The organism is Sphingomonas pollutisoli (genome assembly GCF_029167165.1).
Taxonomy (GTDB): Bacteria; Pseudomonadota; Alphaproteobacteria; order Sphingomonadales; family Sphingomonadaceae; genus Sphingomonas; species Sphingomonas pollutisoli.
On the sequence record NZ_JARFNJ010000002.1, the window covers coordinates 513,566 to 682,340 of the forward strand.

General features: G+C 65.3%; 150 protein-coding genes and 2 tRNA genes (1 of these 152 only partly in view). 85 read left to right on the forward strand and 67 right to left on the reverse strand.

Annotated elements, in window-relative coordinates; translation table 11 throughout:
* Positions 1-350, forward strand: the final stretch of a protein-coding gene (locus PX554_RS05785; RefSeq protein ID WP_275499707.1) for an alpha-N-arabinofuranosidase. Its footprint begins 1,222 nt before the window's first position; the window shows 350 of its 1,572 coding nt (coding positions 1,223-1,572); the start codon falls outside the window, past its left edge; it ends in the stop codon at positions 348-350.
* Between the two features lie 28 nt (positions 351-378).
* Here the strand turns inward: PX554_RS05785 and PX554_RS05790 are convergent, their stop codons facing one another.
* Together PX554_RS05790 and PX554_RS05795 are read right to left on the reverse strand one after the other, a co-directional pair.
* Positions 379-1,380, reverse strand: coding sequence for a cupin-like domain-containing protein (locus tag PX554_RS05790; RefSeq protein WP_275499709.1), 1,002 nt, complete (start codon positions 1,378-1,380; stop codon positions 379-381).
* Positions 1,377-2,063, reverse strand: a complete 687-nt coding sequence (locus tag PX554_RS05795) for a SapC family protein (RefSeq protein WP_275499996.1) — start codon at positions 2,061-2,063, stop codon at positions 1,377-1,379. The genes PX554_RS05790 and PX554_RS05795 overlap by 4 nt, the downstream gene beginning before the upstream one ends.
* A gap of 341 nt (positions 2,064-2,404) precedes the next feature.
* On the opposite strand from PX554_RS05795, the gene PX554_RS05800 reads away from it, so the two are divergent.
* The 8 genes from PX554_RS05800 to PX554_RS05835 all read left to right on the forward strand — a co-directional run bounded on the left by PX554_RS05800 (position 2,405) and on the right by PX554_RS05835 (position 18,892).
* Complete coding sequence (locus tag PX554_RS05800) at positions 2,405-5,356, forward strand: TonB-dependent receptor (protein WP_093221416.1); 2,952 nt, start codon at positions 2,405-2,407, stop codon at positions 5,354-5,356.
* Positions 5,357-5,415: 59 nt separating this feature from the next.
* The gene (locus PX554_RS05805; protein WP_093221419.1) at positions 5,416-6,957 is read left to right on the forward strand and encodes a tryptophan halogenase family protein; all 1,542 of its coding nucleotides are present in this window, start codon (positions 5,416-5,418) and stop codon (positions 6,955-6,957) included.
* 30 nt (positions 6,958-6,987) lie between these two features.
* Positions 6,988-9,669, forward strand: a complete 2,682-nt coding sequence (locus PX554_RS05810; RefSeq protein ID WP_275499713.1) for a glycoside hydrolase family 3 C-terminal domain-containing protein — start codon at positions 6,988-6,990, stop codon at positions 9,667-9,669.
* Positions 9,670-9,678: 9 nt separating this feature from the next.
* A complete protein-coding gene (locus PX554_RS05815) occupies positions 9,679-11,610 on the forward strand; it encodes a sialate O-acetylesterase (protein ID WP_275499715.1) in 1,932 nt (643 codons plus the stop codon).
* A gap of 186 nt (positions 11,611-11,796) precedes the next feature.
* Entirely contained in the window at positions 11,797-12,351 is a 555-nt protein-coding gene (locus PX554_RS05820) for an RNA polymerase sigma factor (RefSeq protein ID WP_275499718.1), read from the forward strand.
* The gene (locus PX554_RS05825; RefSeq protein WP_275499720.1) at positions 12,348-13,271 is read left to right on the forward strand and encodes a FecR family protein; all 924 of its coding nucleotides are present in this window, start codon (positions 12,348-12,350) and stop codon (positions 13,269-13,271) included. Before PX554_RS05820 ends, PX554_RS05825 begins: the two co-directional genes overlap by 4 nt.
* Positions 13,272-13,361: 90 nt before the next feature.
* The gene (locus PX554_RS05830) at positions 13,362-16,361 is read left to right on the forward strand and encodes a TonB-dependent receptor (protein ID WP_275499721.1); all 3,000 of its coding nucleotides are present in this window, start codon (positions 13,362-13,364) and stop codon (positions 16,359-16,361) included.
* A 152-nt stretch (positions 16,362-16,513) separates the two neighbouring features.
* Positions 16,514-18,892 carry a TonB-dependent receptor gene (locus PX554_RS05835; protein ID WP_093221433.1) on the forward strand — a complete coding sequence of 793 codons (2,379 nt, stop codon included), beginning with the start codon at positions 16,514-16,516 and terminating at the stop codon, positions 18,890-18,892.
* A 213-nt stretch (positions 18,893-19,105) separates the two neighbouring features.
* Here PX554_RS05835 and PX554_RS05840 read toward each other — a convergent pair whose 3' ends face one another.
* Entirely contained in the window at positions 19,106-20,017 is a 912-nt protein-coding gene (locus PX554_RS05840; RefSeq protein WP_275499724.1) for a LysR family transcriptional regulator, read from the reverse strand.
* A 103-nt stretch (positions 20,018-20,120) separates the two neighbouring features.
* On the opposite strand from PX554_RS05840, the gene PX554_RS05845 reads away from it, so the two are divergent.
* On the forward strand, positions 20,121-20,819 hold the full coding sequence (locus tag PX554_RS05845) for a pirin family protein (protein WP_275499726.1): 699 nt from the start codon (positions 20,121-20,123) through the stop codon (positions 20,817-20,819).
* Between the two features lie 95 nt (positions 20,820-20,914).
* On the opposite strand, the gene ung is transcribed toward PX554_RS05845, so the two are convergent.
* Positions 20,915-21,616: a uracil-DNA glycosylase gene (gene ung / locus PX554_RS05850; protein WP_275499728.1), complete on the reverse strand. Its 702-nt coding sequence runs from the start codon at positions 21,614-21,616 to the stop codon at positions 20,915-20,917.
* Between the two features lie 50 nt (positions 21,617-21,666).
* Positions 21,667-21,948, reverse strand: coding sequence for a hypothetical protein (locus PX554_RS05855; protein ID WP_275499730.1), 282 nt, complete (start codon positions 21,946-21,948; stop codon positions 21,667-21,669).
* Between the two features lie 165 nt (positions 21,949-22,113).
* Between PX554_RS05855 and PX554_RS05860 the strand changes: the two genes are divergently transcribed.
* Complete coding sequence (locus tag PX554_RS05860) at positions 22,114-22,593, forward strand: hypothetical protein (RefSeq protein ID WP_275499732.1); 480 nt, start codon at positions 22,114-22,116, stop codon at positions 22,591-22,593.
* A gap of 18 nt (positions 22,594-22,611) precedes the next feature.
* Here PX554_RS05860 and msrA (PX554_RS05865) read toward each other — a convergent pair whose 3' ends face one another.
* The 3 genes from msrA (PX554_RS05865) to galE all read right to left on the reverse strand — a co-directional run bounded on the left by msrA (PX554_RS05865) (position 22,612) and on the right by galE (position 25,883).
* The gene (gene msrA, locus PX554_RS05865; RefSeq protein ID WP_275499734.1) at positions 22,612-23,277 is read right to left on the reverse strand and encodes a peptide-methionine (S)-S-oxide reductase MsrA; all 666 of its coding nucleotides are present in this window, start codon (positions 23,275-23,277) and stop codon (positions 22,612-22,614) included.
* Positions 23,278-23,356: 79 nt separating this feature from the next.
* The gene (locus PX554_RS05870; RefSeq protein ID WP_275499737.1) at positions 23,357-24,754 is read right to left on the reverse strand and encodes a M20/M25/M40 family metallo-hydrolase; all 1,398 of its coding nucleotides are present in this window, start codon (positions 24,752-24,754) and stop codon (positions 23,357-23,359) included.
* 130 nt (positions 24,755-24,884) lie between these two features.
* Positions 24,885-25,883 (reverse strand): UDP-glucose 4-epimerase GalE, encoded by a 999-nt coding sequence (gene galE / locus PX554_RS05875; RefSeq protein ID WP_275499999.1) that lies wholly within the window; start codon positions 25,881-25,883, stop codon positions 24,885-24,887.
* 102 nt (positions 25,884-25,985) lie between these two features.
* Here galE and msrA (PX554_RS05880) point away from each other — a divergent pair, with 102 nt between their 5' ends.
* The 5 genes from msrA (PX554_RS05880) (at position 25,986) to PX554_RS05900 (ending at position 32,114) form a co-directional block, all read left to right on the forward strand.
* A complete protein-coding gene (gene msrA, locus PX554_RS05880) occupies positions 25,986-26,534 on the forward strand; it encodes a peptide-methionine (S)-S-oxide reductase MsrA (protein WP_093221869.1) in 549 nt (182 codons plus the stop codon).
* Between the two features lie 137 nt (positions 26,535-26,671).
* Positions 26,672-27,409: a potassium channel family protein gene (locus tag PX554_RS05885; RefSeq protein ID WP_275499739.1), complete on the forward strand. Its 738-nt coding sequence runs from the start codon at positions 26,672-26,674 to the stop codon at positions 27,407-27,409.
* Positions 27,410-27,427: 18 nt separating this feature from the next.
* On the forward strand, positions 27,428-29,734 hold the full coding sequence (locus tag PX554_RS05890; RefSeq protein WP_275499741.1) for a ribonuclease R family protein: 2,307 nt from the start codon (positions 27,428-27,430) through the stop codon (positions 29,732-29,734).
* Positions 29,734-30,474, forward strand: coding sequence for a 16S rRNA (uracil(1498)-N(3))-methyltransferase (locus PX554_RS05895; protein WP_275499743.1), 741 nt, complete (start codon positions 29,734-29,736; stop codon positions 30,472-30,474). Before PX554_RS05890 ends, PX554_RS05895 begins: the two co-directional genes overlap by 1 nt.
* 266 nt (positions 30,475-30,740) lie before the next feature.
* Complete coding sequence (locus PX554_RS05900) at positions 30,741-32,114, forward strand: glutamate--cysteine ligase (protein WP_093221457.1); 1,374 nt, start codon at positions 30,741-30,743, stop codon at positions 32,112-32,114.
* Positions 32,115-32,233: 119 nt separating this feature from the next.
* Here PX554_RS05900 and PX554_RS05905 read toward each other — a convergent pair whose 3' ends face one another.
* Positions 32,234-33,529, reverse strand: a complete 1,296-nt coding sequence (locus PX554_RS05905; protein ID WP_176787037.1) for a methyltransferase family protein — start codon at positions 33,527-33,529, stop codon at positions 32,234-32,236.
* A 98-nt stretch (positions 33,530-33,627) separates the two neighbouring features.
* On the opposite strand from PX554_RS05905, the gene PX554_RS05910 reads away from it, so the two are divergent.
* The 5 genes from PX554_RS05910 to mtnA all read left to right on the forward strand — a co-directional run bounded on the left by PX554_RS05910 (position 33,628) and on the right by mtnA (position 36,638).
* Positions 33,628-33,701, forward strand: a tRNA-Gly gene (locus PX554_RS05910).
* A 23-nt stretch (positions 33,702-33,724) separates the two neighbouring features.
* Positions 33,725-34,342, forward strand: a complete 618-nt coding sequence (locus tag PX554_RS05915; protein ID WP_275499747.1) for a methylthioribulose 1-phosphate dehydratase — start codon at positions 33,725-33,727, stop codon at positions 34,340-34,342.
* Complete coding sequence (locus PX554_RS05920) at positions 34,339-34,878, forward strand: 1,2-dihydroxy-3-keto-5-methylthiopentene dioxygenase (RefSeq protein ID WP_275499749.1); 540 nt, start codon at positions 34,339-34,341, stop codon at positions 34,876-34,878. Before PX554_RS05915 ends, PX554_RS05920 begins: the two co-directional genes overlap by 4 nt.
* A complete protein-coding gene (gene mtnC / locus PX554_RS05925; RefSeq protein WP_256326068.1) occupies positions 34,875-35,522 on the forward strand; it encodes an acireductone synthase in 648 nt (215 codons plus the stop codon). Before PX554_RS05920 ends, mtnC begins: the two co-directional genes overlap by 4 nt.
* Positions 35,523-35,606: 84 nt before the next feature.
* Positions 35,607-36,638, forward strand: a complete 1,032-nt coding sequence (gene mtnA, locus PX554_RS05930; RefSeq protein ID WP_275499752.1) for an S-methyl-5-thioribose-1-phosphate isomerase — start codon at positions 35,607-35,609, stop codon at positions 36,636-36,638.
* Between the two features lie 201 nt (positions 36,639-36,839).
* Here mtnA and PX554_RS05935 read toward each other — a convergent pair whose 3' ends face one another.
* Together PX554_RS05935 and PX554_RS05940 are read right to left on the reverse strand one after the other, a co-directional pair.
* A complete protein-coding gene (locus tag PX554_RS05935) occupies positions 36,840-37,607 on the reverse strand; it encodes a metallophosphoesterase family protein (protein ID WP_275499754.1) in 768 nt (255 codons plus the stop codon).
* Positions 37,608-37,620: 13 nt separating this feature from the next.
* Entirely contained in the window at positions 37,621-38,451 is an 831-nt protein-coding gene (locus PX554_RS05940) for a diacylglycerol/lipid kinase family protein (RefSeq protein WP_275499756.1), read from the reverse strand.
* A 177-nt stretch (positions 38,452-38,628) separates the two neighbouring features.
* Here PX554_RS05940 and PX554_RS05945 point away from each other — a divergent pair, with 177 nt between their 5' ends.
* From PX554_RS05945 to PX554_RS05960, 4 genes are all read left to right on the forward strand, one after another.
* Positions 38,629-40,575, forward strand: coding sequence for an OPT family oligopeptide transporter (locus tag PX554_RS05945; RefSeq protein ID WP_275499758.1), 1,947 nt, complete (start codon positions 38,629-38,631; stop codon positions 40,573-40,575).
* A gap of 231 nt (positions 40,576-40,806) precedes the next feature.
* Positions 40,807-42,804, forward strand: a complete 1,998-nt coding sequence (locus PX554_RS05950) for an acyltransferase family protein (protein WP_275499759.1) — start codon at positions 40,807-40,809, stop codon at positions 42,802-42,804.
* Complete coding sequence (locus PX554_RS05955; RefSeq protein ID WP_275499761.1) at positions 42,791-44,281, forward strand: oligosaccharide flippase family protein; 1,491 nt, start codon at positions 42,791-42,793, stop codon at positions 44,279-44,281. Before PX554_RS05950 ends, PX554_RS05955 begins: the two co-directional genes overlap by 14 nt.
* Entirely contained in the window at positions 44,278-45,405 is a 1,128-nt protein-coding gene (locus PX554_RS05960; protein WP_275499763.1) for a glycosyltransferase family 4 protein, read from the forward strand. Before PX554_RS05955 ends, PX554_RS05960 begins: the two co-directional genes overlap by 4 nt.
* A 15-nt stretch (positions 45,406-45,420) precedes the next feature.
* On the opposite strand, the gene PX554_RS05965 is transcribed toward PX554_RS05960, so the two are convergent.
* From PX554_RS05965 to queF, 3 genes are all read right to left on the reverse strand, one after another.
* Positions 45,421-46,704, reverse strand: coding sequence for a glycoside hydrolase family 130 protein (locus PX554_RS05965; protein WP_093221486.1), 1,284 nt, complete (start codon positions 46,702-46,704; stop codon positions 45,421-45,423).
* A 46-nt stretch (positions 46,705-46,750) separates the two neighbouring features.
* Positions 46,751-49,024: a glycosyltransferase family 4 protein gene (locus PX554_RS05970; protein WP_275499765.1), complete on the reverse strand. Its 2,274-nt coding sequence runs from the start codon at positions 49,022-49,024 to the stop codon at positions 46,751-46,753.
* Between the two features lie 133 nt (positions 49,025-49,157).
* Positions 49,158-49,604: a preQ(1) synthase gene (gene queF / locus PX554_RS05975; protein ID WP_093221491.1), complete on the reverse strand. Its 447-nt coding sequence runs from the start codon at positions 49,602-49,604 to the stop codon at positions 49,158-49,160.
* Between the two features lie 121 nt (positions 49,605-49,725).
* Here queF and PX554_RS05980 point away from each other — a divergent pair, with 121 nt between their 5' ends.
* From PX554_RS05980 to PX554_RS05990, 3 genes are all read left to right on the forward strand, one after another.
* Positions 49,726-50,565, forward strand: a complete 840-nt coding sequence (locus PX554_RS05980; protein WP_275499768.1) for a sulfurtransferase — start codon at positions 49,726-49,728, stop codon at positions 50,563-50,565.
* Complete coding sequence (gene metC / locus PX554_RS05985; RefSeq protein WP_275499770.1) at positions 50,562-51,752, forward strand: cystathionine beta-lyase; 1,191 nt, start codon at positions 50,562-50,564, stop codon at positions 51,750-51,752. Before PX554_RS05980 ends, metC begins: the two co-directional genes overlap by 4 nt.
* A gap of 186 nt (positions 51,753-51,938) precedes the next feature.
* A complete protein-coding gene (locus tag PX554_RS05990; RefSeq protein WP_275499772.1) occupies positions 51,939-52,700 on the forward strand; it encodes a TorF family putative porin in 762 nt (253 codons plus the stop codon).
* A gap of 82 nt (positions 52,701-52,782) precedes the next feature.
* On the opposite strand, the gene PX554_RS05995 is transcribed toward PX554_RS05990, so the two are convergent.
* From PX554_RS05995 to PX554_RS06005, 3 genes are read right to left on the reverse strand one after another with little or no spacing between them, the layout of a single operon-like run.
* Entirely contained in the window at positions 52,783-53,199 is a 417-nt protein-coding gene (locus PX554_RS05995; RefSeq protein ID WP_093221502.1) for a DUF3035 domain-containing protein, read from the reverse strand.
* Positions 53,192-53,713: a signal peptidase II gene (gene lspA / locus PX554_RS06000; RefSeq protein ID WP_275499775.1), complete on the reverse strand. Its 522-nt coding sequence runs from the start codon at positions 53,711-53,713 to the stop codon at positions 53,192-53,194. Before lspA ends, PX554_RS05995 begins: the two co-directional genes overlap by 8 nt.
* Positions 53,710-56,805, reverse strand: coding sequence for an isoleucine--tRNA ligase (locus tag PX554_RS06005; RefSeq protein WP_275499777.1), 3,096 nt, complete (start codon positions 56,803-56,805; stop codon positions 53,710-53,712). The genes lspA and PX554_RS06005 overlap by 4 nt, the downstream gene beginning before the upstream one ends.
* Positions 56,806-56,901: 96 nt before the next feature.
* On the opposite strand from PX554_RS06005, the gene PX554_RS06010 reads away from it, so the two are divergent.
* A complete protein-coding gene (locus PX554_RS06010; RefSeq protein WP_275499780.1) occupies positions 56,902-57,504 on the forward strand; it encodes a DedA family protein in 603 nt (200 codons plus the stop codon).
* A 91-nt stretch (positions 57,505-57,595) separates the two neighbouring features.
* On the opposite strand, the gene PX554_RS06015 is transcribed toward PX554_RS06010, so the two are convergent.
* Together PX554_RS06015 and uvrB are read right to left on the reverse strand one after the other, a co-directional pair.
* Positions 57,596-57,916 (reverse strand): HigA family addiction module antitoxin, encoded by a 321-nt coding sequence (locus tag PX554_RS06015; RefSeq protein WP_093221512.1) that lies wholly within the window; start codon positions 57,914-57,916, stop codon positions 57,596-57,598.
* Positions 57,917-57,943: 27 nt separating this feature from the next.
* On the reverse strand, positions 57,944-60,154 hold the full coding sequence (gene uvrB, locus PX554_RS06020) for an excinuclease ABC subunit UvrB (protein ID WP_275499783.1): 2,211 nt from the start codon (positions 60,152-60,154) through the stop codon (positions 57,944-57,946).
* Positions 60,155-60,240: 86 nt separating this feature from the next.
* On the opposite strand from uvrB, the gene PX554_RS06025 reads away from it, so the two are divergent.
* Complete coding sequence (locus PX554_RS06025; protein WP_275499785.1) at positions 60,241-60,834, forward strand: DUF3617 domain-containing protein; 594 nt, start codon at positions 60,241-60,243, stop codon at positions 60,832-60,834.
* Positions 60,835-60,935: 101 nt separating this feature from the next.
* Positions 60,936-61,211, forward strand: coding sequence for a GCG_CRPN prefix-to-repeats domain-containing protein (locus tag PX554_RS06030; protein ID WP_093221521.1), 276 nt, complete (start codon positions 60,936-60,938; stop codon positions 61,209-61,211).
* A 94-nt stretch (positions 61,212-61,305) separates the two neighbouring features.
* Here the strand turns inward: PX554_RS06030 and PX554_RS06035 are convergent, their stop codons facing one another.
* From PX554_RS06035 to PX554_RS06050, 4 genes are all read right to left on the reverse strand, one after another.
* Positions 61,306-62,487 (reverse strand): MBL fold metallo-hydrolase, encoded by a 1,182-nt coding sequence (locus PX554_RS06035; RefSeq protein WP_275499787.1) that lies wholly within the window; start codon positions 62,485-62,487, stop codon positions 61,306-61,308.
* A gap of 96 nt (positions 62,488-62,583) precedes the next feature.
* On the reverse strand, positions 62,584-63,504 hold the full coding sequence (locus PX554_RS06040) for a DMT family transporter (protein ID WP_275499789.1): 921 nt from the start codon (positions 63,502-63,504) through the stop codon (positions 62,584-62,586).
* A gap of 61 nt (positions 63,505-63,565) precedes the next feature.
* Complete coding sequence (locus PX554_RS06045; RefSeq protein ID WP_275499791.1) at positions 63,566-63,859, reverse strand: GIY-YIG nuclease family protein; 294 nt, start codon at positions 63,857-63,859, stop codon at positions 63,566-63,568.
* A gap of 80 nt (positions 63,860-63,939) precedes the next feature.
* Positions 63,940-65,457 carry a fumarate hydratase gene (locus PX554_RS06050; protein WP_093221531.1) on the reverse strand — a complete coding sequence of 506 codons (1,518 nt, stop codon included), beginning with the start codon at positions 65,455-65,457 and terminating at the stop codon, positions 63,940-63,942.
* A 253-nt stretch (positions 65,458-65,710) separates the two neighbouring features.
* Here PX554_RS06050 and PX554_RS06055 point away from each other — a divergent pair, with 253 nt between their 5' ends.
* From PX554_RS06055 to PX554_RS06065, 3 genes are all read left to right on the forward strand, one after another.
* On the forward strand, positions 65,711-67,816 hold the full coding sequence (locus PX554_RS06055; protein ID WP_275499794.1) for a putative bifunctional diguanylate cyclase/phosphodiesterase: 2,106 nt from the start codon (positions 65,711-65,713) through the stop codon (positions 67,814-67,816).
* 485 nt (positions 67,817-68,301) lie between these two features.
* Positions 68,302-70,224 (forward strand): ribonucleoside-diphosphate reductase subunit alpha, encoded by a 1,923-nt coding sequence (locus PX554_RS06060; protein WP_275499796.1) that lies wholly within the window; start codon positions 68,302-68,304, stop codon positions 70,222-70,224.
* Positions 70,225-70,357: 133 nt separating this feature from the next.
* Entirely contained in the window at positions 70,358-70,831 is a 474-nt protein-coding gene (locus tag PX554_RS06065) for an endonuclease domain-containing protein (protein WP_275499798.1), read from the forward strand.
* A 2-nt stretch (positions 70,832-70,833) separates the two neighbouring features.
* On the opposite strand, the gene PX554_RS06070 is transcribed toward PX554_RS06065, so the two are convergent.
* On the reverse strand, positions 70,834-71,076 hold the full coding sequence (locus PX554_RS06070; protein ID WP_093221542.1) for a DUF2171 domain-containing protein: 243 nt from the start codon (positions 71,074-71,076) through the stop codon (positions 70,834-70,836).
* Between the two features lie 74 nt (positions 71,077-71,150).
* Between PX554_RS06070 and PX554_RS06075 the strand changes: the two genes are divergently transcribed.
* The 10 genes from PX554_RS06075 to PX554_RS06120 all read left to right on the forward strand — a co-directional run bounded on the left by PX554_RS06075 (position 71,151) and on the right by PX554_RS06120 (position 81,241).
* Positions 71,151-71,450, forward strand: a complete 300-nt coding sequence (locus tag PX554_RS06075) for a hypothetical protein (protein WP_093221545.1) — start codon at positions 71,151-71,153, stop codon at positions 71,448-71,450.
* Entirely contained in the window at positions 71,450-71,641 is a 192-nt protein-coding gene (locus tag PX554_RS06080) for a hypothetical protein (RefSeq protein WP_093221547.1), read from the forward strand. The genes PX554_RS06075 and PX554_RS06080 overlap by 1 nt, the downstream gene beginning before the upstream one ends.
* 56 nt (positions 71,642-71,697) lie before the next feature.
* Positions 71,698-72,756 (forward strand): ribonucleotide-diphosphate reductase subunit beta, encoded by a 1,059-nt coding sequence (locus PX554_RS06085; protein ID WP_275499802.1) that lies wholly within the window; start codon positions 71,698-71,700, stop codon positions 72,754-72,756.
* A gap of 549 nt (positions 72,757-73,305) precedes the next feature.
* Entirely contained in the window at positions 73,306-73,440 is a 135-nt protein-coding gene (locus PX554_RS06090; protein ID WP_275499804.1) for a hypothetical protein, read from the forward strand.
* Between the two features lie 7 nt (positions 73,441-73,447).
* Positions 73,448-73,537, forward strand: coding sequence for a K(+)-transporting ATPase subunit F (gene kdpF, locus PX554_RS06095; RefSeq protein WP_275499807.1), 90 nt, complete (start codon positions 73,448-73,450; stop codon positions 73,535-73,537).
* A 13-nt stretch (positions 73,538-73,550) separates the two neighbouring features.
* On the forward strand, positions 73,551-75,254 hold the full coding sequence (kdpA, locus tag PX554_RS06100; RefSeq protein WP_275499809.1) for a potassium-transporting ATPase subunit KdpA: 1,704 nt from the start codon (positions 73,551-73,553) through the stop codon (positions 75,252-75,254).
* A 15-nt stretch (positions 75,255-75,269) separates the two neighbouring features.
* Positions 75,270-77,300 (forward strand): potassium-transporting ATPase subunit KdpB, encoded by a 2,031-nt coding sequence (kdpB, locus tag PX554_RS06105; protein ID WP_275499811.1) that lies wholly within the window; start codon positions 75,270-75,272, stop codon positions 77,298-77,300.
* A 10-nt stretch (positions 77,301-77,310) separates the two neighbouring features.
* Positions 77,311-77,895 carry a potassium-transporting ATPase subunit KdpC gene (kdpC, locus tag PX554_RS06110; protein ID WP_275499813.1) on the forward strand — a complete coding sequence of 195 codons (585 nt, stop codon included), beginning with the start codon at positions 77,311-77,313 and terminating at the stop codon, positions 77,893-77,895.
* Positions 77,892-80,558, forward strand: a complete 2,667-nt coding sequence (locus tag PX554_RS06115; RefSeq protein WP_275499815.1) for a sensor histidine kinase — start codon at positions 77,892-77,894, stop codon at positions 80,556-80,558. Before kdpC ends, PX554_RS06115 begins: the two co-directional genes overlap by 4 nt.
* On the forward strand, positions 80,555-81,241 hold the full coding sequence (locus PX554_RS06120) for a response regulator transcription factor (protein ID WP_275499817.1): 687 nt from the start codon (positions 80,555-80,557) through the stop codon (positions 81,239-81,241). The genes PX554_RS06115 and PX554_RS06120 overlap by 4 nt, the downstream gene beginning before the upstream one ends.
* Before the next feature lie 7 nt (positions 81,242-81,248).
* Here the strand turns inward: PX554_RS06120 and PX554_RS06125 are convergent, their stop codons facing one another.
* The 5 genes from PX554_RS06125 to PX554_RS06145 form a co-directional block, all read right to left on the reverse strand.
* Entirely contained in the window at positions 81,249-82,304 is a 1,056-nt protein-coding gene (locus PX554_RS06125; RefSeq protein ID WP_275499819.1) for a lipocalin-like domain-containing protein, read from the reverse strand.
* Positions 82,304-84,817 (reverse strand): ABC transporter permease, encoded by a 2,514-nt coding sequence (locus PX554_RS06130; protein WP_275499821.1) that lies wholly within the window; start codon positions 84,815-84,817, stop codon positions 82,304-82,306. Before PX554_RS06130 ends, PX554_RS06125 begins: the two co-directional genes overlap by 1 nt.
* Entirely contained in the window at positions 84,807-85,487 is a 681-nt protein-coding gene (locus PX554_RS06135) for an ABC transporter ATP-binding protein (protein WP_275499823.1), read from the reverse strand. The genes PX554_RS06130 and PX554_RS06135 overlap by 11 nt, the downstream gene beginning before the upstream one ends.
* A complete protein-coding gene (locus tag PX554_RS06140) occupies positions 85,484-86,707 on the reverse strand; it encodes a multidrug effflux MFS transporter (protein WP_420833418.1) in 1,224 nt (407 codons plus the stop codon). Before PX554_RS06140 ends, PX554_RS06135 begins: the two co-directional genes overlap by 4 nt.
* A 98-nt stretch (positions 86,708-86,805) precedes the next feature.
* Positions 86,806-89,139, reverse strand: coding sequence for a TonB-dependent receptor (locus PX554_RS06145; protein ID WP_275499825.1), 2,334 nt, complete (start codon positions 89,137-89,139; stop codon positions 86,806-86,808).
* 401 nt (positions 89,140-89,540) lie between these two features.
* Between PX554_RS06145 and recJ the strand changes: the two genes are divergently transcribed.
* Together recJ and PX554_RS06155 are read left to right on the forward strand one after the other, a co-directional pair.
* Positions 89,541-91,307: a single-stranded-DNA-specific exonuclease RecJ gene (gene recJ, locus PX554_RS06150; RefSeq protein ID WP_275499827.1), complete on the forward strand. Its 1,767-nt coding sequence runs from the start codon at positions 89,541-89,543 to the stop codon at positions 91,305-91,307.
* 60 nt (positions 91,308-91,367) lie between these two features.
* A tRNA-Glu gene (locus PX554_RS06155) sits at positions 91,368-91,442 on the forward strand.
* On the opposite strand, the gene PX554_RS26655 is transcribed toward PX554_RS06155, so the two are convergent.
* From PX554_RS26655 to PX554_RS06175, 3 genes are all read right to left on the reverse strand, one after another.
* Positions 91,402-93,003 (reverse strand): recombinase family protein, encoded by a 1,602-nt coding sequence (locus tag PX554_RS26655; protein ID WP_420833424.1) that lies wholly within the window; start codon positions 93,001-93,003, stop codon positions 91,402-91,404. The two genes, PX554_RS06155 and PX554_RS26655, sit on opposite strands and share 41 nt — an antisense overlap.
* 166 nt (positions 93,004-93,169) lie before the next feature.
* Positions 93,170-93,682 (reverse strand): hypothetical protein, encoded by a 513-nt coding sequence (locus PX554_RS06170; protein ID WP_275499832.1) that lies wholly within the window; start codon positions 93,680-93,682, stop codon positions 93,170-93,172.
* A gap of 202 nt (positions 93,683-93,884) precedes the next feature.
* Positions 93,885-94,373 (reverse strand): sigma factor-like helix-turn-helix DNA-binding protein, encoded by a 489-nt coding sequence (locus tag PX554_RS06175; RefSeq protein ID WP_275499834.1) that lies wholly within the window; start codon positions 94,371-94,373, stop codon positions 93,885-93,887.
* Between the two features lie 726 nt (positions 94,374-95,099).
* On the opposite strand from PX554_RS06175, the gene PX554_RS26660 reads away from it, so the two are divergent.
* The gene (locus PX554_RS26660; protein ID WP_420833425.1) at positions 95,100-95,381 is read left to right on the forward strand and encodes a GNAT family N-acetyltransferase; all 282 of its coding nucleotides are present in this window, start codon (positions 95,100-95,102) and stop codon (positions 95,379-95,381) included.
* Between the two features lie 108 nt (positions 95,382-95,489).
* Here PX554_RS26660 and PX554_RS06180 read toward each other — a convergent pair whose 3' ends face one another.
* Positions 95,490-95,873 (reverse strand): helix-turn-helix domain-containing protein, encoded by a 384-nt coding sequence (locus tag PX554_RS06180; RefSeq protein WP_275499836.1) that lies wholly within the window; start codon positions 95,871-95,873, stop codon positions 95,490-95,492.
* Between the two features lie 632 nt (positions 95,874-96,505).
* Positions 96,506-97,111 (reverse strand): type II toxin-antitoxin system HipA family toxin, encoded by a 606-nt coding sequence (locus PX554_RS06185; protein WP_275500004.1) that lies wholly within the window; start codon positions 97,109-97,111, stop codon positions 96,506-96,508.
* 559 nt (positions 97,112-97,670) lie between these two features.
* Between PX554_RS06185 and PX554_RS06190 the strand changes: the two genes are divergently transcribed.
* The 3 genes from PX554_RS06190 (at position 97,671) to PX554_RS06200 (ending at position 99,650) form a co-directional block, all read left to right on the forward strand.
* On the forward strand, positions 97,671-98,234 hold the full coding sequence (locus tag PX554_RS06190; RefSeq protein ID WP_275499838.1) for an RNA polymerase sigma factor: 564 nt from the start codon (positions 97,671-97,673) through the stop codon (positions 98,232-98,234).
* Positions 98,227-99,225: a FecR family protein gene (locus PX554_RS06195; protein ID WP_275499840.1), complete on the forward strand. Its 999-nt coding sequence runs from the start codon at positions 98,227-98,229 to the stop codon at positions 99,223-99,225. Before PX554_RS06190 ends, PX554_RS06195 begins: the two co-directional genes overlap by 8 nt.
* Before the next feature lie 86 nt (positions 99,226-99,311).
* On the forward strand, positions 99,312-99,650 hold the full coding sequence (locus tag PX554_RS06200; protein WP_275499842.1) for an STN domain-containing protein: 339 nt from the start codon (positions 99,312-99,314) through the stop codon (positions 99,648-99,650).
* A gap of 242 nt (positions 99,651-99,892) precedes the next feature.
* On the opposite strand, the gene PX554_RS06205 is transcribed toward PX554_RS06200, so the two are convergent.
* Positions 99,893-100,348 carry a helix-turn-helix domain-containing protein gene (locus tag PX554_RS06205; protein WP_275499844.1) on the reverse strand — a complete coding sequence of 152 codons (456 nt, stop codon included), beginning with the start codon at positions 100,346-100,348 and terminating at the stop codon, positions 99,893-99,895.
* A gap of 141 nt (positions 100,349-100,489) precedes the next feature.
* Positions 100,490-100,780, reverse strand: a complete 291-nt coding sequence (locus PX554_RS06210; protein WP_275499846.1) for a hypothetical protein — start codon at positions 100,778-100,780, stop codon at positions 100,490-100,492.
* Positions 100,781-101,473: 693 nt separating this feature from the next.
* Between PX554_RS06210 and PX554_RS06215 the strand changes: the two genes are divergently transcribed.
* The 20 genes from PX554_RS06215 (at position 101,474) to PX554_RS06310 (ending at position 122,920) form a co-directional block, all read left to right on the forward strand.
* The gene (locus tag PX554_RS06215) at positions 101,474-102,220 is read left to right on the forward strand and encodes a DsbC family protein (RefSeq protein ID WP_275500006.1); all 747 of its coding nucleotides are present in this window, start codon (positions 101,474-101,476) and stop codon (positions 102,218-102,220) included.
* Positions 102,221-102,395: 175 nt separating this feature from the next.
* Positions 102,396-102,710, forward strand: a complete 315-nt coding sequence (locus PX554_RS06220; RefSeq protein ID WP_275499848.1) for a hypothetical protein — start codon at positions 102,396-102,398, stop codon at positions 102,708-102,710.
* A gap of 131 nt (positions 102,711-102,841) precedes the next feature.
* Entirely contained in the window at positions 102,842-103,108 is a 267-nt protein-coding gene (traL, locus tag PX554_RS06225; RefSeq protein ID WP_275499850.1) for a type IV conjugative transfer system protein TraL, read from the forward strand.
* A 5-nt stretch (positions 103,109-103,113) separates the two neighbouring features.
* Entirely contained in the window at positions 103,114-103,752 is a 639-nt protein-coding gene (locus PX554_RS06230) for a TraE/TraK family type IV conjugative transfer system protein (protein WP_275499852.1), read from the forward strand.
* Complete coding sequence (locus PX554_RS06235) at positions 103,733-104,497, forward strand: type-F conjugative transfer system secretin TraK (protein ID WP_275499853.1); 765 nt, start codon at positions 103,733-103,735, stop codon at positions 104,495-104,497. The genes PX554_RS06230 and PX554_RS06235 overlap by 20 nt, the downstream gene beginning before the upstream one ends.
* Positions 104,494-105,813, forward strand: coding sequence for a TraB/VirB10 family protein (locus PX554_RS06240; RefSeq protein WP_275499855.1), 1,320 nt, complete (start codon positions 104,494-104,496; stop codon positions 105,811-105,813). The genes PX554_RS06235 and PX554_RS06240 overlap by 4 nt, the downstream gene beginning before the upstream one ends.
* Positions 105,814-105,839: 26 nt before the next feature.
* Positions 105,840-106,469 carry a TraV family lipoprotein gene (locus PX554_RS06245; protein WP_275499857.1) on the forward strand — a complete coding sequence of 210 codons (630 nt, stop codon included), beginning with the start codon at positions 105,840-105,842 and terminating at the stop codon, positions 106,467-106,469.
* Positions 106,466-109,000, forward strand: a complete 2,535-nt coding sequence (locus tag PX554_RS06250; protein WP_275499859.1) for a TraC family protein — start codon at positions 106,466-106,468, stop codon at positions 108,998-109,000. Before PX554_RS06245 ends, PX554_RS06250 begins: the two co-directional genes overlap by 4 nt.
* Positions 108,997-109,326 carry a hypothetical protein gene (locus PX554_RS06255; RefSeq protein WP_275499862.1) on the forward strand — a complete coding sequence of 110 codons (330 nt, stop codon included), beginning with the start codon at positions 108,997-108,999 and terminating at the stop codon, positions 109,324-109,326. The genes PX554_RS06250 and PX554_RS06255 overlap by 4 nt, the downstream gene beginning before the upstream one ends.
* Entirely contained in the window at positions 109,323-109,559 is a 237-nt protein-coding gene (locus PX554_RS06260; RefSeq protein WP_275499864.1) for a hypothetical protein, read from the forward strand. The genes PX554_RS06255 and PX554_RS06260 overlap by 4 nt, the downstream gene beginning before the upstream one ends.
* Positions 109,549-110,199: a conjugal transfer protein TraW gene (locus tag PX554_RS06265; RefSeq protein ID WP_275499866.1), complete on the forward strand. Its 651-nt coding sequence runs from the start codon at positions 109,549-109,551 to the stop codon at positions 110,197-110,199. The genes PX554_RS06260 and PX554_RS06265 overlap by 11 nt, the downstream gene beginning before the upstream one ends.
* Complete coding sequence (locus tag PX554_RS06270) at positions 110,196-111,209, forward strand: TraU family protein (protein ID WP_275499868.1); 1,014 nt, start codon at positions 110,196-110,198, stop codon at positions 111,207-111,209. Before PX554_RS06265 ends, PX554_RS06270 begins: the two co-directional genes overlap by 4 nt.
* 319 nt (positions 111,210-111,528) lie before the next feature.
* The gene (locus PX554_RS06275; protein WP_275499870.1) at positions 111,529-113,454 is read left to right on the forward strand and encodes a hypothetical protein; all 1,926 of its coding nucleotides are present in this window, start codon (positions 111,529-111,531) and stop codon (positions 113,452-113,454) included.
* Complete coding sequence (gene traN, locus PX554_RS06280; protein WP_420833419.1) at positions 113,451-114,542, forward strand: conjugal transfer protein TraN; 1,092 nt, start codon at positions 113,451-113,453, stop codon at positions 114,540-114,542. The genes PX554_RS06275 and traN overlap by 4 nt, the downstream gene beginning before the upstream one ends.
* Positions 114,514-115,383, forward strand: coding sequence for a type-F conjugative transfer system pilin assembly protein TrbC (locus PX554_RS06285; protein ID WP_275499872.1), 870 nt, complete (start codon positions 114,514-114,516; stop codon positions 115,381-115,383). The genes traN and PX554_RS06285 overlap by 29 nt, the downstream gene beginning before the upstream one ends.
* Positions 115,355-115,951 carry a S26 family signal peptidase gene (locus PX554_RS06290; RefSeq protein ID WP_275499874.1) on the forward strand — a complete coding sequence of 199 codons (597 nt, stop codon included), beginning with the start codon at positions 115,355-115,357 and terminating at the stop codon, positions 115,949-115,951. The genes PX554_RS06285 and PX554_RS06290 overlap by 29 nt, the downstream gene beginning before the upstream one ends.
* A 14-nt stretch (positions 115,952-115,965) precedes the next feature.
* Entirely contained in the window at positions 115,966-116,835 is an 870-nt protein-coding gene (locus PX554_RS06295; protein WP_275499876.1) for a conjugal transfer protein TraF, read from the forward strand.
* Positions 116,832-117,485 carry a thioredoxin domain-containing protein gene (locus PX554_RS06300; protein WP_338061568.1) on the forward strand — a complete coding sequence of 218 codons (654 nt, stop codon included), beginning with the start codon at positions 116,832-116,834 and terminating at the stop codon, positions 117,483-117,485. Before PX554_RS06295 ends, PX554_RS06300 begins: the two co-directional genes overlap by 4 nt.
* A 282-nt stretch (positions 117,486-117,767) precedes the next feature.
* Positions 117,768-119,192, forward strand: coding sequence for a conjugal transfer protein TraH (locus PX554_RS06305; RefSeq protein ID WP_275499878.1), 1,425 nt, complete (start codon positions 117,768-117,770; stop codon positions 119,190-119,192).
* A gap of 8 nt (positions 119,193-119,200) precedes the next feature.
* Positions 119,201-122,920 (forward strand): conjugal transfer protein TraG N-terminal domain-containing protein, encoded by a 3,720-nt coding sequence (locus PX554_RS06310; protein ID WP_275499880.1) that lies wholly within the window; start codon positions 119,201-119,203, stop codon positions 122,918-122,920.
* Here PX554_RS06310 and PX554_RS06315 read toward each other — a convergent pair.
* Positions 122,917-123,519, reverse strand: a complete 603-nt coding sequence (locus PX554_RS06315; protein WP_275499881.1) for a hypothetical protein — start codon at positions 123,517-123,519, stop codon at positions 122,917-122,919. The two genes, PX554_RS06310 and PX554_RS06315, sit on opposite strands and share 4 nt — an antisense overlap.
* Before the next feature lie 128 nt (positions 123,520-123,647).
* Here PX554_RS06315 and PX554_RS06320 point away from each other — a divergent pair, with 128 nt between their 5' ends.
* Entirely contained in the window at positions 123,648-123,923 is a 276-nt protein-coding gene (locus tag PX554_RS06320) for a BrnT family toxin (RefSeq protein WP_275499883.1), read from the forward strand.
* Positions 123,910-124,140, forward strand: coding sequence for a BrnA antitoxin family protein (locus PX554_RS06325; RefSeq protein WP_275499885.1), 231 nt, complete (start codon positions 123,910-123,912; stop codon positions 124,138-124,140). Before PX554_RS06320 ends, PX554_RS06325 begins: the two co-directional genes overlap by 14 nt.
* Positions 124,141-124,533: 393 nt before the next feature.
* On the opposite strand, the gene PX554_RS06330 is transcribed toward PX554_RS06325, so the two are convergent.
* From PX554_RS06330 to PX554_RS06350, 5 genes are all read right to left on the reverse strand, one after another.
* The gene (locus PX554_RS06330; RefSeq protein ID WP_275499887.1) at positions 124,534-125,022 is read right to left on the reverse strand and encodes a Ros/MucR family transcriptional regulator; all 489 of its coding nucleotides are present in this window, start codon (positions 125,020-125,022) and stop codon (positions 124,534-124,536) included.
* Between the two features lie 86 nt (positions 125,023-125,108).
* Positions 125,109-125,600, reverse strand: coding sequence for a helix-turn-helix transcriptional regulator (locus PX554_RS06335; RefSeq protein ID WP_275499889.1), 492 nt, complete (start codon positions 125,598-125,600; stop codon positions 125,109-125,111).
* A gap of 499 nt (positions 125,601-126,099) precedes the next feature.
* Positions 126,100-126,810 (reverse strand): DsbA family protein, encoded by a 711-nt coding sequence (locus tag PX554_RS06340; RefSeq protein ID WP_275499892.1) that lies wholly within the window; start codon positions 126,808-126,810, stop codon positions 126,100-126,102.
* 88 nt (positions 126,811-126,898) lie between these two features.
* Positions 126,899-127,492 carry an OmpH/Skp family outer membrane protein gene (locus tag PX554_RS06345; protein WP_275499894.1) on the reverse strand — a complete coding sequence of 198 codons (594 nt, stop codon included), beginning with the start codon at positions 127,490-127,492 and terminating at the stop codon, positions 126,899-126,901.
* A gap of 20 nt (positions 127,493-127,512) precedes the next feature.
* A complete protein-coding gene (locus PX554_RS06350) occupies positions 127,513-128,349 on the reverse strand; it encodes a SapC family protein (protein WP_275499896.1) in 837 nt (278 codons plus the stop codon).
* A gap of 432 nt (positions 128,350-128,781) precedes the next feature.
* Here PX554_RS06350 and PX554_RS06355 point away from each other — a divergent pair, with 432 nt between their 5' ends.
* The 7 genes from PX554_RS06355 (at position 128,782) to PX554_RS06385 (ending at position 138,751) form a co-directional block, all read left to right on the forward strand.
* Complete coding sequence (locus tag PX554_RS06355; protein WP_275499898.1) at positions 128,782-130,353, forward strand: capsular polysaccharide export protein, LipB/KpsS family; 1,572 nt, start codon at positions 128,782-128,784, stop codon at positions 130,351-130,353.
* On the forward strand, positions 130,350-131,597 hold the full coding sequence (locus PX554_RS06360; RefSeq protein ID WP_275499900.1) for a capsule biosynthesis protein: 1,248 nt from the start codon (positions 130,350-130,352) through the stop codon (positions 131,595-131,597). The genes PX554_RS06355 and PX554_RS06360 overlap by 4 nt, the downstream gene beginning before the upstream one ends.
* Positions 131,598-131,758: 161 nt before the next feature.
* Positions 131,759-132,880 carry a glycosyltransferase family 4 protein gene (locus PX554_RS06365; protein ID WP_275500012.1) on the forward strand — a complete coding sequence of 374 codons (1,122 nt, stop codon included), beginning with the start codon at positions 131,759-131,761 and terminating at the stop codon, positions 132,878-132,880.
* Positions 132,874-133,698, forward strand: a complete 825-nt coding sequence (locus PX554_RS06370) for an ABC transporter permease (RefSeq protein WP_275499902.1) — start codon at positions 132,874-132,876, stop codon at positions 133,696-133,698. The genes PX554_RS06365 and PX554_RS06370 overlap by 7 nt, the downstream gene beginning before the upstream one ends.
* 41 nt (positions 133,699-133,739) lie before the next feature.
* Positions 133,740-134,975: a KpsE/RkpR family capsule polysaccharide export protein gene (locus PX554_RS06375; RefSeq protein ID WP_275499904.1), complete on the forward strand. Its 1,236-nt coding sequence runs from the start codon at positions 133,740-133,742 to the stop codon at positions 134,973-134,975.
* Complete coding sequence (locus PX554_RS06380) at positions 134,965-137,370, forward strand: glycosyltransferase family 4 protein (protein ID WP_275499906.1); 2,406 nt, start codon at positions 134,965-134,967, stop codon at positions 137,368-137,370. Before PX554_RS06375 ends, PX554_RS06380 begins: the two co-directional genes overlap by 11 nt.
* A 4-nt stretch (positions 137,371-137,374) precedes the next feature.
* A complete protein-coding gene (locus PX554_RS06385) occupies positions 137,375-138,751 on the forward strand; it encodes a class I SAM-dependent methyltransferase (RefSeq protein WP_275499908.1) in 1,377 nt (458 codons plus the stop codon).
* Positions 138,752-138,766: 15 nt separating this feature from the next.
* Here PX554_RS06385 and PX554_RS06390 read toward each other — a convergent pair whose 3' ends face one another.
* The gene (locus tag PX554_RS06390; protein ID WP_275499910.1) at positions 138,767-139,807 is read right to left on the reverse strand and encodes an FkbM family methyltransferase; all 1,041 of its coding nucleotides are present in this window, start codon (positions 139,805-139,807) and stop codon (positions 138,767-138,769) included.
* Complete coding sequence (locus PX554_RS06395) at positions 139,807-140,781, reverse strand: class I SAM-dependent methyltransferase (RefSeq protein WP_275499912.1); 975 nt, start codon at positions 140,779-140,781, stop codon at positions 139,807-139,809. The genes PX554_RS06390 and PX554_RS06395 overlap by 1 nt, the downstream gene beginning before the upstream one ends.
* A gap of 806 nt (positions 140,782-141,587) precedes the next feature.
* Here PX554_RS06395 and PX554_RS06400 point away from each other — a divergent pair.
* A complete protein-coding gene (locus PX554_RS06400; RefSeq protein ID WP_275499914.1) occupies positions 141,588-143,162 on the forward strand; it encodes a hypothetical protein in 1,575 nt (524 codons plus the stop codon).
* Between the two features lie 50 nt (positions 143,163-143,212).
* On the opposite strand, the gene PX554_RS06405 is transcribed toward PX554_RS06400, so the two are convergent.
* Genes PX554_RS06405 through PX554_RS06415 form a run of 3 tightly spaced genes read right to left on the reverse strand, consistent with a single transcriptional unit; the run spans position 143,213 to position 146,897 of the window.
* Positions 143,213-144,361 carry a polysaccharide biosynthesis/export family protein gene (locus tag PX554_RS06405; protein WP_275499916.1) on the reverse strand — a complete coding sequence of 383 codons (1,149 nt, stop codon included), beginning with the start codon at positions 144,359-144,361 and terminating at the stop codon, positions 143,213-143,215.
* Entirely contained in the window at positions 144,358-145,749 is a 1,392-nt protein-coding gene (locus PX554_RS06410; RefSeq protein WP_275499918.1) for a glycosyltransferase family 4 protein, read from the reverse strand. The genes PX554_RS06405 and PX554_RS06410 overlap by 4 nt, the downstream gene beginning before the upstream one ends.
* A complete protein-coding gene (locus PX554_RS06415) occupies positions 145,746-146,897 on the reverse strand; it encodes a glycosyltransferase family 4 protein (protein WP_275499920.1) in 1,152 nt (383 codons plus the stop codon). Before PX554_RS06415 ends, PX554_RS06410 begins: the two co-directional genes overlap by 4 nt.
* A 200-nt stretch (positions 146,898-147,097) precedes the next feature.
* On the opposite strand from PX554_RS06415, the gene PX554_RS06420 reads away from it, so the two are divergent.
* Positions 147,098-147,760, forward strand: a complete 663-nt coding sequence (locus tag PX554_RS06420) for an ABC transporter ATP-binding protein (RefSeq protein ID WP_275500014.1) — start codon at positions 147,098-147,100, stop codon at positions 147,758-147,760.
* 707 nt (positions 147,761-148,467) lie between these two features.
* The gene (locus PX554_RS06425) at positions 148,468-149,010 is read left to right on the forward strand and encodes a hypothetical protein (RefSeq protein WP_275499921.1); all 543 of its coding nucleotides are present in this window, start codon (positions 148,468-148,470) and stop codon (positions 149,008-149,010) included.
* 58 nt (positions 149,011-149,068) lie between these two features.
* On the opposite strand, the gene PX554_RS06430 is transcribed toward PX554_RS06425, so the two are convergent.
* From PX554_RS06430 to PX554_RS06440, 3 genes are all read right to left on the reverse strand, one after another.
* On the reverse strand, positions 149,069-149,548 hold the full coding sequence (locus PX554_RS06430; RefSeq protein ID WP_275499923.1) for a helix-turn-helix domain-containing protein: 480 nt from the start codon (positions 149,546-149,548) through the stop codon (positions 149,069-149,071).
* A 35-nt stretch (positions 149,549-149,583) separates the two neighbouring features.
* Entirely contained in the window at positions 149,584-150,027 is a 444-nt protein-coding gene (locus PX554_RS06435) for a helix-turn-helix domain-containing protein (protein ID WP_275499924.1), read from the reverse strand.
* A 358-nt stretch (positions 150,028-150,385) separates the two neighbouring features.
* Positions 150,386-151,021 (reverse strand): hypothetical protein, encoded by a 636-nt coding sequence (locus tag PX554_RS06440; RefSeq protein WP_275499926.1) that lies wholly within the window; start codon positions 151,019-151,021, stop codon positions 150,386-150,388.
* 305 nt (positions 151,022-151,326) lie between these two features.
* On the opposite strand from PX554_RS06440, the gene PX554_RS06445 reads away from it, so the two are divergent.
* Entirely contained in the window at positions 151,327-152,049 is a 723-nt protein-coding gene (locus PX554_RS06445; RefSeq protein ID WP_275499928.1) for a cell wall hydrolase, read from the forward strand.
* 57 nt (positions 152,050-152,106) lie between these two features.
* Here PX554_RS06445 and PX554_RS06450 read toward each other — a convergent pair whose 3' ends face one another.
* The 11 genes from PX554_RS06450 to PX554_RS06500 are packed head-to-tail and all read right to left on the reverse strand — an operon-like array spanning position 152,107 to position 161,389.
* Positions 152,107-152,952, reverse strand: a complete 846-nt coding sequence (locus PX554_RS06450) for a type II secretion system minor pseudopilin (RefSeq protein WP_275499930.1) — start codon at positions 152,950-152,952, stop codon at positions 152,107-152,109.
* Positions 152,949-155,027 (reverse strand): type II secretion system secretin GspD, encoded by a 2,079-nt coding sequence (gene gspD, locus PX554_RS06455; RefSeq protein WP_275499933.1) that lies wholly within the window; start codon positions 155,025-155,027, stop codon positions 152,949-152,951. Before gspD ends, PX554_RS06450 begins: the two co-directional genes overlap by 4 nt.
* Positions 155,028-155,555, reverse strand: coding sequence for a hypothetical protein (locus PX554_RS06460; RefSeq protein ID WP_275499935.1), 528 nt, complete (start codon positions 155,553-155,555; stop codon positions 155,028-155,030).
* Positions 155,500-156,069, reverse strand: coding sequence for a type II secretion system protein GspM (gspM, locus tag PX554_RS06465; protein WP_275499937.1), 570 nt, complete (start codon positions 156,067-156,069; stop codon positions 155,500-155,502). Before gspM ends, PX554_RS06460 begins: the two co-directional genes overlap by 56 nt.
* Entirely contained in the window at positions 156,066-157,085 is a 1,020-nt protein-coding gene (locus tag PX554_RS06470) for a PilN domain-containing protein (RefSeq protein ID WP_275499939.1), read from the reverse strand. The genes gspM and PX554_RS06470 overlap by 4 nt, the downstream gene beginning before the upstream one ends.
* Positions 157,082-157,774: a prepilin-type N-terminal cleavage/methylation domain-containing protein gene (locus tag PX554_RS06475; RefSeq protein ID WP_275500016.1), complete on the reverse strand. Its 693-nt coding sequence runs from the start codon at positions 157,772-157,774 to the stop codon at positions 157,082-157,084. Before PX554_RS06475 ends, PX554_RS06470 begins: the two co-directional genes overlap by 4 nt.
* Positions 157,775-157,779: 5 nt before the next feature.
* Entirely contained in the window at positions 157,780-158,154 is a 375-nt protein-coding gene (locus tag PX554_RS06480) for a hypothetical protein (RefSeq protein ID WP_275499941.1), read from the reverse strand.
* Positions 158,151-158,588, reverse strand: coding sequence for a pilus assembly FimT family protein (locus PX554_RS06485; RefSeq protein ID WP_275499943.1), 438 nt, complete (start codon positions 158,586-158,588; stop codon positions 158,151-158,153). Before PX554_RS06485 ends, PX554_RS06480 begins: the two co-directional genes overlap by 4 nt.
* On the reverse strand, positions 158,572-158,994 hold the full coding sequence (gspG, locus tag PX554_RS06490; RefSeq protein WP_275499944.1) for a type II secretion system major pseudopilin GspG: 423 nt from the start codon (positions 158,992-158,994) through the stop codon (positions 158,572-158,574). Before gspG ends, PX554_RS06485 begins: the two co-directional genes overlap by 17 nt.
* 14 nt (positions 158,995-159,008) lie before the next feature.
* A complete protein-coding gene (locus tag PX554_RS06495) occupies positions 159,009-160,217 on the reverse strand; it encodes a type II secretion system F family protein (RefSeq protein WP_275499946.1) in 1,209 nt (402 codons plus the stop codon).
* Positions 160,217-161,389 (reverse strand): GspE/PulE family protein, encoded by a 1,173-nt coding sequence (locus PX554_RS06500; RefSeq protein WP_275499947.1) that lies wholly within the window; start codon positions 161,387-161,389, stop codon positions 160,217-160,219. The genes PX554_RS06495 and PX554_RS06500 overlap by 1 nt, the downstream gene beginning before the upstream one ends.
* On the opposite strand from PX554_RS06500, the gene PX554_RS06505 reads away from it, so the two are divergent.
* Positions 161,327-161,509, forward strand: a complete 183-nt coding sequence (locus tag PX554_RS06505) for a hypothetical protein (protein ID WP_275500018.1) — start codon at positions 161,327-161,329, stop codon at positions 161,507-161,509. The genes PX554_RS06500 and PX554_RS06505 overlap by 63 nt on opposite strands.
* Positions 161,510-161,512: 3 nt before the next feature.
* Here PX554_RS06505 and PX554_RS06510 read toward each other — a convergent pair whose 3' ends face one another.
* Both PX554_RS06510 and PX554_RS06515 read right to left on the reverse strand, forming a co-directional pair.
* Positions 161,513-162,535 carry a hypothetical protein gene (locus PX554_RS06510; protein WP_275499949.1) on the reverse strand — a complete coding sequence of 341 codons (1,023 nt, stop codon included), beginning with the start codon at positions 162,533-162,535 and terminating at the stop codon, positions 161,513-161,515.
* A gap of 13 nt (positions 162,536-162,548) precedes the next feature.
* Positions 162,549-163,124, reverse strand: a complete 576-nt coding sequence (locus tag PX554_RS06515; protein WP_275499950.1) for a hypothetical protein — start codon at positions 163,122-163,124, stop codon at positions 162,549-162,551.
* Between PX554_RS06515 and PX554_RS06520 the strand changes: the two genes are divergently transcribed.
* Positions 163,089-166,319, forward strand: coding sequence for a protein kinase domain-containing protein (locus tag PX554_RS06520; RefSeq protein ID WP_275499952.1), 3,231 nt, complete (start codon positions 163,089-163,091; stop codon positions 166,317-166,319). The two genes, PX554_RS06515 and PX554_RS06520, sit on opposite strands and share 36 nt — an antisense overlap.
* Before the next feature lie 597 nt (positions 166,320-166,916).
* On the opposite strand, the gene PX554_RS06525 is transcribed toward PX554_RS06520, so the two are convergent.
* The 4 genes from PX554_RS06525 to PX554_RS06540 all read right to left on the reverse strand — a co-directional run bounded on the left by PX554_RS06525 (position 166,917) and on the right by PX554_RS06540 (position 168,684).
* Positions 166,917-167,591, reverse strand: a complete 675-nt coding sequence (locus tag PX554_RS06525) for a hypothetical protein (RefSeq protein ID WP_275499954.1) — start codon at positions 167,589-167,591, stop codon at positions 166,917-166,919.
* Entirely contained in the window at positions 167,584-167,727 is a 144-nt protein-coding gene (locus PX554_RS06530; RefSeq protein WP_275499956.1) for a hypothetical protein, read from the reverse strand. Before PX554_RS06530 ends, PX554_RS06525 begins: the two co-directional genes overlap by 8 nt.
* Positions 167,728-167,818: 91 nt before the next feature.
* Positions 167,819-168,298 carry a hypothetical protein gene (locus PX554_RS06535; protein ID WP_275499959.1) on the reverse strand — a complete coding sequence of 160 codons (480 nt, stop codon included), beginning with the start codon at positions 168,296-168,298 and terminating at the stop codon, positions 167,819-167,821.
* A gap of 29 nt (positions 168,299-168,327) precedes the next feature.
* Positions 168,328-168,684, reverse strand: coding sequence for a hypothetical protein (locus PX554_RS06540; RefSeq protein ID WP_275499961.1), 357 nt, complete (start codon positions 168,682-168,684; stop codon positions 168,328-168,330).
* Positions 168,685-168,775 lie beyond the last annotated feature (91 nt).

Genomic DNA, 168,775 nt, shown 5'->3' on the forward strand with positions numbered 1-168,775 from the left:
TCCAGGACGCGACCTATGTGCCGCTCGACTACACATCGGCGACCTACACGCATGGCAAGATCAGCATGCCGCAGGTCGATGCCGTCGCCGCGCGCGACACCACCGGCCAGCTCTGGGTGTCCGCCACCAACGTCGATCCGAACCGGCCGGCCGAGATCATCCTCGACGTGGCGGGCGCGAAGGTCTCGCAAGGCAGCGGCCAGCTATTAACCGCGCCGCGAGTCGACAGCGTCAACAGCTTCGCCGCCCCAAATGCAGTCGCGCCCACGCCGATCGCCGCGACGGCGACGGCCAAGGGCCTGCGCATCGTGCTTCCGCCCAAGTCGGTCGCGGTGCTGGCGCTGCGATAGCGCTATCGCGAGCGGCTGGCCGGCACCGTCAGCCGCCGCGCAGCCACTTCATCACCTGCGCGCGGATACGGCCGTAATTGCCCTGCGCAAGCGGGCCGAGCGCGCCGTGCTTCGCCTCGGGCAAATGCGCGAGCGGATGGCCTTGGGTGCGGAACACATAATGGTCGAAATAGGCGCGCCACGCCGCGCGCTCGCGCTCGGGCCGCTCGGCGATCGCGATCATCGCCAGCAGCATCGCCGTATAGGGTGCGTCGGGGCCGATCGCGAATGCGTCCCACCAGAAGTTGACCAGCATGTTGAACGGCGCGGTCGCCTCGACCGAATGCCACCACAATTTGGGCAGGTAGAGCGCGTCGCCCGGCTCGAGATCTACGACAATCGCCCGCGCCCGCGCGGCGGCGAAGCGCGGGTAACGCGGATCATCGGGCGGCGCGCTGGCGGCGAGGCTGGTCGGCTGGCCCGCCATCGTGAAGTCGATCGGCCCGACATAGAGATCGCCGATCGCGTCGGGCGGGTACAAAGTGAAGCGCCGCCGCCCCGCGACGACACAGGCGAAATTGTCGAACGTGTCGTAATGGCAGGCGACCGTCGAGGCGGTGCCGATCCAGACATGCTGCCGCACCGCGCCGTCGGGCAGCGCGGCGAGCCGATGCTCGCGCTCGAAGCCCGGCAGATAGCGTTCGACCGGCAACGAGCCGACATAGACCGACGCGCTCTCCGGCGCATCCGCCGCCGCATCGATTCGCGCGAGCGCATCGCGCAGCGGCATCGCCTCGCGCACGAAGTTGAAGCCGTCGAGATCGGCCGCGTAATCATAGCGCCCCGCGATCGCGGCGGTGCCGACGAACGCCTCCGCCACCTGTCCGGAATCGAACGTTTCCAGGCATGCGAGCAGCGTCTGGCGGGACCGGGCGGCGGCACGCGCCGCCGGCCAGTCGCGGCACAGTCCACGCAGCACGACCGGCGCGCACGCGGGTGCGATCTCGGCGAGGAAGGCCGCGCGGTCGAGGGGACCGTCTCGTTCGATCACGCGACCTCGGCCAGCCGATCGTTGTGCAGCCGCGCCAGCCGCGGCACATGCTGGAGCGAGCCGATCACCGCGTACGCGAGGTGCAGCCAGCCGCGCCGGAACAGATCAAGCGCGGCGGCATCCTCGAGCGCGCCGAGCGCATCGCGGCTGATCGTGTACAGGCCGTCGAGCACGAGATGCTCGCCATCGTCGAAGCGGAAGGTCAGGTCGATCGGCTCGATCAGCTTGAGGTCGAGACACGCGCGGATGAACTGGTCGGTCGCCTCCAGCCCGACGCTGAGCTGCGCGAGCGCGCGCTGGACGCGGCGCAACGGCTCGTCGGGCTTGCCCTCCCAATCGAACACCGGCTTGCCCTCGGCGCTGCCGAAGCGCGGATGGTCGCGGTCGATGACGATCGAATCGTCGGACACGTAGAAGCCCTCGCGCTCGACGTCGAACAGGCGCTGCGCGTCGCTGAGATCGCGCGCGCCGGCGAGCAGCGGGCGGCCCGGTTTGAAGCCGAGCATCGCGCCCGCATAGAAGGCGCCCGTGTCGGCCTTCTTGGAGAACAGGATCGGGAAGCGCGCGGCGGCCGATTCGAACTCGGCGGCGACGATCTGCACGAACAATCGCTCATCGACCACCGGCGCGCCGAGGCGCAGATCGGCATGCACCTGGCTGTTGAGAACTTCCCATGTGGGCATCGTCACCCTTCTCCCGTCCTATTGCTGTCGCTGATCCGCCCGCGCGGCGCCCGCGGGGCCGCGTTTCGCTTCGGCGTATCACCGCTGCATAACCGGCGCGCCATCCCCGGCCAAGCCGTCGAGCGTGCTTTTATAGTCCTACAGAAACTGCTTGCAGAACCTTTCTGGTAGCGGTACCACCACCGACACAGACGAAGCCGATTCCACAGCCGGGCATATGATCCGGCCCGATCCGGCCTCGAATGGGGTGAACCCCGCTCCCGCCAACGATGCGAGAGCGGCAATGCCGAAGAGAAACGTTTTCTAAGGAGGGGAGTGCTGTGAGACAATCAACCACATTCATGTCCGCGCGGGGCCGCAAGTTCGGTCTGATCGGCGCGTCGAGCCTGATCGCGCTGGCGATCGCCAATCCCGCCGCCGCGCAGACCGCGACCACCACGACGGATGCCGCCAGCCAGGCCGCGCCGCAGACCGATCCGACCACCGGCCCCACCGCCGCCCCCGCGGTCGACGAGACCCAGGACATCATCGTCACCGGTCTGCGCGGTTCGCTCCAGCGCAACCTCGACATCAAGCGCACGTCGTCGGGCGTGGTCGACGCGATCTCGGCCGAGGATATCGGCAAGTTCCCGGATTCGAACGTCGCGGCCTCGCTCCAGCGCCTCCCCGGCGTGTCGATCCAGCGCAACGGCGCCCGCGGCGAGCCGACCGGCATCACGGTCCGCGGTTTCGGCGGCGACTTCAACACCACGCTGTATGACGGCCGTCGCATCTCGACCGGCACCGGCGGGCGCCAGATCGACTTCTCGACCGTCGGTTCGGACTTCATCGGCCAGTTGAGCGTGTACAAAACGCCCGACGTCGCGGTGTCGTCGAACTCGATCGGCGCGACCGTCGATATCTCGTTCCCCAAGCCGTTCGATCACCCCGGCTTCCGCATCGCGGGCAGCGCCTCAGGCTCGGTCCAGGATCGCGCCGGCAAGGTCGTGCCCACCGGCGGGCTGCTGATCAGCGACACGTTCGCCAACGACACGCTCGGCGTGCTCGCCGACGCGATCTACACGCGCCATGACACCACCACCAACCGCGTGTTCGTATCGGGTTGGGCGGGTGGCTATTACGCGCCGTGCCAGCTCGCCGGAAGCACCGCTGCCACCTGCGCACCGGTGGCCAACAACGCCGCCAACATCAACGCGCCCGCCTCGCAGAAGCAGACCGTGGTCGGCTGGTTCCCGCAGCAATACGGTTACGAGCAGGACTATACCAAGGACGAACGCGTCGATGCGCGTATCGCCCTTCAGTGGCATCCGTCCGAAAGCGTGATGCTGACCGTCGATGACAATTTCTCGCGTCAGACGGTCACGACCAATGCTTATGGCGTCGGCCTCTGGTTCAACCAGGGCGACTTGCGCAACGTAACGCTCGACAAGAACGGCCAGACGACCAACTTCCTTCAGGCCGGCACGCCGACCGACTTCACCTCGGCGATCAACAAGCAGGTGCTGCAAACCAACCAGATCGGCGGCAACCTGAAGTGGGATGCGACCGAGCATCTCAATATCGACGCCGACGTCAGCTACGGCCAGAGCTGGCTCAATCCGGACGGCAACATCGGTTCGCAGAACGGCGATATCGGCTATGGCGGCAATCTCGGCACGCTGACCGGCCTGTCGATCACCGGCAACAGCAGCGACGCCTTCCCGACGCTGACCAGCTACGGCCCGAACGGCAACCAGGCGAACTACGCCAACACCGCGCTGATCGGCTCGCACGTCACCGTAAACCAGACGCAGAAGAACACCGACCGGCTCAAGCAGGGCCGTCTCACCGCGACCTGGAAGCAGGACGACCTGACGATCAAGGTCGGCGGCCAGTACATCGACGACACGTTCGAGTTCCAGAACGCCAGCACGTTCACCAACAACTTCTGGCAGGCTTATGCGGGCTACGGCACGCCCTCGGGTCGCACCACCGGCATCGCGCCGCTGCCCGCGAACCTGTATCAAGGCTCGATCAGCACGAAGGACTTCATCCCCGGCTTCAAGGGGGCGCTGCCGCCGTCGATCTTCATGTACAGCCCGATCGCCTATCAGAACTATCTGAGCGGCCTCGGCAATCCGCAGACCCAGACGATCCCCGGCTTCAACAACGTGACCGGCTTCACCGGCGCGTTCGATCAGGCGGTCGATCCCGGCAGCATCCAGCGCATCAACGAAAAGACCTGGTCGCTGTTCTTCAGCGCCTCGTTCAACACCGAAGTGGCCGGGATGCCGTTCCACTTCAATGCTGGCGTGCGGAATGAAAACACGCACGTGACCTCGACCGGCCAGGGTCGCCTGCCGCTTGTGCTGCTGCCGAGCACCGCCGATCCGACGTTGCTGTCGATCCCGGATCCCTCGGGCTACACGCCGATCCAGAACGTCACGACACGCAGCAACTATTCGTATCTGCTGCCGAGCCTCGACGCCAAGCTGGAAGTCACCGACAAGCTGATCCTGCGTGTCGATGCTTCGCGCACGCTGACGCGGCCGGGCCTCAGCCTGCTCACGCCGGTGCTCAGCGTCGGCAGCGGCCAGCGCGTCGGCGCGCTCACCGCGAGCGGCGGCAACCCGAACCTGAAGCCCTATCTGTCGGATAACTTCGACGCAGCGGTGGAATGGTACTACCAGCGCAACTCGTACCTCTCGGTCGACTTCTTCCTCAAGAACGTCAGCAACTTCATCGTCGGCGGCGTGAGCCGGCAGACGATCAACAACGTGATCGACCCGACCACCGGCCAGCCCGCGAGCTTCGCGGTGACGACCCGGCTGAACGGCCCGGACGCGACCGTGCGCGGTGTCGAAGTCGCGCTCCAGCACGTGTTCGGTGACAGCGGCTTCGGCTTCAATGCCAACGCCACCTTCGTCGATACCAACAAGCCGTACGATCCGACCGACATCTCGCAGACCGGCTTCGCGGTGACCGGCCTCGCCAACTCGGCCAACTTCGTCGGCTTCTATGACAAGAACGGCTTCCAGTTCCGTACCGCGGTCAACTGGCGTGACGAATATCTGCTCCAGTTCGGGCAGAATCAGAACACCGGCCAGTTCGGTGCCGAACCGACCTTCGTGAATGCCGCCACGCAGATCGATCTCAGCACCAGCTATGACATCACGCCGCACTTCAGCGTGTTCGGTGAGATCACCAACGTCAACAACGCACAGGTCAGCACGCACGGCCGGTTCAAGAACCAGCTCCTCGACGTGTTCGATTACGGTCGCCGCTTCACCTTCGGCGCCCACTTCCGCTTCTGACCTTCCTCAGCCTCGGGGGTGCCTATCCGGCACCCCCGTTTTTTTGGTAACGGAAGCTTATGCAGAGCGTTCAAAACATCGTGATCGTCGGCGGCGGCACCGCTGGCTGGCTTGCCGCGGGCGTGATCGCCGCGAAGCATCAGGCAAGGATGCCGGCGGACTTCACCGTCACGCTGATCGAATCCCCCAACACCCCGATCATCGGTGTGGGCGAAGGTACGTGGCCGACGCTGCGCACCACGCTGGCCAAGATCGGCGTGTCCGAAACCGACTTCTTTCGCGAATGCAACGCCTCGTTCAAACAGGGCGCGCGCTTCGCCCGCTGGACCACCGGCGAGGCCGACGAAGGCTATTATCACCCGTTGATGCTGCCGCAGGGCTTCCAACGCGTAAACATGGCCGCGCATTGGCTGGCCGATCGCCATGACCAGAGCTTTTGCGACGCGGTCACCCCGCAGGGCGTGTTGTGCGACGATGGCCTCGCGCCGAAGACGATCGCCACCCCCGAGTTCGACGCGGTCGCCAATTACGCCTATCATCTCGACGCCGGAAAATTCGCCGGTTTCCTCCAGCGCCACTGCACCACCAAGCTCGGCGTGCGCCATGTCCTCGCCGATGTGACCGAGGTCCGTCAGGCCGAGAACGGCGACATCACTAGCCTGGTCACCGAACAGGCGGGCGAGATCGCTGGCGATCTGTTCGTTGATTGCACCGGCTTCGCCGCGCTGTTGATCGGCAAGACTCTGGGCGTGCCGTTCAAGAGCTGTGCCGACGTGCTGTTCTGCGACACCGCGCTCGCGATTCAGGTGCCGTACGAGAGCGAGGACGCGCCGATCGCGTCGCACACCATCTCGACCGCGCAGTCGTCGGGGTGGATCTGGGACATCGGCCTGCCCAGCCGGCGCGGCACCGGTCATGTCTATTCGAGCAGCCACATCTCCGACGAGGATGCCGAGCGCGAACTGCGCGCCTATCTCGGCCCGGTCGGCGCGGACGCCGACGTGCGGAAAATCAAGATCCGCTCGGGCCACCGCGAGACGTTCTGGAAGAACAATGTCGTCGCGGTCGGGCTGGCGGCGGGGTTCCTCGAACCGCTCGAAGCCTCGGCGATCGTGCTGATCGAAATGTCGACGAAGCTGATCGCCGAGCAGATGCCGGTGTGCCGCGAGGTGATGGACATCGTCGCCGCCCGCTTCAACGCCACCACGCATTACCGGTGGGGCCGGATCATCGATTTCCTCAAGCTGCATTATGTGCTGACCAAGCGCACCGACAGCGACTTCTGGCGTGACAACGTCCGTGCCGACACGATCCCGGATCGGCTGCGCGATCTGCTCACGCTGTGGAAATACCAGCCGCCCTGGTTCCACGACGAGTTCGACCGCGTTGACGAGGTCTTCCCGGCGGCGAGCTATCAATATGTGCTCTACGGCATGCGCTTCGGCACCGAGGTGTCGCGCGCGGCCTTGTCGGCGGAGGCCCGGCTCGCCGAGCAGACCCGGCGCGAGGCGGCGGTGCAGACGCAGCGGCTGCGTGCCGGCCTGCCGCGCCACCGCGATTTGATCCGCAAGATCATCGACCACGGACTTCCCGCGATCTGACTCCCCCTTCCCCCCCAGATGAGGTATTTCATGGCATCGTCCTTCCCGTTCGCCAAGGCGCTCCTCCTGCTCGGCGCCAGCCTCGCCGCCGTCGCCGCGCAGGCCCAGACCATCTCCGCCCCCGCCGGAGATGTCCGCGCCGAGGCCGATCGGATGGCGGCGGCGATGGTCGCGCGCATGACGCTCGACGAGAAGGTCGGTCAGCTCCTCAACGTCGCCCCCGCCATCCCGCGCCTCGGCGTGCCGGCTTACAATTGGTGGACCGAATCGCTCCACGGCGCGATCGGCACGCTGCCGACGACCAATTTCGCCGAGCCGATCGGCCTCGCCGCGACCTTCGACACCCCGCTGGTGCATGAAGTCGCCGGCACGATCAGCACCGAGGTCCGCGCGCTCCACACGCTTGGCCGCCAGACCGGGCGGCTCGGGCGGATCGGCACCGGGCTCGACACCTGGTCTCCCAACATCAATATCTTCCGCGATCCGCGCTGGGGTCGCGGGCAGGAAACCTACGGCGAAGACCCCTATCTCACCGCGCACATGGGCGTCGCCTTCGTCACCGGCATGCAAGGGCCGAACCCCGATCTGCCCGCCGTGATCGCCACGCCCAAGCATTTCGCGGTCCATAGCGGCCCCGAATCGACCCGCCACGCCGCCAATGTCTTCGTGTCGCCGCACGATCTGGAGGATACCTACCTCCCTGCCTTCCGCGCCGCGATCGTCGAGGGTCAGGCCGGGTCGATCATGTGCGCGTACAACCGCATCGACGGCCAGCCCGCCTGCGCCAACGATCTGCTGCTCAAGGATCACCTGCGCGGCGCATGGGGCTTCAAGGGCTATGTCGTGTCGGATTGCGACGCGGTGAAGGACATCAGCGACAATCACAAATATGCGCCGGACGGCGCCGCGGCGGTCGCGGCGGCGATCAAGGTCGGCGTCGATAACGAATGCCACACCCGCACGCTCAACGACACCGCCGGTCTCGGCGACCGGTACCACGAGGCGCTGAAGCGCGGGCTGATCTCGGAAGGCGATGTCGACCGCACGCTCGTCCGGCTGTTCTCGGCGCGCTACCGCAACGGCGATCTGCCCGGCCTTAGCGCGCGCACGCCGAGCGTGGTGCCGATCTCGCAGATCGACACGCCCGAGCATCGCGCGCTCGCGCTGACCGCGTCCGAGAAGAGCCTGGTCCTGCTCAAGAACACCGGCGTGCTGCCGCTCAAGCCGGGCCTGCGGATCGCCGTGATTGGCCCGCTCGGCGACGCCACCCGCGTGCTGCGCGGCAATTATTCGTCGGAACTGTCCGCCCCGCCGATCTCGATCGTGGACGGGCTCAAGCAGGCGCTGCCCGGCGCGACCGTGACGCTGGTTCCGTTCGGCAAGTCCTTCACCGATGGCGATCGTGTGCCGACCACCGCGCTGCGCACGCCCGATGGCAAGCCCGGCCTGCTCGCGCGCTATTACAACCCGCTCGAAACCCCGCCGAAATATTTCGCGCCCGACACGTTCAAGGATGTGACCAAGGCGATGCGCTTCGCGACCAAGCCCGTCGTCACGCGGATCGAGGCGGGTGTCTCCGGCGCCAACCTCGATCTCGCCAAGGTCTCCGATCATCACCGGACCATTTGGACCGGCTTTCTGGTTCCCCCGGCGAGCGGCAGCTACCGGCTCGGCATGAACGGCTCGGGCAGCTTGGTGTTCGACGGCAAGCCGCTGGTCGATGTCGCCGGCGCCTATGGCAGCCTGGCGACGTTCAAGGATGTCACGCTCGAGGCGGGCCACCGCTATCCGATCACCGTCACCACCGACGCGCATGTCGGCGGCGGGGTCGATCTGGTGTGGAAGCGCATCTCCACCAACCCCGATGCCGATCTGCGCGCCGCCGCCACCAACGCCGACGTGCTGGTCGCCGCGGTGGGGCTCACCTCTGACCTCGAGGCCGAGGAAACCCCGGTCAAGGTGCCGGGCTTCGAGGGTGGCGACAAGACCACGCTCGATCTGCCGGCCGACCAGCAGGCGCTGCTCGAAGCCGCCAAGGCGACCGGCAAGCCGCTCGTCGTGGTCGCGATGAACGGCAGCCCGATCAACCTCGCCTGGGCGAAGGACAATGCCGCCGCGATCCTGGAGGCATGGTATCCGGGCCAGTCGGGTGGTCTCGCGGTCGGCAACGTACTGTCGGGCAAGGTCAATCCGGCGGGCCGCCTGCCGCTGACCTTCTACAAGAGCGTCGCCGATCTGCCGCCGTTCGGCGATTATGAGATGAAGGGGCGGACCTATCGCTACTTCACCGGCACGCCGGTCTATCCGTTCGGCTATGGCCTCAGCTACACCAGCTTCGCCTATGCGCCGCTGGAGGTGACGCCAGCGGCGGGCGGCGCCGAACAGGGCCTGCGCGTGACGACCGAGGTGCGCAACACCGGCAAGCGCGCCGGTGACGAGGTCGCGCAGCTTTACCTGACCTTCCCCGACGTACCCGGCGCGCCCAAGATCGCGTTGCGCGGCTATCAACGCGTCACGCTCGCACCCGGCGAGGCCCGGCCGGTGACGTTCGAGCTCAGCCCGCGCGATCTCAGCGCGGTCACCGCCGACGGCACGCGCCAGGTGCTGGCGGGCCAGTACCGCGTCAGCGTCGGCTCGGGCCAGCCCGGCACCGACGTGCCGGTGCGCTCGGCGAGCTTCAAGGCCGGGCAGTCCGCCCCGCTGCCGCTGTAAGGGAACGCCATGATCCGCACCATCGCGGCGGGGGTAAGCCTGCTCGCCCTCGCCACCCCGGCGCTCGCCGCGCCGCGGCTCGACGGACTGGTCGGCGATCACGCCGTCCTCCAGCGCGGCAAGCCGATCGTGCTGACCGGCACCGCCACGCCGGGCGAGTCCGTGACGGCCGTGCTGGCCGGGCACAGCGCGCAGGCGCGCGCCGGCCGCGATGGTGCGTTCCGCGCCACCTTGCCCGCGCTGCCCCCCGGCGGCCCCTACGATCTGTCGGTGATCGCGCCGAGCGGCACCACGCAGGTGCATGATCTGCTAATCGGCGACGTGTTCCTGTGCTCGGGCCAGAGCAACATGGAACTGCCGGTCGAGCGCGCGCAGGATGCCGGCAGCGCGATCCACGGCCCGGCCGACGATCAGCTTCGCCTCGTTACGATCGCCAAGGCGACCGCACCGGTCGTGCAGGATCGCCTCGCGCAACAGCCGGTGTGGGCGGCGGCCGGCCCGCTCACCACCGGCGGCTTCTCGGCGGCATGCTTCTACATGGCGCGTGAGCTGCGCAAAACCGCGAACGTGCCGATCGGTGCGATCCACTCGAGCTGGGGTGGCTCGTCGATCTCGGCGTGGATGGGCGACGATGCACAGCGCGCGGCCGGGCGCGGCGCGCAGGCCGATCTGCTCAAGCTCTACGCCCGCGATCCCGCCGCCGCGATGCGCAGCGCGAATGCGACGTGGGAAGCGTGGTGGCGCGAAAAGACCGGCGACACGCCCGGCCACGAGCCGTGGCAGCCCGACGCCGCGCTCGATTGGCAGCCGGTGCCGCGCATCGACTTCTACGAGAACTGGGGCGTGCCCGCGCTCCAGACCTATCTCGGCATGCTCTGGTATCAAAAGACCGTCGATCTCACCCCCGAGCAGGCGAAACAGGTCGCGATGATCGCGATCGGCCCCGCCGACGACGCCGACCGCGTGTGGATCAACGGCAAGTCGGTCGGCGGGCGCGGCGGCTGGGACGCGCGGGTCTATACCGTGCCGGCGAACACGCTCGTCGCCGGGCGCAACGTCATCACGATCAACATCGAAAACGCCTATGCGACCGGCGGCCTGCCCGGCCCGGCCGACGTCATGAAGCTCAGCTTCGCCGACGGCAGCGCGGTGCCGATCGGTGAGGGCTGGCGCTATGCGGTCGCGAAGAAGCCGGGCGGCACCTCGCCGCGCGTGCCGTGGGACGACATCACCGGCGCGGGCACGATCTACAACGCGATGATCGCGCCCTTGGGCGGCATCGGGCTCGCCGGCGTCGCCTGGTATCAGGGCGAGTCGGACACCGACATCCCCGGCTATGCCGATCGCATGAAGGCGCTGATCGCCGAATGGCGCGCGCAGTTCGGCGCGCCAACGCTGCCGTTCGCGATCGTCTCGCTCGCAGGGTTCGGGAAGCCGGCGATCGCGCCGGGCGAAAGCGGCTGGGCGCGCGTGCGCGACGACCAGCGCCGTGTCGCCGAAACCGACGGGCATACCGCGCTCGCGCTCGCGATCGATCTCGGCGATCCGCTCGACATCCACCCCGGCGAGAAGCATGAGATCGGCCGGCGGCTCGCGGTAGCGATGGGCAGCCTCGCTTACGGCGCCGCCCCGCCCTCGTCCGGCCCGCAGGTCGCGAGCGTAACGCGCGACGCGAACGGCGGCGCGAGCGTCACGTTCAAGGGCGTGACCGGCGCGCTGCACACGCGCAGCGCCGCGCAGGCGACCGGCTTCGAACTGTGCGGCGCGGCGGCGAGGTCATGCCGTTACGCCTCGGCCACTGCCACGGGCGACCGCGTAATCTTGGCAGGCGACGGCCAGCCCGTCGCGCGCGTGCGCTATGCATGGGCGGATTTCCCGATCGTCAATCTCGTGGACGACGCGGTTCTCCCCGCCGGGCCGTTCGAGATGGCGGTGCGATAAGGCGTATCCTGCTCCCCTTCCTGGAAGGGAGGGGAGAAGCGGGAAGCTCGCCGCACCGGACTGTCACGCGCGCTTCATGGAGCGGCGCTAGCGTAAACCGAGAATCGGGCAGAAGTCCGAGCGGGGAGACGCAAGAGTGACGGGGCACCACATCGCGCGCCCGCTCCCCGGCGGGGTGCGGGCGCGATGAACGAGATCATGGCGATCGCCGCGCCCGCTGCCGAGCGCCGCCGCGCCGCGCGCGAGGAAGCCGAGCTTCGCACCGCGCTCAGGCGCTTCGTCGGCGGCAGGCTCGGCGCGGGCGAACGCGCCGATGGCGAGGACATCGTGCAGGAAACCTATCTGCGCCTCTACGACTATCGGCGCACGCGCCCGGTCGCGGATATCGGCGCGTTCTGCTTCGCGGTGGCGCGCAACCTCGTCCACGACCATTTCCGCCGCCGCGCCGCGGCACCGCGCACCGAACCGGTCGATGAGGCGATCGTCTGCCCGCAGCCGCGCGTCGAGGAGGTGCTCGACTATCGCCAGCGGGTCGAGATCCTCGTGCGCGCGATGAAGGTGATGCCCGCGCTGCGCCGCGAGGTCTTCCTGCGCCGCCAGCTCGACGGCACGCCCGCCGCGCAGATCGCCACCGATCTCGGGCTGAGCCGCGCGGCGGTGGACAAGCATTGCACGCGCGCGCTCGCCGATCTGCGCGCCGCGCTCGAACGGCGCGGGCTGCCGCCGGGCGCGCGGCCATGACGCGCCGGTCCGATCTCGCGGCCGCCGCGCGCTGGACGCTGGCGGGCGACGACATCCCGCCCTCCCCCGCGCCGCCCGCCGCCGCCGATCTGCGCGTGACGCTCGACGATCCCGCGCTCGGCGAGGCGATGACGCGCGCCGCCGGCTTCGGACGGCTGTCGAACGACGACATCCGTGAGATGCGCGCCGCGCGCCGCCGCAAGCTCGTCGTTGGCGGCACCGCGACGCTGGCGCTCGCGCTCGGCATCGGCGCGTGGCAGCAGGGGGCTTTCGGCCCCTCCGCGCCGGTCACCACGCATTACGAGACCAAGCGCGGCCAACAGCTCGATCTCGCGCTCGCCGACGGCAGCCGGCTCCAGCTCAACGGCGACACCAGCGTCGACGTGACGCTCGGCGACCGACAGCGCCGTGTCGCGTTGCGGCGCGGCGAGGTGTATTTCGATGTCGCGCATGAACCCGCGCGGCCGTTCGTCGTGGCGGCGGCGGGATCGGAAACCCGCGTGCTGGGCACCGCATTCGATGTGGATGTCGCCCGGCGCGAGGTGAAGCTCGACGTCTATCGCGGCCGCGTCCGCTTCGGCGGCCCGGCCGGCAGCGTCGATGTGCCCGCCGGCTGGCGCTCGCGCTTCGCGGGCGGCGTCGCGCAGGCGCCGGTGCGTTTCGATGCCGCGCAGCAGGACTGGCGGCAGGATTGGCTCGACACCGACAATATGCGGCTCGAGGATCTCGTCGATGCGCTCAATCGGCGCGGCGGGCCGATGATCGCGCCGCCCCCACCCGCGCTCGCCGGGCTGACGCTGTCGGGCCGGTTCAAGCTCGACAATGCGGAAACGCTGCTCGGCGCGATCGGCGCGGCCTATGGCTTCGAGACGGTCCGCACCGGCGACCGCATCCGCATCGTCGAAACGTCACACTCATGACATTGAATTGTAACAAAATTCTTTTGTCCTGAGTGGGGTCAACCGCCGTCTTCCGTTCGAGGCGCAGATGCGTCCGAGCGGAGGAATTTGATGAAACGCATAAAGGGAACATCGTTGATCGTCTTGGCGGCGGCACTCGCCGCGCCGGCTCTGGCCGAAGCGCGGCCGGTCGATACTAGCACGGCCCGCCCGATGCGCTTCGAGATCGGCGCGTCCGATCTGCGCAGCGCGATTTCGCAATTTTCGAAGGCCACGGGCGTTCAGGTCGTCGTTGCGCCCAACGCCGTCAACGGCCGCCACACCGCGGGAGTGCGGGGCGACATGACCGTTCGCCAGGCGCTCGACGCGCTGCTGCGCGGGACCAACCTCACCGCGACGATCCGCGGCGGGGTGGCGGTGCTCACCCCCGGCGCCGCGCCGACCGCGCAGATCGCGCACCTGACGCCGGCGGCGACCGCCCCCGCCCCTGCCGCCGCCGTCACCGTCGAGGACGATGACGTGCCCCAGCGCGACATCATCGTCTCGGGCTATCGCCACAGCCTCGAGGCGGCGCAGGATCTCAAGCGCCGCGCGGTCGGCGCGGAGGACGACATCCTCGCCACCGATATCGCCGCCTTTCCCGACCTGAACCTCGCCGAATCGCTCCAGCGCATCCCGGGCATCACCATCACCCGTGACAGCGGCGAGGGCCGCCAGATCGCGCTGCGCGGTCTCGGCGCCGATTTCACGCGCACCCAGCTCAACGGCATGGAAGTTCTCGGCAACACCGCCTCGGGTATGGACAATCGCGGCGGCGTGACGCGCTCGCGCGCGTTCGACTACAGCCTGTTCGCCTCGGAACTGTTCAACCGCGTGGCGGTGCAAAAGTCGTTCTCTGCCGAACAGGACGAAGGCGGCATCGCCGGCACCGTTCAGCTCTCCAGCGCGCGGCCGTTCGATTATGCCGGCACCAAATTCGTCGTCTCCGCCAAGGGCCAGACCAACGACAACACCAGCGGCATCACCCCGCGCGTGGTGGCGCTCGCCTCGACCCGCCACGGCGACTTCGGCGCGCTCGTCTCGGTCGCCTATAGCGAAATCAAGAACAACGAGTTCGGCTATCGCAACTGGGGCTGGGGCCTCACCAAATACGGCGCCGCCAACATCGGCCCGAACATCGACGCGGCGACCCGCCAGAAGCTGCTGAACGGCGTATGGCAAGCGACCGCGCAATCGCCATCGAGCTGGTACACCGATCGTAAGCGGCTCGGCGTCACCTCGTCGCTGCAATATCACCCCGGCACCAATTTCAAGCTCGACATCGATGGCCTGTACGGCCGGCTGTGGGATCACCGCGACGATTACGCGCTCGCCACCGCCGGCACCAACGCGCTGACCGGCACCTCGATCACCGGCGGCCAGGTGATCCAGAGCGCCGAGATCGACGGCACCAACACGCTGCGCGCGGCGAGCTTCACCGGCATCGATCTGCGCAGCGAGCATCACATCGTCGAGAACCACACCGATTTCTACCAGGGCGTCGCCAATGCCGAGTGGAAGGTCGGCGACCGGCTGACGCTGCACGCGCTCGGCGGCTATGAGGAATCGGATTTCGGCCAGCCGGTGTTCGACAAGGTGTTCATGGAGCTGAAGAACACACCGTTCAGCTTCGACATGAAGCCGACCATTCCGGTCAACACCTATGGCAAGGACATCACCGATCCGAACAATTGGGCGCTCCAGCGTCTCGACGTTCAGGAGAACAAGATCACCAACCAATATGCCAACGCCAAGCTCGACGGTGCCTATAAGCTCACCGACGCGCTGACCTTCAAGGCGGGCGGCGAGTTCAAGCATTTCATCAACAGCGGCTACACCTGGGTCAACAAGGTGTTCCACAACGTCCCAGCCGATGTCGCCATCCCCAACAACCTCAAGCAGACCGTCGGCGTCGATACGCTCACCCAATATATCGTCGGCAATGTCGATGGCGTGTACGGCTATATCGGCGACCGCCGGAACCTCGACGCCTCGTTCCTGCAAGCCGGCAGCGACTACCGCGTCGATGAAAAGACCTGGGCGGGCTTCGCGCAGCTCGATCTCGACACGCTCGTCGCCGGAATGCGGCTGCGCGCGAACGCGGGCGTGCGCTATTATTCGACCGACCTGATCTCGTCCGGCCATCTCTCACAGGTGATCGCCGGGGTGACGCAGTTCGTGCCGGTCGCGGTCGGCACCAACAGCCACGGCTTCCTCCCCGCCGCCAACGTCGCGCTCGACGTGGCCAAGGACGTGGTCGTGCGCGTGAGCGCCAGCCGCAACGTCAACCGCCCCGGCCTCGGCGATCTCGCGGCGGCTGGCTCGATCACGACCCGCCCCAACGGCGGCTCGCTCAGCCTCGGCAACCCGTACCTGAAGCCATACAAGGCGACCTCGGTCGAAGGATCGATCGAATGGTATATGGACCGTACCGGCTTCGCGTCGCTCGGTGCGTTCTACAAGAAGATGGACAGCTTCATCGTCTCGTCGACCCAGCAGATCCCCTACGGCCAGACCGGCCTGCCGCTGTCGCTGCTGATCCAGGGGCAGGACGCCAACACCCAGTTCGACGTCAGCCAGCCGATCAACGGACCCGGCGCCGACATCAAGGGGATCGAGGCGGCGTTCCAGCACGACTTCACCTTCCTGCCGGGCGCGCTCAGGCATCTCGGCGTGGTGGCGAACGGGACGTGGTTCGACGGGCACCAGACGGTGTTCTACAGCGGCGTGCCGCGCCGCCTGCCGCTCTACAATCTGTCGAAATGGGCGGCCAACGCGACGCTCTATTACGAAAACGCGGTGTGGGGCGTGCGCGTGTCGGACGCCTATCGCAGTCAGTATTTGATCGGCGCCAGCAACGCCTATGACAATGCCGGCGACGCCATCAAGGGCACCAACAACATCGACTTCCAGGCGCACGTCAACGTGCGCAAGGGCGTCCGCCTGATCGCCGAGGGCATCAACCTCACCAACACCGCGATCCGCCAGTTCGCCAGCGTCGATTACGACCGGCCCGAAGTCTACACCACCGCCGGCCGCACCTTCACGTTCGGCGTCAGCGCCGAATTCTAAGCCTTACCCCACCTGCCCGCCCGGCATTCCGCCGGGTGGGCTTTTTGCGCGTGCGATCCCGGTCCGCACGCCCTTGCACTATATTCCACCGTATATAATAAGGCCCCGACACCCGTAAGCGCACCAGCGCCCGAGCGGACAAAGGGGCTACCATGAAAATCCGCGCCATCGCCGCGACCGCGGCGGCTATCCTCGCGTCCACGCCACCCGCTGCACACGCCGCCGCGCCCGGCGACGCGCCGACGCCTGACGCCATCGCTCAGCCCGATACCAGCACCGACATCCTCGTCACCGCGCGCCGCCGGCCCGAAGACCCGCAGACCATCCCCGGATCGCTCTCGGTGGTGTCGGGCGCGCTGCTCGATCGGTCGTACACGATCAACACGCAAGGGCTGTCGGTGCTCGTGCCCGCGCTCAACTACAGCTCGGCCAATCCGCGCAACACCGCCTTCACGATCCGCGGGCTCGGCTCGAGCGTGGTCGCGGTCAGCCAGGCCAATGACGGGCTGGAGCCCGGGGTCGGCTATTATGTCGATCAGGTCTATCACGCCCGCCCCGCCACCGCCGCGTTCGATTTCAGCGATATCGACCATGTCGAGGTGCTGCGCGGCCCGCAGGGCACGTTGTTCGGGAAGAACAGCACGGCCGGCGCGATCAGTATCACCACGCGAGAGCCCACGTTCGAACCCGAGGCCGAGGAGGAAGTCTCGATCGGCAGCCGCAATTTCGTGCAGGCGAAGGCCGCCGCCTCGGGCGCGCTGATCGGCGATACCGTGGCGGGGCGCATCTCGGCGGTGGTGACGCGCCGCGACGGCGTGATCCACGACCTTCGCACCGGCGCCGATCTCAACACGATCGGCAATCAGGCGGTGCGCGGGCAACTCCTCATCAAGCCCAACGACACGTTCCGGCTCCGCCTCACCGCCGATTTCAGCACTTTCGAAAGCGATTGCTGCACGCAGGTCTATCTGCGCGTCGCGCCCACGCTCAAGGCCGCCGCGCGGCAATATGCGGCGCTCGCCGCCAACGTGCCGGGCGGCGCGTACACGCCCGCCAGCCGCAATCCCTATGATCGCCTCACCGATATCGACGCGGCGGTCGGCACCAACACCAACGAGGGCGGTGTGTCGGCGGTGGCCGACTGGAACCTCGGGCCGGCCACGCTCACCTCGGTCAGCGCGTGGCGGTTCTGGAACTGGGATGCCGCCAACGACCGCGACTATACCGGCATCCCGATCCAGACGAGCCAGCACATTCCCTCCCGGCAGGACCAGTACAGCCAGGAACTGCGCATCGCCTCGAACGGCGATCACGCGCTGAGCTATGTCGGGGGGCTATATTTCTTCCGCCAGCGCGTGATCGGTCGGCCGATCTCGATCTATGGCCCGCTCGCGACCTATTGGCTGCTCGGCAGCCCCTCGGCCGCGCTGCCGGGCAATTTGCTCGACGGCTATGGTTCGGACGGGCGCACCGATTTCCAGTCGAACAGCTATGCCGCGTTCGGCGAGGTCAACTGGCGCCCGCTCGCCGGGCTGACGCTGACCGGCGGCCTGCGCTACACCTATGAGACCAAGACCGGCAGCTATAACACCTTCACCTTCGGCGGCCCGACCGGCCTCACTCAGGCGCAGATCAACAGCCAGCTCTCGGTCCTGCGTGGGCAGGTTTACGATGCCAAGGTCAACGACGGCAGCCTCACCGGGCGCGCCAACGTCGCCTATGATTTTACCCCCGGCGTGCTCGGCTATGTCAGCTTCGCGCGCGGCGCCAAATCGGGCGGGATCAATATGTCGGGCCTGCCGCTCGACAATACCAACCAGCCCGCTCTGTCCAAGGCGGTGGTGCGGCCGGAGACCAACACCGCCTATGAAATCGGCCTCAAGACGCGGCTGTTCGACCGCCGGCTGACCTTCAACATCGACGGCTACTACACGCGTGTCACCGATTTCCAGGCGAACGTCACCGATACCGGCGCTGCCGCCGCTTTGCGCACCTATCTCGCCAACATCCCAAAGGTGACGGTGAAGGGGTTCGAGGCCGATGCCGTCGCCACGCCAATCCCGGCGTTGTCGCTGCGCGGCGCGGTCGCCTATGCGGCCGGCGACTACACATCCTATCCCAACGCTCCCTGCCCGATCGAGGCGATCAGCAGCAGCACCACCGTCTGCAACCTCTCGGGCAAGCCGCTGTCGAGCCTGCCGAAATGGACCGTATCGGCCGGCGGCGACTACACGTTGCCGGTCCCGGCGCTGCGCGGCGCGGTCATCCTGCACGCCGATTCGATGTCGCGCACCAGCCAATATGGCGACCCGACCGACTCCGCCTATACGCGCATCAACGGCTATACGCTCGTCAACGCCAGCCTCGGCTACCGCAACAACGCGGGCTGGGAAATCGACGTGTTCGCGCGCAACCTGTTCGACGCGAACTACCTCCAGAACGTGACGATCCAGGCCGGCAATTCCGGCCTGATCCTCGCCACCCCGAGCGACCCGCGCACGATCGGCGTGACGTTCCGCGCGCGGCAGTAGCGGGCGCCCCGCCCGACCCGTTCGTGTCGAGCATATACGAGACACCCTGCGCGCGGTGTGCCCCTCGACTTCGCTCGGGGCGAACGGTTGGAGGTCGGGCGCAAAAACGCTCGCAACCGCTCTCGTCAGTCGCCGAACGCACACGACGCCCCCACTAACCGTTCGTGTCGAGCGTAGTCGAGACACCCGCGCGCGTTCGCGGCACGGCGCGGGTCAGCCCCAAGGCGGCGTCGCCAGCGCCTTCGCCAGATAATCGATCAGCGCCTGCACGCGCAGCGGCCTGAGCGGCGAGGGTGGCATCAGCAGGTGCAGCGCGAGCGGCGGCACCGACCACTCTGGCATGGCCACCTCCAGCGTTCCCGCGCGTAGCGCGCGCCACACCAGAAACTCGGGCTGGAGCGCCAGCCCCTGCCCGGCGAGCAGCGCCGGGCCGAGCATATCGGCATTGTCGGTCCAGATCCGCACCGGCGGCTCGACGATCTCCTCGCCGAAGTGCGGGTGGGTGAAGCGCCACACGCCGCGCGGGCCGCCCCCGGTATAAGCGAGCGCGCTATGCCCGGCGAGTTGCGCCGGGTGAGTCGGCCGCCCGCGCGCGTCGAGATAGCCGGGGGAGGCGACCAGCAGGATCCGCACCGCGCACAGCCGCCGCGCGAGCAGCGACGAATCCTCCAGCCGCGCGATCCGCAGCGCGAGATCGAACCCGTCGGCAACGAGATCGACCCGCCGGTCGCTGAGCGCCAGATCGAGCGTGATCTCGGGATACAGATCGAGGAACGGCGGCAGCGCGTCCGCCAGATAGCCGATCCCGAACGACAGCGGCGCGCTCATCCGCACCGTTCCGCGTGGGCGCGCGGACTGCTCGGCCGCTTCGTCCTCCGCCGCCTCCCCCTCGGCGAGCAACCGCATCGCGCGCGGCAGCGCGGCGCGCCCGCCCTCGGTCAGCGACAGCCGCCGCGATGTGCGCGCGATCAGCGCCACGCCGAGCCGCGCCTCCAGCCGCGTGATCGCCTTCGACACGGTCGGGTTGGACAGGCCGAGCGCCTGCGCGGCGCCCGCGAACGAGCCGCATTCGGCCACCTTGGCGAAGATCGCCCAGGCTTCGAGGTCGGGGAGCCTACGTGTCATTTCTGGCAATGATACAATGCTATTGTTTCTCTTTCGTCAAGTCACGATCGACCGCACATTGCGGTCACACGGAGCGGCAGTCGCTCTCACAGGAGTTTGTCAGATGATCGACCGTAGGCCCTTCAATCAACTCGGCGGCGCCAACCACGGCTGGCTCGACGCCAAACATCACTTCTCGTTCGCCGGCTATTACGATCCCGCCAAGATGGGCTGGGGCGATATCCGCGTCTGGAACGACGACACGATCGCACCGGGCACCGGCTTCCCGCCGCACCCGCACGCCGACATGGAGATCATCACCTATGTCCGCGAAGGCGCGATCACGCACCAGGACAGCCTGGGCAATATCGGCCGCACCGAAGCCGGCGACGTGCAGGTGATGAGCGCCGGCTCGGGCGTGCGCCACTCGGAATATAACAAGGAGCCGGGCATCACCCGCATCTTCCAGATCTGGATCGAGCCGAAGACGCGCGGCGACAAGCCGTCGTGGGGCGCCAAGCCCTTCCCCAAGGGCGAACGCTCGGGCCATTTCGTCACGCTCGCCAGCGGCTTCGCCGAGGATGCCGATGCGCTGCCGATCCGCACCGATGCGCGCATCTCCGGTGCCACGCTGAAGGCCGGCGAGACCACCGAATATCCGATCGACGCCAGCCGCCACGCCTATCTGGTGCTCGCCAAGGGTTCGGTCGAGATCAACGGTGTCAAGCTCGACGCGCGTGACGGCGCCGCCATCACCGGCGAGACGTTGCTTCGCATCACCGCCAACGACGAAGCCGAGATCGTCCTCGTCGACGCCGCCTGAAACGAAGAAGGGCGCGGCGCACATGCCGCGCCCTTCCAGCACCAACCCCGTTCCGCATTCACTCCGTTCATCCCGAGCGGAGGATAGATCATCCGCTAGGGTATCGCCGGCAAAGCCCAGTCGATCGGCTCGCGGCCATGTTCGCGCAGGAATGCATTGGCCTTGGAGAACGGCCGGCTCCCGAAGAACCCGTTGTGCGCCAACAGCGGCGAGGGATGCGCGGACTTCAGCACCAGATGCCGCCCGCCGCGCGTGACATCGGCGATGAACGCGGCCTTCTTCTGCGCATAGGCGCCCCACAGCAGGAACACGATCGGCTCGGGCGAGGCCGCCACGGTGCGGACCACCGCGTCGGTGAAGCGCTCCCAGCCGCGCCCCTGGTGCGAGGCGGCGGCACCCATCCGCACCGTCAGCACCGAATTGAGCAGCAGCACCCCCTGCTTCGCCCAATGTTCGAGGAAGCCGTGCCGCGCCGGCGCGATGCCGAGATCTGCGTGCATTTCCTTATAGATGTTGACGAGGCTCGGCGGCGTCCGCACGCCGGGGTTGACCGAGAAACACAGGCCATGCGCCTGCCCCGCGCCATGATAGGGGTCTTGCCCGAGGATGACGACGCGCACCGCCGAGGGCGCGGTGAGGTCGAGCGTGCGGAACCATTCGCCGCCCTTGGGGAAGACCTGCGTGCCCGCCGCTTTCTCCGCGACGAGAAACGCCTTGAGGTCGGCCATATAGGGGCTGTCGAACTCTGCCTGCAGCGCGGCGCGCCATTCGGGATGGAGGTTGATGCGGTCGCTCATCACGCCCGGACGCGTGCCGGATCGGTGCCACGCCTGTCAACGCGGAAGCGTCAGCCCGGCTCGCCCATCCGCGCGGGCGGATGCTCGGGATCGAAATCGGGGATCTTGGCATCGCCATAGACCGGGTCCGGCGCGGACGGGCCGACGACCAGCGCGGCGGGCGCCGGGCCGGGCACGGGGCGTGCCGGGGCGGGAGCGAACATCGGTGCCGGCGCCGCCGTCGTCACGACCGGCGCGGTCGCCGCAGGCCGATCGACCATGGCACCGAGATACGGCGTCGCCAACGCGACCGTGACGAGGAAACCCGCGCAAAACGCCAATTTGTGCGACACCTGAGACCTTTCACCGAGCTGACCCGGGAATGCCTGTGCCACGACATGGTAAACGAAACGTTGCGATCCAACGCGTCGCCCGGAACATCGTTACGGCCCCAAAACGGACTCGCTTTTCGTGCCGCGCCGTCGCATGATCGCGAAAGACGATCGAAAGGAACGCAGATGGTTCTCGGGCTTTCGGTACATGCTTTCACGCTGCTCCACACCGCGATCAGCCTCGTCGCGATCGGCGCGGGTCTCCTCTTCTTCATCGCTTTGTCGCGTGGGCGGTGGCTGGGCACCACCAACGCGGTCTTCCTCGTCTTCACGATCCTGACGAGCGTGACCGGCTTCCTGTTCCCACCCAAGCCGATCGGGCCGCCGCACATCTTCGGCGCGGTCTCGCTGGTGCTGCTCGCGGTCGCGCTCTACGCCCTCTACAGCGCGAAGCTCGGCGGACCCTGGCGGCGCGTGTATCTCGCCACGGCGCTGATCGCGCAGTGGCTCAACATGGTGGTGCTGGTGGTGCAAAGCTACCAGAAGATCCCGGCGCTGCACGCGCTCGCGCCGACCGGCGCGGAACCGGCGGTGCTGGTGTCGCAAGCCGTCGTGCTGGTCGCGGTCGCCGCCGCCGCATGGATGACGCTGCGCCGCCCGGCCTGACCGACTACAGCCCGTCGCTTACGCCGCCCTGGTCGCCAGCGTGGGGAAACCGGCCTTGAACGCCGCCACCTTCGGCTTGTCCCACCGCACGATATAGGGGTGGTTCGGGTTCCGGTCGTAGAAATGCTGGTGATAGTCTTCGGCCGGGAAGAAACCGCCGTTCTCCAGCTTGGTCACGATCGGCGCCTTGAACACATGCGCTTGGCCGAGCTGCGCGATGTACTCCGCCGCCACCGCGCGCTGCGCCGGGTTCTGCGGGAAGATCGCGGAGCGGTAGCTGGTGCCGCTGTCGGGCATCTGCCGGTTGAGCGTCGTCGGATCGTGGGCGACCGAGAAATAGACGCGCAGCAAGGTGGCGTAGCTCACCTTGGCGGGATCATAGACGATGCGGATCGCCTCGGCATGGCCGGTCGTCTCGCTGCTCACCTGATCGTAGGTGGCGGTGCGCGCGGTGCCGCCGGCATAGCCCGCCGTCACCGATTTCACGCCCTTCACATGCTCGAACACCGCTTCCATGCCCCAGAAGCAACCGCCCGCCAGCACCGCGACCTGCGTGCCGCCGGTTCCGGGCACGTCATGCAGCGCCGCCGGGATCGGCACCGCGCGCTCGGCGCCCACCGCCCCGCCCGAGAGCGCGAACAGCGCCACGCCCGCCACGCTCAATCCTGCCAGCACGGTTTTCATCGCCAAGGTCTCCATGCCGCCGATATCGGTGGCGTCCCGCGGAATTACACCCCCGCGGCTGAACCCGCGCTAAACATCGCTAGCCGGCATAGGCGCTGACGAGATCGTAGAGATAGTCGCGCCCCTCGTAGAGCGATTTGACGCCGATCCGCTCGTTCAGCCCGTGAATGCCGTTGCCGTCGGCATCGAAGAACAGCCCCGGCGCGCCATAGACCGGAATGCCGATCGCCTCGAGGAAGATGCCGTCGGTCGCGCCGGTCGACATCAGCGGCAGCATCGGCACGCCGGGGAAATAGCGCTCGGCCACCGCCTTGGCCGGTTCGAGAATGCGTGGGTCGAGCGCGGGTGGGATCGCGGTCGGGCGGATCGGCGCGTTGGCGGAGACGGTCACGTTCGGCCCGGCCAGTTCCCTCAGCTTGGTGAGCGTGCCCTCGACGGTTTCGCCTGGGAAGATACGGCAGTTGATGTTGGCGCTGGCGTGCTGGGGCAGCGCGTTTTCGGCATGTCCCGCCGACAGCAGGGTCGCGACGCAGGTGGTGCGCAGCGTGGAATTGAAGGTCTTGTCGCGGGCGAGCAGCGCCGACGCTTCGGCCTCGTCGGGGTTGGCGAGCAACCGCCGGATCGCATCGGCGACCGGCGCGGGCGTGGTCTTCGCCATCGCGGTGAAGAAGGCGTGCGTGGTGTCGGTGAAGCGGACCGGAAAGGTATAGCCCTGCACCGCCTTCAGCGCGTCGGCGAGTTGGTAGATCGCGTTGTCCGAAGTGGGTTGCGAACTGTGGCCGCCCGGGTTGGTGGCCGCGAAGGTGTAATTCTGCGCGGCCTTTTCGCCGACCTGGATCGCGAGCACCTCGGGCTTGCCGTTCACGCCGTACCGCCCGCCGCCGCCTTCATTGAGCGCGAACTCGGCGGCGATGAGGTCGGGCTTGGTCTTGGCCAGCCATGCCGCGCCGTTGAAGGCGTAGGTCGTCTCCTCGCCACAGGTCAGCGCGAGCTTGATCGTGCGCCTCGGGCGATGGCCCAATTGGCGGAAGCGGATCAGGCTGTCGGCCCAGATCGCCGCCATCGATTTGTCGTCGGCGGCGCCGCGCGCGTAATAATAGCCGCCCTCCTCGACCAGCGTGAACGGATCGCGCTTCCAGTCCTCGCGCTTGGCCTCGACCACGTCGAGATGCGCGAGCAGCAGGATCGGCTTCACCGACGGGTCGCTGCCGGGCAGGATCGCGACCATGCCGCCCTCGCGCGGATGGTCGGGCACGGAAAACAGCGTGATGTCGCGCGCCGGATACCCCGCATCCTCGAGCCGCGCCGCGATCTTGGCGGCGGCGTCGGTGCAACTCCCGGTGGAGAGCGTGGTGTCGGTTTCCACCAGCTCCTTGTACAGCGTGAAGAACGCCTGCTGGTCGGGCCGGGTCTGCGCCGAGGCGGCGGCCGACAGCATCGCCGCGCCCACCCCGAGCGCCATCGCCATCCTTCGCATCCGCCCCGCCCCTTTTCGTACAAAGACAAAGGCTAGCGTGCGGGAGGCGGAAAAGTCGAGCGAAACCGCGCAGCCGGCGATCTGGCGGCTCGGCGGACCCCGGAACACGTCCGGGGTGGCGTGGCGGCTCTTACGCGTCGCGGTCGGCGAGCACCCGCTCCCACGCCAGCGCGTCGCGGACGATCAGGTCCAGGTCGTCGCGCTGCGGCCGCCAGTCGAGCGCCTTGAGGATCGCGCTGTTGTCGGCGACCAACGCCGCCGGATCGCCCGCGCGGCGGCCTTCGATCTTGCGCTCGATATGCACGTTGGTGACACGATCCACTGCATCGAGCACTTCCAGCACCGAGAAGCCGCGCCCATAGCCGCAGTTGAGCGTGTGGCTCTTGGCGGGGTCGGCGGTGAGCAGGTCGAGCGCCGCGACATGCGCCGCCGCGAGATCGCTGACATGGATATAGTCGCGCACGCCGGTGCCGTCGGGCGTATCGAAATCGGTGCCGAACACGCCCACGCTCGCCCGCTTCCCCGTCGCCGCCTCGACCGCGACCTTGATGAGATGCGTGGCCCCCGCCGTCGATTGGCCGGAGCGGCCCTGCGGATCGGCGCCCGCCACGTTGAAATAGCGCAGCGCGCAATAGTTGATCGGGTGCGCCGCCGCGACATCGCGCAGCATCGCCTCGGTCATCAGCTTGGACATGCCATAGGGGTTGATCGGCACGGTCGGGTCGGTCTCGACCACCGGAATCCTCGCCGGCGTGCCATAGGTCGCGGCGGTCGAGGAGAAGATGAAGTGCGGCACCCCGCACACCACCGCGCTTTCGAGCAGCGCACGCGTCGCGACGGTGTTGTTGCGGTAATATTTGAGCGGATCGCTCACCGATTCGGGCACCACCACCGATCCCGCGAAATGCATGATCGCCTTCACGCCGTGGTCGCGGATTGCGGCACGCACCGTCTCGTCGTCCTCGATGCTCGCCTCGACCAGCATCGCGCGCGGATCGACCGCCCAGGCGAAACCGGTCACGAGATTGTCGACCACCACAACGCGGTAGCCCGCATCGAGCAAGGCCAGCACCGCATGGCTGCCGATATAGCCCGCCCCGCCCGTCACCAGCACCGCACCGTCGATCATCGAATCATCCCCATGCTGCATCGCACCCATCTCCGCCTACCACCGGAGATTGCGCCGCGCCAATCGCTCCCTATCTTCATCGTCATCAAGAAGGAGCAGATGATGGCGAGCGAAGTCGCGATTTTCGCGGGCGGATGTTTCTGGTGTACCGAGGCGGTGTTCGCCGACGTGATCGGTGTCGAAAAGGTCGAGAGCGGCTATATCGGCGGCGCGATCCCCAACCCGACCTACAAGCAGGTGTGCGGCGGCGATACCGGCCATGCCGAAGCGATCCGCGTCACCTTCGATTCGGATCAGGTCCGCTATGCCGATCTGCTCGACATCTTCTTCGCGACGCATGATCCGACGCAGCTCAACCGTCAGGGCAACGACGTCGGCACGCAATATCGCTCGGCGCTGTTCCCCTTGTCGCCCGACCAGCGCGAGGAAGCGCAGGCCGCGATCGAGCGCGCCGCCGCCGATTGGCCCAGCCCGATCGTGACGACGATCGAGCCAGCGTCGCAATGGTATCCGGCCGAGGATTATCATCAGGAGTATTGGGAGGGCGAAGGCCAGCGCAATCCCTACTGCCTGGCGGTGATCCCCCCCAAGCTCGCCAAGCTGCGCAAGAGCTTCGCGAAACGCTCCAAGGCCGCCGACGCGACCGCCTGACCCGTCGCCCCGGCGCAGGCCGGGGCCGCTGCGGTACTTGGCAAGCCACTCGCCTCAAACACAACGGCCCCGGCCTGCGCCGGGGCGACGACCTTTGTTCATCCCCCATTCGTCGGGAGTGGAGATAAGCGCGGATCATGACTGCGTCAGCACCCGCGCCCACGCCGCCCCCGCACGCCGATCGCGCGCTCAGCGCGTTGCTGATCGTACAGGCGGTGTCGCTGTTCGTCGCGATCCCGCTCTCGGCGCAGCATCCCGGCTGGCATGTCGTGCTCGATGCCGGGCATCTCGTGTTCGCCGCCGTCTCGGTCGCGGTGCTCGCGCACAATCGCGTCATGCGCGGGCTGCTGCTCGCCGCGCTCGCCGGGCTGGCGGTCGGACCGATCATCGGCGAACAGGCGGTCGCGTCGCGCGGTCTCGCCGCCGTCACGATGCACGAATCGATCGCGCTGACCGCGTTCGTGTTCAACGGGCTGGTGACGGCGCTGATCGCGCGGCACGTGTTCGGCCCCGGCCGCGTCACCAGCCACAGGTTGCAGGGGGCGGTGCTGGTCTATCTCAACGTCGCGCAACTGTTCGCGATCGCCTATGGGGTGATCGAGACGCGCGCGCCCGGCGCGATCGTGATGTCGGACGGGCTGAGGTTCGTCAATCCGCCGGCCGCGCGGACGGCGGCGCTCACCTATTTCAGCCTCGTCACCATCACCACCACCGGTTTCGGCGACATCGTGCCGATGCACCCGGTCGCGCGCAGCCTCGTCAATCTCGAATCGGTGTTCGGCCATCTGTTCCCGGCGACGCTGCTTGCGCGGCTGGTCGCGCTGCACCTCGCCCATGCCGATGATTCGGCGGGAAAGCGTGACGCGGACGTGTAACGTCCCTATCTCTGGCGGATGCCCAAGCGTCCCAAACCCGGCCTGCCCACGCGCGAACAGGTTCTCGATTTTATCACCACCTCGCCCAGGCCGGCGGGCAAGCGCGAGATCGCGCGCGCCTTCGGCCTGAGCGCGCAGGAGAAGATCGGGCTGAAGGCCTTGCTCAAGGACATGGCCGACGAAGGCCTGATCGACAGCGCGCCCGGCCGCGCCTTCCACAAGCTCGGCGGGCTGCCTCGGGTCACCGTGCTGCGCATCGCCGATGTCGATGACGGCGGCAACGTCTGGGCGGTGCCCGAGCGCTGGGAGGCGGAGACGCCGGCGCCGCGGCTGCGCGTGCGCGAACGCAAGCACGGCGCGCTGGCGGTGGGGGATCGCGTGCTGGCGCGCACCGAGGAAGCCGGCAGCGGCTGGATCGCGCATCCAATGAAGTCTCTAGCGCGTGGCGAGGAGATGATCCTTGGCGTGCTCCACGAGGAAGGCGGCAAGCTCTGGCTGCAAGGTGTCGAGAAGAAGGAGCGCCGCGACTTTCCGATATCGGACGCGGGCGGCGCGCAGCCCGGGGATCTCGTGCTGGCGGAGAAAGCCGGCCGCCCGCCCCGCATCACCGCGCGCGTTACCGAAATCCTCGGCGATCCCTTCGCGCCGCGCAGCTTCTCGATGATTGCGATCCACAAGCTCGGTATCCCGACCGCCTTCGCTCCAGAAGCGATCGAGGAAGCGCATCGAGTCGCCGGGCTTCCGCTTGGCGAGGCGCGCGAGGATCTGCGCCATCTCCCCATCGTAGCGATCGACCCCGCCGACGCCCGCGACCATGACGACGCGGTGTGGGCCGCGCCCGACGACGATCCCGCAAACCCCGGCGGCTGGCAGGCGATCGTCGCGATCGCCGACGTCAGCTTCTACGTCCGCCCCGGCGGCGCACTCGACAAGGATGCGCGGCGGCGCGGCAACAGCGTCTATTTCCCCGACCGGGTCGTGCCGATGCTGCCCGAGGAATTGTCGGCGGACATCTGCTCGCTCAAGGAAGGCGTCGATCGCGCGGCGTTGGTCTGCCATCTGCGGATCGCCGAAAACGGCACGCTGCAAAGCTGGCGCTTCACGCGGGCGGCGATCCGGGTGGCGGCGAACATCGCCTATGAGGACGCGCAGGCGATCATCGACGACGCCGCTTCCTCCCCTCCCGCTTCGCGGGAGGGGTCGGGGGAGGGCCTGTCCCCGCAGACGGAGGCGAATGAGGACACGCCCTCCCCTAGCCCCTCCCGCAAGCGGGAGGGGGATTTGCTGCCGATCCTCACCCCGCTCTGGGGGTGCTGGAAGGCGCTGTCGAAAGCACGCGCCGCACGCGCGCCGCTCGATCTCGATCTGCCCGAACGGCGCGTGATGCTCGACGAGAAGGGCCGCATCCTCTCGGTCGCGCCGCGCGAGCGGCTCGACGCGCATATGCTGATCGAGGATTATATGATCGCCGCCAACGTCGCCGCCGCCAAGGCATTGGAGGCGAAGAAGGCGCCGGTGATGTACCGCGTCCACGAGCCGCCCAGCCGCGAGAAGCTCGTCGCGCTGAAAGATTACCTCAAGACCTTCGGCGTCGAATTCGCGCTCGGCCAGGTGATCCGCCCGGCGACGTTCAATCACATCCTCGACAAGGTCGGCGAGGTGGATTTCCGCCCGCAGATCATGGAGCAGGTGCTGCGCACGCAGACGCAGGCCTATTACACGCCCGAGAACCACGGCCATTTCGGCCTCGCCCTCGGAAGCTATGCGCATTTCACCTCGCCGATCCGGCGCTATGCCGATCTGATCGTCCACCGCGCGCTGGTCGACGCCTATAAGCTCGGGCCAGGCGGGCTGACCGAGGGCGAGGCGGCGGCGATGGAGAAGATCGGCCAGTCGATCTCGATGCTGGAGCGTCGCGCGATGGAGGCCGAGCGCGACACGATTGATCGCTATGTCGCCGCGTTCCTCGCGACGCGGATCGGCGAGATCGTCGATGTGCGGATCACCGGCGTGGCGAGCTTCGGCTTTTTCGCGACCGTCGAGGGGATCGGCGGCGACGGGCTGATGCCGGTGCGCGATCTCGGCCGCGAATATTTCCGCTATGACGAGGCCGGGCGGCGGCTGGTCGGCGAGGATAGCGGCACCGAATATGCCAGCGGCATGCGGCTTCGGTTGCGGCTCGCCGAATCGAACCCGGTATCGGGCGCGCTGCGCTTCGAGATGGTCGCGGGCGAGAGCCGCCCCGCCCCCGAGCCACGCCGCGACCGCGTCATCAAGCGGCGTGGCCGGCCCGCCAACATCCGCCATCAGGGCAAGCGGCGCTGATGGTGGCCACCCCAGCCTGGCCGCCGCAATCGACGCCGCGGCTGTTCGTCGAACAGCCGCTCGGCCCCGGCCAGATCCGCATCGAGGGCGCGCAGGCGCATTATCTCGTCTCGGTGATGCGGACCAAGGTCGGCGATCCGGTCAAGCTGTTCGACGGCGTGTCGGGCGAGTGGCTCGGCGTGGCAAGCGTGGTCGGCAAGCGCGACCTGCTGCTCGACGTGACCGAACGGCTGCGCGAGCGCGAGCATGTCCCCGATCTCTGGCTGTGCGCGGCGCCGCTCAAGAAGGGCCGGATCGACTGGCTGGTCGAAAAAGCGTGCGAACTCGGCGTCGCGCGGCTGGTGCCGACGCTGACGCGGCGCACCGTGGTCGATCGGCTCAACCTCGAACGGCTGCGCGCGCATATGGTCGAGGCGGCCGAGCAATGCGGCCGCACCGCCGTGCCCGATCTCGCCGAGCCGGTGAAGCTCAGCGGCCTGCTGCGCGACTGGCCCGAGGATCGCACCCTCTTCTTCGCCGACGAAGCCGGCGGCGTGCCCGCGCTGGCGGCGATGCGCGACGGCGGCGCGGCGGCGGCGATCCTGATCGGCCCCGAGGGCGGCTTCGACGATGCCGAACGCGACGCGATCCGCGCGCTGCCGCAGGCGATCGGCGTGTCGCTCGGCCCGCGCATCCTGCGCGCCGACACGGCGGCGGCGGCGGCAGTGAGTCTTTGGATGGCGGCGAAAGGGGATTGGTAGTCGCGGCGAAGGCGCGTCCACGCGCCGCTGCGCGCAGCGCATCGCCGCGCCCGGCCGGCGGGTCGACGCGAAGCCCCGAACCCGACCGACGGCTTTGCCGTTGGCGCGTCACAGCTATATCCGTCACCCCAGCTTGCGATGGGGTGACGATGGTGGAGCTGGGGTGACAAGGGCGAACCCGTGCAACGATCGTGAGCAAAGAGGATTCTGTACCGCTCGTTTCACCCCCTCTAGCGCCTCCGCAATCGCGCCGCTAAGGCGCGGCGATGAGCACCAAGACCGCCTCTTCCGCCAAGCATGCGGTCATCGAGCACCGCGACCAGTTGATCGCGAGCTTCGCGCGCGGCGAGAAGCCGAAGGACCGTTGGCGGATCGGTACCGAGCACGAGAAGTTCGTCTATGCGCTCCGCGATCATCATGCGCCGAGCTATGACGAGACGGGCGGCATCCGCGATCTGCTGATGGGGCTCCAGCGCTTCGGCTGGGAGCCGGTGATCGAGAACGGCAACGTCATCGCGATGACCGGCGCGGACGGCAGCCTGAGCCTCGAACCGGCCGGGCAGTTCGAACTGTCAGGCGCGCCGCTCGACAATCTCCACCAGACCTGCGCCGAGACCGGCCGGCACCTCGAACAGGTCAAGACCGTCGGCGACGAGCTCGGCATCGGCTTCCTCGGACTCGGCATGTGGCCCGACAAGACCCGCGCCGAGCTGCCGATCATGCCCAAGGGCCGCTATGCAATCATGCTGCGCCACATGCCGCGCGTCGGCAGCATGGGGCTCGACATGATGCTGCGCACCTGCACCATCCAGGTCAACCTCGACTATGCGAGCGAGGCGGACATGGTGAAGAAGTTCCGGGTCGGCCTCGCGCTGCAACCGCTCGCGACGGCGCTGTTCGCCAATTCGCCGTTCACCGAAGGCAAGCCGAACGGCATGCTTTCGTACCGCAGCCACATCTGGTCGGACACCGACCCGGCGCGCACCGGCATGCTGCCGTTCGTGTTCGAGGATGGCTTCGGCTACGAGCGTTATGCCGAATACGCGCTCGATGTGCCGATGTATTTCGTGTACCGTGAAGGCCGCTATATCGACGCGGCGGGTCTGTCGTTCCGCGACTTTCTCAAGGGCGAGCTGTCGGTACTGCCCGGCGAGTTGCCGACGATCGACGACTGGAACGATCACCTTTCGACCGCCTTCCCGGAGGTGCGGCTCAAGACCTTCCTCGAAATGCGCGGCGCCGATGGTGGCCCGTGGAGCCGGATCTGCGCGCTGCCGGCTTTGTGGGTCGGGCTGCTCTATGACGACGCGGCGCTCGATGCGGCGTGGGACGTGGTCAAGCACTGGACGATGGACGAGCGCGAGACGCTGCGCGCGTCGGTGCCCAAGCTCGGCCTCGACGCGCCGATCGCGGGCGGCCGCAAGCTGCGCGACATCGCCGGCGCGGTGCTCGACATCGCGCATGGCGGCCTGTCGGCGCGGGCGCGGCTCGATGCCGGCGGCAGCAACGAGACTGGCTTCCTCGATCCGCTGCGCGAAGTCGTGCGCAGCGGCAAGGTGCCGGCCGAGGTGCTGCTGGAGAAATATCACGGCGCGTGGGGCGGTGACGTCAGCCGGGTGTATGAGGACATGAAGTTTTAGCGCTGACGTACCGCTACGTAGACCGTTCGCACTGAGCTTCTCGAAGTGCGTTTGGGACGCGCTGGGCTCGCCACGCGTCCTTCGACAGGCTCAGGACGAACCGGAGGGATGAGCGCCGTTCATCGCTTACCCGTCACCCACCCGAAAAAGCGCGGCACCATGCCGTTGCGGGCCATCCATTCCGAATAGGCGCGATACTCCGGGTCTAGGCCGAGATGGCGTTCTTCGGTCCTGGCGCGCCAATAATAAACGCCCGCCGTCGCCGCCATCAACCCGGTCGCGCGAACCGAATCCAGCCATGAGCCGGTCGTCAGGAACGGCAGCGTCGAGATGAACCAGAACAGGTTCTTCGACAGATAGGCCGGATGCCGCGAGAAGCGATACGGCCCGTGCGTGAGGATGCCGCGATGCGTGAGGTTGGAGAAGCGCAGGCCGAACGCCACCGTCGCCCAGGCGTAGATCGCGGTCAGCCCGACCAGCACCGCACCGGTTGCGGCGAGCAGGATCGGATGGCCCGCGAGCCAGACCGTCCAGCCATCGGGACCGCGCGTGCCGGGATGGTAATCGAGCACCCCGCCATCCGCCATCAGCACGAACGGCGGATAGCAGATCAGCGCCGCCATCCACGCCGCCGCGAACGGATTGGCGCTGCGGATATGCGAATCGAGCGGCCGCAGCGTCAGAATATAGCCAACGGTCGCGAAGGCGACATCGACCACGAACATGAAGGTGATGAGCCAATTGGCAAGCGCGACCGGATCGTGGAGGATCAGGCTGGTATCGGCGCGAACGAAGTCGCCGAAGCCCGGCGGGACGATCGCGAGCATGAAGGCGAGAAAGAAGCCCTTCACCGCCCAGGCGCGCACATGGCCGTAGATCGCCTCACGGTCGACCTGCTCGTCGAGGCCCATCAGCCACGCACCGAGCGCCCAGGCGCCATCCCTCGGCTCGACGAGATGACGATCGAGCCACAGCACATACGGGATCGACATGACGAACAGAACCGGCGCGACGACGCCGAGGCACCACATCGCGAAGCTATAATCTTCCTGCCAGTAGAAGCGCTCCAGCCCGTAGATCACGCCGATCCCCGCCCAGGTGAGCCACAGACCGGCAAGCTTGGTCAGGCTGATCTCATAGGTGGCGCGCAGCGGTTTCGCGGTCGACCAGTCGATCCCCGTCGACGGGTTGCGGTGGACCTTGTCCACGAGCAGCGACCACAGCACCATCGGCAGCCCGCACGCGACCACGTTGATGAGCGCCGAATAGGGTCCGTCCATGCCATAGGCGCGCGCGACCGCCACCCACGAGAGCAGTCCGGCGAGTCCCGCGAGTCCGCTACCGCCGCTCACCGCCGATCGCGGGCGGGTGTCGGAGGCGCGCGTGACGGGCGCGAGGACGGTATTGTGGAGCATACCAATCCGTAGCGCGCGAGTGGTTAGCCAAGCGTGAAGGAAACCGCAGGCGGTTGGTCTTGCGCGCGGGGCGGCTTGCCGGTATCTCCCGCCACAACGCGGGTATAGCACAATGGTAGTGCAGCAGCCTTCCAAGCTGAATACACGGGTTCGATTCCCGTTACCCGCTCCACCCTTTCCGGTAGAGCCAATCTTATGACCGCCATCTCCTTCCCCGAGGCGAGGCGGCAGATCGTTGCGGTCGGGCGCTGGCTCGACGGCAAGGGCTGGGCACCGGCGACCTCGGGCAATTACTCGGTGCGGCTCGACGATGGCAGCATCGCTGTCACCGTATCGGGCCGCCACAAGGGACGGTTGAGCGAAGACGATGTGATGCGGGTTTCGGCCGAGGGCGCGTCGCTCGACGGCAAGAAACCCTCCGCGGAGACCGCACTGCACCTGGCGATCTACCGGCTGTTCCCGGACGCAGGCGCGGTGCTGCACAGCCACAGCCCGGACAGCGTGGGGCTGAGCCGGGCCGTGCGTGGCGATAGTTTCACCTTCACGGGGCACGAAATGCTTAAGGCGCTGCCGGGCAACCCCACCCATGACGCCTCGGTGCGTCTCCCGATCGTAGACAACAGCCAGGACATGGCGATGATCGACGCCGCGATCGCGCCCGCGCTGCTGGCGCCCGGCGCGCCGCCCGCCTATCTTATTCGCGGCCACGGCCTTTACGGCTGGGGCCGTGACATGGCGGAGGCGGAGCGCGTGATCGAGGCGATCGAGTTCATGGTCGCGACCGAGCGTGCCGAGAGGAGTTTCAGCGCATGAGCCGCTTGCAGGTGTTCGACGAAGCCGATGGCGCCACCGCGCTGATCGATATCACCGATGGCGACCAAATCGCCGCCGAACTCGCGCCAGTCGGCGTGCGGTTCGAACGCTGGGCGACGCGCGAGATCGGGTCGGCCGACGTCGTCGACGCCTATGCGCCCGAGATCGCGCGGCTCAAGGCAGAGGGTGGCTATTTGTCGGTCGATACGATCACGATGACGTCGGATCACCCCGAACGCGCCACGCTGCGGCAAAAATTCCTGTCCGAACACACCCACGGCGAGGACGAGGTGCGCTTCTTCGTCGCCGGCGAAGGGCTGTTCACGCTCCACGCCGCGGGCCGCGTGTTCAACACGCTCTGCACGCAGGGCGATCTGATCTCGGTGCCGGCGGGGATGCCGCATTGGTTCGACATGGGGCCGAGCCCCAGCTTCACCGCGATCCGGCTGTTCCGCAATCCCGACGGATGGATCGCGCGCTTCACCGGCGATGCCATCGCCGACCGCTTCCCCCGCCACGAACCGGCCGCCGCGTGAAGGCGATCCTCACCGATATCGAGGGGACGACGACGAGCCTGTCGTTCGTGGCGGACGTGCTGTTCCCCTACGCCCGCGCGCATCTGCCGGCCTATGTCGTCGCGCACCCGCAGGAGACCGCGCCGATCCTTGCCGATGTCGCGGCCGCCGAGCCCGGCGATCCGATCGCGACCTTGCTGCGCTGGATCGACGAGGATCGCAAGGCGACCCCGCTCAAGACGGTGCAGGGAATGATCTGGGCGGACGGCTATGCGAGCGGTGCGTTCACCGGCCATGTTTATGCCGATGCGGTGGCGGCGTTGCGGCGCTGGCATGCGGCTGGGGTGGCGCTCCACGTGTTTTCGTCCGGCTCGGTCGCCGCGCAGAAACTGCTGTTCGGGCATAGCGACGCGGGCGACCTGACGCCGCTGTTCTCGGGCCATTTCGATACGACGACGGGGGCGAAGCGCGAGGCAGCCTCCTACCTCAAGATCGCCGGGGCGATCGGCGTGCCGGCGGGCGACGTGCTGTTCCTGTCCGATACGCCCGAGGAAATCGCCGCCGCGCGGGACGCGGGCATGCAGGCGCTGCGGATCGCGCGCGACGGCGGTGGCGGCGACATCGCGACGTTTGACGAGATACTCATACCCGAGACCCAACCCTGAACCGTTCGTGTCGAGCGAAGTCGAGGCACCTGCGCGTGTCCCTCGACTTCGCTCGGGACGAACGGACGTGAGAGCCAGAGCGACATGATCCTCGAAAACACCCACCAACGCTCGATCGCCCGCACCGCCGACGGCAAGGGCGCGCGCATCCTCGACCAGCGGCGGTTGCCGTGGGAAATCGTGTGGGTCGAGCTCCGCTCGGCGCGCGATGCCGAGGTGGCGATCCGCGAGATGTGGACTCGCGGCGCGCCGCTGATCGGCGCGACCGCCGCCTATGGCCTGGCGATGGCGCTGGCCGAGGATGGATCGGACGCAGCGCTGGATGCGGCCTATACCTTGCTCGCCGAAGCCCGGCCGACCGCAGTCAACCTGCGCTGGGCGCTCGATCAGGTCGCGGCGGCAGTGCGCCCGCTCGCGCCGGCCGAGCGGGCGCAAGCTGCGTTCGCACGCGCCGACGCGATCTGCGACGAGGATGTCGCGCTCAACAAGGCGATTGGCGAACATGGTCTCGCGCTGCTGCGCGACCTTCACGCCAAACATCCTGATCGGCCGCTCAACATCCTCACCCATTGCAACGCCGGCTGGCTCGCGACGGTCGATTACGGCACCGCCACCGCGCCGATCTATCTCGCGCATGATGCGGGCATTCCGGTCCATGTCTGGGTCGATGAAACCCGCCCGCGCAACCAGGGCGCTTTGCTCACCGCGTTTGAACTGGCCGGGCACGGCGTGCCGCACACAGTCATCGCCGACAATGCCGGCGGGCATCTGATGATGCGCGGCCAGGTCGATGCGGTGATCGTCGGCACCGACCGCGTGACCGCGAACGGCGACGTCTGCAACAAGATCGGCACCTATCTGAAGGCGCTCGCCGCGCACGACAACGCCGTGCCGTTCTATGTCGCGCTGCCTTACACCACCTTCGACGCGTCCACCGCGACCGGTGCGGACATCCCGATCGAGGAGCGCAGCGGCGAAGAGGTGACTCACGTCGCGGGTCGAGGTGGGAATATTCGGGTGACGGCTTCGAGCGCTGCGAACCCAGCGTTCGACGTGACTCCGGCGCGGCTGGTGAGCGGGTATTTAACGGAGCGAGGTTTACTCGACCGGATTTGACGGGCGAGCATCACCCTCACCCTTCCCACTCGCCTTCGGCTCGCGGGCCCCTTCCCTCTCCCAATGGGAGAGGGAGGGAGGAGCGAAGCGACGGAAGGGTGAGGGCGACGGGGTCGAGCCGGTTGCCCGACGGGAAAAGACCCCAGCGTGCGCTGGGGTGACGTATGTGATTGGCGGCCGAGGGTTGCGGCGCCCCCCCCCCTACGCCGCCTGCTCCACCGGCAGCTTCACGTCGGGCTCGGGCGCGAGCGTTCGCACCTTGACCGAGAACCCCTCCGCGCCGACGCGGATCTCGTTGAACGAGGGCGGCGTTTCGCGCGTGCGCTCGGAGAGCGTGCCCGCGCCGATCAGCCGGATCTGGTGGCCGGCGGCGTCGTGGGCGATGTCGAACGGATCGTGGACGTGCCCGGTCAACACGGCGTCCGCGCCTGCTTCCGCGAGCGCCTGCAACGCTTCGGCGCCGCGGTGGGTCTGCGCCGACATGCGCGTGTGCGGTTCGATCAGCGGATGGTGGCAGGCGATGAACACACGCGTGCCTGGCCGCGCCGCGCGCGCCAGCGCCACCGCCTTGGCGAGCTCGCGCTTCGCGACATAGCCTTTCGACCAGTTGAAGCGCCACTGGAAGCGCGCGGTCGTCACCATTGGCACGATCGTAACGCCGGGCAGTTCGAGCGGCTTCTCGATCATGTCTTCGACCGAGCGATAGCGCCGGTAGGGTCGCGCGAACCGCTCAAACAGATTGTAATAGGGCAGATCGTGGTTGCCGACCTCGACCGTCACCGGCACGCCGAGACCTTGCAGCCAGGCGAGCCCGTCGGCGAACTCGCGGCGGCGTGCGCGGATCGTCAGGTCGCCGGTCATCACCACCGCGTCGGGCTGTTCCTTGTGGACGAGATCGTCGAACCACGCGACCGCCGCACGATCCTCCCGGCCGAAGTGGACATCGCTGACATGGAACAGTCGGACCATCGCACTTCCCCTGTTAGTCCGCGCGCAGCGTGCGGATGAACATCTCGCTCGTCCTGCCGCCGCAGATCTGCGTGGCGGGATCGAGCATCACCGGCTCGCCGTCGAACAGCGCGAGCACGGGCTTGCGGCCGCCGATGCGGAACCGTTCCGCGAACACCTGAGTCACCGCGCGCGCCGCGACCCAGTCACCGGTCAGCCACTCCCAGCCGAGCGCCGCGATCGAGCGGAAATCGCGCGCGTCGACCGCGGCAATATCGAGGCGCTCCTTGCCGGGCCGCACGAACACGGCCTGCGCGTGATGCTCCAGCCCCGGCACGCCCTCCAGCCGGATGCCCCGCGAAAAGGTGCGCCGCACCGCGTGGCGAAGCGCGCGCACGAGCCCGCGCAGCTTGCCCGATCGCACCAGTTCGCGCGCATGCACCCAACTCGTCGCCGGGCCGAGGATCAGCCCGACCAGTGCGCGGTGCTGCCCGGCCTCGACGAACGGGAGCGAGACGATCTCGCCCCGCTCGTGCGCGGCGTGGATGATCGAGGACGGATCGGCGGTGCCGTGGAGTTCCTTGGCGAGCAGGTTCATCGTGCCGCCAGGCAGGATCAGGATCGCGCCGTCCCATTTGGCGAGCGCGCAGACGGCTGCGTTGATCGTGCCGTCGCCGGCGAACAGAACGACGGTATCCGCGCCGGCGGCGTCGAGCGCGTCGCCGCTCGGCAGGTCGTCCTTGGGGAAGGCGGTGCGCCCGACGAGCGCGAGGCCGCGCTCCTCGAAGACGGCGAGCAGCGCCTCGGCCTTGGCCCCCGTGGCGGAGCCGGACGCGGGGTTGGTGATGAACCAGATGTTCTTCATGCCCCGCCAACGCGTGGAAGAGGAAAAGGCCGCATTCTTCTGAAAGCCCTCTTCCCTCCGAGACAGGGTTGGGAGAGGGGCAACAGCAGCACAGTGCTCGCGACGGCCGCTCTCCGGGTGAGTGGTGGCACAGAAAAAGGGCTGTGCTTGGCCGCCGCGATCATGCAACGATGCGCCATGCAGACCACCGCCAAGCCCCTTGCCGAACTCACCATCCGCGGTGTGATCCTGGGCGGGATCATCACGCTCTTCTTCACCGCCGCCAACGTCTATCTCGGTCTGAAGGTCGGGCTGACCTTCGCGACGTCGATCCCGGCGGCGGTGATCTCGATGGCGATCCTGCGGCTGCTGCCCGGTGGGTCAATCCTCGAGAACAACATCGTCCAGACGATCGCGAGCGCGGCGGGTACGCTATCGGCGATCATCTTCGTGCTGCCGGGGCTGGTCATGATCGGCTGGTGGCAGGGTTTCCCCTATGTGCAAACCGCGCTCATCACCGCGACCGGCGGCATCCTCGGCGTGATGTTCTCGGTGCCGCTCAGGCGTGCGCTCGTCGTCGATACCGATCTGCCCTATCCCGAGGGCGTCGCGGCCGCCGAGGTGCTCGAAGTCGGCGCGGGCTCGCGCGAGGGCGGCGAGGAAAGCGCGACCGGATTGAAGGTACTTGTCCTCAACAGCCTCGCCTCGGCGGGGTTCGCGATCGCCACGCAGACCAAGATCATCACCGACACCGCCGCCACCGCTTTCCGCGTCGGCGCGGGCGCGACGGGAATCTCGGGGAGTCTCTCGTTCGCGCTGCTCGGTGTCGGGCATCTCGTCGGCATCTCGGTGGGCGCGGCGATGGCGCTTGGCCTGGTCATCGGCTGGGTGGTGCTGGTTCCGGTGATGACCGCCTATCATCCGATGCCGGGCGATGTGGCGGATTGGGTCGGTGCGATCTTCAAGGGGCAGGTGCGCTTCTTCGGCGCCGGGGTGATCGGCGTTTCGGCGATCTGGACATTGCTGCGCATCGCCGGCCCCGTGCTCGGCGGCATCCGTTCCGCCCTGGCGGCGAGCGCGGCGCGGCAGGCGGGTGAAACGCTCGCTCTCGAAGAGCGCGACCTGCCGATCCTGTGGGTCGGCGCGGCCGCGCTGCTGACGCTCCTGCCGATCGTGTGGCTGCTGTGGGACGTGCTGGCGGGCGGTGCGCTGTCGGGATCGGCGGTATCGCTGATCGCGGGCGCGCTCGTGTTCATCCTCGTCGCCGGGCTGATGATCGCGGCGGTGTGCGGCTATATGGCCGGGCTGATCGGCGCGTCGAACTCGCCGGTCTCGGGGATCGGCATCCTCGCCGCGATCGGCTCGGCGCTGCTGCTGGTCGGGCTGTTCGGCCAGCATCCGGGCGAAGACACCACGCGCGCGCTGATCGCCTATGCGCTGATCGTCACCGGCATCGTGTTCGGGGTCGCGACGATCTCGAACGACAATTTGCAGGATCTCAAGACCGGCCAGCTCGTCGGCGCGACACCGTGGAAGCAGCAGGTGGCGCTGGTGATCGGCGTGGTGTTCGGCGCGCTCATCATCCCGCCAGTGCTCAACGTGCTCAACACCGGCATCGGCTTCGTCGGCGCGCCGGGTGCGGGGCCGAATGCGCTGGCGGCGCCGCAGGCGGGGCTGATCTCGGCGCTCGCCAAGGGGGTGCTGTCGGGCGACGCCAATTGGACGATGCTCGGCTATGGCGCGCTCGCCGGCGTGGCGCTGATCGTGCTCGACGAGGCGCTCGGGCGATTGAAGCTGCTGCGGCTGCCGCCGCTCGGCGTCGCGCTCGGCATCTATCTGCCGATGTCGGTGATCCTGCCGACCGTCGCGGGTTCGATCGTCGGCTTCTGCTACGATCGCTGGGCACGGCGCAGCCACAACCCCGAAGTCGCCGAGCGGATGGGAACGCTGACCGCGACCGGGCTGATCGTCGGCGAGAGCCTGTGGGGCGTGGCGTTCGCCTTCATCGTGTATCTGGCCGGCAGCGACGCGCCCATGGCATTGGTCGGTCCGGGATTCGCCCAGATCGCGTTGGTGACGGGGACACTCTGCTTCATCGTGCTGGCCGCTGCCCTGTACCGGCGGACGATGAGCGTCGTGCGCTGACCGCGAGGATCACGCGCGCCTTCCGCATACAGCGCAACGGAGACCTTGAAGGCATACGCGGGCAGAGCTCGCGTAAAGTAGGATCCGCGCGGTGACGCGCGAGAATTGCACCCAAAACCGCCCAATCTCATTCGCGCTGCACCGCACAAAGCTTCGACGAAGTGATACAGAGGCCCCCGCATTCTGAGTTCGGGAAGCGATCCCGAACGCATCGACGGGGGTTGAGCGTTCATGCACGGAAGCAGGCCGGAGGTCGGGCAGGTCCACTCGCCCGAAGCGCTGCGATATCGGCCCGAGATCGACGGGCTGCGCGCGCTGGCGGTACTACCGGTGATCTTGTTTCATGCCGGCGTGACCGTCTTCAGCGGCGGATTCGTCGGAGTCGACGTCTTCTTCGTCATATCCGGGTTTTTGATCACCGGGATCCTCTATCGCGAGATTTCCGCGGGTAAGTTCAGCATCTTGAACTTCTACGAACGCCGGATCCGGCGGTTGTTCCCTGCCCTGTTCGCGATGCTCGCGGCGAGTTCGGCGATCGGCTGGTTCATCCTCCTTCCCGATGAATTCGCGGCATTCGGGCGGCAAATCCTCGCCACCTGCCTGTTCATGTCGAACATCCTGTTCTGGAGCGAGGACGGATATTTCGACGCCGAGTCCGCGACCAAGCCGTTGCTGCACACATGGTCGCTTGCAGTCGAAGAGCAATATTACATCATCTTCCCGTTGCTGCTCTGGCTCATGGTCCGATATGCGCGATCCGCGATCCGGCCTATCGTGATGATCGGCATCGTGGGATCGCTGGTGGTCAACGAGCTTGTTCTTCACCGTTTCCCCAGCACCGCATTCTTCATGCTGCCGACACGCGCCTGGGAGCTGTTGATCGGCGCACTCGTCGCCCTGATCCCCGCCTATTCGGGCCGATATGCCGCCATGTTGGCGTGGGCGGGGGTTGGCGCGATCCTGATCCCGGTACTCACCTTTCAGGAGTCCATGCTGTTCCCCGGCATCGCCGCGCTGCCGCCATGCGCGGGCGCGGCGGCGATCCTGTGGGCGAGCCGCGGAACCTCCTGCGCGGTCGCCTTGTCGAGTCGCGGCCTGAGATTCTTCGGTCTGATCTCCTACTCGCTCTATCTCTGGCACTGGCCGATCATCGTCTTCCTGGGCCTGAAATTTGGCATGCCAATGTCGCCGGACCTTACCGTGGTGGCGATCCTGCTCTCGCTGGCCGTCGCCACCGCGTCATGGCGCTTCGTCGAGCGGCCGTTGCGCAAGGGCGGCGGCAAGCCCTTCGTGTGGAGCTTCGGCGGCGCCTGCCTGACAGCGGGGATGTCCGTCGCCGCGATATTGATCGCCGGCAACGGCCTGCCCGCGCGGTTCACGTCCATGCAGAACCGGATGGTCGACTTGTCCATCCGCGAAGGCGCCGCGATGGAGGCGGCGTATCGCTGCGCCGCCGCCCACAAGATCGGCATCCGCAAGAAAGTCGGCGTCTGCGATGTCGGGCCGGGCGGACGACCGCGCCTGGTCATCCTCGGCGATTCCGAAGCCATGGCGTTGAAGCCGGCGTTTTCGGCTGCGCTCGAACGATCGGACATCCCGGCGCGGCTGATTTCGAAGCCCGGCTGCCCGCCGCTGCTCGGCCTTGATCGTGTCGAGACGTCGCGCGGCTGCGCGGCCGCGAGCGCGGCGATGGCCGCCTATGTGCGTGCGGTGAAGCCGGCGGCGATCATCCTCGTCGCAAACTGGCGTAACGTGCTCAGCGCCAAGAACACCATCTTCGCGGGACGAACCAGTTACGATGCCGCATCACGCCTCGACAATGTCACGCGTGCGCTATCGCGGACTGTCGCCGTCTATCGCTCGATGGGCGTTCGGATCGGCATCGTCCGTTCCTTGCCCGGCGCCACCACGTCGGTGGGGCGTGCGGTGGCCCGTAGCAGCCTCGCACCGTTGCACTACACTCTGGCCGATCATCGCGCTGCGTTCGTTCCGCTCAATCGCGCGATCGACGCGCTACGGCCGGACGCCATCGTCGATCCCGCCGACATCACATGCCGGTCGCTTTGCGCCGTGACCGATGCGGCTGGAACCCCATTGTATTGGGATGCATCTCACCCCGGCGCAGCCGGCAACGCCGTGCTGGAGCCCATGCTCGCCACGCTCGTGACGAAACTCTTCAACGGCCATACCGCCCACGCGACGATCGGACATGATGATGGCCGGTCTTGAAGCCGCCGCAGCAGGCGGCGTTCGTCGTCCGGGAAGGCAGAGCGCCGCCGGCGGTCTCGCCTGGCTGGTCGCCGGGCGCTCCAGCAACATAGCGCTGTCGATCGTCACGACCGCGATTTTGTCGCGCTTTCTGACCCCTCAGCAATTCGGCCAGCTCGTGCCGGTCATGATCGTCATCTCGCTGTCGATGGCGGTCTTCGACGGCACCTTCGGCGTCGGCATCATCCGTAGCCCCAAACTCGACCGTGAACGGGTGCGCATCGCGCTCGGCAATTGCCTGCTGGTCGCCGTGATACTGGCGGGCGCGCTGGTCGCCACATCGCCGCTGATCGAGCGCTTCTTCCATTTCGACCGACTCGCCGAACTGATCGCCGCCGCGACGAGCGTGATCCTGCTACGCGCGGTGTTCGTGATCGCCTGTGCGGTGCTACAGCGGGAGCGACGCTACAAGGCGATTTCGCTCGCCTCACTGGTCGCGGCGCCTTGCGGATCGCTGCTCGTCTCGGTGCCGCTCGCGATCAGCGGCTGCGGCGCGTGGTCTTTGCTGCTGGGAACGATCGCGATGAGCGCCGTCGAGACGGCGATCGTTTCGCGCAAGGCGCGCCTGCCGTGGCGCGTCACCATTTCGCGCGCCGGCCTGTCCGAACTCGGCGCGACCGAAGGCTTTTTCGCGCTCAACCAGTTGCTCAACTGGGCGGCGCTCTCCAGCACCAGTCTGGTTGCCGGTCACTTTCTGGGTCTGGCGCAACTTGGCTATTATTCGCGAAGCTGGCGCCTGCTCGACATCGCGGTATCCGCGACGAGCGGGCCGATGCAGCGCGTGCTGGTGCCCATCTTCGCAGGGCTGCAGGACGGCGGCAGCGCGGCGCGCGCCACGTTCGAGCGTGCGCTGGCGGTCGCGGTTCCGCTGTTCGCCGTCGCGGGAACGTTCTCTTGCCTCCACGCCGAGGCGATCGTACGCGCGCTACTCGGCAAGCAGTGGCTGGCGGCGATCCCGCTCGTCCAGATCCTGTTCTCGGCGCTGGTGGCGCGTTGCGGGTACAAGGTTTCGGAGAGCGTGCTGGTCGGGTTCGGGCGGGCACGCTCGGCGGCGCTGCGCCAGTTTGTATATCTCGTCGCACTGGCATCGGGCGCGCTGATCGCGGTGCGTTGGCAGTCGGCGGGCGTCGCGCTCAGCACGTCGATCGCGGTGTGGCTGTTCTACGCCCTCTCGCTGGGCCAAGCGGTGCGGCTGCTGCACGCCAGTCTTTCGCGCACCATCATGATTCATGCCCGCGCGGCGGCGCTCGCCGGAGCGTTGCTCCTGTTTCATGTGCTGGCGGCGGTCGCGGTTGCGCGGCTCAGCTATTGGTCGGGTGAAATGGTGATGGCGATCGCGGATGCGCTCTTCTTGGGCTTCGTCCTGTTCACGGCGCCATCGTGGCTGGTCGACAGCGTCCTTCGCGCGCTGATCCGTCAGCGTGGCCGCGCCATATGATCGGCCCGCCGGGCGCGGCCGACACGCCGACGATCGTCTATCTCTATGGGCAGACCCTGCCTAACAAAGCCGCGAACTCGGGCGCCGTTATCGGATTATGCTCCGCGCTCGCGGCCCTCGGGGAGCGTATATGCGTCGTTTCCCCTGATGGCGGTGGAACAACGGCGGAGATCACCGCGACCTATCAGCCACATCCGCGCGTGCGGTTCCGCAACCTGAGCGTACCGGACAATGCCGGGCACTATCCCGCATACGCCGCCGCCCTGCGCCGGCCCGAGTTCGCCCGCGCGATCATCATCACACGCATGCCGCAAGTCGCGCTGCTGACAGCGGCGCTGGGCCGGCGAACCGTGCTGGAACTGCACCAGCATTCCGAGACCTACAAACATTGGGCGGTGTGGCGGCGGCTGTTGCACCTGGTCCGGTCGGACCGGCTGCGTGTTGCCGCCTTGTCGCAGGGTGTGGTGGATGAACTCGATCCGCTCTTGAGGCGAAAAGGCGGGGAGCCGGCCATGATTGCGAGCGCGGCGCGCGATTTCGCCGGGGGGGCCGACATCCGCCCGCGTTACGATATCGGTTTCATCGGCAGCTTCATGCCGGGCAAAGGCGTCGGCTTCGTCGAGACGATCGCGCGGCTCGCGCCCCATTATAGCGTGGTGCTTTACGGCGACCCCTCGCGCGATCCACCCTCCGCGGCGCGACTCGCGGCGCTCCCCAACGTCACGCTCGCCGGCTATGTGAACCCGACCGACGTCGGCGCCGCGCTCGCGAGTTTCCGCGTCGGCCTGGCGCCTTACGAACGCGCAGGCTTCGGCGGTGACGGCGCGCCGTTCGTACGCGCGGATGATCTCTCGTCGCTCAAGATCGTCGAATATCTGTCGGCGCGGCGGATCGTGGTGGCGTCCCGCATTCCCTCGGTGGAACGCATGGTCGCGGACCGGCATAGCGCGATGCTCTGCGATCCGGACGACCCCGCCGATTGGATTCGCGCGATCGACACGATGTTCGCCGAACCGGCGCTGGCCGCGCACATCGCCGCAACGGGGCGCGCGTTGTACGAACACCAGTTCAGCTTCGATATCCGCGCCCGGCGGTTCCGCGCGCTGATCGACCAGCTTCGCTGACCGACCGGCGCCCCGTCACATCGCCGCGAGCAGGCTCGCGATCGGAATGAAGGCGAATGCGACCGAGCTGTCCGCCACGCCGTAAGGCACGAACAGCTTGTCCCCGTGCCGCAGCGCGCCGCAGGTATAAACGACGTTGGGCACATAGCCTTCACGGTCCTGGTCCGCCGCCGCGAGGATCGGCTCCTTGGTCCGCCCCAGCACCTTCGAGGGATCGTGCTTGTCGAGCAACACCGCACCGATCGCATATTTGCGCATCGCGCCAACGCCGTGGGTCAGCAGCAACCAGCCTTGATCCACCTCGATCGGCGGCCCGCAATTGCCGATCTGCACAAGCTCCCACGGCAGTTCCGGGGCGAGCAGCTTTTCGCCTTCCTCCCAATGCGTGAGCGTATCGGATTTGAGCAGGAACAGATTCTCGCCGTCCTGGCGCCCGATCATCATATAGCGGCCGTCGATCTTGCGCGGGAACAACGCCATCCCCTTGTTGCGCGCGGCCGGGCCGGTCATCGGCACCAGATCGAACGCGCGGAAATCACGCGTTCGCATCAACTCGGACTGGATCGCGGACCCATTGTAGGCGGTATAGGTGCCGAGCCACTCCCACGAGCCGTCATCGTGCTGGAAATGGACGAGGCGCAGATCCTCGAGACCCTTCGATTGCGCGTTGGTGATCGGGAAGATCACCGTGCCCGACAGAGTCGAGTCGCGGTGACGGTACACTGTCACCGGGCCCTCGGGCACATGCTCTTCGTCGACGCCGACCATATCGGTCGCGGTCGCGAAGGGCGGCTCCGGGGCGAGCTTCAACTCATTGTTGTCAGTGATGATGCCTTCGCGAAACGCAACCGAGGAGATGTGCCCCTCGCCGACCGCGCGCAGCGACATGAGGATGCGCTGCGACCCCGGCGGCATGCCCGACTGGTCGTGGTGCGGCACCGCGCTAGGGTTCATGAGCGCGGCGGCCGCATAGCTATATTCGTGGCAGAAATACGCGCCGATCAACTGTCGCTTCTCGTCGTCGATCGCCGCGCCATTCAGGCCGAGCATCCCCTCGATCTCGTCATAGCGCGTCATGAACACGCGCCGCGTCTGCCAGTGCCGCGCCTCGAAATCCTTGAGCACGATCTCCAGCTCGGCGCTCGTCTCGGCGGCGTCGAGTGCGAGCACGGCGTTGACGATCCGCTCGGTGCGGCTCGGCCCCTGCCCGTTATTCGCCCAGGCGAGGTGGAACGGGCGCACGACGACCCGCGACGGATCGGCATGCAGCCGCAGTGCATGGTGAAACAAATCTATCACGCCTAAGCCTCGCCAATCGTCCGCACCCGCGGCGTCGCGAGCGAGGCTACGCGACGGCGCGATCCGGTCCTGCCACGCTTTCGGCCCGTTTTGAAAGCCCCGAAATCGCGCAAGAGGCAAGTTGCAGCGCCAAAATCGATTCAGCACCCTGGTTCCGGTTGAGACCGGTGGGCATCAGCCCGTCGAAACAGCCGCCGTCCTGTACGGTGGCGAGCGGCAGATCGAGATCGTTGACGCCCAGATACCATAGATACGCGCGCATCGCCTCGTCGATCCAGCGCTGATCGCCGGTGGCATCGAACGCGGCCTCGCACGCCTCGATCGTCGCCTGCGCCTCGAGCGGCTGCTGGTCGAACGGCAATGGCGGCTGATAAGGCCGGTTGAAGCTCTCGCTGCCGACGGCGCGGAAGCGGCCCTCGGGCGAGGTCTGCTGCGCGATGATCCAGTCGAGCGTCGCGGTGCCGCAGGCGATCAGATCGTCGCGGTTCAGCGCCTTGCCGGCGCGGAGCAAGGCTTCGGGCAGACGCGCATTGTCATAGGCCAGCACGATCTCGAACCACTCCCATTCGGGGCGGCGCGCCTCTTCAAGCAACGCCAGCAGTTCGGTCGAGAAGCGCGTGAGGATGCTGCGCGCGAGCGCGTGTCCGGGGAAGGCTTCAAGGATCGCCGCCGCGCCGAGCATGGCGAAGCCGTGCGCGCGGGGGCTGCCGAGTTCGAAGGCGAGGCTCGCGGTCATGTCGAACATCGCCACGGCCCAGTCGCGGTGCTTGGCATGCCGCGCGTCGCGCGCGGTTACGCCCAACGCCCAGAGCGTGCGGCCGTTCGAATCCTCCGATCCGACCTCCTCGCACCACGTCCTGTCGAAGCGCATGAAGTTGCGGAAGCGGCGCGCCTCGGGGTTCCAGGCATATTGGAGGAACGATTCGTAGATCGTCATCCACTTGTCGCGCGTGTCGTCGGCGAGCGCGTCCATCTTGCACGTCAGCATCAGCGCGCGGGCATTGTCGTCGATGCAATAGCCGTGGCGACGGTCAGGCACCGAGAAGATCGCGTGCTGAAACATGCCGGTCGAATCGCTCATCCGCTCCACTGCGGAGAAATCCGGGTCGAGCGGGGTGAGCGACGTGCTTGGCCCCGCGATCCGGCGCGGTCGGGCCGCGACCATTCCGACGATCTCGCGCATCGCTCGCTCGGCGAGACGCGGCCAGATCATCGTGCGGCCACGCTCATAGGCACGCTGCGACAGCCGCATGCGGTTACGATCGCTTCCAAGCAACGCGTTGATTTCGCGCGCGAAGGCTTCGCTGTCGCCGAAATCGACCAGCACGCCATGCCCGTCGGAGAGGATCTCGGTCGCGTGGACATACGGTGTGGACACCACCGCTTTGCCGACGCCCACCGCATAGGACAGCGTGCCCGACGTGATCTGCGCGGGGTTCACATAAGGCGTCGCATAGATGTCGGCCGCCTGGAGATAATCGATCAGATCGTCATGCTCGACGAACTCGTTGATGAAGGCCACCTGGTCGGCCACGCCATGCTCGGCGGCGAGCGCCTTGAGCCGGTCGCGATACGCCTCGCCCTCGTGCGCGACGAGGTTCGGATGAGTCGCGCCAAGCACGACATACAGCGCGTCCGGGTGCTTGTCGGTGATGGCCGGCATCGCGTCGATGATCGTTTCGATGCCCTTGCCGGGCGCGAGCAGGCCGAAGGTGAAGATCACCTGCTTGCCCTGCCAGCCGAACCGCGCCTTCAGCGTATCGGGGTTGACGAACTCACGATCGGGCACGCCGTGCGGGATCATCGCGAGGGTACGCGCGCTCGCACCATAGACGCGCTCGAGAATCTCACGGCCACGCTCCGCCATCACGATGATCTTGGCGGCGCGGCGCAACAGCCCCTCCATGACGCGGCGCTCGTCCGCGCTCGGGCGTTCGAGGATGGTGTGCAACGTCACGATGACGGGAATGGTGACGCGGTCGAGCAGCGCGAGCAAATGCTCGCCCGCGGGGCCGCCATAGATGCCATATTCGTGCTGGACCCACAGCGCCTGTGCGCCGCTCTGTTCGATCGCCCGCGCCGCTTCGGAGTAAGCGATGCGATCCTGCTCGGGGATGCTCATCGTCACTTCCGGGGGATATGCGTAGCGGCCCGGATGATCGTCCATCGCGTACACATCGACCTTCAGGTCGGGGAAGCGGCCCTTCAACGCGGTGAACGTATCAGTCGTATATGTCGCGAGGCCGCATTTACGCGGGAGGAAATTGCCGAGCAGCGCGATATGATCGACAGAAGGGAGCACGTCTGCTGATCGTGTCATCAAAGGCCATCCTGCATGAACAAGGGCTTAACGCCCGCTACGCATCCTCAAACGGTTCGGCCGCGATATGGTTGCATTATTGTTGCATCGCGGCATATCGAATCCCATTGATTTGAATCAATATTGTTCCCGCTCAGCCTCGTCCGCGATACCCCGGCACGTCCTGCGAAGGCAGCCACAATCCTTCTGGGGGCGAGCCCGACTGCCAGAATACGTCGATTGGAATGCCGCCGCGCGGATACCAATAGCCGCCGATGCGGAGCCACAGCGGCTGCATTTCCGCGAACAGCCGCTCGCCGATGCCGACCGTGCAATCCTCGTGAAACGCCTGATGGTTGCGGAAGGCGCCGAGGAACAGCTTGAGCGACTTGGATTCGACGATCGTCGCGTCGGGCGCGTAATCGATGACGAGGTGCGCGAAATCGGGTTGCGCCGTCACCGGACACAGGGACGTGAATTCGGGCGCGGTGAAGCGCACCAGATACGGGCGCCCGCGACGCGGGTTGGGAACGTAATCGAGCACGGCTTCCTCGGGCGAGGAAGGAAGCGCGCTGGTCTGGCCGAGATGCTTTGGAGTCATGCCGGCTATGTAGTGTCGTACACGCGGGTTCGCCACTGCGCCTCGACGACGCCGGGATGCAGGGCTAGGACGCGGTTCGAGGGCTGCACCGCCCCGCCCCCAGACACGATGAGGTGTGAACATGGACTCGCTGGTATCGACCGAATGGCTCGCCGCAGAACTGGGCGCGGCCGATCTGCGCATCGTCGATGCGAGCTATCACCTTGCCGAGCACAAGCGCGATGCGCGGGCCGAGTTCGCGGCCGCGCACATCCCGGGCGCGGTGTTTCTCGATCTGGCCGAGGTGGCGGACACGGCGAGCCCCCTCCCCACCATGCTGCCCGCGCCCGAGAAATTCGCGAGCCGGATGCAGTCGCTTGGCCTAGGCGATGGCACGCGGATCGTGATCTATGACGCATCCCCGGTGCGTTCATCGGCACGCGCATGGTGGATGCTGCGCCATTTCGGCGTGCGCGATGTCGCGATCCTCGACGGCGGCTTCAGCAAATGGCGTGCCGAGGGCCGCGCCGTGGAAAGCGGCGAACCCTCGCCACGGCACCGCCATTTCACCATCGCCGCAATGCGAGACGACGTGCGTGATCTGGCCGCGATGCAGGCCAACATCGACAGCGGTGCCGAGCAGGTGCTCGATGCGCGGTCGGCGAGCCGCTTCACCGGCGAGGAAGGCGACCCGCGCCCGGGCGTCGCTCCCGGCCATATCCCCGGCTCGAAACACCTGCACTATGCGACGCTGTTCAACGCCGACAACACGTGGAAGACTGGCGACGCGCTGCGGGCTGCGTTCGACGGGGCCGGAATCGATCTCGCGAAGCCGCTCGTCACCACCTGCGGATCGGGCATCACCGCCGCCGGGCTGCTGTTCGGCGCGCATCTGCTCGGCGCGGACGGTGCGCTCTATGACGGCAGTTGGTCCGAATGGGGGGCCGATCCCGCTACCCCCAAGGCGACGGGCGAGGCATGAGCGCGAACGGTAAGGGCGATTCGACCCGCGTCGTCGCCGCCGGACGGCGCAAAGACTGGACCCAGGGCATCGTCAACACCCCGGTCTGGCGCGCCTCGACCATCCTGTACGACAGCGTCGCGGACCTCCGCGCCTCGGGCGCCACCGACACGCACCATCGCCTGTTCTACGGCCGGCGTGGTACGCCGACCCAGTGGAGCCTCGCCGACGCGCTCACCGAACTCGAGCCGGGCGCCGAGGCGACGTTCCTCTATCCGTCGGGCGTCGCGGCGATCGCCGCGGCATTGCTTTCGGTATTGTCGCCCGGCGACGAGTTGCTGCTCGTCGACAGTGCCTACGATCCGTCGCGCGGGATCGCCAACACGTTGCTCAAGCGGATGGGCATCACCACGCGCTTCTACGATCCGCTGATCGGGGCCGGCATCGCCGAGCTGATCGGCCCCGCCACGCGCGCGATCCTGATGGAGAGCCCCGGCAGCCTCACCTTCGAGGTGCAGGACGCGCCGGCGATCTGCGCGGCGGCGAAGGCGCGCGGCGTGGTGACGCTACTCGACAACACCTGGGCGACGCCCTTGTTCTTCCCCGCGATCGAACATGGCGTCGATCTGTCGATCCTCGCCTGCACCAAATATGTCGTCGGCCATTCGGACGTGATGCTCGGATCGGTCACGGCGGCACCAGGGCATTTCGGCAAGCTACGGGATACCAGCTTTCAATTGGGTCAGGTCGCGAGCCCGGACGATTCGTGGCTCGGATCGCGGGGCTTGCGGACGATGGCGGTGCGGCTGCGCCAACATCAGGCGAGCGCGCTCCGCATCGCCGAATGGCTGGCGGGGCGCCCCGAAGTGTCACGCGTGCTACACCCGGCATTGCCCTCCTGCCCCGGCCATGCGCTGTTCGCGCGCGACTTCAAGGGCGCGTCGGGGCTGTTCTCGTTCGTGTTGAACGGCGGGGACGATGCGGCGCGCGCCGCGCTGATCGACGGCCTCGACCATTTCGGCATCGGCTTTAGCTGGGGCGGGTTCGAAAGCCTCGCGCTGCCGGTCGATCCCGCACGCCACCGCACCGCAACACGCCGCGCCGATGCCGGACCGATCATCCGCCTCCAGATCGGGCTGGAGGACACCGACGATCTGATCGCCGACCTCGACGCCGGGCTCGCCCGCTTCCGCGCGCACGTCTCATAAAGGAAGACGTGTTGCCCGGCCACCACACTGGCAACAAAACAGACACAAACCAGCAAAATTTTGTTGTGCTGCACCATGAGCACCGGCACATCAAAGCCTCCAACGGCCAGTTGCGCGGAGGGCTTCCCTTACAGACGCACATGCCCACGGAAGCAGGCGGGGACGACGCATTTCGAAAGGAAAACGATGCGCTTCTCCACACTCTCGCTCGGCGCGCTGCTGCTCGCCGCCTCCGCCACGCCCGCCTTCGCGGACGACGCGCCCACAGCTCCGGCTCCCGCGTTCACCGTTTCTGGCGGTGCTACGCTGATCTCGGACTACAGGTTCCGCGGCATCTCGCAGACCGACAAGAAGGTGGCGCTGCAGGGCACCTTCACGATCTCGCACGAGTCCGGCCTCTACGCGACCGTCTGGGGCTCCTCGATCGATGATTATGTCGCAAACGGCAGCGATCAGGAAGTCGATCTGATCGCGGGCTATTCGAAGACGATCAACGGCATCAAGCTCGATGGCGGCGTGCTCTATTATTACTATCCCGGCGGCGGCCACGCCAACACCGATTTCGCCGAGCCCTATTTCGACGTCTCGACCCAGTTCGGTCCGGTTAACGGCAAGGTCACCGTCAATTACGCGCCCAAGCAGAAGGCGCTGAGCGTCGGCAAGGGTGCCGAGGACAATGTGTATCTCGCTGGCGATCTCGCCGCCTCGGTGCCCAACACCCCGATCAGCTTCACCGCGCATCTCGGCCACACCTTCGGCCCGAGCTATCTTTCGATCGGCGACAATTACACCGATTGGGGCCTCGGCGGTGCGGTGACGTGGAACCACCTCACGCTCGGCGTCAGCTATGTCGATACGAACAAGGATTCGTTCATCACCGATCAGCACGACAGAACCCGCAACATTTCCGGGTCCGGCGTCGTGGTGTCGCTGGGCGCCGCGTTCTAAGCGACCGCCCGCAAGGACCGACGACAAAGAAAAAGGGAGCGGTTCGCCGCTCCCTTTTTTGTGTCCGTGGCTTAGCGGCGGCTCACTTCGGCGCGGACGCCCGTGCGCTCTGGCCATCGCCCTCGGGGGCAGCAACCACGTCGCGGGTTGAGGCGCCCTTGTCGATCACGTTGGTCTGCGGATCGTCGACCGACGAGCGGATACCGGGATCGTCGGAGTCCACGCCCGCCGCCGCGATCGTCGCGCTCTCGCCCGCGCCACGCGCGGCCGGGCCACCGAACAGAGCATCGAGCGCCTGCGCGTTGGGGCTGATGTCGTTGGCGCGCGCGGCACCCGGCTGCGGCGGCGCCAACGAGAAATCGGGCGGGATCACCAGCGGCGCCTGGCGCGCGACGGCGAATTCATCCGGCCCGCCGGGGCGACCGAGCCGCGAATGGCCACAGCCGCCGAGCAACAGCGCGACGCTCGACACGCTCGCCACACAAACCAGTTTACGCATTGCCAGAAGTCTCCACAGAATCTCGTTCGGCCCGGGGCTTGTCGCGTACCAGAAGCGCGCGGACGAACAAGACGAGCACCCCCACCGTAATCGCCGCATCGGCGACATTGAAGACCAAAAACGGTTGCCAGGTGCCGATATGGAAATCGGCGAAATCGACCACATAGCCGAGCCGCATCCGATCGAGGATGTTGCCGAGCGCACCGCCGAACACGCAGCCGAGCGCGATCTGCTCGATTCGCTTCGGTTCGCGCAGCATCCACACCAACACGCCGAGTGCGATCAGTCCGGTCATCGCGACGAGCAACCAGCGAGACGTGTCGTTGCTGGCATGGAGCAGCCCGAGCGAGACACCACGATTGGCCACGAACTGCAGGTTGAAGAACGGCGTGATCTCGCGCGCATTGGTCAGTTCGTCGAGACCAAGGACTTGGGTGACGCCGTATTTCGCCGCCTGATCGGCGACGAACAAGACGGCGGCGGCGGTGAAGCCCGCGACGGGAACGCGGCTCATGCCACGACGCTTTCGCAGCGATCGCACAAGGCGAGGTCTTCGGTCACCTCGGGCAGCAAGCGCCAGCAGCGGCCGCATTTGTGATAGTCGGTGCGCGTCACCGATACGTCCGGAGCATTGGAAACAGTGTGGCGCTCGTCATCGACCGTAACTTTAGCTACAATAAAAATCTCCGCTAAGTCGCCGAAATCGTCCGCGTTTTGACGACCATCTTGATACGGGGGCGGACAGATTACCTCTGCTTCCAAACTCGATCTGATGATCTTGGCACGTCGCAACGGTTCGATCTCGGCGGTCACCGCTTCGCGTAGCTGCCTGATTGAAGCCCAACGATCTACAATGGTTGCACCCGGCACCTCCGGCAGTTCGGGCCATTCGAGGAAATGCACCGAGCCGTCCTCGCTCGGAAAGCGCGCCTGCCACACTTCCTCGGCCGTGAAGCACAGGATCGGCGCGGCGTAGCGCACCAGCGCGTGGAACAGGATGTCGAACACGGTGCGCGCGGCACGGCGCTTGAGGTCGCTCGGCGCGTCGCAATACAGCGAGTCCTTGCGGATATCGAAGTAGAAGGCCGACAGATCCTCGTTGGCGAAATCGGTGAGCAGCCGCAGGTAACGGTTGAACTCATACGCCTCGGCCGCCGCCTTCAACTCCACGTCGAGCGTGCCGAGCAGATGGAGCACGTAGCGCTCCAGTTCGGGCATCTCGGCGGGCGCGACCTTCTCGGCGTCGGTGAAGCCATCGAGCGCACCGAGCAGATAACGGAAGGTGTTGCGCAGCTTGCGATAGGCGTCCGAGGTGGTGTTGAGCACCTCTTTGCCGATCCGCACGTCCTCGAAATAATCGACCGAGGCGACCCACATGCGCAGGATGTCCGCCCCGCTCTCGCCGATCACCTTGAGCGGATCGACGACGTTGCCGAGGCTCTTCGACATCTTGCGCCCATTGCCGTCGAGCGCGAAGCCGTGCGTCAACACCGCGTCATACGGTGCGCGCCCGCGCGTGCCGCAGCTTTCGAGCAGAGACGACTGGAACCAGCCGCGATGCTGGTCCGAGCCTTCGAGATAGAGGTTGGCGCGAACGCCCTCGCCGTAGCGTGCCTCGATCACGAAGGCATGAGTTGAGCCGCTGTCGAACCACACGTCTAGGATGTCGGTGACGACCTCATAGTCGGCGGCGTCATAGTCGGGGCCGAGCAGCGCCTGATGATCGGCCGAGAACCACGCATCGGCGCCGCCCGCCGTGAAAGCGTCGCGGATGCGCTGGTTGACCGCCGGGTCGCGGAGGTAGTCGCCCGTCGCGCGGTTGACGTAGAGCGCGATCGGCACGCCCCACGCGCGCTGGCGCGAGATCACCCAATCGGGCCGCTGCGACACCATCGCGTTGATGCGGTTCTTGGCGCGCTCGGGCACCCAGCGGGTATGTTCGATCGCATCGAGCGCGATCTCGCGGAGGGTGGCGCCGTTGGAGCTAGGGGCGGCGTGCGTGGCACGTCCTTCGACAAGCTCAGGACGAACGGAGGGACTGGTCGCGCCGCTCTCTACACCGTTCGTGCTGAGCGAAGTCGAAGCACGTGCCCCGGACGGTTGGTCCATCGGGATGAACCACTGCGGCGTGGCGCGGAAGATCACCTTCGCTTTCGAACGCCAGCTATGCGGATAGCTATGCGCGAAATCGTCGCTCGCCGCGAGCAGCGCGCCCGCAGCGCGCAGGTCGGAGCAGATCGGCCCCTCGGCGCTGACGAACTTCTTGTTGATGACGCTGCCTTGCCCGCCCAGCCACAGCCAGTCGGCGCGGTACATGCCCGCGCCATCGACCGCGAACACCGGATCGATGCCGTGCGCCTTGCATAGCAGGAAATCGTCCTCACCGTGGTCCGGCGCCATATGGACGAGGCCGGTGCCGGCGTCGGTCGTGACGAAGTCGCCGGCGAGGAACGGGCGCGGGCGCGCGAAGAAGCCGCCGAGACGGTGCATCGGGTGGCGCGCAGTAGCGCCGTTGAGCTGATTGCCAACAAATCTCTGGAGCTTGGAAGCGTAACCCGCCGGTTCCTCTGTAACGCCTCGGACTATGGCTTTGATCTCAGAGAAGCCAATCTCCGGCTTCGGCAGCCGGTCTATCTGCTTTTGAACTGCCATTAGGAAACGATCTGCCAACTGATCGGCGATCAGATAGCGTTTTCCATGAAAGTCGATTCCGTGAGATTTCAGCCAAGCTAACGCTGGTTGAAGTTTCGCGTCGCCATTAAGAAACCCGACCGTGCCATCTACGGCCAATTCCAGTCTGAAATGACTGTACTCGATCTCCGGCCCATAGGCCAAAGCCTGGTTCACCGGAATCGTCCACGGCGTCGTCGTCCAGATCACACCATGCGCGCCGACCAGTTCGGGCGCGTTCGGCGCCTCGACGATCTCGAACGCGACGTCGATCTGAGTCGAAACCACGTCCTCGTACTCGACCTCGGCCTCGGCGAGCGCGGTCTTCTCGACCGGGGACCACATCACCGGCTTGGCGCCGCGATAGAGCTGCCCCGACTCAGCGAACTTGAGCAGCTCGCCGACGATCGACGCTTCCGCTTCGAACTTCATCGTCAGATAGGGATCGGCCCAGTCGCCCATCACGCCGAGCCGCTCGAACTGTTCGCGCTGCACCGCGACCCATTTCTCGGCATAGGCGCGGCACTCGGCGCGGAACTGCGCGACCGGCACCTGATCCTTGTCGAGCTTCTTGGCGCGATACGCTTCCTCGACCTTCCATTCGATCGGCAGGCCGTGGCAATCCCAGCCCGGCACGTAGGGCGCATCCTTGCCCATCAGCGACTGGCTTCGGACGATGATGTCCTTGAGCACCTTGTTCATCGCATGGCCCATGTGAATGTCGCCATTCGCATAAGGCGGGCCGTCGTGCAGGATGAAGCGCTCGCGCCCGGCGCGCTGCTCGCGCAGCCGATCGTACAGGCCGAGCTTCTCCCAGCGCGCGAGGATCGCGGGTTCCTTGGCGGCGAGGCCGGCCTTCATCGGGAAGTCGGTCTTCGGCAGGAAGACGGTTTCGCGCCAGTCGCGCGGCGTATCGGGTGCGGTGGTGTCGGTCATGGGTGCGCGCGCAATATACGAGGGGCGCGTGCGTTACAAATTGTTCAAGCCGGTTCCCTTTCGCACCCGCGCGGCTAGGGACGGCGTTCAACCCTCATGACCGACCTGATCGTCCAACTCATCGCCCGCAGCGGCTATCTCGGCATCTTCCTGCTGATGGCGCTGGAGAACATCTTCCCGCCGATCCCGTCCGAGGTCATCATGGGGCTTGGCGGCATCGCCGTCGCGCATGGCAAGATGGGGATGGTGCCGCTGATCGTCGCCGGCACGCTCGGCACGACGGCGGGCAATTACGCCTGGTATGCGCTCGGCCGCCATTTCGGCGTCGCGCCGCTGCGGCCCGTGGTGGCGCGCTGGGGCCGCTGGCTGACGGTCGAATGGCGCGATGTCGAGCGGCTCCATGCCTTCTTCCAGCGCCACGGCGAATGGGTGGCGTTCGTGTTCCGCTTCATGCCCGCCTTCCGCACGATCGTCTCGCTGCCGGCGGGGATGGCGCGCATGCAACGCTGGAAGTTCTGCCTGTGGACGACGGCAGGGGCGGCGATCTGGAACACGTTGCTGGCGTGGGCGGGCTGGTATCTCGGCGCGCGGTTCCGCGTGCTGGAGGCTTGGTTCGGCCCGGCAAGCGCGGCGATCATGGCCGCGGTGGCGGTGGTGTATGTGTGGCGCGTGGTGACGTGGAAGCCGCGGGGAGAATAAGCGTCGCCCCGGCGCAGGCCGGGGCCGCTGCGTTATAGGGCACTCGGCTCGCCAAACTACGTAACGGCCCGGGCCTGCGCCGGGGCGACGCTTAGGCGGCGCGAGGGACGATGCGGTCGAGGTCGCCGTCAAGCGCGCGCTTGGCTTCCTCAAGATCGAAGTCGTTTTGCAGCGCGAGGAACACACCTTCGGAAATACCGAAATAGCCGCTCAGCCGCAGATCGATCGCGGCATCGACATCGAGCTTCGACGAGACGAGCGCGGCGAGACGCGTCTCATCGATACCCGCCCCCAGCGCGACTTCCGCCAAGGGGATTTCGCTGCCGATCAGAAAATCCTGGCGCAGAATGTCGCCGGGATGGACATTGTCCAGCCGGTCCTCATCCGCGATGGTAGTCCTCGATCCGGACATCCTCCGCGCCTCCGTTCGACCAGTGGTTTACCGCCCCCGCCGGCTCGCCCCCGGCAGCCCGGCGCGCATCTTCTGGCTCTTGCCATACCGCGTCTTGCGCGTTCCCGGCTTGCCCTCGTTCGAGCGGCCCATCACCGGCGCCACCGGGCGTTCGGCGCCGGGAAGCCCCAACTCCTCCGCTTCGAGCACGCGAATCTCGTCGCGCAAGCGGCCGGCTTCCTCGAATTCGAGGTCGGCGGCGGCGGTGCGCATTTTCTTCTCGAGCTCCTCGATATAGGCGCGCAGGTTGTGGCCGACCATGTGCGGGCGGTCCTCGTCGATCTCGACCGTGACCTGATCGCGCTGCGACACGTCCTGGATGATGTCGCCGATGTTGCGGCGGATCGTCAGCGGGGTGATGCCGTGTTCTTCGTTGTAGGCGCGCTGCTTCTCGCGGCGGCGGTTGGTCTCGTTGAGCGCGCGCTCCATGCTGCCGGTCATCCGGTCGGCGTAGAGGATGACGCGGCCGTCGACGTTGCGCGCGGCGCGGCCGATCGTCTGGATCAGCGAGGTTTCGGAGCGCAGGAAGCCTTCCTTGTCGGCGTCCATGATGCACACCAGCCCGCATTCGGGGATGTCGAGCCCCTCGCGCAGCAGATTGATGCCGACCAACACATCGTACACGCCGAGCCGCAGATCGCGGATGAGTTCGATCCGCTCGAGCGTCTCGACGTCCGAGTGCATGTAACGGACCTTGAGCCCAGCCTCGTGCATGAACTCTGTCAAATCCTCGGCCATGCGCTTGGTCAGCGTGGTGACGAGCGTGCGATAGCCGAGCTCCGCGGTCTTGCGGCACTCGACGATGCAATCCTGCACCTGCTCCTCGACCGGCTTGATCTCGACCGGCGGGTCGATCAGCCCGGTCGGGCGGATCACCTGTTCGACGAACACGCCGCCGGTCTGCTCCATTTCCCAAGCGCCCGGCGTCGCCGAGACATAGGTGGTCTGCGGGCGCATCGCGTCCCATTCGTTGAAGCGTAGCGGCCGGTTGTCGATCGCGCTCGGCAGGCGGAAGCCATATTCGGCGAGCGTCAGCTTGCGGCGGTGGTCGCCGCGCGACATGCCGTTGATCTGGCCGACCGTCTGGTGGCTTTCATCGACGAACAGCAGCGCGTTGTCGGGCAGATATTCAAACAAGGTGGGCGGCGGCTCACCCGGAAGGCGGCCGGTCAGGAAGCGCGAGTAATTCTCGATGCCGGCGCATGATCCGGTCGCGGCGATCATTTCGAGATCGAAGTTGGTGCGCTGTTCGAGCCGCTGCGCTTCGAGCAGCTTGCCCTCGGGGATCAGTTCCTTGAGCCGCTCGGCGAGTTCGTGCTTGATCGCCTCCATCGCCTGTTTGAGCGTAGGGCCGGGCGTGACGTAATGCGAGTTCGCGTAGATGCGAACATAATCAAGATTAGCCACCTTCTTGCCGGTGAGCGGATCGAACTCGGTGATCTCCTCGATATCGTCGCCGAAGAAGGAGATGCGCCAGGCGGTATCCTCATAGTGCGACGGGAAAATCTCGAGATTATCGCCCTTTACCCGGAAATTGCCGCGCGCGAAGGCGGCGTCGTTGCGCTTGTATTGCAGCGCGACGAGCTTGCGGACGATCTCGCGCTGGTCGACGCTCTGGCCCTTCTTGAGATCGAAGATCATCGCCGAATAGGTTTCGACCGAGCCGATACCGTACAGGCACGACACCGAGGCGACGATGATGACGTCGTCGCGTTCGAGCAAAGAGCGGGTCGCCGAGTGGCGCATCCGGTCGATCGCCTCGTTGGTCGAGCTTTCCTTCTCGATATAGGTGTCCGAGCGCGCGACGTACGCCTCGGGCTGATAATAATCGTAATAGCTGACGAAATATTCGACCGCATTGTCCGGGAAGAACGACTTCATCTCGCCGTAGAGCTGCGCCGCGAGGATCTTGTTGGGGGCGAGGATCAGCGCGGGGCGCTGCACCGCCTCGATCACCTTCGCCATCGTGAAGGTCTTGCCCGATCCGGTCACGCCGAGCAGCACCTGGTCGCGCTCACCCGCCTCGGTCTGCGCGACGAGTTCGGCGATCGCGGCGGGCTGGTCGCCGGCGGGGCTATAGTCCGAGACGATCTTGAACGGCCGCCCGCCTTCCGCCTTGGGCGGGCGCGAGGGCCGGTGCGGGATGAAGGTCTGCCCGGTTTCGGGCTCGTCCAAGGTCGTGCGAATCTGGATTGCCATGTCCGGCAATATGGGCTGTACCGCGCCCAGCCGCAACAAAGCGGGAACGGGTCGCACAAAACAAACCGTATCAAAGGGATGACTCCATGCGTTTGGTGTTTGCCGCCGTTCTGACCCTGCCGCTCGCCGCCTGCGGCCCCGCCAAGACCCCGACCGTGGAGGCGACCAACGCGACGGCCGCCGAAGTGCAAGCCAAGGTGGCCGCGGCGACCGGCGACGCCGATCTCGTCAAGCCGGGGCGGTGGGAAGGCAGCATGACGATGCACGACATGCAGATGAGCGGCCTGCCCCCTGAGGTGCAGCAGCAGATGAGCGCGCGGATGACCGAGCCGCATCGCTTCACCAGTTGCGTCACGCCCGAAGACGTCAAGGCCAAGCGCGGCTTCTTCACCGGCGCGAAGGACAGCCACTGCACCTACGACCATTTCACGATGGCGGGCGGCAAGATCGACGCGGCCATGGTCTGCAAGGAAACCGTCGGCACGATGAAGGCGACGATGGCGGGCAGCTACACGCCCGAAAGCTATCATTTCGACATGCGTTCGACCACCGAGGCGCCCGGCGCCGGCGCGGCGCCAGGCGGCCCGGGCGCGCAGAAGATGACGATCACGATCGACGCCAAGCGCACGGGCGAATGCCGTGGCGACGAGAACGGGGCGACGCCGAAAATCAGGCCGTAAGGCGCCATGCCCGCGCGGCGGAGCGTGCCCCGCCCGCGCCGTCCCGCGCGGAACGCCGCGCCCGAATGTGCGTTCCACCGCCTCCGAAGGAGGAGGTGTGTATGCGTAAACGTGTTGCCGCCGCACTGGCGATCGGGATCGCGATGCTGTCGGTATCGAGCGCCGAGGCGCGCGACGGCTGCGGCCCCGGCGGGCATCGCAATCGCTGGGGCGATTGCCGCCCCAACCGCGGGCCGGTGATCGTCGAGCGGGGCCCGGTGGTGGTCGAGCGCGGGCCGCTGGTGGTCGATCGCTATTATGCCGGTCGCGGCTATTGGGACGGCCGGCGCTATTGGCATCGTCGTCAACGCTGGCACGGCGGCTGGCGCTACTGGTAAGTCTCCCGCGCTGTCGCCATTCGCGGCGGCGCGCTCGTCCTATTCGCCGTGCCGCATGGCCATCAGGCCAGAGCGGGCCATCACCGGGCGAACGTCACGGCAAGCTCCGCACCGCCGGCGAGGCGAGGCACGCTGCCGTAGCGGCCGGCGAGACAGGCTTCGCGAGCAGCGGCGCATAAGGCGCGATCGGTACCGGGCGGCCGAACGCGACCGTGCCGAAGCCGCTCAAACCGCGACAGCGCTCGACCGCCGCGAGCAGACGCGGCGGCGTGTCATAGGCTTCGTAGGAGAGGCGGAAAGTGCCCCAGTGGATGCCGATCGCGCTCGATGCGCCGAGCCGGCGATATACCTCAACCGCATCGATCGGCCCGATATGGCTGCCCGCCGCCATTTGCCCGGCGGAGAAGCGGAACGCGCCGATCGGGATCAACGCCAGCCGCACCGGGCCATAGGCCGCCGCCTCGTCCGCCCAGCGCAGATCGCCCGCGCCGGTGTCGCCCGCGAAGAACAGATTGCCGCCGGGCAGCGTCACCACGAAGCTGGACCACAATGCCCGGTTGCGATCGGCCATCCAGCGGCTACCCCAATGGTGATTGCGCGTCACGATCACCTCGACGCCGGGCTTGACCGGCACGCGGCCGCCCCAGTCGCGCGCGATCGCGGGGACGCCCGCCTGGCCGATAACGCTGTCATTGCCCAGGCTGGTGACGATGCGGGGGTGATCGCGATCCCACAACCGTTTGAGCGTGGCGAGGTCCAGATGGTCGTAATGGTCATGGCTGACCAGGACGAGGTCGATCTTCGGCAGCGAGTCGAACGCCACGCCCGGTTCGGCGACGCGCTTGGGGCCAAGCCCGAGCGGCCCGGCGCGCGGCGACCAGACCGGATCGGTGAGAATGTTCAGCCCCTGCGTCTGCACCAGCATGGTGGCGTGCCCGACCCAGGTGGCGAGCATCGCGTCGCCGCTGACGCGCGGCGGCGGTGCGACGCGGCGGACGGCGACGTGATCGGGCCACGCCGGGCGCCCGTCGCTGCCGGTGAGGAAGCGCACCATCATGCCCAGGCCCGGCACCGGCGCCGGCTTGCCGCCGGGGCGGGCGGCGGGCGCGAACGTGTCGTCACCATCGGGATTGGCGAAGCGCCTGCCGTCGAAATGCCCGCTCACCGGTCCGCGATAATAGCGCGCGTCGAGGAAGCGGGGCAGAACCGTGATCGCAAGGCAGATCAAGACGACGATCCACAGGATCGCCGCCACCAGGAAACGAAGAAACCGCATGACGTGCCGTTGAGCCATTGTGCGGCGCGGCGCAACCCCGCGCGGAGCGCCCGTCGCCCCGCCCACCGGATAGCGCAGGTCAGGCGGCGGCGTGCGTCACAGCGCGCCGGCGAGCGCGAGCACCACGCCGGTCGCGACGATCAACAGCCCAGCGACCTCGCTCCGCGCCATGCGCTCGCCAAGGTAGAAATGCGCGAACGCCATCGTGAAGGCGACCTCGACCTGCCCGACGATCCGCACCAGCGCGACCGGCGCGGTGGCGAAGCCGGTGAACCAGCACGCCGAACCGACCGAGGAGAGCAGACCGACCTGGCCGGACACCCGCCAGCTTGCCAGCACGCGCGCCATCTCGCCACGTTCGCGCAGCAGCACATAGCCGCCCTGCAACATCGTCTGGGTGGCGACGGTCGCCGCGAGCGTGACGAGCGCGGCGAGGATGTGATCGCCGGTCGCGACTTCGAACGTGGTGCGGCGGATCGCGATCGTCGCCAGCGCGAACACGGTGCCCGAGGCGATACCGTAGAGCGCCGCCCGCTCGCCGAGCGCACGCGCGAACGCGATCGGCGCCATCGCCCGCCCGCCGGTCGCCAGCACCATCACCCCGACCACGCCGAGCGCGATGCCGGCCCAGCTCAACGCGCTCAAATGGTCATGGAGCAGCACCGCCGAGAACAGCGCCGCCTGCACCGCCTCGGTCTTCGAATAGGCCGTGCCGACGACGAAGTTGCGCTCACCGAACGCCATCAGCAGCAGGTTGGTCGCGACGATCTGCCCGATCGCCCCGGCGAGGCAGAACGGCCAGAATTGCGCACCGAGCGCGGGCCAGACGCCGGGCGCGGCAAGTGCGTGATAGCCGGCGAGCATGACGAGCGCGAACGGCAGACCGTAGAGATAGCGCACCAGCCCGGCGCCGTTGACCGACAGCGACCTGCCGACCCGCCGCTGCACCGCCGTCCGCCACGCCTGCACCGCGCCCGCGACAAGGGTAACGGGGAGCCAGATGGGGGAGGCGATCATGGCGTGCGGCTGAAAGGCGGGAGTCCAGGCTGCTCCCCCGCTCTAGCGGGGGAGCATGATGCTAGGCGAGCGCTTCGTAGAGGTCGGTCCAGTCGGGATTGAGCCTCTCGATCTCGCTGAGTTTCCACAAACGATTCCATTTCTTCAGACGAAGCTCGCGCTGTCGGGCGTCCTCAATCGTGTCATGCGCTTCGTACCAGACCAGAAGCTTGCAGCCATATTTCTTGGTGAAGCCTTCGACCAGGCCGTTGCGATGCTGATAGGCTCGGGCGGCCAAGTTGCTTGTCGCGCCGACATAGATCGTGCCGTTACGGCCACTTGCCATGATGTAGGCGAAGCCCGCTTTCTCTCGCATCGCCCTACTCCATATGTTCCCGCGAAGGCGGGAACATAGTCTGGGCCCCCGCCTTCGCGGGGGCACATATCACATCAGTATCACGCCAGCAGCTTCTCCCGCGCGATCTTCTCCTTCCACACGAGGGGCGCGAGCTGGTGCACGTTCGCGCCCGACGAATCGACCGCGACCGTCACCGGGAAGTCCTGCACCTCGAATTCGTAGATCGCCTCCATGCCGAGATCGGCGAAGCCGACCACCTTCGAGCCCTTGATCGCGCGTGCGACGAGATAGGCCGCGCCGCCGACCGCCATCAGATAGGCGCTCTCCTTCTCGGCGATCGCCTTGGTCGCGTCCGCGCCGCGCTCGGCCTTGCCGACCATCGCGAGCAGGCCCTGGTCGAGCATCATGCGGGTGAACTTGTCCATCCGCGTCGCGGTGGTCGGACCGGCGGGGCCGACCACTTCCTCGCCGACCGGATCGACCGGACCGACATAATAGATCACCCGCCCCCGGAAATCGACCGGCAGCGGCTCGCCCGCATCGAGCATGTCCTTGATCCGCTTGTGCGCGGCATCGCGGCCGGTGAGCATCTTGCCGTTGAGGAGAAGGCGGTCGCCCTGCTTCCAGCCCTTGACGTCCTCGGGCGTGAGCGTGTCGAGATCGACGCGGATCGCGGCGGAATCGGGCTTCCAATCGACCTTGGGCCATTCATCGAGCTTGGGGGTTTCGAGGAAGGCGGGGCCGGAGCCGTCGAGCGTGAAGTGCGCGTGGCGGGTGGCGGCGCAGTTGGGGATCATCGCGACCGGCTTGCCGGCGGCATGGCACGGCGCATCCTTGATCTTGACGTCGAGGATGGTCGAGAGCCCGCCCAGCCCCTGCGCGCCGATGCCGAGCGCGTTGACCTTGTCGAAGATCTCGATGCGCAGCGCCTCGATATCGTTACGAGGGCCACGCGCCTTCAATGGTCCCATGTCGATCGGCTCCATCAGCGCCTGCTTGGCGAGCAGCACGCAATGTTCGGCGGTGCCGCCGATGCCGATGCCGAGCATGCCGGGCGGGCACCAGCCCGCGCCCATCTGCGGCAGCATCTCGAGCACCCAGTCGACGATCGAATCGCTCGGGTTCATCATCTTGAACTTGGATTTGTTCTCGCTGCCGCCGCCCTTGGCCGCGACATCGACCGAGACGCGCGCGCCCGGCACCATCTCGACATGGAGCACGCACGGCGTGTTGTCCTTGGTGTTGCGGCGGGTGAAGGCGGGATCGGCGAGCACCGAGGCGCGCAGCTTGTTCTCGGGGTTGAGATAGGCGAGCCGGACGCCCTCATCGACGATCTCCTGGAGCGAGCGGCTGGTGTCGTCGAAGCGACAGTCCATGCCCCACTTCACGAACACGTTGACGATGCCGGTATCCTGGCAGATCGGGCGATGCCCCTCCGCGCACATCCGCGAATTGGTGAGGATCTGCGCGATCGCGTCCTTCGCCGCCGGCCCCTGCTCCGCCTCATAAGCGTCACCGAGCGCACGGATATAGTCCATCGGGTGGTAGTAAGAGATGAACTGGAGCGCGTCGGCGACGCTCTCGATCAGATCGGCTTCGCGGATGATGGTGGTCATGGCTGCTCGCTCGAAGGAAATGGTGGCCGCACCTAGACCACATCGCGCGCCGAGGGAAAGTCCCGCGCCCGAGCGGCGGCCTGAGCGTGAATGTGGCGGTTACCACCATTATGGAGGTGAACACCGTAATCCGGCGCATGCCGGCAAGCAATTGGCAAGGATCGGCGGCTAGGTCCGCCGCATGATTCCACCGCTCACTCCCCTCCGCACGGCCGCGCTTTGTCTATGTGTCGCCGTGACGACGGCGGCTGCGGTGGCGAGCCGCGACGCGCGCGCCGTGCCGCTCGCGCTCATGCTGGTGGGCGGGGTCGCGGTCCTGCTGTTCTGCACCGCGCGCGCGCCGCAGCGCGCCCCGGCGCTCGCCAACCCGCTCGTCGATGGAGTCGCGGCGCGGCTGGTGCGCGAATATGAGGAACAGGGCACCGGCTGGTTCTGGCAGACCGACCGCGAGGGGCGCGTCACCTATCTCTCGGCCAAGGTCGCCGCCGAACTCGACACCGCCGACACGCCCGCGATCGGCGCGCCGATCCGCACGCTGTTCCGGGTCGATACCAACGCGACCGAGACCGAACGGACGATCGCCTTCCATCTCGCCTCGCGCACCGCCTTCTCCAACTATTCGGTGCGCCCCGCGGTGCCGGGGAAACTGGAGCGCTGGTGGTCGATGTCGGGCCGGCCGATCACCGATGCCGACGGCACGTTCCAGGGTTTCATCGGCAACGGCAGCGACCTCACCGAGCGCCGCCGCGCCGAAGCCGAGATCGCCCGCCTCGCCTTGTTCGACAGCCTCACCGGCCTCGCCAACCGACAGCGGATGCGGCAATGGCTCGACCAGACACTGTCGCAGGCGCGCGGCGGGCGCGGCACCGCGCTGTTCCTGCTCGATCTCGACCGGTTCAAGGCGGTCAACGACACGCTCGGCCACCAGACCGGCGACGCGCTGCTCAAGCAGGTCGCGCAGCGGCTGGTGCGCGCGATCGGCGACAGCGGGCTGGTCGGGCGGCTGGGCGGCGACGAGTTCCAGGTCGTGCTGCCGGGGATGACCGAGCACGACATGCTCGGCACGGTCGCGCGCGGCGTCATCGAGGCGCTGTCGCAGCCCTATTCGATCGACGGCTCCTCGATCTCGATCGGCTGTTCGATCGGCATCGCGATCGCGCCCGAGGACGGCGACGATGCCGAGACGATGGTGCGCAATGCCGATCTCGCGCTGTACGGCGCCAAGGGCGACGGGCGCGGCGTCCACCGTTTCTTCAAGCCGGCGATGCTCGACGGCGCGCGCAGCCGCAAGCAGATCGAGGACGATCTGCGCCACGCGCTCGCCGCCGATCAATTGCACGTCGCCTATCAGCCGGTGGTGAGCACCGCGAGCGGGCGGATCGTCGGCTATGAGGCGCTGGTGCGCTGGGAGCATCCGACGCGCGGATCGGTCTCCCCGGCCGAGTTCGTGCCGGTCGCGGAGGATTGCGGCCTGATCGAGGCGATCGGCGAATGGGTGCTGCGCACCGCCTGCATCGAGGCGGCGACATGGCCGGACGACATCCGCGTCGCGGTCAACGTCTCGCCGATCCAGTTCGCCAATCCGGCGCTGCCGACGATCGTCACCTCGGCGCTGGCGCGCTCGGGCATCGTGCCGGGGCGGCTCGAACTGGAGATCACCGAGGGCGTGTTCCTCGACGAAACGGCGCAGTCCGAGCAGATGTTCAAGACGCTCAAGGCGATCGGCGTGCGGCTCGCGCTCGACGACTTCGGCACCGGCTATTCCTCGCTCGGCTATCTGAAGAAGGCGCCGTTCGACAAGATCAAGATCGACCAGGGCTTCGTGCGCGGCGCCGCGATCCCCGGCAACCGCAACGCGGCGATCATCCGCGCGATCGTCACGCTCGCCGACGCGCTCGACATGGAGACGACCGCCGAGGGCGTCGAGACGCAGGACGAGATCGCGCTGATCCGCGCGCTCGGATGCAGCCACATCCAGGGCTGGGCCTATGGCAAGGCCGCGCGCGCGGGCGAGGTGCCGGCGCAGCTCGCCGCGCAGGGCGGCATGCCGCTCGCCTCGGCCCCTGCCAGGAGCCGCCCGCCGCGCCACACGATGATCCGCACCGCGCGCATCCGCGCGGGCGATGCCGCGGGCGAGATCCGCATCCGCAACCTGTCGCCGGGCGGGGCGATGATCGACGGCATCGCGATCGACGGCGAGGCGACCGACGTGGACGTGATGATCGAACTGGTCGAGGATGAGATGTTCCCCGCCAAGCTGCGCTGGGCGATCGATGGCCGCGCCGGGCTGGAATTCGAAAGCCCCTTCAACATGGCGCGGCTCGCCCGCCCCGCCTTGCCGGTGCGCAAGGCGGGATAGCCTATTTCCCGTCCCGAAGGCGCGCGCGAGCATCGCCGCACCTGTTGGCGCTAAGCGCCCGGCACATACCGGATCGGGTGGCCGGCAGCGCGCAAAGAAATCTGTGGATTCCCGGTTCGTTCCCTTGCGTTTCGCGGAGGTGGCGGAAGTCCACGCGTCGCGGCGTGGCACGCTTCCCGCGATGCCATGAACCGAATCAAAATAGCGACGAACCGAGTCCCTGATCTGTCATTTACGGTCTTGCGATCGCGCGCGATCCGGCACAATCTGTAGGGGTAAGGTTCGGGGGCGAACCCAAGAACTGGTAGAACGGGGTGGCGAACCCCATATGATAGAGCGGTTGCCCGGTGCGTTTTGCATAGGCGCGGCCTTATTTTGTTCTCACGGGCGAGCGCCCGCAGTGATAGCATCGGGGACTGCCCCCGATTCGAACGGACCGGGAACACGGTCCGCCTATAGAGATGGTTTGGACAGGGGCGATACCGATGGATTTCAGGGACACCCAGGAAGTGAGCGTAGAGATGGCGACCGACACGATCGAAGCGACGAAAGTCGAGGCCGGCGGCGCCAACCGCAAGCTCGCCGAGCGCGGCGATTCGAAGGCGGTGCGCCCGCAGCTCTATCCGGTCGAAGTCGATCATTCGCGCGACGCGCTCCTTACCGATTTCGGCAAGGAGACGCTGACCGATCGCTATCTGCTGCCCGGCGAGCGCTTCCAGGATCTGTTCGTGCGCGTCGCCTCGGCCTATGCCGACGACGTCGGCCACGCGCAGCGGCTGTACGATTACATCTCGCAACTGTGGTTCATGCCGGCGACGCCGGTGCTGTCGAACGGCGGCACCGGGCGAGGCTTGCCGATCTCGTGCTTCCTCAATTCGGTGCCCGACAGCCTCAACGGTATCGTCGATACCTGGAACGAGAACGTCTGGCTCGCCTCGCGCGGCGGCGGGATCGGCACCTATTGGGGCAATGTGCGCGGCATCGGCGAGCCGGTCGGCCTCAACGGCAAGACCAGCGGCATCATCCCGTTCGTGCGCGTGATGGATTCGCTGACGCTGGCGATCAGCCAGGGCTCGCTGCGGCGCGGCTCGGCGGCCTGCTATCTCGACATCTCGCATCCCGAGATCGAGGAGTTCCTCGAAATCCGCAAGCCCTCGGGCGATTTCAACCGCAAGGCGCTCAACCTGCACCACGGTGTGCTGATCCCCGATGCCTTCATGGAAGCGGTGCGCGACGGCAAGGAATGGGCGCTGGTCAGCCCCAAGGACGGATCGGTGCGCAGCACGGTCGATGCGCGCGCGCTGTTCCAGAAGCTGGTCGAGACCCGGCTGGCGACGGGCGAGCCGTACATCGTCTTCGCCGACCATGTGAACAAGAACATGCCGAAGCACCACCGCGAGCTCGGCCTCAAGGTCTCGACCTCGAACCTGTGCAGCGAGATCACGCTGCCGACCGGCAAGGACCATCTCGGCAACGATCGCACCGCGGTGTGCTGCCTGTCCTCGCTCAACCTCGAGACCTGGGACCAGTGGAAGGACGCGAAGGGCTTCATCGAGGACGTGATGCGCTTCCTCGACAACGTGCTTCAGGACTATATCGACCGCGCCGAGCCGGGCATGGAGCGCGCCGCCTATTCGGCGATGCGCGAGCGCTCGGTCGGGCTCGGCGTGATGGGCTTCCACTCGTTCCTGCAGGCGCGCGGGCTCGCCTTCGAAGGCGCGATGGCGAAGTCCTGGAACCTGCGCATGTTCAAGCACATCAAGGCGCAGGTCGACGAAGCCTCGATGCATCTCGCGGTCGAGCGCGGTCCCTGCCCCGACGCGGCCGATCGCGGCGTGATGGAGCGTTTCTCGTGCAAGATGGCGATCGCACCGACCGCGTCGATCTCGATCATCTGCGGCGGCACCAGCGCGTGCATCGAGCCGATCCCGGCGAACGTCTATACGCACAAGACGCTGTCGGGCAGCTTCTCGGTGCGCAACCCGTATCTCGAGAAGCTGCTGATCGATAAATCGAAGAACTCGGAAGCGGTGTGGAATTCGATCCTCGAGCGCGGTGGTTCGGTGCAGCATCTCGACTTCCTCACGCCCGAGGAGAAGGATTGCTACAAGACCAGCTTCGAGATCGACCAGCGCTGGCTGATCGAGCTTCAGGCCGATCGCACGCCGTATATCGACCAGTCGACCTCGCTCAACCTGTTCATCCCCGCCGATGTCGAGAAATGGGATCTGCTGATGCTGCACTTCCGCGCGTGGGAACTGGGCATCAAGTCGCTCTATTACCTGCGCTCGAAATCGGTGCAGCGCGCCGGTTTCGCGGGCGGGGTCGAAGCCGACAACACCATCGACGCGCCCAAGTTCGAGCTCGGCGAGAGCACGGACTATGACGAATGTCTGGCGTGCCAGTGAGGTGGTTGAGGTAAGTCGCCCTCACCCTCCCATGCTGCGCATGGGCCCCTCCCTCTCCCGGAGGGAGAGGGGTTCTTTCCCTCTCCCTCCGGGAGAGGGAGGGAGCCGCGCAGCGGCGGAAGGGTGAGGGCGAATGCGCACGTATCGGAACCAACCCGGCGGCACGGTAACACACGCGCGCGATTTGCGTCGCAACGCCACCGAGGCGGAAAAAGCGCTATGGCGTGCGCTGCGCGAAAGCTTCCCGGGGCTAAAATGGCGGCGGCAAGTCCCAGTCGGCCAATACTTTGCTGACGTCCTGTGTTTCTCGGCAAGACTCGTCATCGAAATCGATGGCGGCCAGCACGCAGCGGCGACAGATTATGACGCGATCCGCTCAAGCTTTTTGGAGAGCGAAGGCTATCGAGTCCTGCGGTTCTGGAACAACGATGTGCTGCAAAATCTCGACGGGGTAATTGCGAGAATCGCAAAATCCCTCTCCCAGCGGGAGAGGGAAGGAGCCGCGCAGCGGCGGAAGGGTGAGGGCGACGCGACACTCTTAGCGCACACGCCCTCACCCCGCGCGGCTGCGCCGCTTGCCCCTCTCCCGATGGGAGAGGGGGAGTGAGCTTATTCTTCCTCTTCGAACGTCACCGCGACGTCGGCGTTGGCGCTGAGGCGGACCTTGTCGCCTTCGACATCGGCGACGAGGCCGAGCGAGATGTAATGATGGTGCCCTTCGTGGCTGCCTTCCCCGCTGTCCTTCTTGGTCAGCTTGATGCGGTCGCCATCGAGATGATCGACGGTCCCGACATGGACGCCGTCGGCGCCGATGACTTCCATATGTTCTTTGATCGCGCTCTTGTCGGCCATGTGCAATGCTCCTGCGTTATGGTTGCCGGGGCTGAACGCATACGCGAGCGAAACGATGCAGGCGAGGGCGTAAGATGAAGTACCGCGTGATTCTGCTGCTCGGGATGAGCCTCGCGCTCGCCGCCTGCGCGCACCGCGTCGCGAGTTCGGTGCAGCACACGCCCGATACGCCGGGCTTCCTGCTGGGCGTGTGGCACGGCTTCATCTTCCCGGTGGCGTGGGTGCTGTCGCTGTTCGTGCAGGGCGTGGCGGTCTATGCCGTGCCCAACCAGGGCGGCTGGTATGATTTCGGCTATTTCATCGGCATCGTGTTTCTTGGCGTCGGCTCGCACCGCACGCGTACCGTCTATGTCACGCGGGTGGTGCGACGGTGATGCCGCGCGCGCTGATCGCGATCGACGCGTGCGCGGGCGGCGCGTTCGTGTGCGGCGTGGCGCTGGTCGCTCGCTCGGGGCGGGTGGCGGACGCGGCCGCGACCTACCGCCTGCGCATCGGCGGCGCGATGCTGGCGGCGGCGGCGCTGTTCCTCGCCGGTTTCGCGACGATGGCGTGGGTGACGGCGTGAGCGGCCCCGCGACAGTTTCTTCCCATTCCCAGATTTAAGACCGAAAGGCGTACCCCATGTCCCTCCTCGAAGCCCGCAAGCAGTACAAACCATTCGAATACCCCTGGGCGTTCGAGTTCTGGAAGCGTCAGCAGCAGATCCACTGGATGCCGGAGGAAGTGCCGCTCGGCGAGGATTGCCGCGACTGGGCGCAGAAGCTCAGCGATCACGAGCGCAACCTGCTCACGCAGATCTTCCGCTTCTTCACCCAGGCCGATGTCGAGGTGCAGGATTGCTACCACGAGAAATACGGCCGCATCTTCAAGCCGACCGAGATCAAGATGATGCTCGCCGCCTTCTCCAACATGGAGACGGTGCATATCGCCGCGTACAGCCATCTGCTCGACACGATCGGCATGCCCGAGAGCGAATATGGCGCCTTCCTCGAATATAGCGAGATGAAGGACAAGCACGATTATCTGCAGACCTTCGGCGTTCAAAGCGACGAGGATATCGCCAAGACGCTGGCGATGTTCGGTGGCTTCACCGAGGGGCTTCAGCTCTTCGCGAGCTTCGCGATGCTGATGAACTTCCCGCGCTTCAACAAGATGAAGGGCATGGGGCAGATCGTCACCTGGTCGATCCGCGACGAGAGCCTGCATTGCGAGGGCATCGTCAAGCTGTTCCACACCTTCGTGCGCGAGCGCGACTGTTTCACAAAGTCGGTCAAGTCGGACATTCGCGACATGTGCCAGACGACGGTGCATCTCGAGGATAACTTCATCGATCTCGCGTTCGAGATGGGGCCGGTCAACGGCATGACCCCCAAGGAGATCAAGAAGTACATCCGCTACATCGCCGACTGGCGGCTTGGGCAGCTCGGGATGAAGCCGATCTACATGATCGACGAACATCCCCTGCCCTGGCTCGCGCCGCTGCTCAACGGGGTCGAGCACGCCAATTTCTTCGAACAGCGCGCGACCGAATATTCGAAGGCGGCGACGCGCGGCAACTGGAACGAGGTGTGGGATTCGTTCGACACGCGCCAGAAGGCCAAGGCCGGTCCGGCCGCCAACGAGGATGCCGGCGAGCGCGACGGGGACATGTTCTCGCGTGCCGGGGTGGCGGCGGAGTGACCTTTGCGGCGGGGCGGCGGCGCGCCGCCCCTTGAAGCGCTTACCGAGGTAAACACCCGTTCGTGTCGAGGCACCCTGTCCTCCGGGCACCTCCCTCGACTTCGCTCGGGACGAACGGTGATTCAGGGCCTTGTACCTCCAATCCGTTCGCACTGAGCGTAGTCGAAGTGCGTGCCGCGCGCTGCGTTGGTAACACGCGCTTCGGCTGCGCTCAGCACCAAATGATGGATGCGGCGCACCCCCGCCGCCCGTTCGTGTCGAGCGAAGTCGAGACACTTTCGCGCGGGGCGAACGGGCAACCACAGCCACACAAATACTATGCAAAACCTATGTGCCCGACCGGGAATCGATCTCGAATCCCTATGCGCATGAGGCCTAATTAGGCGTCCTCACGAGGGTCGTGGCCGGTGTCGGACGCGTCGCATCGTGATCGAGGACGATCATGACACGAGTCTCTGTACGGCCGGCCCACGCCGCTGCCGCCAATCCCGCTTGCACCCGCCCGGCGGCGCGTTCCGCCTGAACCCTTGCGCGCGCGCGATGCGCGGCGTGGGGCCGTGCTTCGCGATGCGCGCCTTCGCATCTCGAAAGGAATCTCCCATGCAGGATCTGCTCTGGATCGCAGCGCTGGCCGGGCTGGTGGCGGCAACGCTCGCCTATGTCCGCCTCTGCGACAATGCGTGAGGCAGCGATGACGCTCGACCTCTGGCTCGCCGCGCTGACCACCGTCGGCCTCCTCATCTATCTCGTGGCCGTGCTCGTCCGGCCCGAACGCTTCTGAAGGGAGCGCATCCATGACCATCCAGGGCTGGATTCTCATCGCCGCGTTCGTCGGCATCCTGCTTGCGCTCACCAAACCGATGGGGCTGTGGCTGCACGCGCTCTACGAAGGGCGGCGCACCCCGCTCCATGCCGTGCTCGGTCCCGTCGAACGCGGTTTCTACCGGCTCGCCGGGGTCGACCCGACGCAGGAACAGGGCTGGCGGCGCTACGCCGTTCACATGCTGCTGTTCAACGCGGCGCTGATGGTATTCACCTATGCGATCCTGCGGTTGCAGGGCGTGCTTCCGGGCAACCCGCTCGGCTTCGCCGGCACCAGCCAGCATCTCGCCGCCAACACCGCGATCAGCTTCACCACCAACACCAACTGGCAGAGCTATGCGGGCGAATCGACCATGTCGAACCTCTCGCAGATGCTCGGGCTGACGATCCACAATTTCCTGTCGGCGGCGACCGGCATCGCGCTCGCCTTCGCGCTGTTTCGCGGGTTCGCGCGGCGTGAGGCCAAGACCGTCGGCAACTTCTGGGCGGATTGCACGCGCGTCACGCTCTATCTGCTGCTGCCGATCTCGATCGTCTATGCGCTGTTCCTGATCGCCAGCGGCGTGCCGCAGACGCTCGCCGGGTCGGTCGACGTGGCGACGCTCGAAGGCGCCAAGCAGACGCTCGCGCTCGGCCCCGTCGCCAGCCAGGAAGCGATCAAGATGCTCGGCACCAACGGCGGCGGCTTCTTCAACGCCAACAGCGCGCACCCGTTCGAGAACCCGAGCGCGCTCACCAACCTCGTCCAGATGCTGTCGATCTTCGTGATCGGCTTCGGGCTGACCTGGACGTTCGGCAAGGCGGTCGGCAACACCAAGCAAGGCTGGGCGATCCTGTCGGCGATGGTGATCCTGTTCCTCGCCGGCGTCACCGTCACCTATTGGCAGGAAGCGGCCGGCAATCCGGTGCTCCATCACCTCGGCGTCGTCGGGGGCAATATGGAGGGCAAGGAGGTACGCTTCGGCATCGTCGCCTCGGCGCTGTTCTCGGTCGTCACCACGGCGGCATCGTGCGGCGCGGTCAATGCGATGCATGACAGCTTCACCGCGCTCGGCGGGATGATCCCGCTGTTCAACATCCAGTTGGGTGAGGTCGTCGTCGGCGGCGTTGGCGCGGGCATCTACGGCTTCCTGCTGTTCGCGATCCTCGCGGTGTTCGTCGCCGGGCTGATGGTCGGCCGCACGCCCGAATATGTCGGCAAGAAGATCGAGGCGCGCGAAGTGAAGCTGGCGGTGCTGGCGATCGCGATCCTGCCGCTCGTCATCCTCGGGATGACCGCGATCTCGTCGGTGGTCGCGGACGGCCTCGCCGGTCCGCTCAACAAGGGGCCGCATGGCTTCGGCGAAATTCTCTACGCCTTCACCAGCGCCGTCGGCAACAACGGCTCGGCCTTCGCCGGGATCAGCGCGAACACGCCCTATTACAACGCCATGCTCGGCATCGCGATGTGGCTGGGGCGGTTCTTCGTGATCGTGCCGATGCTCGCCATCGCCGGCAGCCTCGCCGCCAAGAAATACACGCCCGCATCGGCTGGGTCGTTCCCGACCACCGGCGCGCTGTGGGTGGGGCTGCTCGTCGGCATCATCCTGATCCTGGGCGGGCTGACCTTCCTGCCGAGCCTCGCGCTCGGTCCCATCGCCGATCATCTCGCGATGATCGCCGGCAAAACTTTCTGATCGGGGGCCGCCATCATGGCACGCACACCTGCCAAATCTCTGTTCACCGCCGACCTGATCGCGCCCGCGATCGGCGACGCGTTCCGCAAGCTTAATCCCAAAGAGCTCGTCCGCAATCCGGTGATGTTCACCACCGCGATCGTCGCCACGCTGCTGACCATCCTGCTCGTCGTCGGGCATGACGCGCTCGGTGTCGGCTTCAAGCTCCAGCTCGTGATCTGGCTGTGGCTGACGGTGCTGTTCGGCACCTTCGCGGAGGCGCTCGCCGAGGGGCGCGGCAAGGCGCAGGCCGCGTCGCTGCGCGCGACCAAGGCGGAACTCACCGCCCGCCGCGTCAAGGGCGCAAGCGTCGAGGACGTGCCCGCCAGCGCGCTGCGCATCGGCGATCTCGTCCTCGTCGAAACCGGCGAGTTGATCCCTTCCGACGGTGAGGTCGTCGAGGGCGTCGCCTCGGTCAACGAAGCGGCGATCACCGGCGAAAGCGCGCCGGTGATCCGAGAGGCGGGCGGCGACCGTTCCGCCGTCACCGCCGGCACGCGCGTCATCTCGGACCGGATCGCGGTGCGGGTTACGGTCAATCCGGGGCAAGGCTTCCTCGACCGCATGATCGCGTTGGTCGAAGGCGCCGAGCGCCAGAAGACGCCCAATGAAATCGCGCTGACGATCCTGCTGGTCGGGTTGACGATCATCTTCCTGATCGCGGTCGCCACCATTCCGGGCTTCGCCAGCTATGCCGGCGGCGGGATTCCGGTCGCGATCCTCGCGGCGTTGCTCATCACCCTCATCCCGACGACGATCGCGGCGCTGCTCTCGGCGATCGGCATCGCCGGCATGGACCGGCTGGTACGCTTCAACGTGCTCGCCAAATCGGGCCGCGCGGTCGAGGCGGCGGGCGATATCGACGTGCTGCTGCTCGACAAGACCGGCACGATCACCGTCGGCGACCGGCAGGCGTCCGAGTTCCGCGCGGTCGGCGGTGCGAGCCAGACCGATCTCGCCGAGGCGGCGCTGCTCGCCAGCCTTGCCGACGAGACCCCCGAAGGTCGCTCGATCGTGGTGCTGGCGCGCGAGGCATTCGGCGTCACCACCCATACTCTGCCCGCCGGGGCCGAGGTGATCCCGTTCACCGCGCAGACGCGCATTTCGGGCGTCCAGATGAACGGCTCGCTGATCCAGAAGGGCGCGGTCGATTCGATCCTGCGCGCCAATCCGGGTGCGGGCGAGACCGCCGCCGCGACCGAACTGCGCCGCATCACCGACGAGATCGCGCGCGCCGGCGGCACGCCGCTAGCGGTCGCGCAGGACGGACGGCTGCTCGGCGCGATCTTCCTCAAGGATGTCGTCAAGGCCGGCATCCGCGAACGCTTCGGCGAGCTTCGCCAGATGGGTATCCGCACGGTGATGATCACCGGCGACAACCCGCTCACCGCCGCCGCGATCGCCGCCGAGGCGGGGGTCGACGATTTCCTCGCGCAAGCCACCCCCGAGGACAAGCTCGCGCTGATCCGCAAGGAGCAGCAGGGCGGCCGGCTCGTCGCGATGTGCGGCGACGGCACCAACGACGCGCCCGCGCTCGCGCAGGCCGACGTGGGTGTCGCGATGAACACCGGCACGCAAGCCGCGCGCGAGGCCGGCAACATGGTCGATCTCGACAGCGATCCGACCAAGCTGATCGAGGTGGTGGGCCTCGGCAAGCAGTTGCTGATGACGCGCGGCGCGCTGACCACCTTCTCGGTCGCCAACGATGTCGCCAAATATTTCGCGATCATCCCGGCGATGTTCGTGGTGCTCTATCCGGGCCTCGCGGTGCTCAACGTGATGGGCCTCGGCACCCCGCAATCGGCGATCCTGTCGGCGATCATCTTCAACGCGCTGATCATCCCGCTGCTGGTGCCGCTCGCGCTGAAGGGCGTGGCGTACAAGCCGATGGGGGCCGGCCCGCTGCTCGCCCGCAACCTCGCCGTCTATGGTCTGGGCGGCCTCGTCGCTCCGTTCATCGGCATCAAGATCATCGACCTGGCCGTCACCGGCCTCGGTCTCGCCTGAGGAACTTCTCATGGGCAACGATATCTCTTCCGCGCTTCGTCCCGCGCTCGTCATGACCCTGCTGTTCGCGCTGCTGCTCGGGATCGCCTATCCGCTCGCGCTGACCGGCATCGGCCAGACGATCTTCCCGAGCCAGGCCAATGGAAGCCTGATCTCGCAAGGCGGCAAGGTGATCGGCTCGACCGTGATCGGTCAGGCCTTCACCGGCGACCGCTATTTCAAGACACGCCCTTCGGCGGCGGGCAAAGGCTATGACGGCCTCGCCTCGTCCGGCTCGAACTACGGCCCGACCTCGCAGGCGCTCGCCGACCGCGTGCGCGCCGATGTCGCCGCCGCCAAACCTTCCGCACCAGGGATGAACGTCCCCGCCGATCTGGTGACGGCCTCCGCCTCGGGGCTTGATCCCGATCTCAGCCCCGAGGCGGCTTTGTATCAGACGCAGCGTATCGCTAAGGTGCGCGGCCTACCGGTCGAGAAGGTGCGTGCGCTCGTGATGGATCATGTCGAACAGCCGCTGCTCGGTGTGGTCGGCGAACCGCATGTCAACGTGCTCGCGCTCAACCGCGCGCTTGATGGTCTCGGGTCCACGCGTTGAACGACGCGACTGGCCGCCCTTCCCCGGATGCCCTTCTGCGCCAGGCGGCGCAGGAGGGTAAGGGGCGGCTCAAGATCTTCCTCGGGGCGGCGCCCGGCGTCGGCAAGACTTTCGAGATGCTGAGTGACGGCCGCACCCGCGCCAAGGCCGGGGTCGATGTCGTGATCGGCGTCGTCGAAACCCACGGGCGTATCGAGACCGAACAGCTTACACGCGGCTATGAGATCGTGCCGCGCCGCGCGGTCGCGCATGCCGGCGGCACGCTGTACGAGATGGATATCGACGCGATCCTCGCGCGCGCGCCCCGGCTCGTGCTGGTCGATGAACTCGCGCACACCAACGCGCCGGGCAGCCGCCATCCGAAACGGTATCAGGATGTCGTCGAGCTGCTCGATGCCGGGATCGACGTCTATTCGACGCTTAACATCCAGCATGTCGAGAGCCTCAACGATGTCGTCGCCTCGTTCACGCGCGTGCGCGTGCGCGAGACGGTGCCCGACAGCATCCTCGAAACCGCCGAGATCGAGGTGGTCGATATCCCGCCCGACGAGCTGATCGAGCGGTTGAAAGACGGCAAGGTCTATCTGCCGCAGGAGGCGACGCGCGCGCTGTCGCACTTCTTTTCCAAATCGAACCTGTCGGCACTGCGCGAACTGGCGCTGCGGCGCGCGGCGCAGGCGGTCGATGCGCAGATGCTCGATCACGTCCGCGCGCTCGGCGTCGGCGGCACCTGGGCGGGAAGCGAGCGAATCGTCGTCGCGGTGAGCGAAGCGCCCGGCGCCGAGGGGCTGGTCCGCGCCGGCAAGCGCATCGCCGACGCGCTGCATGCGCCGTGGACCGCGCTGCATGTCGAAACGCCGCGCACGCAAGGCTTCAGCGACGACGAGCATCGCCAGATCGCCAAGGTGCTCAACCTCGCCACGCAACTCGGCGCCGCCGCCGCGACCGTCCCGGCCGCGTCGGTGATCGAGGGACTCAAGGCGTTTTCCGCCAACGCGCGCGCGACTCAGCTCGTCGTCGGCAAGTCGGTGCGGTCGCGCTGGTTCGAGCTTCGCCACGGCTCAGTGGTCGACCGGCTGGTGCGCGAGACGCCCGGCGTGGCGGTGCATGTCTTGCCGATCGAGGGTGCGGGACCACGCAAGCTTCGGCTGCGTCCCGGCCATTGGGGCAGCCGCGCCGGCTATGCGTGGACCGCGCTGATGGTCGGCGGGGTCACCGCGATCGCCAACGCGCTGTTCCACATTCTCAACCTCGGCAATGTCGCGCTGCTCTATCTGCTGCCGGTGATGGCGGCGGCGAGCCTTTTCGGGCTGCGCACGGGGCTATTCGCGGGCGTGCTCTCGTCGCTCGCCTACAACTTCTTCTTCCTGCCGCCGACGGGTACGCTGACGATCAACAACCCTGAGAACGTCGTCTCGGTGCTGGTGCTGCTCGGCATCGCGCTGGCGACCAGCCAGCTCACCTCGCGCGTGCGCGCGCAGGCCGATCTGGCGGCGGCGAGCGCGCGCGCCAACGCCGCCCTCGCCGGCTTCCTGCGCCAGCTCGGCGCGATCAACGACGCCGAGGCGCTGTCGCGCGCGATCTGCGAGGAGATCGGCCGGCTGTTCGATTTCCGCACGATGCTGCTCGTCCCCGCGCCGACCGGCACCGGCCTGGTCTTACAGGCGGCCAACACCGAGGTGCGGCTGGAGACGATGGAACTCGCCGCCGCGCAATGGGCGCTCGATGCCGGCACGCCGGCCGGGCGCGGATCGGACACGCTCGCCGCCTCCGAATGGCTGTTCCGCCCAATGCGCGCCGGCGAGCGCACGCTGGCGGTGCTCGGCATGGCCCGCGACGACAGCGCCGAACCGCTCCGTGCCGACCAACTGCCGCTGCTGACCGGGTTGATCGACCAGGCGGCGCTGCTGCTCGAACGGCTGCGGCTGGAGGCCGAGATGCGCGACGTCGATCGCCTGCGCGAGCGCGACCGGCTGCGCGCCGCCCTGCTCTCCTCGGTCAGCCACGATCTGCGCACGCCGCTGACGGCGGTGATGGCGGCGGCGGGGCAGCTCGATCAGGGCGCGACGCCCGAGCTGATCGCGACGCTGCAAAGCGAATCGGCGCGCCTCAACCGCTTCGTCGCCAACCTGCTCGACATGGCGCGCGTCGAGGCCGGCGCGCTGACGCTCGCGCTCGAACCGGTCGATCTGTCCGATGCCGTCGCGGGTGCGGCGCAGGACGCGCGCCGCGCATTGGAGGGACATGCGATTGTCCTTGAGGTGCCCCCCAACCTGCCGCTGGTGCGAGTCGATCCGCAATTGCTCCACCATTGCCTGCTCAACCTGCTCGACAATGCCGGGCGCTATGCCGATCCGGGTACGCCGGTCACGGTGCGCGGCGTGCATCGCCACGACACGCTGACGCTGTCGGTGCTCGATCAGGGGCCGGGCCTACCGCCAGGGCGCGAGAGCGAGGTGTTCGAGACCTTCCGGCGGCTGGAGGGATCGGACCGCCAGATCGGCGGCACCGGCCTCGGCCTCGCCATCGTCAAGGCGTTCGCCGAGGCGATGGGCATGGCGGTGCGCGCCGGCAACCGCGAGGATGGGACGGGGGCGGACTTCCGGCTGATCTTCCCCAAGGCGCTGCTGGTCCGCGACAGCGACGGAGACTTGATCCTGTGAGCGACGCGACCATCCTCGTCATCGACGACGAGCAATCGATCCGCCGGCTGCTGCGCAACACGCTCGAACGCGCGGGCTATGCGGTGGTCGAGGCGGCGAATGGCGGCGAGGCGCTCAAGGCGGCGGAGCGCTACACGCCGGCCGCGATCCTGCTCGATCTCGGCCTGCCCGACCGCGACGGGCTGTCGCTGGTGCCGCTGCTGCGCAAGCTGGGGGAGGCCACGATCCTCGTCGTCTCGGCGCGCGACGAGACCGACCAGAAGGTCGCCGCGCTCGATCTCGGCGCCGACGATTATGTCACCAAGCCGTTCGACACCGAGGAATTGCTCGCACGCCTGCGTGTCGCGCTGCGCCACGCCGGGCATCGCGCCAAACCAAAGACTTTGCGCGCGGGCGATGTGGAGATCGATTTCGAGCACCGCCGCGTCCGCCGCGCCGGCGAGGAGGTGCATCTGACTCGCAAGGAATATGACGTGCTTGCATGCCTCGCCGAAGCGCCGGGGCGGGTGGTGACGCATCAGCGCATCCTCGCCGCCGCCTGGCCGCTCGATCACGATCGCAAGATCGAATATCTGCGCATCGTCATCCGCAATCTGCGCCAGAAGATCGAGCCTGCCGACGCAGTCGGATCGGTGGTGGCGAACGAACTCGGCGTTGGCTATCGGCTGCTGATGACGGGGTGACCTGCCCTCACATCGCCAGCGCTTTGTCGTAGCCGGTGAGTTCGAGATAGCCGCGCCCGCCCTGTGTTCGCACCGCGCCTTCCCAATAGACCGGCATGCCGCTGCCGCGCGTATCGAGTTCCTGCGCCGCGAACAACGGCTGCAGGCGCCAGCGGTGGATGCCGTCGGCGAGGCGCACGCTGAGCTGCTGCGCGACCGGATAAGTCGCCCCCGTCGCCGGGCTGCGCCAGGTCGCAAGCGGCCGGAATGACACATCGCCGGGCGCGAACACCGATCGCGTGCCATCGGCGCGGCGCAGCGCCCCGCCCGCCCAGAGCGTGCCGCCGCCCTTGCGACGGATGCGAAACGCCATCAGCGCGCTGCCGTCATCGAAGTTGAGCCCGGTCCAGTCCCACCCCTGCGCTTGCGGGGCGAGATAGTCCGACGACCATTCGCGATCGAGCCACGCCTCGCCCGTCACCCGCTCGACGGTGCCTGCCCGCGTAACGCGGCCGCTGACGCGCAAATGCGGGATCGAGTAATAATAGCTCGCCTCTTCGGGGCGCGGCCCCTTGCGGCTGTAGCCACCCTGCCCTTGCGGCAGCGGCGGCTGGGTTGGGCTGAGCGCCAACGTGAGCGCGAAGCCATCGGCGTTGACCTGCGTCGCCCAGCGCCCGTCGGGAAGCCGCCGTATCCGCCAGTCGCGGATCGCGACATCGCCGTCGCCTTCGCGCGCCTGCGCCAGCCCGAAGCCAGCGCGCGCGGCGCGCTCGCCGTGGAGCAGGCGGCCGGTCTTGGCGTCTGACAGCGCGGCATGCGCGAACAGAACCTGCGTTGGCGCGAAACGGCTCGGGTTGCGCGGGTCGGTCTGTGGGCGGGTGCGGAAGAACGTCACCTGAAAGCCGAGATCATCGCCGCGCGCGGTGCGCAGCCAGCCGGTGACATACCACCATTCGGTGCGGAACGCCGGGTGTGCGCCGTGATCCTGCGGGAAGCGCAGCACGATGCCGGGCCTGACCACTGGATAGGGCGTCGCCGCCGGCGCGGCAGCGGCGAGCGCGAGGCCCGCTATCCAACGCAGCATCACCAATCCTCCCGAACCGATTGCACCGCGCCGCGTGCGGTCGCGCGGCGGCCGGCGAGGATCGCGGTCGCCGCCGCCGCGCCCGACAGCGCCGCCGCCACCGCCGCGAGCGTGCCGAACGGAATTCGCGTGCTCATCGTGAAGTTGAACGACTGCGGGTTGATGACGTGGATCAGCACCTGCGCCAACACCAGCCCGAGCGCGATGCCGGCGAGCGCGCCGGTCAGCCCGACCAAGGCGCCTTCGGTGGCGAGCATCGCTGTGAGCTGGCGGCGGGTGAGGCCGAGATGGCGGAGCATGCCGAACTCGCGCTCGCGCGCCATCGTCTGCGCCGAGATGGTCGCGGCGACCCCGGCGAGACCGACCAGGATTGCGATCGCCTCCAGCAGATAGGTGACGGCGAAGCTGCGATCGAACAACGTCAGCGCGAAGCGGCGCAGCGTGGCGGGCCGGGTGATCTCGACCTGATCGCGCAGATCGGCCGGAAGCCGCGCCTGGATCGCGGCGGTGACGGCCCCCGTGTCAGCACCGGGGCGCAGCATCGCCGCGAGTTCGTCGCGGCCGGTATCGCCGGTGAGGCGCTGATAGTCTTGCGCATCGACCAGCACCGCGCCGGTCTGCCGACCATAATCACGCCACACGCCCGCGACGGTGAAGCGCGCGCCAGCGCCGATCGGCAGCGTGAGGCTATCGCCGGGGCTCCAGCCGTAGAGCCGCTGCGCCGGCTCCGACACCCACACCGGCCGCGCACCCGTCGGGAGCGGTACGGCTGGGGCGATCAGCACCAGCAGCGGGTCGCGCGCGCCGCGCTCGGGGCGGGCGATCAGCGTGATCGGCGGGCGGTCGGGCACGATCGTCAGCGGCAGTTGGCGGCTGAACGCAGCGCGCGCGACGCCGGGCGTGGCGGAGAGCCGCGCCTGGGTGGCCGGATCGAACACCGCGCCCGCGCTGGTGCGCAGATACAGGTCCGCGCCGAGTACCTGCCCGAGCCAGTCATCGACCGCGCCGCGGAAGCTGGTAATCATCGTCGCCATCGCGATCATCAGCGCCGTCGAGGCGACGATTCCGCACAAGGCGGTCGCGGCATCGTTCGGCGCGCCGTGGAGGTGGCGGATCGCGAGCCGGCGCGGCACCGCCCCGCCGCTGCGCCGCGCGAGCGGGGTGAGCAGCACGCGCGCGAACCACGGCACGCCCGCGACGCCGCCGGCAAGCAGCAGCGCCATTCCCGCGAAGCCGAACAGCGGCAGCCCGCCGACCGGCGGGAGCAGCGCGACCGCGCCGCCGACAACGAGCAACACCGCCGCCGGCCACCATGCCACCCGCGCGCGCGGATCGAGCACGTCGCCGGCGTTTTTCAGCGCGGCGGCGGGTGCGGCGCGTGCCGCCAGCCGCGCGGGGATCGCGCTGCCCAGCGCCGCCGCGGCCAGCCCGAGCGCGAAGAACCCGAGCGCCGCGCCGGGCTGGAACGCGAGCCGCACCACGCCGCCGCCGAAATAGCCCGCGCCGAGATCGCCGCCGAACCAGCGCAACGCCGCCCAGGCCATCACATAGCCCGTCACAAGTCCCGCGCCCGCGCCGACCACGCCGATCGCCAGCCCTTCGACAGCAACCGCCGCCACCACCCCGCCGCGCGGCATGCCGAGCGTGCGCAGCAGCGCGAACGCGCGCTGCCGCCGCGCCACCGACAGCGACTGCGCCGAATAGACCAGGAACCCACCGGTGAGCAGCGCGACCAACGCGAGCATGTCGAGGTTGACGCGATAGGCACGCGACAGCGCATCCCCCTGTGCGTTCTGCGCCTCCGCCGCCGACAGAGTCGCGCCAGGCAGGCCGCGCAATGCGGACTCGGCGGCGGCCCGATCGGACACCGCAAGATCGATCCGGTCGAGCATGCCGAGCCTGCCAAAGCGCCACTGCGCGGCAGCGATGTCGATCACCCCAAGTGCAGCGGCCTCGCCAGCGCCGGGGAGCGTGCCCGCGACGCGCAGCGGCACGGTTCGCCCGTTGGCGGTGACAGCCATGCGCGCGCCGATCTTTGCCCCGGTCTGTGCAAGCGCCGCGCGCGACAGGAAGACCGCGTCCTCAGCGAACATCGCATCGTTGCCGCGTTCGGGCGCGATCCCGACCAGCGCCGGCGTGACGGCAGCGGCGCGGATCACGTCGAGGCCGAGCAGCGTCAGCCGCGCGGTGCCGATGCGGGCGTCGAGCTTGACCACCGGGCTGACATCGCGCACCCCGGCCGCACGCGCGACGCGCGGATACAGCGCTTCATCGAAGCCGAGCGGGCTGGCCGCGCGTACCGACAGTTCCGCGCCTCCGCCCACGCCGCGCACCGCGCCGTCGAACGAGGCGAGCGCCGAGCCGTTGATGAGATGCACCGCGAAGCCCAGCGCCACCCCGACCGCGATCGCCACCGCCGTCAGCACGAAGCGACCGGGGTGGAAGCGCCATTCGCCGCCGATCAGCCAGCCGAGCGCGAGCCGCCCGGACCACAGGTCAGGCTCAGCCGCCACGGCGTTCCACGAGCCCCTGCGCGGTGAGCGTCAGGACGCGGTCGGCGATGGCGGCGGTCGCATCCGAATGGGTGACGATCACGCCCGCCGCGCCACGCTCGCGCACCGCGCCGCCGAACAGCGCCAGCACGCGCGCGGCGGTTTCGGGATCGAGATTGCCCGTTGGTTCGTCGGCGAGGATCAGCGCCGGCGCGTGGACGAGCGCGCGGGCGATCGCGACGCGCTGCAACTCGCCGCCCGACAGATCGCGCGCATAATCGCCGCCGCGCCCGCCAAGCCCGACCGAGTCGAGCATCGCCTCGGCACGCGCCTGCGCGGCGCGCGAGTCGGACGACACGAGCGCGAGCGGCAGCGCGACGTTCTGCGCCAGCGTGAGATACGGCAGGATGTGGAAGGCCTGGAAGACGAAGCCGATCCGCTCACGCCGCAACCGCGTCCGCGCCGCCTCGTCGAGCGGGCCGAGCGTGATGCCCTCGATTGTGACCGTGCCTTCGTCGGCCTCGTCGAGACCGGCGAGCATGTTGAGCAAGGTCGACTTGCCGACCCCCGATTCACCGAGGATCGCGACCAGTTCGCCGCCGCGCACCGCCAGATCGAGCCCGGCGAACAGCCGGCGCGGGCCGGGCACGCTCTTGCCGAGGCCACGCACGTCGAGACGGGGCGCGGTCACGCCCCCGCCCGCGCCTGAAACAGCCGACCGCCCTCGATCCACAGGATCAACCCCAGCGCGACCACGCCGATGCTGAGATAGCCGAGCGCCAGCGGCAGCGTGGTGCCGTCATAGGATTGTCCGATCACCGCCGCCACCACCACCGCGCCGACGCTGGCGATGAAGCCCTGCACCGAGGAAGCGGTGCCGGCGATATGGCCGACCCGCTCCATCGCCATCGCGCCGAAATTCGATCCGCACAGTGCGATGCACGTCATGCTCAGCGCCTGGAAGACGATATAGGTGGCAAGCGATTCGTGCCCGCTGGCGATGATCGCGACATGGACCAGCGACAGCGCGATCAGCCCGAACACCGCGCTCTGCGAGATCAGCCGCATGCCGGGGCGTTCGACGAGGCGGCTGTTGGCGAAGGCCGCGCAGCCCATCGAAAAGGCGCAGACCGCGAACAGGATGGTGAACTTGCCGCCCGCGTGGAACTCATCGACGAAAATCTGCTGCGAGGAGGAGACGAACGCGACGATGCCGCCGAAGGTCAGCGCGCTGCTCACCGCATAGCCGAGCGAGAAGCGGTCGGTCAGCGTCAATCGATAGGACTGGCGCAGCGACGGCCACGAGATCGGTATGCGCCGCGCGCGCGGCAGCGTCTCCGCGAAGCGCAGCAAGGTCCAGAGCAGCACCACCAGCGTATATCCGGCGAGCGCGTAGAAGATCAGCCGCCACGGGCCGAAGGCGAGCACGAGGCTCCCCAACGTGGGCGCGAGGATCGGGAAGACGAAGAAGATCGTCTGCGCGACCGACAGGGTGCGCGCCATCTGCCGGCCCGAGAACCGATCGCGCACGATCGCCACCGACAGCACGCGCGACGCGGCCGAGGTCAACCCCTGCAACACCCGCGCGCCGAGCAGCGCCGCGAACGAGGCCGAATGCGCCGCGAACGCCGCCGCTCCGACGAAGCAGAGCAGCGCCACCACCACCACCGGCTTGCGCCCGAACCGGTCGGCCAGCGGCCCGTAGAAGATCTGCCCAATGCCGAAACCGAAGATATAGGCGGTGACGATCCATTGCCGGTCGTTCGCGGTGACGATCGCGAGATCGCGCCCGATATCGGCGAGCGCGGGTAACATCAGGTCGACGCCCAGCGCGTTCACAGCCATCAAGGCGGCGATGAACGCGACGAACTCGAACCCGCTCATCGGATAGCGTGCGGTCGGCTCGGTCATACCGGTCCTTTCGCGGCAGCCGCCCGACATTACAAGCATTTGCGCCGCCCCTGCGCGGCGCGGGGTGCGGGGCCGCCGGGCGGCGGCCCCACCGGGGATCAGAACTTGCCGCTGAGCTGGACGCCGACGATGCGTGGATCGTTGAACACCGCCGCATTGTAATTGTCGAGCACACCCTTGAGGTTCTTCTCGTTGGTCACGTTGCGCGTGAACACGGCGATCTCATACGCGCCTTCGGGGGGGGTGTAGCCGGCCTTCAGGCCCGCCTCGAACGTGCCGTCCGAGGTGTATTCGATCGTCTTGTACGGCACCAGGCTGGTGTAGCCCTGGAGCGTCACGTCGCCGCCGACGAACAGCTTGCCGCCGTTGCCGAGCGGGAAGTCGTAGCGCGCGTTGCCGTCGAGCTGATATTTCGGCGCGTTGGGCAGCGGGTTGCCATCGATCTGCGCGAGCGTCGCGGTCGTCACGCCCGCCGCGTTGCGGACCGGGATCGTCGGGTTGAGCACCGTGCAGGTCACCGCGCCGTTGAGGAAGCACACCGGCGTATAGACGCGCTTGTCGTTGATTTCGGTGTGGAGCACGCTCGCGCCGATGCCAGCCGTGAAGTTCGGCACCGGCCGCCAGGTCAGCTCCGCCTCGCCGCCCCACGCCTGCGCCTGATCGGCGTTGAACAGCAGGCCGTTGTTGTTGGCGTCGTTGCCGTTCAACTGGATGTTCTTGACCTTGTAGTAGAAGCCGGTCGCGTTGAAGCGCAGCGTGTTGCCGAGCAGGTTCGACTTGAAGCCGCCCTCATACGAGGTGATCGTCTCCGAACCCGCCGTAACGAACGCCGAGCTGAACACCGCGTTGCGGCCCTGGATCGTCGGCCCGCGGAAGCTGTGCGCGACCCGCGCGAACAGGCTCACGTCGTCGGTGGCCTGATAACGCAGTGCCACGTCCCAGCTCGGCTGCGTGTCCGACAGGCGGACGAACGTCGGCGCGGTGGCGGGGAAGGTCGAGACGCCCGCCGCGTTGCGCGGGCCGATCACCAGACGCGTCGATTTGGTGTCGTTGGTGACGCGCACGCCGCCCGTGATGGTCAGCTTGGGGACGATCTCATAGCTCGCCTGGCCGAAGCCCGCGTACGACGTGTTGGTGTTGCGCAGCAGGACATAGTTGTTCGGGTTGCGCGCCGCCTGGCCCGGCAGCAGGAAGAAGCCGCGCTGGTCGAACTCGGTGTTGTCGCGCGAGTAGAAATAGATGCCGCCGATCTGCCACTTGAAGCGACCGTTGCCGTTGTTGGCGAGGCGCAGCTCCTGGGTGAGCTGGTCGAGATCACGCACCCGGCCCTGGCTCTCGCCGAAATAGAGGTTGCCCGGGAAGTTGGTCGCGACGCCGCCGTCGGTGTCGCCACGGCTGTAGCCCGAGGTCGTCTCATAGGCGCTGATCGAGGTCAGCGTTACGCCGCCGAAATCGTTCTTCATGTTCCACGACCCGCCGTAGGTCTTGTACGCCTGCGGGTTGCCCGCGCCCTCGTCGAGCCCGACGAACGCGCGCGGCGCGTTGCTCACGTCGTTGGTGCCCTTCAGGATGGCGCCGCGATGGAAGATCGTCGAGGTGCCGCTGTAATCGCGCGCATGCGCCGAGAGCAGGCCGGTGAAGCCGGTGTCGGGCGGGGTCAGCTCGAGCTGGACGCGGATGTCCTTCTCGTCGAAGCCGCCGAGCGTGTCCTTGCCGCCGGTGGTGCCGTCCGCGCTGTTGGTGCCGGTGTAGGTGTTGGTGATCCAGTTGTCGCGGTGCTGATACAGGCCCGACACGCGGAAGGTTAGCACGTCCTTGACGATCGGCCCGCCGACGCCCGCGTCGAGCGTGACGGTGTTGTAGGTGCCATAGGACGCGGTGGCGCGGCCGGTGAACTCGTTGGTCGGCTTGTTGGTGTCGAACTTGATGATGCCCGCGGTCGAGTTGCGGCCGAACAGCGTGCCCTGCGGGCCGCGCAGCACTTCGATCTGGTTGACGTCATAGACCGGGTTCGACTTGAGCACGACATGCTCGAGCACGACATCGTCCTGGATGATCTCGACCGGCTGCGACGCGCCGAGGTAGAAATCGATGTTGCCGAGGCCGCGGATGTAGAAGCGCGGGAAGATCTTGCCCGTGGTCGTCTCGGCATAGAGGCCGGGGACGCGGTTGGCGAGTTCGAGGAGCGTGTCGCTGCCGCCGGCGGTATAGTCGCGCAGGTCGCTGCCCTGGAGCACGCCCACCGAGATCGGCACATTCTGGAGATTCTCCGAGCGCCGCTCCGCCGTCACGACGATGTCGCCGAGCGTGCCGTCGCTTGCCGCGGCGGTCGTGGTCGTCGGCGCGTCCTGGGCCGAGGCGGCCGTCGCGAACGACAGCGCGGCGGTGGCGCAGCCGACGAAGAGAAGCGAACGAATGGTGAAGTTGGACACGGGAACCCCCAAGATAAAAGGATCGTTACGATCGAATCTGTTTGCCCGCACGCACGCCACCGGCCGCCGGCTCGTCAAGAACAGGCGTTCGGTGGTGTTTGCGGCTGACCCTTGCCTCGCGGCTAGGATCGGATTGTGTAGTTTTGATGACAGAGATTTTGCTTTCGCGGTGACCGGCTGTTCCGCCAGCCATGCCCCGTAAACACTTGCTCTCCTCGCGGTCTTTTCATCAACGCGGCGCGCCCTTGGCGCAAATTCCGGCGATGCGCCAGTCCCGGCGCAATTGCACGCGTGCAATTGCGGAACAGTGTGGCAATCATCCCACACACCGCCCCACGCCTGTTAACCCGCCGCGATTTGGTGCAAGGCGCGGCGATGCAGTGCCCCCGACCCCGCGCGCAATGAGTCCCACCGTCCTCAACATCACCCGCTCGATCCTCGGCCAGCCGTGGCGCTGGCGCATGCTGGCGGCGGACGCGCGCGACCCGGATTTCGCGCCCGACGATCTCGTCACGCATCTGTTGCTTGCGCGCGGCTGCCCGCGGGAGGCGCTCGACGCGCATCGGAGCCCGAGCATCCGCGCCTTCATGCCCGATCCGTCGATCTTCCAGGACATGGACCGCGCCGCCGCGCGACTGGCCGATGCGGTGCAGGCGGGCGAACAGGTGACGATCTTCGGCGATTACGACGTCGATGGCGCCACCTCGGCGGCGCTGATGATCCTGCTGCTGCGCGATCTCGGGCTGGAGGCGCGCGCCTATATCCCCGACCGTCTGATGGAAGGCTATGGCCCCTCGGGCGAGGCGCTGGTGCGGCTGGCGCAGGAAGGCGCGCGGCTGATCGTCACCGTCGATTGCGGCGCCCAGGCGTTCGAGGCGCTCGAAATGGCGCGCGACGCCGGCGTTGACGTGATCGTGGTCGATCATCACAAATGCGCGACCGCGCTGCCCCACGCGCACGCGCTGGTGAACCCCAACCGGCTCGACGAGACCGAGGGCGCGGCACACGGGCATCTCGCGGCGGTGGGCGTCGCGTTCCTGCTCGGCGCCGCGCTGGTGCGGACGCTGCGCGGACGCGGATATTTCGCGGCGCGCGCCGAACCACGGCTGCTCGACCTGCTCGATCTGGTCGCGCTCGGCACCGTCGCCGATGTCGCGCAGTTGAAGGGCCTCAACCGCGCGTTCGTGGCGCAGGGCCTCAAGGTGATGGGGCAGCGCCGCAACATCGGCCTCGGCGCGCTGGCCGACGCGGCGCGGATGAAGCGCGCGGCGATCTGCTCCGATCTCGGCTTCGCCTTGGGGCCGCGCATCAACGCCGGCGGGCGCGTCGGCAAGTCCGACCTCGGCGTGCGCTTGCTGACGACGCGCGACCCGGCCGAGGCGGCGGCGATCGCCGCCGAACTCGACCGCCTGAACGAGGAGCGCCGCGCGATCGAGGCGCAGGTGCAGGAGGCCGCCGAGGACATCGCGCTCCACAAGGGCAACCGCGCGGTGATGGTGGTGGCCGGGCGTGGCTGGCACCCCGGCGTGATCGGCATCGTCGCCGGGCGCCTGAAAGAGAAATACGGCCGCCCCGCGATCGTCATCGCCTTGGATGAGGCGGGCGTCGGCAAGGGCTCGGGCCGCTCGATCGCCGGAGTCGATCTCGGCGCAGGCGTGCTGGCGGCGAAGGACAGCGGCCTGCTGATCGCGGGCGGCGGGCATGCGATGGCGGCAGGGCTGACGATCGCCGAGGACCGGCTGGACGCGTTCGCGGACTTCCTCGAGGAACGACTCGAAGCGGCGGTGACCCGCGCGATCGGCGACCGTGCGCTGCTGGTCGATGCGTTGCTCGCGCCCGGCGGGGTCAACCCGGCGCTGGTCGAGTCGATGGAGGCCGGCGGCCCCTATGGCATGGGCTGGCCCGCGCCGCGCATCGCCGCCGGGCCGGTGCGGATTCTCAAGGCCGACATCGTCGGCAACGGCCACGTCCGCGCGATCGCCAGCGGCGATGACGGCCGACCGCTCAAGACCGTCGCCTTCCGCGCCGCCGACACGCTGCTCGGCCAGGCGCTGCTCGGCGCTCCGCCGCACCGCAGGCTGTGGCTCGCCGGCCGCGCCAAGATCGACGACTGGGGCGCCAAGCCCGCTGCCGAACTTCACCTCGACGATGCCGCCTGGGCCGATTAGACGCTTGACCTCGAGCGCATGTTTCCCTAGCAGCGCCCAACGCCCGCCCGGCAACGGCATGGCCCCTTCGTCTAAGGGTTAGGACGCGGCCCTTTCACGGCTGAAATACGGGTTCGAATCCCGTAGGGGTCACCAAATCTGCTGAAGACGCTGAAACCGCGCCCTCCGCCTGATCACCGAAGAGCGCGGCGGCGGACAAATCCGCTAACATATCAAACGGTTGACTGAATGTTGCGCTGAGGCTGCCGTTCGCCCATGTGCAGTTCGAAAGTAGCAAATTGAGCGCAAGCCGCTTGTGTTTCGGAGGGGTCGAAGCAAAGCCCTCGTGAGCATTGGTGACGAGTTCGATGAGAGCGACCCCGTCATCAATGTACGCATCGTCGACCTTGTTCAGGTGCTCCAAATTCCGGATGACGCGGGCGCGCTGGTCGCGCCACGGCACCACGATCCGGTCGTGATACTCAGCCGAGATACGTCCCTCGAGCTTGTCGAGATAGATTATGTCGAGACGCTCTTGCAGCTGAGCGGCTTCGGCGAGGAGGCGCGCCCTTGCCTCTTCATGCTCCCGGCGCTCGTCGGCATGACTTTCCTTGAGCGCGGTCCGGACGAGGTCGAACACCGTTTCGTCAAGGCGGATGCGTTGGAGCAGTTGCTCGAAGTGCTGGTCCATCACTTCTTGTCGAACATACGGCTCGGGGCATTTCCCCTTATATCCGGTGCAGTGGTAGTAGATGTATTTCTTCTTCTTGACCTCCGCGACGATCGCACAGCCGCAATGACCGCACTTCATCATGCCGGTGTAGGTGAAGTCTTTCGGGTCCGCCCGTATGTTCGCTCCCGCACGGCCATCAATGACTGCCTGAACGGCTTCCCAAAGCTCATGCGTAATGATCGGCTCGTGCCGCCCTTGAAAAATCTTGCCGTTCCAATCGTAGGATCCGCCATACAGCCGGTTTCGCAGGACATAGAGGAGCGTGCTTGTCCTGATCGGTTTGCCACTGCGACGATAAATGAGACCGAGGTCACGTCCTATTTCCGCGAGCTTGTTCATCGAGAAATTGCCCGTCGAGGCATATTCGAACAGGCGCTTCACACGAGGGGCAACCTCCGGGTCGACGACGATCACCTTCTTGCCGAAATCATCCCGCGCGTTGCGATAGCCGAGAGGAGCCAAGGTCGGCCAGTAACCTTGGGCGGCCTTCTCGTTCATGCCTTTGCGCGCCTCCTCGGACAAATTGTCGATGTAGTTCTTGGCCATCAGCACCTTGATGGCATGCACGAACTTCTCGGAGGAACGCGACTCGCGCGAGATGATCTCACCTTCTTTCGCGAGATGGATCACTACGTCGAGTTCATCGAGCGTAACGTAATCCTTGAAATTGCGATATAGGCGGTCGGTCTTCTCAACAAGGATGGAGCGCACCGACGTGTGCCGCCGGAGAAACGCGACCATATTCTGAAATTCGGTTCGCCCTGCCCTCTTGGCGGACTCGACGTCCAGATACTCACCGACGATCTGAATATCGTTGATCGCAGCGTATTCGCGGAGAAATTTCAACTGGGCCGGGAGCGAAAATCCTTCGCGTTCCTGGTCAGCGGATGAGACGCGGAAATAGAGGACGGCCTTGTTATCGGCCGTGGCAGCGCCACTCCTCGTTGATCTGCGTCCCATCGTCTTGGCTCGGGGTCGTGCCATTGGTAATCTCCGATCTTGGCGTATCTGCGATATTAGCCCCACCGACAGCCGCACGCGAAGCCGACACGCTTGCGTCAGGAGGCAAGATTTGTTCACGGTTTATTCTTGATATTGGCTGCTTGGGTCAAGTCCAATATCGGCACTCCACCTTCCCGATGGGCTGGCGTTAAGGATCTGCACCCCTGCCCGAACCGTCTTGTGAAGCTCGTATCAGGCGCCGACGCCGAACAAGGGCCAGTTCATAGAAGTCGGTCAGATTTCCAAGGAGCAGGCGGGCTTCGGCCTCCGAAACGTCGCGCTTGAGTCGATCACGAAAAACGCCCTGCGCTTTCGCGACCAACTGATCGGAGAACCTGTCTCGACGCGCGATGTGCGGCTCATCCTCGTCGTAAATCCCGGTTGCGGCAGCGCTGCCCGCTGGGCAAGGTGGTGACGTTTTCGGTGAGAGGTTGTCGTCCGGCGTCGACGTTTGCTCTGCGTGGGCTGAGGTCGCGCCGGAGGAGTTCTTCTCTACCGATGTCCTATCCTCGGCTGAGCGACCTTGAGGAAGCGGAGCAACCGTCGGTGTGGGCGACGTCTGCGGCTGGGCGAGGTCCGCGGTTTCACCCGGGATCCTTTCGATCTTGGGCTGCGATTCGTCAGCGAGAGCACTGACCTGCGCGCGGCGGCGGCGCCTCATCGCCGCGCAAACTCCATGCGCGAGGTTGCTTCGAACCGTCGCAACGAGGCTGGGGCTAGTTCGAAAGTCGAGAATGCAATCATGGTCCACCGTCCTATCGACGATGCGCGAACGCGACCATGAAGCTCAGTCGTTATACCGCCTGCCGATGGCTTGGGAAACCCATGTTATTGAGACGGCGCGGCAGGACGCGACAAACGGGCTACCTTGGCTGACCGAGGGAATTGGCGACCGCCCGGACTGCATCGCGGAGCGTTCGGCTGGCACGGCGATGCGATATTCCGAGGCGAGCGGCGATCTCCCTCACCTCCAGCCCGTAGCGAAGCCGCAGCAGAAGGACGTTGCGCGCAAGGGGCTCAAGCCGAGCGAAGGCAATCTCGGCCGCCGGCTCAGCCAACGAGAGCGCGGCAACGGTCTCGCTCGGAACAAGGAACCAGGCCCGCACCTCGACCCCAGACTCACACGCGCGCGTCTCGCTCTCGTCCGGGTCGATGGTGATGCCGGGCAGCGCCGTCGAAGCGCTTCTGGCATAAGCGATGATCGCGCTCCCGAACCTTGGAGAAAGTCGGGCAGTGTGGAGCCATGACTCGATACGGTGGATCAGTCGACGGTTGGCGATGCGGCCCAGGCTTGGAAAGTACAGGCGGCGGCGACAGGCCTCAAGGAGGACGACAATGGGGGTCTCGGTCATGATGGGGCTCACATTTCGTTGGCGACGCGAGCCGCCGCCAATCCACTCGACGGCCGCTGCGACGCCACTCCCATCCCCCCTCCCCTCCCTTCCAGTGAGCGCCTTCATACTGACAACGGTCGGTTCGGATCGATTCCGCCCGCACTGATCGTTTTTGGGAAACGACCGAGGTGCTCCCCTCGGAAGAAGGGCTTTGGCTAGACGGAGAACGCAGACCGCCCGAAAATGCGGAAGTGGGTCAGTTCTAATTTCCGCCTGGAGCGGAACATCGCCGTCGGCCTGATATGAAACGACCGGGATGGGTGGATACTTGCCAGACCGATTTGCGCCTCCCACAGTTGGATAGCTACCACTCACGCGTGAGAGATAATGGGCGACCCAGGCATTGATCCGCTGCTTCTAAACGCATGGCTTTCAGCGCGATCCGTAGCACGGGGGCTACCCTGGCCAATTCCTGAACACGGAGGCTTCCGTGTTGATACCAATTCGGATTCCGAGGTCGTTCGCTGGGTTTTCCCGAAGGCGGGACCAGGGCTTGAGGAGCTTGCTCACTCCATCAACAAGCCTCGCCATCTTCTGAAACTCTGCGGTACGGCCGACGAATTGCAAGCAGCGCTGCCCACCGGTTGGGAACTTCACGCCCCGAGCTACTTCATGCAGGCACCCGGAAAACCTACCGGGAGGCGCCTGACCGAAGGCTACAGGGTCGAGGTCACGCGCGTCGGCATGGTATCGCAGGCGCGTGTATTCTCCCAGGAAGGCACAATAGCAGCGAGCGGGTATGCGGCAGAAACGCAGGGCGTTTTCATATACGACCGGATCATCACAGAGCCTGCGCATCGCAGAAGAGGATTAGGACAAGCTCTGATGATAGCTCTGCGTGCCACTCGGAAGCAGCCGGATAGCCCGGAACTGCTTGTCGCCACAGAAGAGGGTCGAGCCCTTTATTCAACGCTGGGCTGGGAGACGATCTCACCATACTCCACGGCTTCAATCGTCACGCCGTAGCGTCGGCTTTCGGCGCGGCGCGAAGCTGGCGGAAACGGCTAGAAGGGGGGCGGCAGCGGAAATTCAAACTGGCCCAATACCAAAAATTGCGGCGGGCTTGGATCCGCGTCAAATTGGCTGACGTGGACACTTATCGAATAGCCGATCCGTCATCCGATCGAGAATTCTGTCCATTATTCCCGCACCTTTGTCGGTCATCGCAACGTTGATTCGCCGACGATCGCGCCCTATTTTCGACCGCACCACGAGCCCGTATCGCTCCATGAAGAGAACCTTGCGGTGCGCCGTTGAGAGTGGACAGTGCGACGCGATGCACAACGGCCATAGATAGACTTCCCGAAGTTCGAAGCGCGCGAGGTAGAGGTCGAGCAGCATGTCCCAGATCGGATTGGCGCAAATCGTAAACCCCAGAGCCTCGCCCACAACGCCACGCATCGAGACGAGGAGGCGACACATTTCGACGCGCCGGCAAAGGGACCCATCGTACTTCATTTGAGACCTCCCATCACGAGCAGCGCCTGGCTGGATTGCGAACCGGCGAGGTCAGGCATGATTTCGCCCCGACGATAGACCGCAACGAGGGCCTCCTGTTGCGGAAGCAGGGCATCGACGGCGCAGTCCGCATACGATAGATAAATCTCTCGAAATTCTTGACGCGTTCCATACAGATACACCTCTCCTGGCCGATGAACGGCAGAGCCTTGGTTTAATGCCTTCCGGAAAGGCTGGATCATCCCGCGAATGCGAGGTTTGTCGACAAATATCTGTTCGTATTGGCAAATTATCGGGCCGGTTAGTTGTACATTCGTGGTACAAAGTGCGCTCTTAGGAACGATGACCTATCGCTGTGCTTCAGACGATCTGAAAGTCACACCACTTTGGATCAACTTCTGGCTGGCATAGGCAGCGTATCGAATGTCCGCCGGCCGTAACTTGCGGCGTTTGACAGGCGACTGACCCCGAACACCAACGTTGTCTGGCATTGGTTAATGGTCGTCATGCGCCCGGCCCTCGACATCGAGCTTGATGGCCAACCCGGCGCCGCGACAGCTCTATCCGCGCCAGTTACGATCCGATCTCACACGAGGGCGTGCTGCCGACATGCCAGACACCGACACAAGCGGTCACAGGCCCGCTGGCGGCGCGTCGATATAGCCTTCGAAGGCATAATCGTTGAGCATCTGCTGGCGCCACAGATACGACCGGTCGACCTCGCTCAGTTCTGCCTCGTCGCAAATGCCGACCCAGGCGGCGAGAATGCCACTTGCCTGCCCATTGATGATGTCGCGGGCCTCGGCGTCGGTCAGGAGGAACGATGAGGCCGCCAGGCGGCAGTTTTCGAGGAGGCTGCGCCTGTCCTCGCCCAGCACCGCCATCGCCTGGTTCGCTTCCCGGCCGGTGCGGGCCTGCGGACAGATGTCGTATGCGTGTGTCAATTCCAACCGCGCGCCGTCCCAGAATGCGGCGTGGTTGCGGGTATGATCGTCGGTGTTGCCCTCCAGGATGTTGAAGACCATCCGCGCGAACAACTCGCGCGGCACGATCTGCACCAGTTCGACATAGCTCGCATATCGAGCCTGCATCTCGCTGAGGCCGAGCATGGTCAATGCCGACACCATCGCTCGCCGCGCCCATCCGTCGGCGCTCTTCTCGCGATCGAACCGCTGCACGAGCAGGACGTCCTTGCCGCTGGCCTTGGTCAAGCGCACCGGCGCGACGCCGAGACCCAGTTAAGTCAACGCATGACCGGCACGGCGGTCATGAAACCATTCCATGACCGCTATTGCGGTCAATCTACACCTAATTGGATGTCGGAAGGGCGCCGATCCGCCCCCCCCTCAATCGGTGAAATCCGAAGGCGACATCTCGCGTGGCGTCACGCACTCGCACCGATCGCGAACGATCGCTTCGGCGATGCTCGTCGGCAGATCCTTGGCGATATTCGGCAAAATCTGAAGTTCGCTCTTGCCTCCGTGCGTGGAACGCGCAACCTAGCCCTGCTTCCGAGGAAAGGTCGGGAGCGGGGCGTGGAAACCCCACCATATGTCCTCGGTCACAGCTTCCTGCGGCCGGGTGGCATGCGCGCATGTCCAGCCGGCAACGGTAAAGGCGCATGCGCCTGACATATGGCAGGTTTCCAACATCCGGCTCCGGCCGCCGCCCTGAGTGGACATAGGGGTAGCGAATGAGCCGAAGACGAACAAAGCCGGTTTGCCATCGGTCAGCGCGCCGGGAACGCGACGCGCGCGGGACCACCAGACTGCGGATACGGGGTGAATTGCCCCGCCGATGAGCATCAAGCGAGCCGGAGCCGCGAAGGCGCAGCTAGGGAATCCCACCGAAAGCGACCAGTTTCCTGGATTGGCCGAGGCTTACCGGCGCGAAATCCCGCGGCTGGTGCGGCTCTTCCGAATGACTGTCCGCAACCGGGATGATGCGGACGACATGGCGCAGGAGACGTTCGCCCGCTTCCTAGGCGCTCCTCGCCCCGCGAACATCCTGTCTCCCGGGAACTATCTTACGAGGATTGCCTTCAATCTTATACGCGACCGCGACAAACGCGGATCAACCAAGCTCGCGAAGCTTTGTCTTCCGATTGAAGCTGGTCTTGTTGCGTTTGCCGATGACGATCAGCATCGGGAAATTGAAGCGCGTCAGCAAGCCGAAGCCTGGCGGAAAATCCTTGAGGAGTTGCCGCCGCTTACCCTGGACGTGTTCCTGCTCAATCGCATCGATGGGTTGACCTACGATGCGATTGCGAACCGCTTGGGCATTTCCAAGCCTCGTGTACAGAAGCATATTGTGAGAGCCCTGCGACATATCGACGCCAATATGGACCGCGCGGATGTCTGAGCTATCCGATGAAGAGCGCTACGAAGCGACAGAATGGTTGGCGAAGATGATGGACCAACCCGAGGCGCACCGCGCCGATCTCGAAGCGTGGCTGTCCGGCAACGATGCCAGGCGAACACACTATGATCGCCTCTTGACTGGGTTGCACGGCTCGACCTGGGGCGCCGAATTCACCGGCATGCGCGCGAGAAACGCGGAGCGGGCCGTTCCCTGGACTGTCTTCTGGGCCGGCGTGCGGTGGCGCCCCGTGCTTGCCGGCTCCGCCATCGCAATCATTGTCGCGGCGTTTGGCTATCAGTTCGCTCGCGATCGCAGCCACATCGCGAGCGCCGACCAACTGCGAACAACGATCCAAACGCAAATCGGGGAGGTGCGTCCGACGCGGCTTGCTGATGGAACGGTCGTGACCCTCGACACCGGGACGGAGATTGTGGTCGACCTTGCGAGCGACACACGGAAGGTGGAGCTTAGGCGTGGGCGCGCACGATTCGCCGTCGCGGATCGCGGATCGCCCTTCAAAGTCGTGGAGGGCGCGAACAGCATTGTCGCCGCGTCAGGTACGTTCGATGTGAGCTATCGCGGTTCGCTTACCGCTCAGGTGATCGAAGGAACTGCCGAGGTTCGGCTGCAACCCGCAGCCTATTTCGCGTATCGCGATTTCCCCATTCGCCTGACTTCCGGACAGAAACTGGTCTTTACCAGTGGACAGAGCGACCCTCCATCAGCCATCGACGCCCGACCTTCGGATCAGCAATGGATTGGCGGCGTGAAGAGTCTCAACGACGTTCCGATCAGCGAAGTCATCGCGGAGGCGAACACCTATAGTGACACCAGAATCGTGCTCGCTGATCCGAGGCTTGGCGACAAAGTGATCTTCGGGGATCTCCACATCAGGGACATCGACGCGGTTGCCAAGGCGATCGCCGACTATCTCCATGTGAAAGTTGATCGTTCGCATCCCGGCAAGCTAATATTGGTGGCGCCAAATTAGCTGCTGATCGGCTCGAAAATCCGCCTGCATCGTCCTTGTTCATAGAGGCCATTGAAAACGGCTCTTCGAGCGAGAGGCGCAGCGGAATGAGAGTTAGCAGCCTGGCGGCTATCGTCGGTCCTATGATATCAATTGCGATCATTGTTCCCGGCGCTGCCGCCCATGAGCAGCATCGCCGCCACTATGATCTCCCGGCGCAAGAGCTTAGATTCGCGACACGCGCCGTCGCTCGCCGCGTCGGCTATCAACTCGTCGCCGACGCCGACGCAATTCGCGGGAAGCTCTCCAAACCGCTGAAAGGGGATTTCACGGTCCAGGAGGCAATCGCCGCCCTTCTAGAGGGCCAAGGGTTGTCATTCGAAATCAAAAACCGGACGATCTTTATTCGCGCAGCGATTGGAACGCGCTCGTTGGCCACGTTGTAACAGATTGTAGATCTCAAGGGACGGCTTATCGTGCCCTTCGGGCCGAAAACGCTATGCCCGGCAACTCGGCAATCCGCCTCACTCCTGATATTCGAGACTGGCGCTTGGGCTCGCCACATATTCGCACCAGATGCTCAGCACGGCGCAGGAATCCTCCGGAAATCGAGCGGGTCTGATGATGACGGTCATCGGTGCATTATCCGATATCAATGCGGCAGCAATCGGATCGGAATGTGCTCCGCCTAAACGCTTTCCGGCGGTTCCGGCTGAGTTTCCAAAACCAGCCGTACGGCGCCCGGCGTCTCATCTCGCGAGCGTTGCCGGTGAAGAAACGGCCGGACGTTGAACGAGGCGATCAGTTCGATGCAGAGCGACTCGAGTTCGTGCATATCATCGTGCAGCAGTCCTCGCGGAAAGTGCAGATGGTGCTCGAGGAACAGCATCGGGATCAAGAGGTGCGCTGCCGAGAGCCCTAAGCCATGGGCAAGACGAAAGTGATCGTCGATCCGCGATTTCGGGTTGCCGGCTTCGATCTCGCGAAGCCAGCGCACACCTATCCCGACCTCGGAGGCGAGTTGTTCTTGCGTCTTGCGCTGGAAGCGTCGCCGCTCCTCGATGCGCCGGCCTGAGATGCGCTTCACCTCAGCCAGGATAGACGCGCGTTCGTCATCATCGACAATGCTCTGAGACGACATCATCAGGATCTCCCTGAGTGTTTCTCAAAGCTCCCGTGCATGCTCCGACGCTAAAAATTTGCGTATTCCACGCATATGGTCAAACAAAACAGTTCCCATTTTGAAAGGGTTTACGGTCGTTACAGCCGCCGTTCAGACACTCGGCTATTTGCCTTCGATGTCTTTTTGCATGCGCCGATAGGCGCGGGTCACCTCTGCGTCTTCGGCCTGGGCCATGATCGTGAGGGCTGCCAAATAGATCTCGCCTGGTCTCGGGTTCTTCCAGTAGAAATCGGTCTCGACCACGCGCTCTATTATTCGCGCCACCAGGTCCCGGAAACAGATCGGCGTTCCCACAAAGTGAATTACCGGGCCGGAGAGGTTGTGGGTCCTTGGTCTATTGAGCTCGTCGACAATCGATTCGGTATCGAGCGCGTCGGCAATCCGAACCGCCACATATAGAGTTGTCCCATAGGGAACGAAGGACCGGGTCAGGGAAGCAAGTCTATTGTGGCAGGCGAGGAAGGCGTCGAACCCCCTCTCGGACAAGCCAATTCTGTGCGTCCTTGATTTCATCCCTAATCCTCGGTGATTCGCAGACCCTCTCATTGGAAATGACGATGTTCGGCCAAATTCGAGCCGGCTAACCGCTAAAAATCGGCAAATAAATGCCTATTGCGGCATTGTCGTGCCTAAATCGGCATCCTGGTGCCCTGCCTATTGTGTGCCTCCCAATCCTTCCTGCAACTGGCGCCCAACGCGGTCTGGCAGGGCACTTCCGACAGCTAATTCAAAGTTTCCCGCCTTGCCCGACCGCCTCACGCGAAATGCAGAGGATCGTAGCATGAGACAGCCGCTTTGTGGCTTGCTGCTCTGCGCCGTCGTCGCTTGTGCGACAGCGCCCGCCGCAGCCGACACCGCCGCCCCCGCGCCACAGGCCGCACGCGGCGACCCGTGCGCCGGCCAGCACAACGCACGGGTCGCCCAGGATTCCAACTGCTGCAAGGTGCCGAGCTTCGCTCTCGCCGACGCCTCCGCGCCCAGGTCGCCGGCGCCGGCCGCCGCGCAGCCTGACGGGCACGAAGACGTGGGAGGGCCACGCAAATGAGCCCGCGCACCAAGCTCTTCGCCCTGCTCTGCAGTGGCGCCATGACCATCTCCTTCGCCCCTGCCCTCGCGCAGGATGCAAAGGAGAACGACAAGGTGATCGCTGCCGCGGCCGCACAAGCCGAAGCGGAACTCCACCAGACGTTCACGAACCTGCAGTTCGATGAATTCGGCCCATCGCCGATCGTCGGCCCGATCTACCAGGCGGTCGCGGGCGGACGGATCATCTATTACGCGCCGAAGAGCGAGCATCTGTTGTTCGCCGCCGTCTATGACAAGAATGGCATCAATCTCACGGCGCTTGCCCAGGAGCAGAGCGCCCAGCGCAAGCTGAAGGTCGTCGATCCGGCCAAGGCGCTCGCGATCGGCCCGGCCAATGCCCCGACGGTGATCGAGTTCACCGACCCGGACTGCCCTTATTGCCAGGCGCTGGAGCGCTTTTGGGCGGCGAAGGCCGCGGAGGGCAAGCCGGTCCGGCGGCTGGTCTATTTCGTGAGCGGCATTCATCCGACCGCGGCGGCAAAGGCGGAGCATATCCTGTGCTCGCCGGATCGCGAGGCGGCCTTCAAGGCTACCTATGCGGGCCAGGTGCCCGCGCAGCTGCGGGCATGCGCCGAAGGCCGTGCCAAGGTCGAGGCCGACGCCACCCTGGTCTCCAAGGTCGGGATCACCGGCACACCGACCCTCATCGTCGACGGCAAGCTCGTGTCCGGCTTCCAGCAGGCCGAGCTCGAGGCATTCCTCGATCGGCAGGGCCAGCAAAAGGCGGCGACCAGTGCGCCGCGCTGACCTCAATTCTCTTCTGGCGGGCGTCCGGGATGGAGCGGCTATCGCTCCTCGGACGGACCGGAATGCCGGCGGCGGCGGGCCTAAGGGGCCGTCCACTGTCGCCCCGGCCGACCTCGATCTCGATCGGTGCCGGCAGGCATTGTCCCGGACGGCTCCTGTTTCACGGAGCAGTACAATGATGCGAAAAATCGGAAGCAAGGCCCTCGCCATCGCGAACGTCGGCCTCCCTTTGGGAGTCCTCGCCCTCACGAGCGGCACGGCCCACGCCTTCGCGCCGCCGGCGCAGGGCGATCTCGGGTACGACATCTACGATATCGTCGTGAACAAGGGCGTGAAGGGGCCACTCGGCTTCGTCGGTGGCGTCGCCGCATTCCTGTTCGGCGTGTCGCGCCTGTTCAGCAATATCATGATCGGCATCCCGACCATCGTGGCGGCCGTCTGCCTCATCAAGGCGGACAGCATCCTGATGACGTTCGGGATGGTGATCTGACGCATCGGGCGCGACCGCGCGCCGGTGCTGACCGGCGTCTCGGTCGCGCTCCCACGAGCTGGGGGCCGATGGTCGGCCTCTGGAACATGACGGCGCCTCTCAGGCGGTCATGAAGCAGGAGGAGAAGGGCGATGGATGAGCGTCTGCCGCAATATCTGCACAGACCGGTTCAGATCCTGTGGTTCGGGTCCGATGAATTCTTGCTGGCGACCTCGACCGTCTTCGTGGCGGTCATCGTCGGCGGGATCATCGGCTGGGCTCTGATCGTCGCCCTTCTCCTTTTCATTCCGTGGAAGCGGACAAAACCCCGTGGCTATCTCGCGCACATCGCCTGGCGTTGGGGACTGGTCAGCTTCAACCATTATCCGGGTCCGACGCAGACCCGGTTCTGCGAGTAACCGCGATGGGCATTTTCAAGCGAAGGCCCGCGTCGGCCGACCCGCTGCTCGGCAAACCGGCCAGCTTCGGAATCCACCGCTACCTGCAGGGCAGCAGCAATCTGTTCGAGGAGAACAGGTTGCTCAAGGCGGCGATCGCCGGCCTGTTCGGCGTGACGGCGGTGCTCGGCACGGTCATCTACACCACCAACCAGAATGCGCGCACGGTGATCGTGCCCTTCGGCGCCAGCGGCGATCTCTATGTGACCGGCAGCAAGCCCTCGGAAGCGTATCTGCGCACCATGACCCGCAACATCGTCGGGCTGGCCGGAACCTATTCGGCTTACTCGGCGGACCGGCAATTCCAAGAGTTGCTCGGGCTCGTCCATCCGTCCGCTTATAATGCGATGCGGGACTCGCTGAACGGGATACTCGACGATCTGTCGCAGAATCCGACGCTCTCCATCGCCACCTATATCCGTAACGACCAGCCGGTCACCTGGAACGGCCACGAGATCATCGTGCCCGTCGAGAAAGTCAGGGTGATCGGCGGCGTGATCCGCAAATTCCGCGGTAACCTGCGCATTGGCTACGCGATCGAGAATGGTCGCTTCTGGCTGACGCGCCTCTCCGAGGAGCAGTTCGATGCCGAAACCCGCCAGTAGGGCCACGCTCGCGCTCGCGCTCGCGCTGGCTGCGGCCAGCCCGGCCGCCGCGCAGTCGATCCGGGCGCTGCCCGACCAGACAAGCCGCGTCCGCGTCTCGAACCACGACATCAACCATATCGTCTGCGAGGGCGGCGACATCGATGATGTCAAATTCTCGGCCGAGAAGGGCATCACCGTCGAGAAGGGCGGCTCCGACGCCTGGGTCAAGTTCTTGGTCAAGGAGACCGATGACGCCGGCCAGGTGACGCGCAGCTATGTGACGGCGCCGTCCGAATTCTTCGTGAGCTGCAACGGCGCGAACTATCCGCTTTATGCCGAGCCGGCCGACGTGCCGGCGCAAACGGTGGTGTTGGTGGCGGGCTCGGCGCAGCGCGCGCGCGCCAACACGGATCTGCTCGGTCCGCTGGTCGAGGAAGAGCGCGCGGTCTCCATTACCCTGGCGATCCTCGACGATCGGGTGCCGGCCTCCTTCGCCGAGGTGGCGCCCGCTGCCGGTACGATCCAGCTTGCGGGATTGCCGGCCGCGACCCTGGTGGAACATCGCCGTCTCGACGTCGAGGGATCGGGCCTCACCGGCTCGGAGTATCTCGTCCGCGCGACCGGGCCAGTGACGCTGGATGAACGGTCGTTCCTCGATCCGGCGCTGGGCGCCGGGATCTTCGCAGTCACGTTCGATCGCGCCCAGCTCGCTGCCGGAGACACGGCGCGCCTGGTCGTCATTCGCCGGGGAGCGGTCCAATGAGCGGTGATGACACCCAGAGCGGCGCGTCGCGCTATCAGGCTCATCTTTCCGAGGAAGCAGCAGAGGATCGCGATGAGCCCGGTGCGGCCGGGCGCGCGCCTGCCCTGCTCGACCTCAAGGCGCAGTGGGGGAAGCTGACCGCCAGGCAGAAGCTGCGCGCAAAGCAGGCGGGCGTTGCCGTCGCGGTCGGCGTGCTCGGTCTCGGCCTTTATAGCGCCACGGCCAATCACGAACCGCCCAAGCCCGCTGCGGACACCGCCAATCTCAACATGGGTGCGGGCCTGCGCGGCGACAGTCTCGAGGAGAAGGTCCGCGGCGACCTCAAAAAGGTCCTCGACGGCCAGCAACTGCTCGGCGACCGCGTGTCGGCGATCGAGGAAGGCAAGGTCGTTCCCGGCACCAAAGCGGCGCCGGGCTCCGGGACCGGCGCGGACGGCGATCTGCCGCCCGCCCTGGCTGACGCGCCCCCGCACCTGCCCGCGCCACCCGAGACGGGCGACGTCGGCGGCGGCGGCGACAAGCTCCCTGCTCCTCCCGCGCCGCCGCCAGCACCCGCCGCGCCGCCCGCGCCGCCTGTCGAGAAAAATGTCGGCTCGATCGGCACGGCGACCAGCCAGGTCGCCCCGCGCGACGCCGCAACGGATGGATCGGGGGCCTCGAAAAAAAAGATTCGGACGATCTATTTGCCGCCTGGTTTCATGAAGGCGCGCCTCCTGACGGGGATCGACGCGCTGGCGAGCCGGGACGCCACCAGCAATCCCGAGCCAATCATCGCTCGCGTACAGGCGCCCGCCGTCCTCCCGAATGAGGTCAAGGCAAACCTCGCCGGCTGTTTCGTGATCGGGAATGCCACGGGCAGCCTCGCGAAGGAGCGGGTCGAGGTCCAGTTGGTGACGCTTTCCTGTGTCGATTTCGACGATCACTCGGTGGTCGACCAGACCGTGAAGGGCTTCTTCGTTGACGCTGACGGGAAGAAGGGCCTCAGCGGCAAGGTCGTGACCCGCGCCGGGGCGACCCTGGCGCGTGCCTTCCTGGCGGGCACGATCAGCGGCATCTCGCGATCGGTCGAGGACACGTTCGGTCAGACGTCGACATCGGCGCTGGGCACGGTCCGCACGCTCGATGCGGGCGATGCCGCGAAGGAAGGCATCGCTGGAGGCCTCGGCCGTTCGTCCGACAAGCTCACCGATTTCTATCTCGATCTCGCGCGTCAGGCTGGCCCGATCGTCGAGGTCGGCGCGGCCAAGGATGTGGTCGTCGTCATCCAGGAGGGCGTGTCCCTTGAGATCAAACCCAGCGCCGGGACGAAATTCTGATGCCCGCGCTCATAGGAGATCGCCTCATGTCGAAACTGGGTTCCCGCTCGCGCGCCTGGTGTGCGCCCGCTTCCTGCCTTGCGCTCACGCTCCTGTCGGGATGCGCGACGCTCGGCTCGGTCTTGTCGCCTTATAGCGAGAAATTCTCGTGCAAGAATAGCGACCACGGCCAGTGCATCCATCCCGAACAGGCCTATGCCGATGCGGTCGCCGGACGGGCATCCAAATCGGACCCGGCGGTGACGAACGACAAGAAGCTCCTCACCAAAGAGGATCGAGCGGACGCCCGCCGCAAGGACAAGAAGCGGGAGAAGGACAAGCTCGCCGGCGCGAAGGGTAGGCCCGAGGTGGCAGCGGCGCCGAACGCCTATGCCGGCCTCGCCGCGAGCGTGGCGGACGCCGGCACGCCGATGTTGCGGCCGTCGCGCACGGTCCGCACGCTGATCCTTCCTTATGCGGACCGCCAGCGGCCGGACCGGCTCTACATGTCGCGTTTCGTCTATTCGATGCTCGGGCAGCCGGCCTGGGTAGTCGGCAGCTATCTGGTCGAGCCGGCAGGCCGCGCGCCCAACCCGCCTGTGCTGCGCTCGGTGCGCGATACCGGCGCCGAGACCGGTGAGGCCTCGGCCCCGATCGGTGCGGAGCCGCGCCCGTGAGCCCTCGCAGCGCCCGAGCCGATCGCGGCCTTTCGCGCCGCCGCCTGCAGGCGGCGGTGGAACGCGACGCCTATTCGGACTTCCTGCCGATGGTCGCCTGGGTCGACGAAGAGGAGGCTTTCCTCTGCATCGACGACGGCTGGGGCTATGGATGGGAGCTGGTGCCCGCCGCCTATATGTTCAGTCACGTCCAGCAGGCCTTGCTGGGCTTGCTCAACATCCAGTTCCCCGAAGGCACGACGGTCCAGCTCATCACCTTCGCGGACCCGCTGATCGATCCGGCGCTCGATGCCTATCTCGATCTCAAATCCCGGCCCGACCCGTTGGTGCAGGCGTCGGCGCGGCGCACCGCCGAGTATCTGCGTGCCGGCACGGAGGGCCTCGATGCGCTCCACGGCATCCCGGTCCGCGATTTCCGCCTCTTCCTCGCGATCAAGACCCGGGTGCGCATCGGCGCGGACCTGCGGCGCCAGGTCGAAGAGCAGCTCGCGAAGATGGGGATCAGGCGCCTGCCGCCCGAGGAACTGGTGAGCTTCTATCGCCGCGTGTTCAATGGCGTGTTCGAGCCGGCGCCGGGTGTGTTTGCGCAGGCCGGTGACTCCGGAGCGCCCGCGCCTGCGATCCGCAAGCAGATCATCGACGCCGGCCCGGATCTTTTTTTCGATGGTCCCGAACTCTTCATCGGCAACCAGGTGGCGCGTTGCCTGACCCCCAAGGCGCCGGCACGCCGGATCACGGCCGAGCGCACGAACCGGCTTCTCGGCGGCATGCGCGGTTCGGCCGAGGACAGCGACCAGATCGGAGGCCCGTTCCTGTTCTGCCTCACCGTCCTGTTCGATGTGTCGCAATTCGAAGTCCACAAGCGTGCCCAGATCCTGTCGGCACAAAAGGCGGCTGGCAGCTTCGCGATCGAAGTGGGGAAACAACTCGAAGAAATCGGCTGGATCCTCGACGAGGCCGCGAACAGCCGCTTCGTCTCGGTGATCCCGACCGTGTGGGTGTTCGGGCGTGATCGAGCCCAGGCCCGTGAGATGGCGGCGCGCGCGAAGCGGCTGTGGGAGTCCGAGCCCCTGCCCTTCATGGTGCAGGAGGAATCCTATCTGCTGCCGGTGCTGCTCGCGGCGAGCCTGCCGTTCGGCCTGTATCCTGAGAAGCGTACGATGCGGCTGCTGGAGCGCGATTTCCGGATGCCGGCCAAGGCGGCGACCCTGCTGGCGCCGGTCCAGACGGATTTCCGCGGCGGTGGTCGGCCGGCTTTGCTCTATGTCGGGCGCAAGGGCCAACTCGTCACGCTCGATCTGTTCGACCCGCGCATCAACAATTACAATTTCATCGTCAGCGCGGAATCCGGCGCCGGCAAGAGCTTCCTGCTGAACAACCTGTGCCAGCAATATTATGCCCAGGGCGCGCTCATCCGGATCATCGATATTGGCGGCTCGTACCGGAAACTCTGCACGCTGTGCTCGGGCCGCTATATCGATATCGGCGAGGAGCGGCTGGTCCTAAATCCGTTCGACATGGGGCTCGCTCTCGATGGCGACGATCGCCAGTCGGCCATCTCGATGGCGGTCGCGATCGTCGCGGAAATGGCGAACGCCTCCACCCGCAAGTCGGTCTCGACCTCGGAATGGAACCTGCTCAAGTCGGCGGTTCAATGGACGGTCGAGACCGGCCGCGGCCAGCGCGGCATCGACGCCGTGCGCGAATGGCTCGGGCACTATCCCGACAATGCGGACAGCGAACTCGATCGGGTGGAGCATCTCGTTCCGGTTGCGCGGGAGCTGGCCTTTAACCTGCGCGATTTCGGGTCGGACGGGCAATATGGGCACTTCTTCAACGGCCCCTCGACCTTCGACATTTCGCGGGACGAGTTCGTCGTCCTCGAGCTTGAGCATCTCGTCAAATTCAAGGACCTTTTCAACGTCATCATCATGACGGTGGTGAACGCCGTTACCCAGGAACTCTACCTCTCCGCGCGCGATCGGCCGCGCTTCGTGCTGTGCGACGAAGCGGCGCAGTTCATGACCAAGAGCGACGGGCAGGACCTGTCGCGGCTCGCCGAAGCGTTCGGCCAGGGCTATCGCCGCGCCCGCAAATATCAGGGCAGCTTCGGCATCGTCATGCAGTCGATGAACGATCTGTTGCTGTTCGGCGGGACCGGCCAGGTCATCCTGGAAAATGCCGCGACGCGCTTCCTCCTGCAGGGCTCGACCTACGACAAGGCCGTCGAGAACAAGATTCTCGACTATAGCGGCTTCGTCCTCGAATTGCTGAAGTCCGTCCGTAACGCCAAGCCGAACTATTCGGAGGTGTTCATCGACAGTCCGCTCGGGCTCGGCATCGCGCGTCTGGTCGTCGATCCCTTCTCCTACTGGATCAACACGAGTGCGCCGAACGAGGTCGCTGCCTTCGAGGCAAAGCTGCGTCTCGGCCGCTCGCCGCTGGTCGCGGTGTGCGAACTGGCCGGCGTCGATCCTGCCGAGATTCTCGGGTCGGCCGCGCTGGGCCTGGCCGGTGGAGTTCGACCATGACCCGGCATCCTTTTCCGCATCCCGACCAATTGATGCTCGATTGGGAGAACGACCCCGCCGTTCAGGCGCGGATCGAGCAACTGGCCGCGGAGCTGGCCGAGCGGCAATCGTTTCAGTGGCGTCTCCGCCTGATGATGATCGAGTCCGTGATGATGGGCAGCCTCGTCATCGCCGCGGGCACGGCGCTCCGTCAGCCTACGGCCATGGTCCTCCAGTCCGGTCTGTTCGTGGCGGCGGCGTGCCTCGCCAGCGGCATGATCCTCATCGGTCTCTCCGCGCTCTGCGCGGTCGGCCTCGCCAAGCTGCGCAAGCGGTGGGCGCGATGAACGGGATATTCTCCGCGACGCCGGGGACGGGCCCAATCCGCCTGATGGTGGGCACCCATGGGCTCATGATCTCACAATCGATGCTGACGCTCATGGCCCCGGATATCGCCGGGAGCTTTCGCCTGCTGGTCCTGCTCATTCTCACGCTCGCGCTGAGCGGTCTCGGCGCGGCGATGATCGGCCTGCCGGCGGAGGATCACGAACCTTATTGGAGGCGCCGCCATGGCCGGTGATCGCATTTCCTGGCCCGACCGGCGAGACGTGTTCCTTGTCACTGGCATCGGCGCCGCGCTCCTGGCCGTCGCGGCGAATGCCGCCACGACCACGATCGGGCGGACGTGGCCGATCGCCGAAGCCGACGCGCTGAGCGAGATCGAGGGTCGCGCCACTCGCGTACCGGACATGCGCCGGGCTTATGGGCCGCGATCGGGCTGGTCTGCGATGAAGGCGGCCTCGCTCGGTATCGCGCGCGCGGACCGGCAGCGCTCGGTCGTTCCCTTCTACACGCTCGACCAGGACATCAAGCTGCCTGATGGGCGGCTGGTTTACGGCAAGGGGTTCACGTTCAACCCGCTCGCTTATGTGAAATTGCCGCAACGGCTGGTGATCGCGCATCCCGCCGAGCTTGGCTGGGCGCTGCGCACCGCGCGACCGGCGGATTTCATCCTGCTCGCCGCCGGCAATCCCGGCGATCCCGACGCCATCACGCTCGGGGAGCGGCACGGCCGGTCGATCTTCATCCTCGAGGAGCGGGTCAAGCAGCGCCTCGGCCTCACGGTGGCGCCCGTCGTCGTCATGCAGTCCGGACAGAAGCTGGTGCTGACCGAAGTCGGTCCCGCGAGCCGGCTGCCGGTCCAGGGAGCGGCGAAATGATCGGCCGTCGCGCGATATTCCTGATCGGCCTGCTGATCGGCTTCGCCGCCGTGACCTTCTGGCCGGCCCAGGCGCATGCTTCCTCATGCGACAGCTCCGTCTTCAACCCGATCACCAAGGTCCGGTGGAGCTGCATCTTCCCGATCACCATCGGCGGCGTCCGGGTCGGTCCGCACGATCCGCTCGGCAGTGCGCTCGATTCCCAGACCGCCGCCAAGCCGCTGTGCGCGTGCCGCAAGGGCGTGACCTTCTGGTTCGGCGTGAAGGTCTCGTTCTGGAGCCCGAACCGGATGGTCGACGTGGTGACCGAGCCGGGCTGCATGATGGCGCTCGGCGCGGACATCCTGCCGACCCACGGCAAGCTCCAGGGCAGCCAGTCGAGCATCTCGGACGGCACGAACACCCGCAAGATGTTCGCGCAGATGCACTATTATGTGAGCCCGGTCTGGAAGATGCTCGATATGTTCACGGACCTGCCGTGCCTCGAGGATGACGGGTTCGACGTCGCGCTCATCACCGAGGTCCTGCCGACCTGGCAGTCGGCGACGCTTGGCGCGATCATCCAGCCCGAGGCGATCCTGTTCGGCAATCCCGCCGCCGGCCTCGCCTGTATGGGCGACAGCGCCGCGGCCGCGGCCGGCAAGGTGGTCGATCCGCTCTTCTGGTGCATGGGCAGCTGGGGGAGCACGTATCCCATCGCCGGCGACATCCATTTCGACGACAGTGTCGAGGCATGGGCCGGGCTTGCCGCACGCGGCGTGTTCATGATGGGGCGCCTCGGCGCGCTCACCATCAGCTCCGCGGACGGCTGCTCGTTCATCCCGCAGCCGATCTGGACCAAGAGCCGGTACAAGCTCCAGATGATGGAGCCTGTGAAAGGCGGCCAGTGCGTCAATATCGGCCGGCCCGGTGCCTTGTGGACCAGCGCGAAGCACGCGCCGGGCAAGGACAATGCTCAATTCATGCTCTTCGAAAAGACGATCTGCTGCGCCGGAGTAGCGGTGCCATGACCAGATCGTCTCCCAGATGCTCCGCCATGGCAACCTCTTTGGATCGATGGCCTGCCCGCCGGGTCAATCAGCCACAGGTAGCGTGCGGAGCAGGAACGGCGCCCCCTCCCCCCAGGGGCGCCGTTCCACCGGTCAGCGCGGCCGCACCAGCCCCGGTCGCGGCGCGGCAATGCCCCCCGCCGTCCGCGATCGCGGCCGCGCTGACCGTTTTCGATGGACAGGCCGTCTTTCGCGCCATCGTGCGCGGCGATCCCGATCGGGTGCTGCTGCTGCGTCTCCGCCACGGCTCGCGCACTATTCTCGCCCGACAGGTCTGCCCGTGAACCGCCTGCGGCTCCTCGCCCTGCTCGCGCTCACTCTGCCCGCACCCGCGCTGGCGCAGAGCGCGGAAGATCGGGCGCGCGCGGCAGCGTCCGCCTCCCGCGCCAAGACATCCGACAGCGATACGTTGCTCCAGAATTATGTGACGCCGGGGCTGAGCGGCAAGCCGATCTCGACGGTCGATTCAAGCAAGCAGTTCACGCCGAACCTTGCCTGCCAGAAGACCGCGACCCTGCTCGAGGTGTTCGTGCAACCGGGCTCGACCGGCGACCTCGGCTCGGTCCGGATCAGCCGGGATACCGATCTCAATGGAACGTTCGACGCGTCAGCGACCTTGCCGGTCCAGGTTTCGGGCATCTGCGCCAACGGCGTGATCTCCTGCGACGCCGGCACTTGGAACAATTGCCACAGCTTTCGCTGGGCGGTCGATCCCAACCAGGCGCCGCGGCTCGAAAACGTGGCTATGACCGAACTCGCGGGCTGCTACTGCATCAACAATAGCTGCGGCAGCAATCTCGCGATGGCGAACCTGCCGACCGTGCTGAAGGATCTGGGCGGCGGTGTCGTCGCGGCGCTGACCACCAGCGACCCGCGCTACGGCATTGCGGAGGCCAAGGTCGACGGGCCGGTCATCTCCTATGTCGGCGCGCAGAGCACCGCCTGCACCGCCAATCCGACCATCGGACAGACCGCCTATCGCAGCTCGCCCACCGCCATGGCCGGCGACGCCACCGCCGCCTCTTCCACGAACTCGGTGTTCCAGATGCTGGTCTCCTCGCCGGCCGGTACGGCGAAGGGTATCGAGAACCGGAGCTGCACGGTCGAGCGCCGGGTGACGGTGCTGTCGCCGGCGATCGACGACATCATCAGCCGCGTCTCGGGCGGCTATTCGACGGTGCGGAGCGGCGGATCGCTCGATTTCCTGCTTGGCTCGCCGTCGGACAACACCCTGAGCGGCGGAAGCTGCAAGCTATTCGATTTCCGGATGACGCTTCATGTCGGCGATCCCAACCGGATCATCAGCGCGAGCCTGCCGACCTATTTCGCCGACGACTGGGGGCAGATCCGCATTGACGGTCAGCTCGTCTCCTCCGGCCCCTCTCCCTGGACTTCGACCGGCTTTCCGCCGGGCAAGTGCGACCTGAAGAAGACCTCTTATATGTATCCGAACATCGATCTGAAGCCGTTCCTGACGGAAGGCGATCACGAGATCTGGCTGCGCGTCGCTGTCGGTGACCACGGCGAAGGCTATGCCCAGGTCCATGTCGAGGTAGACGATAGTTGCCGCTCGGAGGAGCAGGTCGTCGACCAGTGCGCAACCCTTGCCGGCGATCCCCAATGCAGCCTCCAGAGCGAGGTGGCCGACGGCGTGCAGACGTTGTTGAACGGCATCCGGACGGGACTGACGCCGGTCAATCAGACTCGGGTGGTGGGCAACGCCACATGCCCGATCACACTCACCCGCGATTTCTTCCTCAAGCAGCGCAGCTATCGCTGCACCTTCGACAATAATGCGATCGAGCCGGACACAAGCCGTGGCGCCTATATCATCGACCATTCCACCGAGACGCTGCTGGCCGACCGCGTGCGGGGCACCGATGGCAGCTATTCGACGACGACGCGCAATTTCAACCTGCCCGATCGCGGCTCGGTCAATGCCTGCGAGGCGGTCTGCAAGACGCGCCGTCCGCAGGTCAACACGGCCGCGGCGCTCGACGGCGTGACGGGCGCAAAGCAGAACGACCCGACCGGCTGGGACACGATCTACCACGCCTGCCAGGACAATAATGTCTGCCCGGCGGGGGACGGCGAACAGCTGGTCGAGGGCTGCGGCTGCATCGACGATTTCCCCGAGGCGGTCGTCATGATGCAGACCGTGCGGCTCGGCGGGACCGATCTCGTCTGCACGGGAACCCAGCGGTGAAGCGCGCTCGGCTCCTGCTCGCGACCTCGGCGCTCTTCGCCGCCGGCATCGCGCTCGCCCCCGCGCCGGCAGCCGCCCAACAGCTCTGTGCGGTCGACCTCAATGGCAATGGGGACGCCGCCGATCCGGGCGAGACGGCGAGTTGCCACCTGACCGCCGTCGGCGGCTGGATGTGCCCGATCGGCGAGACTGCCTGCGTGACCGGACCCACCGGCGCCATGCAATGTCCGCTGGGCGACCAATATGCCTGCGCCGTCCCGGCAGCCGGCGGCGCTCCGACCTGCTCGGCCAATAGCTGCATCGATACCAACGCCAATCCGATCGTCGAGGAGCCGCCGCCCGACGATCCGGGCGCCGTGCCGGACGGCCCGGTCGATGCCGAGGGCAATTGCCTCGGCACGATCGAGATCTTCTCGGGGCGCGCCGCGCGCTGCCGTCCTGCCGGGCTGCTCACGACCTTCTCCAATTGCTGCAAGGACAAGGGCAAGATCGTCAAGGATGGGATGGGCGGATCGCTCACCTCGATCTCGACCAAGATCGCCGTCGCGCGCGGCGTCTTCAGCGGAATGTCGGCCGCGTTCACGGCATTCCGGGCCGGCGCGTCCGCCGGCCAGGCCGCCAATGCCGGACTCGGCGCGATCGTCGGCATCGATCCGACCTCGATCGCGATCAGCATCGCGATCAACTTCATGATCGAGGTGCTGCTTCAGGGCTGCGACCAGCAGGACATGGAGGTGGGCATGCTGAGCGGCTCGGGCATGTGCCACTTCGTCGGCAGCTACTGCACGACCAGTGTCCTCGGCATTTGCCTGCAGAAGGCGCACGGCAATTGCTGCTTCAATACCAAATTGGGCAGGATCATCCAGGAGCAGGGCCGCCCGCAGCTCAAGAGTTTCGATGCGGTCGGCTGGGGCACGGCGAAGAAGCCTTATTGCCGCGGCTTCACCAGCGAGGAGTTCCAGGCTCTCGACTTCAGCAAGATGGACCTGTCCGAATATTACGCGGACATCGAGGCCAAGGCCCAATCCCAAATCCAGGTCGACATGCAAGGAAAGATCGATGCGTATAAGCAGACGGTCAATCAATAAGCGCGCCCTCGCGCTGGCGGCGATCGTCGCGTTGCCCATGGCCGGGCTGGCGCAGGACCGGCCGCAGCCGGGCGCCAAGGCGAAGGTCCAGGCCGAGGGCGATGCCGCGATGGAGCGAGTTAAGCGCGCCGTCAGCGCGGCGAAGCAAGCGCAGGTCCCCTCCCCGACCCTGCCGGCGCCCGCGGACGATGCCGCCAGGCGCCGCGCCTTTCAGGGGCTGCACAACCGGAAAGCCGACCCGACGCTCGCCAAGCGCGCCGAGGCCGACGTGGCGAAGGCGCGCGCCGCGATCGCCGGCGAGCGGGAGACGGCGAGTCGGCGCATCGCGCAGGCGCTCGGTCTCGAGGCACCGGAGGCGGGCGCGCTGGCCGGCGCGGCACCACCGCCCCCGCCGTCGAGCTGGGTCCCGGTGCTCATGGTCTCGTCCTCGATGCCGACTGCGGTGCTGCGTACCTATGCCGCACAGCTCGAACAGGCCGGCGGCGTGCTGGCCTTCCGGGGCATGCCGGGCGGGATGACGAAGGTCGCGCCGATGGCGAAGCTGGCAGCGCAGATCCTGCGGATCGATCCCGGCTGCGAGGGTCCGGCCTGCGCGATGCGCAATGTCCAGGTCATCGTCGACCCGATCCTGTTCCGCCAGCACGGCGTCGCCCGCGTGCCGGCACTGGCGATGATTCCGGGCGATCCCACCCAACCCTATTGTGAGCGGGACAATGCCAGTCCGCATAGCACGCACGTCGTCTATGGGGATTCGGCGCTCTCCGGCCTGCTCGAGGAATATGCCCGTTTGGGCGGAACGAAGGAGGTGCGCGATGCTCAAGCTCGCCTGGCTCGCCGGTAGCCGTGTCTATCAGGCGTTCGGTGACATCACGCTGCGCGCCGCGGTCGCGCTCGGTGCCAGCGGCCTCGGCCAGCCAGCGCGGCCGATGCAGCTGTTCAAGGCCTATGGGATCGTCTTGCCGATCGGTCTCTTCGCCTGGTGGGCGGTGCCGCAGATCACCTTGGTCATGACGCCGAGCATCGATGCCTGGGTGGTTCACCGGTCGCCGGGGCCGATCCACCGTGGCGATCTCGTCTCCTTCACGTTGGTCCATCCGCTCGCCGGCCCAAAGCCGATCAGCGTCACCAAATATGCGCTCTGCCTCCCCGGGGACCGGATCGATATGATCGAGCAGCCGTCGGCGACCAAAGGCACGTTCGACGGGGTGTATTTCTGCAACGGGAAGCGGCTCGGCCAGAGCAAGCCGCGCTCGCGCAGCGGCAAGCCGCTGACCCATTGGCAGCCCGGCACTGTGATCATGCCCGCCGACGCGATCTTCGTCGGGTCGAGCTACAAGGATGGATTCGACAGCCGCTATTATGGGCCGGTCGAGATCGACCGTTTGACGCGCATGGAGAAGCTCCTGTGAGCCGGCGTCCTGCCATGGCGCTCCTCGCCGTCGCCACCCTGTTCCCGGCAGCGCCGGCCCTCGCGCAGTCCGATCGGACAGGGGAGACGCGGGGCTATTGGTGGTACGCGCCCGCGCCCAAGCCGCCGTCGCCGGATCAACCTGCGGAAGACGATGTGGTGAAGCCGCCGATTCCGCCGATGACCGAGCTGGTCAAATGGTCGCCGCCGAAGATTGCAAAGCTGATCGTCCAGCAACGCGACTATGCCGCAACCGTGCTCACGGTCGATGCGGTCGCGGACTTCTGGCGGCTCGAAGACTTTGCGCGGCGGAAGGCCCGCGCGTTCGCCGGTGTCACTCAGCTCGCGATGCTCGCGCATCCGGAGCTCAACGCGAAGGCGGCGAACCCGATGATCGGTGAGGCACGCGACGCCATGAGCGCCGAGAAGGATGGGGTACGCCGCCAGTATCTGCGGGCCCATGCTTCCGAGTTCGCCCTGGTGATGTTCGCGCGGACGTCGTGCAGCTATTGCCGCGTGCAGTGGCCGATTATCCAGCGCTTCCAGGATGAGATGGGTTGGCAGGTCACGATGATGGACCTCGATCGGCGGCCGGACCTCGGCCAGCGCTACGGGGTCGAGGTGACGCCGACCACGATGATCATCCGGCGCAACAGCGCGCAACGCATGGTGATCGCGGCCGGTGTCGAGACCTATCCCAATATAGCGCAAATGGCGTACCAGGCGGTGAAGCTGCTCAGCGGCGACATTCGCCCCGAGCAATGGCTGACAGGCGCGGGTGAAGAGAACGGCTTCTTCGATGCGCTGGCCAATGGCCCGGTCTCGCCGAGCGACCCGCGTGTGGTCGGTGGCGACATTGTCTCCCAGCCGGGGCCGCAGCGATGACCGGGCCGACGCACTTTTCGCTGATCAGGCGTCTTGCCGGGGACCGAAAGAGCGGCGCGACCACAGTGCTCAGCCTCGGCCTCGCGCTGGCGGCTGCAGCACTCCTTTGCGCCGGCCAGCTTTCAGCGCAGACGGTGACGCGCGCCGACGCCGCGCGCGCCGCGATCCATCCGGTCGCCTCGCCGGCCGATGTGCGGGCGTGGCTTGCGCGGGTGCCGGCGACGCGTGATTTCCCGCCCGATTTTGACGAAACGTTGCGCGGTCAGGCCTCGCTCTTCTCGCTCGAGATGAGCACTGGGCCTGGCTGCGCGCCCTGCGCGGATCTCTGGAACAAGCTGCTCGCGTTCCGCGCGCGCTATGGCTGGCAGGTCCGCACCATCAGCGCGAACGACGCGATGCTGCGCTCGGGGCGACTGGGCCTGCCCTGGGTCGGCAACCCGGTGGTCTGGGCCCGGCCGAATGCGGATCCGAACCGCATGGTGCCCGTCGCGATCGGGACGGACCATACGGTCAATATCGCGCGCAACGCCTATCTTGCGGCCAAGATGCTGACCGGCGTCCGCGTCGCGGTGGCCGTTCGCGGCATGTCGAAATTCACCGGGATCGTCAGCTTTGCCTCCTCCGACGCTTCCAACCGGCGGCGCCCATGACTGGTATCCCCTCATCCATCTGCCTGGTCGAAAGGCGTGCGCTCACCGCGTCGTTCGGTTCTATGGCGAAACCTGGGAGGCGCGACCGCGCACTTGGGACACTGCAACCTAGTAATCGTGGAGTGTCGCTCCCGATTTGCAAGGCTAAAGCGCAACGACTCCACCGCGGGGGCGGTGGTTCGTTGCTGAGAATGGGAGTCAGCCCAGACCCCCAACAACCCAGAACGACCGGGCGCGCATGGCGGGCCGCTCGGTCGGAGCAACATCTTTAGGAAGTCCGCCATGGTCCCCTTTGTCCGCCGCCTGAGCGGCGCAGCGCTTCTCGTCATCGCCGCCTGCACCGCCTCCGCTCCGGCCCATGCCCAAAGCTGGGCGGAGAGCTGGTTCGACAATGTGACCTACACCTCGCCGGGCAGCTTTGAGGATCAAACGCGCGGCTATGTCACGGCCGGCGGCATGTCGGGCCGCGTCGATGTCCATGACGATTATCTCATGTCGCTCACGCTGCCGAAGGTGAAGGCCGGTTGCGGCGGCATTGATATGTTCCTTGGAGGCATGAGCTTCCTGGACCCCGACTATCTGGTTCAGAAGCTGGAGACGATCCTGCAGGCCGCGCCGGCGGTCGCGTTCCAGTACCTGCTCGAAACGCTCGACGAAAAGATGGGCAACATCATCTCGAAGATGGAGGCGGCGACCAACTTCCTGAACTCGATCCAGGTCAATGACTGTCGGATGGCGAACCGTCTCGTCCAGATCGCCAAGGGCGATGACAATATGAGCGGGATCGTCGAGGAGATGACCGGCTACAAGTCGGTGCGCGAAGGGTTCGCCAAGAGCTGGCAGAATTCCCGGGAGAAGATTCAGGCCAATAAGGGCAACCCGACGGAAGACCTGAAGGACGCGCTGGTCAACTGTCCGGCGGAGGTGACCGACATCTTCAAGACCGGCTCGCTGCTCCAGCACGCCGCCCAGCGCGTCGGCGCCAGCGATTGGACCAGTGTGATGCGCGCGCGGGTCGGCGACGTGTACATGCGCTGGGACGCCAACGACAAGGTGCCGCTGTTCTCGGCGATACCTGCCTGCCCGCATCAGGATACCGAGAGCGCGGACGACTTCCTGACCGGCCGGGTGCCGACGCGCGCGCTCAACGTACCCCCCACGGCCGGCGACTGCACCGTGAACGGCGCCGGGCGCGGCGCCTTGGTGCTTGCGCGCGAGCGGATGGACTCGATCGCCACCAAGATCCGCACGCGTTCCGCCCTCACCACCGATGAAAAACAGTTTGTCGCCAATGTCCGGACGCTTCCCGTATATCGGCTCCTCGAATGGGGCGTTCGCCAGGGCGTCACGGACAGCGTGATCGCGGACACCGACGAGCTCGTCGCACTCACCCTCGCCTATCAGATGCTGAACGACCTCACGCGCTCGATCGATTTCGCGCTCACGAACGCGGAGCGCGGCGCGACGACGGCTGGTGCGTCGAACGAGCAGAACGAGAATGTCTGCCAGACGCGCATCCTGACCAAGGGCATGGAGCAGTTGCGGGACCTGCGCGACGAGGTGCTGCGCCAGCGCGCGCAGATGCGCCAGTCCTATATGGCCGCGCTAAGCCAGGTGAACCTCTCCGCCACCTACGCTGGCGTCATCCGCCAGCGCGATCGTGACGCCCGGGATACTGCCGGTGCCGACGCCAACCGGAACCGCTGAGGCCCACCATGCGCAGACTCCTCCGCCTCGCGCTCGCCGCGCTTACCCTGCTCGCCCCCACCCCCGCGCTTGCTGTCGACACGAGTTATTACACCTGGGGTGGCTTCTCCGAGACCGTCGACGCCTTCCATCTGGTCGCGCTGATCTTCGGCGATCCGCGCTACGAGTCGCTGGTGGTGATCATCGCGGTGGTCGGCATCGGCTTCGGCGCGGTGCTTGCCAGCGTGCGGGGATCGGGCATCGGGCTGGTCGCATTCGGGTTCCAGATGCTCGTCGGCATCGGCCTGTTCGCCGGAATGATCGCGACCACGGGCACGGTGAACATCTACGACCCGGTGAAGAACGGCTACCAGGCGGTGGGCGGCGTGCCGAACCTCATCGTCGTAGTGGCCGGCGTCACCAACCTGATGGAGCGCTCGCTGGTCGAGACGATCGACGACAATACGACCGATCCCAATGCCAAGATGGCATTTGGCGCGGGCGGCCATGCGTTCGACCTGTTCCTCAATGCGGTGAGCCCGCGCAGCCCGATGGTCGACTCGTTCCTCGATGCGACCGTCAGGGATTATGTGCGCCAATGCTACCCGGTCGCGCGGGTGTCGCCGGCTTACGGGGTGGATGACGACAAGCTGTTCCGCACGGCGACGGACCTTCCCGAGGCGTTCTCCGCCATGGCCGGGCCGGCGACCTTCTCGACCGTCTATACCCAGTCGGACAAGGCGGGCACGACACAGAGCTGCGACGCGGCCTGGGGCTATATCTCGGACCGGTTGAACGATCCGGCGGTGTTCGACGCCTATAGCGATCAGGTCTGCGCCCGGACCGGGTTCGACGCGTCCGCCGCCCAGCAACGGAACCAGTGCCGCCAGCAGATCGACAGCCTGGGCGGAATGATGCTTGGCCAGCCCATGAGCCGGCAGAAGTTCCTTACCAACGTATTCCTGGGCGACACGGTCGGCGATGTGCTGTTCGAGGATTCGCCTGCGGCAGCGGCGCGCGTCATGGCCAACCGAGCGGTCCTGTCGAACGGATTGTCGACGCTCTCCACGGCGAATGAATGGATGCCGACGATCCGCGCGGCGGTGTTCGCGATCATGTTGATGATGATGCCGATCGCGTTGCTGTTCATCCTGACCCCGATCAATCTCCGGGTCGCGAGCTTCGCGCTCGGCCTGTTCGTGTTCGTCGCGCTATGGGGCGTGATAGATGCCGGCATCTATCAGCTCACCCTGGGCCGGGCGGTGGGCGTGCTGGCCGAGCTCCGCGCGACCAATGCCGCGGCGAACACCTGGATTCTCGCGCCCTCGGCGGCGATGAAGGCGCTGGCGATATTCGGCTCGTTTCGCACGGCGGCGGCCGGGCTCGCGGGAGCGTTCGTCTTCACCGTGTTCCGGTTCTCCGGCAACGTCTTCAGCGCGATCACCGGCGAGTCCATGACGCTGACAAGTCAGGGATCGGCTGCCAGCACCGGCACGCTCACCAGCGAGGGCTATGCGTCGGCGCTCGAGAGCCAGGCATCGGCGATGGGCACGATGGGTCGCCGCTCCGCTTCTGCCGGTTTTGGCGACTTCGGCGCGCGCAGCACCTTCGGCGTCGATCGGGCGTTTGGCGCCTCCGGCTCGATCACCGGCCAATATGGCGGCGGAGCGGCTGGGACGGCGGCATTCGGCCTCGGACAGACCGACGCCGCTCGCGAGTTGGGCGGGCTCGCGCCCGCCCTGACTGGACGGGACCTGAGCGATCCCGCCACCGCCAGCGCGGTGCGCGCCAACGCCACCACCTCCGCGATCCATAATTTCGCCCAGGGGGATGCCTTGCGCTCGCTTGGCACGACCTATTTCGGCCCAGGGCAGGCCGGGGAGCGTACTTTTGCGTCGTTTGCCCAGAACATGGTTCAGTGGAAGGCGTTTGGAGACCAGCGCGCCTATGACATGATGCGGACGGGCGCCGAGCGGCATTTCGAGCGCAACGGCTATAGTCCGAAGGACGCAGCGCTGAAGGCGTCGACGATGATCGGCGAGGCCGCGTCCGATCCGCTGTTCGCGAAGCTGTCGGCCAATGCGTTCGATGAAGAGACGATGTTGCGCAACGATCTGACGGCAGCGCAGGTCCAGGTCGGCGCCATGGAAGGACGACGCGACTATGCCGGCGATAGCATCGCGGCGAACGAGCGTGCCAATGTCTCTACGGAACAGGCGCACCGCACCGGCACGAACCACGGGCAGCGCGACGCCGCTGCGATGCTCGGGCTTTCGGTCGATGAGGCAAGTCGGCGGATCGGGTTCATCAATACACTCACTGGCGAAGAGCGCTCGACTGCGATCTCGCGACTCGCAAATTCCACCGGGCGCAATGAGGCGCAGGTCGTGCGTGCGCTCGAGAGCTACAATGCTTCGGTGCAACTCGGGACGGCTGATGGGGCCAGTCGAGAAGCGGGGCGCGAGGGCACCAGCGTCTATGGTCGCACGGCCGAGACGGCGGGCTATGATTTCGCCGAGCGCGCCGGCAAGCTGGATGCGCAAAAGGAGGTCGGCCGCGACGGAACGCGCAGTGCCGCGCGCATCGGCGAGGAGCGGCGGCAGGCCGACAATATGGGCTTTGCGGAGGGTGCGGCTGCGGCCGGCGTCTCTGTGCGCGAAGCCGCGCGTCTCGACTCCTTCATCCGTGCGGCGGCAGGCACGGCAGGCAACCAGGTCGATATGGCCGAAGGTGGCGCCGCTGGGATCATGGACCGCGCGCGGAACGAACGGCTCACCCGCGTCGTCGACGATGAGCGGTTGACCCGCATCCAGTCGCTGCTTGGCGAGCATGGCGTCCAAATGTCGAAGCGTCAGATCGCGATGGATCAGAATGGAGATTTCGGCCTCAACCTCTCGCCAGGTCTCGCCGCGGCGATGTGGCGCGGCGGGCTGATCAACGAAAGTCAGCTCGGCGCCATCGCGAACGGCGGGCATGCGCGACTCAGTTTCGCGGATAACGATCTGCTGGTTTCGAGCAGCACCAACTTCAGCAAGGCGGCCCGTAACGACACCAGCACGCGATTTGAAGCCGGCAAACAGGCCGGCCCTGATACGATCGAGAACTTCATGGGCGGCGGGGCCGAAGGCCAGGCCGCCATGCAGAACTGGTTGCGCGGCGGGTTCGAGATGGACCGGAAAGGTAATTGGCGCCTCAAGCCGCAGGTCGCGGATACGCTCCAGCGCGACGTCACGGCTATTATGGCACAGACAGGATGGCAGAGGTCGTTGTCGCGGAGCGCCGATAAGCAAGATGTAATGGGAACTGGCTGGGGTCTCGAAATCGGGGGTGGCGCTCAGTCTGGCGGCTCTGACAAGGGAGGCTCCGGGCGAAGTTCGACTGGTCGGGTAGGAGCAAGGGCGGGCATTGATAGTCGGGAGACCGGCAGCACAAGCTCCGTCGCAAGGTCGACCATGGATATCATGAACTATGACGTTCGATCGGCGATCGCCGCTTCCGAGCAGGCAGCTTCGCGTTCCTCAACCCCGGAGAATGCATTCGCCGATGAGTTGTCGAAGCGGGTACTCGGGGCGAATGGCTTGCGGAATCGCTATCTGGAGAACTCGGACTCGGGTCGCGGAACCTGGGATTGGGTCGCTCCGCTCACGTCCACCGAACAGTCCTCGATACTTTCGGGCGGGCGGCTCAGCACCGACCTCGATCACAGTAGCGGCGACGGAGACCCCACCTTCAAGACGCGAAAGAACTAGGGGATCAACTCGTCTCGATGCCGATTGCCAATCCATCGGGGGCCAGACGCGGGATCAAACTCATCGATCGTTGGGTGGGGATAGCCGGCAGGTCGATAGGTGCCGACTTCAAACTCTGCATCGAAGGCTTGGGCCTGGCGATCGAGCAATCCACCGAAGAAGCGAAAGCCGAGAACCAAGATCGCCGTCATTGGGAGAAAAACGATATTGGTGATCGCGGTGTAGCCGCCCCGTACAAGGGGATCGATGAACGTCGGCCTGGTCGGATCCGCCACTACAATCCAATAAAGCGGAATAGCGGCCCACCAGAGCTTCGCGTACCAAGGGCGCCAGAAATAGTCGCGGGCGCGTGGACGCACGCGGACCGAGGCAGCGGTGTCCTTCTCGTGACTGTCTGAGGCGATTTCCTGTGTCATTTCATCGGCTATCCGGAGCCATGCGAAGGTAGCGGAAATGGATGCCGAATGGAATCTCCAGTTTGGGCGGGAAGGGAATTTTTCGTGTAGCATGACGGCCTCCGACCATGCCCCTCCCCCTTCCCTCCCGTAATGCTGTTGCACGAGCGACGGCGACTGCAGGGAGGCCTGGCGGACGGTCATGATTCTGTCCGAACTTGGCAATCCGTTCACGTCTGCGTTTGCAGCCGGCACAGAACGGATCCCCTCTAGTCATTTTTCGGGTGCACAAAAACCATTGCCTCTCCACTTTAATGGGTGTACAAAATTACATGAAAATCGAGTTCGATCCAGCCAAGGATGCGACGAACATCGCCAAGCATGGAGTGTCCTTGCAGGCTGCGAATGGGTTCGATTGGGATACGGCATTTGAGCGCGAGGATGATCGCTTCGATTATGGAGAGGTTCGGTTTGTCGCCATGGGGCTGATCGGTGATCGCCTACATGTGCTGGTTTTTACCGAAGGCTCCGATGAAAACGCGGTTCGCGCCATCAGCTTGCGCTCGGCGGAAAAGCACGAAGTGAGGTTCTATTATGACCAAGTTTGACCCGGAGATTCACGACGACAATCCGTCGATGGATGCAGCGTTCATGACCGGAATGAAGCCATCCCGACGCGGTCGGCCGAAGCTGGAAGCCCCCAAGGTTGAGGTGAAAATCCGTCTGGATGCAAAGACGGTGGAGCATCTGCGAGGGAGTGGTCCCGGATGGCAGACGCGCGTAAATGCCTTGCTGGGCAAACTGGTGGCGACTGGACAAATCTAGAGACCATCCGCACTTCCTCGTAGGCGGAAAGCCTGAGCGCGTCGCTCCGTTGGCGAGTAGCGCCGGATGCTTGCGAGCACGTTGGCAAATATCCTGGGCAGTCGCCATCGACCAGGCCCGCCACCTTTGCTTCACGATGTGAAATCTATGCCGGCGACAGGCGCTGTTCCAGCCCGTCGTGCACTTGAAACGTCTCGCGCTCCAGCCGCACGCTCGGCCAGCTGTTGCGGCCACTATCACAGCCAGGCCAAGCGATCGTCGAGAAGCAATTTCACGCGGATGGCGGGCTTTGCCTAGGTCGACTTGCCGGCGCCTTCTCGGCGCGGGATGGCTAAGTCCCTCACCGTTGATGAATGGAATGCATCGGCACTGGAAAGCAAAAGCGCTGAGAAGTCAGGCTTCCTTTGCCGCGGCCTTACGCCTGCCCCGCTTGGGAGGGCTGGTGGGTTCCGGCGCTGGCGCTGGAGCCGGAGCGAGCGTCCGAGGCTTGCGGCCGAGGCCGATTTTCTTGGCAAGCCCACGCCGCTGCTCTGCATAGCTGGGCGCGACCATAGGATAGTCCGCTGGCAGGTTCCATTTCGCGCGGTAGTCGGCGGGTGTCATCTGATAGTGAGTCATCAGATGGCGCTTGAGCATCTTCAGCTTTTTGCCGTCCTCCAAACACACAATGTGGTCCGGCTTCACTGAACTGCGGATCGATACCGCTGGCGCCTGCGCGACAGGCTCGGGCTCCTTCGGGGAACTCAGACCGGAAAGCGATCCATGCACATTTTTGATGAGCACTGGAAGATCACCGACGGCGACGCTGTTGTTCGACACATGAGCGGCGACAATGTCGGCGGTAAGCGTCAGCAATTCGGCCTGAAGGTCGGTATCAGCCATTGTACCTCTTGCGTTTCTGGTGTTTCAGACGTGAGCGTCTGAGCGTGTCTCTAATATAGGCCTATCAGCTTGGAAAGCGCGCGGCGTTACTGAATTTCAGAGTCCTCCTCATCCTCGCGGATCGGTTGATGCTGCATCCGGCGCCACTGTCCCGGCGTAACGCCGATGTTTCGAACGAAGACACGATGGAAATGGCTTTGATCCGAAAAGCCGCATTCGCTGGCAATTTCGGCAAGCGAGCGCCTCTCATCGGCCAGGAACCGCAAGGAGAGGCAAAGTCGCTGATACAGCAGCCACCGATGCGGAGGGATACCCACAGTGTTCTTGAACGCCTTAAGAAAATGGTTCTGCGATACGTTGAGGCGCTCGGCTATTTCACGGAGAACGACCGTCCGATCGATCTGCGAGAGCATTTCCCTTTGAGCGACGCGGACCTGCCAAGTAGCCAGTTGCGCGCGATTCGCCGGCTGTCTTTCGCCGGCGCAAAGAAGGAGCAGACGGCAGGTACACGCGGCACCGGCGGGGCATCGATCGGCACAGTCGCCATTCGGCGGCCCTATCAACGGATGCGTCGACATGGCGCATCTCCAACAGGCTGGACCGGGGGTCCTGTGTTGACGGCATGGAAGTTCATGGGTTGCCGTTGCGCATAGGCGTTCTCCGGTCGATGCCATCACCCCCGCACCAAGATGGTCGGGTCTGAGCGCCTGATCGGCGAGCCAGTCGACCCCTCAGCCAGGTCGAGCAGGCCCCGGCCAATCTTATCCACCCATTACATAGACACTTGAGGTCGCGCAGACTGGCAAGCGAACGCGCAGATTTTTGCTGCCAGATTGACAACGATGTCGGAAACGGCTGCATTTCGTGAATGCGAGGACCGCCAATTGGGGCGACGGAGAAGGTGATCGGCGGGTTGCCAAATCGAACTTGCCCAAGGTGCTGCGGCGGTTCATGGCTCAAGCGCGGGCCCTCGGAAGAGCGAGCCCGATGCTTCAAGGAAGGTGCGGCCATTCAGGCGATCGGAGTGGTGACTTCTCCCATCCCGGTTGCACGCTCGAAGCTAGCTCTTACGCGGAGCTACGAGCGAGCGCTCGACAGAACTTTTTCAAGTGCGCTCCAATCATAGACATCCACTAAGGTCTTCCCGTTGAGTATGAAGGTCGGCGTTCCGCCAACCTTGTAGGTCTGGTCGGCGAATTTCGCCTGGTTTGCGATACTCGCAATCTTTTTCTGGTCGTTGAGACAGCTGCGCAGTTTCGGTTCGGAAAAACCGCGCTGCTTCATAAAACTCAAATAGCCCAAGCCTTCTGCGTAGGAAGTAGCGATCTGATTTGGCGAGGCGTCGTGGCGGGATTGCACCGCGGCGATCGTGGCGTCGGCATTGCTCAGCAACTCGGATTGATCGCGGTACATTTGAGACAGGACGGAGAAAAATTGTGAAGGCTGCACGCAGTGCCCAAGGAGGATGGGCGCCAGATCCAGCGCGCCATGAACCGGGAAATCGCGGAACTCATAGCTGACCCTGCCGGTCGCGATATAGTTCGCCTTGAGATTGGCCAAGCCTTCGGCATCGAATGCTGCGCAATGCGGGCATGTGCGTGAGCCATATTCGACAATCCTAAGCGATGCACTGGGATTGCCCATTCGCACGCCGCCTTCCGCGGTTGGGGCGACCATGTGGACCCAATCCGTCTGCGCTGAAGGATGCCGTGGCGGCTGAGCTTTAGGCGACGGCGCTGCCAGGAGCGGCGCAGAAAGCAGAGCCAGGAATATCAGTGGTCGCACCATGTCTTCCTCTTCGCCTTAAAGGGGCGAATATATCGCCAGCGAGGTCGATCGCAGACGAAGGCGACCGACCTCATCCTTAGCCGATTGCTCAAGATGCCGTTTTCTCGGCCGGTAGCGTCTCGCGGTTGAAAGTGATGGTAGAGATTTTGGCATCGAGCGCCTGCGTCACCGCGGCAGTCAGGTCGTTGGTCATGTTGCCGCCGATCACCGAACTGCGGTCGATCAGAAGACCGCAATTGCGCTGCTTGTAGACTTGCGCCACGACCGGCTGCAGTTCTGTGGAAATCCGCTCGAGCGCCTTCTCGCGCGTGGCATCGATTTCACGCGCGCGCACGCGGGTCTTGGTCTCGATCGGTTGCAGTCGGGCCTGTAATGCCTGCTGGCGCTGCTGCCGCTGCGGCTCGGAAAGTTTCGACGATTCGGCGTTGAACGCCTGAATGTCCGCGTCGAGCGGCTTGCGCTCGGCATCAATCTCCTGCTGCGCTTCCTGCGTCAGCGTGCGCAAGCGATCGGTGGCGGCCACGGCGACCTTGGCGTTCGAGAGCACGGCTTGGCGGGACAACAGGCAAACGCCGGCGATGGCCGGCCCGCCAAGACCCTGCGCGGACTGCGTGCCGGGAGCCGGCGCGGTCTGCGCATGGGCGGCCGCTGCGACAGACGCCAGCGCGATGGCGGTGATCATTCGACGCATATTTTCGTTCCTCATGCTGAAGCGGTTGGAAGTTGGGATTCTGATTGGCCATTGGCGTTGGTGCGCCCATCGTGCTCGGCATCGGCATCTGCTTGCCGCCGCGCCAGAGCCTGAAGCCTCGAGAGAGAAGCCAGATGGAAGTGGACGGGCGCGAGCCAACCCTTTGCGTGCCATTCGACGATGGTCGGGCCGTCGAGCCGAGCGAATTTGTCGGCGTCGATGATCCTGAATCCGGTGAGCCCGAGCGAGCGGCCGCTATGCAGGGTGATATTCGCTCGCCGTTCGATGAGGAGTTCCCGCGCCTCCAGCGCACGAACGAACGCCATCGTGGCTTCGGCCTGTTGGCGGAAGGCCTCACAGAACTGAAGCGCTGACGCCACAGTCGCGGAAGGCTTGCCATTTTCGAACAGGGGCGTCCCCTCCTCGCCCTCTTTTCGAAGCAACGGGCTTGTCTTGTCGATCGCGAGGACGTGCTGCTCATCCGTCGTTCGCAGCAGCGCGAAGGGATGGCGGCGGATATAGGCCGGGACATAGATGTCGGCCTGTTGCTCGCCCGCAGCCTGCGCATCACCGATCCGAGCTGCGAACTCACTCTCCCACACCCCGTCCTTCACGAAGAGGTTGTGCTGATCGAGCCCCAGGATCGCAATCGGCGAGGGATCGCTATTCGAAAAGACGATCGGAAAGACCCGCGCGGCGGCCGCGAACTCGGCGATCAGTACCGGAACGAACGGAACGGTCACGGCATGCGCCATGTCGCCCGCAGCGAGGCGCCAGCTTCCGTGGCGATCAGAGGCGAGCGGTTCCCATGCGTCGTCCGTCGCGGTTGTCGAAGAGGCCGAAGTCATGTGGCGCTGCTATCTTCCTGTGCCGTCATCACGCTTGGCATGGAATCCATCGCCGGCGGCGATCTGTCGCGACTCGGGTCCCACACCATGAACACCGGGCTGATAGCGGGGTCGCAATCAGCGGCCGCTAGTGGTTTCCCTAGCGAACGCTTCCGATCTGGCAGCGACAAGTCGAAATCTTGAGCCAGGACAGCAGTCCAGGGAATCAAAAAATTTATCGGCGCTAGTGATTCCACCGGCAAGGGACGCGTCATGGCCAGCCATATAGATCAGAGCTTCTGACCTTGGGTGGGCATGTCTTTCGCAACCGCTTTTCAATCCGGTCTATTCGGACGCCAACGCGCGTTGCGAAAGCCGATTCTGCGGTCGCCGCCATTTCCTGACGCGAAACCTAATGGCGTGCCCCTGTTGCGCGCAGGTGGCGCGAAGCGATTGCGCACCGCCGACAGCATTGCCGAGATCTGCGAAGCCGTGACCCGATCCCGCGTCGGTGGCAGCTTCTGGTCGGTCCCCGCCTCGGTGGGAGATCGGTTTTCGGCCCTCATCCGGACCGATTGCGAGCGCGCAGAACCAGCGATCAAACGAGAGGGTATTGTCGCCCTGACACCGCTGCTGCTGTCATCGGTTAGTGCTGATCCGCCTCCGGTGCCGGCGATCGGTATCGAGACGGTTGCTCTTGCTGGGGACCATGATCCATGGACGCTGATTGAGCGCAGCGAGCGCATTGTCGCCTCTGCTACGGATGAGGTGGCGTTGCTGGCTGCGGCCGCGGGTCGCGACGTCGTTGATCCCGAAACCGGCGAGCAATTTGACACTGCGCGACTGCGCGACCAGCTCGTCGCTGATTTCGATGCGTGGGACTATGCAGACCCCTTCACCGGCGCCCCCATCGATGTTCTCGAGTGGATCGAGATACTCGGCGAGTGGCGTTCGCAGATCGACGCCAACCGAAGTCTTTCCAATGTAGTCGGCATAAAGGGTTGGAAGGCGCGTGCGCTAAGCCGCTTTCTATGGGCCGATCGCCCTCCCCGTCTGCTCTCCGCGTCGAGCGGCCCGGAGGTTGGTGGCGGCAAACCTGTGGGCATATGGCCGTCGCGAGTTCCGTCAGGGTTCGTGCGCAAGGCCGAAGACGGTGCGCTGCCGCTTGCCCGGATCGAAGACGGTTTCATCCGGTCGATCGGTCTCGGCACACATCTGTTCCCACCTTGCTCGATCGTGATCGACATGACGGGCATCTATTATGATCCAAACTGCCCGAGCGACCTCGAGCGGATTTTGTCGGAAATTGAATTCCAGCCTCAGTTGATCGAGCGGGCAGCAGCGCTGGTGCAACTCCTGGTGCGGGGCGGCGTGACGAAATATGCTGCGCACAAAACCGGGTCGATCGAGCTTCCCGATGCGGCCCGCCGGGTGCTTGTGCCCGGCCAGGTATCGGACGATCTTTCGGTCAAACTGGGCGGCACCGGTGTAACGGGCAACATCGACCTGTTGCGCCGGGCGCGGGCGGCGGAACCGGATGCGTGGATCGGCTACCGCCCGCATCCCGACGTTTCGGCAGGCCTCCGGAAAGGCCATGTCGACGATGCGCAAGCGCTGCAATTTGCTGACGCCGTCATCCGCGACGGCTCCATTGCCGAGCTGCTGGACCAGGTGGATTGCGTCCACACGCTGACATCCCTGGCCGGCTTCGAGGCACTACTCCGAGGATGCCAGGTCGTGACCCATGGACAGCCCTTTTATGCGGGCTGGGGGCTGACCCAGGATATGGGTCCTCCCGTCGAACGGCGCCGGCGGCGCCTCACGCTTCTGGAATTGGTGGCAGGGTGTCTCATCCTCTATCCGCGCTACGTCGACCCTGAAACCGGCCTGCCCTGCTCGCCTGAATTGCTCGTTCAACGACATCTCGCGGGTCCAAAGCCTGCGCCTACAATCCTCAATCGGCTTCGGAGCCTTCAGGGCAAGGCGCTCGTTACGAGCCGCCGCCTTGTCGGAGCGGCCGCATGACGCGCCGACCGCCCGCGAGCTTCCTGTTCCTGCAAGGGCCGCCGGGTCCGTTCTTTGCGCAGTTGGCAGCCGGTCTGAAAGCCGAAGGGCATCGCTGTTGCAGGATCAATTTCCACGGTGGCGATTGGCTCGATTGGCGGGGAGCCGCTTACGACTTCACAGGCGATCTGAAGGCGTGGCCGGACTATCTCGCCTCTGTGCTCGACGAAAAGGGCGTCACCGACATCGTCCTGTTCGGCGACTGCCGACCGCTCCACGAGGCAGCGATTTCGCTGGCAAATGATCGGCGGCTGGCCGTCCATGTCTTCGAGGAAGGCTATGTCCGGCCGGATTGGGTGACGCTCGAGCGCGGCGGCGTGAACGGGCATTCTAGCCTTCCGCGCGATCCGCAGGAGTATTTGCATCTGGCCCATCGGCTCCCGCCGATTCCGGTCTATCCGCCGATCCCCGCGTCATTCCGACAGCGCGCGATCGAAGCGTTCGGCTATTTCGCTGCCGACTGCCTTCTGCACTTCCGCTTTGCCCGTTACCGGTCGCACCGTCCCTACCCTGCGGCGGCCGAGCTTGCGGGTTGGGCGCTTCGTTTTGCCGTCCGTCCGATCGCCAGGCTGCGCGCGGCGCTTACGTTCGGGCGACTGGGGCAGCGCCGTTATTTCGTGCTGCCGCTGCAACTCGACTCCGACCATCAAATCAGGACCCATTCGCCGTTCGCTGGCATGACGGAGGCCATTGAGCGGATCGTCGCCTCCTTCGCGGAACACGCGTCCGCGGACACGGTGTTGGTGGTCAAGGAACACCCACTCGACAACGGGCTCAAGGGCTGGCGCGGGATCGTCCGAAAGATCGCATCGAACTCCAATATCGCGCGGCGCGTCCTGTTTCTCGAGCACGGCCATATCGACGCGCTCGTGGCCCGGGCGGCGGGAGTCGTGACGGTGAACAGCACTACCGGGACGCTTGCGCTCTCCGCCGGCACGCCGGTCGCGGTATTGGGCGTTGCCGTATATGATCTGGCCGGCGTGACCCACCACGGTGGGTTGGATACCTTCTGGGCAGATCCGGGGAGGCCGCAGCTCGAAATCTACGAAGCCTTCCGGCGGGTCCTTGTCGCGCGTTGTCTGCTCCGCGGCGGCTTCAGCAACGCCGAAGCACGTGCCCATCTCGTTCCAGCTGCCGTCGCAAGGCTCTGTCAGAGCATGGAGACCAGCAGCGCGGATGCGCCGGCCGTGAAAGTGCGCGCATGATGTTCCTTCCAAGAGCGGTTGAGGAGGGTCATCCTTATCGAGGGTCTTTGCCGACCGGGCCTCGGGGCCAATGGCAATATCCACCCGAGATCATCCTCGACCTCTCGCGGCTGCTGTCTCGCGCGTTGCACCCTTCTCCCACCGGGATTGACCGAGTGGAAATGGCCTATGCCCGGACGCTCGCTCGCCTGATCCCGGAGCGACTGCGTTTCGGCGCCGTGCACCCGACCGGCCTTTATGGTCGTCTGCCGCTTCGCGCCGTCGAGGAGTTCCTGAACCGGACGGAGGAGCGCTGGGAGACGATCGGCGGCGCCGAGCATGCGACGCAGAGCCGGCGAATTGCCGCGGCACAATGCTGGCTGCTCCGGCCACGTCCTATACCGGCTGGTTCATCGCCGCGCGTGGTGCTTCAGGTGTCGCCCCATCACCTGCAGCATCCCTCGGTCGTCGCCGGCAAGTTGCGCCGTGAGCGGGCGAAATTCGTGTGCATGGTCCACGACCTCATTCCGATTTCCTATCCGGAATATGCCCGGCCGAACGGTCCCGACCTACACCGCCGCCGCCTGCGGTCGGTCGAAAGGTTCGCTGACGGCATCCTGACGAACTCCCAGGCCACGCTCGACGCGTTGCTGGCGAGTCCGGAGATAGATCTCGGCGGCCGCCCCACGCGGGTGGCGCGGTTCGGTGTCGATCGTAGAGCAGTAATGAAGGGAGCATTCGGTCCGCTGCAGCGCGACTATTTCGTCTGTCTGTCGACGATCGAGCCGCGCAAGAACCACCTGCTCCTTTTGCATATCTGGCGATCGATGGTCGAAGCGCTGGGCGCGGACCGCGTGCCGCTCCTGTACCTCGTAGGGCGGCGCGGTTGGGAGAACGAGAACATCCTCGACCTGCTGGATCGTTGTCCGGGTCTGCGGGACTGCGTGCGGGAACTGCCGCGCTTGCCGGACGCCCAGCTCAGGGAGCTGATCAGCCGCGCGCGCGCGCTGCTCATGCCGTCGTTCGCCGAAGGCTTTGGTATGCCGGTCGCGGAGGCGCTGGTCGCCGGCGTGCCGGTCCTGGCGAGCGATATCCCGGCACACCGCGAGGCCGGCGGGATGGTTCCGGATTATATCGATCCGGTCGACGGCGCAGCCTGGCGCCATCTCATTCTCGACTATTGCGCGCCGGCGAGCGCCCGCCGTGCTGCCCAGCAGGCTCGAATGAAAAGTTGGACGCCCATCTCTTGGGATTCGCATGTGGCGGCGGCCCTGTCGCTTGTCGAGGAGATGATCGCATGTTGACCCGTGGCCAAGACCTGCGCCGGCTGCTTTGGCGGACAACCGATGGATTTGACAGTCAGTGCCATGTGATCGGAGCATTGATAATCCGCGAACTTCATACGCGGTATGGTCGCGACAATATCGGCTATCTCTGGATGCTCGCCGAGCCGATGCTTTTGGCCGGCGCGGTCGCCGTCATCCACGTGGGATCGGAGGGAACCGGGAATATCCATGGTTCGGACCTTCGAGCGGTCCCGTTCGCGCTCACTGGCTATTGCGTGTTCATCATCTTCCGCTCGATCGTTTCACGATCCGAAACGGCACTCGAGTCAAACAAGACACTCTTGTTCCATCGCATGGTGACGGTTTTCGACATCCTGTTCTCGCGGGCGTTGCTCGAATTTCTTTCGACGGTATGCGCCCTCGCGATTCTGCTGTCGGCGGCCGTGATCCTTGGCCTTGCAGCGCCGCCCGCTCGTCCCTTGCTGTTCCTGGCAGCGGTGTTTCTGTTCAGCTGGTTTGCGTTCGCCATTTCGATGATGGTCAGTGCGGCAACCCATTTCAGCCACTCCGCGTCCAAGCTCATCCATCCCGCCATATATATCTTCATGCCGCTGTCGGGGGCATTCTTCTTGCTCTCCTGGATTCCGGAACCCTATCGGACATGGGTATCCTGGTCGCCCAGCGTTCAAATCTTCGAGATGGTCCACATGGGCCAGTTCGGGAGCATCGAAGAGGCGCAGTTTAACCCGATCTATATTGTTGGTTGGTGCCTGTTGCTGACCGTGATCGGCCTGTCTGCGCTGCGCGTGCTGCGTCGCCATGTGCATCTGAGCTGACGATGCACGCACCCCGCCAACCTCATCCGGGAGAACAAGCCGTGACAACGGTGTTGGATCGCGCATTGTTTGCCGATCCTCTTGCCCCAGCCGTCCCACCCCCGTTCGATGAAGGCGGGCGAGGAAATTCGGGACCAGGACCATCATCGGAGCGGTCGGATTTTATCGACGACGACGATGGTGAACTGGAGCGGAAAGGATGGCGCAGACTGCTGCCGCTGCTGCTGCTCGTGATGCTGCCCACGCTACTCGTCGCGGGGTTCGAATATCTGATCGCATCAGACCAATATCAGTCCGAGGCGAGGTTCATTGTTCGTGCACCCCAGTCCGTGCCAAGCGGGTCCAGCTTGGGTCAAATGCTCGGATTGGCGTCTCCGACCGCGCCGGCCGATGCGCACGGCGTCAGTGAGTATCTCGTATCGCACGACGCAATCGACGCGCTTGGCCGCCAACGTCTCACTGACATCTTCAGGCGGCCGGAGGCCGATCTGGTGACGCGCCTCTGGTTCGCGACTCCCCAGCCCGAGACCCTGCTCAACTATTATCTTGGGAAGGTCGAGTTAAGCGCATCGTCGGAGACAGGCATTACGACGCTAAGGGTGCGCGCCTTTCGCCCGTCCGACGCTAAAATGCTCGCCCAACGGTTGCTCGAGCTCGGTGAGCAACGGGTCAACCGCCTTAATCAGCGGATGCTCGACGACGGTTTGGCTGCGGCAAGCCGGCAGGTGAAAGAGGCCGAGGCAGAGATAGAGGCCTCGCAAGTCGCCCTGACAAAATTCAGGCAGACGAACCGCGATATCGATCCTGAACGGACCGGAGCTGCGCAAATTCAGGTTGCGGCGACCCTCGAGCAACAGGCTGCCGCTGCGCGCGCGAGCTTCCAGGCGATGGCCGCGAAAATTCCGCCAACTGCGCCGCAATATGGTGCGGTCGCCAGACAGGTGCGCGCGCTCGAAGCTCAAGTCGCAACAGAGCGCGCCCGCCTTGCCGGGTCGGGGCGCTCGCTTGCAACTGGATTGGGGGAATTCGAGAAGCTGCGGGTCAAGCAAGATTTGGCGGCGAAGCGCTATCAGGCAGCCTCGACCAGCTATCAGTCTGCCCGCGAGCAACTCCTCAAGCAGCAATTGTTCATCGTATCGGTGGTTGCGCCCAATCTTCCTGGCAAGGCGCTGTACCCGCAGCGTTTAATGATCGTGGCGACCGTCTTCTTTGGTTTGCTCCTCGCCTTCGCCATTGGATGGCTCATCCTCGCGGGAGTACGCGAACATGCCGCGTGAAGCTTTCAGCCGCGTGATGCCTATGCTCTCTAAAATGACCATGAAGCGCTCGCACGGCGTACTGGTCACGAGCGCTCTCCACCGTCTTATTTCTCATGGCAATGCCGCGCGTGATCTGAAAGCGTGGCCGGAAGCGGCCGAAACCTATCGGGCGGTGCTCGAACAAGCCCCACACCTCGTCCATATTTGGATTCAACGCGGCCACGCTCTCAGGGAATGCGGAGATGTTGGCAGGGCAACAGAGGCCTACGAGAAGGCCCGGGATCTTTGCCCAGCGAATGCGGACCCGCACTTGCATTTAGGGCACATTGCGAAGCTTCGCGGCGACATATCCGCGGCCACCAAGCACTATCTTGACGCCGCGCGCTGCGTTCCGCCTTCGACCGACGCCTACGCCGAATTGCGGTTCCTCAGCATGAAAGGCGCGAAAATCAGCATCCATCAGCTTAGGACCCTCATCGAGAAGCCGGATAGCCTCCCTGTCCCGAGAAACTCTTCCCCTCCGGAACGTGCCACAACGCTGGCAGTGGAAACGGACGTGTTGGCTGATGACGGCACCCCGCCCAAGACCTGTGTGGTCTTCGACGTGTCGGATCTTATCAGCTATTTCAACCATTCGCGCACCCCGAGTGGAATCCAGCGCGTGCAGTTGGAGACATTACGCTCAGCGCTGGGCGATGCTTCCTGTGATGTACGAATTTGCGCCGTCCACGAGACCCGGGAAGAGTGGATCGAGATCCCAAGCGCGCAATTTCTCGACCTGTGCTGGTTGAGTTCGTCGGGCGAGGAAGAAGAATGGACATTGGCATTCACCAAGCTGACGGTTCGATTGAATATCGAACCCGCCTTTGCCTTTCCGCGCGGCGCGCTGTTGATCAATCTTGGCACCTCGTGGTGGATTCCCAACTATTTCATGTTCGTGCGTAAAGCGAAGGAGCAGGCCGGAATCCGCTACCTGCCATTTGTCCATGACATGATTCCCCTGGTCCGGTCGGAACTGTGTCCGCCCTTGCTCGTCCGCGACTTCATGGCCTGGATCGTGAGCGTGCTGGATCACGCCGACTGCTATCTCGTCAATTCGCTGTCGACGCGAAACGACCTTATGAAGGTCAGCGCCTATTTGGAGCGACCGATTTCGCCCGATCGCATCGAGGTCATTCGGCTCGATGCGATCCCCGGCAAGGTGGCGGAGGTAGGCGACCGCGCAGCGCTGAAGAGCTTCGGCTTGCAGCGCGGATCCTATGTGTTGTGTGTCTCGACGATCGAGCCACGCAAGAATCACGTTCTCGCGTTCGAAGCCTGGTACCGGCTGATCGATCGGCATGGTGCGAGACAAGTGCCCAAGCTCGTCTGTGTCGGGAATTCGGGCTGGATGAATGAACCCGTTCACGCCTATCTCAAGGCCCGGCCGGACCTGATGGCGAAGGTCCAGATCTTTTCGAATGTCTCCGATGAAGAACTGGACCAGCTATACGAGGGCTGCCTCTTCACCTTGTATCCCAGCCACTATGAAGGTTGGGGACTGCCGGTCACCGAATCCCTAGGGCATGGAAAGGTGCCGCTATGCTCCAAGATCTCGTCGATTCCGGAGGCGGGCGGCGACCTGGCGGACTATTTCAGCCCCGATTCCCGGACCGAATTGACGGAAGGGATCGAACGACTGGCTTTCGATCCCGCATACCGCCGATCGCGCGAACAGAATATCGTGCGGCATTTTCGGCCTCGGTCATGGAACGACATTTCAGGACAAATCCTCAGCAGCGCCAATCGTTGGCTCGACGCAGATGCACCGCCGGACTGCACGCCTCCCCGCGCTGAATCCGGCAGGTACTATTCCCTCGGCCGCACTCTTGCAGGGCGTTTGTGGCCCGGCCTACGCTCGACAGAAACCTTCCGGTCCGGCTCGAACTGGTGGGGACGCGATCCCTGGGGCTGCTGGACGAAGCCAGGCGGCGGCGCGCTCCTCTTCACGGTCCCCGACGCGACCCAGGCATACCGCGTCTACTTCGATCTGCTGGGAATGCCGAACGTCCGTTGCGCTCTGCGGATCGACGCGAATGGCAAAGAGGGGCTTGAGGAGATTTCCCTTGAGCCCAATGAAAGCAAGTGGGTGTCGGTCGAAATCCCGGGGCAGGTCGCGTCGGATCTGCCGATCAAGCTTTTCCTTACCTGCGAAACGTTCGAGGATCTGAGCGTCGCTGGCGACGGCGGCGATCGGCGCAGGATCGCGGTCGGCGTGCGCGGCTTCTATATCTGCGAAGCGAATGACGCCAACGCGCGGATGGCGCTTCTCGAGGCGGTCACGCTTTCGTCCGTGGACAACCTTTCGGTCAATCGGCCGCCGGCAGAATTCGTATCCATTCAGGCTTATCTACAAGGTAGCGTGCCGGAATAGCATCATGTCCGAGCGTCGTCTTGCACCCCTGTGGGGCTGGCTGCGTCAGACCGTCGGCGAGGACGCCCCTCGCCCTACCCACCACCTCTGGGGCCTGATGCGCGGCATGCTGCGTCATGGCTCGCATGTGCTTTCAGCGCGGAGCCTCGAAATGAATGAATACGGTCCGGCGGATCTTGACGCCTTTGTGGCCAAGGTCGACTCCTTCGGCGGCCCGGGCTTTCCCGGCGTGGACGACTATTGGCGTGGCTTCAACTACGCTCCGGTCACGGCTGTCGACACGAGCCTCGATCCGTTCGGAGCGGCCTATTTCGAGCAGCAGATTGCGCTCTATCGCGAGATTTCCGGGCGAACGCTCGACCAAACCGCCAATGAGCACACCGTGTTTGATCCCGAAGCCCATCTGAACGCGCGCAATCCCTACAACCATGGCGAGCCGGGGGTGCTGGCCAATCATCTCGTGCAGTTGACCATGGCCATGCGGCTGGCCAATCCGCGGCGCGGCGCCCGCATGGTCGACATGGGATGCGGCTGGGGGCTGTCATCCGAGCTGGGCTCCTACCTCGGCCTGGAAGTCGAAGCCGTCGACATCAACCCCGATTTCGTTGAGCTTGTCCGGGCGCGATCGGAACGTTACCGCTACGATATCAAGCCGGTCCAGGCGGGCTTCGACGACTATTTGCCCGATGCGTCGGTCGACCTTGTTCTGTTCTATGAGTGCCTCCACCACGCAGTCGAGCCCTGGGCATTGTTGAGCCGCCTGAGCAAGCGTTTGTCATCCGGCGGGAAGATCGTTGCCTGTGGCGAACCGATCAATACTTTCTGGTGGCCGCATTGGGGACTGAGGCTCGACCCGATGTCCGTCTATTGCATTCGCAAGCACGGCTGGTTCGAGAGCGGATGGTCGCGCGAATTCATTGTCGCGTGCATGGACCGTGCATTGCTGAACACCTCGGTGGTCACGCACCCGGAGCCACAGATCGGCGACTTCATCATCGGTGCAGCTGACCCATTGCTTAGCCCGGACTGGATGGTGCGAAATTGTGAGATCGTCGGCGCGGCCCTCGATGGCGACTATCTCGTCGCGACGGGGGACATGCGCATTATTTTTCGCACCTCTCTCGCAGATGCGAAGGCGGAGATATCGCTGCACAGTTTCCGGGATCGACCTGTGACGGCCAACATGCGCTGGAATGACGGCCCGATCGTGCCGCTGTCGCTTCAGCCCGGAGAGACGCGGTTGCCGGTCGACGGTACCGGGGAGGCAGGAACGTCCCTCACGATCGTGTCAGAGACATGGGTTCCCGCTGAGGAGATTGGCAACCTCGACACACGCCGTCTCGCATTTCAGATCGGGGGCGTTGCCATCGGTCGCGCCTAGGGCCGCGTGGCCCGATCAGGCGGACGGGTGGAGGCAAAGGTCGAGATGCGAACCGCCGTCGAGGGCGCAATGCTCCGCCCAGGCCGCGTCTATCCGGGCGGCGGGATCGGGATCCGTCACGAGTTCGCGGTCCTTGGTACGATGCAGGATCTCGAAGCTATATCCCAACTCCTGAAAAAGCCCGAGGAGACGCACCCCAGGCACTCCTGACCATTGCCTTTGAAACTCGGGCGAATATTCAAGAAAAACCATCGGGCGATCGTGCTTGAGCGCATTGATCGCTCCCATGCATGCCCGATATTCCATGCCTTCAATGTCCATCTTCATCAAATCGATCTTGCCGATGGCAGGATGGAGCAGGTCGAACGGCACGATCGGTACCATGTCGTGGCTTCGTATATCGGTCGGCTTTGTATCGCGCTCGCGATCGATCACGTTGTTATTGCTCATCCGCTGACGCGGGAGGCGCGCGAAACCGAGATAGTCGGAAACCCCGAGCGGGAGAAGATGCACATTGTCGAGTTCGTTCAGCGTGATGCTCTGCGCAAGCAGACTGCAATTCAACGGGCTGACTTCGATCGCGTAGACAGAGCCGCCCGGCAGCACGTGGCGAGCGGCCGGCAAGGCGAGCGAGCCAATGCTGGCGCCGACGTCCACGATGGTCATCCCCGGCCGACAAAGGCTGAGAAAGTAAGGGATGACCCAGTTCTCATAGCCTTCAGGTGCCGTAAGCTCTGCCGTCCAGCTTCGGGGCAGGAGGAATTTGCTGCCGAATGCTTCGATCACCACCTGGTCGAGGAACGCTTCCAAGGCGCCCGTCCGAATCTTGAACTCGTCCGAGTTGAAGAAACCGAGCGCGAGTCCTCGCTCGTCGATCTCTCCTGATACGAGAAGATTGGTGTGGAGCTCGCTGCCATAGGGATCGGCGGGGCGCCCGAGAATGGAGCGATAGAACAGGTCGACGACCGAGCGAGCTTGGTCTGGTGGCATGGCTGCAGGCATGATTACTTTCCCGGCTAAAAAGTCGTCGGTCGGGTCCGCAGCGTGACCGTCCATTATCGGATCTTCCGCGCGAGATAGGTAAACGACAGGCCAGCTGGTCCAATGCGCTGGTCGGGAAGAATCTCCAGGGGCACAAAGCCGTGGCGCGCGAGCAACTGGAAAACGTAGCTTTGCGGTAAAGCGTGGATTTCTCCGGCGTCGGAGTTCGACTTCGCGCTCAGATATTCAGCGGTCTTGAAGCCATAATCGTAGACTTGGCATGGCACCTGGAAATAGGCATGGCCACCCGGCTTGATCCTGCCGAGACAGATGTGAAGCAACATGAGCGCCACTGGCGGCGGGGCATACTGGAGCAGCATGACGGAGTGAAAGATATCGTGGCGCTGCCAATCATCGAATGGAGCGGATTCGAGAAAGGCCCGGAGCGATATGAGCTCGCCCGCGGTGACCGAACGCTCTTCCAGCGCAGAGATTCCTTGCTCAAGGGCGCTGCGGCCGATTTCGAGGCCGAGAAAGCGCCCGTGCCAATGCGCTACCGCAGCAGCGAGGAATGCGACCTCGTAGCCGAGCGCGAGGACTGAAAAGTGCGGCGGTAAGGTGATGCCATTGCGATGGAGCGCGATGAACATGCGCTGCAGTTCCTCTTGCGCAATTTCTAATCGCTTTTCACGATTCCACTTACCGCTGCGGTCGGCGAACAAGCGCGGATCGCGAAAGATCTGGTCATAGGCAAAGCCGCGCCCACACCGCTCCCATCGGGCCAACGTATCGGTCAGAAGATCCTCGCGCTGCGCATCGCTGGCAGAAGGGTCGACCTGAGATGGATCATATATGTCGCTGATGAACCCGGACGCGCGGTTGACCTTGCGCCGTATCGCTTCGGTGCTGACCGCGAACCGGTTGATCAACTCCCATAGATTGGACACATCCGCCATCTGCATGACCGCAGTGGAGGCATCCTCAACATCGCGCTCAAGAAAGAGACGATAACATTCTGCAACGTCGTTGAGCGTCGCGGTGCGATCCATGATTTGCCTAACGCCTCACTCAAGGTTTTGAGAAGGGAAGTGCGCGGGCGGTTCCGCGGGAGAATGGGTGAAAGCCCGCAGCGTTGTCGGTCCCTCGGCAGCCACTTTGGCGATGGCCACTCCGTTCACGACTGTTTGCGCCGGCATTGAACTCCATTCCCTTCGCGTGACTCGATGCACGTCCAGCGGCATGCCGCGGTGACGGGCAGCGCGTCATTAGGAGTGTAGGGCAACCAGGGACGTTTCGGCCTAGTGATTCCACCAGCGAACGGATGAAAGACGCACATCGGCCGCTCGCCGCTGCAGCCGCCCCCGAACTGATCGAGTGAATGCTTGCCGCAGTCTTTTCACACCCCCGATGAAATGCCAGATCAAACGCTGGTGTGCGTCCCTGCCGCGGTGTCTGGGCGGCGGATAAATTCGCTGCATTCATTGCCAACTCTAGATGGCTGACGTGTCTAGATATTGAGGGGAGCTGCGGCCCGATGGGGGAGCAGACATCGCTCATTGGTCGTCGTCCGATGAATGTACCGTCACAGTCGCACAGGCGGTGGAGCTATTTGAGCTCGCCGATCAGCCGTTTAATCACCTGAGGAGGAGACACCATGGATTGCGCGGCTGATGGACCTACTTGCTACCGAGGTTTGTACCAGCGGGCTCCTTTGCTCTGTTGGCTTCTCTGCCTGCTGGTTGCCACCGCATTAGCCACTCCAGCGTCCGCTCAGGATGTCAGCAGCGCCACCGCGACCTCAACCGGATCGACCACGCCCCGATCTCTCGCAGCCCGATTTGGCGAGGTTGCGAATGTGCTGGATTTCGGCGCGAAATGCGACGGCGTCACGGATGACGCCGGGGCCATCAATGCAGCGCTGTCCAATCCGGTGACGGTCGTAATTCCGAATGCGACATGCCGCGCCGCATCAACCATTGTCGTTCAATCCGGCGCGAACCTTGTGGGCACAACGTTCAGCACCCAAGAACCACCCAGCGGATCTGTCCTTCAGTGCGATATTTCGGTGTCGCCTTGCGTTACCGTTGTCGAACCATTTGTGCTGCCACAAACGCGCGGGGGGCAACTCATCAGCGATCTCACGATTAGCCGCGCGGCCGGGCAAATTCCGAACGGAACAACATGCCTCTACACCGAGTCCTTCTTTGTCATGGTCCGATATGTGAACTGCAACGGCCACGCTATCGGCTATAGGGTGGTTCAGCGGATTGCTACCGGCGGGTACGGCACCATCGCAAAGTTCAATAACGTTTCGAGCTGCAATATCGTCGACACCGATATCGTGATGGATGGCCTCGCCGAGTTCAACATCGATACTGGTCGGTTCGGCTGCAATGGTACGCGCAATCCTGGGCGTCACAATAACTATATTTCAATTACAGGCGGCGCAGGCGGCCCCAACACCATCAAAGTGACGAATTCGCAGTTTAACGACATCCAGAACCCGACATGCTTCATAAACTGGAACAATCTTACCGCTGTTCCTCCGACCACAAGCGAGTTCAGTTTTACCGGAAACCATCTCGAATTTACGGGTCAGGCTGAATCTCCGCACAACGTCTTCTGCTCCGACCATAGCGCAGGCCTGATAAATCTTGTTCGATTCAACGACAATGAAATCAGAGACAACAATGGAACGGGCACGGTTTTCAATTTTGATGCGGGGACTGCCCTGGGCGACTGGAGAATGCACGGCAATTCCTGGGTCGGCTTCAACAAGAACGGCTGGACGTTAGCCCTCGCTCAGCCTTTGCTGATATTCAACTCGTCCGGCGAGACATTCAACAATCCGCGAGTCACTGTCGTCGGCGCCGCATCACAGGGGCAATCGAGCGTGGTGTTCGAAGGAAATAGCTATGCTGGCGGGCTCACGGTTGGCGGCAATTTCGGCAACGCGTTTCCGACACGCTTTGGTGGTGTTTTGGCCGGGGGAACAGTCACCAACACCGCGTCGTCTCCGGTCGAGATTGACATACCGGGCTACTCGCTGACGGATGGTTCCAATAATATTGCCGTCAGATTCGGTGGGGTCAACGCAGCGCTCGGATTTAAAAACGCCAAGTGGCAGCTCAGAGGGAGTATTCTGACATATTCGTTCTTCGTTTCTATTTCTTCGCTCGGGACGGGGTCTGGAACCGCCGAACTCCTGGGTCTGCCGTTTCCAGCCGGAGCATCTGCTCCCCTGGGCACCTTCCCGGTTTACTGCTTGGGGATGACTGGATTGCCCGGACCGATCATGATCACCGTGAACGCATTGTCGACGTCCGCAACCTTCGTCACCTCCGGCGCTAGCGGAATTTCGCTGGTCACGAGCGGCAACTTCACATCCAACTCGCAGTGCCAGGGCGCGCTTTCCTATAGCATTCAATGACTATCAGGCGGCCATGCCCTGCTGCCGAAGGTAGTGAGCGTGTCTGAGAGCTATTGGCTGAGGACCTTCGCCGTGTAGAACGGCGAGAAGAACAGGCTCAGCACCTGGATCGCCTTTGTCGGGATGTTCGCATCGGCATTGGCTATGTAGATCACGTCGCGCGGCCGCATTTCGAAGCGCTGGGCAAGGAAGTAGCTTTCCGGCCGACGCATATTGAGCTTGTATGCCACCGCTCGCGACGTGGCTGCCGGCGAGCCGTCGAACTCCGCGGGCTCGTAACGGAAGACGAAAATCGCCGCGGGGTTGGCCCGTTCGTCGCTTGGGCCGCCGCTGCGGCCGATCGCCTCGATGAGCGACACGCGCGGGCTCTGGAACGGAATCTCGGACACTTTTCCGGTCGCTCCCAGGACCGTGAAGGTGCGCGGGCGAAATGTCACCGACAGCCGGTCTTGCGCAAGGAGGAGTAGGTCGTCCTCGGAGCGTGGCTCGATAGAACTCAGCGGCTCCTCCGCGGAACGCGCGCCACGGTTGATCTTGACGATGCTGTCGAGGCTCGGATTGGCCGAGCCGCCGGCGATCGCGATCGCATCGAGCAGCGTCTCGCGTGCGAGAGTCAACGGAAGCCGCCCGGGCTTCTTCACGTCACCCTGGACCACGACTGTGTTGTTCACGTTCTCGCGGATCGCGACCATCACCTGCGGGTTTTCGGAGTTGCGGCGGTACGCGGCGCTGAGTTCCGCTGCCAGCTCGTCCGGGGTCTTGCCCTGTGCATTGATATTGCCGACCCAGGGGATGGTGATGCGCCCGTCGCGTGCAACGGTAACCGGAGGGAGATTCTCGCCGCTGCCGGTGGACGGCGCAAATCCCATCGAAGCAGCGCGCGAGCCGAAGAGCGAGGAGCCGACTTCGTAAACGGTGATCTGGAGCACGTCGCCAGGACCGATCGCATCGACCATGCCGTCGATGGCGAGTGGCGCGAGCCGCCCTTTTCCAGTCGAAGGTGACGCCGTGATCCGCCCGAGCGCGGACTCATCGACGTCGACCAGATCGAAGCTGTCGAGCTGCCGCTGAGCCTTGGAGATCTCCCCTGCGGTTGGCCCGCTGCTCGGCAAAGTGGCGCAGCCCCCCAACAACAGCGTGCTGGTGATGAGCAAAGCCGCCGCTGATGAGCGTTTGGTGCGGTTGATCCGCAGGTTCACATTAGTTCTCCGGTAACGGCGGTGTGGCTCTTGGGTACATCTCGAACGCGCCGCGGGTACGGCGCCTCGACGAGGAGCTGGCGATGGATCGCATCGATGCGGGCACAATATTGCGCCATGGTGAAATCGAGGGCTCGGTTGGCTCCGGCGACCCTCAGGTCGGCCCGCAGTTGATCATCCGTGTCGAGCCCAATCAGTGCGCGGCTGATGGCCTCGACGTCATAGGGATCGACCTGGACGCCGGCGCCGGCCACGATCTCGGGCAGTGCGCCCTCGGAACCGACAATGAGCGGGGCGCCGGCCGACATCGCCTCCAGCGCGGGCAGGCCGAACCCCTCATAGAGGGACGGGAAGATGACGGCACGCGCACCGGCGACAAGTTGCTCGAGATGGTCGGCCGGGAGGTAGCCAAGCCTGCGGATTCGGCCCTCTTGCCGCGCGACCTCCGCGCCGCCGCCTTCCAGCAGCCGCAATTGATCCTCAGAGCGCCAGGCGGCAGGCCCTGCCAGCACGAGCGGTGTGTCGAGGAAGGCGGACAGGTAGGCCTCGATCAGCCGCTTCACATTCTTCTTCGGCTCGATCGCGCCGAAAAAGAGGAAATAGCCGTCTGCCTCCAGATTGAAGATCGCCCGTAGATTCCGCGCGAGGGCATCCGGCGCGGGCGCGGCACGCCGCCGCGCCGGCAACGCCTGGTAGGTGTTCGTGACCTTCTCCGGCTGGACAGGAAGGTATTGCAAAATGTCCCGGCGCGAATGCTCGGACACGGTGAGAATGTGCGCGGCCTCATCGATGCAGGCATGGAGGAGGCGCTCGTGGTAGCGCTTGTCCTCGAGGCTGAGGTACGGCAGCCGAAGTGGCACCAGGTCATGGATGGTGTAGACGTTCCGCGAGCCGACCATTCGTACCGGAACCGGGTAGGTCCAATGCATGATCTCCGGTGGGGATTGCATCCTGACCGGCATGAGCCGGCCGAAGCGCCGCAGGTAACGTTCGCCGACGTTGAACAGCGCGTTCATGGTAACGAGGCCGTCGAAGGCGGGCATTACATCGGCAACGCCCTTGAGGATCACCCGGCCAGATATGGGGACGTCGACAAGCGTCCGGACGCCGGGGCGCAGGCACAGACGGCGAAACGAACGCTTCAGCGACCATCGCGGCGGCAGTTCCTCGCTTGACAAGCGGTCCGCCAGGGCGGCGAAGAACAGCGTCTCGCGCTGCTCGGGTCGCGCGTTGGGCGGGACGTTGAGGCCGTAAACGAGGTCGACCTTGCGGCCGAGTTCGTGACATGCCTCGACGAGCGACCGTCCGTAGGTCGCAACGCCCGTGCCCTGCCCCATTGCCAGATTGAAGCCGTCGATCCCGACGCGGATTTGAGGCCCGCCGGTCATGGTCGTGCCTCGCCGTTCACGGCCGTGTTCGCGAGTGCGCCCGCATAGAGCGCGCGCAGCCGGCGGGCATAAAGTTCCGGTGTGAAGTTCCGGCCGCGGTTGAAGCCGGCGGTTCGTAGCCGGGCGCAGAGCGCGTCATCGCGCTCGAAGCGGCGAATGGCCTGCGCCATCGCCGCGACATCATGCGGATCGATCAGCATGGCCGCGCCGCCCGCAACCTCCGCTGCGGCACCGCCGGTCGAGGCGAGAACAGGACAGCCGAGTGTCATCGCCTCGACAATCGGAAGCCCGAACCCTTCTGCCAGCGACGGGAAAAGCAAGGCGCGCGCCCGCCGCATCATGCCGATCAACTCGTTTCGCGGAACCCAGGCGAGGCGCCGCACGCCCGTAAAGTCCGTCAGTTCGGCCTCCAGTTCCTCTTCTCCGTCGACGGTGGGGCCAACGATCACGAGAGGCAGCTCCGAGCCGCTCTGCGCGTGTGCCCGAGCGAGGAACGCGAGGTTCTTCCGGCGCTCGACGCGGCCGCAGAAGAAGAAGTAGCGCCCTGAGCGCAGGTCGGCGGGCAGTGGCGGATCGGATTGGAGCGGCGTCTCGATCGCCTGGTAGGTATTGGTCACCTTGCCCGGAGCGACACCGAGATGGTCGATTACGGAGTCGCGGACGGCCTCGGACACCGTGACGATTCCCTGAGCCTGGCGCGCGATGGCTTTGAGGATCGCACTATGCCGGGCGGTGGGGATCGGCGTGAGGTGTGGATGCGTGATCGGGATGAGGTCGTGGATCGTATAGAGATTCTTGCCGCCGACCACATAGAGGGGGACCGGATAGGTCCAGTGCATAACCTCGGGAGGGCGATCGAAAGCGACCGGCAGGAGGCGACCGTGGATGTTGAAGAACACCTGGGCCTCGCGGAATACGTCCCGGGCCACCCATTGCATCGGCTCGGGCGCCCCGGTCGGCTCGAGCGCGATCGCGGGCCGCGGCGAGACGCGAGCGGCCGATACCCACCGTGCAATACGCGATCTCGGCCTGGGGTCGGAATGCCGGCCGTCATCGAGGATCAGTGGCACGGCGCCGGCGCTCTCGAGACAGCCGGCGAGAACGCGCGCATAGGTCGCCACGCCTGTTCCCGACTGATCGAGAAGCATGCGGCTTTCGACGCAGACCTGGACCGGCGCACCGCCGTTTAATGTCTCGACATGGCGAACAAAATTCGGATCATAGAGTGAGCGCAGCCGCTCGGAGTTCGAGAGCGAAGCCGTCATCGAACTGTAACCCCGCTCGAACAATGGCCTTGACGTCTCTCGGCCACGCCAGAGAATGAAGCGCCCAAGAAAGGACTCGCGTGATGATCCGGTTTAAGAATGTCTCGATGACGTATCACGCGCGAAATCTGCGGAAGACGGTGCTCAAGAAGACGAATTTCTGCATTCGGCCGGGCGAATCGCTCGGTATTTGCGGCGCGAACGGCGCCGGGAAGTCGACGCTCCTGCGGCTGATTGCCGGCGTGGAAATGCCGACCGCCGGCCGCATCGACCGCCGGATGACCGTGTCGTGGCCGATCGGCTACACCAGTGCTTTCCAGGCGAGCCTGACAGGTGCTGACAATGTCCGGTTCATCGCTCGCATCTATCGGCGGAAGGCCAATCCCATGCTTGCCTTCGTCGAGGAATTTGCCCAACTCGGTCCTTATTTTCGGCAACCCATCAAGACCTATTCCGCGGGCATGCAGGCTCGCCTCGCCTTCGCCATCAGCCTCGCGATCAACTTCGACTGCTACCTGGTCGACGAGGTGACCGGCGCGGGTGACGAACGCTTCCGTGAGCGGTGCCATGCCGAGCTTGCCCAGCGCCGTAAGGATGGAACGCTGATCATGGTATCGCACCATCCTGAGACGCTTCTCGCCTATTGCGAGAAGGGCGCCGTACTGAAGGATGGCCGACTGGTCTTCTTCGACACCATCCATGAAGCGCTTGACGTTCACCATTGGTATCAGCGGCAGGCCGCCTAGCCCGGTCGAGGTCGGTTCCGGCGGGCGAAACCCAATGGGGGCTTCGCCTGGGCAGGCGTTCGCTGGCCGGGTATCAATCTGAACCAAGAGCCGACTTCCCATTGAGAGACATAACGGGTGATTGGCCGGCGCCTTCTATCGCCCCCCAGAATCGCACTGTGTCTACCCGGCTCGGGCGTGTGCTCGGCTAGTGGTTTCCCTAGCGGAGCGAGAAATACAGCCGGGTCCGTGACAGTGCATGGCCACGCGTCCGTAACGCCAGTGACATGAGCGACGCCTAGGCGCGCTCGGGTTGGCTATTGCGGAAAACCGCAATGCCAATTCGACAGGAAGGAGGTGCCCCAAAACGACACCCTTTCCGACGGGGCGCGCCAACCGCGGGCGAACGCTCCAGCGCCGATCAAGGCGTCCCCATTCGGGCCTGACCTGTCCTTGCGTTCGATCGAGGTAGTGCTTACCACCCTTCCCTGCGTGCGGAGACGTAGGCGGAGGCGTGGAAACCTCCTGAGAAGAGAGCCGGCAAGCTTAGGCTACCGGGCAGCGGACACGTATGTCCAAGGCCCGGCCCAAAGGTGTTCGCGCCTGACTCTTCTCAGGTTTCCAATGCCCGGTTTCCGGGGCTGCGCGGTTCCAGTTTTGGAACGCGCAGCCGGCTGGCCGCTTTTTACGCATGTGTATTGGAAACGAGAGATCGTCTAGGATCGCTGATGGACCTTCAAATAGCGCGAGGCACCTTGATCACAGAAGATGATGAGACACCGGGCTTTCTTTGCTCCGTAGCCGCCGAATCGGTGAATGATGCGATATTGCTGCTTGATGGTTTGCGGTGCGAAGCCGAGCCCCATTTGAGGCGCGCCTTCGAGATCCTCACCGACTATTTGGCGCAGCAGAACGGACCACTTGGCGAGAGCGGAATTGGCGAAGGCAAGAGTGCCCCCAAGCCAACTCTCTCGTCGAGCGCGATCGATTTGCTCGTGCAGCAGCGGCTTTGCGAGGAGGAGGCACAGCAAGCCAAGCTGGGCAACCAGCGCGGGCGTCGGCGAATGCGCTCGCATGTGGGCACCTTTCACCCGCATCGGCAGCGCAGCATCATGCTGATGATCGAAGCGCTTTCGCTTCTGGATCAGCTCGAGGACCTGGACGCCGTCACGCATCTGCAACTGGCGATCGATCGCGCGATGGACGCCGGAAGCGAGGAAGCGGAGCGCGCACACGGTGACAAGCCGGAACGTCGCGGAAAGCCAAACTGAACATTTTGGGGAGCGTCGACCTGCGCGCACTTGCTGGGCCTTCCGGCAGCGATCAGATCTAGGATGTTCTGAGGGCGTCGCCGATGCGCAGCGTTCCTTCGCGCATCTTCCGGCGCCAGCGGCCCGGCGTCACACCGAGGACGCGCCGGAACGCCTTGGTGTAATGGCTTTGGTCGGTGAAGCCGCATTCGCTTGCGATTTCCGCCAGGCTAAGCCGCTCATCATAGAGAAGCGCCGCGGAGCGCACGACCCGCCGCCGAAGATGCCAGCCATAGGGACCTACGCCGACCGAATTCTTGAAGGCCTTCGAGAATCTGGAAAGCGGCATATCGAGCTTGGCGGCAATATCCGCCACCTCCAGCGGTTGATGAAGCTGATCGAATATCAGATCCTGTGCCCGCTTGAGTTCCGCCGGGGGTAGCGTCGCCATGCGCATCGAGCGGGACGAAGCGGACACGGGGCCGGATCTGCGCGCCAACAAAAAACTGAAGCCATTGAGACCATCGCCACCTTCGCCCAACCCAATGTCATGCGCCATATAAGTCTCCCCCGAACGGCGCGGTTACGTCGCACTCACCAAACCGTAGCGCCTCCTGCGACGACGACCTCAGTCTCCCCTTCCGCCATCCTTCCGCGCCGCCAGCGCCCGGGCCGCATACCCACGAAGCGATCGAATCGTTCGCTGAAGTGGCTTTCGTCGGTGAACCCGCATTCGAGTGCGATCTGGGCGAGGGTGAAGGTTGTGCCCGTCATCAATTCCATGGAGTACGCGAGGCGCGCGTTCTGGAACCAGGCATAAGGCGACATGCCGACGGAATTCTTGAACGCCTTCGCGAAATGGCTGGAGGAGAGCTGGAGCTTGGCGGCGACGTCGCCGATCCGTAGGCGGCCCTTCACCTGATTCTGCATTTCCGCCTTGGCGATCTTGATCTGCCAGGGCGCGAGTTTCGCGCGACGGCTCGGCGGTGCCGCGCAACTTTTGATCGCGTTGCCCGATTGAGAAGCTTGCCTCATCATCGCCGTCTCCTCCGGATGCACAGGAGGCGGTCGCCGTGGACCGGCGATGTATTGCCTCCCTGCGAAGCCCACCCTCTCTTGCAGAACCGTGCGACTATGGTTCACCGGGGCTACGGAATCTCGCTTGCTCCTATTCTTGAGACACTTGGCCGCTGAATCTTGGCAAAGGTCGCGCGGAAAATTTAATTCATGTGCTTTATCAGATACTTATTCCATGCGCAATTGCATTCCAACTCCTCGCCGATTGCGGGAAGTGGCAATGCCAGGCCCGTCAGCCGCCGTCGATCGCCGACCCATCCGGCGGCAAGTTGTCGGCGCAAGTCGTAACCGGCTCAAACAGTAAAATGCGAGGTTCCGCTCATCCGCGTATGCGTTGGCCGTCACCGACCGCGCTTGCGGTAGCGCCATCGCCGATGGTTACCTTGCACTGTCCGATGTAAAGATGCTTTTGATCGAAGGTGACCGCGTCGTTTGCTTTGGTCACAAACATGATCGCCTTTCCGTTGATCGGATCAATACGATCGACAATGATGAGATTTACAGCAACGTCGTTGATCGGCGTCGTCATCTCGACCCGTTCGGGCCAATAATCGATCACCCTGTCGAAAGGACGGCCCTGTGCTTCTTTAGCTATCCCGTCCGGATCTGCGACGATCTTAGTGCGTGGATCAACGGGTTCTGGCACGGCCGTTGCCGCAGGAGGCTCTTTCGTCCTGGTCGGAATCGAGGGAAGGTAGAGCTTGAAGGCGTGGTGCTCGTCAAATTGGTACTCGGAGAGTTGCTGATCCTTACTCGGGTCAAAATTTGCTATCCGCCCGAGCGAGCAATCAAGCAGACGTGCGGGCAGCATGGTCGGGTTTTGGTCTTGGGGTTCCGCCGACATGGCCGTCTGCGCCTCGTTCGGCTTCTTCGGGTCTGGTCCGCTTCCGTAGAAGAGCGCAGTCGACAGACCGACCACCGCGACGGCAGCCATGGCTCCAAGCTTTATGATCATTTCCGTTCTCCGATTGCGGTGTAGCGATCAAGCGCGCTCCGACCCTATAGGGTCAATCTGGATCGAATTTTGTAACAGGATTCTACAAGTTTCATAAATCCGTAGTCGTAAACCCGCCAATCATGTGGAATAATTCGGGAGCGATTCTAGCACTTCCTCAAGCTATGTTTCTCATTCCAGTGATACAAGGTCAATTAATTCAGTATACCCTGACTTTCAACCAATACTTATTGGCGAGATATGGAAAATTACGTCGATTTTTGTTCGGCAACATCTGATGTTGTCGTAAGACGTGCAGGATTTTATTGTTCAACTGGACGTCGAATATCTCTTTCAATGATTCTGAGGAATTGATGCAGGCACGTCTGGCCAAGTGTGCGAGCATGTTCTTCTGGGCGTCGTGGGTGCTGGCCGGCCCATCGGTGGCGACCCTGCCCGTTCAAGCCCAGGAACGTGGCCTGGTCCCGGTCGAAGATCACGAACGGGCGCTCGAATGCTTGACGCTGGCGGTCGCCTATGAAGCTGGATATGAGAGCCAGGAAGGCCAACAAGCCGTAGCAGAGGTCGTGCTGAACCGGGTTCGCAATCCGGCGTTTCCCAAGACGGTCTGTGATGTTGTATTCGCGGGGTCTACCAGACGCACCGGCTGTCAGTTCACCTTCACCTGCGATGGATCGCTGTACCGAAGATTGCCCGATCGCATCCTGTCCGCTGCAAGGATTGTGGCGGAGGATGCGCTAGCCGGGCGGGCGCCATCACGTGTACCGGGCGCGACGAATTACCACGCCGACTATGTCCATCCCTATTGGGCAAGCAGCCTTAATCTGGTGAGGAAGATCGGTGCGCACATTTTCTATCAGCCGCAGGGCGGGAACTCGATCTCCTTACCCGGGGGAGTGCCGCTTGCCAATTTGACGAACAGCGATGAACGAGGCTCGGCGACCAGCAAGTTGGAGAAGACATCAGCGCCTCAGGTGTTCGCGCCGTGGGGCCTCGCGACGCCGCCAGCATCTCTATCGCGGCCATAGGGGCGACCTAGAGGACAGAGTCGGTATCGACGGCGGGCCAAACAGACCAGGCTGCGGCTAGTCCGCGGCTCGAATAAGGTATGGCTGCGTGGAAACGCCGGTGAGTTCGACGACTATTCGACGAAATGACCTGGCCCCGTCTGGAAGCTTCGCCTCGACATTGACCGTGAGAGGGCGGCCTGTGAGCCCGTTCGTATTCGCGAACGCGATTGCCGTTTGTTGCCCTGCCAGTTCTTTCTCGCGATCGATCGATCGTGGTCCCCCTTGCTGACCAGCATCCTCCATGACGGCAAGCGCTTGAGGATTGGCGTATCTTGGGTCGAATGACGCCATCGCCGTGTATGTCGTCACCATGGGCCGCAAACGCTCGACAGTTTCCGCGTCGAAGCCGCGAATCCGGCGGAGTTCGTCGATCGAGGATAGGAACCCGTTGGGGGGAGCGATTCCCTCGGACTGATAATATGCTGCTTCGGCGCCATATGGACGAGCCTGATTGTCGGAGTCCGTCCAGTCGAGCAAGGAGTCACGCGCTATCAACAAGCGATCTCCATCGAGGCCGACCTCCTCTAGCAAGCGTGTTGCCAGCTTCTCGTCAAGCCTGCTGATTGGCACTTTTCCCAACTCGTCTTCGACTCTTACGGTGAGTTGGGCGTCTCCATAGCGCAAGTGGCGTTCCCGCCCGCCGACAGCCCAGCCCTCGCCGTCTGATGCCAAAAGCTTGCTGAGCACCAGAGCGACACCCGCTTCCGCAGCAGCGCCAACCTGGAGCCGATCCTGCTCGGCGCTGGCATCGCCGATTTCAAGGTGCGTTGCCGATAGGACGGTCAATGCCATCGCTGAAAAGACAGCCATGCTGGCAACAGCGGCGACAAGGGCATATCCTTCTTCGTCGCGCCTCGTCATGGTATCTTTCCCTGGGTTTTGAACGGTTCGAGCGTCTGCAACTTTGCGCGCAGTTCCTCTGTAACCGCGCGACCGTCTTCGGGTGTCCGGATGACATGCGGCTTTAAGAGGACAATGAGTTCCGTGCGGTTCTGCTGGTTGCTGTGATTGCCGAAGAGGGCGCCCACGACCGGAAGGCGCGAGAGAATGGGCAATCCATTCTTTCCGTATGAGCGGGAATCCCGAAACAGGCCGCCCAGCGCGATCACCTGTCCGTCTTGCACCGCCACGGTGGTGGATATCTTGCGCGTGGATATCGTCGGAGATGCGGGGGTCCGATCTCCACCAATGGCCAGTGCATTGGGATTGACGTCGCTCACCTCTTGCGAAACATCGAGCTGTACCGACCCGCTTGCGTTTACGCGAGGCGTCACTTTGAGGATGACGCCTGTGTCCCGGTACTCGATCGAATTGACGATTGGAGCGTTGGGGTTGTCGACGCTGACGGCACTTCCGGAAGAGACCGGCACCTGATCTCCGACTTGTAGGGCTGCTGTTTGATTGTTCAGTGTCACGAGTTTCGGGGCAGACACCACCTTGAGCGTTGTGCGCTGCTCGAGAGCATTCAGTGCGGCAGTGATGCTGGTTCCCGCCAGGAAATAGGAAAAGCCGGCGCCGCTCGGCCCGACCGGCATCGCGTCACCGTCGGTGACGCGGATGTTACTGTTGCCGGTCAACCAATTCCACTGAACGCCATAGCGGAGTGAATCGGTCAGCGTCACCTCCGTGATCGCCGCTTCGATCATGACCTGCAGTGGCTGCACGTCGAGTTTGCGGAGAGCCGCCTCAATCATGGCGTACTCACGCGGCGTCGCGTATACGACGATGGCGTTGTTCACCTCGTCCGCCGTGATTTTCCCACCTTTGTCGCGAGATTCAGAATTTGGGGTCTCGTCCGACCGGCTTTCGCCTTTGGTAGGGCGTTGGCCAGAACTGCCTTGATTCCCCTCAGTCCGCTGTTCGGTACGCGGCGCCGGTCCGGTCGACACGCGGCTACCCGGTGTCTCTGGCGATGTGGTGGATTCAGTATCTTCGTCACCGCTATCTCCACCGCTGCCGTAAGCGCGGTTGAGCGTCCGGGCGAGATCGCGCGCGCGGCCGTTCTCGACGCGGTACACATAGATTCGGCGCTCCGCGCTTTCGCCTTCGCGGTCCAGTATCTCGACCCAGCGTCGGACGTCCTCGAGATATTGCGCCTGGGCGCTCACCGCGAGGATGCCGTTGATCCGATCCATCGTGATGAGACGAACGAGGCCTTTGGTCGGGGCATTGTCCGCGTTGATCAGCTTGTCGAGCTCGGGAACGATCAGCCGTGCATCGGTTCGCTCCGGCACGTAAAGGCCGAAGCTCATGTTGCGCAACCAATTCACGTCGAACTGCTTCAACAGGTCGCGCGCGCTGCTTCGCTGTCCCGTCGTGCCGGCGATCGTCACCCGATTTCCCGCCGCATCGACGGACTGCACCACCCCCGGAATGGCGCTGTCCAGAACCTTGCGAACCTCATCGGCATTGATGAATTGGAGCGTGATCACTTCCGTGCCATAGCCTATGGCGTCGGGAGCAACCGGCTGTTGGGCAGCGGTAGTCGTACGAACGATATAGCCTTGGCCCACCCGAACGAGCGCGAGATTTGCTGCCTTCAGCGCTGTCTCGAAGAGACCGACGACTTCGGAGCGAGCAACGGTGCCCGGCGTGACAAGCGTGACTTGTCCGTTTACGCCCGTGTCCACCTCGATGGGGATTCCGGTGACTTCCTGCACCGAAGCGGCCACTGCGTGGATATCGGCTTGCGGTAGATTGAGACTGATCGTTCCGCTACGCGGTTTCCGCAGCGGAAGGTTGGAAGTCGCCTGGGGCACGGGCGCTTCCCCACCCACGATAGTAGATCGAACCTGTGGCTCAGCGCGTTCGGCTTCCTCGACAATCGCCGGAGGCTTTGGCATCTCCACCGGCATGGGGGGGCGGCTTGCCGAGCATCCTGCGATCAGCATTGCCACGAGAGCGGTGCCTGACTTCAAATGGAATTTGCGGTTCATCTACTGGCTCCTCGTCGCGGCCGCAGTCGCCGGGAGGGAACTCCTCGCGCCGAATGGGACAGTGATCTGTTCTTCGCCGCGCGTAAGCAGCGCTTCATTCTGTCGGATCGCTGTCAGCCGCCAGTCGCCTATCCTTCCGCCCACGGGCACGTTCGCGACCCGATTGTTCGGACCCATCACGACTGCGAAGATGGCTCGGCCCATACGGAGGGAACCTGCGATCATGATGCCTCCGAGCGGATTGGCGTCTTGACCCGGCGCGGCGGGTTGGTTCGTACTGGGCGCGAACATCGATCGGGCGAGAATGGCGGGACCGCCACCGGCAGCGGCAGGGACCGCGTCTTCTACATCCCCTGCCCCACCCGCGCCGACGGGTCCAACCGGCGGCAGTTCGACGTCGTCGACCACCGTCAACTGAAACGCCAGCGCCGCGCACAGCAGGCCCGCCAGGATAAGTGGAAGTCCGGCCGAGCTATCGAGTGGCGGCAGGTCGAGCGGACGTCGAGCGGAGAGGAATGGAAGCTTCAAGCTGAACATCCATGGTTGAGGATTGACCGGTAACGAGTGCGTCATTGGCGCCGATCGAGAGGCTTTCGACGATCAGCCAGGGCGGCGAATTCTGAACTTGCGCGAGCAGCTCTGTGAGTTGGGGGAGCGTCAGACGTGCTGTCACGCGGGCGCGGGCCCAGCCTTCGCGACCATCGACGTCGGCAACATCGCGGAATTCGCCATCGACGCGTTCGATCGAGCGTTGCAGCCGGTCATTCAGCCAATTGCGGGCCTGCTCACGATTTGCGGCAGCGATCGCAAACGGACGGGACGCCGCAAACTGGCTTTCGGCTTGCCGCCGCAATCTCGGGACCGCGGCAATCGTGCGAACATTATGGGTATATCTGAGCAGGAGTTGCTGGCGGCGCTCTGCGCGGACGGCGAAGCCGTTGGCGATCGGTGCGACGATCGCAAACCAGGCGAAGGCGATCATTGCGACGAGGACGAGCAGCGCCACCAGCCGGCGTTCGCGGGCGGAAACAGGTTTCATCATCGCCGGATGATCCGGGCCGAGATATCGAAGGGTTCGCCAGCAGGGACAGCCGCCTGAGTCTCATCGGCCATCGACCGTACTTCACTGAACCGGTCGGATCGGCGAAGCGCTGTTGCGACGTCGGTCTTCGGCGGCTTATAGCCCGTCAGACGGACCGTGGACCCGTCCCAGACATAGCGTTGCAACCACGCCCCGGCAGGTAATGTCGTGCTCGTCGTCGCGAGTGCGTGGAGAGCGTCGTGAGTTTGGCGCAACCTGAGCGTCGACTGGACGAGTGACCGATCCAATTCGATCCGGCGCGTAATGGTCTGGGCCACGGAGACTGATGGCTGCTGGCCGTCCACGATCTGAGCAAACCGGTCGACGGACGCCACATCCTTCCAGATCAGCGTTGCCAGATTGAGCGCGGCGAGAAAGCCAACACATCCCCAAATGAGCGGCGTTGCGCTCCGCGGTTTGGCAATGAGGCCCGCGCTGCGCATAGCTGGCGCAAAATCGAGTTCGACCGCCCGGCCACCGTTCACGACAATCTTGAGCGGTAGAATGTTGTCTTCGCGAGTTACGGTCGCGATCTCGCGTGCCGTCTCGATGGGTAGGCTGGCGATCTCGATGAGGATCTTGCCCGGCTCCGCTGCGGGACCGATTGCTCGCCCGGCAAGCACGACGGATTCGGCCGGAAAAGGAACCAGAGATTCCGCCTCAAAGGCCAGCACCTGCGGCAAGTCGTGATCGTCAAGTACGGGCCGTTCGATCGTGCGCTTCAAGGTCAGTTCCGGGTGAACGACCAGAATGGTTCGGAGCCCAGCATTCTTTCGTATTCTGACCTGACCTTTGTGCGATCCGATCGGCGACAAGCTTCCCGCCCGAAACAGGAAGCGCGGCAAACGATTGTCGGAGCTTCGACGAAGTTGCGCAGGGACGAGAGTGTGGAGTTCGGCAAGCCACCAACGCCATCCGCGCGCTGCCCAGCGCCCGAGCGTCTGCATGTCCGCGTCAAGAATGCCGCGACCGCTCACTGGTCGATCTCACATCGACCGGTGAATACGTCCACTCTACAGCCGGCGCGCATTGTGGCATGCGGCCGAATGACAAGGTCAGGCCATGTCCGATGATCGCCATCCTGGAAAGAGACTCGAATGCGAATCAGGTCCGGTGGACTCGGCCTGTCCCACCAGCGATCCTGCCAGCCGCGCTCCCCACCATTTGGTCCCGCGCCAAGATAGCTCACCTCTAGATCAGTTACGCCGTGGAGGATCGTGTTCGGCGACCACCCGACCAGGTCAGTACCGCTTCGATCGACATTCTCCTTAAGGATGCTCGCGCTGTAGAGCACGAGATCTCCGCTCGCGGTACGGGTCAACCTGAAGCGCTGGAGAACATCAGGTGCATCGCGATCGAGCGGCGGACCGACATACGTGACGACGCCAGCTGTCCCACGAAATTCGATGATGGGCGTTGAGGAATCGATTCTCCTGACCGGCCGGAGCCGCTCGATGCTGGAACGCAGCACCCGCTGCGCGGCGATCGTCTCTGAAAGATCGGTCGATTGCGTCCGTTCGCGTTCTGCCACGTTGCTCGCGACCGCAAGCCCCTGGAGAAGAAGGAGAGCTGCAAAGCCCAACAGGGCCAAGGTCACCAACATCTCGATTAAGGTGAAACCAAATTCCGATCGTGCGGCGTTGCGCTTTGAAATAGAGTCGAGCATCGCCGTCACCGCTCAAGTCGAAGCGTTTGCACGCGTACGAGGGATTGACCGCTTCCACGATCGGCGACGTCGATCTTCACTTCCTGAAGGGGTACGCCGGTGTCGCGTGCGCCGCCGTCGATGATGCGATTGGTCACCCGCCAACGGAATCGGTTCGTCTGCCCAGATGGAGGAAGGTCGCCGACCCCTTGTGAGATGGTCGCCTGAGCAAGAAGCGACTGAGCGAGGAGAATAGCTTCGCGTTTGTCGGCAATTTTCGTGTGAGCGCGCGCGCTGGTGCTGATCGCCTCGAAGAGCAAGCTTGTCATGGCAGCTATGATTGCTAGCGCGACAAGCGCCTCGACGACGCTGAAGCCGGTTTCGGGCGCCTCCGGCTTCATCGAACGCGCTCGATGGCGCCGGTTGTCCGGCGAACGACCCAGCGGCGCTCCCATCTGGTGTCGACAAGGCTGATGCGTCCGCCGTCGGACGTGCCGTCGCCAAAAAATGCGATTGAGCCGTCAGGCGACTCTGCAAGGACCGCTTCGGGCAAGGGTTCGAATGCGCCACTATAGCCGTAGCTGCGATGATCAGCGGAGACAGTGAAGCGCACCGCTGTTCCTCGCTGCAGGGCTCTGGCGCGCGCCGCATGCAACGCGACCTCGAATCTGGTCGCGGCCGCAATAAAAGTCTGCCTGCGCATGACCTTTTCGACTTCGGGGAATGCGATGCCCGCGATCAGCGAGAGGATGGCGATAATCACGAGCACCTCGAAGAGCGTGAATCCGCGATCGCAACGCGATCGGGCAGCGGCTGAATCACCAGCTTCCGACATCCTTGGCCTCGCCTGTCCCGCCGGGCTGGCCATCCGAGCCGAGGCTGTAGACGTCGACGTCGCCATGCTCTCCGGGGATCCGCAGCAGGTAGGTGCGCCCCCAGGGATCGACGATGGCGGATTGATCCGGGAGATAGGGGCCGTTCCAGGTCGCGACGTTCGGCGGCTTTTTCATCAAGGCCGCGACACCTTCCTCCTGCGTGGGGAATCTCGAAGCATCGAGCTTGAACAGGTTGAGCGCAGCAACGACGTTCTTCGCTTGCACTCTGGCGGTCTGCGACTTGGAGCTATCGAGGTATTTTATGACCTGCGGGCCGACGATCGCGGCCAGCAATCCCAGGATCGCGAGCACTACGAGCAGCTCCAGCAATGTGAAGCCCGCTTCCCTTTCGTGTTCCTTCTCCATTTTCCATTCTCGCTTCATGAGGCCAAGGCTAGATCGTTGAATCCAAGGATCGCCGACATGATCGAGGCGATGATCCCGGCAACCGTGGCCCCGAGCACCACGGTGATGACGGGAGTGAGGATGCCGATCAGCCTTTCAAGGCGGGTTCGGATATCGCGTTCGAGGACCGTCGCGAGCCGATTGAGCATCATGCCGAGCTGGGACGTTTCCTCGCCTGTCCGCAGGAAGCCGATGGCAAGGCGCGGCAGCACGCCCGATGCCGCGAGCGGGGCAGTCAGCCCGCCCCCCTCTCTCACGCCGTCAGCGACCTGGGCAATGGCGCGACCCAACACCTGGTTGGAGATCGTGCGCTGTGCGAGCGAAAGTGCGACGGGCAGCGCGACCTCACCCTGGATAAGGGCGCCAAGCGTCCGCGCAAACCGGGCGGTCTCGATCCGTCGCACGAGCTCGCCGAGTTGCGGCAGCGAAAGAACTATCCGGTCGCGTGCGAGGCGCACAGCCGGCTGCCGTAGAGCGACTGCAGCACCAAAGAGCGCGACGCCGGAGAGGAGGAGCATCGCCAGGCCATAGTGTCGAAGCAGACGGCTCGCCGTCATTACCACCACGGTCGCAGTTGGCAGCTTCTGCGTAGTGCTGGCGAACATGCTCTCGAATTGGGGGACGACGAAAAGCAGCATCAGCAGGACTACGCCGACTGCGATGACGAGCAACGCGATCGGATAAATCATCGAAGAAATGACCAGGCGCCGCAGCTCGGCTTCTTCTTCGAGCGCTGCGGCGAGCGTGGTCAGTGCTTCGCCGAGCCGACCGTTCGCTTCGCCGGCTTCGGTCATCGCCACCGCTGTCTGGGAGAACAGCTCGGGTTTCTGGGCCATGGCGCGCGATAGCGGCGCCCCTTCGCGCACTTCTCGGAGGATTTCCGCGAGGTGCATGGCGACCGTCTTGTCTTCGACGTTCTCGATCGCGAGGGCTAGCGCCCGGTCGAGTTGCAGCCCGGCCTCGAGCAGAACCGCTAATTCGCTGATGGTCACTGCGGCCGCCAGACGGCTTTTTGCGCTCCCCTTGCGCTGTCGTTCTTTGACCGGCGCTGCTGGGCTGAGATCAAGAAGCGTGGCGCCATTGCGACGAACGCTGGCGACGGCCGCCCTTTTATCTAGAGCGTCAACCCTCCCCAATAGGGTGGAGCCGTCTGCTTTGAGCGCGCGATACTGGAAAGTCGCCATCAATCTTCTCCGCTCGCGACACGAAGCACTTCTTCGATCGTTGTGAGACCGGAAGCTGCCTTGAGGAGCCCGTCGACAAAGAGGCTGCGCATCCCGGACGCTTCGCCAGCGGCGAGAATGTCCGGCGTGTCGGCGCGCCGCAGGATCAGCCGCGATATCTGATCATCGATGCGCAGGAACTCGAGAATGGCAACACGCCCTGCATAACCGCTCCCCCCGCAACGGGCGCAGCCACGCGCCTCGTAGAGATGCCGGATGCGTTGCGCTTCCAGAAGGTCCTGCAAGCCCGCGGGCAGGTCATGGGGTTCGTAAGGGTGCCGGCAATCGGTGCAGAGGCGGCGAACGAGGCGCTGCGCCAACACGCCCGTCAAGACAGAGCCGAGGAGGAATGGCTCGACGCCCATATCGAGAAGGCGTGAGACCGCGCCAGCTGCCGTGTTCGTGTGCAGGGTCGAGAGGATCATGTGGCCCGTAAGCGCTGCCTGTACCGCGATCTGAGCGGTTTCGGTGTCGCGGATTTCACCCACCATCATCACGTCGGGATCTTGGCGCAGGAACGAGCGCAAGGCCGTGCTGAAGGTGAAGTTGATCGCAGGGTTGACCTGCGTCTGAATCACCCCTGGAAGTCGATATTCGATTGGATCCTCGACGGTCAGCAGCTTCCGTTCTTGCGTGTTGAGTTCGGACAGCGCTGCATAAAGCGTCGTCGTTTTGCCGCTCCCGGTCGGCCCGGTGACAAGCACGATCCCGTGCGGCCGCGCGATTGCTTCGCGGATGCGGCGGGTCAATTCGGCGTCGAAGCCGAGCGCCTTGAAATCAAGAGCCAACTTGGAGCGATCGAGGATGCGCATCACGACGCTTTCCCCATGAATCGACGGTGAGGTGGCGACGCGAAGATCGACCTCGTTTCCGCGAACGGAAATTCGAAGCCGGCCGTCCTGCGGAAGCCGTCGTTCCGCGATGTTGAGCCCCGCCATCACCTTGATACGGGAGACCAACGGGGCTTTCATGGCGGCGGGCAGCCGCACGGCATTGCGCAACATACCGTCAATCCTGAAACGCACGGCGAGACCGTCGTCGTTTGGTTCGACGTGGATGTCGGACGCGCGTTGATCGGACGCGCTGGCGATCAGCCTGTTCACTGCCCGGATGACGGGTGCATCACTGACCATGTCTTTCAGGCGCTCGAGATCGTCGTCGTCGATCCCGCCCTCGGCATCCTCAAGCGCCGCGCCAGCACTATGGTAGAGGCGCTCGATCGCGGCATCGATTGGGCGCTGCAGCGCCTGTAATTCCTAGCGCCCCGAGCAGCCGCCGGGGCTTTCGGCGAACTGACCGACGCTCATGTACCCACGACCGTCGTTGCGATCGCGCTCATGGCAGAAGCCAGGACCGCCCTCGTAGTAGTCGAGCCATCCGGCACGGCTGCGCGTCGTGAGGAAGAAGGGCCTGTCCTGCCCCTCGCCCACCTTCCTCCAGCCGCCGGGCACGGGGCTCAGGATCGTGAACCTGCCGCCACTGTTGTCGCCTTCGCATATTTCATTGACGATCACTTCGGGATGGCCGTCGCCGTTCATGTCCATGACCGGCGACCCGTTGCCGATCTCTTCCTCGTCGGGAATCCGGACGCCGCTCGCGCCGTCGCAGTCCCCCCAGCCCTTGGGGCCGCGCTTGTAGCCAGCCGCGGTGAAGATTTGCGCGATCTGGCCCGGCGTCAGATTGCCGGTGCTCCACGGCGTGGCCCAACCGGCACTCGGGAGAACTCCCGGCGGGGTCTTGTCCGGCAGGCGGGCGAGCGCCACATTTCTGCGGTATTGGACAGTGGAAGTTCGCAGGTAGCGGTTGTCGCCGGTCACGAACACAAAGCCGGTGGTCTTGTCGCCATCGGTGATATCGATCAGCGGCCAGGCGGTTCCGGTCTGCGACCCGATCCTGGGCTGGCCGTCCACGTCCAGCATGTTCTGATAGATCTTGGTCTGCGGATCGAGAAAGACGATGGTCGCGTGCAATTTGCCGTTGCTGCCGGGGCAATCGTTCTGGCTGAGGACGAAGAATTCCTCCTTACCGTCATGATTGATGTCGCGGCGGCCGATTCCAACCTTTGCGATCCTCTCCTTGTCATCGCAGGTGCGCGTGGCGTTGCGCAGGTCGGCACTGAGATCGAAGCCGGAGACCTGGAGGATTTGCTTGCGATCCGCGACCGACATACCCGCAGGGAAGCCGGTGTTTCCCGTAGCCTTTGGCGGCGTTTGCGCTGAGCAGGCGGTGGCGAGGCCTGCGCCCAGCATCGACAGGAGGATGGTTGAACCATAACGCATGGTGGTGGTTCCTTCAGGCCGTCGCGAGCGGGTTGTGAATTTTGCCGAGACCCGAGAGGCCCAGCGCGATGCTGGTGAGCAGGATGATCCAGGCCCCGAAGCCGAGCGTCAGCATCGACATGCCGTCGCCGATCGTCCCCAGCGATGTCAGATTCCACAGCAGGCCGAAGGCGACCACGCCGGAGATACCCGCGGCAAGCGAAGCAGTGCGCAGCGTGCGGCCGGTCCAGCTCAGGCCGATCAGCGCCAGCGCCAGCAGCGGCACGGCATAGACCAGCCACATGAAGCTCAGCAGGAACGAGCCCATGTGACTTTCCTGCGATGCGGCGGTTTTGGCGCGCTCGTCCTGCAGTTCCTTGAGGGCGTCACCCGCCGATCCGCCGCTGCCGAACATGCCGATTGGCGTGGCGGGGCCAGTGGTGGCGATCACGGTCTGCAACTGCTTCTCGCGTTCGTCGAAGTCCTTGCTGCGGCTTTCGGCCGACTCCCGTTCGGCTTTCGCCTCCTGGGACAGTTCGGTGACGACGGGGCCGAGGCCGAGCAGCGAGAGGCTTTGCCCGCCGCGGGCGAGACTGTTGATGGCAGGCATGATGCAGGCAATCAGCAGCAGGATCGCAAGCGGGAAAGCCAGCGTTCCAGTAGCCAGCGCGCGTGCCTTCGCCACTGCGGGAGACGACGACAGCGCGGCCACGTCGATGCCCGCGCCCGCAACAGGATAAATACCGATTGCCTCGCTGCCGCGCAGCTCGAAATCCACTGCGATGCCTGCGGCAATGGGCTTGTCGCTGCGCCATTCCGCCTGGCTGAAACCATAGCGGTTGCCATCATCGCCGGTGATGGTGCCGGTCCCCGACGAGGGGGTGAAGCCCAATATCCTGCCCTTCATCATGGTCTCCGCGTGCCGCACGCCGCATGGGAAGAGTGTTTCCGCCACGCGGCTGCATTGTTGCCTTGCAGCAATCTGGAACGGCAGCGTAAGAATTGTCCTCACGAATATCTCAAGGATTTCTCAAGGACGCGCGCGAAACCCATGGCTTCTGCTTCATCGCCTTCTGATTCCGCTGTCAGGCGTCTGTGGACGTTCGGAAAATGCACCTTCAACGAGGCGCGATGGATATTCACCGTTGGCGATGACGCGGTGGAGCTGGAGGGCAAGCCGCTCGAAATCCTTCTGGAGCTTCTCCATCATGCCGGCGAGGTCGTCACCAAGGACGAACTGCTCGATGCCGTCTGGCCCGGCGTGGTCGTTGTCGAGGGCTCGCTGACCACCGCGATCTCGAAGCTGCGCAAGGCCATGGGTGACGCGGGTGGGCTGATCGAGACCGTCCCGCGCATCGGCTACCGGCTGGCCGGGCCGGTGTCGTCGCAACTCGTCCGCCCAGAGGCGCCGAAGGCGCTCCCGATTGAGCCGGGCACCCCCGTGCCCGACCGGCCAAACTGGTGTTTCGCGGCGCGGCTCGATCTCTCGGCCGGCAGCGAGGTCTGGCGGATCGAGCATAGTAAGACGCGCGAGATGCACGTCCTCAAATTTGCCACCGACGCGAGCCGCCTGCGCGCGCTGAAGCGGGAAAGCGCGATATCGCGGCTGCTGGTTCAGTCGCTCGGCGCGCGTCCGGACTTCGTGCCTGTCCTCGACTGGAATTTCGTCACCGCGCCCTGGTCCCTGGAAAGCGCCTATGGCGGCCCCGATCTCGGCCAGTGGGCAATCGAGCAGGGCGGTCTCACAGCGATCCCGCTGGCGGTCAGGCTGGAGCTGGTCGCCGCCGTCGCCTCGACCGTGGCAGCCGCGCATGGCATCGGCATCCTTCACAAGGACATCAAGCCGGGCAACATCCTCGTTGCGGTCGATCGCAACGGGCATTGGCAGCCGAAGGTGGTCGATTTCGGGAGCGCGGTGCTGTCCGATCCCGACCGTCTCGCCGTGCTGGACATCACGCAGAGCGGTTTCGAGGGGCGCGGTGACGGCGCGCCGGATGCGACCGGCACACCGCTCTGGATGGCACCGGAGCTGCTTGCCGGGGCCACGGCAAGCATCACTTCGGATGTCTTCGCGCTGGGCGTCGTCCTATATCAGATCGTCGTCGGCGATTTCCGCAAGCCGCTCGCGCCGGGCTGGGAAGCGGACATCGCCGATCCGCTGCTGCGCGAGGATATCGCGCTGGCCGCGGCGGGCGATCCGTTACTGCGCCTCGACAGCGCCGCCGAGCTGGCGCGCCGCCTGCGCTCGCTGGAGGCAAGGCGCGTGGAGCGGGACGCGCTGATGGAGACGGAGACGCGCGCGCGTCTTGCGGAGGCCCGCCTGGAGCGCGTGCGTGTTCGCCGTCCCTGGGTACTCGCGGCGGCGGGGGCTTTGTCCCTCGGTGTGATCGCGACATCGGCGTTATATGTCCGCACCCTGCGCGAGCGCGATATCGCCGAGCACCAGACGGCGATTGCGGAAAAGGTCAATCGCTTCCTCGCGACGGACCTCCTCGCCCGCAGCAGCCCGTTCCGGGGTGGATCACCGGATGAAAGCCTGGTCGGTGCCGTCAAGCAGGCATCGCCGCTGATCGATATCCGCTTCAAGGGCGACCCGGCCGTCGCGGCCCGGCTTCACCAGACCATCGCCAACGCGCTCGACAAGCGGAGCGACTGGCCCGGCGCACGGCTTGAATACACCCGTGCGACCGCTCTCTGGACAGAAGCGCAAGGCGCTGCGTCGCCCGATGCCGTCGCGACCCGGCTGCAACAGGCCATGATGGAGGCGCGTTCCTATGAGCAGGGTAGCCTGCCCCGCGCCAAGGCGATGATCGCGGCAGCGGAGAAGGGTATCCGCCAGCAGCGTCTTGTGCGTCCGGACCTGACTGTCTGGATGGCGTCCGCCAAGGGTATGGCCGCGCTGATCGACAACGATGCCCGCACCGCAGAGGCGGAATTCGGCAAGGCATCGCTGGGCGCGGAAGCCCTGCCCGACTTTGATCCCGCCGCGCGGCTGACCTTCCGGCAGCGGCTCGCCTTCGCCAAGATCAGGCTAGGCGATGGGGCGGGCGCGGAGCGGCTGTTTCGTCAGCTCGTGCGGGATTTCACCGCGATCGAGGGGCCGGATGGTGCCAATGTGCTGATGGTTGGCATGAATCTGGCGCAGGCCCTGATGGTGGAGGGCAAACACGCCGCGACCGTGGCGCAGGCGAATGCGGTCTATCCGCGCATGCTGGCGCGGCTTGGCGCGGATCACGAGATGACGCTGCAGCTTCTCACCACGCGCGCGCAGTCCGAGGGCATTCTGGAACGCTGGAGCGACGCCATCCGTGACGATCTCCACGTTCACGACATCGCCGTGCGCAAGCAGGGACCGAAATCCTTCTTCGCGGTGGCGACCCTGTCCGATGCGGCCACCGCGCAGTGCCGGGGCGGGCAGACGGCGGAAGGCCTCCGGAACGCGGAGACGGCCCATCGCTTTGCCGTCGATGGATTCGGCAAGACTGCGCTCACCGACGCGACGGCCTATACGTTGGCGGCCTGCCAGATAGGGGCCGGGCGGTATGCGGATGCCCTTGAGAATCTGCGGGCCATCGACCGTGCGGCCGTCGCGCAGCTTGCCGCCGATCCCCATTGGGGTGCGAACGTCGATCTCGCATTGGCCCAGATCGCGGTGGCGCAGGGGCACCCGTCAGACGCGCGTCGTTTTCTCGACGCTTCGGCTTCCGCATTCGCGGTCGCGAGCGCGGAGCCTTATCAGGTCAGGATATGGAAACGGCTTGATCGAGAAGTTCCAAACACGAACGGAAACGCCCGTTCGATTTGACGCCGGCACTCGTTCTCGGTGGTCGTGTGGAACTGTCACTGCGGACGCGGCGTACCAAATCCCTCTTAACTCGGGCCATAGGTACTGAACGGAAACACCGCGAACGTCGGCTTCACCCAACAGCAGTCGTTCGCCACCCTCGCCCTGGAGAGCAACAATGTCCCACAGCGAGCCGTGCAGGCGCCATCGCTGGATGACGAACGAATGACTGGTCTCGTAGATCGACTGAAGGTCACTGGACGACGAGAACTGAGCGGCTGCGGGAAGCCAGAGGGGAAACCGCCCCCGCAGCGCTACGCCGTTTGGGTTTGCTACGCGCTACGCGAGCGATTTCCCCTCTGGCGACACGCTCAAAATCCGATACTTGATTGTCTACATAACGCGCGGCCAGCTCTTGCCGCAGCCTGGTTTCTGGCAATTGGCATCGCCGGTGACGATGGGCCATCGGTTGGATCTCCGGATTGGCGCGGAACAAGGCAGATGCCATGGCCGCGAGATCACGGTCGCCCTGTCCGCTCTGTTGATGGTGGCTCACGCGGCAGCGACGTGACGATCGGGGTGCCGCGTCATCTTCAAAGGGGCGTGAGGCGCGCGAGGTCAGTCCGGAATCGGATCGGAAGCCATCGCGACGGCGACGGCCTGGCGCACGACCACCCAGTCCCAATAGCCAAGGCGGGTATCGCTGTTGGCGACTTCATACTGCCAGTCCTCGACCGGATGGCCGGCCAGCTCTCCCCAGATGCCATGGGATTCGGCGAGTTGCGCCGCCGTCGGGTTTTCGGACTGAAGTGCTGCGGCAAGACCTTCGCGCGTGAGGTGCAGCTCGATGCGATCGGCATGGATGGCGCACCATCCTCCGCCGAATTCGTCGGACCAGGGCTTCGAGCAGGTCATACCCCATTCGAATCCGATGGGATGTTCCTGCAACGAAGTCTGACAGCAGCGATGAACGAGCTTGGCGATCGGTTCGGGTTGGAAATCGGTCGCGCCGAAGATCTGGACGTCGCAGACCGCAGGCGTCTTCAGGCTGTTGCCGCCGCTGAGGGCCGCGCCGAAGGCAGGAAATGCCGGATCGCCGAACAGATCGCGCAATCCGCTCCATCGGTCATCCGGATCGATGGGCGGCAATATCGCGATCAACTCCTCGCTGGGATCGCCGGGATCGAAACCGGTCATGAGATCCGAAGCGGCCTGGAAGGCTTCTTCCAGCAGCGCCATCTCTGCGTTGGTACAGGCGAAGGCAAAGCTCCCGGCCAGATAGGTCTCATGCATGGCGTGTCTCCACCGGTTTGAAGGACTCCGAGGCCGCATCGGCGGCATCGAGGTTGGGCACAGCGAAATTGAGCGGTGCGGTGCGGAGGCGAAGATTGCCCTCCTCACCGCAACCAGGTGCGATCAGGCTGTTCATTGGTGATCCTTTTCGGGGGTTTGCCCGCAGCAGATTTGGGCGAGTGGAATGGCGCACGACACTGGTGCGCGACCGGCGTCATCGACCAGGCCTAGGCGCGCCGAAGCTGCTTCTCGGCGCGGGTTTCGATATGGACGTGGCACATGCCGCCGCGCCGACGTTTGCGGATGCGGCCGTCGACGAACGCGTCGGCCCACCGCCTCGCTTCGTCCGCGCGCGCACCGGCGCCGCATTCATCGGCCTGTTTGAACATCGCGTAGGCGAGGGCATATTGCTCGCGTTCCGGTAGGGTGAGGAGCGCGTCGGCGATCGGCAAGGCGCTCTCGTAGAATTCGAGGATATGGCGGCCGCCGCCATGATGCATGAGAATGGCGAGCCGGCCCCCGCTGCCGATGCCCGTGGGCCGCGCGATCATCAGATCGTGCGACCCGTAGGTGACCCCGACACTCGACGTCGCAGACTCCCCGCGATGGAATACGCGATCGCCGCGGTGAGAAAGCGGGTGAGCGAGGATGTCGTAGCCATCGAAGGTGTCGACCTTGCGGATCAGATTATGTCCGATAACAGTCATGGGAAACTCCTTTGCTGGTTTTGGATGGATCAGGCGGCGAGGCGGAAATCGTCCGCCATGGCATCGAGCCCGGCGTTGAAGTGCTCGATCCACGCGCTGATCGGCGGACGCTCGGCGAGATCGACGCGCGCGGCCGCCACTTGAAAGGACAGCAGCTCGAACGGCGCTGTGCGGATGATGTGCTCGATCTCGGCTGCGGGGAGCAGGCCGGCGTCACGGATGAAGTCGGTCATGGCGCCGGGCCGGGGTTCGTTCCCGCGCTTTCCGGCGATCGGAGAACGCCACAGGCCTTCGACGGTGCGCAGCCGGGGCTTGGCCCGCGCTTCGATCAGGACGATCAGCCGCAGATAGGCTGGCGGCAGCGAGCGAACCTCGTCCGGCTTCATCGCGACGCAGAAGAATTATGCCGTCATTGAGACGCTTCATTAAGGCTTTGACGGTCTCCTGATCCTGCCCCATCTTTGGCCAGAAAGAGAC

Excerpts from the sequence above, each read along its gene's own strand:
- PX554_RS05820 (WP_275499718.1), top strand. The coding sequence starts at position 11,797 with ATGAACGAGATCATGGCGATCGCCGCGCCCGCTGCCGAGCGCCGCCGC.
- queF (WP_093221491.1), bottom strand. The coding sequence starts at position 49,604 with ATGACTCCAAAGCATCTCGGCCAGACCAGCGCGCTTCCTTCCTCGCCC.
- PX554_RS06285 (WP_275499872.1), top strand. The coding sequence starts at position 114,514 with ATGCGTATAAGCAGACGGTCAATCAATAAGCGCGCCCTCGCGCTGGCG.
- PX554_RS06365 (WP_275500012.1), top strand. The coding sequence starts at position 131,759 with ATGGCCTATGCCCGGACGCTCGCTCGCCTGATCCCGGAGCGACTGCGT.
- PX554_RS05955 (WP_275499761.1), top strand. The coding sequence starts at position 42,791 with ATGGCCGGTCTTGAAGCCGCCGCAGCAGGCGGCGTTCGTCGTCCGGGA.
- PX554_RS05970 (WP_275499765.1), bottom strand. The coding sequence starts at position 49,024 with ATGACACGATCAGCAGACGTGCTCCCTTCTGTCGATCATATCGCGCTG.
- PX554_RS05980 (WP_275499768.1), top strand. The coding sequence starts at position 49,726 with ATGGACTCGCTGGTATCGACCGAATGGCTCGCCGCAGAACTGGGCGCG.
- recJ (WP_275499827.1), top strand. The coding sequence starts at position 89,541 with ATGAGTCCCACCGTCCTCAACATCACCCGCTCGATCCTCGGCCAGCCG.
- PX554_RS05805 (WP_093221419.1), top strand. The coding sequence starts at position 5,416 with ATGCAGAGCGTTCAAAACATCGTGATCGTCGGCGGCGGCACCGCTGGC.
- PX554_RS06370 (WP_275499902.1), top strand. The coding sequence starts at position 132,874 with ATGTTGACCCGTGGCCAAGACCTGCGCCGGCTGCTTTGGCGGACAACC.
- PX554_RS06255 (WP_275499862.1), top strand. The coding sequence starts at position 108,997 with ATGACCCGGCATCCTTTTCCGCATCCCGACCAATTGATGCTCGATTGG.
- PX554_RS06320 (WP_275499883.1), top strand. The coding sequence starts at position 123,648 with ATGAAAATCGAGTTCGATCCAGCCAAGGATGCGACGAACATCGCCAAG.
- kdpF (WP_275499807.1), top strand. The coding sequence starts at position 73,448 with ATGACGCTCGACCTCTGGCTCGCCGCGCTGACCACCGTCGGCCTCCTC.
- PX554_RS06310 (WP_275499880.1), top strand. The coding sequence starts at position 119,201 with ATGCGCAGACTCCTCCGCCTCGCGCTCGCCGCGCTTACCCTGCTCGCC.
- kdpB (WP_275499811.1), top strand. The coding sequence starts at position 75,270 with ATGGCACGCACACCTGCCAAATCTCTGTTCACCGCCGACCTGATCGCG.
- PX554_RS06140 (WP_420833418.1), bottom strand. The coding sequence starts at position 86,707 with ATGACCGAGCCGACCGCACGCTATCCGATGAGCGGGTTCGAGTTCGTC.
- PX554_RS05890 (WP_275499741.1), top strand. The coding sequence starts at position 27,428 with ATGCCCAAGCGTCCCAAACCCGGCCTGCCCACGCGCGAACAGGTTCTC.
- PX554_RS06200 (WP_275499842.1), top strand. The coding sequence starts at position 99,312 with ATGAGAGTTAGCAGCCTGGCGGCTATCGTCGGTCCTATGATATCAATT.
- PX554_RS05860 (WP_275499732.1), top strand. The coding sequence starts at position 22,114 with ATGGTTCTCGGGCTTTCGGTACATGCTTTCACGCTGCTCCACACCGCG.
- PX554_RS06075 (WP_093221545.1), top strand. The coding sequence starts at position 71,151 with ATGAAGTACCGCGTGATTCTGCTGCTCGGGATGAGCCTCGCGCTCGCC.
- PX554_RS06315 (WP_275499881.1), bottom strand. The coding sequence starts at position 123,519 with ATGACCGTCCGCCAGGCCTCCCTGCAGTCGCCGTCGCTCGTGCAACAG.
- PX554_RS06515 (WP_275499950.1), bottom strand. The coding sequence starts at position 163,124 with ATGCCTGCCATCAACAGTCTCGCCCGCGGCGGGCAAAGCCTCTCGCTG.
- PX554_RS06390 (WP_275499910.1), bottom strand. The coding sequence starts at position 139,807 with ATGGACGGTCACGCTGCGGACCCGACCGACGACTTTTTAGCCGGGAAA.
- PX554_RS05915 (WP_275499747.1), top strand. The coding sequence starts at position 33,725 with ATGACCGCCATCTCCTTCCCCGAGGCGAGGCGGCAGATCGTTGCGGTC.
- PX554_RS06010 (WP_275499780.1), top strand. The coding sequence starts at position 56,902 with ATGACCGACCTGATCGTCCAACTCATCGCCCGCAGCGGCTATCTCGGC.
- PX554_RS06435 (WP_275499924.1), bottom strand. The coding sequence starts at position 150,027 with ATGATGAGGCAAGCTTCTCAATCGGGCAACGCGATCAAAAGTTGCGCG.
- PX554_RS06475 (WP_275500016.1), bottom strand. The coding sequence starts at position 157,774 with ATGCTCGACTCTATTTCAAAGCGCAACGCCGCACGATCGGAATTTGGT.
- uvrB (WP_275499783.1), bottom strand. The coding sequence starts at position 60,154 with ATGGCAATCCAGATTCGCACGACCTTGGACGAGCCCGAAACCGGGCAG.
- gspM (WP_275499937.1), bottom strand. The coding sequence starts at position 156,069 with ATGATGAAACCTGTTTCCGCCCGCGAACGCCGGCTGGTGGCGCTGCTC.
- PX554_RS06080 (WP_093221547.1), top strand. The coding sequence starts at position 71,450 with ATGCCGCGCGCGCTGATCGCGATCGACGCGTGCGCGGGCGGCGCGTTC.
- PX554_RS05815 (WP_275499715.1), top strand. The coding sequence starts at position 9,679 with ATGATCCGCACCATCGCGGCGGGGGTAAGCCTGCTCGCCCTCGCCACC.
- PX554_RS06215 (WP_275500006.1), top strand. The coding sequence starts at position 101,474 with ATGACCATCTCCTTCGCCCCTGCCCTCGCGCAGGATGCAAAGGAGAAC.
- PX554_RS06060 (WP_275499796.1), top strand. The coding sequence starts at position 68,302 with ATGGATTTCAGGGACACCCAGGAAGTGAGCGTAGAGATGGCGACCGAC.
- mtnA (WP_275499752.1), top strand. The coding sequence starts at position 35,607 with ATGATCCTCGAAAACACCCACCAACGCTCGATCGCCCGCACCGCCGAC.
- PX554_RS06195 (WP_275499840.1), top strand. The coding sequence starts at position 98,227 with ATGTCTGAGCTATCCGATGAAGAGCGCTACGAAGCGACAGAATGGTTG.
- PX554_RS05900 (WP_093221457.1), top strand. The coding sequence starts at position 30,741 with ATGAGCACCAAGACCGCCTCTTCCGCCAAGCATGCGGTCATCGAGCAC.
- PX554_RS06325 (WP_275499885.1), top strand. The coding sequence starts at position 123,910 with ATGACCAAGTTTGACCCGGAGATTCACGACGACAATCCGTCGATGGAT.
- PX554_RS05825 (WP_275499720.1), top strand. The coding sequence starts at position 12,348 with ATGACGCGCCGGTCCGATCTCGCGGCCGCCGCGCGCTGGACGCTGGCG.
- PX554_RS06440 (WP_275499926.1), bottom strand. The coding sequence starts at position 151,021 with ATGATCATAAAGCTTGGAGCCATGGCTGCCGTCGCGGTGGTCGGTCTG.
- PX554_RS06530 (WP_275499956.1), bottom strand. The coding sequence starts at position 167,727 with ATGAACAGCCTGATCGCACCTGGTTGCGGTGAGGAGGGCAATCTTCGC.
- PX554_RS05945 (WP_275499758.1), top strand. The coding sequence starts at position 38,629 with ATGCAGACCACCGCCAAGCCCCTTGCCGAACTCACCATCCGCGGTGTG.
- PX554_RS06395 (WP_275499912.1), bottom strand. The coding sequence starts at position 140,781 with ATGGATCGCACCGCGACGCTCAACGACGTTGCAGAATGTTATCGTCTC.
- PX554_RS26655 (WP_420833424.1), bottom strand. The coding sequence starts at position 93,003 with ATGGCACGACCCCGAGCCAAGACGATGGGACGCAGATCAACGAGGAGT.
- PX554_RS06190 (WP_275499838.1), top strand. The coding sequence starts at position 97,671 with ATGAGCATCAAGCGAGCCGGAGCCGCGAAGGCGCAGCTAGGGAATCCC.
- PX554_RS06175 (WP_275499834.1), bottom strand. The coding sequence starts at position 94,373 with ATGACCGAGACCCCCATTGTCGTCCTCCTTGAGGCCTGTCGCCGCCGC.
- PX554_RS06045 (WP_275499791.1), bottom strand. The coding sequence starts at position 63,859 with ATGCGAGAGAAAGCGGGCTTCGCCTACATCATGGCAAGTGGCCGTAAC.
- PX554_RS06345 (WP_275499894.1), bottom strand. The coding sequence starts at position 127,492 with ATGATCACCGCCATCGCGCTGGCGTCTGTCGCAGCGGCCGCCCATGCG.
- PX554_RS05800 (WP_093221416.1), top strand. The coding sequence starts at position 2,405 with ATGTCCGCGCGGGGCCGCAAGTTCGGTCTGATCGGCGCGTCGAGCCTG.
- PX554_RS06005 (WP_275499777.1), bottom strand. The coding sequence starts at position 56,805 with ATGACCGACACCACCGCACCCGATACGCCGCGCGACTGGCGCGAAACC.
- PX554_RS05990 (WP_275499772.1), top strand. The coding sequence starts at position 51,939 with ATGCGCTTCTCCACACTCTCGCTCGGCGCGCTGCTGCTCGCCGCCTCC.
- PX554_RS05960 (WP_275499763.1), top strand. The coding sequence starts at position 44,278 with ATGATCGGCCCGCCGGGCGCGGCCGACACGCCGACGATCGTCTATCTC.
- PX554_RS05840 (WP_275499724.1), bottom strand. The coding sequence starts at position 20,017 with ATGACACGTAGGCTCCCCGACCTCGAAGCCTGGGCGATCTTCGCCAAG.
- PX554_RS06500 (WP_275499947.1), bottom strand. The coding sequence starts at position 161,389 with ATGGTCAGTGATGCACCCGTCATCCGGGCAGTGAACAGGCTGATCGCC.
- PX554_RS26660 (WP_420833425.1), top strand. The coding sequence starts at position 95,100 with ATGGTATCGCAGGCGCGTGTATTCTCCCAGGAAGGCACAATAGCAGCG.
- lspA (WP_275499775.1), bottom strand. The coding sequence starts at position 53,713 with ATGAGCCGCGTTCCCGTCGCGGGCTTCACCGCCGCCGCCGTCTTGTTC.
- PX554_RS06420 (WP_275500014.1), top strand. The coding sequence starts at position 147,098 with ATGATCCGGTTTAAGAATGTCTCGATGACGTATCACGCGCGAAATCTG.
- PX554_RS06290 (WP_275499874.1), top strand. The coding sequence starts at position 115,355 with ATGCTCAAGCTCGCCTGGCTCGCCGGTAGCCGTGTCTATCAGGCGTTC.
- traL (WP_275499850.1), top strand. The coding sequence starts at position 102,842 with ATGGATGAGCGTCTGCCGCAATATCTGCACAGACCGGTTCAGATCCTG.
- gspG (WP_275499944.1), bottom strand. The coding sequence starts at position 158,994 with ATGGAGAAGGAACACGAAAGGGAAGCGGGCTTCACATTGCTGGAGCTG.
- PX554_RS06015 (WP_093221512.1), bottom strand. The coding sequence starts at position 57,916 with ATGTCCGGATCGAGGACTACCATCGCGGATGAGGACCGGCTGGACAAT.
- galE (WP_275499999.1), bottom strand. The coding sequence starts at position 25,883 with ATGATCGACGGTGCGGTGCTGGTGACGGGCGGGGCGGGCTATATCGGC.
- PX554_RS06025 (WP_275499785.1), top strand. The coding sequence starts at position 60,241 with ATGCGTTTGGTGTTTGCCGCCGTTCTGACCCTGCCGCTCGCCGCCTGC.
- PX554_RS05870 (WP_275499737.1), bottom strand. The coding sequence starts at position 24,754 with ATGCGAAGGATGGCGATGGCGCTCGGGGTGGGCGCGGCGATGCTGTCG.
- PX554_RS05885 (WP_275499739.1), top strand. The coding sequence starts at position 26,672 with ATGACTGCGTCAGCACCCGCGCCCACGCCGCCCCCGCACGCCGATCGC.
- kdpC (WP_275499813.1), top strand. The coding sequence starts at position 77,311 with ATGGGCAACGATATCTCTTCCGCGCTTCGTCCCGCGCTCGTCATGACC.
- PX554_RS06295 (WP_275499876.1), top strand. The coding sequence starts at position 115,966 with ATGGCGCTCCTCGCCGTCGCCACCCTGTTCCCGGCAGCGCCGGCCCTC.
- metC (WP_275499770.1), top strand. The coding sequence starts at position 50,562 with ATGAGCGCGAACGGTAAGGGCGATTCGACCCGCGTCGTCGCCGCCGGA.
- PX554_RS06030 (WP_093221521.1), top strand. The coding sequence starts at position 60,936 with ATGCGTAAACGTGTTGCCGCCGCACTGGCGATCGGGATCGCGATGCTG.
- PX554_RS05995 (WP_093221502.1), bottom strand. The coding sequence starts at position 53,199 with ATGCGTAAACTGGTTTGTGTGGCGAGCGTGTCGAGCGTCGCGCTGTTG.
- PX554_RS05810 (WP_275499713.1), top strand. The coding sequence starts at position 6,988 with ATGGCATCGTCCTTCCCGTTCGCCAAGGCGCTCCTCCTGCTCGGCGCC.
- PX554_RS05940 (WP_275499756.1), bottom strand. The coding sequence starts at position 38,451 with ATGAAGAACATCTGGTTCATCACCAACCCCGCGTCCGGCTCCGCCACG.
- gspD (WP_275499933.1), bottom strand. The coding sequence starts at position 155,027 with ATGAACCGCAAATTCCATTTGAAGTCAGGCACCGCTCTCGTGGCAATG.
- PX554_RS06485 (WP_275499943.1), bottom strand. The coding sequence starts at position 158,588 with ATGTCGGAAGCTGGTGATTCAGCCGCTGCCCGATCGCGTTGCGATCGC.
- PX554_RS06235 (WP_275499853.1), top strand. The coding sequence starts at position 103,733 with ATGCCGAAACCCGCCAGTAGGGCCACGCTCGCGCTCGCGCTCGCGCTG.
- PX554_RS06415 (WP_275499920.1), bottom strand. The coding sequence starts at position 146,897 with ATGCTTCTCGATCAGTCGGGAACAGGCGTGGCGACCTATGCGCGCGTT.
- PX554_RS06260 (WP_275499864.1), top strand. The coding sequence starts at position 109,323 with ATGAACGGGATATTCTCCGCGACGCCGGGGACGGGCCCAATCCGCCTG.
- PX554_RS06340 (WP_275499892.1), bottom strand. The coding sequence starts at position 126,810 with ATGGTGCGACCACTGATATTCCTGGCTCTGCTTTCTGCGCCGCTCCTG.
- PX554_RS06525 (WP_275499954.1), bottom strand. The coding sequence starts at position 167,591 with ATGCATGAGACCTATCTGGCCGGGAGCTTTGCCTTCGCCTGTACCAAC.
- PX554_RS06305 (WP_275499878.1), top strand. The coding sequence starts at position 117,768 with ATGGTCCCCTTTGTCCGCCGCCTGAGCGGCGCAGCGCTTCTCGTCATC.
- PX554_RS06035 (WP_275499787.1), bottom strand. The coding sequence starts at position 62,487 with ATGCGGTTTCTTCGTTTCCTGGTGGCGGCGATCCTGTGGATCGTCGTC.
- kdpA (WP_275499809.1), top strand. The coding sequence starts at position 73,551 with ATGACCATCCAGGGCTGGATTCTCATCGCCGCGTTCGTCGGCATCCTG.
- PX554_RS06360 (WP_275499900.1), top strand. The coding sequence starts at position 130,350 with ATGACGCGCCGACCGCCCGCGAGCTTCCTGTTCCTGCAAGGGCCGCCG.
- PX554_RS06220 (WP_275499848.1), top strand. The coding sequence starts at position 102,396 with ATGATGCGAAAAATCGGAAGCAAGGCCCTCGCCATCGCGAACGTCGGC.
- PX554_RS06535 (WP_275499959.1), bottom strand. The coding sequence starts at position 168,298 with ATGACTGTTATCGGACATAATCTGATCCGCAAGGTCGACACCTTCGAT.
- PX554_RS06410 (WP_275499918.1), bottom strand. The coding sequence starts at position 145,749 with ATGACCGGCGGGCCTCAAATCCGCGTCGGGATCGACGGCTTCAATCTG.
- PX554_RS05845 (WP_275499726.1), top strand. The coding sequence starts at position 20,121 with ATGATCGACCGTAGGCCCTTCAATCAACTCGGCGGCGCCAACCACGGC.
- PX554_RS05950 (WP_275499759.1), top strand. The coding sequence starts at position 40,807 with ATGCACGGAAGCAGGCCGGAGGTCGGGCAGGTCCACTCGCCCGAAGCG.
- PX554_RS06380 (WP_275499906.1), top strand. The coding sequence starts at position 134,965 with ATGCCGCGTGAAGCTTTCAGCCGCGTGATGCCTATGCTCTCTAAAATG.
- PX554_RS05830 (WP_275499721.1), top strand. The coding sequence starts at position 13,362 with ATGAAACGCATAAAGGGAACATCGTTGATCGTCTTGGCGGCGGCACTC.
- PX554_RS06170 (WP_275499832.1), bottom strand. The coding sequence starts at position 93,682 with ATGAGGCGCCGCCGCCGCGCGCAGGTCAGTGCTCTCGCTGACGAATCG.
- ung (WP_275499728.1), bottom strand. The coding sequence starts at position 21,616 with ATGAGCGACCGCATCAACCTCCATCCCGAATGGCGCGCCGCGCTGCAG.
- PX554_RS06330 (WP_275499887.1), bottom strand. The coding sequence starts at position 125,022 with ATGGCTGATACCGACCTTCAGGCCGAATTGCTGACGCTTACCGCCGAC.
- PX554_RS06450 (WP_275499930.1), bottom strand. The coding sequence starts at position 152,952 with ATGACGAGGCGCGACGAAGAAGGATATGCCCTTGTCGCCGCTGTTGCC.
- PX554_RS06050 (WP_093221531.1), bottom strand. The coding sequence starts at position 65,457 with ATGACCACCATCATCCGCGAAGCCGATCTGATCGAGAGCGTCGCCGAC.
- PX554_RS06425 (WP_275499921.1), top strand. The coding sequence starts at position 148,468 with ATGGACCTTCAAATAGCGCGAGGCACCTTGATCACAGAAGATGATGAG.
- PX554_RS06205 (WP_275499844.1), bottom strand. The coding sequence starts at position 100,348 with ATGATGTCGTCTCAGAGCATTGTCGATGATGACGAACGCGCGTCTATC.
- PX554_RS05835 (WP_093221433.1), top strand. The coding sequence starts at position 16,514 with ATGAAAATCCGCGCCATCGCCGCGACCGCGGCGGCTATCCTCGCGTCC.
- PX554_RS06540 (WP_275499961.1), bottom strand. The coding sequence starts at position 168,684 with ATGAAGCCGGACGAGGTTCGCTCGCTGCCGCCAGCCTATCTGCGGCTG.
- PX554_RS06040 (WP_275499789.1), bottom strand. The coding sequence starts at position 63,504 with ATGATCGCCTCCCCCATCTGGCTCCCCGTTACCCTTGTCGCGGGCGCG.
- PX554_RS06300 (WP_338061568.1), top strand. The coding sequence starts at position 116,832 with ATGACCGGGCCGACGCACTTTTCGCTGATCAGGCGTCTTGCCGGGGAC.
- PX554_RS06480 (WP_275499941.1), bottom strand. The coding sequence starts at position 158,154 with ATGAAGCCGGAGGCGCCCGAAACCGGCTTCAGCGTCGTCGAGGCGCTT.
- PX554_RS06350 (WP_275499896.1), bottom strand. The coding sequence starts at position 128,349 with ATGACTTCGGCCTCTTCGACAACCGCGACGGACGACGCATGGGAACCG.
- msrA (WP_093221869.1), top strand. The coding sequence starts at position 25,986 with ATGGCGAGCGAAGTCGCGATTTTCGCGGGCGGATGTTTCTGGTGTACC.
- PX554_RS06335 (WP_275499889.1), bottom strand. The coding sequence starts at position 125,600 with ATGTCGACGCATCCGTTGATAGGGCCGCCGAATGGCGACTGTGCCGAT.
- PX554_RS06240 (WP_275499855.1), top strand. The coding sequence starts at position 104,494 with ATGAGCGGTGATGACACCCAGAGCGGCGCGTCGCGCTATCAGGCTCAT.
- PX554_RS06495 (WP_275499946.1), bottom strand. The coding sequence starts at position 160,217 with ATGGCGACTTTCCAGTATCGCGCGCTCAAAGCAGACGGCTCCACCCTA.
- PX554_RS06070 (WP_093221542.1), bottom strand. The coding sequence starts at position 71,076 with ATGGCCGACAAGAGCGCGATCAAAGAACATATGGAAGTCATCGGCGCC.
- PX554_RS06245 (WP_275499857.1), top strand. The coding sequence starts at position 105,840 with ATGTCGAAACTGGGTTCCCGCTCGCGCGCCTGGTGTGCGCCCGCTTCC.
- PX554_RS06385 (WP_275499908.1), top strand. The coding sequence starts at position 137,375 with ATGTCCGAGCGTCGTCTTGCACCCCTGTGGGGCTGGCTGCGTCAGACC.
- PX554_RS06265 (WP_275499866.1), top strand. The coding sequence starts at position 109,549 with ATGGCCGGTGATCGCATTTCCTGGCCCGACCGGCGAGACGTGTTCCTT.
- PX554_RS06230 (WP_275499852.1), top strand. The coding sequence starts at position 103,114 with ATGGGCATTTTCAAGCGAAGGCCCGCGTCGGCCGACCCGCTGCTCGGC.
- msrA (WP_275499734.1), bottom strand. The coding sequence starts at position 23,277 with ATGAAAACCGTGCTGGCAGGATTGAGCGTGGCGGGCGTGGCGCTGTTC.
- PX554_RS05895 (WP_275499743.1), top strand. The coding sequence starts at position 29,734 with ATGGTGGCCACCCCAGCCTGGCCGCCGCAATCGACGCCGCGGCTGTTC.
- PX554_RS05935 (WP_275499754.1), bottom strand. The coding sequence starts at position 37,607 with ATGGTCCGACTGTTCCATGTCAGCGATGTCCACTTCGGCCGGGAGGAT.
- PX554_RS06085 (WP_275499802.1), top strand. The coding sequence starts at position 71,698 with ATGTCCCTCCTCGAAGCCCGCAAGCAGTACAAACCATTCGAATACCCC.
- PX554_RS05905 (WP_176787037.1), bottom strand. The coding sequence starts at position 33,529 with ATGCTCCACAATACCGTCCTCGCGCCCGTCACGCGCGCCTCCGACACC.
- PX554_RS06180 (WP_275499836.1), bottom strand. The coding sequence starts at position 95,873 with ATGAAGTACGATGGGTCCCTTTGCCGGCGCGTCGAAATGTGTCGCCTC.
- PX554_RS06270 (WP_275499868.1), top strand. The coding sequence starts at position 110,196 with ATGATCGGCCGTCGCGCGATATTCCTGATCGGCCTGCTGATCGGCTTC.
- PX554_RS06125 (WP_275499819.1), bottom strand. The coding sequence starts at position 82,304 with ATGCTGCGTTGGATAGCGGGCCTCGCGCTCGCCGCTGCCGCGCCGGCG.
- PX554_RS06065 (WP_275499798.1), top strand. The coding sequence starts at position 70,358 with ATGCGCACGTATCGGAACCAACCCGGCGGCACGGTAACACACGCGCGC.
- PX554_RS05920 (WP_275499749.1), top strand. The coding sequence starts at position 34,339 with ATGAGCCGCTTGCAGGTGTTCGACGAAGCCGATGGCGCCACCGCGCTG.
- PX554_RS05795 (WP_275499996.1), bottom strand. The coding sequence starts at position 2,063 with ATGCCCACATGGGAAGTTCTCAACAGCCAGGTGCATGCCGATCTGCGC.
- PX554_RS06430 (WP_275499923.1), bottom strand. The coding sequence starts at position 149,548 with ATGGCGCATGACATTGGGTTGGGCGAAGGTGGCGATGGTCTCAATGGC.
- PX554_RS06510 (WP_275499949.1), bottom strand. The coding sequence starts at position 162,535 with ATGCGTTATGGTTCAACCATCCTCCTGTCGATGCTGGGCGCAGGCCTC.